Genomic DNA, 228,174 nt, shown 5'->3' on the forward strand with positions numbered 1-228,174 from the left:
AAAGCAGCTTACGCTGCTATCCTTGACGTTCGAACCTCTGCACATCACTGGTTGCTTTAACAAAATCCAATCCCAAGGGCGGAACTGAACCTGCGATCTGACCCGGCTAGGAACCAGAAATGCAACCAATTATTCTCTGTCTGTTGTGCTTGGTTTCAAAAGAAACCGAAGCCGAACAAGACAGTGAAGCTGACACTCAATCATCGGACTTGCGTCCTAAGAGCGTTGATATACAGACGTTGATCCATCGAAATGAACCAAACCGCCCACATATCTCTTCAGTCATCCAACAATGTCAAAGAGCAAACATCCAAGACCCAAAAGCAGACCGTCGCGCAAATCTTAAGCGCCACCGCCTACATCCATACTCGAATGCCCCAGTCTCTCCTGAGCGTCATAACCGTCTTTCCGATCCGTCAGCAGCGTCCCCGCCGCAGCCAACCGCGCCTCAGCGCCGCCGGTGAAGCGCTGTTTATGGATACTCGAAAAGAGTCGCAACCCCAAAAAAACACCAACAACCAACAAAAATGAACTTTCTGAACTAATCACATAATATCAATGCTTTAGCTCCAAACCCCGCGCACCCCCATCCGCAAGCCACTGCTCAGACCCCCGCAGCAGCGCCCCACCAAAATCCTGCAAACGCCAAACCCGAACCCCTTACCCACAGCCAAACCCCACTTACCCACAGACTCGGCCCAAAATCCCACACGGAAGAAAACCGAAAACAAAGCAACAAACCTAAACAAACGCGGTGGGGACACCGACACGCTGGCGAGGGCGCGTGAGTGTATAGAGACGGGCTTGCCGATCAGAGTTCGGTAAAGATCGCCGCATTCTTTCGGAACCAGGGAACCAGAAGCTCTTTCAGGGCGGCGACCTTGCGCGACTGACGCAAATCCTTGTGCGTGAGCATCCAGATCGGCGCGTAGGTCATTGTTGCAAGATGTCGAAGTGGGACCAGAGCAGGGGAGGTGCGCCCCAGAAAGACTGGCATACGCAGCGCGCCCATCCCTGCTTCGGCGGCGGCCTTCAGCGCCACCATGTCATCAAATCGCGCACGCACACGGGAGTTGGGATGAATAGCCCATGCGACCTTGGGAGGTGCCTTGTGATGTGTATAGAGCACCCAATCCAAGGGCGCCTCCGGTGACCGAGCTGCCGCCTCTGCCACCTCGGGCGCCGCAAAACAGGCGCTCTTTTGGGCAGTCAACTGACGCCCGATCAAAGTCTCCCCCGGTTCAGAGCTGATCCGGATCGCCAAATCTGCCTCTCGTCTGTTCAGATCCAAGAGATCATTGCTGGCCTTCACCACAAGTTCGACCTCGGGATAGAGGTCAATGAAGCGCTTCAAGACCGGGGCAAGCTGTGCCTGTATCAGGAGTTGCGGTGCAGTCAGGGTGAGACGCCCCGAGAGGGTCTGGTCCTTTCCAGTGACGCGCCGCAGCAACTGGTGTTCTTCCCTCTCCATACCCTCCGCAGCCACGGCCAAATCGCGCGCGAGCGGCATCGGCACATAGCCTTCGGGGTGGCGTTCAAACAAGGGTTGGCCTAATGCCTTCTCGGCGCGTGTCACCCTACGGGCAACGGTGGTGTAGGTCACACCCAGATCGTCCCCTGCAGCAGCGAGTGTGCCACAGCGCACCAGAGCGAGAACCGTGCGCATATCATCCCAGTTTAACTGCATGCATGCGTTTTCGCATGACTAGAGTGCGAAAGCACGTGTTTTCGCATTTGCTCCCACGCCCCATGTTCTCCGTGTTCGACAAACAAGGAGACCAAAATGGTTTACGCCTATGCAAATATTATTGTCGCTAATGCTGACAGCCTCGCATCCTATCGCGAGAAAGCCGGAGATGCGCTTGCAAAACATGGAGGGCGGGTGGCGCAGGCAACGCCACAACAGACCATTCTGGAGGGCGCGCGGGATGAAACCGGGCTTGGAGCGATCCTCGTCTTTGAAACAGTCGAAGGCGCAAAAGCCTGGATCAACGATCCCGCGCTCTCTGACGTGCATGCGCTTCGACGCGGCGCTGGACAAAGCACCATTACCCTGATGGCATAAACGCGTCAGGGTTCGCATGTCTTCGATGCAGATTCTGCCCTTGGGGGCGACACAAGCAGACATGGGCCGCTGCTTCGACCTAAAGCTGCAACACTGCATATGTGAAGATCTACGTCACCATCGATGCATGTGGCAGGTTTCACTTGGCCCCATGGGCCGGCCACCCCTGCGCCTCGCCCATGTGCGTCCGTGCATCCCCACCAGAAAAAGCGGGCGCGGAGCCATAAGGTCCGCGCCCGCCATCATCAAAGATAAAGGGTGCACCGTCACTCGGCTGCGATCTGCCCTTCTGCCTTCTCAACCCGCACAGCCGAGAACTTGAACTCGGGGATCTTGCCGTAGGGATCGATTGCCGGGTTGGTCAGGATATTGGCCGCTGCCTCGACATAGGCAAAGGGCACAAAGACCATGTCTTCGGCCACCGCGCGGTCCGCACGAGCCATGATCTCGATCGAGCCGCGACGCGTGGACAGTCGAACCATCTCGCCCGGCTCAACCCCAAGGGTGCGCAGGGTACGCGGATGCAACGAACAGTTTGCCTCCGGCTCAACCGCATCCAACACAAGCGAGCGCCGCGTCATGGAGCCCGTATGCCAATGTTCGAGCTGACGCCCCGTGGTCATGATCATCGGGAAGTCCGCATCCGGGGCCTCATCCGGCGGGATCACCGAGGCAGGCGTAAATTTCGCCCGCCCCTCGGGGCGCGGGAAGCCATCGCCAAACACAATCGCCTGACCCGGGTCGGTCTCATGCAGCGAGGGATAGGTGATGGTCTCCACCTCCAGACGTTCCCAGGTGATATTGTCGAGCGACTTCATATTGAGTTTCATCTCGGCAAAAACCTCGGAAACATCACTATAGGCCCAAGGCAAGCCGATCCGCTGTGCCAATTCTACGGTGATCTTCCAATCCTCGCGCGCCTCACCCGGAGGGGTGACGGCAGGCCGCACGCGCTGCACCTGACGGTTGGTGTTGGACACCGTGCCGTTCTTTTCATAAAGGGTCGAGGCGGGCAGGATGATGTCGGCGAAATTCGCCGTCTCGGTCAGGAAAATATCCTGCACGATCATCAGGTCGAGCTTGGCAAAGGCCTCGCGCGCGTGATCGGCGTCAGGGTCGGACATGGCAGGGTTCTCACCCTGAATGTACATGCCTTTGATATTGCCCGCATAAACCTGATCCACGATCTCCGTCACGGTGAGGCCCTTCTCATTGGAGAAATCGCCCCCACCCCAGACATCTGTAAAGCTGCGACGGACATCGTCAGAGGTGACAGTCTGGTAGTCCGGCAGGAACATCGGAATGAGACCCGCATCCGACGCACCCTGCACATTGTTCTGCCCCCGCAAGGGGTGCAGGCCCGCACCGGGTTTACCGACATTGCCTGTCATCAAGGCCAGCGAGATCAGGCACCGCGAGTTGTCAGTGCCGTGAATGTGCTGGCTGACGCCCATGCCCCAGAATATCATCCCCGCCTCGGCACCTGCAAAGGTCCGGGCCACGCGGCGCAGCTGCTCTGGCTCGATGCCGCAGATTTCCGACATCTTTTCTGGCGTGAACTGGCGCAGGTGCTCTTTTTCAGCCTCCCAGTTTTCGGTCCAGCGGTGGATATACTGGCTGTCATAGAGCTCTTCTTCCACGATCACGTTCATGATCGCATTGAGCATCGACACATCGGCACCTGGACGGAACTGGAGCATCTCGTCCGCATATCGGCGCATGCCGACACCGCGCGGATCCATCACAATCAGCTTGCCACCGCGTTTGGTGAACTGCTTGAAATAGGTCGCAGCAACAGGGTGGTTCTCAATCGGGTTGGCGCCGATGATGATCGCTACATCCGCGTTCTCGATCTCGTTGAAGGTTGCGGTCACAGCCCCCGAGCCCACGTTCTCGATCAGTGCCGCCACAGAAGAGGCATGACACAGGCGGGTGCAGTGATCGACGTTGTTGTGCTTGAAGCCCTGACGAATAAACTTCTGGAAGAGATAGGCTTCTTCATTGGTGCATTTTGCCGACCCAAAACCTGCGACAGATTTGGGGTCTGCGTCCCGCAGCTTGATCAGACCTTTCGCGGCCAGATCCATCGCCTCGTCCCAGCTTGCCTCGCGGAAGTGGGTCATCAGGTTCCCGGGATCGACATTCAGCCCTTTGGCCGGTGCATCCTCGCGACGGATCAGCGGTTTGGTCAGGCGGTGCGGATGGTGGATATAGTCAAATCCGAAACGACCTTTCACGCAGAGACGGCCTTCGTTCGCGGGGCCATTGATGCCCTCGACATATTTGACCTTACCATCTTTTACCTTGAGCGAGACTTTGCAGCCGACCCCGCAGAAGGGGCAGACGCTTTCGGTTTCTGAATCAAAGTCCTTGCGATCGCCCACCTGGTTTTCATCCACCACGGTCGCGGGCATCAGTGCGCCCGTCGGGCAGGCCTGCACGCATTCGCCGCAGGCCACGCAGGAGGACTCGCCCATCGGGTCGGCAATATCAAAGGTCGGATAGGCATTGTGCCCCCGGCCCGCCATACCAATCACGTCGTTCACCTGCACTTCACGGCAGGCGCGCACGCAGAGCCCGCAAGAGATACAGGCATCAAGGTTCACGCTCATCGCAACATGGCTGTCATCCAGCAGCGGGATGTGCCCCTCTTCGAGCTTGGGAAAGCGCGACTCCGAAACCCCGTTCAGCTCTGCCATATCCCACATATGCGAGGACTTATCATGCGCAACCTCCTGCGCGGGCTGATCCGCAACCAGCAGCTCCATCACCATCTTTCGCGCGTTTTCGGCGCGTGCATTGTTGGTGGTGACAACCATGCCCTCACTGGGCTCGCGAATGCAGGAGGCCGCAAGCGTGCGCTCGCCCTCGATCTCGACCATGCAGGCGCGGCAGTTGCCGTCGGGGCGATAGCCGGGCTGCGGCTTGTGGCAGAGATGCGGGATCTTGAGGCCGCGACCATGGGCGACTTCCCAGATGGTCATGCCAGCGTCGGCGGTGACTTGCGCGCCGTCGAGCGTAAAGGTGATTTTATCGGACATCTCTCAGATCTCCTCGGGGAAGTGTTTCATGGTGAGGCGGATCGGGTTGGGCGCGGCTTGGCCCAGACCGCAGATGGAGGCATCCACCATGGTCTGACTGAGTTCCTCAAGAAGCGACTGATCCCATTTTTCGGCCTGCATCAGTTTCACGGCCTTTTCACAGCCCACCCGGCAAGGGGTGCATTGGCCACAGCTTTCATCCTCAAAAAACCGCAGCATATTGAGCGCCGCATCCCGCGCGGAATCCTGATCGGACAACACCACCACAGCGGCAGAGCCAATGAATGATCCATGTGGTTGTAGCGTGTCAAAATCGAGCGGAATGTCATTCATATGTGCAGGCAACAAACCCGAAGACGGCCCGCCCGGCTGGTAGGCCTTGAACAAGTGGCCCTCGAGCATGCCCCCCGCGGCTTCGATCACATCAAGGATGGTGGAGCCAGCAGGCAGCAGATGCACGCCCGGGTTCTGGACGCGACCGGAGACGGAATAGGACCTCAGCCCCTTGCGCCCGTTCTTCTCAACCGCGTTCAGACACTCTGGCCCTTCGCGATTGATTTTCGCGATCCAATACAACGTCTCGACATTGTGCACGAGGGTCGGCCGCCCAAAGATGCCCACTTGCGCCACAAAGGGCGGGCGGTGACGCGGCTCGCCGCGTTTGCCCTCGATGGATTCGATCATCGCGGATTCTTCGCCGCAGATATAGGCCCCTGCCCCGCGACGCAGATCGATATAGCCTGCCTCCACGATGCCCGCTTCCTCGAGCGCGCGAATCTCGCGGCGCAGGATCTCCAGTACGGCCGGGTATTCGTCCCGCATATAGATGAAGGCCCTCTCCGCCTCCACCGCCCAAGCAGCAATTAACATCCCCTCAAGGAAAAGATGTGGCGTGCGCTCAAGATAGTAGCGATCCTTGAAAGTCCCCGGCTCGCCTTCATCGCCATTCACGGCAAGATAGCGCGGCCCCTCATTGGCACGCACAAAACCCCATTTCTTGCCGGACGGGAAGCCTGCACCCCCAAGACCCCGCAGCCCTGCCGACAGAACTTTTTCTTGGACCGCTTCCCAATCGCCGCTCTCGCGCAGATCTTTCAAAACGGCATAGCCGCCCTCTGCGGCATAAGACTCATAGGTCTCGTAATCGGGGATGTGGGCGTGGGTGTCATCGCTCGCGATCGCTGTCTCGACCTTTGCGAGGGTGGCGTGGTCGATGTGGTTATGACCGATCTCGAGCACCGGCGCGGTATCGCACCGCCCCATGCAGGGCGCGCGCAAAACGCGGACCTGCGCGGGGTTCATGCCGTCTTCCAGCGCCTTTGTCAGTTGCTCGGCACCCGCAAGTTCGCAGGACAATGAATCACAGACCCGGATCGTCAGAGCAGGCGGCGGTGTCTCGCCTTCTTTGACCACATCGAAATGCGCATAAAAGCTGGCGACCTCGTAGATCTCCGCCTGACCGACCCGCATTTCCTCAGAGAGCGCGCGGATATGCGCTGCGGAAATATGGCCGAATTTGTCCTGAACCAGATGCAGGAACTCGATCAACAGATCGCGATCGCGGGGACGCGCGCCCAGAAGATCCAGGATCTCGGTATGCGCCTGATCGTCTAGCTGACGACCTTTTGGGGTTTTGCGCCCCTTGCCGCGTCCGGATTTCCAAACGCCAGATGTATTGTCCAGAGGTGCCATGGGTGTCTCCCGGTTCAGGTGCCGTAGGCCCGGGATCACACCCTCTAGTTATTTGGTCAAATTCGAATGCGCGAAGGCGCAATCAGCGTTGCTTATGATGCAAACGCAGCGACCTAGAGTGGCCCCGCTGCGATCACAGCCTTGAGCGCCCGGATGGTCGTCAGTTCAGGCTGACGCTCGACAGAGGCCAGGCAAATCGGCCACGAGGGCTCGGGATCGACCAACCGCAATGTGCGTGTCCCTTGAAGTGGCCCCAAGGCTTCGACCAGGGCCTGAGGAAGGATGGTGGCCACCGACCCGGCCCGCGCCATCACCAGTGACGCCATAAAGCCACTGGACTCCGAAACGATCTCTGGTCGCAGATCGAGATCGGCAAAAATCCGGTCCAGAATACGCCGGTTCTGCATTTGCGGCTCCAGCAAACTCAACGGCAGCTGTGCCGCATTGCGCCACGACATCTGCGTCTCGTGTCCCGACAGCATCTGTTCGGAGGCAAAGACAACATAGGCCTCGTCGTAGAGATCCGTGACGCTCATGTCGTCGCGACCGACGCTGTCGCTGTAGGTCACCCCCACATCCAGCGTCCCATCATAGAGCCGCTGCTGAATGCTGAGCGAGGTGGTGACTTCGAGGCGCACGAAGACCCGAGGATGCGCCTGATGCATCCGATCCACAAGCTGCGCCGCATAAGAGGTCGCCGTTGGCACAACCCCGATCACCAAAGTCCCGGTCACTTCGCCACGGGCGGCAGCAATTTCCTGATCAAGCGCCTTTGCGTCGTCGAGAATCCCACGCGCGCGCTCCACGATCATCTGGCCTTCCGCCGTGAGTCCCTGAAACCGATTGCCACGGCGCACAATCGAGAGTCCCAGCTTATCCTCGAGGCTGCGAATGCGCATCGAGAACGCGGGTTGCGACATATGGCACGCCTCAGCCGCCCTCGCGAAATGCTGGTGGCGCGCCAGGGCTGTTAACAATTGCAGATCTTTAAGTTCAATCATCCGCGCTTACTGGCCCTGTTTTGACTCGCACTGGCGATTTCAGAGGTCATAAATCACTCAAAATGTCACGTAATTTCGCATCCATAGACGCGCACATTGGCGCAGCAAATGCGCAAAGGCACAACCGACCGCTCAGGACAGGGGTACGTATCTCGTTGATACTATAGGTTAATCCCAACTGCCATTCTATCCTCGCGCTGCGACTGCCGACGTGAGGCGCGCGCTTACGGTCAATTAATTGGCTGGTAAACTCTCTGCTTTACCTCATTAAACCATAATCTTCGCGGATGTCCCCGATATGAAGGAGTTAAATCGTGCGTCTCGTAACCACAGTTGCGGCCTTGCTCATGGCCGTCCCGGCGATCGCTTCAGATGAGTTCACCCCGGCCCTTGAGGCCTACATGAACGATGAAATCATGGACTGGGCCAATGCCCCGGAGATCGTCGCGGCGATCAAGGCGCAAAACGATGCACACGCTGGCCTTACCCAAACTCAGATCGAGGAAATGGACCAAGCCTGGCGGGGTACGGTCACAACGCCCCAGAATGATCCGATCGCACCCGTGCTCGAGAATCCGGTCTCAGACGCATTGCGCGCCCGTATCGATGCCTCCATGGGCGCCATGACGGAAATTTTCATCATGGATGAACACGGACTGAACGTCGCTGCCTCCGATGTCACCTCGGACATGTGGCAAGGGGACGAAGCAAAATTCCAGGACACCTATGGTAAGGGCGCAGGCAGCGTTCACATCAGCGGGGTCGAGCTCGATGAGTCCACACAGCGCTATCAGGGCCAAATCTCGGTCACGATTGTTGATCCGGAAACCGGATCTCCGATTGGCGCGATTACCGTGGGCGTTGACGCGGAAAGCCTTCTCTAAAGTCCAAACCTGACGGGTGCACTGAACGGATATGCAACACCATGGCGACCACTGAAATCAAATCTTCCGCCCTCAAGGGATGGTCCATTTTCACCAAGCTCAGCTTGTTGTTGGCAGCGGCAACGCTGGTGATCGTAACCTTCATCACCGTCGCAAACAAATTGATCATTGACCAAACCGTCCGGGAAGGTGTGCGTACCCTTGGTCAGAATGTCACCTATTCAGTCGCCTCGCGCAGCGGCGGGGCGATCCGTTTTGGCGATCAGGACAAGCTGCTCGCAGATTTGTCCTTGGTCATCGAAATGTCCGAGGGGCGCTCGCTGAACGGGATTGCGGTCAACGGGGACGGCAACCTGATTGCCTCCGCTGGCGACGCAGGTGAAGCGCAACTTGACCTGCTCTCCGAACTCGCTCTTGCGGCATTTGAGAGCAACGAGATGCAAGTGAGCGCCAATGGCGAAGTCTTTGCCGTACCCGCCACCACCTCCAAAGGTGTCCCCGTTGGGGCGATTGCCATGACTTGGTCAAGCAAAGCAGCCATGATCGGCGCTCTTCAGCAACAAATGATTGCCTATGGCGCCGGTGCTGTGCTGTTTTTTGCGATGATGTTCATTGCCTCCATGGTCCTGCGCCGGATCGTCAGCGCTCCTTTGAAGGATCTCGGCAGCAGCATCGTCGACATTGCCGCAGGGCAGTATGACAAGCCTGTCGAGTATCTGGAACGAGCGGATGAGGTGGGGCGCATCGCCCGAAATGTTGAAAACCTCAAGCAGCAGCTGGCCCTGGCACACGCCAAGGAAACAGAACGCGAAACCGCACAAGCCCATCAGAAACACGTCGTCGATGCCCTGAACAACGCGCTGAAAAGCATGTCTGACGGCGATCTTACCCAGGCGATTGATGATCCTTTTGCCGAGGAATACGAAACCCTGCGCCGCAACTTCAATACGACGCGAGCCACCATGGTCAGCATCATCGACTCCGTCATAGAGAGCAGCGAGCGCATTCGCTCAAGCGCGGAGCAGATCAGCGTCTCGTCTGCTGACTTGTCTCAGCGCACCGAAAGCCAGGCTGCCACGCTTGAGGAAACCGCGGCCGCGATGGAGGAGCTCAACGGCAGCGTGCGCTCCGCAGCCGGTGGCGCGCGTGAAGTCGAAGGCATCATGGAAGAAACCCGTGCCACTGCCGAACAGAGCAGCAAGGTGGTCTCGGATGCAGTGGAAGCCATGTCCAACATTGAGGCCTCCTCGGTCAAGATCTCCAAGATTCTGACCATGATCGACGACATTGCATTCCAAACAAACCTCCTCGCGCTCAACGCAGGCGTCGAAGCCGCGCGCGCCGGCGAAGCAGGCCGTGGCTTTGCGGTTGTGGCCTCTGAGGTCCGCGCCCTCGCGCAACGGTCATCGGATGCCGCGCAAGAGATTAAGCACCTGATCGTCGAGAGCACGGAACAGGTTGGTGAAGGGGTGCGCCTTGTAGGCCGCACGGGTGAGGAGCTCGACAAGATCATCGGTCGTGTCGGGACGATCTCCGGTCACGTCAGCGGCATCGCAACCGGGGCAGAGGAACAGTCGACCACTTTGAACGAGATCAACACCGGCGTTTCGCAACTGGATCAGGTGACGCAACACAACGCGGCCATGGTTGAGGAAACGACCGCTGCGAGCCAGGTGTTGCGCAATGATGCCACGCAACTCGCGCGTGTCGTGGCGATCTTCAAGACCGGTGACACCAAGCGCAAATCCCAATCAGAACCTGAAGCCCCCACTGTGGCACAGGCGGATGTGTCGCATGCCTATGCGGCAGAAGAATCCCCCCAAGAGGCGCCCGTGGCAGACGCGGAGATTTTACAAAAGAAAGCGGTGGGTTGGGAGGACTTCTAACCCAGCCGTATTTTCGCGAGGCGCGCGGCATTTGCACGCGCGCCCGGCTTTCCAAAATACACTCAGGCTCATCCCATCAAACTCTGCAATGACGGTGGAACAGGACCTCAAAGCGCCCCCGCAAAGGGGGCTTTTGCGTTCTGGGGTTGTCCTTTATCGCGCCCGGCGCCTCGAAGCCAACAGTCAAGTAAAAAACCAGCTGAAGCAGGTCAATCCTCGAAGAACCCGACCCTATCGAGTTCACTAACGCCTTCACAAAAGATCGATGCGCTCAGAGGTCAGGCGAGTGGGGCGAATCGAACACTTGCGTATCCAGTTGCCCACTGGAACGCGCAAACCATTGTCTTTGCGATGTTAATCCCTGCATCAGGCTCACGTACAATCCAACAGCTCCAGCGTAGCCCGCGCGACATTGTATCGAATGAACCACCTAGCTTTGCTTCTCCTGCTTGCATCCGCGCCCCAGCTATATGGAGTACGGAACAATGAAATCAAAGTCTTAGCTGAATTTTCACATTTCTGAATTCGAAATACTGGATTTTGGATACTTTATAAGTATAAGACAAGCGGATGCCGGGAGGGAGGAGGCCGGGCGCAATGAAGATCTGGTTCTCAAGTTCCAATGCCGCACTTCGCGCTGCCAATGCCTGCGAGGTGCGCCCTGAGGACTACCTAGAACCTGCCAAACCACATCCCCACCCCGCCGGACTTAAAAACCAAAGACCTCACAACATGGAGAACGAGGAATGAACGTGTTTTTGAAAGCCGTGGCCGTCGGCACGATGGCCCTCCACCTTGCCACGCCGGCCTTCGCCGACGACATCAAGCTGCGCTTTGCAGGCGTGTTCCCCATCGACCATCAAGGCACAAAGATGATGGAACAGGTCGCTGCAGAGGTGAACGCAGCGAATGTTGGTCTCGACATGACGGTTTTTCCCGCCAGCCAGCTCGGCTCCGGTGAAGCCCTGTTCGAAGACGTTGCGCGCGGCAACATCGATTTTGCATCGGCTTTCATTTACTCCGATACGGATCCCCGTCTGGAATTCCTGAACATGCCGTTCCTTGTCAGCAGCTATGATGACATGGACCGCGTCCTGCGCGACATGGATTCAGATTACAATCGCATCCTGCAGGACATTACCGACGAATATGGTGTGCGCGTGATGGCCGCGAACCCCGAGGGCTTTGTCGGCATCGTGGCCTCCAAGGAGCCCGACAACTGGAACACCTTCGACGACAAAGGCATGAACATCCGCGTCTGGTCGTCAAACGCTGTAAAGGCCACCGTCGAGTCCCTCGGCTATCGTGCGACCACAATGGCATGGGGTGACATCTTCCCGGCGCTTCAGTCCGGCATCGTCGACGGCGCGATCTGCTGCACAAAAACCGCGACATACTCGATCTTTGCTAAATCCGACGTCGGCAGCCACTTCATCGAGTATAACTCTTTGCTGGAACAGACATTCTACTATGGCTCCGAGCGCACCCTCGCCAAGCTGAACGACGAGCAGCGCGACGTCATTCAAGCTGCGATGAGCAAAGCCTCGGCCGACTTCTTCGCCTACAACCGCGAAAACGACGCAGCCTTCGGTCAAAAGCTGATCGACAGCGGCTACACCATTTTGAAACTCAACGACGAGGATCAACAGGCGATGGCCGAGTATGTGCGCACGACCATCTGGCCGACAATGGAAAGCGCAGTCGGCAAAGACGTCATCGATCGCGTGCTGGCGGCTGTTCAATAATCACACAATTCCGGGGCAGCCATTGCGGCTGCCCCGCTCTGCGATCGTGCAGGAACCGGTCACAGGGTGCGCTGAGACGTAGAGTGGGAGAGGTGCCCGCCTGCTGCAATCCAGCTTTGGCACCAGTCAACTTGCACGCAACAAGAGGGAGGGGAAATGACGCGTATTACGGATGAGTTGCCACGTGTCATCGGAGTACCGATGAACTGGGCAATGGTCTTGATGAAGTTTCTCGTCGTATTTTCCGGCGCGATGATGGCCTTGACCTTTGGCTTGGTCGTGGTGGTGAGATATGGATTTGGCGGTGATCTCTTCGCATATGAAGAATGGTTGCTGGCGATCAGCATCGTGGGCTTTTTTGCAGGGGCAGTCCTGGCCTCGGAACGCAAGCTGCACATCAACGCTGATATCCTCGAAGTCGTATTCAAAAGCCCCCGGCTGATCTGGTGGCGCGGGTTTGCGGTTCTTCTGATCGAACTCTTGGTCACGCTCTTCATCGTTTACGCCTGCTATGCGTCGCTGGCCGATGACTTCTCCTTTCCACGCCTGCGCGCGACGCCCGCGTTGCGCATCCCATTTGTCTCCTGGCGCATTGCCATCATGATCGCCTTTGGCTTCATGGCAATGTTTTCGGCGGCTTATCTCTATGTGCACATCCGTCAAGGCCTCGGCCTCCCGCTCAAATCAGACCGTCAGGAGGATGCGCCGTCATGATCATCATCGGAAGTCTCGTCATCGTGTGCGCCATGCTCCTATTGGGAGTCAGTGTCTTTGTGGCCTTTGGCGCGGTGTTGATGTTCATCGCGGTCTTTGGCGATCAGTCCATCACCGGCTATCTTCCAACCGGGGCGACGGGTCTGCGGTCATTGGTGTTGCTCGCCATTCCGCTCTTTATGATTGCAGGCGGCGTGATGGAGCGCGGGCGGATCGCAGCCCCCCTCGTGGCCATCGCAGAGATGTTTGTCGGCCACCTCAAGGGCGGACTGAGCGCGGCCGCCGTCATGGCCTGTGGCATCTTCGGCTCCATCGCGGGCAGTGCCAACTCAACACTGACCTGCATTGGTGGCATCATGCTGCCGCATCTGAAAAAGGCGAACTACCCCGAAGGCAAATCCGCAGCGCTCCTTGTGGCGGCAAGCCCACTGGGCCTTCTGATCCCGCCAAGTGCCAACCACATACTCTATGGCTGGGTGGCGCAACAGCATGTTTTGAAATGCTTTTTGTCGACGGTCATCCCGGCCTTCATCCTGATCACGCTGCTGATCATCACCAACCATTTCATGTTGCGCAAACATGACGACATCAAGCTCTCTGCCCCACCCTCCCCGTTTTTCCCGGCGCTTAGGGCCCAGGGACGTGTCGCCGGCCCGGCGCTGATGATGCCGATCATCATTCTTGGCGGTATCTACGGCGGGATCATGACGCCGACCGAGGCTGCGGGCATCGCCGTTGTCTATGCGATCCCGGTTGCGATCTACTTCTATCGCGGCTTGACGTGGAAGGGTTTGATCGAAACGTTTCAGAAGTCGGGGATCACGATTGGCGTCGTTATGATCATGATCTTCATGGTCCTCATCGTCTCTGACAACCTCATCGCACAGGGCGCGCCTCAGATTGCGCAGCAGATGGTCTACTCGGTCTCTGACAATCCCATTGTGATCTTGCTGATGATCAATGTGGTCATGATCCTGATCGGGATGCTGATGGACGATATCTCTGGACTGCTGCTGTCGACACCGATCCTGTTGCCAATCGCGCAAAGCGTGGGCATGGATCCGATCCATTTTGCGGCCGTGATCGGCGTTAATCTGGGTATGGCCAATATCACGCCGCCGACCGCACCGCTGTTGTACCTGGGCGCTCAGGTCTCGGAGACGCCGGTCGCAAAGATGCTGATGCCCACGCTGATGTTCATCATCTTTGCTTGGTTGCCGACCCTGATGCTCACGACCTTTGTGCCCTCGGTTGCACTTTGGCTGCCGGAACTCCTACTGGGCTAAACACACCACTCCTTCAGATTGCCGTTTACCCGAGAGCCGACGATTTCTGTCGGCTCTCGGGTGGTGCCCGCTGCCAGAACTTGGACGATAGAGAAAATTCCACACGGAGTTACAAAACAGATTGGATTTTGGATACAAAATGCGGTAAGTCAATTGTGCAAGGGCGCGGGCATGGGTTCGCCACCTTCAGGATATTCACGAGAGTTCAGACACTTGCATCGGTTTGGACTGGATTCTCAGGAGGGCAGCACCCCGCTTGCCCGTCAAAGCAAACAGGAGCACGCATGTCTCAAACTATCTTCTCGGGCACGATGCCCGCCCTCATGACCCCGTGTAAAGAAGACCGCACACCCGACTTTGATGCCTTGGTGAAAAAAGGCAAAGAGATGATCGAGGCGGGCATGTCCGCAGTGGTCTACTGCGGCTCGATGGGTGATTGGCCCCTCCTGAGCGACGAAGACCGGATGACCGGCGTTGAACGCCTGATCGAAGCTGGTGTGCCAACGGTTGTTGGAACCGGCGCGATCAACTCCAAATCCGCCGTCGCATTGGCTGCGCATGCGCAGAAATTTGGCGCAGCCGGTCTTATGGTGATCCCGCGTGTGCTTTCGCGCGGCACCTCGGTGACAGCACAAAAGAATCATTTCAAGGCAATCCTCACGGCGGCGCCGGACGTGCCTGCCATCATCTACAACAGCCCGGTCTACGGGTTTGCGACGCGCGCGGATCTGTTTTTTGCGCTGCGTGCAGAGCACCCCAACCTGATCGGCTTCAAAGAGTTCGGCGGCAAGGACGATCTGCGCTACGCAGCTGAGCATATTACCAGCCAGGACGACCAGGTGACCTTGATGGTCGGCGTCGATACCGAAGTCTATCATGGCTTTGTGAACTGTGGCGCAACCGGCTCTATCACCGGGATCGGCACCGCACTCCCCAAAGAAGCACTGCTGCTGGCCGCATTGTCGCAAAAAGCGGCCCAAGGCCATGCAGAGGCACGGATGCGCGCGCGCGAACTGGAAGAAGCCTTTGGCGTGTTGGCGAGCTTTGACGAAGGCACCGATCTGGTTCTTTACTACAAATATCTGTTGGTTCTGAACGGGGAGGACGAATACCGTCTGCACTTCAACGAAACCGATGAACTGACCGACGCGCAGCGCAACTATTGTGAGCAACAGTACAGCCTGTTCCGCGCCTGGTTTGCGGATTGGTCCAAACAAGGCGGGATTATCGCCGAATGCATGTAATCGACAGCCATACCGGCGGGATGCCCACACGGGTCATCCTTGACGGCAGCCCCGATCTTGGATCGGGGCCGCTTTGTGTGCGGGCAGAAACACTGTCGCGCGCGCATTCAGAGTTTTGCGACTCGGTCCTGCTCGAGCCGCGTGGCCAACCGGGCATGGTTGCCGCCCTATTGGTTGAACCCGTGGACCCCGAGTGTGTCACCGGGGTGATATATTTCGATGCCGACGCCGTGTTGGGCATGTGTGGGCATGGCACCATTGGGCTTGCCGTGACGCTTGCGCATTTGGGCCGGATCGACGTTGGCACACATAAGATCGAAACGCCTGCAGGGATCGTGACGGTCGAACTGCACGATGCAAACACCGTCTCTGTAACCAACATTGAGAGCCGCCGCATTCACCACGCGGTCTCTGTCGAGGTCAAAGGACACGGCAGTTTTACCGGCGACTTGGCCTATGGCGGCAATTGGTTCTTTATCTGCGATGCACCGATCGAAGTGTCGACCGGCAATATTGCAGCGCTCACCGAACTGTCGAGCGCGATCAGAGAGGCCTGCGTGCAAAACGGCGTCTGCGGCCCGGATGGCGAAGCCGTGGATCATGTGATCCTGCGTGGCGCCAGCCCGAATGCCAGCAGCTTCAGCCGCAACTTTGTGCTCTGCCCCGACAACGAATATGACCGATCGCCGTGTGGGACCGGCAGTTCGGGCTTTGTGGCCTGCCTTGCCGCGTCAGGCCAATTGGCGGAAGGCACGGAGATTGTGCTCGAAAGCGTCATCGGAAGCGCCTACACGCTCTCCTACAGGAATGGCCCGACGGGCGGGGTGATCCCGCGCATCACTGGCCAGGCCTATGTCATGGCGGAGGCAAAATTGCTGTTTGCAACACAAGACCCCTTCAAAGCCGGGATCACCTGACCGCCTCATACAAAACAATGGGGCCACCCGGCCCCTTATCTGTTCCATTTCAGAGAGCCGTACCCATGTCGCAGGATATTGTTGTTATTGGCGCCGGTATTATTGGCATCAGCATTGCTGCTGAGTTGGTCCAGCAAGGGCATCGCGTCCGGGTTCTGGATCGCAGCGGTGTGGCTGCGGAAACCTCCAAGGGCAACGCTGGTGCCTTTGCCTTTACGGATGTGATGCCGCTGGCCACGCCCGGCATCATGCGCAAAGCGCCAAAATGGCTGCTCGATCCGCTTGGCCCATTGTCGATCCCGCCCCGCTACGCGTTGAAAATCGCGCCATGGATGCTCCGGTTCTGGCGCGCCAGTTGGCGTGACCGTTTTGAGACCTCTGTCGCGGCACAAAGTGCCCTCATGGACCTGTCCAGATCCGCGCTGGAGCGACAGATTGCAACGCATGGCGCCGAACATCTTATTCAGCGCGATGGACAATTGCAGCTCTTTGAGGGGGAGACCCAATTTCGCGACAGCCTGCCCGGCTGGGAACTGCGCGGCCAGTATGGGATCAAATATGACCTTCTGCGCAGCCCCGAGGAAATTGCCGAAATTCAGCCGGGACTTGATCGTCGATTTACCCATGCAGGATTCACCCCCGATTGGATCAACACGACCGATCCTCAGATCTGGACAGAGCATCTGGCCCAGAGCGTTGTGAACGCGGGGGGCGAGATTGTGGATTGCGATATACAGTCCATCTCAACTGTCGGCGGCAGGGTCCAGCTGACGCACGACGGCGGATCCCTTACTGCAGACAAAGTCATCGTCGCGGCTGGCGCTTGGTCCCACCATCTGGCGCGCACGCTGGGGGACCGGATCCCGCTTGAGACCGAGCGCGGATACAACACCACATTGCCCGCTGGGGCCTTCGACGTGCGAACTCATCTGACATTTGGCGCCCACGGCTTTGTGGTCAGCCGGATCAACGGCGGCGTCCGTGTTGGAGGCGCTGTTGAACTTGGCGGGTTGAAACTGCCACCCAATTATCGACGCGCCAAGATCCTGCTGGAGAAAGCCAAGCGCTTTCTGCCCGGCTTGGACACCGCGGGCGGGCGCCAATGGATGGGGTACCGCCCCTCGATTCCGGACACTCTTCCGGTGATCAGTCGCTCTCCGAAGTCTGACAATGTGATTTATGCCTTTGGTCATGGGCATTTGGGGCTGACACAATCCGCCGCCACCGCCGAGCTTGTGCGGGATTTGATCAACAAAAACAGCAGCCCGATCTCGCTTGATCCCTATCGGGCCAGCCGGTTCTAAACTAGGAAATACCTCATGCGCAGTTCCAAAACCATTCATGTCATCTCCGCTCATGCAGAAGGTGAAGTCGGGGATGTCATTGTTGGTGGCGTGCTGCCACCTCCGGGTGAAACGCTGTGGGAACAGCGCAATTTCATCGCCAATGACGAAACCTTGCGCAATTTTGTCCTGAATGAGCCACGTGGCGGCGTGTTTCGCCATGTGAATCTTTTGGTTCCCCCCAAACACCCCGAAGCGGTGGCGGCCTGGATCATTATGGAACCTGAAGATACGCCACCGATGTCGGGTTCAAATTCCATATGCGTTTCAACGGTTTTGCTCGACGGTGGGCTTGTGCCCATGCAGGAACCGGAAACCCATATGGTTCTGGAAGCCCCCGGCGGCCTCGTCAAAGTGCGGGCCGAGTGTCACGATGGCAAGGCAAGGCGTATTTTCGTGCAGAACCTACCGAGTTTTGCCGACAAGATCCAAGTGCCGCTCGACGTCAAAGGGCTTGGGACCATTACCGTCGACACAGCCTACGGAGGCGACAGTTTTGTGATCGTTGATGCCGAGGCTCTCGGATTCGAGATCACAGAGGTCGAAGCCAAGGACATCGCCAATCTCGGTGTGCGTATCACTGACGCAGCCAACGAACAGCTTGGGTTCTGCCACCCCGAAAATCCGGAATGGGATCACATTTCCTTCTGCGCGTTCTGCGGCCCGCTTCGTGAAACTGAAACAGGTTTCACCAGCAAATCTGCCGTCGCCATTCAACCTGGCAAAGTCGATCGCTCCCCTACCGGCACGGCAGTTTCAGCACGAATGGCGTTGATGTCTGCGCGCGGTCAGATGACGGCGGGCCAGAGCTTTGAAGCGGTTTCTATCATCGGGTCGAGTTTTACGGGCCAGATCTTGGACGTCACGCAGGTTGGCACGAAGCCGGCGATCATTCCAGAAATCAGCGGCCGCGGTTGGGTTACCGGCATACACCAACATATGCTCGACCCCGAAGATCCCTGGCCCGAAGGCTACCGGCTGTCTGACACCTGGGGAGCCTGAGGGATCCGCAGCAGACGCTTAGTTGGGGCAAATCAACACCAATTCGGCTAGGTTATTGGGAAAAGCGCCAGTCGCGACACTCCGTGACGGCGCTAAAGCCAAGGCATTGCGCACCCTTCTACTCTCATAATTTTCAACATTGAGGTCAACGAAGTGGCGCCGCCACTGCTGGGCGCGATCTGGGCGCAGCAAACGCGCCCCCCCAATTGCAGGTGTCCACGTTATATCCGCTGGTAAGCCACTCCGCGCGTCAACCGCCAGGGCTCGCGCACCGGTCAGCACGCAATTGCGCGACCGCACTCTCATGACCCATGCAAAGCAATCGGCCCTGCAGCATCCCCCTTGGTACAACCCGGAGCATGCTGCAAGGCCGAAGAATCGAGAGCCGGACGTCAGAGCTCAAAGAGCTCCTGACGTTCCCGGAGTCTGTCTCGCAAAAGCTGAAGGGTCACCCCTTCGGTTGCGCGTTCGATATCCGTGCAATCCTCGGTCCCAACTTGCTCACGCAGTTTGTCGAAGAAAACGGACATACCACCAAGCGTCTGCGAAATAAGATCGAAGTCTTGCAGCTCTCTGATTTCAGCGCTTGTGGGCGGGGTTCGACGCTCGACGATCGTCAGCACGGTATCTTCAAGCTGCTGAAGCTGTTTCTGCAACTGGCGCATTTCACGCGCCGAGTTTGCATAAACAGTATCGAGCGGTTTGGAAGAACTTGTGCCCATCTCACAAACGCCCCACAACTTGCTCGATTGCCTGACGCATCGACGCAACGGTGAACGGTTTACGAATGATGTTGTTCAAACCAAGCTTTTTGCCAACCTCAATGACCTCCGGTGTGGGTTTGCCTGTGACCAGGATGAACCCAACGCGTTGGGTTGCAGCATTGCCGCGCACTGCCTGCAAAAGCCCGAGGCCATCCATGCCGGGCATATTGTAGTCCGAAAGGACCAAGTGCACGGGATTCGTCGCAAGCTTCTGGAACGCGGATTGTCCGTTGTTTTCGACGAGATAGTTCTTAACGCCGAGTTCATCGAGACACTGAGTAAGAATGCCTCGGCTGGTCGACATGTCATCGACAACCATCACGCGCAGAGAGTCTTTCAAGCTCATCGTTTTTTCCTTGTGTTCTCGTCTTGGCTAACCGTGAGTGAAACTAGCCTGGGGTATTGACGTATGTTGTGATGCCGACCGTTTTCAGATGTTGAGCTGCCGGGCCGGACATTCGTTCTGAGTGACCTATGAAGAGGTACCCGCCTGGATTGAGTGTGCGCTGGAACGCCTGCCACACTTTTTGTTGGGTTGGATTGTCGAAGTAGATTGCGACATTGCGACAAAAGATTGCATCGAACTTCCCTTTGAATGGGAACGGCTCAATGAGATTCAGCACACCGTAAGTGACCTTTTGGCGCAGATGCTGCGGCACGCGGCCCGTGCCCTGCTTCGATCCCGGTTCGAGCTTCATTTTGTATTGCTTTGGGATGCCCTCAAAATCCTCGAGCGGGTATTGGCCCTGCTCTGCGGTCTTCACCACAACCGGATCGATATCAGTGCCGAGGATCTTGATGTCGTAGCGATCCGCATCTGGACACATGTCATGCAGCACCGCTGCAATCGTGTAGGGCTCCTGTCCGATCGAACACCCGGCCGACCAGATGCGTACACGCCCACCTTTTTTAGCCTTTTCAAGCAAAGGCGGCAGAACATCGTTACGCAGTGTTTCAAAGTGATGCGGTTCGCGAAAGAACTGCGTCACATTTGTGGTCAGCAGAGAAAGAAGCTCGCTTCTCTCCTGATCCGCATTAGGCCCATCGAGTTGCTTCAGATACTCTTTGAACACCTTGATGTTCTGCTTTCTCAGCTTCCGCGACAAACGAGAAGAAACCAGAGGTTTCTTGCTCGCAGACATCGCCAAGCCAAAGTGCTTGTACGCGAACTGCGCGATGGCCTCAAAGTCCTGATCAGACAGGATAATGCCATCGTCAAAGGGTTCGATTGGACCAGCAATACTCACGACAGGCCTTGCTCCGGTGCAGAAATTACAGCGTCGAGATTGATGATGCGGACCATGGTGTCATCATGAGAGATGATCCCCTGAATATACTCCATGGTGTATCGGCTATCGACGGGCGGTGTGTCCTGGATCTCTTCAGGATTGATAGAGATGATCTCGGATACGGATTCCGCCAACAAACCAACAGGCTTGCCATGCACGGCGACCACGATCACCACATTGCGCTCGCTGGCCTCGGTCTGTTGCAGACCGAACCGTGCGGAAAGATCATAGATCGGGATCACGGCGCCGCGCAGGTTCATCACGCCCAGAACATCCATCGGTGCATGGGGCAGAATGGTCACCGGCGCCCAGCGACGGATTTCCCGGATTTGGGTGATTTTCAGGCAGAAAGCCTGACCAGCAACCGTGAAGCTTACAAACTCGCTCTGCTGAGCATGTTTGACCTCCTGGTCGCCAATTTTAACTTCAGCTTGCGATTGCATTGCTCATTCTCCGATCTGAATCAAAGGTGGCCGATGTCGGCGAGGCGGCGATGATACTTTCTGAGTCCAAGATCATGGCGATCTTGCCATCGCCCAGGATCGTCGCCGCCGCGACGCCCGGGATATTCCCACAGACGCCATCGAGGCTTTTAATCACGACCTGTCGTTGGTCGTGAATGTCATCAACGGCAAGGGCGCTGCGTTGCCCTGTCTCCGTTTCAACCAACAGGTAAACACCGGGCGGCTTGTCGCCTTCGGGCTTACGCAATCCAAGCGCGCCTGCCACGTCGCAGATGGGAACAAAATTTCCGCGAATGGACAGCAGCGTGCCATCCGCACCCAGGCTGTTGATCATGTCATCACTGCCGCGCATCGTCTCGATGATCGAGGTGATCGGAACTACCATGGTCTGATCTGCGACCGACACCACCATGCCGTCCATGACCGCCAAGGTAAGCGGCAGGATGATGGTGAATGTGGAGCCCTTGCCAGGTGTGGACGAGACATTGATCCGGCCGCCAAGTGCTGTCACCGCGTTCTTGACCACGTCCATACCGACGCCACGTCCAGACAAGTTCGAGACTTCTTTGGCCGTCGAAAACCCCGGCAGGAACAGAAGGTTGTCGATCTCTGCATCCGTTAGGTCAGCATTTTCGGGGATAAGGCCCTTTTCAATCGCGATCTGCTTCACACGCGGGCGATTGATCCCGGCACCATTGTCCTTGATTTCGATGCAGACACTGCCCGAGCGATGCGACGCCGAGAGGCGAATTTCGCCGGTACGATTTTTGCCCGCTGCTTCGCGATCTTCGGGTTTCTCGATCCCGTGATCGACCGCATTGCGCAGAATATGAGTCAACGGATCAGAGAGCCGTTCGATGACTGTCTTGTCGACTTCGGTGTTCTCACCTTCCGTGATCAGCTTGGCAGATTTTTCTGTCGCCGAAGACGCTTCTCGGACGATCCGAGCCATGCGCTGGAACAAGGGCTTCACCGGTTGCGCGCGAATTGACATCACACCTTCTTGGATGTCGCGTGCGAGGTTTTTGAACCCCTCCAACTCGGTCTCCACATCCCGAAGGTCAGCCACATCCAGATTTGCAATCTGCTGCGCGAGCATCGAATGGTTAATGATAAGTTCGCCAACCGCGTTGATAAGCCGGTCCACCCGCTCCAGATCAACACGCAGGGTCGGCTTTGGTCCGCGTTGTTCTGACTTGTTGCTCTCTGGCTTGACAGTTTCGACCTTTTGCGTCGTTTCAGATGTTGCCATGGGAGTCGCCTCTGCAGGTGCCGGCACGTCAAAAGGGGCTGGCGTCTCGGGCTCGGCACTATCTCCGGGGACACCAAATGCGGCGTTCAGCGCAGCCAGGGCAGCGGCATCCTCCTCTTCGTCCTTGTCAGACGTTATCGAGAGTTCACACAAGCCTTCGACAAACTCGAATACTGCTTCAACCGCAGATTTCGGTTCTGTCGTGGTCAGGGTCAGGTTCCATGCAAGATAGCTGTCGTCCATCGCCATTGCATCAAACCCGGGAAGTTCCGTGTCATCCAGAACAACCTCAAGCGGTCCAAGTTCCGAGAGAGCCTGAAACAGGAAGAACGGCTCGTTGCCTGTCCCAAACATTTCCTTGAGGGGCCGGAAACGGATCTCGTAGGTTTTTTCCTCTTCCATCGCCAGCGGCAATGGAACCGAAGGCCCACCAAGCCCCATGGGCTCAAAGGTGAGTTCCTCTTCTTCCTCATCCAGGTATTCTTCCAGACCCGCGATCAGGACATCATTGTGTTCCTCGTCCACACTGCCGCCATCCCGCGACACGGAGACCAGGTCAGAGAGATGGTCGCTGCAGCGCAAGAGCAGCTGAATGAGCTTGGTGTCGAGTTGCAGCTTGTTGGACCGCACTTCGTCAAAGACGGTTTCGAACTTGTGTGCAAATGCAACCAGGTCATCGAGGCCAAACGCACCGGCACCACCTTTGATCGAATGCACAGCCCGGAAGACGGCATTGACAACTTCGGGATCGTGATCGCCTCCTTCGATAGCGGTCAGACCCTCATCCATTGCCTCAAGGAGCTCTTCGCACTCCTCAAAGAATGTATCTTGAATCGACCCCGACATCTTATGCGACCGCTCCTGTAACGCGCTTGAGCGCGAAGATCAGGGATTGGTCATCAAAGGGTTTGGTGATCCAACCGGTTGCGCCGGCATCACGGGCACGCGCTTTCATCTCGGGCGCGCTCTCGGTCGTCAGAACAAGGATCGGAACCTTGGAGTTGATACCGTCGCCGCGCAACTCCTCGATCACACCAAAGCCGTCGAGATTGGGCATGTTGATGTCTGTAATCACAACGTCTGGGGCAACGTCGTCGTACATGTCAACGCCCTCACGCCCGTCTACTGCGCAGTGATATTCGAAACCGGCCTCTTCCAGCGTTGCTGCCAGCAGGTTTCGGATCGTCCGGGAGTCGTCGATTGCCAGAACTTTGGTTTTCATACTGTTTCCTCGTCTTCAAATCGGTTGGGTTCCAAACCCAGAAGGGTGAGGGATTTTCGGCACCCCTCGTTGACGTTAGTGACCGAGAAACCCAAGCCCTCGGAGCGCCACTGTTGTTCTGCTCCCAAAAGCAGTTGCAGGCAGCGTGACGGCATTACCGCAACCTTGCTGCAATCGACCTCAACAGCCTTGTCACGTGAGGCGTTGAGAAATGCGACCAGTGGGTCTAGATCCGCGAATGCATTGGGCAAATCCAGAGTATGCTTTTGCGTTTCGGTGGTCATTTTCGCGATTCGCACCCCCGTTTAAGGCGATTGATATTGGTTCGATGAGGGCAGTATTAGCTTCAGGGCCTTAACATTTGATTTCCGCCATTCAGCCGGACACACCAAATTTTGAAAAAGCCGCCAGCGCGCGAATTGAAGGGAATGTGCGCCCCTCTAGAGTCACAGTATGATAGCTGCGCGGATTGACCTCCTCGCGCGCTTCTAACGCTATAGGATCTGCCAAAGGCAAATCTGCTCGCATCAAATCTTCACGCGTAAGGGGCAAATTAACCCCTGATGAGAGAGACATATTCCCAAGTCTATTCGCGCATCAGGCTTGGTGCGTTCCTTTGGAGTTCCTTATGATCGCACTCTCTCAGCTAAAGATACGCTACAAATTACCCGCGTTTCTTGTGGGTTTCGCGCTGCTGGCCAGCGCGATTCTGGTGACGGTGAGCACCGTGAACTATCAACGCAACGCATGGATAACAGTAGAGAATCGCTTCGAATCGATCGCTGCGGATCGCGCTTCAGTTCTCGAGGCGCTTTTCCAGACCATGCGCGCGGATGTCGAAGTGCTTGCCGAGCTGCCCTCCACCGCAACCGCTGCACAGCGGATCTCTGCGGCCTGGAGCGGGGTGAGCGATTCTCCGGCTGAGACGCTGCGACAGATGTACATTTCTGAAAACCCGCACCCCCCACATGAACGCTTCATGATGGAACGCGCGCAAAAGACGATTCCCTACAACATCCACCATGCGAACTTTCACCCCTCCTTCCGGTCGCTGCTGATTTCCAAGGGATACAGCGACGCCTATCTGGTGAATATCGCGGGGGACGTCATCTATAGCGTCGCCAAGCAGGACGACTATGGCAGCAACCTCTTGTCCGGCCCGCATCAGACCAGCAATCTCGCCGCGACATTTAAGCGGATCATGACCGCGGCACCCGAAGAGGTTCTCTTCTCGGATTTTGAGCACTTTGCCCCGCGCGATGACACGCCGATGGCGTTTGTCGGCACCCAGATCGTCGCCAGCAGTGGTCAGCTGGTTGGTGTCTTTATCCTACAGATCCCTGACACGCTCGTGAGCGAGATTATCTCGCCCGCAGAGGGCTTGGGAATGAGTACAGAGGTGTTTGTTGTCGGAACAGACGGCAAGGCACGGTCGCAATCCAGATTCGACGACGGACACAACGTTCTGGAGGATCTGGCATTCTCTCTGCAAGAGCGGGCGGCGACCGAACCACAGATCTTTGACAGCAACGCCACAGGCATTCGCGGCAAACCCGTCGTTGCCATGGCACGCCAACTGCCGATCGAAGAAAAAGTGTGGATTCTCGCCGTCGAGCAGGACCGCGACGAGGTTCTGGCACCGGTTCGTGGAGACCGGATGCTCTTGATCCTGACATCGCTTGCAAGCGCTCTTGTTATGACAGGGATTGGCTGGTGGTTTGCCCGCAGTTTCCTCAAGCCTATCGACGGACTTTGCGCGCGCATGAGTGAGATCAGCGAAGGCCAACTTGATGCTCCTATTCCCGAAGCGGATCGCGCAGATGAATTTGGCCACATGGGGCAAATTCTGCGCACCATGCAGGGCGATCTACAGCGCGCCAAAGATGCCGATGCCCACAGGCAACACCTGCAAGAGCAACAAGCTGAAGTCGTGCGTCACATCAGTGAGGGGCTTGTGCAGGTTGCAAACGGAAATCTCGCACATCGCATCACCGAACCTTTTGATGCGGACTACGAAAAACTCAGATCAGACTTCAACTCCGCGCTAACGGAATTGAGCGACGTGGTCAGCCAGGTCACCGAGACGGCGGATGGAATTCGCTCCGGCGCTGACGAAATCAGTCAAGCATCAGATGACCTGTCGTCGCGCACGGAATCCCAGGCTGCGACCCTTGAAGAAACGGTTGCTGCTCTGGATGAGCTGACGGCAAGCGTGAAGTCAGCCGCTGAAGGCGCGCGAAACGTCGAAGACATCGTGAAGCAGGCGCGCGGCGAGGCTGAAAAGAGCGACGAGGTCGTGCGCAATGCCGTGGATGCGATGACGAAGATCGAGACATCTTCCGCCAAGATCTCCCAGATCATTTCGGTGATCGACGATATTTCCTTCCAGACGAACTTGCTTGCCCTGAACGCCGGTGTTGAAGCTGCACGGGCCGGAGAAGCAGGTCGCGGGTTTGCAGTGGTCGCGTCAGAAGTGCGCGGTCTTGCGCAGAGATCCTCTCAGGCCGCACTCGAAATCAAGAACCTGATTTCTGAGTCGACACAGCAAGTGGGCGAAGGCGTCGAACTCGTTGACGCGGCGGGAGACTCCCTGAGATCCATCGCGGAGCGGGTGTCGCATATCTCGAGCTTGGTTTCGGAAATCGCACAAGGCGCGACAGATCAATCCGCCGGATTGAGCGAAATCAACGACGGTATGACCCAGCTTGACCAGGTGACGCAGAAAAATGCCGCCATGGTCGAAGAGTCAACAGCCGCCAGCCACCTCTTGAAATCAGATGCCAATAAACTGGCCGAGCTGGTTTCCCACTTTGAGACGGGCCAAGCCTCTGCGCCAAAGCGCGCGCAACCGGCCGATGACCGCAGGCCCGAAACGCCGCAAGCCTCGGCTCATGGCGAAGACATCGCCTTTGATCCTCCACCGCCCATTGCCACATCGACAGGGTCCGCTGCGCGAGACCTTTGGCAAGACTTTTGAATGAGCAGGCGAAAACGCAGCTCGCAGTAGAGTCTCTCCTCTTCGCCAAATACGAACTTCCCGGTCTTCCGGCACAAACAGACGGATAAGAAATTGTCTTCATTGAGCGTTTTGATAGTCACAACGGATCGCAACTTTGCTCGGACACTGCAGAGCCAGATGGAAGCTGCTTACCCGGGGTTGCAAGTGTTGTTAGCGAATAATCTGATGATGGCCTACAATCAGGCCGAGGCAGGCCAGCCGAGTTTTGCCTTTGTGGAAGATGGCTTTACCAAGCTGCCAGAGTTCGAGATGATGCTGGCGTTGTTTTCTGCACTCGACGTACGTTGGGTCTCGGTCATGGATGACCAAAACTCGACACCTGCACGCCGCTCTTCGCCGCTGTTGAATGTTGGCGCGGGTATCTTCGAACTGACGAAATCCGACAGCCCGCGCCAGTTCATCCAGTACTTTGACATGATGATCAAAGCACCGCGCCGCAACGCTCCAAGAGCGGCAGCAAACAAGCCTACGGTCGGCAGAGATGACTTCAAGAAGGTCATCCTGATTGGATCCTCCACTGGCGGGGTTGAGGCGCTGCGGAATGTTCTGGTGGGGTTCCCGATAAACTGCCCGCCGACCTTGATTGTCCAGCACACAGGGAAAAGCTTTGGCACCGGTCTGGTGTCGCTTCTGGATCGGATCTGTCCGGCCAAGGTGGTGGCGGCGGACGACAATATCACTTTGCAGAGTGGACACGTCTACATTGCGGCTGGCCAACCTCGACACATGGGCGTCACGCCGCGCAAACCTTTCAAAATTCGAATGAAAGAAGGGCCAAACATTTCGGGTCACACCCCATCGGTTGACGCGTTGTTTTCGTCCGCCGTGCCATTTGCGCGAGATGTTGTTGCCGCAATATTAACTGGTATGGGGCAAGATGGGGCCAAGGGCATGTTGGACCTGCGCAAAGCGGGGGCCACAACCTTCGCCCAAGACGAGAAAACCGCCGTGGTCTACGGAATGCCGCGGGTTGCCTGGGAAATTGGCGCTGCTCAAAAACAAGTTCCCCTGGCCAGGATGGCCAACGCAATTCTGCAAGCATCTAAGACTTAAGACGAGACATCTGGAAGGAAGCCGCTTTGTCGAACGTTTTTCAAAATACGAGTACTGTCACCGTTCTCCAGGGTGACTACAAGGTTACGACAGATCCAAAGGTGGTGTTCTCGACCGTTTTGGGCTCCTGTATTGCGGCTTGCATCTATGATGAACAGGTCGGTGTTGGGGGGATGAACCACTTCCTGCTGGCCTCTTCCGCAGGCTCAGGCGGGGTGAGCGCTAGATATGGCGTGCACGCCATGGAGCTGTTGATCAACGGCATCATGAAGAAAGGAGCTCTGCGCTCCAACCTCAAGGCCAAGGTTTTTGGCGGGGCCAAAATGTCCGCGAACCTCTCGGATATTGGGGCGAACAACGCAGATTTTGTGCAAAGGTTTTTGCGGGATGAAGGCATTCCCGTAATCTCGTCTTCGGTCGGCGGCACCTCGGCGAGACGCGTGCGCTTTCACGCCTGTTCTGGTGCTGCGCAGCAGACACATGTGGCAGATGACAGACGTCTGGGTGAAGAGGAGCGCGCAGCCGTTGCACGGACGCAGGCGGCTCCTGCACGCAAACCCGCAGCCGCAGACAATGTGACGCTGTTCTAACGCCGCCGCGCGCAATCGCGCAAAACGAATTAAACCAGCCCCTTGGGTGCTTCGTCACCCAAGGGGTCTTTTGCGTCCGCTCTCTGGGCCCACATTCTGATTTCACTTGACCTACAACTAGTATTGTACAAGTGTACAGCAACGGAGTTAGAGCAGATGACGAAGACCGCCCCCCAAAAAACCAAATTTCGCCGAGAGAACCCCGAACAGCGGCGCGAGCAGTTGATTGAGGCGACGCTTCGTGTGATCGCGCGCAAGGGAGTCATGGGGGCAACCGTGCGTGAAATCTCGGCCGAAGCCGGTGTAGCCTTCAGCCTGATCCGCCATCACTTCAACACAAAAGAAGATCTCATGTATGCCGCATATGCGCATCACATGCAGCGGATGGCTCAACTATCGCTTGCATCAGCCGGAGATTCCGATCGCTCGCCCATCGACAGGATGCGCCAGTGTATCCACGACACGTTGTCTTTGCCTGTCACCAAAAGCGAGAGCCTCCAGATCTGGGCTGGTTTCATTCAGATGGTGCCCCATGACGCGCGCATGAAGCAGATCCACATAGACACTTATCTGGGGTTTCGGGCCACGTTGGAGACCCTAATCAAAGACGCGCTGCTGGCGGCAGACTCGCATTCAACACCCGACCAGATCGAGGCCAAGGCGATTGCCTGCAACGCGGTTCTGGACGGCCTCTGGCTCGAAGGCTCGATGCTCCCCGACATGTTGCCCCCCGCACAACTGATCGAAATCGCCGAGACAACGATCATGGGCATTATCGGCCCGCATTCAGACACTTAAACACACTCTTAAAATCAGGACGCCCCTATGCGAACAGTCGGACACGCCTTGGCACAAACCCTTGTTGAGCGGGGCACCGAGATCATCTTTGGCATCCCCGGCGTGCACACCATCGAGCTCTACCGTGGCATCGAAGGCGCAGGTATCCGTCATATCACACCGCGTCATGAACAGGGTGCGGGATTTATGGCAGACGGATATGCCCGTATCGCTGGCAAGCCCGGCGTTGTCTTCGTGATCACCGGACCGGGTTTGATCAACACGTTGACCCCGATGGCGCAGGCCCGCGCGGACAGCATTCCAATGATCGTGGTCACCGGCGTCAACCGGCGCGACAGTCTTGGCAAGGGTCTCGGCCTCTTGCATGAGTTGCCAGATCAGCTGGGTCTGTCGCAAACGATATCCAAACATGCCGAGCAAGTCGAAGACGCATCGGCGCTCGAAGGGGTGATGGCCCGCGTGTTTGGCGCTCTTCAAGGGCGCCCTGCCCCGGTCCACGTCGAAGTGCCGACGGACGTCATGACCCTACCGGCGCCCGAAACGGTGACTATCCCGGATCCAGAGCCAAAGGCTGCAAGCGATCTGACTCCGATCCTGGATGCCCTGGCCCGATGCGAGAGTCCTGTGATCCTCGCGGGGGGCGGCTGCCGCACGCAGAACCTTGCGCTCTTGAAACTGGCACAAAGGCTCGATGCGCCCGTCGTCCAGACCGTGAATGCGCGTGGCCTGATGCATGCACATCCCCTGACGGTTCCAGCCAGTCCGTCCCTCCAATCGGTGCGAGATCTCATTGCGGAAGCGGATTGTGTTCTGGCTCTTGGAACCGAAATGGGGCCAACCGACTACGACATGTATGCGACCGGGACCTATCCGGAGATGAGCAACCTTCTGCGGATCGACATTTGTGACGATCAACTCTCGCGCCATGAGGCTGCCTGCAGGCTCACCGGGGATCTGAACGAAATTCTACCCGTTCTGGCCGAACAATCCCCGGGAAAATCAAATGCGCGTGGATCTGAGCGTGCAGAAAAGGCGCGACTTGAGGCGCGCGCCGAAATCGAAGCGCTGACACCCGGGTATGCGCGTTTCGTATCGCAGATCGAGACGCTGAGGGATGCTTGTCCAGACGGCATTTTTGTCGGGGATTCCACGCAAGCGGTCTATGCGGCCAACCTCTATTACGACCACAACCGCCCCGGAGGCTGGTTCAACGGCGCGACTGGTTTTGGGGCCCTCGGCTACGCAATCCCCGCCGCGATTGGCGCCGCTCTTGCCGATCCATCGGCACCGGTGGTCGCGCTGATGGGCGACGGCGGTGCGCAGTTCACGCTGCCAGAGCTTGGCGTTGCCCGCGATGAAAACCTGCCCATCCTGTTTGTCGTCTGGAACAACAATGCGTTCCTGGAAATCTCGAACGCAATGGAGGCCGCAGGAATCCCTCCGACAGGCTGCCACCCTTCTGCACCTGATTTTGAGGCAGCTGCCGCCGCATACCGGCTCGATTTTCGGCGGATCGCACCAGAGCAACTTCAGAACGCGTTGTCCAAGATCCTCCCGCTCAATGGTCCGATGCTGCTCGAGATCGATATGACGGGCTAGGCCGCGCCCTACTTGATCCCGGCGCGCATGAAGCTTTGCACAAATTGGCGCTGAAAAAGCAGAAACGCGAGGAGAAGCGGGCCTGACGTCATGAGCGTGGCCGCGTTGATGACGCTCCATTCCACACCGGAGTCGATGGCGGAAAAGATGCTCAATCCCACGGTCACTGGCCGGGTCTCAACCGAGTTGGTGATGATGAGCGGCCAGAGGAAGTTGTTCCAATGGTGGCTCACAGACACCAGCCCATAGGCAAGATAGGTCGGGATCGCCAAGGGCATATAGACCTTGATCAGGATCCCCAGCGTGGACATCCCCTCGATCTGTGCCGCTTCTTCCAGCTCCTTCGGGACAGACATAAAAGTCTGGCGAAGAAGGAAAATACCAAATCCCGAGGCGATGTATGGCAGGGCAATCGCGGGGATCGTATCGACAAGATCGAGAAACCGGATCGCCTTGTAATTCTCCACGATGAGAATATCGGGCATGATCAGAAGCTGCATCAGCACAAGCGCAAACAAGACATTGCGGCCCGGAAACTGATAGCGGGCAAAGGCATAGGCGGCCAAGGTACACAGAACGATCTGCCCAAATAGGATGACCGTCACCAACACGAAGGTGTTGAGAAAATAGCGCCCAAAGGGTGCAGCATTCCAGGCTTTGGCGAAATTTTCCAACGAGAGGGGCGCAAAGAGATCAAAGCGTGCTTCATAAGCCGCCGGATGGATTGCAGTCCAAACCGCATAGGCAAGCGGCAAGATCCAGATCAAGGCCAGAAGCCAGGCTCCAAGCGTGTTTAGCAAACGATCTGCGCTCATCTGTAGTGAACCTTGCGATCAAAGAGAAAGAACTGCCCAATCGCAAGCACGATCAGGAACACCAGCAACACCACCGTGAGCGTCGCAGCATAGGCCGTGTCCCAGAACCGAAAGGCGACCTCATAGATGTAAAACAGCAAGAGCGAAGAGGCATTGTCCGGCCCGCCCCCGGTGAGGATGAAAATATGGTCCACCATCCGAAAGGAGTTCACCACCGCGTTGATCGACACAAACAGCGTGGTCGGCATCAAAAGCGGCAACGTGATGCGACGAAAAATCGTCCAGCTTCCGGCGCCCTCGACCCGAGCGGCCTCGACCAATGTGGTGGGGATGGTTTGCAGTGCCGCAAGGTAGAAAATCATGAAGAACCCGGTTTCTTTCCAGATGGTGACAACCATCACCCCCCAAAGCGCTGAATTTGCTGAGCCGAGAATATTGGTCTGCGCAAAGCCAAAGGCGCCACCGATCTGGTCAATGAGGCCAAAACCGGGGGTGTAGAAGAACATCCAGATATTTGCGACGGCAATCATGGGCAGCACGGTCGGAGTAAAATAGGCCATCCGCACAAAGCCCCGTCCGACCATCTGGCGATTGACCCAAAGCGCCATGATGAGCGCAATCACCACCGACAGCGGGATCGTTCCAGCAGCATAAATCGCGTTATTCCAAAGGACTTTCCAGAAAACTGGATCGGCGATCAGCGTCTCGTAATTTTCAAGCCCTGCCCATTTGGCCGGGCGCCGCCCGCGAGGCGTCGTGAAAAAACTGCTCCACAAGGTCGTCAGCGCAGGCAGATGGGTAAAGGCAATCAGAAACACAAGCCCCGGAAGCAGCAGGAGCCAAGCATGTATCCAGCTTCTTGTTTGCAGCATCAGGGCGTCTCCAGAAATGAGGCGCGCCACCCGAGGTGGGGCCGCGCGCCGAGCGTAAACTTAACGGTAGTCCTGAAGGATCGCGTCTGCCTTCGCCTGCGCTTCTTTCAGGGCTTCTTCGGAGGTTTTTTGACCGGTGATCGCAGCGGCAAGCGCATCGTTGAAAATACGGGTCACACGCTGGTTTTCATAGGTCGAAAGCTCCGCGACCGCGTGCTCAAGCTGATCACGAGCAACGAGAACCGGGGGAAATTCAGAAGCGTAGGCTTTCATCGCTTCGCTTTCCCAGGTTTCGGGACGCGGGGCGACATAGCCCGTGGCGATGGTCCATTTGGCCGACTGTTCCGGGGCGGAGATCCATTTGACAAAATCAAATGCGGCCTTTGCCTGGGCGTCCGATGCGCCTTTGAAGAGGTAGAAATTGCCACCGCCGGTCGGCGCTCCGCGACGCTTGTTGGCGGGCAGCATCGCGACACCAAAATCAAAAGGCGCATTGTTGCGCACATTCGTCAGGTTGCCAGTCGAGGTCCACATCATCGCGGTCTGGCCTTCAAAGAACGCTTTGGGCGTTGCGCCCCATTCGATGATGCCGGGGGCCATCACTTCATGCGTTTTGGACAGATCCACCAGATAGTCGAGCGCTTCCACAACCTTGGGATCATCGAAATTCACCTCATTGCCATCGGCATTGGCAAGGATGGCGTCATTCTCGGTGGTCAGCCCCTGGAACAGCCAATACGGAAACCCCGAAGATGGGATGCGCACACCCCATTGGGTCACATTGCCCGCGTCGTCTTTGAGCGTAAGCTTCTTGCCCATCTCGACCATCTCGTCCCAGGTCGCCGGGGGCGTTTCAGGATCGAGACCGGCGGCTTCAAAGGCCTCTTTGTTCCAATAGAGAACAGGAGTCGAGCGTTGGAACGGAATACCGTAAGTCTTTCCACCAGTTTGGGAATTTTCCATAAACGCGGGGTAGAAGGAGTCGAGCCACGCCTTGTCCTCTGCGCTGGTGGCAAAGTCATCGAACGGCAGGATGAGGTCTTCGTCCAGGAGGGTGAACATATCAACCGACAGGATCACCGACAGCTGCGGCGCGTTTCCGCCCCGCGCAGCGGTCAGAGCCTTGGCGACCGTGTCCTGATAGGAACCCGCGTAGATCGCTTCGATGTTCACACCCTCGTTCTCGGCCACATATTGCGCGGTCAGCTCTTCGATGGTGTCGGCCGCAGCTCCGCCAACGGCCACCGGGAAATAGAATTCTAGGTCCACATCCGCTGCGGCCGGGGCCGCAGCAAAGGCGAGGGCAGCAGCGGCCGCCTTGAATTTCGTCATCAGCATGGTGTTTCTCCGTCGCTATCACAGCCAGCTTTGTACCGGCATTGAACGCTCCTCTGGAAAAGTCGGGAGCCAATAGTAAGCCGCGCCCGCGCGGGGGATCCGCACATCGGACCACGGCTCATGAGTGAATCTCCTGCAGACGCGCGATCAGGCCTGGATCTTCCAGACGCGCGTTCCGGGTCAGGTCAAAGGCATGGATCTGCTCGGGCGGAACCGCCAATCTCAGCGTCTCGCCGGGGGTAAGACCGCGTGTGCCGGGCAACTTGGCCAAAATGTCGCCGCCTGCGCAGGTCAGCTCTACCAGAGTGTCCGCGCCGAGGAATTCCGCACCTTTGACCTCCGCGAGGATCGGGCCTTGGGCGGATTCCGTGAGTGCTTCGGGTCGCACCCCGATCCGAAGACTCTCGGGCGCGGCCTCAAGCGCCGCCCCAAAGGCTGCAGGAGACAGAAGATTCATCGGCGGGTTACCGATAAACCGCGCCGCAAAGGGCGTCGCGGGACGGTTGTAGATCTCTTCCGGGGCGGCGACTTGCTCAATCTGGCCTTTGTTCATCAAGACCACGCGATCAGCCATGGTGATCGCCTCGGTCTGATCGTGGGTCACATAGACCATCGTGAAACCGAGCGCGCGCTGCAGACGGCGGATTTCACGCCGCATCTCGTCGCGCAATCGGGCGTCCAGATTGGAGAGAGGCTCATCCATCAGGCAAACCGGGCGCTGCGAGATCACAGCCCGCCCCAGGGCCACCCGTTGCTGCTGGCCTCCTGAAAGCGCCGCAGGTTTACGTCCGAGATAGGGGCCAAGTTCGAGAAGGTCGGCCACATCCTTCAGACGGCGCTGACGCTCGCGTCGCGGCAGCCCTGCAACCTTCAGACCAAAAACAATGTTTTCCGCAACGGTAAGGTGGGGAAACAAGGCATAGGACTGAAACACCATGGAAATGCCACGCTGCGCAGGGCTCATCTGGGTCACATCGCGGTTCCCGATCCGAACCTGCCCCGTCGTCACCGCCTCAAGGCCTGCTATGATGCGAAGCGTCGTGGATTTGCCACATCCCGACGGACCCAGCACCGCAGTGAATGATCCCGCAGGAACGTCAAGGCTGAGACCTTCGAGCAAGACAGTCTCGCCCCAAACCTTGCGCACCTGCTCGAGTGCGATGGCCTGCCCCTGTGCAGTCGCAGTCATGGGCGACCTCCTGCATGACGAACGCCAGGCATATGGGCGTCAGAAGAGCAAAATACTCCGAGGTGTCTCTGGCGAGTGGATGAATCGTTTAGTTTCATATGAACCTGATAAGCGCTTCATATGAATGTAATGCGACAACTCGTCCAGGATCTCATACGCGCCCGACACAATGGAAAACGCCGCGCCCAACATGGGACGCGGCGTTTTGCCTCGTGCCTTGCGCGAGGCCTTATATGTCGACTGCGACTTTGCCGATTGGGTTGGAGCAGCAGGCGAGGATATAGCCCGCATCGATGTCATCATCCGAGATGCCCCCGTTGTGGACCATATGCACCTCGCCCGATGTTTTCTTCACCTTGCAGGTGCCACAGACACCAAAAGTGCAGCCTGAGGGGATATTGAGCCCATTTGCGCGCGCCGCTGCCAAAATGGTGTCGGTCTCCGCGACTTTTGCGGTCACGCCCGAGGCTGCAAAGGTTACCTCCGCCTTGGTGTCATCATCAGGCACCACGTCGTCAAAGTCCGGCTGTTCGGCAGAGGTTTCGACCGGCGCATGGAAGCTCTCCTGATGGTAGTTATCCATGTCAAAGCCAAGACCCGCCAGTGCGTCGCGCACCGCCTGCATGAAAGGCTCCGGCCCGCAGCAATAGACCTCGCGCTCCAGATAGTCCGGCGCCATGAGGCCCAGCATCAGCTGGTTGAACATGCCCTGATAGCCGGTCCAGGGGCGATAGGGATCCGGTTCCTCGACCACGAACTTCAGATCCAACCCTTCGGAACGGCTCGCCATTTGCTCGAGCCGCTGGCGGAATATGATCTCGGAGGGCCGTTTGGCGCAGTTCACAAACACAATGTCAAGATTGTCGCCATCATCCCACATATTCGTGGTCATCGACATCATCGGCGTGATGCCAGAGCCCGCCGAGATAAACAGGAATTTCTTCGCCGTGCTTCCTGCGTTGGTGAAGAGTCCCGCAGGGCCAAGCGCCTTGATGCGGCTGCCAGGGCGCAGGTTGTCCAGCATCCAGCGGGTGCCGATGCTGTCGGCTTGCGCCTTGGCGGTAATGGTGATCGTCCGCGGCCGCGAGGGCGAAGAGGAGATCGTGTAGGTCCGGTGCAATGGCCCACCTGGCACCGGAATTTCCAAGGTCATGAACTGGCCTGCGTCATACTCAAACAGGGCCCCCGAGGGCGCCTTAAAGGTAAAAGATGCCGTGTTGTCCATTTCGGGAATGATGGAGACGCATTCCAGCATCTCCGCATCAGTCCAGACGGTACGTTCGCTGTTTCTGGGCATCAGGGTCACTCCGCTGCGACGGCGTGTGGGCCGCTGTTGCGTTTGAGGGTGGAGAGATACCACTCCACAAATTGCAGGACGCCGCTCTCTTGGGTCGGGGAATAGGGCCCCGGTTCATAGGCCGGCGAGTTGATCCCCATCTGGTTGAACTCCACAACCTCGCGGTCTTCATCATTGGTGGCAATCCAAACCTCGGTGAGCCGCTGTAGATCGTAATCCACACCTTCAACCGCGTCTTTGTGAACCAGCCATTTTGTCGTCACCTCGGTTTCCGTGGGGCTGATGGGCGTGACTCGGAACACGATCGAATGGTCCGACAGGAAGTGGTTCCAAGTGGTCGGGTAGTGGAACTTGAGCAACGAGCCCGCATCCGCAAAGGCTGCACGGCCCAGCCAGCGACGCACGGCGGTCTTGCCGTCCATCGTGTAGCTCTCAGCGCCTTCTTTCAGGGGCATGCGCGCGACACGGAACTGGCCATCACCGCTGAGGTGGAACCCCGAAGGCATCCCGGCCTGCTCACAGCGGTCGAAATGAGCCTGCAAATTGCTCGGGGTCTCGCCACCTTCGATGCCGGTCACGGAGGGATCATCCGGGAAGGTCCGGCAGAGCGCGGGGTGATTGCCGCCGCAGTGGTAGCACTCGCGGTTGTTCTCCCAGACCAGCTTCCAGTTGCCGCGCTCCACGATGGAGCTTTCATGGGCGACCTTGGCGTTCGAGAGGTCATGAACCTCCAGATAGGGGCGGGCGACCTCGGCAAACCGTTCAAAATCCGGGGCCTCATCGGCGAGACAAATATAGATCAACCCAGCAAGCTCACGGCAGTGGACCGTCTTGAGCCCATGTTTGCTCGGCTCGAAATCAGGCCCCATATCACGCGCCCACAGCAGACGACCGTCCAGTTCATAAGTCCACTGGTGATAGGGGCAGACGAGCTTAGGGTTGTTGCCTTTCTTCGCCTTGCAGATCACCGAGCCACGGTGACGACAAGCATTGTGGAAAGCCCGAATGACATTGTCTGCACCGCGCACGATGATGACATTGTAGTTGCCAACCTGATGGGTGACGTAGCTCCCTGGCTTGTCCAGCTCGCAGGCGGGAATGGCAAAAAGCCATTCTTTGTAAAAGATCTCCTGAAGATCGGTCTGAAACACCTCGGCATCGGTATAAAACGCCTGATCAAGTGCATGTCCTGCGCGGTGGTTAGCGATCAGCGTGTTGATATTGCTGTGCATTTCCTGGCTCCGTGACAAAGTTCACATATGTGAACCTTCGCCCTGTTGGTAGAGTGCAAACGGCAATGGGATCCCGTGAGGCCGCGAGGGAGGTGCCCGCGTCCTTTTCAAGATGCCCAAACCGCCGCCCGCGGTTGACGATATCTGCCGAGGCTGGTTTCCGGGCTCTGGGGGTGACCTGCTGGTCGGAGCGCAACGCCTTCCCGGGTCCTCCTCCCAGTGGCAGATGTTACGCCCGCGAATCCCATGACCGTTGCGGGGGCAGCGCCGGAATCGCACCGGCTTCCCAATTCTCCGTCCGGAAAGCCCGGACAGCACCTCGTAGGGCAGAGTTGTATCGAGATTTGCCGCGCCCGATCTCCAATTTGCGACGTTGTTTATTGAGTTCGAGACAAGCCCGCCTCACATCCGCAAAAACATGCATGGATCGCGCAGCCTCTTGAACCTTTGGCCCATCGACGCATTTCTGAGACGCAGGCCGGAGCGCGCTCATCGGAGCTTTGCCAAACCAGCGCGAAGTTTGGGGTTGGCAAAGCCACTCAATTTGGTGATCCTGCCGCACATAAACAAATACGGTAAAATCCGACTGGGGAGGAAAATATGAAAAAATTCTTGGGACTTACCGCTGTTGCATCCGTGAGCTTTGCCTTTGCGGCAGAAGCCATGGCCACAGAGTGGAATGTCTCGGTTTGGGGCAAACGCCGCGCCTTTACCGAGCACGTCGAAAAGCTCGCTGAACTGGTGTCCGAGAAAACCGACGGCGAATTCACCATGAACATCAGCTATGGTGGACTGTCCAAAAACCGCGAGAATCTCGACGGGATCTCGATTGGCGCGTTTGAGATGGCGCAGTTCTGCGCCGGCTATCACCGCGACAAAAACCGCGTGATTACCGTTCTTGAATTGCCCTTCCTGGGCATTTCCAACCTCGAAGAGGAGGTTGCGGTCTCTAGCGCGGTCTACAACCACCCCGCCGCAGCCGAGGAAATGGCGCAGTGGAACGCAAAGCTGCTCATGACCTCGCCGATGCCGCAATATAATATCGTCGGCACCGGTGATGTGCGTGATGATCTGGCGGAATTCGAAGGCATGCGCGTGCGGGCAACCGGCGGTATCGGCGAAGCCTTCAAGGCTGTTGGCGCCGTTCCGACCTCCGTCACCGCGACCGAGGCCTATCAGGCGATGGAATCCGGTGTGGTCGACACCGTAGCGTTCGCACAACATGCGCATCTGAGCTTTGGCACCATCAACCGCGCTGACTGGTGGACCGCTAACCTCAACCCCGGCACCGTGAACTGCCCGGTTGTGGTCAACATTGACGCTTACGAAAGCCTCTCTGACGCCGAGCGCGAAGCGCTGGACAGCTCGGTTGCCGAAGCGCTGGATCACTACCTGGCGAACTACGGCGAGCTGCTGAAGAAGTGGGATAGCGTTCTCGAGGAAAAAGGCGTCGAAAAGGTCGAGATCTCGGAAGAGGTGCTCGCAGAATTCCGCTCTACTGCGGCTGAGCCGATCCGCGACGCTTGGATCAAGGATATGGAAGCACAGGGCCTGCCGGGTCAGGAGCTCTATGATCTGGTTCAGAAAACGCTCGCAGATCACCGCAACGGCAGCTGATCTGAACGCAATGGCCTATGGCCTACGGCCCGGACCAATTGGTCCGGGCTTCTGCGTATCTCACCAATAATCACATATCGGGGGAAGCTATGGCAGGTTCATCAACCGTGCTCAGCGATGCCAGCATTTTGTCAAAGCTGGATCGGGCCCTTTTGCCCATTGAGCGCGTCACAGCAATTCTGAGCGGTCTTGCGGCCTTTTCACTCATGTTCCTGGCCGCATATTCCGTGGCCGGCCGTCAGTTGGATCGGACATTTCTGGCGCCATTTTTCGACAAGATCGGCCTGATGGACGGCCCCCTGCCCGGCTATGTGGATTATATCGAAGCACTGATGCCCTTGATCGCCATCCTGGGCGTCTCCTATGTGCAACGCGAAGGTTCCCACATCCGCATGGACATCCTCGTGGGACGGCTAAAGGGTCGCGCGCTTTGGCTTTTTGAATTCATCACCGTGTTCTGCATGCTGGTGCTGGTGATCGCCTTGGTCTGGGGCTCCTGGGCCCATTTCGACCGTTCGTTTGATTGCGCCCGCCCGCTGTGTTCGCGCGACAGCTCCATCGACATCGGCCTGCCGATCTGGCCATCCAAGCTGGTGGTGCCGGTTGCCTTGGCTGTGCTCTCAGCGCGGCTCCTGTTGCAGATGACGGCCTATGCCCGCGCCTTCGTTCTGGGACTCCAGAGCCCTGCGGCCGTACCGCTCATCCAATCCGTCGCCGAGCAAGCCGCTGCTGAGGCGGAGCAACTCAAGGAGGTCGGCAATGACTGATATCGAAATCGGCCTCTGGGTCACCGCCGGAATGATGGTGCTTGTTGTGCTGGGCATGCGGGTTGCGTTTGCCGCCGGGCTTGCGGGCTTTGTGGGTCTTGTGTGGCTTCGGTGGAACGGCTTTGACTATAACCCGGAGCGTTTCTGGAAAGCTGTTGAAATTAGTGTAAAAATTGCGGGCCAAGTACCGCACTCAAAGGTTTCGAGCCAGGCGCTCAGTCTCATCCCGACCTTTATTTTGATTGGTTACCTCGCCTACTACGCCCGCCTGACCACGGCACTGTTTGAGGCCGCAAAGCGCTGGGTTGCCTGGGTACCCGGGGGCCTTGCGGTATCCACCGTTTTTGCCACAGCAGGGTTTGCCGCCGTTTCGGGCGCATCGGTTGCGACCGCTGCGGTCTTTGCCCGGATCGGCATCCCGGAAATGCTGGCGGTTGGCTACAACAAGCGTTTTGCAGCTGGGGTGGTCGCCGCAGGCGGCACCCTCGCCTCTCTGATCCCGCCCTCTGCCATCCTCGTGATCTATGCAATCATTGTTGAGCAGGATGTGGGCAAGCTCTTGCTGGCCGGCTTTGTGCCCGGTGCGTTTTCGGCCGTGGTCTACGCGGGCTTGATCATCGCCATCGCGATGATCTTCAAGACGGTCGGCCCACCGGTCACCGGCTTCACCTGGCGCGAACGCCTGCTGTCCTTGCCACCTGCCCTGCCGATTTTTGCGGTTGTCGTGATCATCATCTTCTTTGTGTACAACCCATTTGGCGAAGCCTGGGGGACACCAACCGAGGGCGGCGCTGTCGGCGCCTTCATCGTCTTTCTCGTCGCGCTAATGCGCGGGATGCGGATGCGCGAACTGCTGGATGCGCTGCTTGAGACTGCCAAACTCACGATTATGATCTTCACCATCATCTGGGGTGTTTTGATCTACGTGCGCTTTCTGGGCTTTGCAGATCTGCCTTCGGCCTTCGCCGACTGGATCTCGACCCTCTCGGCCTCGCCCATGCTGATCCTAATCTGTATTCTGCTTGCCTATGCGGTTCTTGGGATGTTCATGGACGCCATCGGCATGCTTCTTCTGACGCTGCCTGTTGTCTACCCGGCCGTCATGGCGTTGAACGGGGGCGAGATGGTCTCGGCTGCGGATTCTGCCTTCGGCATGTCCGGCCCAATGTGCGCGATCTGGTTTGGCATCCTGGTGGTCAAGATGGCGGAGTTCTGTCTGATCACGCCCCCAATCGGGCTGAATTGCTTTGTTGTAGCGGGGGTACGAGACGATTTGTCAGTACAAGACGTGTTCCGCGGCGTGATCCCGTTCTTCATCGCAGACGCTGTGACAATCGCGCTCTTGGTGGCCTTTCCTGCCATTGTCTTGTGGCTCCCAAGCTTGGCAGGCTAGGGACTAGGTCCCACTACAGGCAAATAATCTGCGCCCTCAGTGCGAAAACGGATGGAGTGTCCTTTGCACTGGGGGCGCGGCAGATTTGACCCGACGCCATTCCGGCTACGAGGTCTTTTCCGGTCGACGTGTGAAACCCGGTTTCGACGACAGGCGACAATATGAACTATTTTCGCATTGCCCTTGCGCGATGCTCACCGCCCGCCGACGCGATCATCAGGATAGATAAAAGCCCCTTCATCGATGTGTCTTCGATTGCACCCACCCGGAAGGAGCCAATGATATAGCGTGAAGCGCTCAACGAATTCTGACTGCGCGATGCGCAGCAAGATTTACGGCCACTTTCCTTGGGCAAGAGCAGCTTCTGCACACATGAGAACAAATTTAGATACTAGCAGCAAGTAGACCCTGCGGCATGAAGCACTGCCACCACGGCGCGCATTCGAACTTCACGAATTTATACGTCGCCCAAGGCTATATCCGCTGCACGCACCAAATCGAAGCGTCTTAAGAAAGGCGCCAGGGCACAACGCAATGCTGTGATCAAACGGGGTAGAGAGTATCACTCCCTACCCCAAATTAGATCAGTTTGCAGGAATGCCTGCCTCTGAATTCAGGGCGGTTTTGACTGCGGCCAGCTCGCCAGAAGCTTGCAACGCGTCGTAGGCAGCCTGCAATCTCGCGGCGATATCGGCGCCTCCTTCAATCTCTGAGGAGACTTGCAGATAGGCCAGTGTCTCGGTCACGGGCATCTCGCTCGCGGCAAACTGTGCGACGTCTTCCGGCGAGAAATTCTGGTTCAACATGTCCCAGCCAACCAACTCATCAATGACAAACGCATCAATGCGACCGCCGAGGAGCTTCTTGAAGTTCGAGATGTCATTTGGCGCGGTTTGGATGTTGTAGGTTCCGTTTTCACCCAAGGCCCAAAACTCTTCGGAATAGGGATAGCCCAGCGTGGCACCAAAGGTTTGGCCCGCCAAATCGCCAAGGCTGGTCCATTCCGGCAATGGCTTGTCCTTGCGGTAGAAGAACACGATCCGCTCGCTGGAGACCGGCCCCACTTCGATCAGGCCGCTCTGATCCGCCAGATCACTCCAATAACTTGCGGCGTGGCGCTGGCCCGCGCGGGTAAGCTCGAGACCGCGGTTCCATGGCATGTACTCAAATGCGATTTCGATCCCGGCATCTTCTGCCAGACGTGCGACCAACCCGTTGACCACGCCCCCATTGGGCAGGGCTTCTCCAGTCATTGGCGCGTATTCGCCCGTGGCGATTCGGATCGGGTCGGCGAACCCTGCAGGCGCGAGAGCCATGAGAACAAAAGAGAGGGCGGTGAGCGTGCGTTTCATCAGGCTACTCCATAAGACAAGGTCGATAGGAGGGAACCGTTGCATTGAAAATCCGAAATTTGCGTTTACGCGCTGCCAGTTGGATCTGGTCTTTTTCAGTGCATTTGAATCGAGCCCTACGCCGTTAGACTCGGCAGTTGGGCTTAGGAGGAGGCATCCTTTCCGTCTTGCAGCATCCGCGCCAGTGCGGGGAGCTTGTCGTCTGGGACTTCGCCCTTGTGCACGACAAACAGATAGAGACTTGTAAAGTATAGGCTTTTGGCCAAGACCGTTGCCGAAGCGATCACGGCAGACAGAATAAAACTCAGTGCCAGCAGCGACAATGTGGGCAGCGTATTGACCGGGATCTCGCCAAAATGTGCCAGAAACGCATCCGGCAGGCTGGTCGCGAATTGATAGCCCACGGCACCACCGCCAAAGAGCCCCAGTACGACGCCCCCCGCAAACAGGGATTGCGCAACGCCGCCAGCGAGATCAATGCCAATCACACCAACAAGCGTCTCAGGCACATGACTGCGCAGCTCTTTCAACCGTGCGACCAAGGTTTTGACGCCCGCTCGTTCCACAACGATGGCGGAGATACCGAAATTGGACACCAAATCCCAGACTTCGGCCACCACAAAGACGACTATCGCCACCAGAAAACCGAGAAACCCACTCTGCTTGCTCTCTGATGCACGGCGCAAAAGATAAGAGACAAAACCGATGAACAGCAGGGAAAAAAGATTTCCCAAGAGCGTTTTGACGATGGCAAATCTGTTGATGTGGCCCTCAATCAGCGTATCTCGCGCCATCTGACTCATGGCCGCTTGCAAAAATGTCTGGAGTATCATTTCCACCGGCAAATAGATGATGAACACCAGCATCAACGGAAAGAGCCTCTCCCAATCCTGGGTCACAAACCCGAGATAAAGGATCACCAGCGCCAGAAGTCCACGTCCGGCCTTGAGAACGAACAGACATAGAAACGGAACAAACACCTGCAAATCGGACCCCAGTACCGACAATGACGCCCGTATCATCGCACCAATACGCCCTGTTCTCGCCCCGAAGAGGGCGAGGATTTTGCTTATGAATTTCATGGTGTCTCCTCAGTCGACGATGATCGGCTGAGCGGTCACGATGCGGTCGCCTTCGGCATAAAAGAAGCGCAACTCATATGCACCGGCCTCCTCTGGCGCGGTCAGGCGGGTCAGGTGGCTTTCGGTATGCGCATAGCTGACGAGATGCGGCAGGTCGTCTCCGGCCCTGGCAAGCGCGATATAATCCGCAGGGTTTGGCGCGATCCCGTTCCACAACACGGCAAAGTCCTGGCCTGCAGCCACTTGACTTGGCGCTTTCAGCGACAAATCCGGATCTGACAATGTGATCGAGGTGCGATCAAGCACGGTCCATGGATCGGTCGTGGCAACAAAAACGATCTCGTAGTCGCCCGGCTGCGATGGCAGGCGCAGGGCCTGCTGTTCTGGTCCAGTGGTCTCGAAATAGAAGGTGATCGCCGGGAAACCCTCGGCCTTTGGGGCGATGCCGATAAAGTCTTTCTCTGATCCGCGCCCTTGCCATGTGACCGTCACAGTCCCCCCCGTGAGACCCGTAGATGGCGCTGTGACCGACGCGACCATGGGCGTTACTTCAAGCGGCGCGCGCGCAAGGACGGCTCCGGTTTCGGCGCGCACATAGACGATCTCGTAGGTACCCGCCTGCGGCGGGGTTGGCATCGGCGCAGGGTTGCCGTGCTCGACCCCAATGCGTGAGGAAAATGCGCCGACATCGGCGCCGGGGGCCAAGGTCCCGATCCAGTCGCCTTCTTCGCTGGGGGCCTGCCAGATGATGTCGATGGTCCGACCCGCCTGTGCCCTAGCAGGCCCCATCAAAGTAGCCGATGCCGGGTCGGGCGTGGATGTGGTCACCGCTACCTGTGCCAAAGCCGCCGTCAATTCAGATGCGCTCGACGCGTCCCGGTAGAAACCTCCGGTGTTCTCAGCCAAACACTGCAACTGCGCGCGCGCTGCGTCATCCGCGATGCCGAAGCCAATCGCATGCAGGGTAAAGTCCACACCGCGCGCTTCGAGTTCTGCGCCAACTGCGCAAGGATCAAGCCCACAAGTTTCCTCGCCATCTGAGATGAGGATGACGGTTGCTTTCTCCTCACTGGATCGCAAAGCGTCAGCGGCTTGCATCACCGCCGCAGAGAGCGGTGTCTTGCCTTTTGGACTGATCCGCGTGACCGCCTGTGAAATGGCCTGCCGCGATCCCGCGGCAGGGGCGATCAACTGTTCGATATCGTTGCAATCGCCTTTGCGCCGATGTCCATAGGCCATCAGGCCGAGCTCTTGGTTCTCTGGGAGTGTCTTAAGAAGGTCCTGCATCACGTCCTGAGCGATGGCGATCTTGGCAACACCGTCAATCTGTCCCCACATCGACCCAGAGGCATCCAACACCAAAGTACTGCGGGTCAGGTCTTGCGCAGCAACAGGCGCGGCGAGTGCGGCACAGATGGCGGCTGTCATGATTTTATGTTGCATGGCTCAGTCTCCCACCCGGATCCAATGGCCGGTCGAAATTGCTGCGCAATGATCGGTCTTGAACGCGGCGACAGCTTCGGGAGGCATGACAACATAGAGTTCCGAACGGTGCGAGATACGGCTCGTGTCATGAACCGTGAGCGTCCATTCCATGTAGGATCGCTTGCCGCCGTAAGCAGGTGATTGGGAAAACACATCCTCCATCGCGCGGGTGACCCACTGATTGGGTGCGGTCGACCGCCAGCTGGAGGCGTATTGCTGCATCCGAAGCTGGCTGGGATGAAACGGTGTCTGAAATGTCAGGTGCTGCGGCGTTGTGGCCTCTGCAGGGAGCGCGGCCATACCGCCCGCCATGCTTTGGCCAATCACATCTGGACAGCCCTCAAACTGCACTGGTGTGGCTTCGAGTTTCCAGAGCCCCGATTGCGGCTGAAGACCTGATGCGGCCACGGGCGCGCTATCCTCGGTTGGTGCAATCTCCGCCTCCAGTGGGTCCAGTGGCAGGTCTGTCGGGGCGCAATGGTCTGGGCCACGATAGCGGAAACTCTCGGCGCTTGTGCCCAAAACGACCTGCGCAGCATCCAGCTCGGTGCGCGGCACCCAGTAGCCCTCGTCTTCATGGGTTACAAGCACATGATCCACTCGTGGCGCAGCGCCATGGGTTTGGGCCCGCAGGGCTGCCTCATCAGCGTCTGGCACGAGATATTCTGCCGGACCATCTGCTGGGAAATGTACGGAGGCTGGCAAACACTCAGCTGCAAAAACCGAAGCAGGCAAGAGCGCCAGCCCCGCAGTGAAACCCAAAACGCACTGCATTTTTTCTAAAATCCTTGGACCATTGTCAGGCTTGATGCGCTCCGACTTATCGCGTTTGTTGAACCCGCTCATGACCAGTTTTGGTTATAAGTGCCAAAAGAGTTTAGATGCGGTGCCAGCTCGGGCCATGGAACACCAAGACGATATTACTTCGCTGATCGGTTCGATCTACGCTACCGCCGTCGACACGGAGGGGTTTGCCGTGCTCCTAGAGCTGGCTGACACGCGGCTCAACAACGATACACATCGGCGTCGGTTCGAAGCCTTGCGCAGCAACTTCGAAACCCACGTTGTGCGGGCGGAGGCGATTATTGGCGCGCTTCCCCAAACGGGGCTGACTCAGGAGAACCCCAACGATCCGTGCCCGAGGTTTGATCTTGACCGCCGACTTCATGTCATTTCGCCTAACCCCGCAGCGCAGGACCTGTTGGGGCTCTGCGATGGCGCTCCCTTGGACACGCTCGAGCTGACAACAGATACGCTCCGCGCGATCAAGCGCTTTGCCACGGGTCAGAGCGACCACGCGCCTGTGCTCCGGCTCACGCGTAAAGACACTGGCAAACCGATGCTGCTTCGCTGTCAAACGCGGGGAGGCCGCGAGACGGTGCAGTGCTTTGGCGTCGACATTCCATGGCATGATGGCGCAAGCAGCGCGATGCGCGCGCTCTATGAACTCACTGCGTCAGAGAACGAAGTACTGGGTCTGCTGGTCGAAGGGCACAGCCCACAGGAGGTGGCCGAGGTACGCGATCGGTCCATTGAAACCATTCGCCAGCAAATCAAGGCGATGTTTCGCAAAACGGGCACCACGGGCACGCTTGAACTGCTCCACCTCGGCCGTGTTGTTTGCGTGTCGAGCGCGCAGATAGAAGACACCACGCGCGCGCAGGATCAAAACCACGTCCTGCGCCTGCCGGATGGGCGGAGCATGAGCTATCGCGACATCGGCTCCCCAACCGGGCGGCCCATTATCTTCTTACACGGCTGTCTCGGAGGCCACCGCCTCCCCAAGGCCGCCGAAGCCAAACTTGGCAGGCTCGGTCTGCGCTGGATTGCGCCTGCACGTCCTTGGCATGGCAGTTCAGATGGATGGCCCGCGCTTGTCTCTGATCCCTCTCGTTATGGCGAAGATCTCCGCACCTTGGCAGATCGCCTTGATCTTAAGGACATCACGCTGGTTGGCTATGATGCTGGCGCCGCACTTGCCTGCTGCGCGGCGGGCGGGCTCGGTGCGCGGTTGCGCAGAGTGATTGCCCTTGCGATTACCCCGCCCATGCAGAGCATGCGCGACTTTGCCGCCGCCCCGACACAACAACGCATTCTGGCTCTGGCCGCAAAGACCTCCGTCCCGTTTCTGCGCTACCTCTCGATTGTTGGCGATCGAAAGCTGCGTCTTGAGGGGCGGGAGGCCTTTGCTGACACTGTATTCCGGAATGCGCCCGCTGATTTGCGTGCCTGCTGCGATCCAGAGGTCCTGGACCTGATGTGGGAGGGGCACTTTTTTCATGTGGCCCAGGGCAATGACAGCTTCATCAATGATTGTCGGCTGATCGCATCAGATTGGAGCGCCAAGGCAAAGCTGATGTGCGCTCCGTTACACCTCGTACATGGCGGGGCCGACCAAATTGTACCGCTCTCCCGCGCGCAAAGCTTTGCACAGAGCTTTGGCGCAAGCCTCACCGTGATTGAGCACGCAGGCCACAGCCTTCCTTTTAGTCACTGGCTTGATGTGCTGCACGCCGTGACCGAGGACGGGCCTGAGTAGGCTTTCAGATCCGAGATCGAACACCTCTCATCCCGGCGCTCGCGATCAAGTTGTCGGGGCGGGGACCAGCGGGGCGGCTGGCTTGTGCATGCTTGGCGGCATTCCAAACTTGCGCGAAAACTCCCGGCTGAACTGCGTAGGGCTTTCGTAACCCACCTCATAGGCGGCGGACGCGACAGAGCGATTTTCTGTAACCAAGAGCCTGCGCGCCTCCAACAAACGCAGATCCTTTTGATATTGCAGGGGCGTTGTCGCTGTCACGGAGCGGAAATGCTCGTGAAAAGCCGAAAGGCTCATGCCACATTCCGATGCAAGATCTGCAACCGGCAGGTTTGATTTGAAGTTCTCCCGCATGGTCGCGATAACCTGCGCAATGCGGCTCGCGGGGCTGTCTTGGTTTAGGAGTTGTCTCAGCATGCCGCCATGTTGTGCACGCAAGAGCCGGAAGTGGATTTCACGCAGGATGAGTGGCGCCAGCGAACGGGCTTCGACGGGGTCTTTGGACACGTTAAACAAACGGTGCGTGGCATCGATCAACGCGGCATCGGAGGCCGCTGCGTTCAACGAGTGGGCATTGGCGCTATCGTCACGTTCACCAATTTCGTCATTCATGCTGCGTGCCATCGCGAGGTCCAAACGCAATGCAAGCGCTGTGTAAGGTGCATCCGGGCTTGCTTGCATGACAGCGGACTCCACCGGAATGGCGTGGCTGACGATAAGTGTATCCCCGGCGCTGTATCGCACGACACGTCCGTTCAAATAGGCCTCCTTGGCGCCTTGCAATACAAGACACATGATCGGCTCGTAAAACGCGGCCGCGCATTCGGTGGTCTTAGTCTGCGCAAAGGCAAACAGCCCATCGACACCCGTAGCGCATCCTTCGCCAAGTGTTCCGGTTCTCTCGACCAGATCAAACACATCTGAGATCAGATTTTTAGGTACCATGCAGCGGCCTCCCTTGCCTTGTGAACATAGGCGTTTCGCAAGCGGCTGGCAGTCCCAAAGAGGCCAGTCTGGAGAATTGGGCAGATTATTTGGAGGATCAGGCAAGGCAATCCAACCCCGGCGCGCTAAGTTAAACACCGAAGACCGGAGGTCCTTGGCGTGCCAAGGACGTGAAGTGTTGCTCGCTGAATATTGCGTGGCAACGGGTTTGACGCCGCAATCGATCCAAACGGGCCGAGATTGGAACCGAGGCAGCAGAGAGACAAAGGCTGCCTAAAAAGCGATTTTCGTAGCCAACTGGGAGACCTAAAGCCATGGCAATTTCACTAAAGTTGAACGGGGAGACCCACACGGTTGAGGCCGAGCCAGGCACACCGCTTTTGTGGGTGATCCGGGATGAGCTAAAGCTCACCGGCACCAAATTCGGGTGTGGCGTTGCGTCGTGCGGCGCCTGCACCGTTCATATGGATGGCGCACCGATCCGGTCTTGCCAGACCTATATCGAGGATGTGGAAGGTGCAGAGATCACCACGATCGAGAAAATGGAAGACGACAAGGTTGGTGCCGCAGTCCAGCAAGCCTGGCGCGAGCTCGACGTGGTTCAATGCGGCTATTGCCAGTCTGGTCAGATCATGAGCGCGGTGGGTCTGTTGCGCGAAAACGCAAAGCCCACGGCAGAGGACGTTGACAACTACATGTACGGGAACGCCTGCCGCTGTGCGACTTATCAACGTATCCGCGCAGGTGTGTTGCGCGCTGCGGAAATTCTGGAGGCTTGAGAGATATGACTGCCAATATTTCCCGTCGTGGGTTTCTGAAAACCGCAGCCGCCGCAGGCGCGGTGCTTTATGTTGGGGCCACAGCTGACGGCGCTGCCGCTGCAGGGTCGTCGGATGCGATGCTGAATCCTTTTGTGAAGATCGACAGCGATGGCAACGTCATTGCGATCATCAAGCATTTTGAAAAAGGACAAGGACCCGCCACCGGCCTCTCCACGCTGATTGCCGAAGAACTTGGTGTGACCATGGAGCAGATTGGCTACGAATTCGCCCCCTCCGACCCGCAGGTTTACAACAACCTTTTGTTTGGTCCTTTTCAGGGTACTGGCGGCTCAACCGCCATGGCCAATTCCTGGATGCAGTACCGCACAGCTGGTGCGAATGCGCGTGAGATGCTGATCAAAGCAGCAGCGCAGGATTGGGGCTTGGACAACGCAGATTTGGACATCCAAGACGGCATGGTGACTGGCGGTGGAAAGTCCGCGCCACTTGGAGACTTTGTCGCGGCAGCGGCAGAGATCGCTCCATCTGAAACGCCACGTTTGCGGGACCAATCCGAGTGGAAGATCATCGGAAAAGAGAGCACACGACGCCTGGATAGCGCCATCAAAGTCAATGGTCAGGCGCAGTTTGGCATGGATCTGCATCTGCCGAACCAAATGGTCGTGATGATCAAACGCACGCCACAGCGTGGCGGCGTGGTGGCCGGATTTGATGACAGCGCAGCCAAGGACGTTAAAGGGTTCATCATGGCACTGCCGCTCCCCACCAAACATGGTGTTGCGGTTTACGCCGAAAACACCTGGGCTGCGATGCAGGCGCGGGCAGCAGTCGAAGTCGACTGGGATATGTCCGCTGCGGAAACGCGCTCCTCGCAGGAAATCCGCGACGAAATCATGGCCGCGTTGGATGCCGCGCCAGTGTACAATGTGAACAAGGCCGATACAAACGCCGTCGCTTTGGCGGTCGATGAGGCAGCGCAAGTCTTGGAAAAGACATTCTATTTCCCGCTTCTTGCCCATGCGCCGATGGAGCCGATGAACTGCACCATTGAACAAACAGCGGATGGCGACATCGTCCTGCATGATGGGGCGCAGATGCCAACCGGCCCGCATTTGGCCTATCAGCAGATCTTTGGTCTCCCCGCCGAGAAAATCCACATCAACACGATGCTGGCGGGCGGCTCCTTCGGGCGACGGGCAACTCCGGATGCCGACTACCAGGTGGAAGCGGGTCTGGCTTTTGTGATGACCGATCGCTCTCGCCCGGTGAAGCTGGTCTGGGATCGAGAAGACGACATTCGTGGTGGCTATTACCGTCCGGCGACGGGGCACAAGGTGCGGATAGGCCTCGACGCAGACGGCAAGATTACCGGATGGGAGCATCAGGTCGCAGGCCAGTCGATCATGAAAGGCACAGCCTTTGAAGCGATGGCCGTCAAGGATGGCATTGACCACTCCACCGTCGAAGGTCTGGCCGACAACCCTTATGTGATCCCAAACATGGCCGTTGGTCTGACAGACACCGAAAAGGCCACCTCCGTGCTGTGGTGGCGCTCGGTTGGGCACACGCACACCGCGTATGTGATGGAGGTCATGATGGATATGGCCGCCAAGGCCGCTGGGCGTGATCCGGTCGAGTTCCGCTTGGCCTACCTTGAGGGCGGCAACAAAGATGCGCAGCGCAAAGCTGGCGTTCTGAAGCTCGCGGCCGAGAAAGGGAACTGGGGCAACCCTGCGGCAGGCAATGTCCAAGGTATCGCGGTGCACAAGTCGTTTGGATCTTTTGTAGCTGAGGTCGTCGAAGTGTCGGGCACACCCGACGATGGCATCCAGATCGAAAAGGTCACGGCTGCCGTCGATTGCGGCATTGCAGTAAACCCGGATGTCATCCGGGCCCAGACCGAAGGCGCCATCGGGTATGGCATCGGTCATGCGATGCGGGACCAGATCACACTCGATGGTGGCGAGGTGGAGCAATACAACTTCCCGGACTACGAGCCACTTCGGATCTCTGACATCAAGGCGATCGAGACACATATTGTGGCGTCTGCTGAAGCACCGACCGGCATTGGGGAACCGGGTACTCCGCCCTCAGCGCCAGCGTTGGCGAATGCGATCGCCCAGTTGGATGTTCGCGTTGCAGAGCTCCCGATGAGCGAAAACGGCGTGTCCTTCGCCTAACGCACAGATGCACCGCAATCATCCAAGTTGCGGTGCATCATGCGCGCCCGCCGGCTCAAACGCATCACAGCATTTGGCCTCACCCGTTGCGGTAGAGGTTTGGCTGGCCGACAACAACACGGCATACAGATGCTAGCAATATGTGTGTCTTTCGCCGCTGTCCCATGCCCCAGTTATGGTTCGCGCGCGCGCAACACGCAGCCTGTTTACGGGGCGTAGCAAATCTCTCCCGTCGCGCAGGACGTCAGATTTCGCGCAATGTCTCTTTGCTGACGGGTTTTTCGACAAAAACAACATCTCGGGGCAAATCCGTCGGGGCACCGCGCGTGGACATAAGCGCGCAACGGCATTCGGGAAAACACTCTTGAGCCCGTCTAATCAGATCCCGACCGCTGAACCCATCATCAAGCCAGAGATCGGTCAAGATCGCGTCAAGATGGTCAAGCCCCTCTAAGGCTTTGACCGCCTCTGCATATGTGGCGCAGCGCAAAGTTTGCGCGCCCAGTTCCTGCAGGAGACGACATGATCGCTCTAGTGATACCGGATCATCATCGATGACCAAAGCCATCCACGGACCACCAGAAGAGTTTTCTTCGCTGTTGTACACCTGATGCGGGAAAGACAGGGTAACTATCGTTCCCCGCATTGGGCCCTGCGTGCTCGTTTGAATGTCGAGCCGACCGCCGGACTGATGTGCGAACCCATCCACCATGGACAACCCCAGTCCGGTGCCACCGCCGTCGGGTTTGCGTGTAAAAAACGGATCGGTCGCGTGGCGCAGCACCTCTTCGGACATGCCGCAGCCATCGTCGCTGACGGCGACCTCGACCCTCTCACCAGCGGTCACTGACACGACAATCCGCCCAGTATCCGAACCTGTCGCTGAAATGGCCTGCCCGGCATTGATGCACAAATTGAGGATCGCACTTTCAAGCTGACCAGGGTCAACGAGACAGGTCGCCGGGGCCTTTGAGACCTCGACTTGCAAAGAGACATGTTTGGGAATGGCGATTTCGAGGAGATCGGCCATCCCCGACACCAGTTCGGACACATCCGTCACCTGTGGTGCAAGATGTTGCTTGCGGGCAAAGGCCAAAAGGCGCTCGGTGAGGCTGGCCCCAAGGTCAAGCGCTGCCCCAAGCCGTTCATGCAGATCGCGTCGTTGCTCCGGTTCTGCATGCTCCAGAAGGTGGAGATTTCCCGAGATGCTCGACAGGATATTCCCGAAATCATGGGCCACCTCGCCAGAGACCTTGCCCAAGGCCTCGACCCTGCGGATGGCCTCCAATCGGGCCTCCATACGCTTGCGCTCCGTTGTCTCTGAGATCAGCCAGACTTGACCCCCATCCGGCAGTGGCGAGAGGTGGATCTCGATCACGTTGCCATCAGGGTCGCTGTATTCTTCAAAACCGCCGCGCTCGTCTCCGCCGGCATTGCGGCAAAAGGGCGAGACCGCAATTAACGCGCTCATGTGATCGCTGGTTCCATCTGGATCAGGCGGTAGACGCAGCAAGCGGCGCAGATTGTCGTTCTCGGCGATGATGCGCCCGTCCGCCGCCTCGACTGCAACGCCGTCCTTGATGTTTTGAAAGACCCGCGAAAAGAGCGCATTCTGATGCCGCATCTGCGCTGTGCGCCGGTCCAATTTGCGGGCGTTGTCGCGAAACACCCCAAACGAAGTGAACAACTGGCCGATCTCATCGCGCGCGGTGGGCGGCGCGGGCAGGTCCACCCGCAAGTTTCCTGACGCCAGCCGCCGCATCGCACCCGAAATGCGTTCGAGATTGCGTGCAACGTGGCGCGACACATAGACCGAGGATGTCACAGCGACGATCAAACTCGCGATACTCAGTGCGAGAAAGGCATTGCGCGCATAGGCCAGCGTATCTGATGTCTCGGCGCGCGCGCGAGACAAGCGGTCCTCGGCCTGAGCCACCTTGGTCTCGGCAAAGGCGCTGACACGCCGCGTTTCCTGACGAATGCGAAACAACGCATTCTCGGCATCAAGGCGCGCCGAGAGGTTCCCATGCTTGAGGACAAACAGCCCGCCCCCCCGCTGCACGACGTTTCGAATCTCGTCATAGGTCTCGCGAGGCGCCTGTCGTGACAAGGATTGAAGCTGCCCACTCAGGCGTTGAAAATCGCGCGCAAATCCACCCAGTTCGATCAATTCTTCTGATCGCGCAGCGCCCAACGCCACAGATGTCAACTGTTGGAGACCGCCCCAATCCTGCTGGGCCTCCAACGGCAACACATCATCCTGTGACATCCGCCTGCTGCGGGCATTCAGCCGCACCAGCGCCCGGTCGATTGCCTTGAGCTCTGCCTGTCGGGCACTTTGTGGTAAAAGTGCTTGCGCCAGATTTTCGATAGCTAGACCCAACCGTGCCAGCGGCAGATCCAGCTCTGGATCATTCCCCGAGGATTGACGCACCCGTTCGAGGTTCTCCATCACGGCTGCAACCTCTTGTTCGAGCTGATACGGCGCAAAAAGCGCAAAGAGGAACGGTGCAGAGGTCGCAAGCTCGGACACATCGCGCGACAGGTCCATCGCCGCTTCGACTTCGGTCAGCGTGTCCCGGTGCAGCACGTTCATCCAGACCTCGGTGCGATCAAGCACCCGCAATCCGATTCCGCTCACCAAGACCATCAGCCCAAACATCACCGCCAGCGCAGCAGACAGGCGGACCCGCACACCAAGGTCGCGAAACCAGCTCATTCGGTGCCCAGGTGGAACACATAGCCCCGCGCGCGGCGGGTCTGCAGGTGTACAGGTTTGGCAGGTACCGGTTCGATCTTGCGGCGCAGACGCAGGATCAACACGTCCACTGTGCGATCAACATAACGCTGGGTATCCGCCCCCAAGGCCTCCAGAAGCTCCTCACGAGGGACCACCCGTTCGGGGTTGCGGGCGAGAAACTCCAAAAGCCGGTATTCGGCGTTTGTCAAAGGGACCTCTTCGCCCGATGCATCCAGAAGTCGTCGCGCATCGAGGTCGATCCGCTTTTCGCCAAAGGTAATCTGCCGTTTGCCAGATGTCACAGTGCGCGCCGAGGCGTGACCATATCGGCGCAACACGGCGCGGATGCGCGCAACCAGTTCGCGCGGATTGAAGGGCTTGATCAGATAATCATCCGCGCCGGTTTCCAAGCCGATGATCTTGTCGATTTCGTCTCCGACGCCTGTGAGCATCACGATGGGGATTTCGTGTCGCTCCCGCAGGTGGATGGCGAGCGTCAAACCGGATTCGCCGCGCAGACGCAGATCGATCAGGGCAAGGTCTACGGGCGGCGGATCCCCCAACGCGTGAAAGGTCTCAATGTCGGGGCAGCACACGGACTCAAACCCGCTCTCATGCATTAGCGCCGACAGGGTTTCGCGCACCTGAGCGTCGTCATCGACGATTGCGATGACGGGTCCGGCCTCGGGCTTTGGACTGACAGCCTGCATGCAACGCTCCTCCTGCGACGTGCTGGCACACGACCGCCTCCTCGACGATCAAGCCCAAGGCCTAGCGCACTTCAGTCGCAAACTTAAGGGTTGGTCGCAGCTTTGTAACACTGTTAACAATTCAAGTGACCGCCGGTAGTTTCATTAACAGCTCGCGTCTCGCCAAGGCCCACCCCGCGCCCCTAGCCTAAACGGGTTGAAGCAGGTGCGGCCCGGCCCTCCTGCTCTCTAAGGGAGGAAACCATGACACCATTCATCACCCGTGCGATTGGCGCACTGGGCATTCTGACGTGCTCCACCATCGCCGCTCAGGCGCAAGACTGTGCGGAGCGTGGCGCGCTTGATCTGCAATATTGCGACGCCAACGGTGATCTCGTCGCCGACACGCCGACCGATCCGGCAGAGCTGAGCGATCCCGATACGCTTGTTTTTGCCTACACCCCGGTCGAGGATCCGGCGGTCTATGCTGACATTTGGGAGCCGTTCATCGAGCATCTCGCTGACGTCACCGGCAAGGACGTACAGTTCTTTGCGGTGCAGTCGAACTCCGCCGAGGTAGAGGCGATGCGCTCTGGCCGTCTGCATGTGGCAGGTTTTTCAACCGGACCGACGCCTTTCGCCGTGAACCTTGCAGGCGCCGTGCCGTTTGCAATCATGGGTGCCGAGGATGGCCAGTTTGGCTATAAGCTGCAGGTCTTCACCCAGGCCGACAGCGACATCAAGGACGTCTCTGACCTTGCAGGCAAGCGCGTCGCGCATACCTCGCCCACCTCGAACTCTGGCAACCAGGCACCGCGCGCACTGTTCCCGGGCTTGGGCGTCGAACCTGACAAAGACTACGAAGTTGTCTATTCCGGCTCGCACGACCAATCCATGCTCGGCGTAGTTGCCGGGGATTACGACGCAGCCCCGGTTGCATCCGAGGTTGTGGAACGCATGGCGGAACGCGGGCTTTATGATCCGGCAGACGTGCGCATGATCTGGGAAAGCGATCCGTTCCCAACCACGTCTTTCACCATGGCGCATAACCTTGATCCCGCGCTGGCCGAAAAAGTCAAAGAGGCGTTCTTCACCTTTGATTTTGCTGGCACCGCGCTTGGCGAGGAATTTGATGGCGTGTCGAAATTCGTGCCCATCACCTACCAGGACCAGTGGGCCGTGATCCGTCAGATCCAGGCTTCCAACGGCGTGGAATACACGCCCCAGGGTCTCGCCGGGAACTAATCCCCTTCCACATGGCCAGTCCGGTGCGCCAGCGCGCGCCGGGCACTCTACACTGCCCGACCCCCGTGGTCAGGGCGCTGGCCGCGCCATTCCAAAGAGGCATTCCATGCTGAAGATCACAAACCTGACAAAGCGCTACGGCAGCGGCGACCCCGTCCTGAAAGAGCTGAACCTGACCGTTGAGGGCGAACAGCTGACCTCCGTGATCGGCTCTTCGGGCGCTGGCAAATCCACGCTTTTGCGCTGCATCAACCGTCTTGTAGAGCCGACCTCCGGCTCAATCGAATTGAACGGCACCGAATTCACCACCTTGTCCCGCCGCGAGCTGCGCAGCGCGCGCCGGCGCATCGGCATGGTGTTTCAGGGCTTCAACCTGATCGACCGGCTCACGGTGATGGAGAACGTACAGGCCGGGCGGCTTGGATACATTTCCACCTGGGCCGCGCTGACCCGCCGCTACCCCAAGGACGACATTCGCCGGGCCTTTGAACTGATGGAGCGTGTGGGCATCGCCCACTACGCGGATAAACGTGCCGATGAGCTCTCGGGCGGGGAACGTCAGCGGGTGGGGGTTGTGCGCGCCCTGATGCAACGGCCGGAGATCCTGCTCGCGGACGAGCCCACAGCGTCGCTCGACCCGAAGACCTCCGAGCAAATCATGTCCCTGCTGCGCGATCTGGCGCAGGAGCTGAACCTGCCCGTGATCATCAACATTCACAACGTGACCGAAGCCAAGGAATACTCCGACCGGATCGTCGGGATGCGCTATGGACGGATCATCTTTGACGACAAACCCGCCGCGCTGACCCGTGACGAGATGGATACGATCTATGCCGGCGTGCCCGCGCAGGACCGCGCCGAAGTGGGGGCCGTTGCATGAGCACGCGCCCCGACAACTTGCCAGAGAGCTGGCGCAAGCCACCCTTCATCGCCAATGTCGCTCTGCGGTATGTGCTGTATCTCGGCGTCGCGGTCTATATCATCTTCACCCTCGCCACGCTCCCGATTGACTGGGATCGTGTGGCTGATGGGATGACCCGCGCTCAGCGGATCTTCAACGGGGCATTCCCGCCCAGTTTCGATCGCGCGGGGCTGTTGTTTGATGGCTTCATGGAAAGCCTGAAGATCGCCATTCTCGCCACCGTCGGTGGTATCCTGATCTCGGTCCCGCTTGCTTTTATGGCAGCCGCAAATATCGCGCCGAAACCGATCTATCTGCTCGGACGCGGGCTGATCATCATCGCGCGCAGTTTCCACCCGGTAATCGTGGCGATCATCTTTGTCAAAGCCGTAGGCTTCGGTCCCTTTGCGGGCGCCCTGACACTGGTGGTCTATTCTGTGGGCTTCGTCGCCAAACTGCTGGCCGAGCGCATTGAAGAGATCGATTTTGGGCAGGTGGAAGCCATGCGCTCCGCCGGGGCCGGGTTCCTCACAACGCAGGTCTATGCGGTGCTGCCACAGATCATGCCGCGCCTCGTGGGGCTTGGCATCTATCAGCTCGACAGCAATCTGAGGGCCTCTGCCGTGGTCGGTATCGTTGGCGCAGGCGGCATCGGGGCCACCCTCGCCAATGCCTTTGGCCGCTACGACTATGATTTTGCCCTCGCCATCACCATGGTTATCGTCGGTGTCATCCTCATTTCTGAGGCAGTGAGCGGCGTCATCCGAAAGCGTATCACATGAAAAGTCTCTCCGAACCGCATTCCCTCTCCGAGGCGCTGGAGGCCCGGGATGACTGGGCACGTTTCACGCCGAAGCAACGCCTGATCCGCTACGCGGGGTTCGCCGCCGCAGCCGTAGTCGTAGCTTGGGCATTGGGCAGCATCGACGTGATCTGGGCCTGGGTCTGGGACTCGCCAGCGCAGATGGCGGACCTTTTTGGACGCATGATGCCGCCGGACCCCTCCAACCTGCCCGGCATCCTGACGGCCATCTGGCAGACCGTGAATATTGCCACATTGGCCACCTTGATCGCGGTCTTTGTCTCGCTGCCTGTGGCCTATATCGCGGCGCAAAACACCACGCCGAACCGCGCCTGCCTCTGGCTGGGCCGTTTCATCCTCGTGTCTTCCCGGTCGGTGAACACGATCATCTGGGCGCTTCTCTTTGTGGCCATCTTCGGCCCCGGCATCGTTGCAGGGATCGTTGCGATCATGTTCCGGTCTATTGGTTTTTTGGGCAAATTGCTTGGCGAAGCGATCGAGGAAATCGACCGCAAACCGGTTGAAGCGCTCGAGGCCTGCGGGGCATCGCAATTCAAGATCGTACTCTACGCGATCGTACCGCAGGTAATGCCCGCATTCTTTGCGGTGTCGATCCTGCGTTGGGACATCAACCTGCGTGAAAGCACCGTACTGGGACTCGTGGGTGCGGGCGGCATCGGGATGATCCTGCAGGGCGCGATTGACACATTCAACTGGCCAGAGGTGTCGATGGTTTTGCTCACGATCCTGGCGCTGGTCATCTTTGGAGAGATGGTATCGTCTTTCCTGCGTCGCAAGATCCTGTAACGACGATCCAGTGATGCCAGCGAGGCATCACTCCCCCGCCATTTGAACCTGCGGCACGATGTGTCGCAGGCGCGCTTTTGCGGGGGAGTAGCCAGATGACCAGATGCACAAAGACACCAGTGCGCGCTGCTGCGCATTTTCTCCTTTTGGCACCCGCATAATGCGCCGAGTGGCTCCTGCATTAGAGGAGAATTTACTGCTGACGATTGCCAGCGGGGACACGCGCCACCCGGTCCGCCAAAAGCAATGCCAGTTCTGCGCGCATTTGTTTGAGCGAGCCGTGGCGCAGCTGCGACTGTCCGCCATCTACCACAAGCGTCGGCACGGCGCTGACCCACCACGAAGACGCCAATTGGCGGTCCTGAGAGACCAACTGCGCCACTTCCGGACTATGCATGTCTTTACGCAGACGGTTGGAATCCAGCGCGCAGGCTAGGGCGACGTCCAACAGAACGCGCTCGTCAGCGATGTTGCGGTTATCTGTCAGATGCGCAGCTTGCACGGCATCGAAGTAGTCCCAGTGCCCGGCGTCACCAGCCTGCAATTCTGCGGCCTTGCACGCTTTGGCGCTCAATAACCCGGAAGGATAGGGAAAGTGCTGGCGGCGCATCCCTTCCACATTGATGCGACCGCCTTCGTCATGTTCGGCGCAGCGCTCCCAGTGTCCAAGGATAGCGGACTTGGCTTTCTCAGCTGAGCCGAAGGCTGCAGCGAGTTTGGCAGGCGAGTCCTGCAGAACAAAGCTACGGTGGCGTATACGGATCGGAAATTCGGCCGCCAACTTGCGTAGTTTTGGGGACATCACAAAACACCAGCCGCAAACCGCGTCGTGAAAGAAGTCGATGGTGAGCACGGGAGAGGTCATCATTTCACCTATAAGAGAAGTCGCGAGGTGCGATTGCAGGCGATGAAAGCGCCCGCAATCGCAGATGCATCAATTTGCGGTAAGTGGACCGTCCAGAAGCAGCGGCTTTTCCCCCGACATGTCGATCCATGCATTGGTGCCGTTCAGGCGCGATCCCGCCACATTGTCGGCGTCAAAGTGAATTTCGAACTGCTCCGGCCCATGCGCGTAAGCAACGACCAGGCCGTATTCCGGATCCAAGAAACCTCCATGCGGACGGATGCCGGGATAGCTGATGCGCCAGGCCTCTCCTTCCAGACCCACATGGCCCAGGGTCAACTTGCCGATGACATCGCCGGGCAGCTCAAAGAACCAGATCCAAGGGCCTCCAGAGACGATGGTCATGACCTCATCGATGCCAGTGCCGTCTTCAGCGTGGTTGACATGCAGGGGCCCAAATTTCTCGTGAACCCAAATCCGGGTCTGCGCGTCCATCTTGTTCATGTCGTAGACCTTCGGATAAGGCGCGACGCCCGGTTCCGAGGTCGTGAGGGAGCCACCGTTTTCGACCGTCGGCTCTCGCCCCGCTAAGGCGATTTCTGTCAGCAGGTCTTTGCGGCTGAGAGCAAAATCGGTGATCAGCTGCGACTCCTCTTCTGCTGTGATGGCGCGGTGACGTGAGGCTTCAAGGATGGGGCGCGCCTGCTCTGGAATGGCAACTGTGCTGACGCGGACCCCGACACTGTGCAAGACTGTGTTTACATCCCCTACACCGAGCGTAATCGGACGGCCGTCGGTGTACTCCAGTTTGAGGAGACCAGCGGTGTCCTCGGCGCCTGCGTGCCCGTGGACAGGGGACCATAGCACTGCTGCGGCAAGGGCAAGTTTCGAGAATAGTTTCATGGTGGAACTCTCCAGTTCAGTATCCGGGGAAGCGGCCCCGGTTTGGTTGCGGTGTAAGAGGTTCAAGAGCCAAGGACCGGGATGTCCCGCCCGTGCGGGCGGTTCAGATCGAGTTGCGGTCCAGCCGAGACAATTCCATGCGGGTTGATGTGCCGGTGGCTGAGGAAATAATGCTGACGGATTGCATTCATATCGATCGTGCCGGCCACACCGGGAACCTGGTATAGGTCGCGCAAATAAGGGCTGAGATTGCAGTAGTCAGCGATCCGTTTGCGATCGGTTTTGAAGTGCGTCACATAAACCGGATCAAAGCGGACAAGTGTGGTGAACAGGCGCCAGTCCGCCTCAGCGAGTCGCTCCCCGGTGAGATACCGACGGGTCGCAAGCAGGGCATCCAATTCATCCAGTTTCTCGAACAGCGCAGTAATCGCCTCATCATAAGCAGCCTGGGTGGTGGCAAAGCCAGCGCGGTAGACGCCATTGTTGATCGGGGCATAGATCTCGTCGCTGATACGGTCGATGTCCTGTTGCAGGTCGGGCGGGTAAAAATCCGGTGCCCCGTAGGTAAACTCATCGAAGGCCGAATTCAGCATCCGCATAATCTGGCCAGAATCGTTGCTGACGATACGGTTGGAGCGTTTGTCAAACAGGACCGGTACGGTAACCGGCCCGGTGTGGCCGGGTTCAGCCCGCTGATAGACCTGATAGAGATAGTCATCACTTGGGACACCGACGGCGGGATCAAAAGCCTCCGTGTCGATCCGCCATCCGTCCGGACCGGCCAGCGGATCCATCTGGGTAACACTGATGATCTCTTCCAGCCCTTTTAGCGCACGCACGATCGTGGTGCGATGGCTCCAGGGGCAGGCCATCGAGACATACAGATGGTAGCGGCCAGCCTCAGCCGGAAACTCCGCATCGCGGTGTGGCTCGATCCATCCGCGAAAGCCGCTGCTCATGCGGCGAAACACTCCGTCGCCCTGTTTTGGCTTTTCGGTGAGCACACCGTCGATCAACATCTTTGCCATGGCACATCTCCTTGATGACCCGACAAAGCTAGTTGGTTTCCCATCATGCGATAATTGGGTTATACTGAAACTGAATGTTGAGAAAAAATCACCCCGCATGGAAAGGGACAGCATGGAGGGCATGGGAGACATCCCGGTGGTCGTCGCAGTTGCAGAAACGCAAGGGTTCGCCGCGGCAGCCCGGCGTCTGGGGGTGAGTAAATCCGCGGTCAGCAAGCGCATTACTCAGATCGAGAACCGATTGGGGGCGCAGCTGTTTCACCGCTCCACCCGCAATGTCAGCCTCACCGAAGCCGGAGAACACTTCTATTCCCATGCCGTGCGGGCACAAGAGGCGGCGCAAGAAGCCGAAGACAGCGTGCTGGCGCTGCAAGAAGCACCAAAGGGGCGCCTCAGGGTCAATGTGCCGATGGCCTTTGGACGATTACATGTCGCACCGCTGATTTCCGGTTTTTTGGCACGCTATCCCGGCGTGTCGATCGACATGGTGATGGATGACCGGGTGGTCGATCTGTTTGCGGATGGGTTTGACCTCGCGCTGCGCGGCGGCACGCTGGCAGATTCCGCGCTGGTGGCTCGCAAGATCGCAGCGTTGCGCAGCGTTCTGGTCGCCGCGCCGACGTATCTCGAGCGCCATGGCGCGCCGCAAACGGTGAGCGATCTGCGCTTCCACAACTGTCTGCAGTATTCCTTTAGTCGGGATTTCCAAGAGTGGGTCTTCGACTGCGACGGCAAAGCAGAGACCTTCCGGCCCAGCGGCAACTACAGCGTGAACAACGGCGAAGCTCTGCGGGAGGCTGTTCTGGGCGGGACGGGCATCGGCCGGCTACCGACCTTCACCGCCGGTCCAGATCTCGCCTCGGGGCGACTGGTGCGGGTGCTGCCGCAGTGCCAGTTGCCGTCGCAGACCCTCTACGCCATCTACCCCGAACGCCGCCATCTGCCGACCAAAGTGCGCGTGTTCATCGACTACATCCTTGAGCACCTGGGTGGCGAAATCGCGCCTTGGGACCAAGCTAAGCTTGGATGAGACAGCAGCCGTGTAGGAGCAATACTGGAAAGGCTGACCTGTCTGAAATGGTCTTTTCGGCGACTATCCGTTCCGGAGCTCGGTGGTCGGTGTTGCGCCCTTGGGGGAATGCCCGTTTTGCGCCGAAGGCCTGACCAACGCAAAAAGCAAAGCGGCAAGACCGTAGATTGGCCCAGGCTTCGGTCCCGTATCCAAGTGTCGGTATCTAACGAAGGACCACTCGCAAAGAACGACACTGAGTAATTTCAATCAGCGTACTCTCAGCCATTGCACCCGCGTGTGACCGATGCGTTCTAGGCCCGTCCACCACCAAGGCTAGAAAAGAGACGAAAACTCAGCGTTCATGAGAGGCATCGATCAGAAGTTCATTTTAACGCCTCGACATGGAGGCGCTGAAATAGCGAGAAAGGCCAGCGCGTGCACGATTGAGCCTCGCAAAAAGGTGCGATTGGGACGCGCAGGCCCACGGCATTCCCACCAGAGTCGCACCAGAGATATTTGCCCGCTTCTTGTCCGATGGTCCCCGGTTCCCTGTGCTCTGCATAAGGGACCATTTGAGCGAGGATGTTGGCCGAACTGTCCACAAGACGCCGCCAGTCAAAATGAGTCCAATGCTGCAGCTACGCAAAGTGGAAAACGAGACGAAAGTTGAAGGTAGCCTGTGAGTGACGTCTTTCGTGCGTCCAATCTGGGAGGCGTAAAAGCCGGCTGGTACAGCTTGAACTTTCGACCATCCAGCCCAGTTTGAGCGCCCCGCCCGAACACCCCCAAACGGCGTTAACTATTTCATTAAGATTTGCGTGAGTTACCACCCGGTTTGTCTAAAATATGAATCAACTACTTTGGGATTTGGGTGAACAAGATGATCGTCACAGCAGCAAACGCCGCCAACCTCGGTGTATATCGCTCCATGCAGGGCCACGTTTCCGGCCACGCGTCCGACGAGGCGCAGTCCTTGAAGCTGGAGACGCACCACGCGATCACCGGAACCAAGAAGGCAAGTAACGGTCATGGTATGGCTTTGGTGCTCGACCGTGAAACTTCGGCGCATGGGAAACCTGCTGGCCCAAAGGAATTCGAGGCGGTGCTAGAGGTTCAGGATGCGATCCGTGCAGGCGACATCACCCAGCTCAACGCAGGCAGCATCGACATGTCCCGCTATATGGCTGGCGTCATGTCCGGAAACGTCGAAGGGCCAATGCCGATGAGCGCTCTGCTCGCGCGTGAAAATTATGAGCGCTCTCTGAAGGCGCTGTCCAAGGCCGCCTGAACCTCAGGCCGTGGGGGCAGCATACGGACAGGAGCGTAGTTTTCCTAAATATTGCTGTCGCGCGAGCGATCTGGGCGCATGAACGGCTTTGGTAGAATACCGTTGTCTTTCAGTAAGCGCTGTCCCGGCCCCACGTTGTAGCGCCTATCCCGTACTGCGAGATCTTGCACATCTCACAGTGGGGAGTGCGTTTCGCAATGTGCACTACAAATTCGTTTCTCAAATCGTTGGGCGTGGAGATCTACGCGTCGGGTCACCGGCGGTGGCCGGATGAAGCCAAGGCCCGGGCAGTGGCGGATACGCTCGAACCGGGCGCGACAGTGAATGGCGTGGCGGCGCGGTATGGAGTCTTGCCAAACCAGCTGTCGGCCTGGCGCCGGTTGGCGAAGCAGGGGAAGCTGGTGTTGCCAGCAGCGGAGCTGGACGAACCGGTCTTCGCCCCGCTGGTAGTCTGCGATGTGCCGGAGGTGCTGCCGGAACCGGACATGGCGGCACCGAAAGAGGTGATCCGGATCGTCTCAGGCGAAGTCAGGATCGAGCTGGCGCCCGGCACGCCCGCGACCCGGATCGCCGAGATCGCGCATGCGCTCGGGACCTCGCCATGCTGATGCCCTCACAGGGCCTCCGGATTTTGGTTGCGACAAAACCGGTGGACTTCCGCAAAGGCCATGACGGCCTGGCAGCGCTCGTGCAGTCGACGCTTGCCGAGGATCCGTTCACGGGCACGGTCTTCGTGTTCCGGTCGAAGCGCGCCGACCGGTTGAAGATCCTGTTCTGGGACGGCAGCGGACTCGTGATGGCCTACAAACGGCTGGAAGAAAACACCTTCACTTGGCCCGCGATCCGCGATGGGGCAATGACCCTGAACCGGGCGCAGTTCGAGGCCCTGTTTGCCGGTTTGGACTGGCGCAGGGTTCGATCTCTGGAGGTGCGCCGACCGGCTGTGGCAGAGTGACTCAGCCTATTGAATAACCGGGCATTGGCGCCCCGGGCCCGGTATAATCCAGCCATGCCCGACGCCCCGCCCATCGACCTGTCCGCGATCCCTGAGAGCCAGCGCGCCGCCGTTCTGGCGGTGCTGCAGGAAAACGGCGCCCTGAAGGAAGCCAACCGGCGGCTCGAGCATCTCGTGGCCGAGTTGAACCATGTCGTGCATGGCAAACGGTCCGAGAAGCTGAGTGATGACGACCGGCAGCTTGCCTTCGAAGACCTGGAAACCGCCGTCGCCGAGGTCGAGACCCGCAGGGAGCAGGCCGCCCCCTCCACCCAGACCCCGCGCGCGACACGGCAGCGCAATCTCGGCCATCTGCCCGCGGACCTGCCGCGCATCGAGCGTGTCATCGAACCGGCGAGCCTTGAGTGTCCTTGCGGCTGCGGCCGCATGCACCAGATCGGCGAGGATCGGACCGAACGTCTGGACATCGTGCCTGCGCAGCTTCGTGTGCTGGTCGACATCCGGCCGAAGTATGCCTGCCGCATTTGCTCGGACGGGGTCACCCAGGCGCCCGCCGCGCCGCGGCTGATCGAGGGCGGTCTGCCGACCGAGGGCGCCATCGCTCATGTGCTGGTCTCGAAGTTCGCGGACCACCTGCCGTTCTACCGCCAAGGCCAGATCCTGGCGCGCTCCGGCATCCAAGTCGACCGCAGCACCCTGGCGGACTGGGCAGGCACCGCCGCCTTCCACCTCGGCCCCGTGGTCGACCGGCTGGCGGAACACATCAAGTCCTCCGGAAAGCTGTTCATGGATGAGACCACGGCTCCGGTCCTCGACCCCGGACGCGGCCGAACCAAGACCGGCTACCTCTGGGCCCTGGCCCGCGATGATCGCGGATGGGGCGGAGAAGACCCGCCCGGTGTCGTCTTCACCTACCAGCCCAGCCGCGCCGGCGCCCACGCGGAACAGATCCTTCAGGGCTTCGACGGTATCCTGCAGCTCGACGGCTACACCGGTTATGACCGGCTGACGCGCCCGTCCCGCAAGGGCGGCGCGCCGATCACGGTGGCCCACTGCTGGGCGCATGCGCGGCGCAAGCTGAAGGAGGTCTTCGACCGCGACGGCTCGGAAATCGCCGCCGAGGGCCTGCGCCGGATCGCTGAGCTCTACCGCATCGAGGCCGAGATCCGGGGCATGGGCCCGGGCCAACGTCTGTCGGCCCGTCAGGCCCGCAGCGCGCCCCTCGTGGCCGAGTTCGGTGATTGGCTGCAGGCACAGCGTCTGCGTATCTCGGCCAAGTCGCGCCTCGGCGAGAAGCTGACCTACATCCACCGCCAGTGGGGCGGCCTGCAGACCTTCCTCCACGACGGCCGCGTCGAGATGGACTCCAACGCCGTCGAAAACCTGATCCGCCCGATCGCCCTGACAAGAAAGAACGCACTCTTCGCCGGCCACGACGAGGGCGGCCGCACCTGGGCCCGCATCGCCTCCCTGATAGCCACCGCGAAGATCAACGGCGTCGCGCCCTTTGCCTATTTGAAGGCGACCCTGGAAGCCATCGCCGCCGGTCACCCGGCCAGCAGGATCGACGAGCTGCTACCTTGGAACTTCACCCCGTAAAGCTGAACAGGCGTGGGGTGGCGACAGCGCTTACGTCTTTCAAACGGTGGACGGCGTGGCGTCCCATTCACTCTGAAGTGTTCCCGTGCCCCCCCGTAGAGACCCGACCACCTCTTTTTTTCTCCGAGCTTAGGCGACGCGGTTTATCTCGGCGGCGCAGGATGCGTTGATACGCACACCCCGCATGTGGAATTCGGCGGTTTGGCGGTCGCGGCTTCTCGGGGCAATACGCTCGCCATATGCCCTCAAGCAGCGCATCGTTTCCTTGATCCGGTGACGAATGTCGGATTCGTCTCTGGAACTCCCTAAAGGCTCCAGCGGAATATCGGTTGGCGTACAGGGGGTCGTTTTGACCTGCAGAGCGGACGTCTTTCGCTCTAGATTAGGCCACAGCTTCAGAGCAGGCTGTACGGGGCAACGCCGCCTTCGAGGATTGCGGCATGAAAGCGTCAAGTGACATAGGCATACACGGAGACTGCGGAAGCAATCTGTTCAACCTCGGGACAGTCTCCCACTCGTCCGCTGGACGAGATCGCCATCGCGACTAGGCGTGAACAACGCAGCAAAGCATCGAGAAACCCGGCACGCGCCAGCGCAGAGCCGACAGGCACAAAAAGCTGGTGACTAACTTGACGGTGCGCGAGATTGGCAGCTTGAACTCAACATAGGTCGACAGGCATGACTGGATCGCAGCAACCGGGATTGCCGAATAACCTCTTGTTGAGTCTCACTGGCACGCAGAGTTCGCCAACACCGCCGTTTGGATGCCTCCCCCAAAACAATGGGGCAGCCAAACGACGTGACGACCACCCTTGACGGAATAGATGCCAAAAGTTGCATTAATTTGGCCGCATTTTCTCCCCTACTCTTCCGGCTTGCGTAAGGACTTATTGACGCGAAGCGGTCAACCATACCGGAGTACTAGTTTGATGAGGTAATACCTGTTTTATGAGGTAGGGTAATGAGTATCGACAATACTGCTGCTGTGACCGACGCATCCGCGACGACGCCCACAGCGCAAGGCGAAGCACAGGCCATGCTTGACGCGGTGAGCCGCGTTCATGCGATGATCGAGTTTGAACTTGACGGAACGATCCGGACGGCGAACGAGAATTTTCTGAAAGTTACCGGCTACCAACTGGACGAAATCCGCGGCAAGCACCACCGCATGTTCTGCGACCCAGACTACGTCGCTTCGGATACCTACAAGGATTTCTGGCTACAACTCGCGATGGGACAACCAGCCAGCGGCGAATTTCACCGCATTGGCAACGGCGGAAAAGACGTCTGGATTGACGCTCACTACACCCCGATCCTCGATGCTGCGGGCAAGCCCTATAAGATTGTGAAGCTGGCAACCGACATCACGGCCCAAAAACAGAGTGAAGCGGTAAATCTACGCCGTAAAGCCGGCTTTGAACACTCATCCGTGGCAATGATGACAGTCGATCGCGATTTTGTTGTGAAAGACATCAATTCGGCAACAAACACCTTGCTCGATGAGTACAAGGACGTATTTTCAGAGGTTTGGCCCGGGTTCGACCCGACCAAGATGATCGGCAGCTGTATTGACAGGTTCCACAAGAACCCGGCCCATCAGCGCAACCTTCTGTCTGATCCCAAAAATTTGCCGTTCAAGACGGATATCACTGTTGGCGAAATGAAGTTCGCACTAAACGTTGATGGCATTTTTGATGATGACGGAACCTACGTCGGCAACCTTCTCGAATGGGCTGATGTCACCGAAGCGCGCCTGAATGCGGGCGTTCTGAACGCATTGGATCGCTCGCAGGCGATCATTGAATTCAAACTCGATGGAACCATCACAGCTGCGAACGAAAATTTCCTCGCCGTGACCGGGTATGGACTGCAGGAGATCAAAGGTCAGAAACACCGCATTTTTGTGGATGAGACGACTGCGAGCTCCGCGGAATACAAAGATTTCTGGCAAAGCCTCGCCCAGGGAGAAACGCGAACCGGCGAATTCCGACGCTTTGCAAAGGACGGTTCGGAACTGTGGATCCAGGCAACCTACAACCCCATCTTTGACGGGAATGGCGATGTCTTCAAGGTGGTGAAATTCGCCGTTGATATCACGGACCAGATGAAACTGCGCGAAACCGCAAAGACTCTGTCATTGGTAGCAAATGAAACGGACAACTCCGTCTTGATCGCGGATGCGGACGGACGCATCGAATATGTGAACCCGGGCTTCACCAAGCTCACTGGCCACGAATACAAAGACGTCATTGGCAAAAAGCCCGGCGAACTTTTGCAGGGCCGCCACACAGACCCCGAAACGCGGAAACGGATCCGCGAAAACATCAATGCGCAAAAACCATTCTACGATGAAATTCTCAACTACACGAAGGATGGTGAAGCTTACTGGATCTCTCTTGCGATCAACCCGGTCTTTGACGAGGCAGGAAAGCTGCAGAAATTCGTATCAATCCAGACCAACATCACGGATGTGAAGCTGCAACAGCAGGACTTCAACTGCAAGCTGGAAGCGATCTCCAACGCCAGTGCAGTGATCGAGTTTACACCTGATGGCAATGTCATTGATGCCAACGAGAATTTCTGCGCCACAACTGGCTACAGCTTGGAAGAAATCAAGGGTCGCCACCACCGGATGTTTTGCGAAAGAGATTATGCCGCAAGCCCGGAGTATACCGCATTCTGGGAGCGTCTTCGCTCGGGTATTTCGGACACCGGGAAGTACCAGCGCTTTGGCAAAGGGGAGAAGGAAATCTGGCTCAGTGCATCTTACAGCCCGATTTTCGACCAGGAAAACAATGTTGTTAAAGTGGTCAAATTCGCCAACGACATTACCACAGCCGTCGAACTGGAACGCGAAGTATCACGCATTGCCTCTGAATTTGTGACCCGCTCCGAAGACATCTCGGGCCAGGCCAACAAAGTTGCAGAAGGTGCGCAATCGCTGGGCTGCACAACAGAAGAAATCAGTGCATCGATCGAGGAACTGAGTGCGTCCATCGACTCGATCGCACAGAACTCCAAACATTCTGACGACATCGCGCAAAGTACGCGGGACGAAGCAGATCTGGGCGCCAAAGCAATTGAACGCTCGATCGAATCCATGGAGCTGATCAACTCTTCCTCCGAAGAGATCAACGAGATTGTCAAAGTCATCAGCGAAATCGCGAGCCAAACCAACCTCTTGGCGTTCAATGCAGCAATCGAAGCTGCGCGGGCTGGCGAACATGGTCTCGGCTTTTCGGTGGTGGCAGACGAGGTGCGCAAACTCGCCGAGCGATCGTCGCAAGCCACGAAGGAGATCAGCAAGCTGATCAACGAAACCGTGAAGCGCGTCAGCCAGGGCAGCCAGGTTTCCAAGGAGGCGGGGGACGCCTTTAAGAAGATCCTGAGCGGCATCAAGGATACAACGGACTCGATCAAGCAAATTTCGGTTGCAGCCCGCGAACAGCAAACAGCTGCCCGGGATGTTTCGGATGCGATCCAGAATATCGTTGATGCCACTGAACAGGCCGTCATCGCCTCTGACGCCATTGCAGCCTCGACAAATGAGCTCAATGGCGGCGCACAAGAGCTTACTCAGGAAATTGCCAAACTCGGTCAATAAATCAGGTCAAGGAGGTCCGGTCTCATGCCAGAGGACAATATCGAACTTCACCTTGGCAGTTTCAACAAGTTGCGAGAGCTTATTCACCAGAAAACGGGGATCACGGTCGCTGAAAACCGCAAGGGGCTTTTGGAAAGCCGCTTGCGGGGGCGGCTCCGGGAAACGCAAGACACCAGTTACTCAGGCTATCTTGATCGTGTCGCAAATGACGCGGCCGAACTTCAGGAACTGATTGACCGGATTACGACAAACGAAACCTATTGCTATCGCACGCCAAGGGTTTGGGACTATTTTCAGAAGGAGTTTCTTCCCGCGTTTTGTGAAAAAAATCTGCCACGCCCAATGCGCGCGTGGTCGGCAGCCTCCTCTACTGGAGAAGAAGCCCATACCATCGGGATTTTTTGCGAGGAGGTTCGGCAAAACGCACCGGGGTTTGACTACCAGGTCTTTGGAACCGACATTTCATCGCGCGTGATAGAGAAGGCGCAAGAAGGGCGCTATCAAGGTAAGGCAATCGCCCGCCTCCAGCGCGAACAACCCAGCTTGTTTCAACGCCATATGGTCGGCAACAAGGAGGATGGATACTCCGTTCGCCCGGACATAAAGTCTAGGCTGACGTTCAAGATGCATAACCTGATCAAGCCGCTGGTGCCGGCGCAGAAATTTGACATCGTCTTTCTGAGAAACGTCCTGATCTACTTTTCCAGTGTTGAGCAGGAACGGATTTTGCGCAACGTCGCGCGACAAATGCAGCCTGATGCTGTTCTGATCATCGGGGAAAGTGAAAGCCTCACGCGGCTTGATACCGACTTCAATCAAGTGTCTCCACTGATCTACGTGCTTGAGCCGGATTGAAGTCATGGACAAGGTTGAAGTCTCTGAATTGCACGTTCGCATCGGTCAGGTCAAAATCGGCAGCCCCGGGCAAGTCCTGACGGCCATCCTTGGATCCTGCGTGGGGATTGGTTTTTTCTTTCCGCAGCGGCAGATATACGGGCTGGCCCATTGTCTTTTATCCCAGTCTTCATCGCAACCTGTTGCCAGTTCCGCTGCGCAAACGGGCCGTACGCGAGAAGACGGGCAACTTGTCGGGAATGGTCGCCATGTGGACAAGGCCATCGAGAGCCTATTGAAAATGATGGATATCCAGGATGAAGAGCGGCGCCAACTTCGGGTTGTTCTGGCGGGCGGTGCGAACATGTCGATGCCATTCGACACCCCCCCCTCTCAACTGGTTGGAAGCGTAAACGCAAAGTTTGCACGCCAAGCCATTCGCAGTGCTGGGCTGCGTCTGCTTGGCGACGATCTTGGTGGGCTGAACGGACGTCGTATCTCGATCAACTGTGACAGCGGAGAGTACGACATTCAACAAATTCCCCGTCTTGGAGGAACAGTGCAATGACTGAAGACGTATATGATTTGTCCGACCATGCCTTACCTTGCGCGGAAGCTGGCCGATCTCCTGCTGAGCCTTCCGATGCAGTTGAAGCAAGTGCTTTTGCAGATCCCTTGTCGGAAAGCGCCAGAGAGATCGAGACTTTTGGCTCCTTCCTGATCAAAGATATGGAGTTCGCTCTGCCGGTCAGCGTGATCCAAGAGGTTGTGAACGAACCCGAAGACGTTTCGCCGGTACCGCTGTCCCCGTCCTATATGATCGGCCTGTTCAATCTTCGCGGCATGATTGTTCCAATGGTCGATCTGCGCCAGATTTTCGGCCTGCCAGCCGCAGAGAGCCGAGGCGGGCGAAAGATTGTCATTATCGAAGACGGAGAAAAGCATCTGGGGTTGGTCTTTGATCGCACCGGAGAAGTGGTCCACGCGCGCCGAGCGGAACGCGTTGCCTTTCTCTCCCGAGAAAATGGGATCAAGGATGTGATCTCCGAAGGGGTTCTGAAGCTCGATAACGGGCGCAGGCTTTTGCAGGTACTCGACCCATATGCGGTTCTCAAGTTGGAAAAAGTTCCGCGCCTCGCCAAAGATGAACCCCTCGCCCGTCGCCGTGCTGCGAAAGGCGCGCGGAAACACTGCGTATCTTTTGAAGTCGGTCACAGCAAATATGCCTTTGACCTGGAGCATGTTCAGGAAGTCTTGGAGGTGCCGGAGATCAGACACTCGGTATTCACGAGCGGGCATATTCTGGGCACGATCGATCTGCGTGGTCGTATCGTCCCCGTCGTCGATTTTCGCGGCTTTGTCGGAAAGCAGCGCACTGACAGTCGGCAAGTCGCAGCCTCCAGATCAAAGAAGCTGCTCATCATGAACCTTCTGAGAGGACAGATCGGGCTATTGGTCTACTCCATCGACAATATCGTTCAATACTACGATGAAGACGTGATGCCGATTTCAAAACTCGCCATGCCTCACGAGGCAATTTTCAAAGGCTGTATCGCGTTTGATAACAGTGAATTGATCATGCTTTTTGATCATGAAGAGACCATGAAACAGCCTGATCTGGTCGCTGCGGCGCAGTGTTGCCAGGAACTCTATCCCGGGGCAATCACAGAAGACGTTGAACAAGACACCCCATCAAAACAGCGCCGCACATTCATTACCTTCAGCGCGGATACGCGCTTTGCGATGGATATTACCAAAGTGCGCGAAGTGATTGAATCTCCATGTGATTTAATGAAGCCTCCAAATGTTGCAAAGTCAGTGGCGGGGCTTTTTAACCTTCGGGAGGAGATCATCACACTGTTGGATCTTCGTATTTTATACGACCTAAAGGAAACTCAGACGACGCATCAGAAGGTTGTGATTTTCCAATCTGAGGGTCAAAAGTACGGGATACTCGTCGATACTGTGAATGAAATCATTATGACCACAGCCGACAGGGTGCTGCCTTTCCAAGCTTCAACGGCGCGGGGCAACACAGCCGTGCATGAAGACGTGAGCGAAATGGTACAGGTTGCAGGAGGGAACAATCAGTCTGTCTCTACGATGGTTCTCGACGTCGATGCCCTAGTTCGTCATACGATCGATCACTGAGCCGTCCTGACAAACGTGATGCACACCATGGCGCCTGTAAAAGACAGGTCAGAGTGCACTAATATCCGCCAAGATTAGGCTCTGGACTTCGGTATCGGGGGGCCAGTCAAGCGGTTCTGCGCAAGACAATTGTTCCGCCATAGCGGTTTTTGATGTTCTTGGTGCCCGTCTTGGTTTCTGTCGGGGCTTTCGGCTGAGGTCCTTGGGGTGCATGCTTCGGTTCGTGGTCAGAGTGGCGGCGGCTGACCTGCCCCCGCGAAATCCCTCACTTTAATGTAGAGTCTGCGCCAACTTTGAAGGAGCAGACACATGAGAAAGAGCCGTTTCACCGAGGCGCAGTTAATCGGGATGATCAAGGAACAGGAGGCGGGAATGCCGACGGCCGAGGTGTGCCGTAGGCACGGCCTGAGCACGGCGACGCTCTACAAATTGAAGGCCAAGTATGGCGGCATGGAGGTGTCCGAGGCTGCGAGGCCAAAGGCCCTTGAGGACGAGAATGACAAGCTGAAGCGCCTGCTGGCGGACACCATGCTGGACAACGTCGTGTTGAAAGACCTGCTGGGAATTGAGGCCGCCAGCCCGCCATCGGTTCGAGGGCAAGGCCGACCCTGACGACATTGATCAAGCGGCGAGATGCGGCGCTCCGGGTTATGCGGGATCATGACATCTCGCAGCGCCGGGCGTGTGCCTTGGCCGGGCTTGATCCGCGTGTCAATCGGCGAAGGTCAAGCAGGCCGGAGGACCAGGGGCTGCGTCAGCGGTTGAAAGAGTTGTCCGGAGAACGCAGGCGGTTCGGTTATCGGCGCCTGCATATTCTGCTGAACCGGGAGGGTTGGAAAGTGAACTGGAAGAAACTCTATCGGATCTAACGCGAAGAGGGCCTGACGGTGCGCAAGCGCGGCGGGCGAAAACGCGCCATTGGCACCCGTGCGCCGATGGCAATCCCGCAAGGCCCGAACCAAAGATGGTCGCTGGACGCTCGCCATTGTCTCTCGGACCAGTGGCGTTCCCATGGCTCGATGTCCGACAGCCTGTCAGACGGGCGCCGTTTCCGGGTTCTGTGCGTCATTGACGACTTCAGCCGGGAGTGCCTGGCCTGCGTTGTCGACACGTCTCTTTCCGGGAAACGCGTGGCGCGTGAACTGGACAACATCGCCCGGCTGCGCGGCTACCCCTTCATGGTGGTCAGTGACAACGGAACGGAACTGACGTCGAACGCCATCCTGAAATGGCAAGAGGGCCGCAAGGTCGAGTGGCACTACATTGCCCCTGGCAAGCCAATGCAAAACGGTTTCGTGGAAAGCTTCAATGGCAGGCTACGTGACGAGTGCCTGAACGAGCACGTGTTTGCCAATTTGCGCCATGCCCGAGACCTGATCGCAGCTCGGCGCGAGAATTACAATCACCACCGCCCGCATTCAAGCCTCGACGGGCTCACCGCGCGGGAGTATCACCAACGGTCAGTAGAGGACCAAACCCTGAACAGAGCGAACTAATATCCGCGGACACTACGGGGAGCACGTCATATCTCGCAGCGCAGAGCCTGTAAGTTGATTGGTGTCGATCCAAAGACAGTCCGGAGAAAACGCCGGCCGGACTGTGCCGAGATCCGCAAGGAGATGCAGGAGATCGCCGCCAAGCGGCGTCGGTTCGGCTATCGCCGGATCGGCGTTCTTTTGGAGCGCAAAGGCATGATCATGAACCACATCGGAGCCCGTAAAGCAAAAGGTCCGGAGGACCTTTTGTAGGGCGTAGCGCTGTATCGCACCTACCGCGAGGAAGGGTTGTCAGTGAAACGACGACGTGGCCGGAAGCGGGCACGCGGTACACGGACGCCGATACCGGTTGCCGAGTGGCCCAACGCGCGCTGGTCCTTGGACTTCGTGTCTGACAGCTTCGGCGCCTCGCGGAAGTTCCGGATCTTGGCCGTGATCGATGATTGCACTCGGGAATGCTTGTGCCTCGTGGCGGACACCGGCCTGTCCGGCGCACGGGTTGCCCGTGAGCTCGGCGCCCTGATCCGGATCTACGGCAAGCCCGGTTGCGTTGTCAGCGACAATGGGACGGAGTTCACCAGTCGGGCGATCCTGAAATGGACCGACGCGCACGAGGTGCCGTGGCACTACATCGATCCGGGCAAGCCACAGCAGAATGCGTTCATCGAAAGCTTCAACGGCAGCTTGCCCGACGAGCTGTTAAACGAAGAAATCTTCGACAGCCTGGATGACGCGCGGCGCAAGCTGGCCCTGTGGCGCTACGACTAGAACACGGTCAGGCCACACTCGTCCTTGGGCAACCAAACGCCGCAGCAAGCGCGCCGGACGCTTGAGAAATTTGAGGGCTCCGCGCCCGGCGCGATTGCGCCAAACGGGGAACCCGAATACCCAGATCCAACCTGCAGACTCTCGTTATGAACGAGGGACCAGCGGGGAGCACGTCAGCGTGACGGAACAGACCTATTACTGCTGGAAGAAGAAGTACGGCGGAGTGGGCACTGAGCAATTGAGGGAACTGAAGCGGTTTCAGAAAGAGAATGAGCAGCTTTGCAAAGCTGTTTCTGATCGGACGCTGAACAAACTGATCTTGGTGGAAGCCGCGAAAGGAGTTTGAAGCTGTTCACGCAGTAATGAACGATCCTGTAGATCGTGCAAGCGCCCAAACGGGCGGAGCCCCCATGGCTCAATGATTGGTCGTGCCTTCGACTACGACCGGAACGCCGCGATCATGTATGGAGCGATGACTTCGTGCATTGCCGCACGGATGAAGGAAAAGCGTTCCCTACGCTCAACATCGCCGATGAATACAGCAGAGAATGCTTGGCGATCCTCGTCGACAGGAAGCTGAACTCAGGCAACGTCATTGGTGTGATGAACAACCTGTTCACCCTGCGCGGTTTATCGGAATTCATACGTTCAGATGAGGGCCTAGAATTCGTTGCTGAGGCCGTGCGGGACTGGATCAAGGTTGTTGGCACAAAACGGCTTATATCGATCCAACATCAGGATTGCAGCCGCCGCTCTGAACACGAACCGAAGCTTATGCCCAAAGGACCTCAGCCGCCCCCCCCCCGACAGAAGCCAAGACGGGCACCACGAACATCAAAAACCGCTATGGCGGATCAATTGTCTTGCGCAAAACCGGTTGACAGCCGCCGTTACAGAAGTCCAAAGCCTAGGGCTGCTCACGCTCCGCATCAAACGCGCGCCACGCATCAGTGCTGAGCGCGTTTGCACCTGTCCTAATGTGGTTCAGGTTTCATCCAACAATAAGCTGTTTGAGCTGCAGCGCTTCATATTCAAGCGCCGTCAGTCGGAAGTTCACCACGTCTCCGATGGTGATCATCCCGACGAGCTGCTCTTGTTCCAGCACCGGCATGTGGCGGAAGCGCCCGTCTGTCATCAGGCGCAGCACCTCGACCACCGACTGATCCGTGGTTGCGGTGATGACGTCGCGCGACATCAGGCCTTCGACCGTTTGCGGCAAGGTGGCGCCGGGCGTGTCCGCCAACCGACGCACGATGTCGCGCTCCGAGAGAATCCCGACTAGGTCACCTTGCGCGTTTTTCACCAAAAGCGCGCCAATTCCCCTGTCGCGCAGAACCTCCACGGCCTTGGCGACAGTGTCCTCGGGATTGATCCAGTAAAGCTCGCCATTCTTGCTTGCGAGCACATCGCCAACGGTTGCCCGCGCAGCAGACATATTGGTGTCCAATGTCTGGCTGCTGGTCTTTTTATCCGATGTCTCGGAGCCGCGGGTCTTGGGAGTAAATGAAGCAGGCATGGCAATTCCTCTCTTTATCACTTTATACGGTATTACAAATCTCGCCTGAGTAAATGTGTTCCGACAAAGGAAACAAAATTGACCGATATGACCCTGTCACCCGCAGGCGCCACTGTGCTCTTCGTCATCGCCTGTCTCGCCGGCTATCGCTATCGCACGGTCTGGAAGGCCGAAGGACCGCGCTTGCAGCTGTGGATTTTCGGCTTGATCGCCGCATTCTGCCTGCTGACGCTTGGGTTTGTGCCGCTCAAGGCACAATAGACGCGCAGAGGTCTTTGGCAGAGCTCTGCGCGCCCGAGCCATTGTCGGCAAACGTCAGTTTGTGCCCATGATCATCCGATAGCGCAGCTGGTCAAAGATCACCGCGAGGATCAAAAGCGCGCCCAGAAGGACCATCTGCATATAGGAAGACACCTGTGCGAGGTTCATTCCGTTTTGCACCAGAACGATGAAGAACCCGCCCAGAACCACGTTTTCGACCCGGCCGATGCCGCCGCGCAGGGAAACCCCGGCGATCACGCAGGCGGCGATGGATTCGAGCGTCAACGACCCGCCGAGATTGGCTTCGCCGCTTTCCACCCGCGCGGTCAGCAAAAGCCCTGTCAGCGCAGCAATTAGAGCGCAACCCACATAGGTCATCATCAGCGTCCGTTTGGTGTTGATCGCAGAAAGATGCGCCGCCTTGATGTTGCCGCCAACCGCATAGACCTGGGTACCGAGCGAGGTCCGCGACATGAAAACCCACATAACCGCTATGCAGATCATGGCGACAATGACGGGCACCGGCACCCCCCAGAGGCGGCCAAAGCCAAAGACATCAGCAAAGGCAAAGGGCAAGCCCGACACGGGCACACCGCCGGTCAGCAGCAGTGCAGCGCCCCCCGCGAGCGACGACGCCCCAAGCGTCATGATGAAGGGTGAGACATCAAAATAGGCGACCCCGATCCCGTTCAAGAGCCCCACGCAGGCCGCCGCCAGAAGCCCCGCCAGCGCACCCAGAAGGATCACCAGAAAGATCGCATCGGGAAAGATACCCGCAAGCCAGACCATGGTCGTAGCACTGACAACCGAGGTCAGGGCAATCGCAGTCCCAACCGAGAGATCAAAGCCGCCCGAGATCAGCACCAGCATCTGCCCCAGGGACACCAGTACCAGATAGACCGACTGACGCATAACGTTGACGATGTTCTGGCCGGTCAGAAACTTGGGCGACAGCAGGCTAAACACCACCAGCGCCGCCAGCAGGAAAAAGGGGAGCACCCCCACCCGGACAAAGATTTTCCGGATCACTCCGAAGGGATTTAATGGCAGGATTTGGGTGGTCATTGTGAGGCTCCGGTTTCATCGAAGAAGTATTTGAGAACAGTGTCTTCGCTCATCTCGTCAGCGCTCAGCTTGGCGGTGATGGTTCCATGCGCGAGGACCAAGAGACGATGGGCGATATTCATCGCTTCAGGCAGATCAGAGGAAATAACGACAATCGCCTTGCCGGCCTCAGCCAGTTCCTTGATCAACAGGTACAGGGCGGCCCGAGTACCCATATCGACACCGACCGTGGGCTCGTCAAAGATGATGAGATCGGCGTCCTGACCAAAGCATTTGCCAAACAGCACCTTTTGCTGGTTGCCGCCTGAAAGTTGCGAAGTGGGCTTGCTGCGATAACCTGCGTGCAGCTCCACATGATCGCAGATCTGATCGATCTTGGCGTTGACAGCCCCCCATTGAATGAAGGGCCCGTGGCCGCTGTGACGCTGGCCAGCAATGATATTCACCGCGAGGTTGTCGCGCGCGTTTTTGGCCAGATCCAGACCCTCCGCCTTGCGATCGGGAGAGAGATAGTACATGCCGCGCGTAATGATCTTGCGGGTGGGGGCATTGGTGATGTCGGCGCCTTTGAAACGGATGCTGCCGGATTGAACAGGGGTCAGCCCCATCACCGCGCGAAACAGGCGCGATTTTCCTGATCCCACCAATCCAGCCACCCCTAGCACCTCGCCACGGCGCACCTGAAAACACGCCCCTGAAATGCCCGGGGCGGTGAGGTCAGAGACCTCGAGAAGTGTCTCGCCCGGCGAGAAGGTGATGCTGGGGTAGATCTGGTCAAAGGCGCGCCCCGTCATCATCTCAACTAGGGCGTCTTCATCGGTCTCGGCCATGGCCACAGTCCCGATCACCGCCCCGTCCCGCAGGACCGTCACGCGCTCTGCGATGCGCTCAAACTCTTGGATGCGGTGCGAGATATAGACGATCCCCACCCCTTGCGCCTTGAGTTTGGCAACAAATTCAAACAGGTGATCGACTTCGCGATCCGTTAGAGAGGCGGTAGGCTCATCAAGGATAAGCACCTTGAGATCACCGTGAAAGGCCTTGGTGATCTCTACCATTTGCTGCTGGGCGCGCGACAGCTGGGCGACGATGGCGGCGGGGTCAATGTCGAACCCCAATTCTGCGAGCATCTCGCGCGCGCGGGCACGCATCGCGCGGTGATCCAGAAACGGGCCGAAGCGCAGCTCCCATCCCAGAAAGATATTCTGGGCGACCGTCAGTGTCGGGATCAGCGAAAACTCCTGAAAAACGGTGTAGATCCCTTTGGCTTGCGCATCTGCCACGCTCTCGAATTGGACCTCTTCTCCGTTCAGCAGCAGGCGACCTTCGCTTGGGGCATTGGCGCCTGCAAGCATGGAAATCAGGGTGGATTTTCCCGCTCCGTTTTCGCCAAAGAGCACATGCACTTCGCCCGGCTCCAAATCAAAATCAACGTGATCCAGCGCGACAACGCCGGGGTATTTTTTGGTTAGTCCGCGAGTCTCGATCAGCTTGGACATCACTTGTTCCTTGAAAAAAGCAGGCCGAGCGGGGAGAGGACCCGGCCTGCAAAAGTGTCGCTTATTGCGTGACGCTGAAAACCGGAGAGAACCCGTCAGGCGGCAGGATATTCTCGCGCGCGACGTCCTTCACGTTGTCCTGGTCCACAACAAAGATCTTGGGCCCGACGTGCTTGAGGTAGTCCTTGCCCTCCAGCACCCGCACCGCCTGATCGACCGCGACACGGCCCTGAATCACCATTGAATCCGCAGGCGCACCGGTAATGAATCCGCGCTGAATGCCGCTGTAGACCCCCGGCGTCATGTAGAACGCGAGGATGTCGACCTCACCCTTGAGGCCCCGTTCGCGGATCACGCCCTGCGCCGCTTCTGCGGTCACGGCCGTGCCTGCAATATACGAGATCTCGGGATTGGCCTGCAGCACGTCTTCGACGAGTTTGAGCTGCGCCTCTTTGCCGGTGTCGCCATAGCGCGGCTCCAACACCTTGACTGCAGACCCTTCAACCGCGGCCATAAAGCCGGTATTGGCGGCCTCGACCCACCCCGCGCCTGCGGGGCCCGGGAACCAGCCGACGGTCACAGGATCCGCGCCTGCGGGATGTTTTTCGGCAAGGTATTTGCCGGTCTCAAACCCCATGGTGCGAAACGAGACCAGTGATTTGGCGGCAATCTCCGTGGAGGACACGCCGTTGATGACATCGATCACCGGGATGCCTTTGCCCGCGACCTCGCTGATGACATTGTTCAGGCCGTCATAGGAAATCGCCCCGACGATCACCGCGTCCGCCCCGCTGGCCACGCAGTCCTCGATCTGGCTGATCTGGGTGTTGAGCTCGGTATAGCCGCCCGCCTCCACCACATTGAGGTTGACGCCGAGCCGCTCGGCTTCGGCCACAACGCCATAGTCGACGCCCAGCCAATAGGCATCTTTCATATGCGGAAAGGACACGCAGATATTCCAAGGCTTCTCGGCGGCGGCGAGGGGTTCATAGGTGATCTCGGCAACCGAGCCGTCGGCGGAAAACGCCGGTGTGACCTCTTCGGCAGGATAGGGGAACCACGCCTCTTGGGCCGTGGCGGGCAGCGCCACCGACAGCAAGAGCGCCGAGGCCGTGTTCAGGAAAAGCTTCATCGTTCTGACTCCTTGTTGGTTCATCAGGTATTGGGCGAAAGACATCGCCGGGCTGATTTTTAGGTGGAGACGAGCTCCGGAGGGTCAGGCGCTAGGAGAGCGCCTGACGGATCTGCTCGATGGTCTCTTTTCGGGCCTTTCGAGCGGCAAGCGCCTGATCCATATCAACGCGCATGAATTTGACCGGCGTATTGGGCTGCAGTTGGCCGATCAGGTCCATATCCGCCGAGATCACGGCCCCGAGGGTGAAATACCCCCCGCCCGAGACCGCGTCGCGGTGCAAAACGATGGGCTCGAGCCCTCCGGGCACCTGGATGGAGCCATAGGAATAGCAGCCATCGACGATGTTGGACGGGTCTGATCCGGCTCCAAACGGTTGATCACGATCAACAAATTCCATCGCCTGCCCGCCTCTGAACCGGTAGCCCATGCGATCTGCTTCCGGGGCGACGGTCCAGTCATCCTCAAAAAACGCTGCCTGGCTTTTTTCGGTCAAACGGTGCCAGTAGAGGCCGGGAAGCACGCGCAAGGCGGCGGGTTTTGCAGGGCGGCGGCGCAGCGCGTCTGGCACTACGCGCCCCTCTGGCATCCCCGCGCCCCGCCCCAGCGGGATCACATCTCCGGCCGCAACGGGACGGCCCTCAAAGCCGCCAAGCGCGCCGATCGCGTAGGTGGAACGAGACCCCAACGCAGGCGGCGTGTCGATCCCGCCTGAGACGGCAATATAGATCCGCGCCCCCTCTTTGAGGAACCCAAACGAGAGCACCTGCCCGGCTTTGACCGAAATGCTCGACCACGTGTTGCGTGGCATGCCGTCCAGCAGCACCGGCAGCTCAGCCCCGGTTACAGCGACGGTCATATCCGCGCCAAACTTCACCTCGGGACCCATAAAGACCGCCTCGAGACAGGCCGCGCCATCCTCGTTTCCGACCAGCATGTTCGCCGCCCGCAGCGCAAGGCGATCCATCGCACCGCCTTCGGGGATTCCAAGATGGAAATAGCCCGGGCGCCCCAGATCCTGCACAGTGGTTGCAAGTCCCGGTTTCACAATCTCAAGCGTCATTGAGGGCCTCCATCAGTTTGGCGTTGAAACCGGTCATGTCCTTATTGAAGGCATCGAGATCAAAGGCGACCTCTGCGATCTTTGGCACATAGCTGCCTGCTTCGACCTGCGCGGTAATCGCGTCATATTCGGCGCGGTCGATCGGCTTCCATTTGACGATGTCACCGGGGCGAAAAAAGACCATGAAGTCCTTGAGATAGCTGATCTTCTGCTCGGGATCGAAGATCGGCATCGGGGTGATCCCGAACATCTGGTAGCCGCCTGCCCCACGCACGGAGTAAATGCAGGAAAAACAGCCCCCATAGCCGACCGTGAGCTTGGGTGTATCGGTGCGGGGGCGCAGGTATTTGGGTACCTCCAGCTGTTTCTGGCGCTCGACCAGCTGATAGAGGAAGGGCAGACCTGAGACGAAACCCACCATGGACACGAACCACGGTTGGGAATGATGCGCCTCGATGAAGGCCGCAGCATCGTCATACCCGTTGATCCGCGCCGCATAATCCAGATCGGTGCCAGAGGGGTCCTGATGCCGCTCGCGAAACCGCATCAGGGTCTCATGCGTCCAGGGGTCTTCGTAAAACACCGGGATCTCGATGATCCGTGTGTCGAGACGTTTCTCTTGCGCTTTGGCTGCGCCTTCGAGTTCCCGGATGCGGGCCATCATCTCGTCCGGGGCGATCACATCGGGATCAAAGCGCACCTCAAACGAAGCATTGGCCGGGCAGATTTCGGTGACGCCCGGAATATTGGCCTCGCGCACCAGTTTGGACAGCGAGAGCGCGATAAAAAAGGCGTCCAGAGACATCTCATCGTCGATCTCGACGTAGACATGTTCGTCTCCTCCGTAGGTATAGCGCGTCTTCATGCGGCATCTCCTTTTGCAGTGAGATTCCCGGCCTCTAGCCAGGGTTCGAGCCATTGGGTGTGAAACGCGCCCGCGCGGACATCGGGATCAGCCGCCAGCGCAAGGTGCAGCGGTGCGGTGGTCTTTGTTCCGTCGATGTCCAATTCGGTCAACGCGACAACCAGCTTGTCAATGGCCGCTTCGCGAGTCTCGGCGTGGACGATGACCTTGCCCAGCAGCGAGTCGTAAAACGGCGGGATCTGATAGCCCTCGGACAGAAAGTGATCAAAGCGCACCCCCTCACCCGCCGGGATTTTCAGGGATTTCACCTGACCGGGCCAGGGCATGAAGTCCATGAAGGGATCCTCGGCGCAGAGGCGGACCTCAATCGAATGGCCGCTGCGCGTGATCTGGTCTTGAGTCATGGAGAGCTTTGCCCCGGCGCAGACCTTGATCATCTCGGCCACCAGATCGACACCGGTGATCATCTCCGTTACCGGGTGTTCAACCTGGATGCGGGTGTTCATCTCGATAAAGAAGAACTCATTGCTTGCCGCGTCATAGAGATATTCAAGTGTCCCAGCGCCACGGTAATTCACGGCCTTGGCCAGCGCCACGGCAGAGGCGCAAAGTGCTGCGCACGTTTGCTCGTCCAAACAGTCGGCCCCGGCTTCTTCCCAGACCTTCTGCCGCCGGCGTTGCAAAGAGCACTCGCGCTCAAAACAATGCACGGCGTTTTCGCCATCGCCCAGAATTTGCACTTCGATGTGGCGCGGCGACAGGATCGCACGTTCGACATAAAGCCCCCCGTCACCAAAAGCAGCTTCGGCCTCGGCTTTGGCTTGTGGCGCGAGCGACTTTAGCTCTTGCGCGGTGGTGGCCACGCGAATGCCACGTCCGCCGCCGCCAGCCGCAGCCTTGATCATCACCGGGAACCCGATCTCTTCGGCAATTGCTACCGCTTCGGCGACGGTGTCGACGCGCCCTTTTGATCCGGGCACGACTGGCACGCCTGCGGCTTCGGCCGCTTGCCGCGCGGCAACCTTATCCCCCATGCGTTCGATGGTATCGGCGCTGGGACCGACAAAGATCAGACCCGCGTCTTCGACCGCACGGACGAAGGTGGGGCTTTCGGACAGGAACCCATATCCCGGATGAATGGCGTCGGCGCCCGTGTCCTTGGCAGCGTTCAGGATGGCCGCGATGTTGAGATAGCTGTCTTTTGCGGGAGCAGGGCCGATCAAAACCGCCTCGTCGGCGAGTTTGACAGCCAGCATATCGGCGTCAGCCTCGGAATGGGCTTGAATGGTGTGGATGCCGAGGGCTTGTGCCGCGCGGATAATCCGCACCGCGATTTCGCCCCGGTTGGCAATGAAAAGTCGTTGGATTGTCATGGCTTATTCCAGTTCCGCCACCACGTCACCGGCGGTGACAGGCGTGGCATTTCCAACTCGGTACTGGACGAAGGTTCCCGCTTCTTCTGCGTTCACCTGAATGAAGGTCTTCATCACCTCGACGAGGCCGATGACGTCCCCAACGGCGACCGCATCGCCTTTGACCTTGAACGGCGGCTCTTCGGGAGAGGCCTGATGATAGAATGTACCTGGCAGCGGAGATTGGATGTCGGACATGTCGGTATCCCTGTTGTTGTCTTGTTTTGACGCAGCTCAAGCCGCTTGAAGCACAGCCGAAGACGGCGCGATCGTGATGTTGTTTTCAGTCAGCACCCGGCGGATCGCGCGGCCGATCTCGACAGCTCCGGGCGTGTCGGAATGAAAGCAGATCGATTCAAAGGCGATGTCGATGTCGTGTCCCTCGACCGTCGTCACCTTGCCCTCAAGGCAGGCCCGAAGGCATTTCTGGGCAATCGCTTCGGGGCTCAGACGCCCTACCTTGCGGGTAAAGACAATAGAGCCGTCCTTGCCGTAATCGCGATCGGCATAGAACTCACGCACCACCGGATGACCGAGACGCTGCGCGATGGCACAGGTCTTGGAGATGTCCATGCAATAGACGATCAGGTCGCCACTGATTGCCGCGAGGCTCTCGATCATCAGTCGCGACAGATCTTCGTTGCGCGCGGCCTCCATATAAAGCGCTCCATGGGGCTTCACATGCTGCAGGCGGATGCCGTGGCGGCGTCCGAATTCGCGCACCGCGCCGACCTGATAAATGATGTCATTGACCAATTCCTCGGGCGTGGTGTCGATGTAGCGACGGCCAAAGCCCTGGAGATCGCGGTAGCCGGGGTGCGCCCCGAGGCCCACGCCGTAATGGTTGGCCAGCTTGATCACGCGATCCATAGAATTTGGATCTCCTGCATGAAAACCGGCGGCAATATTGGCGGATGAGATCAGCTCCATCAGTTGATCGTCGGGCGCCTCGCCAAGCACCCAATGGCCAAAGCCTTCCCCCATATCGCAGTTGAGATCGACAATTTTTCGCATCACACGCCCTTGGAATTTCTGATCCTTCGAGCATGAGGAGCCGACCCCATTTTTGTAAAGTTCATTTATCGAAAACTACATTATCGGATTTTCCGAACTTATTTTCACAAGAAAAGTTCAATATTGCAGGCTGGATAGCGCCCACGACCGAGTGTATTGAGGTTTTCCACGCAACCCATGAGTGCAGTATCGGATATTTCGATAATCTGATTGCGGAGTTTCTGAAAGCGCTCGATAGTCAGGCGCAGACTCTGCTCCCACTCAGGAAAGGGCAACGCGATGAATCTGAGGCAGCTGAAGTACTTTCTCGCCACGGCCGAACTGGGACAGGTCAGTCGGGCCGCATCGGAGTTGTCGATTTCCCAATCTTCCGTCACCACGGCGATCCGAGAGCTCGAACAGAGCATGGGGACGACGCTGTTCAACCGTACCGCGCATGGGATGGATCTGACGCCCACCGGACGCGACCTGATGAGCGCGGCGCGGGACGTGATGGAAAAGGTCCAGATCGCGCAGGACATCGGCCAGAACCATTCCGATGTGACCGGCACCATCAATATTGCCGCGACCTATACGGTCTGTGGCTACTTCCTGCCCTATCATCTCGACCGGCTGAGCCACCGGGTTCCAAACCTGACAATCAACATCTCCGAGCTGAACCGCGAGAGCATCGAAGAGGGGCTGATCTCCAATCGCTTTGACGTGGCGGTGATCCTGACGTCGAACACCTCAAACCCCGAGTTGGCGACGCAGACCCTGATGCGCTCTCATCGCCGTCTTTGGGTGCCGCAAAATCACCCGCTGGCCGGGCGCGAATTTGCGAGTTTCGAAGACGTTGCCGCGCAGGATTACATCATGCTCACTGTGGATGAGGCGGCCAACACCTCGATGAAATACTGGGGACCGACGGGCCTGATGCCGCGGGTCAGGATGCGCACGTCCTCGACCGAGGCGGTGCGATCCATGGTGGCCAACGGGCTTGGGGTCACGATCCTGTCGGATATGGTCTATCGCCCCTGGTCGCTGGAGGGGCGGCGGATCTCAACCGTGGTGATGGACCGGGAGATCCCCTCGATGGACGTGGGGCTGGCGTGGCGGCGCAATCAGGAGATGCCCAATGCGGCACGCCATTTTGTCGATTATTTCCGCAACGCCTATCTCTCACCGCAAATGGCGCATACTGCCTGGCGCGGTTAAAACGTCGGTGGCGTACAGGCACTGACCAGCACGCATTTTTCAGGCCCGACCTGGCGAAACCGATGAGGCGCGCGGCTGTCGAAATAATAGGCGTCACCGGGGCCAAGGATTTTGCGCTGCGCACCCACCGTGATCTCTACCCTCCCCGAGAGCACGATGCCCCCCTCTTCGCCCTCATGGCCATACATCACCCGCCCGGTATCCGCGCCGATCTCGTAGGTCTCGTAGAGGATCATCATCTGGCGCCCAAAAAGATTGGCGCCCACCTGCTTGAGTGAGACCTTGCCCTTGCCGATTTCGGTGAGGTCTTCGGCTGCATAAAAGCTGGCTTTCTCGGTCTCTGGCTCAAAGGCAAAAAAGTCCGAAAGGCTGATCGGAATCCCGTCGAGAATACGCCGGAGCGCGCCCACCGAAGGGTTCATCTTGCCCGACTCGATCAATGAGATCGTCGAGTTCGGCACGCCGGTTTTCTTGGCCAACGCACGTTGTGACAGGTTGGCCTTTTCCCGCACGCTGCGCAGGCGCGGGCCGAGGTCCTCGTCTTCGCCCTGAGCGTTAGATATGTTCACTATTCGCAAACTCTTCTGATCCGACTTATTAATTTCAGCACCTTAGCATACACAAGAAACAGACTATCTCATAAAATTCAACGCCATATTCTGCGCTGCATCTCAACACCTGGGCGATTGCGCCCCTCCACACAGGATTGATCCAGATGCTCAATGCCGAAATCTCCACCCGCCGCAACGCTGCCATATCCCGGGGAGTCGGCATGCAAACGCAGGTCTATGTCTCCCGCGCAGAAGGGGCCGAAGTCTGGGACGTCGAAGGGCACCGCTACATTGATTTTGCAGCCGGAATCGCGGTGGTGAACACGGGCCACTGTCACCCCAAGGTGATGGAGGCCGTGCGCAGCCAGAGCGCGGCGTTCACCCATACCTGCCATCAGGTTCTGCCCTATGAATCCTACATTCGTCTCGCCGAGCGACTGAATGACAAGGTGCCGGGTGAGTTTGATAAAAAGACCGCCTTCGTCACGACCGGGGCCGAAGCGGTGGAGAATGCCATCAAGATCGCCCGCGCCGCGACGGGCCGTTCCGCCATCCTCGCGTTTGGAGGCGGGTTTCACGGGCGCACCTTCATGGGAATGAGCCTCACCGGCAAGGTGGCCCCGTACAAAAAGGGCTTTGGCGCGATGATGCCCGATGTGTATCACGTCCCCTTTCCCGTTGATCTGCATGGGATTTCGACGGCGGATGCGCTGGGGGCGATCGATCGACTCTTCAAGGCGGACCTCGATCCTGATCGCCTTGCTGCCATCATTCTGGAGCCCGTTCAGGGCGAAGGCGGGTTCTACCCCGCCCCCAAAGAACTAATGCACGCGCTGCGTGAAATATGCGATGCGCATGGGATCTTGCTCATTGCGGATGAAATCCAAACCGGATTTGCCCGCACGGGACATCTTTTTGCGATGGAAGGCTATGATGTTGCGCCCGACCTCACCACGATGGCCAAAGGGCTGGCCGGAGGGTTGCCGCTGGCGGCTGTCACCGGGCGGGCCGAAGTCATGGATGCCTCAGCACCGGGTGGCCTTGGCGGCACCTATGGGGGCAACCCGCTCGGCATTGCCGCCGCGCATGCGGTGTTGGATATTATCGAAGAAGAAGACCTCTGCACCCGCGCCAACGCGCTTGGGGCGCGGCTCAAACAGCGCCTGAGCGCCATTCAGGACCGCGTGTCCGAGATTGCCGACATCCGTGGACCCGGTTTCATGGTGGCTGCAGAGTTCAACACCGCCGATGGCTCAGCACCCAACCCGAAGATGGCAAACGCTATCCGCATCGCAGCACTTGAGCGGGGATTAGTGCTGCTGACCTGTGGGGTCTACGGCAATGTGATCCGTTTTCTCGCCCCCATCACGATACCGGATGCGGTGTTTTCCGAGGCTCTCGAGATCCTCGAGGCCTCCATCCTGGCTGCAAAGGACGCCTGATATGAGCACTCCAACTTCCCTCTCCCTGCGCGATCCGAGCCTGCTGGAAACCCGTGCCTATGTGAACGGCCAGTGGATCGATGGCGCCACCACTTTTGATGTCATCGACCCTGCAACCGGGCGACTGGTGGCGGAGGTGGCCGATCTAGATGTGGCTGCCGCCGCCAAAGCGGTGGACGCCGCCCACGCCGCCGGACCGTCGTGGGCAGCCCTCGCTGGCAAGGAACGCAGCAGTATCCTGCGTCGCTGGCACGATCTCTTGATTGAGAGCGCCGACGACCTTGCCACCATACTCACCGCCGAGATGGGTAAACCCTGGGCCGAAGCACGTGGCGAGATCCTCTATGGCGCCTCCTTCATCGAATGGTTCGCCGAAGAAGCAAAACGCATCTACGGCGATGTCATTCCTGGCCCGCAGCGTGACAAGCGCATCATGGTGCTGAAGCAACCCATCGGCGTCGTGGGTTCCATCACGCCATGGAATTTTCCCAATGCCATGATTGCGCGCAAAGTTGGCCCGGCGCTGGCTGCAGGCTGTACCTTTGTCGCCCGCCCCTCAGAGCTGACCCCGTTGTCGGCGCTGGCGATGGCGGTACTGGCCGAGCGGGCCGGGATTCCTGCGGGTGTTTTCAATGTGATCCCTTCCAATGATGCGCCGGGGGTGGGGCGAGAGCTCTGCACCAACCCGAAGGTGCGCAAGATCACCTTTACCGGGTCCACGCGTGTCGGACGTATCCTGATGGAACAAGCCGCTGGCACCATTAAGAAAATGTCGCTCGAGCTTGGCGGAAACGCACCCTTCATCGTATTTGATGATGCCGATCTCGATGCGGCGGTCGAGGGGGCGATGATCGCGAAGTTCCGCAACAATGGTCAGACTTGCGTCTGCGCCAATCGCATCTACGTGCAGGCCTCGGTCTATGATGCCTTTGCGGAAAAACTGGCTGGAGAGGTGAAGAGCTTGCAGGTCGGGAACGGCTTTGATGACGCCACGACTGCAGGCCCCCTGATCAACGAAGCCGCCCTGCGCAAGGTTGAGGCGCATATCTCCGATGCGGTGGGCAAAGGCGCGCGGATTGTCACCGGCGGGCACCGCTCGGATCTGGGCGGAACGTTCTTTGAGCCCACCGTGCTGCGCGATGTGAACCCGCATATGGTGGTGTGCCACGAGGAAACCTTTGGCCCGCTTGCAGCGTTAGTACGCTTTGACAGCGAAGAAGAGGTGATCGCCCTAGCCAATGACAGCGAATTTGGTTTGGCCGCCTATTTCTATGCGCGGGATCTCGGCCGGGTCTGGCGGGTTGCCGAGTCCCTCGAAAGCGGGATGGTCGGAGTCAACACCGGCCTCATCTCAACCGAGGTCGCTCCCTTTGGTGGCATCAAGCAATCGGGCCTCGGACGCGAAGGGTCAAAATACGGGATCGACGATTTTGTTGAGCTGAAGAACATCTGCCTCGGGGGAATGAGCTGATAAAAGCGCAATAAAAACAGGCCTGTGCGATGTCTAAGACAGCGCGCAGGCGGATCGCGATGGGATTAGAGCGCGCAAGCCGCACAGATCAACAGTGTTGACTCGGGGTGTGAATCCAATTAGTTCGGTCATTGGACGAACTAAAAGGAAGTGCCGTGGCCGACCCCTTGAACCTCTCGCGCCGGATGACCCTTAGCAACATCGTGCAGGCGATCACGACCTATGGTCCAGTTTCGCGCGCAAGCGTTGCGAAGATGACAGGGTACTCCAAACAGACCGTGTCCGAGGTTGTCTCCTCGCTGGAGGACGACGGCTGGGTTCAGACCGTCGGACGCACCGAGGGCAACGTCGGACGGCGCGCGGTTGTCTATGAAATCGTGCCCAATGCCGCTTTGGTCGCCAGCGTTGATCTCGGCGGTACCAAAGTGCGCGTGGCACTGTGCAATCTCTCTGGCGCCGTGGTCGAAGAGCTCGCCGAACCCACCTGTCAGGATGGCGGCGAAGCAGTGGTGGACCAGATCGCCCGCATCGTTGGATTGGCGGCCCGCGCCCATGGTATCGCGCAGGAGAAGGTCCGGGTCGTCGTGGTCGGCGTGCCAGGCGCGCCTGACGCCGAAACCGGCAGCATTCAGATGGCACCCAATATCGCAGGCATTGACGAGATCGACTTCCCCACCCTGCTGAACCAGCGTCTCGGGATCGAAGTACTGGTGGAAAACGACGTGAACCTTGCCGCCCTTGGCGAACACTGGATGACTCATCAGGGTGAAACGGATGATCTGGTCTACCTGTCGATCGGCACCGGCATCGGTGCAGGTGTGGTGATCGGCGGACAGTTGGTGCGTGGTGCACGCGGCGCCGCAGGCGAAGTCGGCTTTATCCCCTTTGGGGCAGATCCCACAGAACCCGAAAGCCGCCAGATTGGAGCCTTGGAGCGCATGGCGGCCACCTCTGCGATCGTGAACGGCTATTTGGCAGAAACCGGCGTGCAGAAAACAGTGCCCGAGATTTTTGAAGCCCACCTGGCGGGCGAGGCGGCGGCAAGCCGTGTGCTGCAAACCACCGCCGCCTATATTGCGCGCGCAATCGGCACGATTGCCGCCGTGATAGATCCGAAGTGCATCGTCATTGGCGGCTCGATCGGCGCGCGTCCCGAGTTGATCCAGATGATCGAACGCGAGATTGCCCGGAGCTTTCCACGAGACATACCGATTGAAACCTCGGTTCTGGGCAATCATGCAGCTCTGGCCGGGGGGGCTTCGGTTGCCTTGTCTCGGCTTCACATCGCGCTGTTCTCAAGCGGGCTCCCGAATGCAAACATCGTCATCCCGCCGCCGGAAATCAGCGCCTTTCGCGAGGGTGTGGCATGAGTTGCGACCTCTCCCAACGGCTGCTTGATCTTCAGGATCGAGATGCGGACATTGCCCTGTTGCAACAGGCGCTTGGCTGCGAAAGTGTCACCGGAAATGAGGCCAATTTCGCGCCTTTCCTGATGTCTCAGATGGGGGAGTTGGGGCTAGCACCCAAAAGCGCAGAATTTCTGCCCGGTCGGCCCAATGTCTGGGGGCGCAAACCCGGCTCAGGTGACGGCCCGACGCTGATGTTTGCAGGTCACACCGATACCGTGCATGTGCGCGGCTGGTCCGAGAAATGGGCGGGCACGGTCAAGGAAGATCCCTTTGCGGCGCCGCTCATCAACGGAGAGATCTGGGGACGAGGCGCTTGTGACCTGAAAGGCGGCATTTGCGCCTCTCTTGCGGCCATGCGGCTTCTAGAACGCGCGGGCGTCACGCTCCGGGGCGATGTGACCTATGCGTTCATCGGCGACGAAGAAAGCGGCGAACCAGGCACTGGCGTAAGCGCAGGGGTGGCGGATCTGGTGACGCGCATCCAATCGGGTGAGATCTCGACACCTGATTTTGCCGTCTACGTGGAGCCGACCTGCCTTGATGTCTACACCGCGCAAATCGGGTTCTTCATCGCTGACGTCAAGATCACCGGGACATCTGCCTATTTTGGAACACCTGAAAAAGGCGTGGATGCGCTCAAGGCTACCCACGCTTTGCTCGCGGCAATCTGGCGTCACCAAGAAGAATTGGCACTCGGTCCAAAACACGATCTTGTCGGCCCCTCCAACATTCTTGTCACTGAAATCAAAGGCGGCGGATATATCGCGGTGCCCGGCGAATGTGAGCTGTCGCTAATCCGCAAACTACGCCCAGGCGAGGATCTCGATACTGCCGTTGCCGCCTTTGAAGCGGTGATCGACGCGGTGGCCGTTGAGGAGGGGATCAAAATCCGCATCTCGTATCCGGCTGGTCGCGATCATCCCTATGGCGGCTCGCCGGTCGAGATCGCCCCTGATCATGGCGACGCGCTCAGCCTTGGACGCTGTATTCAGGACACGCACGAGGCCCGCGGCAAGATTGCCGGCGCGCCCTATTGGTCGGAGACACCGTTTTTGGTGAACCAGATCGGCTGCCCCGCCGTCTATTGCGCGCCGGGCGACATCAGCGTGGCACATACCTTCGAGGAACGCATCAACGTCGAGGAGTATCTCGCCGCGATCCGCGCCTATGCGCTGTTCATGACGCGCTACTGCGGGACCAATGAATAAAACGGGAGGAAACCAATGAAACACTATCTCAGCACCGTGGCGCTTGGCGCCGCCCTGGCCCTGGCCACGTCATCGGCCTTTGCCCAGACGGTTGGCCCCAAGGGCGAGGCCGCGACACCAACGGCATCGATCATGGTCGAAGATGGAGACCTCGAGACGATCCGCAGCGGCAATCACACCGCTGCGCTTCTTTGGCATGACCAAAGCGATTTCGTAAATGCTGTGACGGCAGGCGCGACCGATGAGCTGGCGCGCGCCGGGATCGAAGTTGTCGCCACTGCAAGCGCCGGGTTCGACGCCGCCAAACAGCGAAGCGATATCGAAACCGCCCTGAGCAAAGACCCGAGCATCATCCTGTCACTCCCCCTTGATCCGGTAACCTCTGCAGCCGCGTTTGAGGAAGCCAAGGAAAACGGCGTGAAGCTGGTGTTCCTGTCCAACGTGCCCTCTGACTATGAACACGCAAAGGATTACGCGGCGATTGTCACCGACGATCTGTTCCAGATGGGCAAGCAGGCTGCAGACGCGCTGGCCGCATCCATGGGCGGGGCGGGCACCGTGGGCTGGATCTACCATGACGCCGACTATTATGTGACCAACCAGCGCGATAACGCCTTCAAGACCACCATTGAAAACGACTACCCGGAAATTTCAATCGTAGCAGAGCAAGGCATCAGCGACCCTGCCCGCGCTGAGGACATTGCCAACGCGATGTTGCTGCGCAACCCTGACATCGGGGGCATCTACGTGACCTGGGCTGGTCCCGCCGAGGGCGTTCTGGCCGCACTTCGGGCAAATGGCAATGACACCACCAAAGTGGTGACGCTTGATCTCTCGGAGCCGGTGGCGCTCGATATGGTTCGGGGCGGCAATGTTGCAGCCATCATTGCCGACGAAGCCTATGAGCTAGGCCGCGCCATGGCCGCAGCTGCGATCCTTGATCTTTTGGGCAAGGACGTCCCTCCATTCGTGGTGGCCCCAGCAGTGACCGTCACCGCTGACAATGTGGCCGAAGGCTGGATGCAATCCTTGCACATCGATGCCCCAAAGAGCGTCACCGGCAACTGATTGCCCGTTTGATCACCCAAGTGATCGCTCTGCGTTTGCCATGGCCTGCGCAGGGCGATTGCCCCAGATCTCCTCACGCGCAGGCGGACCGGGCCCTTCGGCACCCTGCACATGTGGTGCTGCCTTACACACCTGCCCCTTGGCGCCGGTCTTGCGACCGGCCGCAGTCTGAGAGACTAGAATGACCGCCATCAAACAACGCTTCTCCGGGTTCGACTTCCAGCAGACGGTGGTCTATTTCGGCTTCGTCGCGATTTTTCTGTTCTTTGCCATCACGCTCCATGACGACGGGTTCCTGACCCAGCGCAATCTGACCAATATCGTGCTGCAGACCGCCCCTGCGACGATCATGGCGATTGGTCTTGTCTTTGCGCTGAGCGCGGGGGAAATCGACCTTAGCTTTGGTTCCATCGTCGCGGTGTCGGCTCTGACCGTTGCGGTGGTGTTGCGCGAGCATCCTATGATTGTCGGCGTTGCCGCTGGTCTTGGCGTCGGCATTTTGATCGGGGCGCTCAATGGTGCTCTGGTGGCCTATCTCAAGCTGCCCTCTTTCCTAGTGACGCTGGCGACCATGGGGCTCTTTGCCGGGATCGCGCGGTCCATGACCGATCTGCGATCGGTTCCGGTGATGAACGACAGTTTCACCGGCCTCTTTGGCTCGGGCAAGCTGTTCTCGGTCCCATCGCTCCTGATCTGGACCGTCATTGCCGTGGGGCTTGGGCATATCGTCTACCGCCACACACGGTTCGGCGCGCATGTGCTGGCTACCGGTGACAATCCCCGCGCGGCGCAGGTCACAGGGATCAAGGTGCCCCGCGTGCGGCTCTATGTGATGATGATCTGTGGTGGCACCGCAGGGCTGGCGGGGCTGCTTTATGCAGGGCGTCTGCAGGCGGCCAAATACACCCTCGGTGAAAGCGATCTGATGACCGTGATCGCCGCCGTGATCGTCGGGGGGACCGCATTGAAGGGCGGCAAAGGCTCCGTGATCGGCGCCCTCTTGGGCTCGCTCCTGATGGGGATGCTCAACAATGGCCTTATTCTGATGAACCTCAAGGTGTCGGACCAGATGATCGTCCGTGGCCTGATTATCCTGTTGGCCGTTGCCATCTCACTGCGCGACACCAGCCGCTAAGGGAGGAAAAGAAATGTTCCTAGATGTCCTGATCCGCCGCAACCCAAGCTTTATCGAAGCCGCACAGGCCCTGCACCAACAGGGGCTGATCCCGCCGAATTCCTATGTTCTGGACCTCGACAAGGTCGAAAGCAACGCGCGCTACTTTGCCTCCGAAGCCGGAAAACTGGGGCTCAAGACTTTTGCGATGACAAAGCAGGTTGGTCGTCACTCCGGGTTCTGTCAGGCCGTGATGCGCGGCGGGATCGAGAAATCTGTCGCCGTGGATCTGGACTGCGCGGTGTCCTGCGACCGCGCCGGCATGAAGACCGGCCACCTTGGCCATCTGGTCCAGGTGCCCCGCGTGCATGCGGATCTTGCCGCTCGTGACCTGAGACCCGACTATTGGACCGTCTTCAGCAACGACAAGGCCCGAGAGGCCGCAGCAGCCGCGCATCGTGCGGGTCGGGAACAAAACCTGTTGGCGCGCATCCAGACCAGTGGCGACGTGTTTTACCGCGGCCACGAGGGGGGCTTTGTCGCAGAGGATATTTGCGCCGTGGCCGATATGCTGGAGGCGCTTGAGGGCGGGGCATTTGCAGGGATCACCACGTTCCCCGCGCTGCTGTTTGATCAAGACACCCGCAAGGTAAAGTCAACGCCCAATCTCCAGACCCTCGCCAAAGCACGCGAAGCGCTGGCCGCAGCGGGACGCGATCGCATCGAAGTCAACGCACCGGGGACAAACTCCGCTGTGGTGCTCTCGGCCTTGGCCGAAGCGGGCGCCACGCAATGCGAGCCGGGCAACGCCTTGCATGGCACAACCCCTCTGCATGCGGTGGAGGATCTGCCCGAAGATCCGGCTGTGCTCTATCTTACCGAGGTGTCACACAACCATGGCGGCAACGCCTTCTGCTTTGGTGGCGGGCTCTACATCGACCCGGTGTTCCCCAAATATGACGTAAAAGCCCTGGTATCCTCAGAGCCCACTACCGCGGCTTCAGCCCTCGCAAGCGTTGAAATTCCCGATTATTCGGCCATCGACTACTACGGCATGATCGATGCAACAGGCCGCGTGAAACCCAAAACCGGCGATACGGTTGTCTTTGGCTTCCGCGGTCAGGCCTTTGTGACGCGCGCCAATATCGTCGGCCTCTCCGGCGTTTCGCGCGGCACCCCCAAAGTGACCACCATCGAGAATATTTTTGGGCAGGCCGCAGGCTGGCCGGAAAAGGCAATGTCATGAGCAACGAACCCACAGTTCTGTCCCTGAAGAACATCCACAAGGCCTTTGGCGGTGTCATTGCGATACAGGACTTTTCGCTCGATCTCAAAGCTGGGGAAATTGTCGCCCTTGTGGGGGACAACGGAGCGGGGAAATCGACCCTGATCAAGATCATTTCGGGTGTTTACACACCGACTTCCGGCAAGATCGAACTGGATGGCGAGGAGACGAGCTTTGGCGATGCCAGCTCGGCGCGCAGCAAGGGGATCGAGGTCGTCTATCAGGATCTGGCGTTGGCCGATCAGCAACCCGTCTTTATGAACATGTTCCTCGGGCGCGAGCTGACAAAACCGCCCTTTGGCCTGCTCGATAAGGCGCGCATGCGGCAGGAATCTCAGGATCTGGTGGACGAGCTCGATGTCCGCATCCCCTCGGCATCTTCGACGATCAGCGATCTGAGCGGCGGGCAACGTCAGGGGATTGCCATTGCGCGCGCAACCCATTGGGCCAGCAAACTGGTGCTGCTGGATGAACCCACCGCCGCGCTTGGCGTGGCCGAGACGGGCAAGGTCGAGACTCTCATCGAGAGCCTCAAGCGCAAGAACCTCGCGATCCTGATCATCAGCCACAGCCTCGATCAGGTGTTCAAACTTTCTGACCGCATTTGCGTCCTCAGACGCGGCGAACAGATCGGCATTCGCAAAACCGCCGAGACCGACAAGAACGAGATCGTCTCCATGATCACCGGAGTCGCCGGGTAACCTCGGCGTATCTGCGTGGGATGAGTGCGGCGCCTATTGCGCCGTCCAGCCGCCATCGACCGGGATCACGGTGCCGGTGACATTGTGGGCGACTGGCGCACAGAGCCACAGCGCAAGCGCACCGATCTCCGAAGGATCAGAGGTGCGCCGACTGGGTTGTTTTTCCGCCAGCAGATCAGCAATCCCCTTGTCGCGGTCGCCATCAAACTGCGCCGCGCGCGCCTCGACCTGCGGCTCGATGATTGCGGTTTCTGTCCAGCCAGGCCCGATGCAGTTGACGGTGATGCCACCTTCGCGCCTGGAGCCCGCCGCCGCGTATTCCAGCGCAGCCACTTTCGACATGCCCACCAGCCCAAACTTCGAGGCGCAATAGGGCACTTTGGCGACCGAGGCGACAATGCCGTGGACGCTGGCGATATTGATGACCCGGCCATAGCCTTTCTCAGCCATCTTCGGCAAAGCAAGCCGCATGGTGTGAAACGCACCCGAAAGGTTCACTCCGATGATCGCGTCCCACGTCTCGGTGTCGAGGTTAGCAAGCCGCGCGGTTTTCTGGATGCCAGCATTATTGACAAGAATGTCAAGACCGCCCCAGGCGTTGATATCATCCATCATCGCCTCAATAGCCGCGACATCGCGCATATCGGCGTCAAAAAAGCGCGCCTCAGGCGCACCGGCAGCGCGCAGGGCATCAACGGCAGCCTGTGCCTGCGCCGCATCCGTGAGGCCATGCACAGCAATGCGTGCGCCAGCCCCGGCCAAGGCCTCGGCAATGGCCAGCCCGATCCCTTGCACCGACCCCGTGACCAGCGCCGTTTTTCCCCTGAGATCCGTCATGTCGCGATGTCCTTCTTCAGTTCTTCGCGCAGCTCGGTCTTGAGAACCTTGCCGTAGTTGTTCTTGGGCAGGCCCTCGACAAAGTGATAGGCTTTGGGACGTTTGAAACGGGCGATACGATCCAGGCAAAGCGCATCCAGCGCCCCCGACGTCACCGCCCTGCCCGCACACGCGACCACAAAAGCGACCACCACCTCGCCCCATTCGGGGTCGGCAGCGCCGACAACGGCAACCTCATGCACATCGGGATGGCTCAGTAGCACCTCTTCGACCTCGCGCGGGTAGATATTGGATCCACCGGAAATGATCATGTCCTTGGAGCGATCCTGTAGTGTGACATAGCCGTCCGCGTCCATCCGCCCCATGTCCCCGGTCCGGAGCCAGCCCTCGCGAATGGCCTTTGCGGTGGCCTCTGGATTCTGCCAGTAGCCGGGCATCACCGTCGCCCCCTGCACCACGATTTCGCCAATCTCCCCGCGTGGAAGTTCGGCACCGTCCTGATCCACGATCCGCACCTGCACCGCGCTTTGGGCGGTGCCAACGGAATTCAGGCGTTCACGCCAGCGCGGGTGGGCTCGGTCGGCCACGGTGCTGCGAGGCAAAACGGTGATCCCCATCGGGCATTCGCCCTGGCCGTAGATCTGTATGAAGCGCGCGCCCATGACCTCGACTGCGTCGAGAATGTCTGCCTCATACATTGGGCCACCGGCATAGACGATAGTTCTAAGCCCCGCGCCTGTCTCTCCTTTGGCTTTGGCCACATCAACGAGGCGACGCACCATCGTTGGGGCCGCAAACATCGAGATCGGCCCCATGCTCTTGCCCAAGGTCAGGATCTCTGCCGGGTCAAACCCGCCGCTCTCGGGCACGAGATGACGCGCACCGCGCAGGATATGCATGAAATTGTAGATCCCGGCCCCATGCGACATAGGCGCGGCATAAAGAATGGCGTCTTCTGCGCGCACCTCATCCACATCGGCGAAATAGGTGAAGGTCATCGTCGCGAGATTGCCACAGGTGAGGGCGACGCCCTTTGGTTTGCCGGTCGTGCCCGAGGTGTAAAACAGCCAGGCTACATCCGACGGCACGAGGCCCACAGGTGCGGGCATGCGTGCGCCTTTCCGCATCGTCGCAAAATCCGCGCCATCCACAGAGAGCATCTGCCGTCCCTCAAGAAGTGGCGCAAGCCCTACCCCAAGCGCGTCGTCCGAAATCACCAGAGCGGCATCGGTGTCGGCGACAATCCACATTACCTCTTTTGGGTGCAGCTTGGCGTTGATCGGAACCGCCGCTGCGCCCGCATACCAGACACCATAGAGCGTCTCGAGATACTCGGTCCGGTTCGACATGAAAATCGCAACACGCGCACCCGGCCCCACCCCGCGCGCCTCAAGGGCAGCACCGATGGCAGCGGCCGAATAGTCAAAGGCCGCATAGGTCGCCCTCAGCGTTTCTCCGGCGTAGAGCGCCGGTCGGTCGGGATACCGGGTCGCGGTGCGCTTCAACCACTCTGCCGGGTTCATGTCTTGGCTTCCAGGATCGAGCAGTAGTTGGCGACGCCGGAGCCTCCCATGTTGAAGACACAGGCCAGTTCGGCGCCGTCCACCTGCAGGTCTCCGGCCCGCCCCAAGACCTGCTGCGCGGCCAGAACATGCATCGATACGCCGGTGGCTCCGACGGGATGCCCCTTGGCCTTCAATCCGCCCGACAGGTTGACCGGCAGCCGCCCGCCCCGCAGCGTCGCACCGCTCGCGACAAGATCCGCGCCGCGGCCTCGCTCGGCCAGTCCCATCGCCTCGTAGATCATCAACTCGGCGATCGTGAAGCAATCATGCACCTCGGCAAGATCAAGATCGTCGACCGTGATCCCGGCGTGGGTGTAGGCCGCATCAAAGGTGCGTCTGGCCGCGGTCAGCTCTGTCATGTCGCGACGGGACATGGGCAGAAAATCGTTCATCTGCACCGCTGCCCGAAACCCCACCGAGTGATCGAAGTCCCGCGCCATGTCATCGGCAACCATCACCAGCGCCGCCGCTCCATCGGTGATCAGCGAGCAATCCGTCAGCCTGAGCGGCGCTGCGATCATCGGGTTCTTGTCGCTGACCGTGTTGCAGAAATCGAAACTGACATCGCGCTGCATATGCGCCAGCGGGTTGTTCAACGCATTCTGGTGGTTCTTGACCGCAATCTGCGCAAGGGTCTCGGACTGGTCGCCAAAGGCGTCAAAATACCGATCTGCGATGCGCCCAAATATCTGTGGAAAGCTCACGCCCGCTTCCTCTGCGGCGTAGGAGGCCCCGGCCAGCGCTGCGGTCACGCCTTTGGTGTCCAGTTCGGTCATCTTCTCGACGCCCAGTACCAGAACACAGCGCGCTTCACCGGCCCGAATGGCGCTGCGCGCTGCATAGACCGCAGCCGAACCCGACGCACAGGCGTTCTCCACCCGGGTTGCGGGCGTGAAGCGCAACGCATCATCCAGCCCCAGAGCGAGCGAACTTGCAAATGCATCCGGCACCATGCCGTTGTTGAAATGACCAACCCAGATCGCATCGACGTCCTCAGCCGCAACACCGGCAGTTGCGATCGCCTCGGCGGCCGCCTGTTGGATCAACGCCTCGAGCGAAGTGCCGCTATGCACCCCGAATTTTGTGTGCCCCCAGCCAACTATTCTTGCGTCCATACTTGCCTCCCTTGCCTGTGTGGAGGAATACTCCAGCGGGTCCGGGCGTGCGATCCGTGAAACTACGTAACGGGTGACAAGCGATGGAGCCTCTTTCAACACTCGCGTTTGAACGCGCACCGGTCGGCCTCATTTATGCCGAGGACCGGGTGATCAAGCTGTGCAACACGCGGTTCTCCGAGATGTTTGGCTACCGAAAGGCCGAGCTTGAGGGGCATTCCTTATCCAAGCTTTACCCCTCCTCCGACGAGTTTCAGCGCATTGGCCAGATCGGGGTCGAAAAGATGCGCGGCCTTGGACGCTATGCCGATGAACGCATCATGCGCCGCAAGGATGAGAGCCTGTTTTGGTGCCGCGTGCGCGGGCAATCGCTCGCCCCACAAGATCCCTTTGCTCAATCGGTCTGGAGCTTCGCCGATATCTCGGAGAAGCGCCCGGTCACGGAAATGACACGCCGCGAACGGCAGGTGGCCAAGATGTTGGCCGAAGGGCTGACTTCAAAGGAGATTGCCCGTGGCCTCGAGATCAGCCCCCGCACGGTCGAGGTGCATCGCGCCCGGCTGATGGACAAGTTCGGCGCGCGCAACGGGCTTGAGCTGGTCGCCCATCTGGCGGGGCTGCCGCTTGGCGGCACATCCTGAAGCGCGTGTCGATCTGGCGCTACTTTGGGGCGAACAGGATGGACCACCGCTGGCGTAGACGATCCATGCGATCCCTTTGCTGTACCCAAACTGGTCGTCCCCCACTGAAGTGGTCCTCCGCTATGTTTAGTAAAACGGAGGAAACGCATGGCCAACAAGCGACCAAGGCCAGATGAGATAGTCACGAAGTTGCGGAAGATTGAGAAACTGACTGCGCAAGGAATGCGGCTCTGGATGCGATCTGGCAGATTGGCGGGACTGAACAGACCCATTACCGCTGGAATGCAGGTGGATAAAGAAAAGCGTCCAGTGGACGGTATTACCGCCAAACAAGTACGGCGGAAACGGCACTGAGAAATTGAGGGAACTGAAGCGGTTTCAGAAAGAGAATGAGCGGCTTCGCAAAGCTGTTTTTGATCTGACGCTGGACAAGCTTATCTTGGTTCAAGCCGCGAAGGAAGTTTGAAGCGGTTCACGCAGTGATGAACGATCCTGTAGATCTTGCAAGCGCCCAAACCGGCAGAGACCTTGAGCCCCGCTCGTCGCCGTGCTTGCATTGATCGCGTTTGTGGTGAATTGAATGTCTCGGAACGCCATGCGTGCCGCGTTCTGAGACAACACCGATCCACGCAGCGTAGGGTGTCAGTTGGTCGCCTGGAAGAAGAACGATTGGTGGCCGACATGATAGAGCTGACCCGGCAATATGGCCGCTATGGCTATCGTCGGACCGCAGCGTTACTGAGAGATGCAGGCTGGCATGTGAATGACAAGCGCGTCGAAAGACTGTGGCGACGAGAGGGGCTGAAAGTGCCCATGAATAACCAAAGAAGGGGCGGCTCTGGCTGAATGGCTGATCGTGCGTTCGGCTACGGCCGAAACACCGTGATCATGTTTGGTCTCACGACTTTTTGCTTTGCCGGACTGATGACGGAGGGCCTTCCGCACGCTCATCATCATCGACGAATACGGCCGAGAATGTTTGGCAATCCGCGTGGATCGCAAGCTGGACTCTGGCAACGTCATCGATGCGCTGAGCGACCTGTTCATCCTGCGCGGCGTGCCTTCGATTATTCGGTCTGACAATGGCCCGCTCGCAACTGGGCTCGAACCAATGGCGCCCTTAATGGCTCGCTTCGTCGCGCAGGCCGTGCAGGACTGGATCAAAACCGTCGTTGCAAAGACGGCTTACATCGAACCCGGCTCACCCTGAGAGAAAGATTACTGTGAAAGCTTCAACGCCCGGTTCAGGGATGCGTTCTTGAATGGCGAAATCTTCTACAGCCTGCGAGAAGCCCAAATCCTGATCGAAGAATGGAGGAAACACTACAACGACAACTCTGAAACGGGTCTGCATGGACTTTTTTCTGCATCGCAGAAATACGGCTCACAAGAGAGTCGCACGCAATTCATCTGATCCAATGCGGATGGAACAGAAATTTCGCCGCATCTGTCCAAATTTTAGGCATGGCGCCCTATCTTGACGTCGCGCAGCGATGACCTTGGGACAAGAGTGCAATTCTCCCCATCGCGTGTCTGTTTTCGGCTATCGGGTGAAGAGGTCAACAAAAATACCCCGTCGGGGAAGCCGCTGCTCGCGCAAGTCGTGCTTTGGCGATCGCCCTAGGCAACCTCTCGCCGGATCTCGCGGATCAGTGAGAGTAGAAGCGCTTTTGAGACAGGTTTTGCCAGCACATCATCCATGCCCACCGAAAGGTAGTGGCTCAATTGCTCGGGCATCGCATTGCCAGTCACTGCGACAATAAAGCTGGGCTCGCGACCCTTCGCCTGTTCAATGGAACGGATTTTCTGCGTGGTCTCCACGCCATCCATTCGCGGCATCTGAATGTCCATCAAGATGACATCGAAGGAAAACGAATGCACAAGGCCAATGGCCTCTTGCCCACTGGAGACGGATTTGACGCGGTAAGGTGTGGAGGAGAGGAACTTTTCGAGGATCAGCCTGTTGGTACGGTTGTCGTCGACCACAAGCACATCGAGCGCCGGGCCATGAGGCACCGACACCGCGGCTGATGCGGGCTGCGAGAGGAGCTCTTGCGCCCCATTGGCGGGCAGGAGCGGAAGTCTGATTTCAAACGTCGCGCCCTGCGTTCCATCATCAGCCAGTTGCAGGCTGCCTCCCATCAGGTGGCAAAGCTGGCGAGAGATCGAAAGCCCAAGGCCGGTCCCCCCGAATTTGCGCGCATCACCGCCTTCGACCTGCTGGAAGGGCTGAAAGATCATATCCCGCGCCTCGGCGGGTATCCCCGGCCCCGTGTCGCTGACGCGAACCAGCAGGATCGACCCATTTTCGGCCGGTGCGGCTGAAATGGTGACAGCGCCCGTTTCGGTAAATTTGACCGCATTTGATACGAGGTTGTGAACAACCTGACGAAACCGGTGATCATCTCCCAAGATGGCCCGTGGCAGATCATCACGCATCTCGAGTTGCAGACCGATGCCCTTTTCCTTGGCGCGGGCGGAAAACAATGCACGCGCCCCCTCAAGCGCATTGCGCAGTGTGAACGGTTTGGTCTCGAGCGTCATCTTGCCCGCTTCGACTTTTGAAAGGTCAAGGACATCGCCAATCGTTGTCAGCAACACCTGCCCGGAGTCCTCGATAACCTGCAAAAACTCCTGCTGCTCTTCATCGAGCTTGGTTTCCCCCAGAACAGACGCCATGCCCAGCACACCATTCAGCGGTGTGCGGATTTCATGGCTCACATTGGCGAGGAATTGAGTTTTTGCACGGTTTGCGGCCTCCGCCAGCGACAGGGCTTCGCGCAGAGCCTCGGCGGCGCGTTCTCTTTCGGTGATGTCGACCAGAGAAATGCACCAGCCCAGAAGGGGGATCTGGGCTTGGATCGGGCTGTCGATCGGAACTGCTCGCGGGTCAAAGACGCGACCACCCAGCCTGATCGGCCCGGGTTTGCCGAGGCCACCCGCTTTGACAAGATCTCTGACCAGCGGCCCGATCTCGGGCAGTTGCTCTATGGGTTCGCCATAATCCGGAATGCGATCGCCAATCAGCTGTCTTGCGGCCGGGTTGGCACTGACAAACTGTCCGCCTGCATCAACCAGGATCACAGGATCCTGCGTGGCGTAGAACATCAGGGTCCGCCCCTGAGCCGCCGTATCCATCATCGAATTGTTCACCAGCAGCCAGCTCAGTGCGATGAGGGACACCGCAAAGGTGAACGGGGTCGGGTCGAAACCAAACACCGTGACCCCCCACCCGATATAGGCCAGGTTGGCCACAACCGGCGCCGCAGTAATAATAATCAGGGCACCCATGAAGGGCCGAAAGATCTTTTTTGCCTTGAGAAACGCAAAACCGAGCAGACCCAAGGCGATCATCAAAAAGACATAGAGTGTCGCCGCGACCGCAAAAAACAGCGGCCCATGGTCAAAAATGACAAAGCTATCCCCGCCCTCGGTCACAAGGCGGGTGTCCGGTCCATAGAGCAGGTGCGTCCAGTGGTTGGTCACGGCAATCACACTGACAAGGCTCGGAAGGCCGATATAGATCAGCAACCGGAAGGGGCGGCGGGTCCGACAGCTGTTCATCGTGTAGTCGAAGACAAAAAAGCTCCAGGCCACGGGCACGAGAACGATCCCGGGCCAGGCCGCCAATGACCATGCGACCTTGCAAGCTTCGCTTTGCGACGCAAGGTCAAAGATAACAGTGAAGAGCCACCACAACATCGCCGCCAGGGTCAGCACAAAGGAGAGCTGACCTGAAAAAGGAATGTTTCTCGCGATCCGGATCAGAACAATCGAGCAGACCACCCATAGCGAAGCAGCAGCGCCGGAAGCCAAGTTCACGTCTAAGTTCGCAAGACAATTCATAACCTACCTGGGCAGCTTGGGTGTGTCGTCCTGTCGGCGAGGCACTAGAAATACATCGGGCAATCGTAAAGCCGAAAAATACTGGCATTTTATATGACATATGACGGTGAATTTATTGCTGTCGGGTTAAGATTGCGGGCCAATTTTTTTGCTGCAATATGCGCAATAGCCAGTAAAACAAGCGATGTCGACAAAGCGCAGGGCATGACACACAGGATTGGGCCCGGGCTCAAAACCTGAAGATCTGGTACTCTCGACACTCTGCCAGATCCGCGGTCACGGGAGCCAGATATGGCGCAGGTAAACCGGCACATCCATCACGGCCACGATCTCTTCTGAACCATCGAGAATGCCCGCAAGGGCTGGCACGCTGCTGGTCAGGGTCATCTCGCTTACACGATCCATTTCCAGTGGCACGCATTTCACCAGATCAACCATCTGCTCGATCCGATAGATCCGCGAAAACTCGGGCGTGGTTGCTGAATGCGGAAACACCTCGTCGGGGCCCCAAATCGGGGTGCCTGCCGTGTATCCCAGCCGAAAGTCGAGCGACTGCGCCTCGGCCACATGCATCTTCCACGTATCAATACTGGTGCGCGCGCCATTTTCTGCACCGATGAGCTGCGTTTGACGCGACACCTCGGCCGCGACACTGACGCCATAAGGATCGACCTCTGGCGTGGTCGAGTAGATGCGCAGGACAAAAAGGCGAACCTCATCGCCTTCAACTTTTCTGGCCATGCCGACCAAAACGATCGCATGACGCGTCGCAGGGCTGAGCGGTTGGCCTTCGCCGTCCAATTGCAGTTTGGAGTCTGCAAAAACGAACAGAATATTGGCGCCTGTCACCGGCCCAGCGGGAAACGGCATCGAAACCCACCCTTTGGGCAAAAGGTGCTGAACACCCGCGGCAGGAGCGTTAATGGCCACTATGACCCGGTGATCAATATTGAAGCCGACTGGCGTCTCGGCACTGGCTGGCGTGCGCGGCCCAAGGAGAAAAACAACCACAAGGACACAAATCAACAGATGCAGCAGACGTCGTATCATGTCGAACTTTCTCCCTGAGCTTGAGACGGAACACCGCGTGATGCTAGACTCGGCTCACACAATATGGCTCTATTTATGGGCTATCAAATCAACTTCCGCGCTCGCTTGAGCAGCTAATGACAGCACGGTTTTTTCACCGATGGATGGCTTTGATGCAGATCAGAGACCGCATAAAGTGTATTTGATAACGTTGACCCTGTCACGGGCGCGCTTCGCACAAAGCGCTCTTGGAACACAAAACTATCAGTGTGGGTTTTTGAATGAGGAGATTTCGCCGACCACCGTGTCAGAGCCCAGACCCTCTCACGTTCGGCAAACCGGCTGCGCAACAGCCCCTGTCGTCCACAGGTTGGCGGGTTTCAACGCAGCCCACAGGTATTGCATGCAGAAGAAACGGAACAGCCACATGAAACACATATTGCTCGCCGTGCTGGCGTCGATTTGCCTGGTATTTGCACCGGGCAAGATCATGGCCGATAGCGCGGAAATTGAGATCACCGCAGCCTACAGAGAGCGTATCGCGCTGCCGCCGGATGCCATTCTGGAGGTTGAGCTACTGGATGTATCACGCGCCGATGCGCCCTCGATCCGGCTTTCTTCGCAGCGTTTCAAGATGGATCGCGTGCCGCTCTCGGTCACGCTGCACTATGACGCAGACATCATTGATGCGCGGATGAGCTATACGATCTCGGCGCGTATCCTGTCGGGCGACACCGTCTTGTTTCGCACGACATCGGCCTACCCGGTCCTCACGCGCGACTTTCCTGCGCAGGCGGATCTTGTGCTGCACATGATGCCCCGGACCCCCTGAGGCATTTTCCCTCAGGGCCAGCTCCCGCGTGTTTGGGTGAGTTGTTCCTAGTCCTAAGAACGCCTTCATCGAAGAACTGGCGGCAGGCACGACCCGAGCGCATTCCGAGCGCATTTGCTGCTGTGGCCTTCGGCGCGCGTGATCCCGTCGAGGGCTCCGACCTGTTTCAGGTGGTCTTTGGTCCCAAATTCCAGATGACAAGCCCCGCCACCACCAACACCAGCGCGAGGAGGTCCGAGGGCTGTGGAACCTGGCCCAGCACCGGGATCGCTAATAGGGTCGCAACACCGGGGGTGAGGGCCGACAGAACAGAGGCCCGCCCACCAATTAGCCGGAGCGCGCGGCTGAAGGCATACATGGAAATCAATCCCGAGATAATGCCCTGAAAAGCAGCCTGAAAGGCAATGTCGACCCAATGCGCTGCACCAATATTGGAGAGATCCAAAGCGATCCAGAGCGGCAACAGCCAGACCGCTGACACCGCGCCTACGATGGCCGTCGCGAGGACAGCGGGGATCTCATAGGCGCGGAGCGTCACGGTGAAGCACGCCCAACAAAGCGCTCCCAACAAAAAGAGCAAATGCCCGGTCCCCATGCCCTGCGCCGGCAGCGGCCGCCCTGCCCCAGTGAGGATCGTGGTTGCCCCGGCAAGAACAAGCATCAGGGCAAGGGCCTTTCGTTTGCGAAGACGCTGTCCCAAAAACACATAGGCCAGGACCGCGGCAAAAACCGGCATGAGGCCGGGAACCATCGCCCCTGCATGGGTGACGGGCGCATAGCCCAGGCCATGGCCAACCAGAAGCGTAAAAGGCGCCCCGTAAGCCGATAGGATCAAACCGCGTTTCACGCCCAATTGCACAATCTGATCCCGGCTGCGCCAAAGCAATGGAGCCAAAAGCACCGCAGGGATCACCGCGCGTAAGGCCGCAAGATCCACCACCGATAGCGCGGTCGTGCGACCCGATGAGGTCAGCACCAGCCAACTTGCCCAAATCAAGACAGCAAGCGACATCCAGGCATAACCCGCAAGCGTCGCGCGCCTCTCAGCGGGTGCAGCCGCATGGCGATCCGCATCATGCGACAGCGCCACCGCAGGCGTCGCGCGCCCCATCGGCTGCAGCCTTGATATGATCCGACGTAGTTTTGACATGCGGCCTGCCCTTCTGGTCGGCGCGCAAGAAGGGCGCCGACACATGTGGAGATCAGTTTGGTGGCGAAAAGGTCAGCCCTGTTCAGCGCGAATGGTACTGACCTGCCGACCCTCCAATCCCCAGTTTTCAAGCGGCACCTCGTCGATGACAACAAACGTAGTGGCCGGGTTCTTGCCAAGAACACTAGCAAGAAGATCCGTCACGCCCGCAACCAGTTTTTGCTTTTCCTCGGTCGAGGGCCCGGTCCCATTGGGGCCGCCCTCTTGGGTCACCTTGATATTCACATAGGGCATTGTCTCAGTCCTTTCTTTCCACAAATGAGAAGACTTTGGTGAGGACGCGCCAGCCTTGATCGCTGTGGATGATCGTCAGCAAATCCTGGTAATTGCGGCCCATCATCGTCATCCGCGCCTCGATGATGCCGATGCGCGCGCCTTTGAAGGTGATCCGTTCGATCACCTCCTCTCGGGCGTCACCACGGGAGGCAGGCGGCGTGCGCGCATCGATCCGCGCCATATAGGCTTCGAGCCCCATGTGCTCGTAGGTGCCCTCAGTTGCGTTCACATAGGCAAGATCAGGGTGGAAAACAGTGCGCAAGACGTCACTGTCGGAGTGGTAAAGCCCTTCAAAATAGCGCGTCATGAGGTCTTGGACTTCGGCATCAGGGGAGTTGCTCATCCTGCGACACCTCGCTGATCTGACAGGGGTGGCGAAACGACAGAGTCCTTGAGGCGGGCTTTTGGACCTGCGCTGGCGCGGCCGTGATCCGGGCATTTGGAGTTGAGTGTCATGAGATGCTCCGTATTGGCGTCTCTCCCGATCTAACGAGGGAGACCGCCTGAAGATAACATCGAGTTTTCACACTCATGATCTGATTTTTGGATCAACTGAATGCGCATCCGACCCTTACAGGTGCAAAACTGCCCTGCGCGGGAAGGAGGGCCAAAACGCTCGAGCAGGCTGATCGCCCGCGTGCCGTTGCGTTGCAGTAAGGTCGCTCACGGCGCACAGGAATGATCCAGTTCTACCACAATCTCCCGTGCCGCGCGGGTTTAGCCGTCTTGGATACCCCCGCGTCCAAGATCGTCCCAGATCCGCGACACGACTTTACCCATGGGGCGGTCCCGGCGCCTGATGGCGAAGATCTCCGTGTGGCGCGGGGGATAGCCCTCGATCGCGAGGGGCACCAACGCGCCCGTCTTGAGTTCATCGCGGATCAGATGCTCTGGTATTCCGCCCCATCCAAGGCCCGCCTTGATGATCGAGATCTTGGCTTGGAAATCCGAAACCGTCCAGCGCTGCCCCCCCGAAAGCAGATCGCGGCTTTGGTCATACTCCTTGCCCCCCGTCCCCGAGACGACAACCTGCGTGTAGCTTTGCATCTCGCGGCGCGATTTGACGCGCGCAGGGTCTGCTGCGGGAAACGCCGGACTGGCCACGGGACGGATGGTGATGGTTCCAACCGGTCGCGTTTCGACCTCATCGATTGGCACGTCGTCCAGCCCGGCAATAATCAGATCGGCCTCACCACTCATGAGACGCGCCAGCGGTCCCCCCATCATCTCGGTTACCAGCTTGATATGTGTGGCAGGAAAGGCGCGCCCCACCTCCCCCAAAAGGGTCAGGATCGGATCAAGCGACATCGTTGCAGTGATCACAATCGAGACCAGAGGCTCCTGCTCGCTGCGCAGCCCCGCCGCCACGGTCTTCAGACCGTTGACCTGTTCCAGAACCCGCGTCACCTCGCGATAAAAGACCTCGCCCTCCGGGGACAATCTGGGCCGATAAGTGTCCCGCGAGAAGAGGTCGAACCCCAGTTCATCCTCAAGTTTCTTGATTTGATGGCTCACGGCGGATTGCGCCTTGTTCAGCCGATCCGCCGCCGCCCGGAAAGTTCCGGAAGCCACAATCGCGTCGAGGGCAATGAGCTGATCCAATGTCATGGGGCACCTATATGATCTTATTTTTCGATCATAATCATGAGAACTCAATATTATCAATCGTTGATCTCCGGCGACATAAGCATGGAGGACATCCCAATGAGGAACGGGGTCAGCTCCGTTGCCAGACGTGATGTCGCATGCAGGGCACCCCGGCCAGCCAGCTCGGCCCACCCTAGAAGGAGAAAACAATGGTGAAGATAGCTATCGTCTACCACAGCGGCTATGGCCACACGGCAGTACAGGCCAAAGCGGTCTACCGAGGCGCCAATGAGGTTGCCGGCGCAGAGGTCTCTCTGATCCCGGTCGAAGACTATGCGCAAAACTGGGAGATTATTGACGCCGCCGATGCGATCGTCTTTGGCTCCCCCACGTATTTTGGCAGCGCGTCTGCCCAATTCAAATCGTTTCTGGACGAGACCTCCGGCCGCTGGCTCGAAGGGCGCTGGGTCAACAAGCTGGCAGCGGGGTTCACAAATTCGGCGGGGATGAGCGGCGACAAGCTGGCAACGCTCCAGCAGATCAACCATTTTGCCATGCAACATGGCATGATCTGGGTCGGACTTGGCTTGCCGCCTGGAAACAACACCAGCACGGGCTCGCCCGAGGATCTCAATCGTCTTGGTGGGTTCATGGGCGCGATGTCGCAAGCGGATGCGGATGTCGGACCCGAAGTGGCGCCTGCGGGTTCGGACCTGAGGACCGCAGAATACCTGGGCCGCCGGGTCGCCGAAACCGCGCTTCGCTGGCAGGCAGGCGCTGCGACCTGAAGCCGCGTCCCGCAGCCCCCACATACCGCTTCGTTCTGTCACAACAAAACAGCCAACAGGCACCTGCCGAGGCCCAGAGGTTCGGGCCTCGGCGTTCGCTTGAAAGGACCCCGCGCAATGACCTCATCCGTCATCACCTTATGCCTGGTATTTGGCTCCGGGGTTCTCGCATTCAGGACCTTCGCACCGCAAAGCGATGTGCAAACGAAACGCGAGACCAATTGCCGCCGCGCCAAGGCACGGCACGCAACGGATAATCTGCTGCGCCGCGCGGGCCGGTTGGGATAGCAGCACGGCCCTCAGTCACCGATGACGCCTCGCTCAGGGCCGCATTGGAATGCACCCGTGGGCCGGATCGCGGGCGCAGTTCATCTGCAGCTAAAATCATCCCCCATGCGTGACCCTGGATAGGCCTCCGCAGGCAATCTCTGCCAGGATGGGGCCTTCAGAACGGGATCAGGACACTCAGGCTCGCACCATAGGATTCAAAGTCGGACGTTCCAATCCCGTCATAGAACCCCTCGACGGCAACTTTGATCCCGCGCTCAGGCACAAGGAAAGTAGCACCTGCTTCGAGCCGCCCCCGCAGATCCGACTGAGAAGAGGCCAGTGTCGCATCTGTCGGTGTCGCCCCCTGCAGCTTGTTGAAATCATAGATGCCGGAAAAAGACACATAAGGCGAAAACTGCGTGCCTTCCTGCAAATACATCTCCCATGAAATCTTTGGACCGAATTCGAACCGACCAAGTTCGAAGTCTTGCGAGGGGATCACCCGGCCGAGCGTATCGGTATAGCTTTCCTGCTTCTCATAGTAATAGGTCAGCCGCGCAAAAGGGCTGATCGTGGTGCGCGCATTCAGTTTGAAATCGCCCGTCAAACCACCTTGCAACAAGAAACGTTCAGTATCGAAATCGTCTTCGAACAAACCAAGCGCGTTGACCGTGTTGGAAGATCGACCATAAGTGGCCGCAACATCGAGATAGAGGTTCTGATCGAGGCGCACCACCACATAGGGCCCGACCATCCAGCCGGTACCGCTGGCCGACGTCCCGGCCGCGACATTGTCCTCATCGGTAATGTCCAACTGCCCCATGACCCCGAGCAGGACCTGATCCGACCAGCGGTAGTCTGCACCCGCAAAGAACAGGCCTGACCGGCTCTCGAAGTTGCCACTCTCCGTGATGGCGTAGGTCCCCTCGGCCCAGAGATCCCAGCCTGATGAGATTACGGGTGTCACCACGGGCGCTGCTTGCGCCGGGTCGGTTCCGCGAAAACGCAGCGCATAGGCCTGACTGGCCATCGCACGGTCTGCTGCGGAGTCTGCGCCGGGCCCGGCGCTCGCATCCGCATGGCGCAGCGTCTCGCGCCAACGCGCGCCGTCATTGCGCCGACGAGCCTCCTCCAGCAACGCGCGCAGACTAAAGCTGAAGTTCGCGGATCGACCACCCGATGTGGCCCGCAGGTCAAACCCGTTGCGCCCTTGTTGGCCCGCCAGCGCACCTTGCCTGAGCCGCGATACCAGATCGGGCTGATTGGACACGATGGCATTGGCGCGATTGGAAACAAAGGCCGCTATCACCTCTTGGGTTTTCTGAATATCCGCTTCTGAATCGCGATCATTGGTCAGTGCGAAGGTGACACTGGCGAGGCCCGTCGCGCTGGCCGTGACATCATAAGATTGAAGTGTCGATCCCCCGGCATAGCTGGAGGGCGTTCCATTGGCGGTCATGGCAGAGGTGCTCGCCGTCCCATCAGAGCCGGTGGTCACCGTCTCTGTATGGGTGCCCGTACTGGCAAAAACCACCGAAGCGCCGCTTGCAGGGGCGGCAAACGTCACATCGACCCCCGCCACGCCGGTACCAGAGCTGTCTGTGACCAAAACCACGAGTGGCGCCGCAAACTGCGCCCCCACTTCAGAGACCTGACCCGATCCGGATTGAGCTGCGAGCGCGCTCGCGACGCTCTGGGCTGTGCCACTGACAACGATGTCAAACGGGTCTTCATCCGCGTCATCCGATCCAAGGCTCAGGTCGAACCCATACGCACCACCTGCGGTGGCCGTATAGTCAACCCGCAATGTGGTTGTCCCACCGCCACTGGCCACAGTTGTTGATGCAAGACTGAGACGATCCACCGTCACGTTGCTTTGGTTGCGGATGTTGCTGGCCACCGACGGCGCATCCAGGGTCAAGACATCGGTGCCGCTGTTGGTGATGGTATAGGTGACCGACGCCGTGACGCCGGGCGTCGCGACCGTGGCGATACTATCGGTGTCACCATCGCTCAACGCACCGCTTGCCGAGGAAGACACCTCGATTTCGGGGAGGCCGCTTGCAGAACCCGCGACCGTAATATTGAACAGGCTTTCATCTGCATCGTCATTGGCGACCTGCAGATCAAAACGATAGGCCCCGCTGACCTGCGGCGTGTACGAGATCTCCAGCGTTGTGGTGCCGCCCCCGCCGGCCACAGTGTTGGACGCAAGAGTCAAACTGTTCACCACGACATTGGTTTCATTAGAGATATTTCCGGCAACCGTCGGCGTCGTGATATTGAGCGTACCAGAGCCAGAGTTGGTGAACGTATAGGTTATCACCGTCGGCGAACCCGCACTTGGGGTCCCGGGAATTGTATCGGTGTCGCCATCCTCAAGACTGCCGCCGGTCGCTGATCCAACGCCGATTTCCGCGCTCCCATCTGCCGTGCCGCTGATCGTGAGGTCATAGGTGCCCTCGTCGGCGTCGTCGCTGCTCACATCGAGCTCAAAGGAAAACGCCCCCGCCGCAGTGGGCGTATAGGCCACCGTAAAGGTGGTGCTGGCGTTGGCTGCAAGGCTGCTGGAGCCGGGCGCAGAGATACTGTCCACGCTCACATTGCTCGCCGCCGAACTGCTGGGCGTGCCGCTCAGGGTGAGCGTCGCAGTGCCGGTGTTCTCTACCGTGTAGGTCAGCACCTGCTGCACCCCCACCGCAACATTGCCCTGCGCATCGGTGTCACCATCCGCCAGAGACGTTGCCGCCGGGCGCTGGAGATCGATCTCTGGTGAGGCCACCGTCAGCGAGGCCGAGGCGTTGCCGGAATTGCCAAGGCTCGAGGTCAGATCGCCGCTGGTGTTGCTGTAGCTGCCGTCCGTTCCAGCGGTCACATCCGCCTGCACCGTGCAGCTGGCGCCCGCGCCCACCGTGCCACCAGTATAGGAGAGCGTGCCGCTGCCAGCCACCGCCGTCAGCGTGCCACCGGTACAGGTGGTCGACGCATTGGGCGTTGCGGCGACCTCAACCCCTGCAGGCAGACTATTGCTAAAGTCGAGCGACGTCGCCGCCGCGGCATTGGCGCTGTTGTCGATGGTAAAAGTCACCGTCGCCGTCCCATCCGCAAGGATCGTCCCCGGCGCAATCGCCTGACTGAACCCCGGCGCCGCCGTCGCCGTGCCGCTTACGGTGAGGTCATAGGTGCCCTCATCGGCGTCGTCGCTGCTCACATCGAGCTCAAAGGAAAACGCCCCTGCCGCGGTCGGCGTATAGGCCACCGTAAAGGTGGTGCTGGCGCTGGCTGCAAGGCTGCTGGAGCCGGGCGCAGAGATACTGTCCACGCTCACGTTGCTCGCCGCCGCACTGCTGGGCGTGCCGCTCAGGGTGAGCGTCGCAGTGCCGGTGTTCTCTACCGTGTAGGTCAGCACCTGCTGCACCCCCACCGCAACATTGCCCTGCGCATCGGTGTCACCATCCGCCAGAGACGTTGCCGCCGGGCGCTGGAGATCGATCTCTGGTGAGGCCACCGTCAGCGAGGCCGAGGCGTTGCCGGAATTGCCAAGGCTCGAGGTCAGATCGCCGCTGGTGTTGCTGTAGCTGCCGTCCGTTCCAGCGGTCACATCCGCCTGCACCGTGCAGCTGGCGCCCGCGCCCACCGTGCCACCAGTATAGGAGAGCGTGCCGCTGCCAGCCACCGCCGTCAGCGTGCCACCGGTACAGGTGGTCGACGCATTGGGCGTTGCGGCGACCTCAACCCCTGCAGGCAGACTATTGCTAAAGTCGAGCGACGTCGCCGCCGCGGCATTGGCGCTGTTGTCGATGGTAAAAGTCACCGTCGCCGTCCCATCCGCAAGGATCGTCCCCGGCGCAATCGCCTGACTGAACCCCGGCGCCGCCGTCGCCGTGCCGCTTACGGTGAGGTCATAGGTGCCCTCATCGGCGTCGTCGCTGCTCACATCGAGCTCAAAGGAAAACGCCCCTGCCGCGGTCGGCGTATAGGCCACCGTAAAGGTGGTGCTGGCGCTGGCTGCAAGGCTGCTGGAGCCGGGCGCAGAGATACTGTCCACGCTCACGTTGCTCGCCGCCGCACTGCTGGGCGTGCCGCTCAGGGTGAGCGTCGCAGTGCCGGTGTTCTCTACCGTGTAGGTCAGCACCTGCTGCACCCCCACCGCAACATTGCCCTGCGCATCGGTGTCACCATCCGCCAGAGACGTTGCCGCCGGGCGCTGGAGATCGATCTCTGGTGAGGCCACCGTCAGCGAGGCCGAGGCGTTGCCGGAATTGCCAAGGCTCGAGGTCAGATCGCCGCTGGTGTTGCTGTAGCTGCCGTCCGTTCCAGCGGTCACATCCGCCTGCACCGTGCAGCTGGCGCCCGCGCCCACCGTGCCACCAGTATAGGAGAGCGTGCCGCTGCCAGCCACCGCCGTCAGCGTGCCACCGGTACAGGTGGTCGACGCATTGGGCGTTGCGGCGACCTCAACCCCTGCAGGCAGACTATTGCTAAAGTCGAGCGACGTCGCCGCCGCGGCATTGGCGCTGTTGTCGATGGTAAAAGTCACCGTCGCCGTCCCATCCGCAAGGATCGTCCCCGGCGCAATCGCCTGACTGAACCCCGGCGCCGCCGTCGCCGTGCCGCTTACGGTGAGGTCATAGGTGCCCTCATCGGCGTCGTCGCTGCTCACATCGAGCTCAAAGGAAAACGCCCCTGCCGCGGTCGGCGTATAGGCCACCGTAAAGGTGGTGCTGGCGCTGGCTGCAAGGCTGCTGGAGCCGGGCGCAGAGATACTGTCCACGCTCACGTTGCTCGCCGCCGCACTGCTGGGCGTGCCGCTCAGGGTGAGCGTCGCAGTGCCGGTGTTCTCTACCGTGTAGGTCAGCACCTGCTGCACCCCCACCGCAACATTGCCCTGCGCATCGGTGTCACCATCCGCCAGAGACGTTGCCGCCGGGCGCTGGAGATCGATCTCTGGTGAGGCCACCGTCAGCGAGGCCGAGGCGTTGCCGGAATTGCCAAGGCTCGAGGTCAGATCGCCGCTGGTGTTGCTGTAGCTGCCGTCCGTTCCAGCGGTCACATCCGCCTGCACCGTGCAGCTGGCGCCCGCGCCCACCGTGCCACCGGTATAGGAGAGCGTGCCGCTGCCAGCCACCGCCGTCAGCGTGCCACCGGTACAGGAGGTCGCGGCATTGGGCGTTGCGGCGACCTCCACCCCTGCGGGCAGACTATTGCTGAAGTCGAGCGACGTCGCCGCCGTGGCATTGGCGCTATTGTCGATGGTAAAGGTCACCGTCGCCGTCCCATCCGCAAGGATCGTCCCCGGCGCAATCGCCTGGCTGAACCCAGGCGCCGCCGTCGCCGTGCCGCTTACGGTGAGGTCATAGGTGCCCTCGTCGGCGTCGTCGCTGCTCACATCGAGCTCAAAGGAAAACGCCCCTGCCGCGGTCGGCGTGTATGCCACCGTAAAGGTGGTGCTGGCGCTGGCCGCAAGGCTGCTGGAGCCCGGCGCAGAGATACTGTCCACGCTCACATTGCTCGCCGCCGAACTGCTGGGCGTGCCGCTCAGGGTGAGCGTCGCAGTGCCGGTGTTCTCTACCGTGTAGGTAAGCACCTGCTGCACCCCCACCGCAACATTGCCCTGCGCATCAGTGGCACCATCCGCCAGAGACGTTGCCGCCGGGCGCTGGAGATCGATCTCTGGCGAGGCCACCGTCAGCGAGGCCGAGGCGTTGCCGGAATTGCCAAGGCTCGAGGTCAGATCGCCGCTGGTGTTGCTGTAGCTGCCGTCCGTTCCAGCGGTCACATCCGCCTGCACCGTGCAGCTGGCGCCCGCGCCCACCGTGCCACCGGTATAAGAGAGCGTGCCGCTGCCAGCCACCGCCGTCAGCGTGCCACCGGTACAGGTGGTCGCGGCATTAGGCGTTGCGGCGACCTCCACCCCTGCGGGCAGACTATTGCTGAAGTCGAGCGACGTCGCCGCCGTGGCATTGGCGCTATTGTCGATGGTAAAGGTCACCGTCGCCGTCCCATCCGCAAGGATCGTCCCCGGCGCAATCGCCTGGCTGAACCCAGGCGCCGCCGTCGCCGTGCCGCTTACGGTGAAATTGAAGGGATCTTCGTCTGCATCGCTGTTCACAAATGACAGATCAAAAGAGAAGGCCCCCGCCGCGGTGGGGGTATATTGCACGGTGAACTGTGTCGTGCCGCCGCCTGCGGAAACCGTTGTGCTGCCCGGCGCGCCAATCGAATTCACGGTAACATTGCTGGCGCTTGACGAGGAGGCCATCGCAACGCTGAGGTCCGCCGTACCCGAGTTCGTGATCGTGTAGGTGAGAACCTGAGCGCTTCCGGAGGCTACTGTGCCCTGCGCATCGCTACCTCCATCCGCAACCGTATTGGTTGTTGAAGAGGTCAGATCGCTGATCTCGGCTTCGGCATTGATCGTGCCGGAGATGGTGACATTGAAGGTGGTTTCATCGGTTCCATCATCCGCATCGTTGGTTGTGAAACTGAACGGAACAGAGAAGCTGGCACCATCCGTGGTGGAGCTTGGGGTAAATGTGATGCTTATGGCATCGGTCTCTGTCCCGCCTGAAGCCACGGATGCGGCATCTATTGAGGTCGCCCCAAATGAAGCATTCGTCGGGGTGCCCTGTGTCAACCCAGACAGAGACAGCGTGCCCGAACCACTGTTGCTGACATCGTAGGTGATGGTCGTCGGGGTACCGCTGTCGATTGCAGCTGCAATCGTGTCGGTTCCACCATCCGCAACCGTGTTGCCCGTGGAGGAAACGAGATCGTCAATCTCAGCCGGAGAACTCAGAGATCCGCCGCCGCCTGAGGCGGTGTAGGTAAAGGTGAATGGCGATCCCCCGTGGGTGCCGCTCACCGTGCAGCCCGCCGCACAATCGATCCCGGACAGGCTGCCGCCATCCGCATCGAGCGTGCCTTGAGGGCTGCCGTTATTGACGCTGAATATCAGATCACGGAGATCATTTGCCGAAGGGTCAAAGATGAAAAAGTTGGTGCTCGATCCTCCAGCAATCTGAATTTGTATCAGGTCGTCAGACAATGCCGACACGGCCGCGCCGCTTTGCAAGGTGCACTCATCCACAGTGAGATTCATTGTCAGCGGGTCACCGCCAGAGGTATTGGCTGGGCAACTCGTAAACGACGCTTGTGCCGCCTGTGGGGCTACAAAAAGCGAGACCATGATGAAGAAGAATACGCCACTGAGGCGTTTAACAATCGGCCCCCGCCCAGTTTTGTATCCTGAAACCGGAGGTGTCATGGTGCAACGTTTGTCGCGCACCACACATTCGCACAAAAACTCAATCATGAATACTTCACTTTCAAACCGCCAACAACGCCCCAAAAGACGGAGCGCACACCTTGGCACAACCATAGCTATATTTTGAAAAACTCCAAAACAATTATGATTTGGAAGATTGCGCACACAATGACGCGCTCCGCTTGTCGAGAAAAATCAATCATAGAGAGTATTTGGGAATACTTGCACCTTTTCCAAGGAAACGTATCAGCACCCCGTCAGAGACGGTCCGATCGAAAAACGCGCCGCGACCTCCTCACGCTTAGGCCCTGACCCTCAAGTGATAGCCAAGCCTGCATAGATAAAAATCAACGCACCTGAGCTCAGTGAAGGGCGTGCGACGTCCCTGCATGCGAGGCGCTGGTGGCACCACACTGACAAGGCCTGATGCAACCTAAAGAATATTTTGATTGCCACAATGCTGTTCATATGTGACGCTCGAAGAATCAAAGATGCGCAATTTATTATACTACCTATAGAATATTGACGCCAAATACATATCGGGCACTGTCCGGTTGTGAATACGTGAAACGCGCATTTTCCGGGGGAGATTATGTCAGAACCTTTTCTCGCTGAGATCCGCATTGTCGGGTTCAATTTTGCGCCTCGGGGCTGGGCGTTCTGCGATGGGCAGATCCTGCCGATCAATCAGAACCAATCGCTCTATTCTTTGCTCGGCACGACCTATGGCGGTGATGGGCGCACCTCTTTTGCACTGCCCGACCTGCGCGGTCGCACCCCCTTGCACAGGGGGCCGGGACATTCACTTGGTCAAAAAAGTGGTGCTGAAACCGTCTCACTCGGTATTGGTGAAATGCCGGCGCACACGCACGCCGCGCATGCCTCTTCACAAGTCGGCAACAGCCGCACGCCCGCAAGCCACCTGCTGGCTGCAGAAATATCTCCTGATGCGGCCTATCATGCCCCGACCCCGGGAACTTTGGTGGGCATCCGTGCCATAACCAATGCTGGCGGCTCTCAGGCACATGAGAACATGCAGCCCTATATCGCCGTAAACTTCTGCATCGCCCTTCAAGGGCTGTTTCCGTCGCGCAACTGATCACGAAAGGACACAGGATGTCGGAACCTTTTGTAGGCGAAATCCGTATGTTTGCGGGTAACTTCGCTCCTCGCGGCTGGGCCTTCTGCGATGGTCAGCTGCTCGCGGTGTCGCAAAACGATGCACTGTTTTCCCTTTTTGGCACGATCTATGGCGGCGACGGCCGCACGACATTTGGCCTCCCGGATATGCGCGGACGATTGCCGCTTCATGCGGGGGCCGGCCCCGGCCTTAGCCCGCGTCGGCTGGGCGCGCGCGGCGGTGCAGAAAAGGTCACCCTGACCGTCAACCAGATGCCAAGCCATACACATCCCCTGCAGGCTTCGACAGAACTCGCACAAGACCAAGACCCTGGAGGCAGGGTGCTGGCAGCGGGGTCCGGGATCAACCACTACACGCCATCGTCACCAACCTCGGCTATGGCGTCGAATATGGTGACGCATACGGGTGGTTCGCGGTCACACACCAATCTGATGCCATTCCTCTGCGTCAATTTCATCGTGGCGCTGTTCGGCATCTATCCGAGCCGACATTAGGAGGCGTATATGTCTGAACCTTTCATCGCTGAGATACGGATCTTTGCCGGGAATTTTGCGCCGCGCAGCTGGGCTTTTTGTGACGGCCAGCTTTTGCCGGTCTCTCAGAACACAGCGCTGTTTTCCTTGATCGGCACCACCTATGGCGGCGATGGTCGCACGACAACTGCGCTGCCCAATCTGCAGGGACGCGCACCGATGCACCCGGGGCGCGGTCCCGGCCTCACCGACCGCCGCCTCGGCCAGCGTGGCGGCAGTGAAAACGTGACCATGAGCGAAGCGCAACTGCCCAACCACACCCACTCAGGCATCGCCAGCTTGGACATGTCGAGCACTGCCACCCCAAGCGATACAACTACACTTGGCGATACCGGCTTTGACAACCTTTACCAGACGGCGACCGGGACCAATCTGGTCGACCTTGCCCCAGAGGCCCTGCCCAACACGGGTGGCGGCGCGGCGCACCAGAACATGCAGCCTTATCTTACCTTGAATTTCATTATCGCGCTTCAGGGCCTTTACCCGTCACGCAGTTAACCTTTGCCTCGGCGTCATCGCCCGCCCCCAGATCCGCCTATCGGCCCGCATATCGGAAGGACATTCGACATGTCAGTTGAAGACGCCACCCATGAGGACTTTTCAGGAAACCTGCTGACAGATCCCAGTTACTTTCGGATCTTCTTCACTGCCCTCACCTCGGAGGGCACCTTGGGCTACAAGGACCAGACGATCGAAAATGGCAGTTTTTCTGCCAGCTTCACGCCTCTAACGCAGGCCACCTATGAGCCCTCCCTTCTCAATGCCTCTGTTACACAAGGCGGCTATGTGTCGGTGTTGGCCGTGGATGCAAGCACGGGCCATGTGACCTACATTCGCGAACGCCGCGATGAGACAGGCAGCCGTTTTGCCGCGCCGCAGGATCTGGGCAAACCAGACAATGTGGCCAATCTGGGTGAAACCCTGCTGCTCAACGGGCTGAATGGTCGCCCGAATGTATTCTTGATCAGCGCAGATCCCACCGGTGAGATCTGGTGGAAGTACGAAAATCCCAATACCGTGGTTGAAGAGACCATCACCGTGTTGCCGCCGGGAACCGATACCCCAATCGAGGTTACAGTTCCTGTCGAAGTTCCGCCTGCGCAACCCTGGTCGAACTGGCAACAGCTGCCGGGCGCGTTGAATAGCCTCACCGCCACACAAAACGCGGATGGTCGCATTCTGCTTGCAGGGATCAACTCCGACGGAATCCCATACATGAACCTACAGTCCAGTGATCGGCCCTTTTTGCCAGAGGGCTGGGATGGCTGGGAGGAGATTTCCGACGGGCTAACCGGCTTTGAGCAATTGGTGTGCGGTCTCGACAGGAATGCGCTGGTTCACATCTTTGCGCGGATCGGCGACAAGATCTACATGAAGGCCCAGCAACAGGTCAGCGCCAGCAGCTTTGGAGCCTGGGTTTTGTTTGGCACCTTCCCGTCTTCTGCACACTCAATGGCCCTGTCCAGCGCATGCAATGACGGGCTGTATCTTGTGGCTCAGTTGAGCACCGGAACGAACTGCCCGCTCTACGCCAAGTATCAAACCGGCCCCACCTCGGAAAACTGGTCCACATGGGATGTCATTGGCCATGTGGCGCAAGATTGCGATCTGGTTCTGCAGCCCAATGCAAACGCAATGCTGAGCCTGTTTTCATGCGACCCCAACGGTGACGCGGCCTATCTCAACCAGCAGACCCTTGATCATTGGGGGGCCGTCTGGACCGCTCTGGGGTCCGGCTATGCCACGATTGCAACCACGCAGGACATCACACCGAACCCCGAATGACGCTGCCCGAAGCCCCCCCGACATCCTTTGAGATCCGTCCCCCATCTGGGCCGGAGGCACCACTCGCCCGCCGCGCCGCTACTCTGGGCGCGCGCTATCGGTGGATCACGCCCAAGGATCAAGCGTTTCTGGTCGCGCTCTATCGATCGACGCGCGAGGTCGAACTTGATCGAACCCCTTGGCAGGAAACCGAGAAACAAGCCTTCATCACCATGCAGTTCATGGCCCAGCATGCGCATTACCAGGCACACTATCCTGATGCGCTATGGCTCGTGATTGAGAAGCACAACAAAGCCGTGGGGCGTCTCTATCTTGAGCGCTGGGAGCGCGAGCACCGTATCATCGACATCGCCCTTTTACCCCAGACGCGCGGCCAAGGGCTTGGGAGCGCAATTCTCGGCGACCTCCTCGAGGAGGCCACTCGTGCGCAAAAGTCCGTGAGCATCCACGTCGAAAAGGCCAATCCGGCCCAGACCCTCTATCGGCGGCTTGGTTTCATTACAAAAGAGGACAAAGGCGTTTACGACCTGATGCGCTGGGATCTTCCGGCAGATCAGGTAAATACGGCTTCGTACTGAATGCCTGCGTCCTTTTCGGCGACGGGTACAAGGAATACTTCCTGCTCGCCAAATTCCTCTTCAGAGAGGCTGTAAATGGCCTGCTCCAGAAACGGTGATTTGGGGCCTTGCCACAGCGTAGAGAACGCCCCACCCGCCCGCTCACCTGATCCCATCACCTTTACCTCGATCAGCGACAGGTACACGTCTTCAGGCTCGGATCGTACAGCGAAGGTCCGGTTCAGCAATGCTTCGAAATCCGCAGAGGTAAGCGAGCGCAGAGTGGACATGGGTTCTCCTGTGCAAATGCATCAATAAGGCGCCACGAATGCGCAACTTATACGAGGGTAAACCGATGCTCCCGCAACCGTAAAGTCTGTTTTGGCATCTGCCGAACAGTTCCGCGCTCGCAGACACTCGGAATAGATACAGGCCTACAGTTTCCCGGATCACGACGGCCTGCTGGCACATGAGACCAATCGGGATCAGGCGCGATAGCCAGGCCAACATGCCCGCGCATCGCGATATCCGGCGATGCACGAACAGGCCGCTTCGCCTATGAGCGGCTTTGACATGTCAAAGCATCTCCAACTAGACAAATTCGTAGTCGTCCGCCTCGCTAAACTCTTCGGCTGTGGCTTCTGCCTCTGGGTCCATATCGATGGAGAGCGCCGCCAAAAGGTCGGCCCCGTCTGTGCCGCTCTCGGCCTCATACGCGTCAAGCGCAGCATAGTAGGCGTCAAGCACCTCTTCAGTGCTTTGGAAACCGGCCTCGGGGGCGTCAAACCGGAACACCTCCTGCAGCGTGCCATTTTCATCCGTCTCGTAAAAGGCAACGCCCTCTAGCAGATCTACATCGCCCCAAACCGTGTCCGAGGCATAGTAAGAAAGGTAGTTTTCAAAGGTTGGCTCCGTGCCTTCAGGCAGAGCGGTCACACCATAGTGGTTAGGATCGGGTTCCTGATCAAGGATCCAAGTGCCGCTCAGCGGCTCGCCTGTTTCAGAGAACTCCCACCCGAAGAAAACCTTCTCATAAGTTGGCTCCACAGGATCTACGGGCTCTTCGGGATCATCGGAGACCGCCTTGATAGAGCCATCTTCCGTAGTGGTCGACGTGGCGCGGATGCCAAAAATGTCGACCTCATCAAGGGACTCGGCCCCCAATTCGACGGTCAGCGTATCGCCTTCATGAAGATAGGTTTCCTTTTCATCCCCCTCTGACCCCAGACCAGGATCGCTCAACGCGACGGCATCGTCCCATTGGATCTTTTCACCCTCAAGGCTGGTTCCGTTGAGGTTGAGCGGTCCACTCAGGCTTTCGCTGGTGCCCGAAAATTCATCATCGCCATAATAGAGCGCGTTCACATCCATGCTGCCCTCGGTCAGAGTGATGTCAGCGAGGATTTTGCCATCTTCTTCGTAGAGCGAAACCGTGTAGGACAACCCTTCGACTTCGTAGGTAAATATTTTTGCATAATCAGGCACTTGGTTCTCCTTTTCGGAACGCGCGCGGCACTGGGCAAATCAGACTCTCCAGAGGAGAAGCTTCATGAATGTTGCCATTTTAAGGTACCAAAATTGCCGCAAAATTGCCTTGATTTGTTTGGAAACAATAGCGCCCCATTGTTGACCCACCTCTTGGAATGTTGAGATCAACCAGTGGCGCTCCGGATGTCGCGCCCCATCGGTCGACCACGCGCCCCGGTACCTTGGGCATTCTTCCTATCTTGCGGACTTCACCCAGGGCCTTGCCTGAGTACGCGTGTCGCGAAGGGTGCGCCCGTAGAGACCTACAAAGGAGCGGCCAAGCGACGAAGCGGAAGAGAACCCGCAACGATGGGCAATTTGCTCAAGGCTCAGATGTGTTTCCTCCGAGAGATAGCGTGCATGCTGCAGCCGCAGTATTTTGTAATACTTACCGGGCGTCATACCCAATTCACGCTGAAACGCGCGTGCAAGCGTGCGCTCAGAGAGCGAGACTTGCTTGGCCAATTCAGCCGTACTGAGCGGTGACTCAATGCGCTCCGCCATCAGGTTCACCGCCTCGAGCACCTTTGGTGAACCTTTCTGCTCCAGCCGCGCAGCGCCCCGGTTCAGCTCCGACTGGCGCGAGGGATCATAGACAAACATCGTCGATGCCCCAAAGGCCGCAGCGGAACCATAAAGCTCCTGAATGAGGCTAAGCATCATGTCGAGCGCCGTGCTGGCGCCACCACAGGTGAGGAACGCACCAGAGCGTACAAACCGGGCGGTGGATACTTCGGTCTTGGGAAAGGTCTCGCTGAACGCCTCCAACTCTTGCCAGTGGATCGTCGCGGCCTGGCCCTCCAAAACGCCCGCCGCCGCCAGCAGCCAGGCGGCCGTGTCCAGCGCCAGCACCCGCTCGGCCTGACGGGTGGCGGTCCTGAGTTTTGCCAAGAGCGTCGGCGTCAACTGATCGCGCACATGGTACCCCGCAACCAGCACCAGAGTGCGGTTGGTCTCACCCTCGTCAAAGCTTCCATCGGGGGTGATCTGCAATCCGCTGGAGCTGCAGACCGGCGCGCCATCCAGCGTGGTGACGCGCCAACCGGAAACCTCTTGGCCTGAGTTCATCCGCACATCGCGCAGGGGTTCCATGGCGCTCGCCAGCACCATGTTGGAGAACCCCTCAAACAGCAGAAATTCAAAAATAGGCGGCGATTTTGGCGGCATCTGCGTAGTTTCTGTCCAAAACTGTATAAACGTTACGTCACTTGATGCGTTACGCAGTCTGCAAGTCAAGTCGTTTGGCCCAATCCGAACCGCTCGCAGGCACCCGCTCTCTAGACCCCGATGCCCCCATGACCACTGCGCCACCTCTCTGGCAGCCGGACCTTTCGGCCTGCCGCAAACCTCTGCTGTCCGATTTTTTGACACTGGCCGCAAAGACCAGTGACACAGCGATACGGAGCTTTGCAGACCTACACGCCTGGTCGGTCACGGAGCCGCAGAAGTTCTGGCCGTTGGCCTGGGACTTTTGCGGGCTGGTGGGGGAAGCAGGCCCCGTCCCTCTGCTGCCGCATCAAGACCCGATGCAGGTGCGTTTCTTCCCCGAGGCCCGCCTCAACATCGTAGAGACCTTTCTAAAGAATGCGGATACGCGGGAGGCGATTGTCTTTATCGGCGAGGATGGCCGTCGCACGGTCTGGAGCCGCGCCGATCTGAAGCGAGAGGTGGAGATGCTGGCAGCCGCCCTGCGCGATGCCGGGATCGAAGCGGGCGATCACGTCGCGGGCTTTGTGCCAAACATGCCGCAGGCAGTTGCCGCAATGCTGGCCACCGCCTCTCTCGGGGCGATCTGGTCCTCCTGCGCGCCGGAAAGCGGACCAGACGTGGTGGTCGACCGACTTGGCCAGATCGCGCCCAAGCTTCTGTTTGCAGCCGACGGGTATTTTTACGGCGGCAAACGGTTTGAAACCCGTGCCGCCATAGCCGAGATTGCCGATCGGCTGCCGTCGATCCAGCAAATCGTGGTCTGGCCTTATGCGTATGATGCAGCGGACTTGCCCGCATGCATGACGTCTTATGATGCCTTCAAACTACAGGACGCGCCGGAACTGGACTGTCGTCCCATGGCATTTGGCGATCCGCTCTATGTGATGTTTTCCTCGGGCACCACGGGCAAGCCCAAGTGCATCGAGCATTGCGGCGGCGGAACACTATTGCGGATGTTGGTGGAGCATAAGCTTCACTGCGATCTGAAGCCGGGCGACCGGATGTTCTATTACACCACATGCAACTGGATGATGTGGAACTGGCAGGTAGCAGCACTGGCCTCCGAGGCGGCGATTGTCCTGTTTGACGGCAACCCGATGTACCCAAACCGCGAGAGGCTGTTCGACATCGCTGAGGCCGAAGACGTCACCCATCTGGGCGTTTCGGCAAAATACATCGACACCTCGTTGAAGCGCCAACACAAGCCTGCCCAAAGCTACACTCTGGATAGTCTGCGGGTGGTACTGTCAACGGGCTCACCGCTCTCGCCCGAGGGCTTTGCCCATGTCTACACAGACTGGAAGGCGGATGTGCAGCTGGCGTCAATTTGTGGCGGCACCGATATTCTGGGCTGTTTCATTGGCGGCTGCCCGCTGCTGCCGGTGCATCAGGGTGAGATTCAGGCACCAATGCTGGGATTGGACGTGGCAACCCTGAACCGGCAAGGCGAACCCGTTGAGGGCGAGGCAGGCGAACTTGTTTGCCGCAATGCTCATCCGTCGATGCCGACCCGGTTCCTGAACGACCCCGGCAATGCCCGCTACCGCACCAGTTACTTTGAGACGTTTCCCAATGTCTGGCGGCAGGGCGATTTCACGATCCGCACGAAACAAGGCGGCTATGTCGTGCTGGGTCGATCAGATGCGACCCTAAACCCCGGCGGCGTGCGGATCGGCACCGCCGAAATCTATCGGCAGCTCGACAAGATCGACGCAATCGCGGATGCGGTGGTCGTCGGCCAGAGCGTCGACAATGACGTGCGAGTAATCCTCTTTGTGGTGCTTGCCGAAGGTGTTGCGCTCGACGACGGGCTCAGCGCCCGGATCAAAACGGCAATCCGCAAGAATGCCTCGCCGCGCCATGTGCCCGCGAAGATCCTTTTCGTCGCTGACATCCCACGCACCAAGTCCGGCAAGACCGCCGAGCTGGCGGTGCGCGATGTGGTGAACAAACACCCTGTGCGCAACCTCTCCGGCCTCGCCAACCCGCAAGCGCTGGCGCTGTTTACCGACCACCCCGAATTGCAAGCTTAACCCTCAACGGAGCGAGACCATGCCCCTCAACATGAACCGAGACGTCTTTATCACTGCCGCCGTAACCGGCTCAGGCGGCACCCAGGACAAGTCCCCCCATGTGCCCCGCTCGCCCAAAGAGATCGCCGCCTCCGCAATCGAAGCAGCCCGAGCAGGCGCTGCGGTGGTCCACTGCCACGTGCGCGACCCGGAAACCGGCGCGCCCTCTCGTCGACTTGAGCTTTACCGCGAACTCACGGATCGCATCCGCGACTCCGAAGTGGACGTGGTGCTGAACCTGACCGCGGGCATGGGCGGCGACATCGTGTTTGGATCCACCGAAGCACCGCTGCCGGTCAACGAGGCCGCAACAGACATGATCGGTGCCACCGAGCGGATGGCCCATATCGCCGAATGCCTGCCGGAGATCTGTACTCTTGATTGCGGCACCATGAACTTTGCCGAGGCGGATTACGTGATGACCAACACGCCCGGCATGTTGCGGGCGATGGGACAGATGATGACGGATCTGGGTGTAAAACCCGAGATCGAGGCCTTTGACACAGGACATCTGTGGTTTGCCAAGCAACTGGTCAAAGAAGGCATTCTGAAGCCAAACGCGCTGGTCCAGCTTTGTATGGGGGTGCCCTGGGGGGCACCGAATGACCTCAACACCTTTATGGCGATGGTCAACAATGTGCCGTCGGACTGGACCTGGTCGGCGTTTTCGCTGGGCCGGGATCAGATGCCCTTTGCCGCAGCGTCGGTTTTGGCAGGCGGCAATGTGCGCGTCGGCCTTGAGGACAACCTGTTCCTCGACAAAGGCGTGCTGGCCACCAATGCCCAGCTGGTCGAGCGCGCCGTCAGCGTGATCGAAGGCATGGGCGCCAAAATCGTCGGCCCCGATGCAGTCCGCGAAAAACTGGGCCTCACCAAACGTGCGCCGGTGGCGGCATGAGCCGCGCAAGGCCCCTGCCCCGCAAGGGTACGCAGTTTCCCCGAAAGGATAGATCATGAAAACAGCAGCAATCATCGGTGGTGGTGTAATCGGGGGCGGTTGGGCTGCGCGGTTCTTGCTCAATGGCTGGGATGTGCGCGTATTCGACCCCGACCCGGAGGCAGTGCGCAAAATCAACGAAGTGCTGGCCAATGCCCGTCGCTCGCTGCCCTCGCTCTATGACAAGGCACTACCGGCCGAAGGCGCGTTGACCTTCCACTCAGTAATGGCCGAGGCGGTGGCAGAGGCCGCGTGGATTCAGGAAAGCGTGCCGGAGCGGCTCGATCTCAAACACAAGATCCACGCACAGATCGAGGAACATGCGCCCAAGAGCGCGATCATCGGGTCCTCGACGTCCGGCTTCAAGCCCTCTGAACTCAACGCCAAAGGCGCGCGCGCCGTTGTGGCCCACCCCTTCAACCCGGTCTATCTTCTGCCGCTGGTCGAGCTGGTGGGCGATGCCGACAGCTGCGCACAGGCCTCGGATCTGCTGCGCGAGGTGGGGATGTACCCGCTGACCGTGCGCAAGGAAATCGACGCGCATATCGCCGACCGGCTGCTGGAAGCCGTCTGGCGTGAGGGCCTGTGGCTGATCAAGGACGGCATCTGCACCACCGAAGAGCTCGACGAGTCGATCCGAATGGGCTTTGGCCTCAGGTGGGCTCAGATGGGGCTTTTTGAAACCTACCGCATTGCGGGCGGCGAAGCAGGTATGAAGCATTTCATGGCGCAGTTCGGCCCAGCACTGGAATGGCCCTGGACCAAGCTGATGGATGTGCCGGAGTTCACCGAGGAGCTTGTCGATCTGATCGCGGGCCAGTCGGACGCTCAATCCGGCCATTTGTCTATCCGCGCGCTGGAACGTCTGCGCGACGACAACCTCGTTGGCATGATGCGCGCGCTGAAGAAATCCGGCAGCGGTGCGGGAGGTGTCATCAACACTCACGAGGCAACGCTTCCGGTGCCGGCCCCAGTTGAACTGCCAATCACCGTCAGCCGCCCGGTTCCGCAGAGCTGGACCGACTACAACGGGCACATCAACGAGGCACATTACACCGAAGCATCGGCGCAGGCGACCGACCGTTTCATGGAACTGATCGGCGCGGATGCGGACTATATCGCCGCAGGTCAAAGCTATTTCACCGTCGAGAACCACGTGCGCTTCCTCGATGAACTGCACGAGGGCGATGCGCTGACCGTGACCACTCAGGTGCTGCAGGGGACCGGCAAAAAGATGCACCTGTTCCACCGCCTGTTCGGCCCTGCGGGCAAGCTGGCGGCAACTGTGGAAACGCTGCTCCTGCACATGGACCTGAACGCGCGCGGCACCTCGCTACCCTCGCCAGAAGTAGCGGACAAGCTGACATCCTATGCCGCCGCCCACGCGGGACTGCCGCTGCCGGAAGGCGCCGGGCGCCACGTCGGACAGCGCGGATAACTTGGGACCCCGGCAGCTGCGCTGACGGGCTTTCCCTTCGCGGGCCGGATGTCCTCCCCGGTTCGGCCCGCTCTTTTTTGAATACCAGCGGTCGGAGAACGCAAGAACACCACACCGCCCGAACAACGGGCTGCCCGCGGCGGAGGACAACGAGGGCAATACCAACCAGATCAAAGGGAGGACTGAATGTCTGATAACAACTCCAAGAGCCACCTGGTGGCGAAGTCCGGCTTCTTTGCCGGTCTCCATCCGGGGATGGGCACTGCCGCAAAAGGAATGATCGCCTTTTTTGTCATCTTCACCGTGTTGAACGTGGACTTGGCAAGCGGGCTATACGCGTCCGTGCGCGCCTGGATCGAAGGCTGGTTCAGCTGGTATTACATTTCGCTGCTGATCGGCGTGATGTTCTTCTGCTTCTGGCTGATGGGGTCGCGATTTGGCAAGTTGCGGCTTGGAGAGGACGACTCGCGCCCCGAGTTTGGCAAGTTCAGCTGGTTTGCGATGCTGTTTTCGGCCGGGATCGGTGTCGGCATCCTGTTCTTTGGCGTGGCAGAGCCGATCTTCTACTTCGACAATTCCGGCGCCTTTGGGTATCCCAATAACCCACACGCCGATATGGCGGGCCATATGGACATGGACATGTTGCGCGCCCGGGACGCGATGCGGGTGGCGTTCTTCCACTGGGGTTTTCACGGTTGGGCGCTGTATGTGCTGGTCGGCTTGTGTCTCGCCTATTTCGGGTTTCGCAAACGGCTTCCTCTGACCATGCGCTCCACGCTCTATCCGATCCTAGGCGAGCGGATTTACGGCCCGTGGGGGCATCTTGTGGACTTGCTGGCGGTGTTTGGTTCGGTGTTTGGCATTGCAACCTCGCTGGGACTGGGCTCCACGCAGATCGCGACGGGATTGAACGTGCTGTTCGGATTGGAAGTAACCCTGACCCTGAAAATCGTGCTTATCGTGATCGTATCTGTCATCGCCACTGCCTCGACCGTATCAGGCGTTGCCCGCGGCATCCGCTTTATCTCGGAATGGAACATCTGGCTTTCGATCGCTCTGCTCTTGGGGTTCCTGGTTTTGGGACCAGCAAAATGGCTGATGGCGTTCTTCATCACCTCAGTCGGGGACTACCTGTGGCACTTCATCCCGATGGGATACTGGACCGCAACCGAAGAACCAAATGTCGCCTGGCAGGGCGGTTGGACCATCTTCTATTGGGGGTGGTGGATCGCCTGGGCACCGCTGGTGGGCATGTTTATCGCGCGGATTTCCTATGGCCGCACCATCCGTGAGTTCATGGTTGGGGTGCTCTGCGTGCCGACTATCTCCGTCTTCTTCTGGCTCTGCATCTTCGGCGGCACCGCGATCTGGCAAGAGATGCACATGGCCGGTGGACCAGCGGCTGAAGGCGGCGCAGGCATCATTGCCACCGTCCGCAATTGGGAGTTGCCCGGAGCGCTGTACGGCACCATTGCCAACATCGGCGAGACGTCCTGGATGGGTGACATGAGCTGGACCGCCTGGCCGATGTCGCTGCTGGCGACGGTTCTGCTGGTGTCGTGGTTTGTGACGTCAGCGGATTCAGGAACGCTGGTGATCACCACGATGCTGTCGATGGGCGACGAAAACCCGCCCAACAAGTTCCGCGTCATCTGGGGTATCGGGATCGGTGCAACCGCGATCGCATTGTTGTTGTCGGGCGGATTGAGCGCCTTGCAGACGGCCCTCATCGCGGCAGCATTCCCGATCTCCTTCCTGCTGATCGCGATGATCTGGGGCCTGTGCAAATCGCTGCGCGAGGACCCGTCGGCGGCCCCCGCCGAAAAAGAGCCCGCGACTACACCCGATGGCACGTATCTGACGCAGGACCTGACGGTCTGACAGGCCTCGCGTTTCGGGCAGAGACATACGCCGGGCTACTGACGCGCCCGGCGTTATGCCGTCGCAAACCGACAAGGCAACACCAGTGCGCGATGCAATCTCCACAGAGTAGCCCCGCGCGCCTCTGGTTGCATGTCCCAAGGCCTGTGCACCCGATCCAGAACTCTCGAAACGGCGCAAAACTTACAGAAAAATCTCTCTCTAACCGGGCGTATCGAGATTTTCTTCTCGCGAGGAAGGAGTTCCTTAATTCAATTCGACAAGACTTTCTTTTTAATAGGACAGCCCTGCGATGGTATCATTCCAGAGTGCTGGTTGATCCAAATGCTGCATGCATGCGCATTTTTTGTTTAGAGTAGAAGGTCAAGACATGTCGAATTCCAATATCCACGACTTCGCATTGACGTCCCAGTCAAAGCCGATTTTGCTGAATGTCCTCTCAATTGATGATGACGAAATCGACCGAATGCGCTTGCTAAAAACCTGCCGCAAAGCTGGATTGATGGTGGATTTCACCGAAGCCGCGAACCTGAATGAGCTGCGAGAATGCCTCGAGGTCGAGACCTATGATCTGGTGTTCATCGACCACAACCTCGGGATGGATACGGGTCTGGATGCCCTGAGCATTCTGCTCGCCCATGAAGACCAGGTGAACGCCGTTCCGATCATGCTGACCTCTTCGGTCGACTATCACATTGCGGTGGAGGCCATGCGCCGCGGATGCGCAGACTACATCGTGAAGGATGAATTGACCGTCGACGCCCTCATCAAATCCGTGACCTCCGCAATTGAGCGCCGCGCGCTCTACGGCGCCCTTTCAGAGGCGCGCAATTCGGAATCCGAGCTCAAAGGGATTTTTGAACGCTTTATGGTCAGCTGCGGCCCCGAGATGCGCGAGCTTCTGCGCCGGAGCCTGATGGGTGTGCGCGCGGTCAAGATGCAGGCGCGCGGCGACGATTCGATCGATCCGACGCTTCTGGCCAACCTATCCATGTTTGAGCGTGGCGCGAAGGATCTTGTGGTCTTTATGGACGATCTGGAGAGTGTGGTTGGGTCGGGCCGCAAGCTCACGGCAAACGAGCTTCGCAAACGCATTCAGTGATCCTCCATGGGCCTTTTCGAGATCTTTCTGAGTGACCGTCGCATGCCCGTCCAAGCTCGATGATCTCCCTCCCATAGAAAGGTGGCGTGCATGTCGCCAAAACGATTGCCGATCAAACTCAAGGTCGCCCTGGTCATCTTCATCGTTTCAGGGGCGGCTTTCAGCGCCTTCTTCTTTCTAAACTACCGTGACACCGTTGCCCGGATCCACACTCACACAGAGCAACTGCTGGAGCGAGATCACAAAACGCATGCGAGATACATCCAGGACACCCTGACCACGATGCGTCAGGACGCCGAAACCCTTATCGGGTTCCCCCCCATTTCTGGGATTCTGCGCACGCGCCAATCCGCTGAACTCACCGATCCCTTGGACGGGTCGTCCCTGCAGGATTGGCTTGTGCGTCTCGAGACATTGTTCAAAAGCGTGCTGACCAATCGGAGCGGCTATAGCCAGATCCGGCTTCTTTTGCCGGAGAACAATTGGTCCGAAATCGTTCGGGTGAACTTTGTTGCGGGTGAGGTCAGTCATGTTGCCCCCACGGATTTGCAGCAGAAAGGTGATGAGCCCTACATCAGGCTGCTGCAAGCTGTTGAAACCGATGACTCGCTATTTTCAAACGTGACGCGCAACCGAGAAAAAGGGAGTGTCGTCGGCCCCCCGACACTGCGCTCCATCAAGAGATTGGTGAATGACGACGGGGCCGTGATCGGCGCGGTGGTCATCAACGCGGTTCTCTCCGAACTTCTCTCCGTGCCGGAGTACGAAGGAGAGCTGGGGCGGACCTACTACGTTATCCAAAACCATGTCGAACCCGCCTTCCCGCTTGCGACCGACGATCAGAGCTTTGTGCTCTCTCCCGAAGAAACCCCACGGGTTCTCGACTTCAAGGTGGTTGCGCAACAATCTGTAGGTCAGCTGATCGATCTGGGCAGTGATGAGAACCTCTACCTCAGCTCCGTCCCTATTTCCGACGCCCATGTGCCATTCGATTTCTTCATCGCCACCGACATTGATGCCGGGGCTCTCTTTCAACAGGCTCGGCACGAACTCTGGAGAAACTTCGCCCATGCCCTTGTGCTGACCCTTCTTGCCTCGGGGCTTGGATATGTCTTTGCAGCACGATTGCTGTCACCGCTCGAACACCTCATCGACGAGATCAAGAAAAGCGCGGGCCTGCGCGGCGATCAGGCCGGCTCCCTGTCGAAGGGCGGCGACGAAGTCACACTCATTGCCAATAACTTCAAACAGTTGACCAGCGATCTGGTGCGTGAAACACAGCGTTTGGATATGGTCCTGACCAATGTGGCCGAAGGCATCGTGACCCTGTTGCCAGACGGCACCATCGAAGACGCAAATCCTGCCTCCTGCAGGATCTTGGATGAAGACAGCGTGCATCTCACCGGGCGAAATCTCTTTGAGATGCTGGGTTTTGATGAGGAGGACGGAAAGGAAATCCTCTGCGAAACCATTTCCGCTCGCGGGGATCAGCCTCCACAACAGCGCGAAATCTCTCTCAAGAAACAAGCGGGCGAACCCATCGTCATCAATCTCGTGATGCGGCATACGTCCTATGCTGAGGGGAGCCGCTTTGTGGCCCTGATCCGCGATGTGACGGAGCGCGCGGCGGCAACCGCTAGGTCCGAAGCGCTGATTGCCGCCCTCAGGCGCTCCAATGCCGAACTCGATCAATTTGCCTATATAGCGTCTCACGATCTCAAGGCGCCATTGCGGGTGATCGAGAATGCCGTTTCCTGGCTCGAAGAAGATCTGCGCCCCCATCTGACCGACGACACACGAGAGAGCATGGATCTGCTGCGTAACCGTGCCCGCCGCATGGAAGCCCTGCTCAGTGATCTGTTAAAACACTCGCGGATCGGGCGGGTTGCGGATTCGGTCGAAAAGGTGACAGGGGTCCAATTGTCAGAGAGCATCCTGGAACTCCTGGACGTCCCTGAAAATATCCGGATCGTGTTTTCGGACGACTTCTACCATTTGACTGTCCAGAAAATGCCTCTGGAAACGGTCCTCGTGAATCTGATCGGCAACAGTATTAAGCACCACGATCGAGGTTCAGGCTTTGTATCGATCGATGTCGAACATAGTGACGGGTTCATGCGCTTTCGCGTCGAAGATGATGGCCCCGGGATCGAACCCGCCTATCACGACCGGATTTTCGACATCTTCAGAACATTGCGCTCTCGCGACCAGCTAGAAAGCAGCGGAATGGGATTGGCGATTGTGAAGAAACATATCGAAGTGGTTGGAGGCAAAATCGATGTTCTCTCCGACGGCGAGCGTGGAACAGTGTTTGAATTCTCTTGGCCAGACGAAATCGTTCAGGAGGAGGACAAAGCAGCATGACGTCATTCCTATGCTCTTTCCCTTCTTCAAAAGAGGCGGAGACCCCACCAGTTTGCAACCTCGATATTGGGCCTCACCTGGGCACAAACACACCTCGCCTTTTCCTCATGGAGTTCACCGCCGCCGATGTTAGGAGTTTGAAATATGGATGAGAAGAAAATGTTGATCGTCGATGATGATGCGGGTGACCGCAAAATGATGCGACGCCATCTGTCCAAGCTCTATCCGACAAATTCCATACTCGAAGCCGAAAGCGGCGAAACAGCGCGTTCATTTGTCGATGAAGAAGTCGAAGTCATCTTTCTGGATTATCAACTACCCGACATATCCGGTATCGACTTGATGTCCAGCTTCTTTCGCCGTTGGCCGCATTGCGTGATTTTTATCATGACCGGTCAGGGGGATGAAGAGATTGCAAAAAGCGCCATCCTGAGTGGTGCCGCTGACTATATTTCAAAATCAGCAATCACTCCTGGGGCTCTGCAAAGAATGATCGCAAATGGCCTTCAGGTGGCCCGGATGAAATGGCGTATCGAGGAACACCAGAAAGAACTCCAGCAGTTTTCGGATGTGCTCGTCCATGACCTGCGCGCGCCTATTCGGGCGATCAAATTCCTCAGCGATCAGATCCTTGAGGATTTCGCAGCCGGGGATATGGATGAAGTCACAAGAGAATTCGATTTGATGAAGAAGTCGGTCTCCAAGATGTCCGATTTGATCGAACGGCTTGCAAGTCACATCAACCCTCACAGCGAAGGCGCGCCGGAGATGATTGCGGCCGAGAGCCTTGTGGAGTCCGCTTGTCTGGCGATCTCGCAAGACATCGCCAATAGCGACGCGATCATTTCTACTGAGCACAACGACATAAGCGTTTCCTGCTTCCCTCCAGATATTTCTCAATTGCTTCAAAATCTTATCAGCAATTCGATAAAGTATCGCAGTAAGGAGCAGCCCCAAATCGACATCTCTGTCAAACAGCTTAGTTCTGGCGTTCAGTTTGCGATTCAAGACAATGGGATCGGCGTGCCAGAAGAGTATCGCAAACGCATTTTTGAACCCTTCAAGAGGCTTCAAAGAAGTAGCGATCTGCCGGGAAGCGGGCTTGGCCTTGCGACCTGCGCAAAGATTGCAAAACGCCACGATGGTGAGATCTGGTGCGATCCAAATGTGAGTTCCGGCACCCTTATTCGATTTTCCTTGAAGCTACCGCCCCCAATGACCCTTCCGGATCAAGAAGATGACGAGGAAGAGACGGTTGTTCCAGCTGCATTTCGGGATACCCAAGCCCGGGCCCGTCACTGACGCGCACCCATCGATGCGATGATCGCGCGCCCAGCGTAGGCGCGTTCGAGACAGATCTAGTCGCCAGAACTATTGGCTGGTCCCGTCTGAGCGAATTGCGATGCCTTGTCCTGCATCGACCTGTGGACGCAGACTTGCTCAGAGGCGCGAGACGCCCGGTGGAACAGACGTCCCCCTTAGGCCCAACGCCACGATGCATTCCAGCCACGCGATCCTCGCCATGGCGGATTGAACGTTCGCGAAGCACGAATAAGAGGGCAACGCTGCGCCTCTTTGGGGGCGCCGTCAGTCGACCGGATAGGCCGCTGTCACGATGATCTCCACCTTGAGCTCTGCCCGGGCGAGCTTTGCCTCGCCGCAGGCCCGCGCAGGGGCGTGGCCCTCGGGCACCCAGGCATCCCAGACCTCGTTCATCTCGGCAAAATCCGCCATATCCGCCAGCCAGACAATGGCCTGAAGCATCTGTTCACGCGAGGACCCCGCATCTCGCAACAAGGCGTCTACCCGGCTTAGACAATCGCGGGTCTGCTCGGCCACGGTATCGCCGCTGCCCACCTGACCACAGAGATAGGCTACGCCGTTGTGCTTCACAATTTTGCTCATCCGAGCGGAGGTTTCGATACGTTCGATCATCCGAGGTCCATTCCTTCTTTTCCGCCCCCGCCGGTGTCATCGAGCTGCGCCAACTCACCAAGGGTAAGCGGCTTGATCGGGGGTCTGATGCGATAATATCCGGTTTCAGCAACCGTTCTTCCATTGGCATTGGCGAGCAATGTCGAAACCGTCAACCCGCAATAACGACCTTGGCACGGGCCCATGCCAGCGCGACTGAAGGCTTTGGTCTGGTTTGGCCCGTCACATCCCATGGCGGCAAAGCGGCGGATGTCGCTTGCGGTGACTTCCTCGCATCGGCACACGATGGTGCCGTTTGATGGGGCCAGGACTTCTCGTGCAGGCGGGTATGCCAGATCAAGGAAGGGCCGAATGGCGCGTTCACGCGCCAGCGCTTTTACAATCGGTCGGCCATGCTCCGACAGGGCGGTCGGCGTCAAATGGCCCAGATCCTCAGCAATCTTGAGTGCCGCAACCTGCCCCGCATATTCAGCCGCTGTAGCGCCCGAAATCCCCGCGCCATCGCCCGCAACAAAGACCTGTGGAGCGGATGTGCGCCCCCAGTCATCTGTCACCGGACGATAGCAGCGCTGATCGCTGTGCCAGTCATGCGCCAGCCCCATCGCGCGGCTCAGCTGCGTATTGGGCACAACGCCCATATGGAGAAAGATTGTATCGCATTCGAGCTCCATCGCTCTGCCAGCGCATTCAAAATGCAGAGCCTCGGCGCGGCCCTGACCCTTGATCATCAGGCCGGAGGCACCGCGGTATCGCTGCACGCCCGCCCGACGCAACTCCGCGATCAAGCCAAGGCCTTTTTTCAAATACCGCCAACCGCGCAAGGCCCCAAAGAGGTGTTTTTGTGCAAGCAAAAAATCGCGTGGTGTTTGAGTTTCAACAAGCGCAAGCGGCGGCGTCCCTGCACGGACCATCTGTGCTGCGATCAGATAGATCAGCGGCCCGGACCCTGCGATCACAGCTCTTTTTGCCAGCACACCCGATTGTTTGAGCAAGATCTGCCCTGCCCCGGCCGTCATGACCCCGGGCAGGGTCCAACCCGGTACAGGCACGGGACGCTCGAGCGCGCCGGTTGCAATCAGGATCCGACCGGCAGTCAGGCGTTTTGCTGCGCCTTCAACGGAGTAGCTGATGCCCCCGTCCGGATCTGCCTGCCACACGGTTGCATTTGGAACATAAGAGCCCCCCGCCTCATGAAGCGCATCGACCAGCCCACGGCCCGCCAGGTAGTCTGTCCCCAGAACCATGGCGCGCTCTTTCGTGGTGCGTTCAATGTCGCGATAGATTTGCCCGCCGAGACGGCGTTGCTCATCCAGCAAGGTTACCGAAAGGCCTGCCCTACGTGCCGTCGCTGCGGCCGCCATGCCAGCGGGACCCGCACCGATGATTGCCAGATCACAATCCATCACACACCTCCCGGTGTTTTCGCGGTCTTGATCACAAGCCCATCTTCGACGTCGACCATACAGGCTTGTCGCGTGATCCCGTCGATTTCGACGAGGCATTCAAAACAAGCTCCCATCATGCAAAAGGGAGCACGGTACGCGCCAGAAACGGGTGACCTTCGTATGTGTCCCAAACCTGCGGCCAGCAGGGACGCCGCCAGGTTTTCGCCGTCGGGCAACTGCAAGGGCGCCCCGTCGAACCTGACGGTCACAAGCGGACCTTGCTTGAAGGCATATTCAAACTTGGAAACGGTCTTCACGAAACACCTCCAGATCAGGGGCCGCAGCGGTCTTTTCCAACCAGTCGGGCAGGAACCGCGCATGCGCTGCAGCGAGCGACACCCCGCTGTGGCAAGTCACGAGAAACGCTCCGGGCATCTCAGCGCTTTCTTGGTAGATCGGTAGCCCGTCTGGAGACATGATCCGAAGCGCCCCCCATGTGCGCACGACCTGCGCGCTTTTGAGACAGGGGTAGACCTCAAGTGCTTTGGCGGCGATCGACGACAGCGTGTCGAGGGTAACGCCATCCTCAAACCCCGTCTTTTCGGTGCTGACACCGATCTGGACGCCGCCCTCATTGACTTGCCGCGCATAGAGCGAGGGGCGGTTGATGAACTGTGGAAGTTTTTCCGTCACAAGGTTCTGCCCCTTGAGCGGAGAAACCGGCGCGCGAAACCCCATTTTGGGACCAAGCTCTGCGGCACCGAGACCCGCAGAAAGAACGACCTTCTCTGCACGGACCTGGGTTCCATCACTGCACGTCACAAGGAAATCGCGGGGCTTGTCGACCTCCACGACGGATTTTCCCGTCAAGATGCGCCCCCCCAGTCCCCGGACCGCCTGTGCCAAGCTCTGCAACAGGCGCAAGGGGTTCACATGCCCATCCTGTTCATGGAGGATCGCGCCGACCACAGCAGAACCGATTTCGGGTTCTTCACGACGTAGCGCGTTGCCGCGCAAGACTTCATAGGGGTAATTCCCCCCGAGCTTGGCCTTCAAAACCTCGTATTTGGCAACCGTCTCCTCAAGGCTTTCCTCGGAGAAATGGAAATCATAGCCTCCGTCCTGCTCCAGCCCAAGATTGCCCCCTGTGGCCTCACCCAGCTCATCCGCAAAACCGCGCCATGCGGCGGCGGACTGTTGACACCACTCTGCGTATCTCGGCTGATTGAGGCCTTTTGATTGCACCCAGACAAGGCCGAAATTGCCCCGGCTTGCCCGAAAGCCACCATCCTCACCGTCCAGAACAACAACGTGCTTTCCGCGTTTGAGCAGCCCCCAAGCGATTGAGAGCCCCACCACGCCACCGCCGATGATTGCATAATCCGTATCCAAAGGGGATGCCCGCCTACTGAAATGAAGTCGAAGCGGCGGGCGATCCCGCCGCTTCGACTGAATGAAACTCAGTTCCCGATCTTGTCGAGGATGCTCTGCCCCCAGTCTGCACCAACGTCCTGCAGGACGACGGGCCACACATCGGCGCGTACCTTGTCCGCCATCGCACCGAGTTCAGCATCCGAAAGACGCACAACGGAGGCACCAAGCTCATCCGCCAGACGCTGCTCCCACTTGCCTTGATCCTCCTCGGCAACTGTCCAGCGCTGCGCCTCGAATGCGGCTGCGGCCGCCTTTAGGGCATCCTGATCCTCGGCGTCGAGTTCGGCAAGCGATTCATTCGAGATGATCATGTACCAGACCTCAAAATGGGTGTTGGCCGGGACATAGGCTTTGGTCACATCGCGGAATGAGGCGTACTGCCCCCGACCCGATCACACCATCGACAACGCCGGTCTGGATGGCCGTAAAGGCTTCGGAAAAGGGGATCGGGGACGGAATGTAACCCAGGGCTTCGCCCGTGAGCTGGAAGCTCTTGATGCCGGGTACGCGCACCTTGATGCCGTTGGACTGGGTGGGATCACCGGGGTTCACCGGATCGGTATTAAGCGAGATGCCCCCGAAATAAACCGGATAGGCGGCCAGCATCGTGATGTCCTGCTCGGCATAAAGCTCCCCCATGACATTCCGCACCGGGCCATTGGGACCATAGATCGCCTGTGCTTCGGCCCAATTGCTCGCGAGGAACGGGAACGAGCTGATCTGCATCCGGCGGTCCGCAGCGGTGGCCGCCGGTTGGGTGGCCATGTCGATGGCGCCAACACTGATGCGTTCCTGCACTGTGGTGTAGTCGCCAAGAGCCGAAGCCGGGAAGATATTGATGCTTACATCACCGCCAGTGGCCTCGGAGACATCCTCGGCAAAAGCGCGCAGTTCCACATCGATTGTTGCGTCCTGGGGGCGGACGTGGCTCATCTTGAGATCGGCCGCCGTGGCGACGCCCGCCAGGGCCATCAACGCAGCTGCAGCTGTTCCGGTTAGAACATGTTTCATGGGTTACTCCTCTGTTGAATCATTGGGTTAGTAGCCGAACAAGCTCGGCAGAAAGAGCGAGAGATCAGGCCAGAGCGACGTCAGGAAGACGACAGGGACATAGCCGGTCACAATGAGGATCATCGCGGGCGGGATCACCTTGGTGACCTTCACGTTGCCGATGCGCGCGCCCAAATAGAGGATCGACGCATAAGGCGGGGTCACACCGCCCATGGCCGTGTTCACGCCCATGATGGCTGCAAATTGGATGGGGCTGACGCCAATGGCCTGCATCAGGGGCAGAAGCAACGGCGCAATCAGAATGATCGCGGTCACGTCATTCACGACCATCCCAACGAGGAACAGCAGGATGTTGATGAGGATCAGCAGGATGACTTTGTTCTCGGTGATCCCGAAGATCGCACTGACGAGCCGCTGCGGGATGCTCTCGTAGACATACATCTGTCCGAGGATCATCGAGAACAGGATCATCACCATGATCGCGCCAACCGCAGTGGCGGCTTCTTTGCCTGCGGACAGGAAGTTCTCCCAACGCAGCCCCTTGTAGATGAAGAACCCAACCGGGATCGCATAGATCACCGAAATGGCGGCCGCCTCTGTCGGGGTCATGATCCCCCCGTAGATCCCACCGAGAATGATGATCGGCATGAGCAGCGCCGGAAAGGCATTGATGCCTCTCTTGGTTACTTCGCTGGTCAGTTCGGTAAAGCTTGGTTTCTCATCAAGATGCAGATTGAACTTGCGCGCCATCCACAGGTTCACCACCGAGAAGTTGAACATGATAAAGAGGCCAGGGCCGAGGGTCGCAAGGAAACACGCAAGGATCGACGTATCCGTGACCCAGCCATAAACGATCATCGTCACCGACGGCGGAATGAGCAGGCCCAGGATCGATGAATTGGCAATCAGTGCGGTTGCGTACTCACGCGGATAGCCGCGTTTTTCCATTTCCGGGATGAGCAACGGCCCAATGGCCGCGATCCCCGTGAGACCGGAGCCAGAGATCGCGCCGATGATGGCACAGCTCACTGCTGCCACCACGCCCAGACCACCACGCACATGCCCGATAAAGGCATTCACAAAGCGCAGAAGCGAGGCGGCGATCCCACTCTCCGACATGATCGTGCCAGCCAGCACAAAGAGCGGGATTGCAAGAAGCACCGGGTTTCCAAGCTGCTGGAACCCCCAGAGCACCATGCCCTTCATGGTCACATCACCGACGAAATACATCACCATCAAGGCGCCGCCAAAACAGTAGGGCAGAGGCACGCCCAACGTCAGCGTGATAACAAGAACCGCAATAGCGAGCAGCGCGATCTCAATCATTGAGCCGATCCTTTCATCAGGCTACGAACGTGGCCCCAGAGGTGCCAGGCGGTGTAAATCATCATCAGGGCCAGCCCGATCACGAGCGCCACATCGGCATAAAACGTGGGGATGTAGAGGGTTGGGCTTTCCTTCCAGACCCGCCAGGCATAGCGGGTGTAGTCCCAGGCCCAGCTCAGCAACCAAAGCCCGATGACAAGGCTGATGATCTCGCCGACAATCGCCAGAACCCGGTGCTGCTGCTCCGACGTCAGCCAGATCTCAAGCACATTTGCTCTGATGTGGGTGTTCTCACGCGACGCGTTGACGGCCCCGAGAATGTACAGCCAGAGCGTCGGATAGAGCATCGTCTCTTCGAGCCCCATGACGGGCACCTGCAGGACGTAGCGCGTGATCACTTGTACAAACTGTCCAAGGGCAACGATCAGGATCAATCCTGTCAGCAGATACTTGGCAAAACGATCCATGGTCTCTCCCTCGTGGCGTCTGATGCGCCAATACCGAAGGATTTCTCTGGACTGCCGTATAAAATCAAATTTAAACTTTTTCTGACACCATCAATCTGCTCTATGGATCTCCATGAATATCACGCTCCGCCAATTGGCCACTTTCCGCGAGGTGATGCGTAGCAGCTCGATCTCACAGGCCGCACGCGCCGTTGGTCGCACACAACCTGCGGTAAGCACTATGATCGCAAATCTCGAGGAGGAGCTGGGCTTTGCCCTCTTTGTCCGAGAGCACGGAAAACTCACCCCAACTCCGGAGGCCAGATATTTCTTTGAGGAATCCGAGGCGATCCTGGACCGGATTGATCGAACCGAGCGCACCGTTCAACGCATCCGCAACCTCGAAGAAGGCAAGCTGCGCATCGCGTGTCACCCGGCAGCCTCGAGCGTGTTTCTTCCCCGGTTGCTGACCGGTTTCCTCGCAGACAAAGATCACCTTGAAGTTGCATTGATCATGCGATCGTCGGATGTCATCGAAGATCTGATTGCCTCGCAACAATATGACATCGGGTTCTCTGAAACTCCTTCGCCTCGCGCCTCGATCGAGCAGGTCGACTTTGACCTGGAATGTGTCTGTGTGGTGCCCGCAGGCGATCCCTTGGCGACCCGACCCGTTCTAGAGCCGCAGGATCTGGACGGAAAGCCGATGGCGGTCCTGTTTGAGGAGCACGCCACCGCGATTCAGACCGAAGATGTCTTTCGCGCGGCGGGGTGTTCGCTCAACAAACGTTTTGAATTGCGTACGTTTCTGCCGGGGCTTCAGTTTGTGATGGCCGGCGCCTGTTACATGATCTGCGACATGATCACCGCTTATAGCTACATGCTGCAGAACGACACCCACAACACTTTGGCGATAAAGCGCTTTCGGCCCGAGATCAGCAACAGCGTGTCTGTTCTGACACCAGGATACGCCACCCCGGCCCTCGCACCTCAGGCCTTCAGGGCGCAACTGATCGACGCCATTACCACCATGAAGCAGGAGGTCGACGCCGCCCTCCGCACCGGGGTCGACCTCCCAACGACCTGACAATCTGTGAGATCAAATCCTTACTGGCGACCCCGGCAGGATTCGAACCTGCAACCTGCCCCTTAGGAGGGGGTGTCTCCGACGACAGAACAAGAACTTAGATCCCAAAAAGCAATGTTATCAATGGGCGGAAAACCTAGTTTCCCTAATGTTCCCGGTTCAGGCAGGTTCAGCGAACTAAAAAGCATACCCTCTTCAGTTAATCCATGAAGCGCGCTCAGTTTCATTCGCTCTCATTGGGCTCTGCCTTCTTACCATGTCAACTCTGGCCACTCGCACGAAAGACGACGCGCGCGCCGTGCTGGAGCGTCACCTCCAAATCTCGAGAGGTGCTTGCGACCGTTCGCCGGTAAACTACTTCGGCGACCGCGAAGCTCTCGAAGTGCTCATCTGAGACAATGCGATCCTGAGCGTCTCTGATTACCACGCGGTGATCGATGTGAATTTTCCCCATCACTCGCTCCTTAGCTGTATTCAGGCGGCGTTTATACACCGCGCTTGATTGCGCTTAGTTCGGCAGATCCCACGCCGTGGCGCAGCGCCACCTTGGGAAAGGCCTCATCAGGCGCGACCGCCTCGACACTCTCCGCCGGCAGCGGTCGGCAACGCGTATCTGTCGGGTCAAGCGACATGCGGAGCTCCCTTGTCAGGCCTTGCTTCGCGACTTACGACCTTCGGCTGCGTTTAGCTCTTGCGCCACCATATTGAGCAAGTTGTATCAGCGCCATAGACATAAATCGCCAGTCCGAAGCGGCACACCGGATGAACCTACACCATCTGTATCCAGCAAGCCACGGCCACTCGATCATTTGGCGACACCGTAGGTTGGCTCCGGCCCGCGCTTCCTTCACCGTGCCGCACCATCGCAACGCTTGCACTCGGCAGGCACCAGCCTCGAGTGGCAAATCGATGGTTGATCAGTGAATGCGTTTTGAGAGACAAATTGTCTATAGAATGTCATGTAGCGAATAGTCGGCTGATTGGCCTGCGGCCGTGTCGAGCAGCTAAATAATTTATGCATTCTTAACACGATGCAGATAGGAATTTTGTGCATGTTTCAGTGACACGGTTATTTGGTGGTCAGGTAAAAAATGACAAAAAATGCACAAGCAGTTTCCGAGCCAACCTCTGCAAAACACTACCTAGAAGAAGAGCTTGATGCACTCTTCCAACAGGATGCGGAGGCTTGGCGTTTTGTTCAGCAAGGGTCGCTTGACGGGGTTTGGTACTGGGATCTTCAGCAGCCTGACAAAGAATGGATGAGCCCCGAGATGTGGGCGCTATTTGGCATAGATCCCACCACAAAGCGTCACGACCCGGTAGAGTGGCAGGACATCATTTTCAAAGAAGACCTCGAGGTTGCTCTCAAGAATTTTGAAAAGCACTGCGCAGATCCCAATCACCCCTATGATCAGATTGTGCGGTATCGTCACGCCGATGGATCGACGGTTTGGGTCCGGTGTCGAGGCATTGCTATCCGTGACGAAACAGGAAAACCCATCCGTATGTTGGGCGCGCACAATGACCTGACGGCGATCAAACTTGCTGAGGAAAGAGCAAACGCTGCCTCCAGGGAAACTGCTGCGGCCAATGAAGAACTGCGCAGCTTTGCTTATAGTATTTCCCATGATCTTAAGTCCCCCTCTAATACAATGGACATGCTACTGCGAGAGATCGCTATTGCGGACGATGGCGGCATGTCAGAAGAACAGCGTGAGCTGCTGCAGATGGCGCAAGAAACGGCAAATAGAATGCGCAGCCTTGTTGATGACATGCTGGACTACACGCGGTTAATTGGCGAGGAGCCTGTGTGGAAGAGCGTTTCGCTGTACGATGTCGGGACGCGTGTTCGGGATATGCTGGGATCGCTCGTGGCCGAGACAGGTGCTGAAATTTCGATCGACGAAAACCTTCCCAATGTGTTAGGCAACCACACCCAATTGAGGGTGTTGTTACAAAACCTTATCGAGAACGCCATCAAGTACCGCGATCCCTCGCGTCCGCCGGTTGTGGTTGTCTCTAAACTCGACGCTGCTGACGCGAAAGAAACTGGTTTTTCGGTAGCAGATAACGGCTTGGGCATAGCAGAGGCGCATCAACACCGAGTTTTTGAGATGTTCAAACGTTTGCACCGCGAAGATGAAGTTGCGGGGGCGGGTCTAGGTTTAACGCTTTGCCGTCGCGTGGCGCTAAACCATGGTGGGGATATTCAAGTCTCTTCGAAGCTTGGCCAAGGCACAACTTTCACCGTATCTTTACCGGAGCGAAACACATGAGTACTTCATCTCCTATAGGCTCGATAATGCTCATCGACGATAACGAGATTGACCATCACATGTGCAAGCGAGTGGTCGAACGCTCTGGATTGGTCGGGGAATTTATACAGTTTCTTTCAGCGGAAGAGGCGCTTGACCACTTGAGGCAGGCAGGCGACAGACCGGTAGTGGATGCAATCCTGCTGGACGTTAACATGCCCCGCATGGATGGGTTCGAGTTTTTGGAAACCGCGACAGCGGAATTGGGTGAACACTTCGCACGTGTTGTCGTCATGATGCTCACAACCTCGCTCAACCCGAGAGACAAGGAACGTGCAGCACAATTCGCAGTGGTAAAGGATTACTCTAGTAAGCCGCTCCTTATCGAATATCTGCAACGACTGGCGGAAATCTTGGAAGATCAGACCAAGAATGCGAATTGAAGCAGAAGATTCCAAGACTGAACGAACGTCGCGAATTATTCGAGTAAGACTCTGAAAATTTTGATCGATATTTCCACATCAGTGCGAACGTCGCTAAAGAGTCCTCCCTAATCCGTATCCCCGCCGCTAGAAGGTGGTAGGCAGACGCACCTTCGGTGGGGGTCCGCTCACAGTCGCGTGCCTGCAGCAAAGATCATCTGTCATACCAAGAATTATGCGGAGTTTGCAACGCAGGCTTTCTGTGCCTCGCAGATTTCAGTCCAGAAATTCCCGACGTCTGAATAACTGCTCTGTTCATCGACGATTAAACTTGAGCAACTAATTTGAGCGCTCGTCTGGGGTGTTTTCTGGAGATAACTGATGCGTGTGCTACTGGCCGATGACCATGATATGGTGCGTGAAACGATTGCCGCTTACCTTACCGCTGACGGTGGAATCGATGTCAAGGCGGTCTGCGATGCCCACGCCGCATTCGATGCTATGCAGACAGACGGATCATTCGACCTGGTTCTTCTGGACTACCAGATGCCGGGGATGAACAGTATTGAGGTCCTGAAGAGAGCTCTCGTGGCAAATGGCGGGAAAGGCGTGGCTATTCTCTCTGGTAGTGGCTCACCAAGACTTGCAAAGGAAGTTCTTGACGCTGGGGCAGCCGGCTTTGTGCCCAAGACTATTAGTGGCCTTACTCTTTCGAACGCAGTGAAGTTTATGTGCGCTGGCGAAGTCTTCATCCCGCATGACTTGCTAATCGAGAGTACAGTCGCACCAACTCACCCCCTCTTGGATGGTCTAAGCCCGCGGCAAATCCAAGTATTGGAGGGCGTGTGTAATGCCAAGACCAACAAAGAAATCGCTCGTGAGCTGGAGCTGGAAGAAGTCACCATAAAGTTCCATGTTCGAACGTTATGCAGAAAGCTCGAAGTCCAAAACCGAACACAGGCAGCTTTGGCTGCGAAGTCAGCCGGTTTGTTCTAGCTAAACTCCACTTGATGAGCCAACTGGTCACAACCGATACACCACAGCTGCGCGGCAACCCAGTTGGATATGATGAGGCGACCCTTGAGCAAACGCACGATAAGGCGCTGTTCAAAAAAACGAAAAAGCCCCGCTCACCGGCGGGGCTTCGTTTGCGCCCGTAGTTGAGGTCTACAGGCTACTAGGAGCGCCAATAGTCTCTGCCACTCAGTCAGGCGCGCTCGTTCTTCATACGAACTTTTTCATATCACGCAAACAAAATAGGCCCCGCCGAAGCGGGACCAGTTAGACTTAAACCCAGATCCTGTGCACTTGAACTGCACTCACTTATACCAATCACAGGACGGTTACAGTGTGACTCGCCAACGGTGAACACCACGTAAACTTGCTCTTGCAAACACAAGCGCGGAACCCTTTCGATGTTTACATGTTCGCAAGAAATTAATGCGATAAAGACGGCAGGTACAAAACGCCCAATAGTGCCTAAGATCTATGGCGGCGCGCTTCCCCCTGGGAGATATCGCGCCGCCGTTCTCGACCCTTCTCTCAGCTTGCAATCTTTCGGCCGCTGAGGGCTTCGACCTTTCCGCCGCAATCTAGCAGCTCGCGCCTATCGCGCGCCCAAAGCAGCTCCACCTCTCGATCCGAGAGCCATCGCTCCGGAATCTGCACAGGAAGATCGCAAGGGTCAGCGCCGTCAACGTAAGGCGTTGAGCCGCCGCACCCGGCCAGCGCCAAGGCACTGAGGAACAGCAATAGGGTCCGCATGGGCTTCCCCCTCCAATTGACGGGATAGAGCATCGCGGGCGCGCTCTGCGGCCCTGCGAGCCTCATCGAGCTTGCGCCCAGCTTCAATGTGGGCCAGTTCACGCGCCTGGAACTCAGCACGGCAGTCTGCGGCTCCCCACTTGTACCCAAACAGCAGAGCGCCACCGATCAAGGCAGCGGCGATACCGAGCCGCCAATCGATCACCCCTGCCCCTGCAAACAAAGCGCGACCTCTTCGCTCCGCCTATTGACCAAGCCGCGCACGATGCGCCCGCCTGCCTTGTTCCACCAGCCGAGGGCCTTACAGCCGCCGACCACATCGCCCGCATTCAGCCGCCGGGTGGCCGTAGATCGCCCCGCCCCGCGAATACCCACGTTGTAGGCAAGCGACACATAGGCAGCATCCCGGTACGCGGTCAGGCGCTTGGCCTTGGTCTCTGCCGTGAAGTACCGATGCAGACCGGCGCGGTAGTCTTCAGCGAGCCGACGCTTCAGCATCTGAGAGCACTGCCGATCGGTGAAGCGATCCCCGAGCTTGATGCCCTGTGTCTCTCCGAAGCAGGCCGTAGGAACGCCGACGATATCGAGGTAGGCGCAGTGCAGAGCCGGGTTGTCATCGCATCGATGCTCCCCTTCCCACTTCACCACATGAGGCACCAGCACCCGCATGGTGGCCCGCTCTGTCGCCTGAGCTATGGCCTGTCCTGCCAAGAGTAGGGTGCCGATGATGAGGAGCGCCTGAACAATACGGCGGCGTAGCGCGCCCTGAGCGCTTTGAAGGATCATCCGGCCAAGGATGCCCAGGGCAATCACCCAAAGCTGCAGCACGGACCAGACCGCCGGGTTCGTGTCGAGTTCGAAGGCATAATAAATCAGGTCAGGCGCAATGGTAATCAAAGCCAGCGCATAGAAGGCCCAAGCGGAATATGCGCGCAGCAGATCTGCACGCCAGTTCGGTGTGAACATGGTCGTTCCTTTCGGTTAGAGTTTTGGTGAGCTTTGCTGGCCTACGGATACCAGCGGGTCTCTGTCAGCCAGAGCGGGTGACACCGGTGATAGACGATGGCCCGGGCGCCTTGCAGCTGCTGTGGAGTCAGCTGCACCAACCAAGGACCAAAACCAAAACGGCCGGCACCGCGATCAACGGTACCTTCTTCGAACTGAATGGGAGCAACCGTTCCGCGCCCGGTTCTGATCTCGATGCGGACAAACTTGCACTCCCGCAGCTTCATGCTTCGCCCTGCGATCCGCACACTGGTTTCGCCAACAGGCTCGATGCGATCGAACTGGGTTTGACCCGCAACCGGAGCGAAATGCCCCTCGATCTGTCCTCCCACTGAGACAATGAAAACTGCGCAGATGGCGGCCAGCATCGCTGGTAAGATCTTAGCCAAGGTTCAAGCCTCCCTTTAGGGCGTAGGCGATTGCGGCCATGATGATCGCTCCCATCACGAGGCGCACGAGCCAGGTCAATGTGTCTTCGATCGACGTCAGTCGGTTTTCCACATTGATCCTATGGACATCATCGACTGCGTTGCGCGTCTCCAGGGCGGCGAGGCGCGCTTCTGTGGTCCGCTTCCACTCATCATCGGTCAAATTCCTACCTCCATTTGTGGATCGTGACGGCCAGAACCATTGCCAGCCTGCGGATGCGCGAGACGCCAGCGGCGCGCAGCGCTTCGGAAAAGGGTGCAGCCGCGCTGACCCGCCCCCAGCCAAGCCGGTGGAGGGCGTAATCATGCAGCGCAGCGGCTTTCAGATAGCGGGGATCGTGCCGGTCGAAGATCCACCCGGCCCAGCGAGGAACCGAGACGTCAAAGGCAAAGCCTGGAGGCACGTAGAGAAAGAGACCGGAGCCCCTTGCCCCAATCTCCCATGCGAGTTCAGTTGTGGTGAGGTACCCGTCCCCGTGGCGGATGTACCAGTTAGGCGAAGAGCCCGTCTGTCTGCTCATCGGTCAAGCCGAGAGACGCTTGCAGCATCAGCACAAGGGGGTGCATGCGCTGCACGTTCAGCGCCGTCAGGGCCTCGACCCTCGCAGGCAGTTGCTCAGCTTGGGGCAAGGCGTCGATCACTGCGTTGACGGTAGCAGGAAGGCTGTTCCCGCCTGCCCAATTCAAGGCCTCCTGCTCAGTCACGAGCCCTGCCCCGGCTGCAGCGACAGCAAACTGACCGCGCGGAACAGACATTGCATCACGTTCGGCTGCGACCTCTTCAGGTGTCTTTGCCCGCACCGTCCAGCCGAGAACCCAGTTACCACCGACGAGAGCTGGTGCCGCATTTGGAACCGCTACGCTGCCATCGGGAACAGCGGGACGATCCTCTTGGATCACATCTACGAGCGCGCCAACAACGGCTTCAAAAGGCAAATCCACGCGACGGGGGAAGCTGGTGCCAGGGTTATCCCGCTTCATCTGTGCGAGGCTGTAAGGGAATTGCGCAACCGCGCCGTTTTGAATGAGTGCCTGCATTAGACGCCCTCCGCTCTGATTGCCATGTAGATGTAGTTGCCGCCGCTGGCGTTGACCGACGCAACCGCTGAATCAAGAGTAAATCCAGTTGGTGTGAAGCTGATGAGAGGATTGTCGGTGACTTCCCCGCCAGAGCTTTCAAAGCTAACTCGGCCGGTCGCAGCACCACCCGATGGGCGCAAATTGTCGTAAACCCGCCATTCGTTTGAGGAACCGTCCTTTGTCCGCTTGATCATAACGAATTGCGGCTCCCATCCCAGCGAGACGGAAGGGCCGCTGGCGTTCCCGTTGCCGGTATATCCCCCGCATTGGATGAGGCCCTCCGCGCTAGGATCATGCGCGAACAGATAAGCAACACACGCTCTGCCCGTTGCATTTGGCCCGCCGGTGTTGTCATCAACATAGAAAACGGAGTCTGTTGGTGCGGTTCCCCATATATTCGCAACAGTCGTACCTGCAAATGTTCCCTGAAGGCGAAGGTAGTGAGCCTCGGGCGGGTTGGAAAAAGCATCGAGGCTATCTTTGTGATACACCCACCAATCAGACGATCCACCCTTCCACTTCACAATGATCATGCCCGGAGCAACGCCAAGGTTGTGGGGAATGGCGCGGTCTGCGGTCCCGTCTCCGGTAAACTCGACAACATCGAAAAAGCCCTGCGATCGCGCGAACAGGTACTGGATATAGGTATGGCTCGCGCTATTGAGCCAGAGATTTGAGCCAATAGTCACACCGCCCAGGTCGAACGACTTGACCGTATCGGCTGCTGTGCCCTCAGAGGAAGTAGACGTACTGGTCAGATAGTTGCCCGCCCCTCTAAGTGTGTCTTCCCAGAGCCAAATCTGAGACATGCTGAGGGACTTATGAACAGCGAGGCCGCCGAGTCCCAGCATGTTCGGGCCACCTGTGAAATCCCTCGAAGTAGCGCCATCACCGGTGTAGGCCGTGGCCTTGAATACGTCCTCAATTCTTGGCCCTCCAGTTCCGGCGGCGGCCTGCATCATCAAGCGAGAAATCAGGCTCATCCCATTGCATCCCCTGCCTGAAAACCGAACCATGTTGTGCCGGCATCCATGGTAAAGAAGACCAGAACATCGGTCTCTCCACTCGCTGGAGCATCGGGTGCATTCGCCCCACCCCAATCGACCGATGCGGGCCAAGTGATCGTGTGCGTTCCACCAGCCGTAAGCCGAAGCGTGAAGGCGCTTGCCGTGCCGCTATCTGCGGGGTTGCTGAACGTGAATGTGGTGTTGCCGCTTGTAGTGAGCGTGAACAAGGTGCCAGCCTCAAGGTCGACATCAGGAGTCGTTCCGGTGAGGGCGACAACCGTCTCCTGGACCTCCAGCAGCTTTACCGGACCAGTGAATGTGCCTCCGGCCTTGGGCATCGCGGCATCAGCTTTGGCCCCCTGCGCTGATGTTGCGCCCCCAAGATTGGCCAGAGCGGTGGCAGCATTTGTCGCGCCGGTGCCGCCAGCAGTGATCGGCCGCGCGCTATTCGCGTCTGCTTGAAGATCCTCAAGCGGCTCGTTGTGCTGCTCCGCTGTTGCCGTTTGATCATCGGTAGCAAGGTATCCCGATGGGAGAGTATAAGTGCCGTCGCCTGCTCTGGGCATAATGGCCTCCTTAGATGATGGGGAATAGACGCGGGAAGCCCCGCCGGAGCGGGGTGTTGACATTCAACCCTGCCGCGATAAGGCTGCGTTTTTGGATTGTTATTGGAGTATCGGATGCGCTGGATTTTACTCGTGGCCGGGCTGGCAGCCCTTTCGGCCTGTGATCATACTGAAGCAGATATTGAGCATGCTCGGACAGTATGCGGCAAACTTGGAGCAGATCCCAATTCTGCAGCTTTTACCGATTGCGTGGAGCGTCAGTTCTCACTTCGGCAACAAAACCGAACCACTATGGCTGCTGCTATGATGCAGTGACGTCACTCACGTTCATGAGGGGGCGGGCAGGCCCCATTGCCCACCTGCCCCTTCATGGATAGGTTAGTCAGATGGAATGGGTTTTCTTTCTGCAGATTGTAACAGCGGTCATGGTCGGAAACGGCCTTTCAGTTCTGTTCTACTTCTTCTGCTGGCGCGTGACTAAAGAGGAGAAAAGGACAGGCACCCATGAAACCCTGCCTCCATGGATATATCTGGCTGCGCTAGTACCCATGGCATTTGCACTGGCAGGTTTTTATTTCATGCCCCATTAAGGCGTGAAGCTCTCGCGCACCGGCTGGCGCATCAGCGCAGCAACGAGACCATCACGCACATTCGACTGGAATTGCTTCCGAACGGCTGGCGAAAGCACAGCTTGCGGATCTGCCGACATCAGAGCGCGCGCCAGCGCATGCCGGGTAGCATCATTTTCACCGCGCACCAGTGGTCCAATTGCGCCGATAGCTTTCTGCACGGCTGTCCCAGCATTCAGGTTTGCCAGATCAGCCAAAGCCCCCGCAAGGCCTGATGTGGTCCTCTCTGTGGCCTCAATATCCGCAAGGTTGTCAGCCGTGCGGCTCCCTCCAAGCGCCCTGTTCTGAACACTCCACATTGCGTTTTCGCGATCGATCCTGCGAGATAGTAAGCTAGGATCCACGGACATGGCCCCGCTCTCTGCCTCTACCTTCGGGCTTTGCAGAGCTTTCGCACGATTGGATGTTGGGGCGTTTGCCGCCTCCAATCTGGCCAAGAGGGTATCTCCGTATCCGACACGCGCTGCAGACTGCTGTTCCGGGGTCATTGACTGGAAGCGAGCGATTGTGTCCGCTGCTCTCTGGCGAGGGCGAGCCATTTGCACACCTTCATCAACAGCACCGATTACCTGAGAAGCGTTCCGGAAGCTGTCATTTGCCGCCCTGTAGCCCTCACTTGCGCCCTCTAGCGCTTCATCAAGAGCTGCCACAAGCTTGCCCAACTCACGCGCCTCATTGTTTCGACCGGCTCGTACGGCAGCGCCAATATCATCCTGGACGGCCTGTTTCACCCCGAGAACACGATCAAAGTCACTCAGTTCGCGTGCGATCTCACCCTCTGGTAGCTTGCTCTCAGGTGCGGCAAGCCGCGACCGATAGCGGACAAGCTTGGCGTCGATCCCATCGCCAGTGACACCGCTGCCTTGCATGCCCCCGATCCGATCATCGATCACGCGTAGAGCGCTGCGAACATCGACCGGCGCGGCATTGCTGCGGGCGGCATCGTAAGCCGCATCTGCAGCTTGACCACGGGCCGCCGTGAGGGCAGCAGCGCGAGCTTGCGCTGTCTCTCCACCCATGCCGAAGGCATCATCGATAAAACCAGCCACTCTTTCTGGCTGGCCAAGCTGACGCTTCTCGAGAAACTCCGCAAGCTCGGCTCCGCCATCTCCACCCGCGCGAACCAGCCCGCTAGCTCGCCGCTGTCCGGCCTCGCGGAGGGCATCCATCAGCCGGAACTCACCCTGCCCCTCCAATCCAGCCTCCGCAACCTCGGCTGCAACATCGTCGGCCGTCCTTCCGCTTTGCTGAAGTGCATCCACAAGAGCACGACGGACCTTCGTCTCACTCGGCTTACGGGTGAATGCAGCGATAGCAGGATTCAGAACCCCCTTGAGAGCTCCAATGACAGCTGGGGCGCCCCCGCCAACGAGCCCTCCAACACTGCCACCCCATAAGGAGCCGTTCACGCGCCCATCGAGGCCCTCACCTCCCCCGGCGCCATGCGCAGCACCTTCAATGCCACCGATAAATGCCCCGCGCCCCATAGTGCCCAGCAGGCTTTTCCCAACGGCCAAGGGGGCAGATCCGGCAGCTGGGACGAGCGCGCCCGCAATCTTGCCACCAGTGCTTGCGACAGGGTGTTGCTCCGCATCAACGTCTTGTTGCGCTCGCGCCTGTTCAAGCCGAAACCTTCCCAGTTCTGGCCCGCCGCGAACAAACGCGCCTAGTGCTTGCGCTTCATCATCAAGGCCGAAGGTGACACCCGCACCAATCCCACGAGCAACGGTTCCACCCATGCTGGAATCGGTGTTGGTCGCGATCATCTCGCGGCTCGTCATCTGGCCCGTGCCGGGGTTCACAAACATGCCCTCCGGGGGCTGGCCATACGTGCCGTCCTCATTGCGTTGAGACGGGGTTGACTGCTTGCGTTTGTGAGCAGCGGCAGCAAGGGCTAGCGCTTCAAATTCGTCCATTACTGGCCCTCCTGCTTGATCCGCCACATTTCCTCAAGGGAAACACCGTACTTTTCAGCCGCAGCAATCGCTGATGGATCCGCGGCGAACTGCTCAAACCCGGCCTGAGCGGCGGGTTCATCATCCCCAAAGCCAAACTGCGCGGCATTCGGATAAGCCTCTGCTTTCGCAAGGATGTCCTGATACAACCCCTTGAGGCGTGTCAGGTTGCGCTGCAGCTGCTCTTGGCTCTGGGATTGTTTGATGCTCCCCATCACCGCCTGCAGCTCAGTAAGCTCACGTTCTGAAACCGCGCCAAGCGCCCCTCCGGTCGGGCTGGCCTCCCTCATCTGCTGGAGACGGTCGAATCCGATGTTCGCTTGAACAGTGCGCAGCGTGTTCTCGAGATCGTGCGCGTTTGTGCCGCCGACATTGCTGGCGATCGATCCGATCAAGCCCGTTGTGCCAAACTCGCCCGTCTGCTCAATAGCGCGATCAATATCCTGCAGGACGATGTTTGCAGACCGACCGGCTTGCGCGCCTCGCTCACTCGCGGCCCGCTCATTATCGGCAATCTGTTGAGCTGCTGGGCTGCCCGGCACGGGAGCCGCAACGGGGAGACCAGTTTCAGGGTCGATCCGCGCTTGGCCCGTTTTGGGGTCAAGCACGTACCCGTAATCCGTCGACAGTTTACCAAGCTCTGGGCCTTGGCCACCGGTGTTCACAGTGACATCGGTTTGCGCCCTGCGAGCCTCCGCGAGCTGGGTTTGGAAGTCCATGAAGCTACCATCAAACCCCTGTTGCTGTGCCTTTTGGTACTCGCGCATCGCGCCTGTAGGCTCTGGCCCCGCCTGCCGCGCGGCAATTTGACTTTGCAGGTTCTGCATCTGCAACTGCCGCATCGGGTCGTTTGCCTGCATCTGCTGCTGCATCAGCGCCTGCGCCAGAGCTTTCTGCTCACCGGATGCATATGGGCTTGCTGCAAGCTGAGCGAGTTGCATGGCCTGCGCCAGTCCGGAGCCCCCGGAACCAGATGGGGAAGCACCGCCGGTGTATTTCGCAACGCGGCGGTCAAGATGCTCCTGAGCGGGGCGGAGGAAATGCGTGGCAATCGCCGCAGCCGCACTTCCTGCGTCCTGTGTTCCCATGATCTTTTCAAACGCCTCACTCTCCGAGCCTTGCAGTTCTGTCATGAGGAAGTCGAGCTGCAGGTTCGGATCGCTGACCGGCTTACCATGTTGCTGCGCAAAGGCCTCCAGCGCTTTCCTGCGCGGGCCGGTCCACTGCGACAGGCCGAAGCCGCCACGAGATCCAGGCACGATTGGATTTTGCTCGTTGATACCGGGGTTGAGGCCGCTTTCGTCCTGAAAGTTCATCAGGAAGCCGTCTGCGATGTGTTCGGGCAAACCTCGCTCAATCAGTCCTTTGCGCAGCTCAGGTGCCTCCACAGGGGCCATGGGGGCGCTCGCGGTCGAGCCACCACCCTGAGCGCCCATTAGAGCGCTAGAGAGGCCAGACCACTTGCTGTCAAAGTCTGCCTTACCCTGCGCTAGACCTTTGTCGGCCTTGCGCGCGATCAGAGCCCCAGCGATGGATCGAGCGGCAGAACTTATTCCCTCCCCAACATTCTGGGGGGCTTTCTGCTGAGCCATCATCGCCTCAGCGAGCGAGCGTTTGCGCTGAAGTTGCTCGTATGTCTGGCCGGTATTGCCGCCGAAAGAGTATTTCATCCCGCAGCCTCCCGAGCCTTGTCATAGTCGACAGCCATCAAGCCGCTTTCCAAGAAAACGACTGCCCCTGGATCAACCTTGAGTACGTCCTGAGCCATGAACCCGACATGCCTTTGATCGCTTCCAACGTACCGGAATTCATAGACCGGGAGGCGGCCACTGCGTCCGATTCTGCGAATATCGGATTTGACGCGACGGTCGCTCATCAGCGCGGCAGCACCGAGTTGCCCACCGGCTCCGAGAATACCGCCCATGAGTGAAGACCGGCCAGCAGCCTGCTGCTTCCAAGCATCAAGCTTCGAGTTATAGGCGCTCATTTCGAGGCCAGCCCGATCTGTCCCGGCGATGCCGCCGATCTGCGCATTCACGAAATTCGGCTGTGTCACCTGACCAGTCCCTAGAAGCGCACCGATTTCATTGATCGGCTGGTTGCGGATCGCAAACTGCTCCTGAAGTACGCCGGATCGCTTCTGATCTGCGTACTGGTTGGCAGCCAGAGAACGGTTGAACTCTTGCAGCTCAGCGTCGTTATTGAACCCCTTCCCGCTCAGCTCCATGCCAAACTCATTCGAGCGCGCGCTGTTCATGAACTCTGCATCATTGGCATTCTGCCCATACTGCTGAGCCTGAGCGGCGTTCTCAAAGCCTGCACGGTCAGCTTCGAGGCCAACAAGGCGGGATTGCTCCTGACCGCCTGCAAGGATTGCCTGCATGCGCGCATCGTTTGACTGCTCGCCAAAGCGGTTCATTGCGCGGTCGTAGGCCTCCGAGCCTTCACGAATACCCTGACCCACGAGACGGGCGCGCAAAGCCTCCTGATCCCTCTCAAGCTGCGGGTTCATACGCGACATAAGCGCATCCTCAACCCGGCGGCGGTCCTCCGAAAAGTCTGTCCCGTATGTCCGGCGAATCTGGCCCGCGTTAGCAATGTTCTCTACGAGGTCAGGGCGCGCTTCAGCACGCTGCAAGCTCCCCATGCCCCCAAGTGCTCCAGCCGATCCACCTTGCGGAAGTGAGGTGGTGTCGATCCCGCCTGCCATGTGGTCTTTCAAACGCGCCGAAGAGGCCGCAGCGAGATCAGCCATGTTACCCTGCGCTTGGGTCTGGCTCTGAAAGATAGCTTGCTGTTCCGGGGAAAATGACTGCGTGGCGGTGTATCGCGGTATGTCATACTCTTTGCCCGTATTGGGGTCCGTGTATTTGAACGTATCCGTTTGGTTGAACGTCAAATTGCCATGTGGCGTGATCTGATCAACAAGCTGGAGGTTCGCATTCGCGATTGCAGTGCCAATGTTATTGGCGGTCTGCGCGCCCGCTGTTTTAGCGGGATCCGGGGGAGTGGGGGGCGGCGGTGTTTTCATCGCGCTAACTCCAATTAGACGCCCTAAAAGCGTCGTCATAAATTAAAATGATGGCTTCTGAGGCCGCGCGCCCCCGCATTCGGGGGATGATATGCTCATGGCCGCCCATCGATCGGGCAAGCCTGCGAACACGGAGGTTTGTTTCATCACACCGAAGGATTGCGGCTTGGCAGTTCATTGTGCCGAAGATGTAGTCGGCAAGAGCCCTTGTGATCGCACGATGAGGAACCCCAGAGCGAGAATATCCGGCTGAAATTTCGGCGGTTTCAGCCTCCTGGTTCCAGTCGTGAACAATTGCTCCACCCACGAGTTCGTCACCATCCAATACAGCCAACGCTCGACTGGGCCCAAAATCACGGCGCTCTACACCAGAGACTGCGCAGATGAGATCTGCAACGACATCATCGCCGCCCCAAACCAGCCTCAAACCACCCTCCCGCCCGTCTCAGCGATGAAATCGACGCGGAGCAACTCAACAGGGAGCTTCAGATCCCCGCCCGATGTAATCTGGACCATGGGCGCAAGCGCATAACCGGTGCCATAGACGCTCTCCCATTGGCCTGTGACGCCCTTGCGTGGCCGCTCGATGTCCTTTCCCCAAGAACCCGCACCCCATGCCGTAGCCCCCCAAACCATTGCGCCACGCGCCGAAGGGACAGCAGACGGAGCCGCCGGCCACTTCACGTCGAAATCGCTGGCGACGCTAAACTCTGCCGCAAAGGCGTCATCTGCGAAATATGACGCCCGCATGAGGGACGCGACCTTATAGGCAGCAGGATCGCCCATCTCATCGAAGCTCAGGCATGCTCTCGCGGTGAAGGGGGCCCCGTCATCCGTGCCGCCGGTGTCCAGCTGCATCACAAAGCCATCAGTGCGGCCGACGTAAACGCCATCACCAAAGGTGGCGCCGCAGGTTCCGTGCCAGCCAGTCTGGATCGCCCACGCTGTGGTGTTAAGGTTTGCGGTCAGCATCCGCGTGGCTTGCGGGAACACCGCCAATACCATCTCCCCCGCGGCCCATTTCAGCAATTGGACATCGCTGGAGGCGCGGGCAGCCTCGTCGGTCCAGGTGTTCTGGATCTTTCTGGTGACAGCGGACAGCGACAACTCGGAGGGGTCTCGCTGCAACGCTGCGCTCAGGGGCACGATACCCTCGTCTGTAGCGATGACCAGATCACCACCGATGCGCATGGAAGCATTCTTGCCCAATGGTTCGCCAATGTCGTATCTGCCTTCAAACGCCCACGCCGATGCATCTGACGGATTGGCCCCTGAATAGATTGCAACCTCCCCAAAGCTCGACACGAACACGCACTTGTCATCGAGGCCATCCCCACTGTCGAGCGACCAGGTTGCGCCGAACAGGAGGCGCCCACCGCGCTGGAAAACGCCAGACAGGTCCACATCGAGGGCGGCACCCCCTACAGATGCGATCGGGAGGAAGTACGCTTTGAGGCTGTCTTTTTTGACGAAGAAAAGCCGATCCCGATAGAGCCAAACGTGCGATAGACTCTTGGTGTCGACTCCGGAAATCGTGATCGCATTCGCGGCGCTGTTTGCACCATCTGCGAACGCGCTCCCAGTTGCGCTTGAAATTGGCTCATCGTCCTGAAACGGACCACCGGTCACGGCCCCAATCTTCAGGATGCCCGTTGACCCTGTTTGCTGGACGATGCTGAGAATTTCAGCCGTCGCGCCAGAAGTGTCGCCGGTGAGGGTCTGACCTACAGCAAACTCGGAAATCATCCCGTCGAAGCTGATCTGGTTGACGGCTTCATCGGTGAGCGGATTCATGTCCGTACCGTCATAGATCTGGGCAACATCTTGGCCATTCACTGCGATTAGGAAGTCCCCACCGCTGGTTCCAATCTGTTGTTAGGACCAGTCCCCAGAGGAAAGCCCGCCCGCAATAGGCGTTTCAGACTTGCCCCACTTGGACACACCCCATCTGCCACGGCCCCACTTGAGCGCACCGCTATTGGGGCTGCTGGCCGAAGACAGTGTTGTGGAAACGTCAAAGATCGCGCTTGAACTCGCCGCGAAAATCTTGCTCTCAGCACCTGCACGATATTCAAACATCGAAACAACAGGATTGTTGATGTATGCAAACTGCCGCGTCCCGCCTCGAACTTTGCAGCCGCGCGTCGTCGGTATGAAATTCTCGAGAACCTCGGCACCACGGCCCGAAGATGGGTAGCCTTCGATCAAGCCTTCGATAGGTGCTGGAACTGAGACCTGCCCCGCCTGAGATCTGCGCACGGGCCGCCTCATGGTGTAATGACCCCGGGATAGGCAACCTTCGTAGCGGGCAACCGGCTTGATCTCTGCGTCACGATCCGTGCGCCCTTGTCGCTCTCAACCTCGCGAGAAAGCGCAGCATCTGCCGCCTGCATTTCCTCGGCATAATCGAGACCTTTGTCTTTCCGCCACTGGTAGATCAGCGCCAGTTCCAACACCCGGTCATCAAGAACAAACAGGTCATCGTCGTCACTGAACCGCTCCTTGCGCGCGCCATCGGTGCCTTGAACGACCTCTTTGCTTACATACCAATAACGCGCTGTTTCGCCAGTGCTGAGCGCAGGGCGAAACACCATGTTTCCGCCAAACAGAGTCCACGCTCCATAGGAGAAATCACCGATTCCCACGTCCATCTGCAGCCAGTCTTCCGGGCTTATGCGGGAGAGCGGGGATTGCGTTCGCGAGGACCACACATCGGCGTCCTTCGGCATCCGAAGGAAGTCTGACGGCAGCGCGAACTCTGTCTCACTGCCGTCCCCTGTAGATGTGCTGATCTTCATAAGCTTGCGCCAATCATGCGCGCGCAAGACCATATCAGCCGCCTCAATCACCGCCCTTTGAAGCTCGATCTCCGTCCGGCTGGTACTGCCGAACAAGACGCCTGGCCGTTCCAGCCCAATGGCGGGAGCAGCGGACCTCACGATTTCAAGGACGGTGCGAGACATAATCAGGCCGCCTTCTCTTTCGCGTCTGCGATGGACTGCAGGGCGCGAACCAGACGCTCACGGGTCAGCTTGCCTTTCGGAAGCTCATGGCCTGCATCAACGATCATGTTCTTCAGGTCATCCTCAGAGAAGCCCTCGAACTGGTCTCCTGCAGGCGGCAGCGCGTCGTCGTTGCCCGCCATAGCCGCTTCAAGCTCCGCAATGCGCGCATGAAGTGCGGCGGTGTCAGACAGATTGGCGGCCCGTTCAAGGTATGTTTTCGCGCTGTCGACCAGATCGCGGGTGCCCATACCCAGCTTTTTGATCGCGTTATCGGGAAGGCCCGCCAGCTGCTCAACCGTTTTGATGTTCTGAGCCACGAGTTCAGCGCGCTTGGCTGCGGTCAGGACGGTAAGCTCAACGAGCGGGGTGCCGTGTACACCCTCCAGATCGCCGTCGCTCTTGAAGGCATCGTACGCAGGCTTGAACCGCTCCGCATAGGTCATCTGTTCTTTGGCGTGTGGGTTGTAGTGCTTCTCATGTGCCGACGCCACGAGCTCGCGCTTATTGTCAGCGGGGAAGCGGATGCGGATGTATTCCTTGTCTTCGTAGATGGGGCGGCCCTGCGCTTTGGTCTCGCGCGGGTTCGGCACAGCATGCATGAAGAATTCAACGCCAAGCGAAAGGTCGGGGTTTTGGGTCGGGTCCATGGTGGAAGTCCTTCTGAGGGAGATGCAGGGAGGAAGCGGGCCCGAAGGCCCGCCGCCGTTTCATCAATCGATCTTGAACCAGGCGTGATCGCCCGCTGCGAGCGAAACGCCCGAAGCATTGTCCGCAGAGCCGCCAGAGTTCGCCGCCACGTATTCACCGGAAGAAAGGGTGATATTGACTGCGGTATTGCCCGACGCGATGGTCGCGCTGGCCTTGGCGTACTGATACGTCTTGCCATCGTCGCCAAGCACCGTGGCGCCGGTCTTGAACGGGCGAGGCTGCGCCAACCCGTCCGACCAGACCTTGGTGAAATCAACGCCGATTGTGTTGCCAGAAATGTTTGCCATTGGTCAGCCCTCCTTAGTAAAGTTTGGCCATGTGGAGCGGGTTGCACAGCGTCAGCTCGCCATAGAAACCGATGTGCTGAACAACGGCGTCTTGGTTGACCGGCGTCTGCTTGCCGCCAAACTTCGAGAAGTTCCGATCCTTGTGGTAGCGGAACCGCAGATGATCCGTCGTGAGGAAGTACGAGGTGTCAGACGGCATGGCCGAACCGATCCCGCCCTCCAGGACGATATCCATCGACTTGCCAGCGCCGTAAAACTTCAGCGATGGGAAGCCGAGCTTCGCAATCTTCCCGCCGCCATCGGTAATGCGCTGGATGGCCTCAGTCGCACCCATATAGGCACCGTAGTGCTCCTGAGAGGACAGGATCAGATCCGGGCCGGTGCGGCCACGGCTGCGCTCGATGACCACTTGGTTAAACATGGGCTTAACCGACGTCTTCGTGACTGCTGTTTCGCTGGTCTGATCCCAGCTCGCGGTAGACGCATCGTAGGCCGAAGTCCGCCAGATGGCGTTGCTTGCTCGGCTGATGCCGCCGTATGTGCCCGCAGTGGGGTCGGTCGGGAGCGCAAGCTGCAGACCGCCGATCTGACGCCCGCCGTCAGCAGTGCCATCGCTGTGAAGATCCTCAACAAAGCGATCTTCCAGCTCTGTTTCCGCCGCTTCGAGGTGCAGGTCCATGATATTCATGAGCTGCGCGGTCGAGCCGTTGTTCTGCAGGATGTCTTCCATGGACAGGACAACCGAGACGGCCGCCATCTTCGGCGTAAACTCGGCGTCGTTGACCAGATCTGCAGGCTTCGGGTTCAGAAACTGATAGCCAGAATAGCGCGTATAGGTGCCGGACTCATTGTAGAGCAGGCGCTCGCGGATAGTGGGGCCCTCGAAGGTCTTCCACATCCCTTTGCTTTTCATGATGGCCAGGAGGACGTTCGAGTTCGACACAAGATCTTGGTATCCCGTCGAACGATCCTCGATGGCCAGCGACAACGCCTCTTGCAGGCGCTCGTTTGGGTTTAGAGCCATTTGCTCATCTCCATCTGGTTGAAGTTAGAAGCCTGCAGCGCTCATTGCGCGCTGAATGGCTTCTTGTCGGTTCGTTGACGGCTTCCGCTGCGCCGGGTTTGAGCCAGCCGAAGGGGCGCCTGTCACGGATTGCGACACACGGGTATGAGCCGGGGTCGCGGGGGGAGCCTGTTGAGGCTCTGGAGCCGGGGCCGGGTTCAGCCGGTCGGCTTTATCGTATGCGTCTTGGAGATCCTTCGCGAAGCCTGTCTGGATCAGCTCCGTCATGGTCTGCTCAAGTTCGCTGAAACGTGGGTGATCCGCCGCGAACTGCGCGATCTGGTTTTCAATTGCTTGCTGTTGCTGACTCTCGATGCCCTTGTTCACTTCACCGAAGCCCTGCTGGAGTTGCGACAACTGATGCTGGAGGGCCAGGATCTGTTGGTCTCGGGGATCGGCCTGCCCGGGCTGGCCGGTTTGCAGCATCTGAGAGACTTGCTGCAAAGAGAGACCCATGTTGGCGGCGATCTCTTGAAAGCCGCGCACCGGATCTTGGCGCAGCATATTTTCAAGGTTCACGTACCGGCCAAGAGCATCCTCCAACTTCACACCATGGGTTTGGGCCATCTGATAGAACGGCTCCAGCGGCTCCACGCGGGATTTATATTCCGCAATCCCTTGCTCCATTTCTCGAATGGCGCGGTGTGCCTCGGCGCGGATCGGCTCCGGGGCATCCTTCCACGCCGCCTTCGCATCAGCTGAAAACCGAGATGGCGCCTCTGCATGGCTGCTCTCGCCCTCCGGCTTCGCTTCGGGCTTGGCCTCTGGCTTCACCTCTGCCTGTTCGGGCTGAGACTTGCTGACGAACTTACCGTCCGGCCCGCGCTCTTGCTTCTGGACCTCAGCCTCGTTTACCGCCTTGTTCTCGGCGCTTTTCCCTTTCTCCGGCTCATCAATGCTTTCGAACGCCTTTTCCAGAGCCTCACGGCGGCTGCGGCGAGGTTCAGCGTCTGCGGTCGAGGCTGCCTCACTCGACTGGCCTTCTGTTTGAGGCTCAGGGGATTGAACCTGCGCTTCGGGTGCGGGGGATTGTTCCGCCGGGGCGGTGTCTGCAAAATCGTTCATCTGTCACCTGTCTGAGAGGTCGCGTTTACGGGGCTCCAAACCCCGCCTGTGAAAGCGCCTTGCCCACGCTGGCCTGACGCGCCTTTTTGCGCTGGTCGCGCTCATCCCGGCTCGGAGTGGCGCGCTTGGTGGGCACGTCATTGCCAACCTCAATCACGCCCGCGCGCCGGTACTCCTTCCGAAGCTCGCTCTTGCTGTCATAGACTTGGCCGTTGGTCATGGACTGAACAGCGTTCTGGCAGTCCGAAATCAACATAGGGGCGCAGAGCTGTCCCTGAGCCGGACGGCGTTGAAACGCCATTTCCTCATAGTGCGCCTTGAGCCGCTGAAACTCAGCCTGCGATACGGTTTGACCCAAAAACGTTGGCATCAGTTATCTCCAATCCCCACCGGGCGCTGCTGGTCTCGCTCAAGCTCTACCTCTGCGACCTGCATCATCGCGTCGATCTCGGCCTGAGCCTCCTTCAGCCGCTGCTCGTCTTGCTTGACGCCAAGCTCCTGCAGTTTGATCCGCTGATCTTGCGCCTTCAGCGCTGCATTCAGGTCGACCTGATAGCGGCCCGCCTCCAGCTTGGCCGAAACCTCCGCCTCCTTCAGAGCGAGCTCGCGCTCCTTGAGCGCCAACTCTGTCTGCTTGACCTGCATGTCCGCCTGCAGCTTTTGAGCCTCCCCCTGCGCTTTGATCTGCTCGGGGCTCGGCTGCTGCCCCTGCCCTTGCGCTGCCTTCTGCTTCACCGTCTCCACGAACTGGTCGATCTCGCCCCCCAGATCCCGGCCCGCGCGGAAAGCGCCGGCACCAAAGCGCAACATCTCCCCCATGAACGGGGCGGCTTCTGGCTGTGACTGGATCAGAGGCGCTGCCTGAGAGATGAATCCGCCAACAGCCGTCAAAAACTCAGTCCGGCTCTGCTTTTCTGCAGCCTCATTGGGCGCGATCGTGCTGTCTGTCTCGACCTCCATAGCGAACGGGCGGGTTCGCTGATCCGTGAGAAGCGCAGCCACCTGCTCGACCGTCACAGTCTGGGGAAGCTGCTGGCCTGACTGCTGTGCTTGGGCCATCATCTGCTCGACCTGCAGTGCGGTTGGCAGCTGCATTCCTGCCATTTGCATCAGTTCGCCAATATCGAACTTCTCTGCCATGATTTCAGCCTTGATGCGCAGCACATCCAAAGCGACACGCACCATCTCAGACTGCTTTTCGCGAACTCGGACGCTGCCGAACTGGGCTTTGAGATTCTGAGCTCCGAGCGTCTCTTGAGCCTGTGTCACCCCGCGCATGATGTCGCTCAATCCGGTGATCTCATATACATCATCGATCAACTGCTTGCGCAGCTCGATGCATGCCTGAATTACACCTGCCACCTCAGACACGGGAAGCCACACAATCGCGTCACGGAGAGCCTTGCCCCCCATCGCTGCTGCCGAGGACACCGGGATCAGGATTGCCTTGTTGTCAGTCTGCTTCATCGCTGTTTCGATGGCGTCTGCCACCTCGCTAGCCCCAGCTGCAATGAAGCCCTTGAGACGCAAGCTCTCTGCGAGACCGCTGATGCGAGCAGTCAGCTCGTTGATCTCATCAACCTGGTCCCGGTAATAGACGAAATCGGGGATGGGCTTCAGGGTGCCGCGCTCAACAGTGGCATATGCTGGCTTTGGACAGGGGAAGAAGCCCTTCACATCGAATAGGGGCGGCTGCTCATCCAGAACAGTATCGACGCCCTCAGTTACCCACACGACCGTTCCGCTGGTTTTTGACCAGATCTCCCAAACTTGAGCCTTGCGGCCAGTCGATTGGTAGTCATCACCCCTGTCGTTGCCGATCTCTTCCCGTTTCGCATCAAGGAAGATCTCACCAAAGCGTTTCACGCCCTCATCACGCCCCACGTAGGCGCGGCGGGCGACCCAGCTGACCTCTTTCCACTTTCGAGCTGGTTCATGTAGGAAGTCGCGGCGATCTACGTGGATGCAGCGCGCGTCATCCAGAACCCAGGGCACGCCGCGCCCAGAAAGGCACAGATCATCACGCACAAGAAGCAGGGTCTCGTGCAGGTCATCGGCTTCCACATCGTACTCAAGCGCCCGCTCGACAAGCTCTGAGGCCTTGCGCGGGATCTCCCCCGTGTCGCTGTGGCGAGGCATAACAACAGGCTGCGGAGCTCGCTGATAAACCGATGGGCGCATGATCTCGACATTTGACCAGAAAATCTGGAACTGCCGGTCCCCTCGCGCATCAGCCATTTTGCTCAGATTGGCGTAGAGCTCATCAATACGGTCGCACTTCTCATTCCAGACGTTGAAGGCCTTTTCCGCCTCCTCGATGGCATCAAGCCAAGGCTTCGACGCGCTCGGCTCTTGGTGCTGTGTGTCTGCGTCCATTTACAGCCTCGTGCGCTTTGAGTTCTCGTTGAGGTCCGGCGGGGCGATATGCACCTGCCCGGGCTGTGGTCGAGGCTTCGGCGGCTCTCTCTTGACCTCTGGGGGCATGCGCCAAGACAGTCCGAGATACCTCCAAGCGGAGCCGATGTGCTCTGCCCAGTCCTTCACTGGAATCTCCCGGAAGGTCTTGAGCTCGTCGCTCCACTCTCGCCGGTATGATTTGAGGCCATCAACACCGTGAGCCACGCGCTTGCCGCGGGCATCATCACCCTTGTGGAAAATCGCCTGATTGATCGCGTGCCTGCCCGCTTGCAAGCCGTCCGCGACGGCGACCTTGGCAACCCGAACCGGCTTGCGCTTATTTGCCACCAGCCTCTCGATGCGGGTCTTGCTCGTGCCCCATTCGGTGTTCGCGGCGTCATGCGGAACGTAATCGTTCCCGTGATACCCCTGCTCATTCAGCCAATCGCACCAGTCTTCGAGGTCGTCAGTCTCCGGAATGTAGAAGTCTACGATCAGGGGCCGATTGCCGTATACCTGGAAGCACCAGATCGGGTTATTGACAGCCTTGCCGAGATCCCAAACCGTGTGGACAGGTCTGGAGGGGTCGATTGGAATGGGCATCATGCGGCCCTGGCGCTCCGCTCGAGACATCTCTGCGCCGAAGTAGGCCCCAACCATCGCCCCAGCGAAGCTGCAGTGATACTCCTGCTCGAAGAACGACCGGCCGAGTTCTATCCCGTGAAGGTCTTGGTACTCCCTCAGAGCCTCATCCAGATCGGCTGCGGATAGCGCCCCTGTTTCCTCGATCGACAGCAACTGCGAGAACCAACGCGGGTTCTGAACAGCGCTGTCATACATCGTCTTGGCGTGGTTGTTGCCACGCGGGGTGGTGATGAAGGCGGCCCACCCACCTGTCTCTCGGATCATTGGCGAATGGTATGCCCAAGCGCTCGGATTGCTGAGGGCCCACTCTGAATAGGCAATCCCAACAGGACCAGATCCTACCGTGGCGTCATACCGATCTGATCCCAGCAGCTGGAACGTCGATCCGCTGGACAGCTCGATAAACATATCGTCGTCCTGCATCCGAACGATGGTCGACGGGTGGAAGGCGTCGAAAATGCGCCTCTGACCAGTGCGCGGGTTGATGCCGTTCCAGATGGCCTTGCGGGCCTGCTTATACTCCGGGAAGCAGTGCCAATAGGCTCCGACTTTCGATTCCGACAGCTCCGATATTGCGTTTAGGACAATCTCGTCCTTACCAGCGCGCCGGTGCCAGATTGCCATGAGGCGGTCATGCGTGCGTTCGACAAGTGCGCGGTGGAACTGCTGCTGATACCACCGGACCCGGAACTCCAGCTCTACCTCAGTCAGGCTTGGCCTCGTACACAGTCTTGCGGATTACTGTGGTGGCAACTTTGGCATTGACCTGCAGGGGGAGAAGCTTCGGGTAGATCGTGGCCCAAAACGCGCGCTCGTTTTCCGGTGCCTCTTGCGCCCATGCGACCAGGCGATCAGCGCCACCAAGACGATCAGCAGCGTCCTCAATGATCGCTTTTGCTGTCGCAGTGGTCTTATTCTGGCTTCCCTTGGGGCGGCCTCGACCCTTGTGCGTGAGGTTATTTTCGCCCTCTATTTTATTCGCCATATCGCTCATCAGCGCCGGTTTGAGCGGTCGCTGCCTCTTGCTGAGTGTTTTTATTGAGATAGTCCAACCAACCAACGCATGATCGGGTATCAACCCGCTGCGCTCTGGTTCTATTTGTGTAACTGTTCCCGCCGCCCTGCATTCAGCAGGATAATGCCATGACCCCTCTACACCTTGCTGTTGACGCTCTAGCGCATGCAGGGCTTTGACCAGTGGCGGGTGATACTGGGGAGGAATGGTGTGAGGGTATTTTTGAGCGCGGGCCGGGCTTGATACCGGCTATCCGAGATTACCTAGCACGTAGCACTCGGCGCTTTCCTACAACTGGAGACCCTTCACTCCTGCCGCGCTCAGGGCGGTGCTGTCCAAGCGCCCTTCCGGGTAGCATGACCCAACCGCACGGGTTGGTGTTTCATACGTCAGCACCGGCCAGAAAACGGATATCATTCGTGAAATGCGTAGCACTTTGGAAGCGACTTATTGCCATCCCGGCGCACCGCATCCCTATGCCGCTGCCCAGATCCGAAATCCGGGGATCCAGCTACACTCCCAGCATACCACATCTAAAAGATGCATCAAGAGGTTGAGTTCTCACCAATTACGAAAGCCGACCATATCCATGCAGCCATGGCGCCGCACGACATCCCCAGGGCGAATTCGGATTGCAAGAACCAACACGCGTTCATGACGACAAATGGTGCCGCCCATGTTCTGTTCAACGCCGCGATCATCACGCCACCCCCTTAACTCGATCAGGGTCCACATCGAGTGGTGTCACCCTTCCAAATATCTCAAGTTCGACCCGCAGCTTGGCGTAATCGTCGTGCGCGTGCTTGATAACCTTGGCAAATGTCGCGGAAAAACCTTCCCAAGGCGGGCAAAGAAGCTCAAGGGCCTGCCCGGGCTTGAACTGGCATTGGTATTCACTGTTGGCGCGAGCACGCTCAGCATCTGCATATTCGGCCTCCACGGCGCGGCGGAAGTCGTTCAGACCCGGAACTGGAGGCACTACCGCACCGGTGGACTTCTTCACATGCCCCGGGATTCCCTCGATGTCGAGGCGAGACAGCGCCACAGGTTTGCCGATAACGTGCTTGTGCTCCAGCACATCACGCCAGATGATCGCCGGAATGACGGCGAACATGAGCTTCGGCACATACGCTGCGTCATACCATACTGCAGAGCGCTTCTCCTTCACGTATCGGCTACCGAGTCGCACCGGCACCCACGGGTTGACGCCCATCGCCTTGAGGTCATCACGAACAGCGAACTCTTTCCCGCGCGTGGTATTGATGGCGTATGTGTTCGTCATTTTGCCTGTCTCCTGCCTTTGGTTATTTGCTGAGGTCTACGGGTTCCGGATTGAACAGGAACTCTCGCGTGCATCCGGTGAGAGCGCAGAGGGCGTCTATGTATTCATCCGGTGGTCTGGTGCCACGCGCGCGAAGGCTCGATACTGCGGCGCAGCTCTTGCCGATGCTTGCTGACCACTCAGTGAACGTGACCTGACCAACAACGAGGGCGACCTCGACGCGCTCCCAGAACTCTGGGGGCATGCGGTTTTTCAGCGGGCGTCCTCTCATAGCCATCAGAACGGAATCTCATCGTCATCGATGCTTTGACTGCCAGAGCCGTATCCACCGCCCCGGTTGCCGCCGCAGCTGTCCTGACCGCCGCCATATCCACCGTCATCGCGGGACTGACCATCGCCATTGCGACCGTCCAGCATGGTCAGCGTGGAGCCAAAGCCATGCAGCACGATCTCGGTTGAATAGCGGTCCTGACCGCTCTGGTCCTGCCACTTGCGGGTCTGCAGCTGGCCTTCGACATAGACCTTTGACCCTTTGCGCAGGTATTGCTCGGCCACGCGAACCAGACCTTCATTGAAGATCGCAACGGAGTGCCATTCGGTCTTTTCGCGGCGCTCGCCCGTGTTGCGGTCTTTCCAGGTCTCAGAGGTCGCGATGCGGAGGTTGCAGACCTTGCCTCCGTTCTGGAAGGTCCGAACTTCCGGATCGCGGCCAAGGTTACCGATCAGCATAACTTTGTTCAGCGATCCAGCCATCATTCGGCCTCCTTGGGTGTTAGTTCGGGATATGCCGCCTCCAGAGAAGCGCGGTTCCAGCGAAGGTCACGGGAATAAATGTACGAGCCAAGTGCTGCCTGGCTCATTTCAAGCTTGGCCGCCGCCTTGGGAAGGCTGCTGTCGATATGAGCGTGGATCGCACGCATCTTCTCCAGCTCGTGGCGGCGAAGGATCTCGGGCCATGTCTCCGGGGCGCTCACGACGGGTCACCCATCCGGTGCGGGGTGAAGCCGATCTCACGCATGATTTCGCTGGCCCGGGCTCCGTCGATGCGCTTCCGCTTCGGTTCGGGCTGGGAAGCGGCGGCGGGCGCGGCAGCGACGCGGCTGGACCGGGCACGCAGGATCTCAGCACGGACGTGGCCCTCGTTCGGCATCCGGTTCGGGTTGGCCAGGACAGCAGCGCGGCAGGCGGCCTGCACCTCTGACAGCGGGAAGTCCTGGAGCGCATCCATGAAATCGAGCTTCTGCCGGTCTTGCGCCGGTGTATTGCGCTCACGCTCCCAGCCGAAGCGGTCGAACTTCTTGGCCAGATACTCGCATTCCATCGCCAGCATAGCCCTATGCTTGGCCAAGTCCTGCGAGCCTAAGTGCTTGCTCAAAGGCAGCGTCAGACCGGTTTTCGGATCCGTGGGGAGCTTCTGCTCTGTCGGGGCGGTGAGTGCGGTTGTCATAGTTGCCCTCCATCAGTTTTGTGAAATTCTGGGATTTGATGAGCCAATCGAAGCCGAAGCCATGCCACGGCTTGGCAGTGCGCCCCCGGCAGAAATCGCTGTCGAATGCCTTGCGCAGCGCCACCTCCCAACCCTCGGGGCCGCCACACTCGGCGAGACGGGCTTTGAGTTGGCGGGATCGGTTCGGCGACAGCTTCTGGATCTTCGGCCAGCCAGCCGCCTCGGCTGCGTCGTTGTAGCGAGAAACCGCAATAGACTGATCGTTGGCAGGATGCGGCGAGGAACAATCACCCGAAGAAGCTTTAGCTTCTGAGGTTTGTTTATTGTTCCCTTGTTTGTTTACTGCGTTTTTGGTGCGTTCTCGGTGCGTTTTTGGTGCGTTTTCTTCCGCGTCACTGTCAGAAATTTCCGCATACTCACAGATACTTACGCGCGTTTTTGGTGCGTTCTTTTTGCCATGTACCGTGCGTTCAATTAGCCCTGCGTTTTCGAGCCGTAGTAGAAAGTTGCGAACTTTGGTGTCTGAACCCCAACATGTAGTATGCTGGAATTCGCGCAGAGTGATGAATACGCAGCCCTTGGGGCAATCCACCATCTCGGTTCCGACCCGATGAACTGTGTCTTCCCAGGCCGCATTCCGGCAAAGCCACAAATAGGCCTCGCGCTCCGACATGGGCTCTTTCTTCCATACCGGATCGTCAAACACGTCCTTGCTGACTGCGAACCAACCGCTCATGACTGGTCTCCAATCTCGATGTAGACCGCCCCGCCCTTCTCAACCGGTCCACGGCTGAGGGTGTGAGTGGTCCACTCGCTGTCGTCTTGGCCGATAGCTTCTGCCACGCCGTCCAGGCCGCTCTTGATGCTTGCAAGCATGTTGTCCACGTCTCTGCGGATCCTGTCAGGAGGGCAGAAGCGGATCGCAATGTGAGTGCCGGGAAGAAGCTTGGCGGCCTTCGCCTCCCAGCCGCATGTCTCCCGGTAGCGCTGGCGGATGCCAGCGATTGCGCGGCGGTCACATCTTGCGTTTGGGGAAAGCTGGCGTGGAGGCCAAGGGAGGCGAACGATGTTGCTCATTGCACTGCCCGCCCAACGAATTCGATCGGGCCCGTATTGCGCTGGTCGAAGAGGTACCATGCGCAGTTGTCCTTGCCCGTCTGGTTGGTGCCTTCGATCCAGCACAGGCGGCCTACCGACACGACCTTGCGAAGATAAGGCAAATACGGGACCGCTTGTCGGGTATGCATCCAATCCGCGTCAAACAGCAGCCAAGTGGGCCGCATGGCGGAGAAATGCAGGATCATGGCGTGCAGAAGGGCGCGGGACCAAACCGGGTTGGTGATGATATCCGTGACACCTGTTGCCTCCACATCCTCAGCGGTGGTCGCCATTGCATCCAGCCGGTAGACGCCTTCGCATTCCGGGTTGATATCTGTTGCCACGACGCACTCGGCGCCAAAGGCTTGGAGGTTTCGCACCAGATCCGCAGCGCCGGCACACGGCTCCCAGAAACGGCAACCCCAACGCAGATGCGGAGCAAGCGCAGATGCGGCCCGCGCATCAAAGGTGTGGTACTTGTCCTGAGGCCTGCGCTTGAAATTACTACGCTTTCCCATCAGTCCTTCCCCGCGGCTCTACGCATCCGGCGGATGCAGCGGTTCATGATCCGTGTGCGCTCAGCGATAGTCTCCGCGAGGATCAGCTTCTTGCGCTCGATGCGTGGCTCAAGGGTGGCGAGGCGCGAGAGTTCCGCGTCGTCCGCATAGCGCAGCCACGGGGCGTCAATACCGAAGGGTGCTTCGATCCTCGGGCCGCCGTTGTGGCCGATGTGCGCGGCGATTGCGGCAATCTTGCGCGCCTCGGCTTCCTGCTGCGCTTGTACCTTGGCGTAAATGGCCGTGAGAGGGTCATCCAGCATTGATCAATCCTCCGTCTTGTACAGTGGGTTGCGCTGTACAGGCTTCGGAGAAATCGCCCGTCCAATCGCCATGGAAAGACCAGATCGGATGTTCTGCGTGGCGTTTGATTTGGTGGCCCTACAGGGGCACTCAGCGAGAGCGACACGCAAGCTCTGCGCTCGGTCCTTCGGCATGCGGATGACCAGATCTTCGCCTTCGAGTTTCACGCTGCTGCCGCGTACCGGATCAGCCATGTCTCAGGCCTTCCTGATGGGGGTGACGCCCGCGGCCAGCGCCTCGAACCGAACGGCCATTTCATCGAATTTTGCCGAGGCCTCTCGCGCCTCCACGACTGCGGCTGCGTAATCGCCCGCATCGCCAGACTGCGCGGCACGGATACCGGCGCACACCGCCTGGCCACCCTCTTCGGAGGCTTCACCCGAAAGCGCGTAGAGGCATGTCTCTCCCCCATCACGAACGGAGGACGCGCGGTAGATGTCGAAGCAGTTATTTCGAGTGGCATCCATAAGGGCCCAAGCCCAGAGAAGCGGAACCTCGAGCTGCCCGTTCTTGATCTTCGTGAGAGTGCCGATGCTAATCGAATGACCAACGGCCGAGGCGATGACAGACGCTGCGGCTTCCTTGCCACCCACTTGGGTCACGAGGTTGTCAAACATCTGCGCGGCGATCTTAGGCTGCATGGAAAGGCCTTTTCCTTGGGGTTCGAGCTCACCGCGCCCAACTTGAATGTATGGAAGCGGTATTAGGCATAGAGAGAGGGTTAGGCGGCGGTGTTGCGGGCCCGGCGAGCACGCTCGGCGCGCAAAGCGGATCGGATCGAACGCTCTGTGTCCGGCCAAATACGCCCGCCGCTTCGAAGGCGCGGGACAAGGCGACCGTTGTTAGCCAGAAGGATGCCGACCCGATGCTCAGAGAGCCCGGTTTCCTCAATGAAAGTTTCGATGTCGGTAAGAAGCTTGCTCATACGAAGCACATTACACGCTATCGCGTGCAGGTCAATACACGCTATAACGTTAGAGCCGAATACGCTCCCGCGTGTTATAAAATGTGCATGAAAGAAGACTGGCACACACGGCTCGAAGAGGTCATCCGTAAGGATGCCCGAAGCCTCAGGAAAATTAGCGAAGACGCAAAGTGCGGCCCGAATTTTGTCCAGCAGTTACTGAAGGATAAAAAGGATCCTCGCGCCAGCCAATTGGCTCGGTTACTTGAAACCTTGGGGCCGGGCGCGGACTTCTATGTGATTACTGGATTTCGCCTGTCTCGAGCCGACCTCGAGTTTCTGAAACTCGTTTCTGCCCTTGACGATGGGGCTCGTCAAAACGTGGTATCTTTGATGGAGAGACTTTCATCAACGGAGCCTGCGAGTCCTCACTCAACCTCTGAAGAACGAGAGCCTGACTTAACGGACTAAGCTTCTGAAATAAAAGTACCATTTCAATAATTTGAGAATTCATTAATGCCCCTATGTTCTCGTTATGTTCACATTATCCGAGGTTGCCGAGTCGGGTCAAGTACAGCTGCCCGCGTGCGCCTGCACTGGCCTGCGGAGTTTGCGAGGAAGATCACTTAAAAGCACGGACAGAGACGGCAATCAGCAAGGGGTAATTTAACCCCCTGCCGTCAAACAGGGCTAAGTAACTGACATAGAAAGGTGAATTTTGACTAGGGTGGTTCGCAAAAAAGTTTCTATTAAGAAAGTAGTTGAGGCCGATACCGATTGGCGCAACACCCAAATTGGCCCGCGGAACGCTCCTGTCTATCCGAAGTCAAAACCGGCGCGCCCTGGGTGGGAGTGGCGATCACTCCGATTGACCGGACAAGATGGTGAAGACTTCGTTTGCCTGTTCGAGGCCTCTCCTAAATTTGGAAAATGGAAAGCTTGGCTTATGGAGAAAAGGCCGGGTGGTGAATGGGCGGTTCTTGTTAGGCTCGAAGATCAACCCGGACAGGCTGGGCTGCACGCACATACCGACTGCGCAGACGGCGCCCTCTCAGGAACCCAGTCGATCAACCTGCCCCAACGCTGGCCAGAACATGGCAAAAAACACCGACGGATTGTCGCTTGGACTAAAGCATCGTTTTTTAATGCGGCTATAGCTATATTTCGAATAGATGGCGCTAAGATAGCGCAAGAGGAACTTCCGCTTTGACCCCGGACTTTATAAAATCTGAGCTTTGCCGCACATTTTGCGACGGCCTGTCTGTATCGACGGTTCCGGAAGGCTTGGCGGTGGCGACGAGCTTTATCCTGCCTGATGGCGACCCCGCGATATTCTATGTAAGGGAGACGCCGGACGGCTTTGTATTCGAGGATGACGGGGATTTTGTCGCTACTGCTCGTGCTTCTGGCATCTCTGTGGACACGGGGGTTCGCGCCCAATTGTTCTCTGGGATTCTCGCGGAGGGTGCCGCAACCCTCGATGAAGAAACTCTGCAGATCCGCAGCCACCCAACCCCTAAAGAAGGGCTAAAAGACCTAGCCCCGCGCTTTTTGTCCGCCTTAATCCGTGCTCGCGACCTCTATTTGCTTTCAAGTGAAAATGTAGCCTCCACTTTCGCAGAGGATGTTCGCGAGGCACTTGAGGACCGTTTCGGAAGCCAGTTCTCGATAAGTGAAGATGATAACGCCGATTTTGCCGCCGACTTCATTCTGCGCCACAAAAACTCTGGCCTTAGGGCCGCATTGATTTTTGCGGTTAATACCAACGAAAAGCTGCTCTCTGCCTTGATCAGATATGGTGAGCAGCACGATGATGATGCCCCGGTAATAGCCATGATGGACCGCATCGGGACCGGAGGAATATCTAACCGAAACTTCATGCGCGCTCAAAATAGAGGGCTTCCCATGCCTTTCTTTGGGGCCGACAGGAACGCAGCGATGAGTTTTGTGGAGCAGCACGCCAGGGTGCATTAGGAACGACCCCAAGACCCTCCCCCTAACCCTGCTCCGGCGGGGTTTTTCTTTGCGCGCATCATGCTTTGAGTTCTGCGCCGGGAGCGGAGTCGCCGGTGTGGCAAGGCTATCCGAACCCAGCGCAGCGCTTAGCGGCAAACCCTTTGTAGCATGCCGGGGTGCGATGCGCCACAATTTTGCACGCTTTTGCGTGTTTTTTCACTTGCACTGCACGCCTTAGCGTGCATATAGTGTACCCAACAACCCCACCGAAGACGCGCCGCTGGCGCAGATCGCGGGGCAACAAAGGGAGCCACGACATGCGCGATACAGCCTTTCAAACGATCTACCTCGGAGACGACATCGAGTGCGCGGCACAGGTTGCGTTCTTCGTTGAGCGTGAAGGGGCTGACACTACGTGCGGCTTCACTGGCGGCCACGATGTCACTGCCGATGTCCTCAGCGTTCAGATGGAAGACCCCGAGACTTGGGAGTTTGAATTGCTCTCTCGTGAGGAGGTGATCCGCCGCTTTGGGAAGTCTGACCTTCTCCGCGCCGAACGTGAGCTGGAAGACACGATGTCTGAGGCTCTGAACCGCGGCGACGCAATCACCAGTGACGATGACGCAATCTTCGAGCCGCGCGACTTCGAGTTCGCTTGGCCCATCGCAGCAGAGTGAGGTTGAAGAAGTGAGCTACCACGACAATCACACACGCATGCGCGCCAACTCAGTCACAGACGTGGCTTATGAGCGCGGCGTGCAGGTCAACCGGCTGTCAATGGCGCTGGAAGACATCGCCCGGACCTCCAGCTGTCGCAGAAGCGCGGAGAGAGCCCGCTTGGTTCTGGCGCAGGTAGGAGATCCCTACCCTCTCGACCGGGAGGGCGCGGCATGACCCACCTTTCCAACGTCACCCCCATTCGCACCCCGGCGGCAAAGTCCACCACTCACGCGACGCACACGCGCCGCCGGGGCAGTCACGATTGGAGCGCGGGGCCGTGGAAGCACCCAGCCCCCACCAATGGCGGCCCTGATCGCAAGAACTGGACGCTCACGCTGACGTTCTGGGCGCTGATGATCTTCGTCGCAATCCTGACCGCAGTGTCAGTCGGCGCCAGCCTTTCTAATCCCCTCTGAACCTCCCTGTCGGGCGCACCACTGCGCGTCCGCTACTTCCCCGGCGGTGAGGGTTTTCTCCTCCCTAACCCGAAACCGCCGGGGCCTTTTATTCCAAGGAGACACGACATGAACGAAGTGACGCAGATCCGCCATCAAGAGCCACGAGTTCCATCCGATCCGATGGTTTCAATGATCGAACGCGTGGTCATGAACCCTGATGCAGATCTGGATAAGCTGGAGCGCATGCTTGCAATGAAAGAGCGCATGGATGCGCAGAATGCCCGCGTCTCCTTCGCCCGCGCTCTCTCGGATGCCCGCGCAGAAATCCCGCCAATCATGAAAGACGCGACGGTCGACTTCACCACCAACAAAGGCCGCACTCACTACAAGCATGAAACGCTTGCCGGGATTGCAAAGGTCATTGATCCTATCCTGTCGCGCCACGGCCTGTCCTACCGGTTCCGCACCGATCAGTGGCAAGGCGGCGTACGTGTCACCTGCATCGTCGCTCACGCGGACGGCCACTCTGAGGAAACCACCCTCGCCGGTGCGCCTGATGGCTCCGGCGGCAAAAACAGCTTTCAGGCTGTCGGCAGCGCTGTGACCTATCTTCAGCGCTACACGCTCAAGGCAGCACTTGGACTGTCAGCTGAGGTGGATGACGACGGACATAGTGCTGCACCGAATGGTGCTCACAAGCCCAAGCAAAAGAGTTCCCGACAGGACCAGCAACAAACCGTGTCGCAAGCGCAGCGCGTGGCTGACCTGATGATCACAGGCATCCGGAAGCACGGTGCCAAATCCGTCGAAGCAGACCCCACCTTTCCGCCAGCGCTAGAGCAATTGCGCAAAGAGTCGCCCGAGTTGGCAGCAAACGTCGAGAGCGAACTTGAGACTTGGCACAAAGCCAATCCGGCCGCCCCTTCTTCCATGATCGATGACGACGAAATTCCCTACTGAGCGAGGATTGACGAATGCTGGACCAAACCACCCCAACGCAAGGTCACAATAACCCGCCAGACCCAATCGATGAGGCGCTGGCACCTTATGGCGATGTCATCTCAGAAGCCGAAAATTGGCTCGATGGAACTCCGGTCGAAAACGAAGACCAAATGAAGGCCGTGGACAAGCTGATCAAAGATCTGCGCAAGGCAAAATCCGCTCTCGGAAAAGCTGAGAAATCCGCCACGGCACCACTGCATGACGCCTGGAAGGCCGAGATCGCGCGCTGGAAACCCACCAAAGAAGACATTGAGCGGCGCCTGAAAGGTCTCGCTGCCGTGGTCGATCCCTTCAAGCGCAAGCTTGCAGAGGAAAAAGAAGCCGCCAAGCGCGCAGCATACGAGGACGCTCGCCGCAAAGAGCGCGAGGCCGAGGCCGCAGAACGCACTGCGCAGGCGTCTGACTATGAGGCTAGTGTTGAGGCAGATCGCCTTAAGGCGGAAGCAGTCGAGGCGAAGAAGGCGGCATCAGCTGCAAACAAAGACACCGTGAAGGGCCTGCGCACCGTCACCCGCTACGCCTTCACAGAACCTACCGCGGACAATCCGCGCGGCGGCCGGAAAGATGCGCTCAACTGGATTGCCCGCAATTATCCCGATGCCCTGACCGAGTTCATCGAAGGCTTTGTCCACCGGAACCACAAGTCGATGCAGATCGAAGGGGTGAAGGTCTGGACCGAAAAGGAAGCCTACTGATGACCACCCGCGCCGCCGTTGCCGAATACTTCCGCCGTGAAAAGGCGGCCATGAACACGCCTCAAGGCGCAGATCATGACGCCTTGATTGCAGAGGTTGCGCTCGAGTTTCGCATGAGCATTCGCATCCTCAATGACGCCGTGAAGGCCGAAACTATCACGAGGCCGAACTGATGGCAGGTCAGACTGTGATTCTTGTTGGCGAGAGCCAGCGCCACTTCGCACGCTCTCTGATCGACCAGGCGCCAGCGGGCGCAGTTGTGAATGTCCGCAAGGCAAAGCGCACTGTCGATCAGAACGCGAAAATGTGGGCAATGCTATCCGACATCTCTCGGGCAGCCCCGGAGGGCCGCCTCTGGACGACAGACACATGGAAGGCCGCATTCATGCATGCCCTCGGCCACGAGATCATGTGGCAACCCGGTTTGAACGGACAACCCTTCCCTGCTGGTTTCCGAACTTCGCGCCTCGACAAAGAGCAGATGGCGGACCTGATCACCTTAATCCAAGAATACGGCGACCGGCATGGCGTCGAGTGGACTGCGCCGGAGGTGGCAGCATGAGCCGTCGCCATATGAACACCACCCGCCGCGCAAAGATCTTCAAGGCAGCTGATGGAGTTTGCCACATCTGCGGCGAAAAGATCGACGGAACCCGAGAACGCTGGGACGCGGACCACGTGATCCCGCTGGAGATCAGCGGCGATGACAGTGACGACAACCTGCGCCCTGCGCATGAACGCTGCCATCGAGTCAAAACTTCGAAAAAAGACGTGCCAACCATCGCCAAGTGCAAACGCGTGGCCGCCAAGCACAACGGCTCTCACAAGCCCAAAGGCACCCTGCCCGGCTCCAAGGGCAGCAAATGGAAACGAAAGGTAGATGGCACGGTCGTGCCTCGCTGAGATGCCCACCGAGTCCGAGAAAGAGAACGAAGCGGCCCGCCTATACAGCGAATGGCGCGCCTTACCGAAACCCCGTCCTGAGTTCCTTACCTGGGCGCACACCAAGCGAGAGAAGACCGCAGCATGAAGTCACTGAAAGTTCTAATCGGTTGCGCGACCTCCTGTGTGGCGCTGGATGCATTCCTCGCGCGCGGGCATGACGCATGGCAGTGCGACCTGTTGCACGCCGATAAGCCGACGAACCGGCATATCCAAGACGATATCCGCAATGTGCTGGGATGGGGTTGGGATTTGCTGTTGGTCTCGAACCCGCCCTGCACCCGGCTGTGCAATTCCGGCGTGCGCTGGCTGACAAAACCGCCGACCGGACGCACGCTTGCCGAGATGTGGGCCGACCTTGATGAAGGTGCGGATCTGTTCTCGGATTGCTTAAATGCCCCGATCCCGCATGTCGCGGTCGAAAACCCCGTGATGCACAAGCACGCACGCGAGCGAATCCGGAACTGGATCAAGCCTCAAATCGTGCAGCCGTGGTGGTTCGGAGATCCGGCCTTCAAGGCGACAGGGCTCTACCTGCGCAACCTGCCCGATCTGGTGCCCACGAACAAACTTACCCCGCCACGCCCCGGCACAGACGATCACAAGCGCTGGTCAGCCATCCACCGGGCGCCGCCGGGGCCGGATCGCTGGAAGTTTCGTAGCAAGACGTTCGCTGGGATGGCTGCCGCATGGGCCGACCAGTTTGGATCATGGGCGGCAGAGCATACAGGAGAGGCAGCATGAACATGGCCAACACAGTAGACACAAGCACAGAGGCGGTGGAGCGGATGATTTCCGATCTGTCGCACGACTATGCGGATGGTCGCGAGCTGGCAGCTTCGGACATGATCCGCGCCCTCTTGGCCGAACGTGACACCCTTGCCCGTCAGGTCGAGGACTGCGCCCGCACCTGCGCGGAACAGGCAGAGCAAATCCTAAACTTGCAGAATGCATGCAAGGCAGTCCTCCCCCTGATGCAGGCAGCAGATCGTGAGGAAGTCACAGACGTTCAAGACTGGCACGCAGCGGAGGCGCTGATCCATGCCGCACTGGAGGGCTCGCAGTGAGCCCGCAAACGCTCTTGCGCCAGCGCATCGAGGCTCACCGTCGCGCGATACGATCCGGGGATCTCATCGAGATCAATCGCACTTGGGACGATCTGGAGCACTCCATTGAATACGCCAAGCCTATACAGGACCAGAAGAAGGAGGCCGCTTGAATGGGTAAAGCCAGACCCTTCACTATTTCAATGCTTGCTGATCGCTGGGGTTGCTCTGGCGAAACGGTGCGCAGCATGATCAATCGAGGCGATCTCCCGGCATTCCGGGTTGGAAAAGGGTATCGCATAACTGCTGAAGCTGTGGAGAAACACGAATGCGCGACTACCGCCTTGGACGCCTCAAAGGACGATGGGTCGTCATCTGGAATGATGAAGACGGGAAGCGCAGACGCTATCGCCTTGCGGCTGAGACGCGACAATCTGCGGAGAGAGAGGCGCGCGACTTAATCCTTTATGCCGATGCACCCTCAGGCGGCCTTACCGTCGAGCAAGCGTGGAAGGCCTACCAAGAAGACATGGGTGATCGGCGGCAGGCATCCAAACTCGAGCAGGTCGGAAAGAACATCCTGCCGGTATTTGGACACTTGGGAGCCGCACAAGTGACGGTCGAGGACTGTCGCGCTTACATATCGGACCGCCGCGACCAAGGGCGGAAGGATGGAACAATACGCACAGAGATGAACTGCCTGCGCGCAACCGTGAAGTGGGCAGCACGCCGAGGATTGATTACATCAGCGCCTCACATCGAATTGCCCAAGATGCCACCGCCAAGAGATAGATACCTGAGCCGTAGCGAAGCCTCAGCATTGGTTGCCGCCGCGATCGACCCCCACATTCGCTTGGCGATACTTTTGATGCTGACTACCGCTGGGCGCATTGGCGCGCTCTTGGAGTTGACATGGGACCGAGTGGACCTGGAGCGCCGTGTAATCAAGCTCGCTACAAATGACATTGGGCCGAAGAAGGGGCGGGCCACCGTTCCGATCAATGACACGCTTGTTGCAGCTCTGCAGACCGCTCAATCGGCAGCAGTTTCCCCCTACGTTATCGAATGGGGAGGAAGGAAGGTTGGCTCCATCAAAACGGGCTTCAATGCCGCGGTAAAGCGGGCAGGCATCGAGCATTGCACCCCTCATGACCTTCGCCGCACAGCAGGCAGGTTCATGGTCGAAGCTGGCGTACCGATTGATGAGGTCGCGCAATACCTGGGCCACACCAATCCGAGTGTGACGAGATCCACCTACGGCCAGTTCTCCCCAGACTACCTGCGAAGAGCAGCGGGTGCATTGGACATTGACGTAATCGGAGAGGCGCAAGGACGAAAACGCACAGTTTGAACCGAACCGCGAGAATCGCCTTCTGGTTCACCGAACTAAAGAGAAAACCTTCTTAGCGATCTAAACTATTGATTTTACTGGCGACCCCGGCAGGATTCGAACCTGCAACCTGCCCCTTAGGAGGGGGCTGCTCTATCCAGTTGAGCCACGGGGCCAGCGGATTTCGCGATAGCAAATAGACCCCACAAGCTCAAGCGTCTCATCATGGGCTTCAACAGCCATTGTGTCCTCCGGTGGGACTGGATAACCTCGCTGTAACAAAGCAAAGAGGCCAAGCACGTGACCAACGACTCCAAGCGTCCGCTGACGCTGCGTGATGTTTCAGATGCAACCGGCGTGTCAGAAATGACCGTGAGCCGCGTTCTCCGCAATCGCGGTGATGTCTCTGAAAAGACCCGACAAAAGGTGTTGGAGGCGGCAAAGGAACTCGGCTACGTGCCCAACAAGATCGCTGGCGCCCTGGCCTCCAAGCGGGTCAATTTGGTTGCGGTTATCATCCCGTCGCTCTCCAATATGGTCTTTCCCGAAGTTCTGACCGGTATCAACCGCGTGCTTGAGGATACCGAGCTTCAGCCGGTTGTTGGCGTCACCGACTACCAACCGGAGAAAGAAGAAAAAGTTCTCTACGAGATGCTATCGTGGCGGCCGTCGGGTGTCATTATCGCCGGTCTCGAACACACCGAGCCCGCGCGCGCAATGCTCGCAGCTGCGGGCATTCCTGTGGTGGAGATCATGGATACGGACGGCAATCCGGTGGATTCCATGGTCGGGATCTCCCACCGCCGTGCAGGCCGCGAGATGGCCAAGGCGATCTTGAAAGCAGGCTATAGCCATATCGGGTTTATGGGGACAAAAATGCCCCTCGATCACCGTGCCCGCAAACGATTTGAAGGCTTCACCGAAGCGCTCGCCAAAGAAGGGGTCGAGATCGAGGATCGTGAATTTTATTCGGGTGGCTCTGCGCTCGCCAAGGGACGTGAGATGACCCAAGCCATGCTTGAGCGCTCTCCCGAACTCGACTTTCTGTATTATTCCAATGACATGATTGGCGCCGGCGGGCTGCTTCACCTGATTGACCAGGGAATAGACGTGCCAGGGCAGATTGGTCTTGCGGGCTTTAACGGAGTGGAGCTTCTGGCGGGCCTGCCGCGGCAGCTGGCGACCATGGATGCTTGCCGTCAGGAGATCGGCATGAAGGCGGCACAAATCATTGCGGCCCAGCTCGAAGACTCAAACGCAGAGATCGAGAAACATGTAACGCTCACACCGACCATTACCTATGGCGATACGCTGAAACGGCGCTGAGATCACCGGACACTCTAAAAAAAACGCGCGACCCATCTGGGCCGCGCGTTTTTTTTAATATGCGCTGCCCTCAGTAGAGCAGCATCAAAGGCAAGAGCGTGATCACCGGGAACAAGACCAGGATCACCACACGGATCAGGTCGGAGCCCACGAAGAACAGAACCGCCTTGTAGGTGTCCACCATGCGCGACTTTGGATCCATCGCGTTGATCACAAAGAGGTTCATGCCCACCGGCGGCGTGATCAGGCCAACTTCGACCACGATCAGCGTGAGGATACCAAACCAGATCGCGACATATTCTGTCTCCAGCCGGTTTGCGATGCCTTGGGTCACGCGAATGCCAAGTTCCTTCATCTGCTCTCGCGTCAGTTCTGTCCCGTTGGCGATCGCATCCTTGATGGAGGCAAGCATCTCCTGCCCCATGCCATCGGGAACCCCAGCCCGGAGAACCTCCATCGCAGCATCCGCCTGCATCGCCGGGAGCGACACAAGACCAAAGTCCATCGCCGAAATCACCGGATAGAAAATCGGGATTGTCAGCAGGATCATCGACAGACTGTCCATCAGACAGCCAAGAAGCAGATAGAACACGAGGATGAGCGCAAGCACCATCCAAGGGCTCAGGCCTTGTGCTACCACAAAGTTTGCGAGCTCCTGCGGCACCTGCGTCAGCGCGAGAAAGCCGTTGTAGAACCCCGCCCCCAGCACGATGAAGAAGATCATCGCGGTGGACCGTGCCGTGATCATGAAGCTGTCGGTCAGCGTCTGGCGCGTCAGCCCCCCATTGGCAAGCGCGATAAGCCCGGTGCCCAATGCACCCACGGCCGCGCCTTCGGTCGGGGTGAACCAGCCTGCATAGATGCCACCCACCACGAGGCCAAATACCAAGAGCACGGGCCAGACCGCAAACAAGAGCGAGAAACGCTCGCGCCACGGGATCGGCTCTCGGGTGCCCGCGCTTTCGGGAAAGAGGCGCACATAGACCGAGATTGCGATGACATAACCGATGGCTGCCAAAAGACCGGGAATAAAGGCCGCCAAGAAGAGCTTTGCGATATTCTGTTCGGTCAATATGGCATAGATCACCAAAACCACCGAGGGCGGGATCAGGATGCCCAACGTGCCACCTGCCGCCAGGGTTGCGGTCGAAAACCCGCTCGCATAGCCGTAGTTCTTCAGCTCAGGCAGCGCCACGCGCCCCATGGTGGCTGCCGTCGCCAGCGAAGATCCACAGATTGCGCCAAAGCCCGCACAGGCCCCGATTGCGGCCATGGCGACCCCGCCTTTGCGATGCCCGATAAAGCCTTCCGCCGCCTTGAACAGCGCGGTCGACATGCCTCCGAGCGTTGCGAACTGCCCCATCAGGAAGAACATCGGGATGATCGACAGCGAATAGGAGGAAAAGGTCGAGTAGGTTTCATTCTTGAGACGGCCAAAGGCGACGATCGTGTCCCCCGTGACCAGCACAAGACCGCCAAGGCCGACCAGGAACATCGACAGACCAATAGGCACCCTCAGAAAGATCAGCCCCATCAGGACGGGAAAGGACCAGATACCGATTTCAAGCGCGCTCACGACTGTACCTCCACGCCGTCCCAGATCAGGATCTGGCCTGTCATTGCTTCGATGCTGCGGATCACCGCCATGTAGATCCCGACAACAGCGGCCACGACGGCCGCGATCAGGCTCAGCCCGTAGGCCCACCAGATGGGAAACTCCAGCAGGAAGGAGGTTTCACCATTTTCAAATTTGCTGAGCGTGCCCGCGCCCAAGCGCCACGCGATCAACACCAGCACAAGCGCAAACACAATCTCTGTGATCATGCGCAGGATACGGTTCACGCGGGCCGGGAAACTGTTGGCAAACACATCTACCGCCGCATGGCCCGCCGTGATCTGGCACAGGGGAATAAAACTGAAGATCGCAAAGGCGACACCGGCCTCGACCACTTCAAAATCCCCATTCACCGGGCCAACCCGCGCAGCCATCCACTCAGAAAGCTGCGGTGCGAGCCCCTCGAGCATGTCGCTGTGGAAGACACCATTGAGCAGGCGTCCAGCAATCGAGATACAGGTCAGGAAAATCAAGAAAGTGAGGACCGCGCCGCCGATCATGGCCATGATCCGCGCCAGCCTCATCATATAGCTATGCATGCCTTTGCCCACCTTTGGCTTTTCAAAGCACCGTTGCATGCGACGGGGCCCGCTGCCGAAGCGATGCGGACCCCGTCAATGGATCTGGTGATCAGTTTTCGTACTGCGGCGTATATTTGTCGATCAGCATGGTCGCCTCATCCAGAAGCGCCTGACCGTCGATGCCGCGCTCCGACATATCGGCGAGCCACTTGTCGTAGATCGGCTGGGAGCGCTCGCGCCACACGGCCGTCTGATCCGCGTCGAGCGTGATCACATTGTTGCCGAGATCCAGCGCATTTTCACGCGCGGGCATGTCAGAATCTGCCATCGTGCCGCCTGCAAACACAGACATCTCGACACCGGAGTTGTCGTCGATCACCTTCTTCAGGTCATCAGGCAGGCTGTCATATTTTTCCTTGTTCATCGCCAGAACAAAGGTCAGCGTGTACAGCGCGCGACCCGAGAATTCGGTATGGTTTTCAACAAGTTCCGGCACTTTCAAGGCGGTGGTCACTTCCCATGGGATGGTGGTGCCATCAATCACACCCTTCGAGAGCGCTTCGGGAATGGACGGCACAGGCATGCCGACAGGTGTTGCGCCCAGCTCGGTCAGCAAGGCGTTTACAGAGCGCCCACCACCGCGAATTTTCATGCCCTCTAGATCCTTTGGCACTTCGACCGGATCAGAGGTGTGGAAGATGCCCGGACCATGCACCCACCCTGCAAGGATCTTGAAGTCCTTGAATTCGGTGTCCAGCCAATGATCTTCCATCATGTCCCAATAGGCGTGGCTTGCGGCACGTGCATTGGTCATCATAAAGGGCAGCTCAAACACTTCGGTCGATGGGAAACGACCCGGCGTGTAGCCCACCACGGTCCAGACGATATCGGCAACGCCGTCCTGAACCTGATCAATCAATTCTGGCGGCTTGCCGCCCAGCTGCATCGAGGGGTAGCGGTCAATCTTGATACGATCGCCCGATGCGTCTTCGATCTTGTCTGCCCAGACATCCAGAATGAGCTTTGGCACATTGGCCTGTGCGGGCAGGAACTGGTGCAGCTTCAGCGTCACCTCCTGCGCGAAGGCGGGCACTGCGCCCATTGCGGAAAATGCCAGTGCGGTGGCTGCACCAAGTAGTGCTCTGCGAGTGGTCATGCGTTTCCTCCCTTTGACCGGGACCTTTACGGCTCCTCTACGGCAACATTACCGTATGAGACTCTAATGTCTTGCCTATTTTTTAGGCACTTAGAGTTGCGCGTCGTCCGGCTCTGCGAAGCACAGGGCTATTAGGTGCTTTTGTAACTATCAATGGTGGGGGCGGTAACAAATTACGTATTTTTGATGCGCGTTTGTAACGCATCGCATCAGGCGTCCGATCCGACGTATGGCTTGGGGCGCGCGTATCGGAGCCAAGTCTCGGCAAACTGCGCGGCGGGAACGGGTCGGCTGAACAGGTATCCCTGTGCTTCGGCACATCCCAAAGAGATCAACCTGTCCCGCTGCTCGCGCGTCTCGACGCCTTCGGCGATTACGCTCACACCCAGGCTGCGCCCCATCGCCACAACAGCGGCAACGATGCGATCGTCTTTGACGTTCTCAGGTAGCGAGGTGATGAATCTCCGGTCAAGCTTGATGCGGTCGATAGGCAAATCCTTCAGCATCGCCAGCGACGAATACCCCGTTCCAAAGTCATCAATGGCCAGCTTCACCCCCATCGTACGCAGATCATCCACGGTATTGAGAGAGCTGCGCATGCGTGGAAACAGAGTGGTTTCCAGCACTTCGATCTCCAGTTGAGTAAGATCCACCTGATGATGCCGTGCCGTCGACCGCAAATCCCGTGCAAAATCCGGAGACAGCAGCGTCATCGCAGACATGTTCACCGAGATTTTTGCAGGCGCATAGCCCTCGGTATTCCAGGCACGGATCTGGCGACAGACCTCATCGGTCACAAACTGATCGATCGCCGTCGTGAGGCCCGTGTCGAGCGCCAAAGGCACAAAGCCTCCCGGCAACAGGAGGCCCTTCTTGGGGTGTTGCCAGCGCAAGAGCGCCTCGGCGCCGATACATTGCCCTGTGCGCAAGTCGATCTGAGGCTGATAGAACATCAACAGCTCACCCTCAGAGATGGCCCGCTTCAGGTCGTGTTCCATCTGCAGGCTTTCTTCCGAGCGCTGCTCCATATTTTCAGAATAGAAACAGATCTGCCCGCGCCCTTTGGCCTTCGCATGACACAGCGACACGCCCGCCGCCTGCATCAGGTTGCGCTGATCGCTGCCGTCCTTGGGGTATTGCGCGATCCCCATGCTGGCGCTCAACCGGCAGGTCAGCCCGTCCACGACTACCTCGTCCCCCAGCGCCGCACCAATGTCATGGGCCACCTGCAGCACCACCTCGGGACTTGAGGCCTGCTCGATCAGCAAGATGAACTCATCACCTCCGATCCGGCCAATGGTGATCCCGGGACGCATCACAGATCGCACCGCATCCGCAAGCCGTTCGATCACGCGATCCCCGATGTCGTCGCCAAAGATCGAGTTGATGTCCCGAAACCGGTCGAGATCAATGAGAATGATCGCCAACTCGGCCGTTGCGGCCTTGGCGCGCACGATTGCAAATTCCACCTGTGTTTTCATCGCTCTACGGCTCGGCAACCCGGTCAGAGCATCCCGAAGGCCACTGTCGAGCAGACCGGCACGGTCCGATTTGGGACGAAAGGAACGCCGCGAGCGAAATTCGTAGGTGGGATCAGCCCCCGACACATTGAACGCGCGCAGTGACAGGGTTTCCGTCTCGGGATGGAGGTCGTCGCTCAGTGTGCGCGCCTCGCCCTGCCAAGCGCCCTCGGTCAGCGCCTCTTGTATCGCGCCGTCCCAGAAACACTTGCCAAACCCCTTGGCGTGAATGGACCAGATCGGGCGGCCTCTGATCTGCGCAAGCGGCATGCCGGCCTCGTATTCAAACCGGCGATTGGCATCAATAACGCGCGCCTCCCCGTCCAACAGCGCCAAGCTGTCGCCTTTGGGGCGCGTTTCAGGGGCTTTGGGGGCGACGGGTTGTGCCTGCGCCGTATCGCGTGTGCGCCTGACCCGACGCAGGACTTCGGCCAAAACGATGGCCAACACAGCGATGGCGGAGAGACCATAAAGCACATACGCAAAGGGTGACGTCGGAAGCGCCAGCGCATCGCCGACCGAGGTCGGCAGATGGACTTGAGAGGGCTCAATCGCGTCCGGCCCCCGCAATCCCGAGCGAAAGGCCACGCCTGGCTCAACGCCGTCCGAGGATTGAGCGGCGCTCGAAACTGGCAGCACGGACAGAAGCAGAGAGATCGCAAAAGTGTAAAGGTCGGCGCCCGAGCTCCGCTTCGTCCCTTGCTGCTTTCTGCCGCAGAGCATCGGACCCTCCTCCAGCTATAAGAATGAGCCTAGCACCCGCCTGCACTCTGTCAACTGTAGGTTGACAAGAAAATTGCCAAGAATAACCGACTTCTAGAAGTTTATACCTCGCTGTTTATAGCGGTGTACGGAGACGCCCGCCCCACCTCTTTCGCCAATGGGAAAGCAGGGTGAATGCTTTTATTGACTGACGAGTCAATAAAAACTAGCCTGCGCCAATCGACACCCTCTGCGCATGGGCTGCCCGCCGCAGCCCGCCCCGAAACCCCAAGGACACCTGCGATGACATTGCCAAACATCCTCATTTTTATGGTCGATCAATTGAACGGGACCCTGTTCCCGGATGGCCCCGCAGAATGGCTGCACGCACCAAACATGAAGAAACTGGCCGCGCGGTCTACCCGGTTTCGCAATTGCTATACCGCCAGCCCGCTCTGTGCGCCGGGTCGGGCCAGTTTCATGTCCGGGCAGCTGCCGTCTGCCACGGGCGTCTACGACAACGCGGCGGAATTCGCCTCTTCAATCCCGACGTATGCCCATCATCTGCGCCGCGCAGGCTATTACACCTGCCTATCGGGCAAGATGCATTTTGTCGGCCCAGATCAGCTTCATGGCTTTGAAGAACGTCTGACAACCGATATCTACCCACCCGATTTCGGTTGGACCCCGGACTATCGCAAACCCGGCGAGCGCATCGACTGGTGGTATCACAACATGGGGTCGGTCACCGGCGCCGGGGTGGCGGAGATTTCGAACCAGATGGAGTTTGATGACGAGGTCGCCTTTCACGCGACCCAAAAGATCTACGACCTGGCGCGCGGCAAGGACGCCCGGCCGTGGTGCCTCACCGTCAGCTTTACGCACCCCCATGATCCCTATGTGACTCGTAAAAAATACTGGGATCTATACGAGGATTGCCCGCATCTTATGCCGGAGGTCGCGGATCTCGGCTATGAGAACCAGGATCCGCACTCGAAACGGATCTTTGACGCAAATGACTGGCGCAACTTTGACATCACCGAAGAAGACATCCGCAGGTCGCGTCGCGCGTATTTCGGCAATATCTCCTATCTCGACGACAAGATCGGCGAGGTCATGGAAGCGCTCGAAGGCACGCGTCAGGATAAAGATACAATCATTCTCTTTGTGTCGGATCACGGCGACATGCTGGGAGAGCGCGGCCTGTGGTTCAAGATGAGCTTTTATGAGGGGTCTGCGCGCGTTCCGATGATGATTTCGGCGCCCAATATGACCCCCGGCCTGGTCTGCGATCCGGTCTCCAACATCGATGTCTGTCCAACGCTTTGCGATCTGGCAGGTGTGAGCATGTCCGAGGTGATGCCTTGGACCGCTGGGGAGAGCCTGGTCCCGCTTGGCCAAGGTGGCACGCGCAGCACGCCGGTGGCGATGGAATATGCAGCCGAAGCCTCTTATGCTCCAATGGTCTCCTTGCGGTCGGGGCGCTACAAGCTCAATCTTTGTGCGCTTGATCCGGACCAGCTGTTTGATCTGGACGCCGACCCGCATGAACGGGTGAATCTCGCCAAAGATCCCACCTACCACGAGGCTTATCAAGCGCTCAAGGCGATTGCGGCCGAGCGCTGGGATCTGGATCGATTTGATGCCGATGTGCGCGCAAGCCAGGCGCGGCGCTGGGTGGTATATGAGGCGCTCCGTCAGGGCGGCTATTTCCCGTGGGATTATCAACCCCTGCAAAAAGCGTCCGAACGCTACATGCGAAACCATATGGATTTGAATGTGGTCGAAGACCAAGCCCGCTACCCGCGCGGAGAATAAGTTCAGCCCTTCGGCCGAAACTGGTTGTGAAGTTGGTGCATACCCTGTGGGTCGAGGGCCCATCGCGTCTGACGGGGCTTTAAACGGCAACAGGGATGCGCGACGCATCCCTGTACCGTGACCTTGGGTATGGTTCAGCTGATTAGTTGAACAGCTGCAGCAGCGCCTGCGGGGCCTGGTTCGCGATCCCGAGCGACTGCACTGCCAGTTCCTGCTGGGTCTGCAGTGCCGACAGGCGGGCGGAGGCCTCTTCCATGTCGGTATCCGTCATGGTGGAGACACCCATTGTCATGGAGTCGACCAGCTTGGACACAAAGCTTGCCTGGTCATCAATACGCGCGGCGGCCGCACCCAGTTCTGCAGCACCCGAAATCGCAACCTGCAGGAAGTCTTCGATTTCACCAAGCGCAGAGGCTGCGGTTGCGGTGTCGGTGATTGCTGTCAGGCTGTTCGCCAGATCCAGCGTGGATTCAAAACCCTGCGCCTCGATGGTGATGTCAACGCCGGTTACGGTGCCCCCTGCACCAACGCGGTCCAGCGATGCCAGAACACCCATTTGTGTGGCCGTCCCGTCGATGGTGTTGGCCAAGAGGTTGGCCCCATTGAACTGAGCGGCGCCAATGATGGATTCGATCTGATCAATCTTTGATTCAATGTCAGTTTGAATTTTGTCATGCGATACGTTCTCGGCCTGCGCCGAAACGATCAGCTCTTTAATTTCGACAAGCTTCTCAACGATCTGTTCTGCGCCCGCAGAGGCAACCGCAACAGTGGCCTCGCCCATGGAGAGACCTTCTTCGATCGCCTCAAAGCTGGCGATGTCGGATTCCATTGTTTTCGAGATAGCCCAGACTGCGGCATTGTCTTTGGCAACACCGATTTCCTTGCCGGTTGAAATTGCGTTTTGCGTATCGGTGAGATTGGTGTTGACGACTTTCAGCGTCTGCAGAGCCACCATAGCACCATTGTTTGTCAAAATGCTGGACATAGCATGAGTTCCTTTGAGCAAGGAGCACTTTGGCCCCGATATATTCCCTTTCCCCCATTATGGGGTGTTCTCTCTCGTCTTTCTGAACGTGCGGGGCACTTCGGCCTCCACAACAAACTCAATAAGATGCAGGCCAACTCTTGACGCGAGGATGCTAATGAAGAGCTAAAATGTCGGCGTATATGTCTAAAATGCGAGTCAAATTGCGCAGAACGGCAACTTGCCCCCTGTCGCGCGCGCAACATCTATCGCGCAAAATTCTGCAAAGCCTCGCTCCCGAAAATCTGAGTCAAATCCACAAAGCTCCACCAGCCATGAATAAACCCCTCGGTCGCCATGCGGGTGACCCGGGCACCCTCAACTGCGCCCATACCTCTGCGGGCGCGCGGCGCCTGCGTTCTCCGGGCGCGGGCTTAGGAACAATGAGGGGATGAAATCAAATTGGATCTGATATTTACGTTGTTTTTCAGACAATTGCTGACATCCAAACGGGGCGAATAAACGGATTCTTCAGGCCAAACGCACAGGTTGATCCGAAGCCACACTTCCTTATTCACTTCTAACGGAAACAGCGCCGTGCGACGTCTTGCTCTTCTCTGCATTGGATTGATTTGCACCGTTGCTCTGGCCGGAGCCTCGCGTTTTGAGCTTCGGAAGATGTTTGAAAGACCCACCCGGATCGAGTTTCCCACAACAGAACCTTACTCGCCTCAACGCGCCGCTTTGGGCAAAATGTTGTTTTTTGATGCACGCCTGTCTGGCGCCATCAATATGAGTTGTGCCACCTGTCACAATCCGTCGTTTGGCTGGGAAACACCGGCATCCCGCGCGATTGGCGCGATGAATCAGCCCCTGGCGCGCCACACCCCCACAATCGAGAACCTCACAGAATCAGAGCATTTCTATTGGGACGGCCGCATCGCGTCGCTCAAGGAACAGATACGCGGCCCGATCACCCACCCGCTCAAGATGAACTCCAGCATGCGCCAAGTTCAGCGCCGGTTGGAGAATATCTCAGGTTATCGTCGCTATTTCGAGATCGCCTTTCCAGACACCGGTCTGACGGAGGACACAATCCTGGTGGCGCTTGCGACCTATCAGAGAACCCTGCGCTCAGGCTGGTCTCCGTTTGACGACTGGGTCGAGGGTGATGAGGACGCGATTTCTTCTTCCGCGCAGCGTGGCTTTGACGTCTTTACCGGGCGCGGCCAATGTGTGAGCTGCCATCAGGGATGGGCCTTCACCGATCATGACTTTCACAACGTCAGCCTCGGAGACGACGACATCGGGCGCGGCGTACTGGACCCGACGATGCGGTACCGCTTCAAGACGCCGGGGCTGCGCAACATCGCGCTGCGCGCGCCGTATATGCACAATGGCAGCCTCAATTCTCTGCGCGCGGTGGTGGAGCATTACCGACGCGGCGGCGCGCCGAATACAACCGCGAGCGACATCGAACCGCTCACCGAGATGAGTGACCGCGATGTGAACGACCTCATTGCATTCCTTGAAACCCTGACGGCCTATGCGCCCCATGTTTCGGCTCCGGCCCTGCCTGTGGACTAAAGGACAGAAGCGATGTCGATCAAACGCAGAATCCTTGGCCCTATCATCCTGCTGATCGTGATCGGCATCGTCGGCGCTATCTGGGTGGCGCGTGCGGCGATCAAGACACAAGACCTGATCCAGGACGCGGACTCCGCGGCGGTGCGCACCCTGCAGGCCACAGAGCGTGCACAACGGATCCGAGCGGAGATCGAGAGCCGCCTCAGCGAGTTTCTGGAATTCAACACCATCGCCCCGCCCGACCGGATCAGGCGCAATCATCAGCGGTATGTCGATGCGTTCCAGAACGTCTGGAACGACCTGCGCGCAGCGCCAGGGTCCGAGGCCCAGAAACGGATGGTGGCGCAGGTCGAAGAACAGTTCAAATCCTGGAACACAGAAGCCTCGATTGCCCTCGGGTTGATCTACGACACCCATATTCCCTCGCGCAATCGGCTGGACACTCTGGCAAGGCGATTGGAACTGGCGCTGGTGGCGCTCGAGCAGGAGGTGCGTCTGAGTGCGGAACAGGTCAATCAGGACGCAAGGCGCCGCTATGCAAAACAGGTGGTGATTGTTCTTGTCACCATGATCGGGATCTTTCTTGTGGCGGGGTCTGCATTCATCGGCTTTGGTGGTCAACTGGTGCGGTCTCTGACCCAACTCGCGGCCGCAATGGAGCGCATTCGTGCGGGCGATTTCGACACCCCACTGAGCGACCTGCAGCGCCGCGACGAAGTGGGCAAGATTGCGCGCGGGGTGGCGGATTTCTCTTCGACCTTGCGCGATCTCAGTGAGGCCAAAACCCACATCGAGCATCTGGCGCTGCACGATCAGTTGACCGATCTTCCCAACCGACGTGCCCTTCAGGACTATCTCGAGCGCTCTGTGGAGCAGGCGCGTGATTCAAACGCGCGCCACGCCGTGCTGCATGTCGATCTCGACCGGTTCAAGCAGATCAATGACCTGATGGGCCACGCAGCGGGCGACCAGATCCTGCTGCATGCGGCCGAGGCCATGCAGCGCCAGATTGGACCAGACGATTTGACGGCCCGCGTCGGGGGAGACGAATTTGTTATTGTCCTGCGCGGCCATGGTACTGATTCGAAAACCAAAGCAATTGCCAAACGGGTCATCGAGGAAATTTCAAAACCTGTCGAAATCGAAGGCGAGTTTGTAAATGTCGGCGCAAGCATCGGCATCGCCTATCTGGCAGCCGGAGAGACTGACCCAGCGCGCATCCTCTCCAACGCCGATATTGCACTCTATATCGCCAAGAGTGAGGGCCGCGGCCGCGTGTCCTTTTACAATGATGCCACCCGCGCGCGCTTTGAGGGCAATATGGCGCTCCTGCGCGATCTGCGCATTGGCCTGGACAATGGCGAAATCACCGCCTTTTTCCAGCCTCAGGTGGACGGGATCACCAACGAGGTGCTCGGCTTTGAGGCGCTTGCGCGCTGGCATCACCCCAAGCACGGCATGCTCGATCCGGGCGTCTTTATCACCTTGGCCTTTGAACACGGGCTGGGCGACCGGCTGACCGAGCGCATCGTATCCGACGCGATTTCTGCCTTGCTCGAATGGCGCGCCCTTGGCCTGCCTGCGCCCAGCGTCAGCGTGAATTTCTCCGCCAAGCAGCTGCGCGATGGGGGGCTGGTGGAGTACCTGGATGATGCCTTGTTCGCGGCCAACCTGCAGCCGAAGGATATCGCCATCGAAGTGCTCGAGAGCGTGCTCTTCAGCGATGGAGTGGACCCCGCCCTCAACACAATCGCCAAGTTGCAGGACCGCGGCTACAAGATCGAACTTGATGATTTTGGCACTGGGCATGCCTCGATCTCGAACCTGCGACGGTTCAAGGTCGATGGCATCAAACTCGACAAGGATTTTGTGGCCGGGGTCGATCAGGACGCCGAACAGGAGGTCATCCTGCGCACCATGATCGACCTCTGCCGAAATCTCAACATCGAGTGCCTTGCCGAAGGTGTTGAGACCGAGGCAGAAATCGCCAAGCTGATCTCGCTGGGCTGCAGCCGTTTCCAGGGCTACGGCATCGCGCGCCCGATGGCGCGCGACGCCGTCACCAGCTGGCTCGAGACACATTACGGGCGCAAGCCCGATGCCAAGGTAAGCTGAGCCCCCCCAGAGATCAAAGATCCTTCATCAGCCGCAGCGCGTCATAGATCGCAGCATGGGTGTTGCGGGCCGAGACCGCATCGCCGATGCGAAACAGCTGAAACGCGCCTCGCGGGTTGCGCGTGATCGCCTGCGGCTGACCGCAGATCAGCGCATCATGATCGACCTCGCCGTGGTTGATGCTGGCCGGTCGCAACGCCTGATACAGGTCATCATTGGGAAGGGTGCCATAGTTTAGCACGACCTGATCATATGACTTCTGCGTGGTAAAATTGCTGTAGTCGGTGCCAATCGTCGCCACCAATTCATTGCCCTGTCGCGCCACCCCAAGGAGGCGACGGGTCACGGTAAAGGTAACGTCCTTTTCCTGCAGTGCGCGCATGTAGGGCACGAGGTTCATCGCCATGATTTCGGGCGCAAAGGTCCGATCCGGGGTCATTACCTCGACTTCTGCGCCTGCTTCGGCGGCGATTTCAGCTGCCTGAAGTCCGGGATGATCGCCGCTTTCGTCGTAGATAAGCACCCGGCCCGCCGGCTTTACATCCCCCGCGATCAGATCCCAGGCCGAGACCACATGCGCGGCCTCCTGTCCGGTCTCGAACAGCTCCAGATTGGGAAGCCCGCCGGTGGCGATGATGACCAGATCGGGGTTTTGCGCCAGAACATCCTCTTCTTCGGCCCATGTATTAAAGTGAAACTGCACATCCCGCGCCGCGCATTGCGCCATGCGCCAATCTACGATCGAAATCATCTCGCGACGCCGGGGGGATTGTGCGGTGAGACGGATCTGGCCTCCGGGGTCGGGCTGCGCCTCAAAGACCACAACCCTGTGGCCACGCTCTGCCGCCACCCGCGCGGCCTCCAGCCCGGCCGGACCAGCGCCCACAATCGCTACTTTCCGTTGCTTTTCGGCCGGGGCGATCTCATGCGGCATCGTCAGTTCACGCCCGGTGGCCGCATTGTGAATGCAGAGCGCATCGCCCGCCTGATAGATCCGATCCAGGCAGTAGGTCGCGCCCACGCAGGGGCGGATGTCCTCTTCGCGTCCCTCTTTGAGTTTTTGCACCACATGCGGGTCGGCCATATGGGCCCGGGTCATGCCCACCATATCCAAAAGCCCCGCCTGCACCGCATGGCGCGCGGTGGCGACATCGGGGATCCGCGCCGCATGGAACACAGGCAAATCGGTTTCCTGTTTGACACGGCCCGCAAAATCCAGATGCGGTGCGGATCGCATGCCCTGCACCGGGATCACATCCGTCATCGCCGGATCGGTATGAATGCGCCCCCGGATCACATTGAGAAAGTCCATCTGCCCCGTCGCGCTCAGGATACGGGTGATTTCCAACCCTTCTTCTTGGGTGATGCCACCTTTTTGCACCTCGTCGGCGGTGAAGCGCATCCCGACAATAAAGTCCGGCCCCACCCTTTTTCGAATGGCCTGAAGCACATCCATCGGAAATCGCAAACGGTTCTCAAGCGTGTCCGCCCCATAGGGGCCGGTCAGATCATTGGTCAGCGGCGACCAGAACTGGTCAATCAGATGTCCATAGGCCTGCAGTTCGATCCCATCCATGCCTCCGGCTTTCATGCGTTCTGCGGCATCGGCAAAATCGGTGATGATGCGCTCGATGTCCCAATCTTCGACCAGTTTGGGAAAGGCGCGGTGCGCCGGCTCGCGATGCCGCGACGAAGACACCGACGGCAGCCAGTCGCCCTTGTTCCATGTTGTCCGCCGTCCCAGATGCGTCAGCTGGATCATCACCGCGCAGCCGTGTTCATGACAGCCCTCAGTAAGATCTCGGATCCACGGCACCACCTCGTCCTTGTAGGCAAGGATATTGTTGAACACCGGTGGGCTGTCCTTTGAGACCGCCGCAGACCCCGCCGTCATCGCCAGCGCCACTCCGGCCTTGGCCCGCTCCGCATGATAAGCGCGGTAGCGCGCCTTGGGCATGCCGTCCTCAGGGTAGGCCGGTTCATGACTGGTGGTCATGATCCGGTTGCGTAGTGTCAGATGCTTGAGCTGAAAGGGTTGCAAGAGCGGGTCGTGTGACATGGCGCTGCCTCATGGAATCAGGTGACTTGACACAGGTGTAAAGTCAACCTGCACCCCGATTGACACTAGTGTCAATTATTTTAGAGTGCCCGCATGTCCAAACCCACCTCCCCTCGCCCGCGCGGCTCGCGCGACCTCTGGCTCGATGCCGCGCTTGATCTTTTGGTCTCAAGTGGGATCGACGCGGTGAAAATCATGCCGCTGGCCCGCGCCGTGGATCAAACCCGCACCGGGTTTTACTGGTATTTCAAGGATATCGGCGCATTGCACGAGGCAATGATCGACACTTGGGAAGCGCGCAACACCGGCCAGATCCAGGCCCGCTGCGAGGCCCCGGCCCAGAGCATCGGCGCAGCGCTGTTCAACCTGATGGATTGCTGGCTCAACCCTGCGCTTTTTGATGCCCGTCTGGATCTGGCGATCCGCAACTGGGCGCGCAATGACACCGGACTCGCCGCGCGGCTGGAAAGCGCCGACAATGCCCGCATAAAAGCCGTGCGCGACATGTTCCTGCGCTATGGCTACAGTAAAGAGCAGGCCGATGTCCGAAGTCTCACCACGATTTACACACAGGTGGGCTATATCTCGATGGAGGTCGAAGAAGATCCCCTGCAGCGCCTCAACCGCGTGCCGCACTATGTGGAGATGTTTTCGGGCCAGCCTCCCACAGAGGAAGAGATCGCCGATTTCATGGGGCGCCACCAAACGCCGCAATAAAAAACGGCAGGGTCACTCGACCCTGCCGTTCTATTGTTAGCCTTCCGCCATGTGGCAAGCGACACGGGTGGTGCCAAGCCTGCGCATCTCGGGGCGCTGCTGTTTGCATATATCCGTCGCCAGCGGGCAGCGCGGATGAAAGGCGCACCCGGAAGGCGGGTTGATCGGATCAGGGATCTCGCCTTCGGGCGGTGTCACTTCGCGTCCGAACCCGTCCATCCGCGGCGCAGCCTCAAGCAGCATCTGCGTGTAGGGGTGCTTGGGGCGCTCAAAGAGCTCATCGGGGGCGCCCTCTTCGACCAATCGGCCAAGATAGAGAACCCCGATCCGGTCCGCCATATGCTGCACCACCGTCAGGTCGTGCGTGATCAGCACATACGTGAGGCCAAAGTTGTCCTTGAGGTCGCTCATCAGGTTCAAGACCTGAGACTGCACCGACACATCCAGCGCCGAGGTGGGCTCGTCACAGACAATGAGGCGCGGCTCGGACGCGAGCGCACGGGCGATACAGATCCGCTGTCGCTGTCCGCCAGAAAACTCATGCGGGAATTTGCCTGCGTCTTTGACCGAAAGCCCCACCTGCTCCAGGAGCTTCTCGGCAAGGCCTTCGGTCTTGCCCCCACGCGCCGCCACCGGTTCAACGATGATATCACGCACCCGCCAACGCGGATTGAGCGAGGCATAGGGGTCCTGAAAGATCATCTGGATGTCAGAGCGGATCGCATCGACCTTGGCGGCGTCTTTCTCATTGGCGAGATCAACGCCCTCGATCTCCACATTGCCGTCAGACGGATTGAGCAAGCCCACCAACATGCGGCCGATGGTGGATTTCCCGGACCCGGATTCCCCCACCAAGGCATAGGTGGTCTGAGGTTCGACCTCGAAATCTACATCCGAGACCGCAGTCAAAAAGGCCTTGGGTTCACGCTCGATCACCCGGTTGAGCCAGGGCTTTGAGACATCAAACACACGGCTCAGGTTCTTGACAGAAACAAGCGCCATCAGGAGGCCTCCTCATGTTGAAGTGGGAACCAGCACGCGGCGGAACCTCCGTCGACCTTGGGTGCGGGGGCCGCGCGGCATTTGTCGGCCGCATGCGGGCAGCGTGGGTTGAAGGCGCAACCATCCGGCACCGCATCCAGACGCGGCATTGCGCCGGGGATCTGGTGCAGACGTTTCTGGCCACGCGACGCGAGTGGTGTCGAGGCCATCAGCCCATGCGTATAGGGGTGCTCAGGCGCGGTGATCACATCGCGCACCGGGCCGAGCTCTGCGAGGCGCCCGGCATACATCACCGCCACACGATCTGCTGCTTCGGCAATCACGCCCATGTCGTGCGTGATCAGCATGACAGCCGTGCCGCGCTCACGACAGAGCCGTTTCAGCAACGCGATGATCTGTGCCTGCACAGACACATCCAGCGCCGTTGTCGGCTCATCCGCGATGACCAGCGAAGGCTCCGCACAAAGCGCCAAGGCGATCACCACCCGCTGGCGCATACCGCCGGAAAACTCGTGCGGGTAGCTGTTCACACGTTTCGCAGCACCGGGAATGCCCACTTCTTCTAGGGCGGCCACGGCGCGTTTTTCGGCCTCGGATTTGCTGATCGGCAGGTGGGTCAGCATGGTCTCCACCAGTTGATCCCCGATCCGCAACAGCGGATTGAGCGAGGTCAGTGGGTCCTGAAAGACCATACCGATTTCCTTGCCCCGCAGGCGGCGCAGCGCGTCCCCTTTCAGGGTGTCGATACGTTTGCCGTTGAGCCAGATCTCACCGGAAGACACATGCGCCGGCGGGTTCAGGAGACCGATGACGGCATTGCCCGCCATCGACTTGCCGGCGCCACTTTCGCCAACGATGCCAAGGATTTCGCCCTTGGCAATGTCATAAGAGACGCCATCGACCGGTTTCAGGATGCCGTGGCGGGTCGGGATTTCCACACAAAGGTTGCGGATGGACAGAACAGGGTCAGCCATTAGCGAAGCCTCGGGTTCAGAGCGTCACGCAGCCAGTCGCCCAGCAGGTTGACGCTGAGCGCCAGTCCCAACAGCGTGATCGCAGGGAAGAGAAGAATCCACCATTCGCCAGAGAACAGGAAGCCCTGCCCGATGCGAATGAGTGTACCAAGAGACGGCTGGGTCGGCGGCGCGCCCACCCCGAGGAACGACAGTGTCGCTTCGGCAATGATCGCCAGCGCCAGCGAGATCGTCGCGATGACCAAGACCGGCGACAACACGTTCGGCAGGATGTGCCTCAGCATGATCGCGCCGGAGCGCCGACCGATCAGCCGCGCGGCCTCGACGTATTCCTTGTTTTTCTCAACAAGGGTCGCGCCACGCACCACACGGGCAAACTGCACCCAATCCGACAGGCCAATCGCAAGGATCAGCACCCAGATCGCCATCTGATCGCGGTATTCCACCGGGGTGATGCCCTTGGCGACACCAAAGATCAGCATCGCCACGAGGATCGACGGGAACGTCAGCTGCACATCGGCAATGCGCATGATCACCGTCTCGACCCAACCCCCGAGGTAGCCGGACAACAGACCCAGCGTGATCCCCAGAACCATGGCAAAGAGCACCGCAGCCACACCCACAAAGAGTGAAATCCGCATGCCATAGAGAATGGTCGAGAATACATCGCGACCCTGATCGTCGGTGCCCATCAGGAACACTTCGCCGGTGAAATCATTGGGCGACATCGGCGCGGTAAAGCCGTTCATCAGGTTGAGCGAGGCCGGATCAAACGGGTTCGTGGGCGCGATCAGCGGCGCAAACACCGCCGAGAGGACCAGAACCAGAACCACGATGGTCGACACAACGGCCACGGGCGAGCGCTTGAACGTATAAAAGAGATCGCTTTCAAGCGCAGTGCGCAGGCGCGATTTCTGGGCGGGGGTAGATGTCTCAGACATTAGTGACCTCCCTTGCGATCAACGCGCAGACGCGGATCGATAAAGAAATAGAGGATATCGACGATCAGGTTGATGCCGACAAACATCACCGAGATCAGCATAAGATACGCCGCCATGACGGGAATATCGACGAACTGGATCGCGTTGATGAACAACAGGCCCACGCCTGGCCACTGGAACACCGTCTCTGTGATGATCGCAAAGGCGATGATCGCGCCCACTTGCAGGCCGATCACGGTGATCACGGGTACCATGGTGTTCTTGAGCGCATGGCGGAAATGCACCGCCCGGTCGCGCAGGCCACGGGCGCGGGCAAAGCGGATATAATCCTGCCTCAGCACTTCGAGCATCTCGGAGCGTACCAGCCGCATGATCAGCGTCATCTGATAGAGCCCGAGTGTGATCGACGGCAAGATCAGCGCCTTGAGACCGCTCACCGTAAGGAACCCGGTACTCCAACCGCCCAGATCGACCACTTCACCCCGCCCGAAACTCGGCAGCCAGCCGAGTTCAACGGAAAACAGATAGATCAGCAGGATCCCGATCAGGAAGGTCGGCAACGACACCCCTATGAGCGAGCCTGACATGATGAGATTGGCCGCGATCCCGTTGCGTTTGATGGCCGTGAAGACCCCGAGCGCAATGCCGAATATGATCGCCAGAATGCCCGAGACCGCCGCCAGCTCCAGCGTTGCGGGCGCACGTTCCATCAGGATGTCTATGACGGGCCGCCCCTGCCGGTAGCTGACCCCGAAATTGCCTTGCACGGCGTTCTCGAGGAACCGGTAGTATTGCACCACAAAGGGCTGGTCGAGGCCAAGTTGTGCGCGCAGACGCTCGATGTCTTCGGCGGTGCGCTCTTGGCCCAGCATGTTGTCGATCGGGTCACCGACAAAGCGGAACATGGCAAAGGCCACGAGTCCTACGATAAGAAGAACCAGCGCGGATTGGGCCACGCGCCGGATGATATAAGCGAGCATATCCTTGCTCTCCTGTGGGTGGATGAAGGGGGCCGAAGCCCCCGTCTGCCTTGATGAGCGGCGTTATTTAACGGAGACCCAGCGCAGGATAAAGAAGTTATCTGGCCGTTGGGTCAAAGTGACGTTGCTGCGGGTCCCCCAGACCAGCGGTTGCACGTAGAGCGGCACATAGGCGGTCTCGTCCTGCAAGACCTGCGCCACCTCATCAAGCATCCCCTGCCGGGTCGAATCGTCGATCTCGGACTGGATCTTGGGCAACAGCGCGTCCACGCGTTCATTAGAATAGCCGCCAAAGTTCCAGGAACCGAGCTTCTTCTCCGTGTTCGGGGTCGCCGCCAGGAAGCGGATTGGATGCTCCGCATCAAAGGTGCCGGGCGACCAGCCCAGAAGATACATGTCAAAGTTCCCGGCCCGCAGTTCCGGCCAGTAGTTCTGCACCGGCATCGCATCCAAAGTCGCCTTGAGCCCCACCTGCGCCAGCATGGCCGTCACAGCCTGACAGACCGCCTCATCATTGAGGTAGCGGTTGTTGGGGCACTTCAGACCAAAGGAAAACCCGTCGGGATAGCCTGCCTCTGCCAGAAGCGTCTTGGCGGCCTCTGGGTCATAGGCCGTCTGGCCCGGCAGCGCCTCGGAGTAGCCGCGCATGGCGCTGCTCACCAGCTGGTTCACCGGCTCGGCGTTGCCACGCATGATGGTGCGCAGGATTGCAGGCACATTGACCGCATGGGCCACGGCCTTGCGCACGCGCGGGTCCCCAAAGGGGTTGTCTTCAGTCTCGGCAGAGTATTTCAACGCCTCCGCCTGATGGCCAAAGCCCAGAATGATGACGCGGGCCTCGATGCCCTGCACCACATTCACATCCGGGTTGCCCTGCAGGCGCTCGACGTCCTGAATTGGCACCGGATTGATCATGTCCACGTCCCCCGAGAGCAGCGCCGCAAGGGCGGTGGCCGGGTTCTGGATCGGAGTCATCTCGGCGCGGGTGATGTTGTGCTCGACCTCGCCCCACCAGCCTTCATAGGGCTCAAGCACGGTGCGCAGGCCAGGCTCGCGTGCGGTCACGCGGAACGCGCCGGTGCCATTGGCGTTGAGCGTGGCGTAGTTGCCGCTCTCCTTGTCGGGGCGGCTGGCGGCATTGGCCTCAGCCCAGCCGCTGTCCATGATCATCCAGTTGGCGATGCTGTCCGGAAAAATCGGGTTTGGAGAATTCGTCAGAAAATCAACGGTATAGTCATCGACCTTGACCACATCCGACACGGGCGCAAACCAGCTTGCGGTGTCGGATTCAGGGCTCGACGCCCGCTCATAGGAAAAGATCACATCCTCCGCATCAAAGGTGCTGCCGTCCTGAAACGTCACGCCTTCGCGCAGGAAGAACCGCCAGCCCTCGCCCTCGCCAATCGGCTCCCAGCCAGTGGCCAGCGCAGGCTCGATGCTCATGTCCTTGCCGCGCCGCACAAGACCTTCGTAGACGTTGTTCAAAAAGCCCAGAACGGGCGAGGAATTCACCGCATGGGGATCCATAGTCTGCGGGTCGGTGGTCACGGCCCAAGAGAACTCCTTGGCCACGGCGGAGGCTGGGAGCTGGGACACAAGGGCGGTTGCACAGGCAGCCGAGCATAACAGACGGAGCATCGGAACTTTTCCTTTCCTATCAATGCGCGTGTCGCCGGGATGCGTAAGCGCCCCGGCGACCTTGGCAAATCCTGCAGCACATTCCGAATGGCATGCGCTGCACACGAGATCAGTTCATCTTGAAGTATTTGACCTTCGGCTGATCCTCGGGATCAACAGCGATGTCGACCTTCTCGGACATGCCCCAGTTCAGCACCTGATGGTGGATCGGGATATAGAGTTGCTCGTCCTGAACCACACGCCAGATATCTGCGATGTCCTGGTTGCGCGCTTCAAGATCGGTGTTCGACGCCAGAGATTTGATCTTCGCGTCCAGCTCGTCATTGTCAAAGCCGGTGCCGTTCCAGGTGCCGATGTCGCTCTCACGACCATGCACGAGGAAGTTGAAGATATACTCGGAGTCGTATGTCGGCACGCCCCAACCCAGCATGTAGAAGTCGGTCTTGCCATCGGTGATCAGCGGGAAGTGCTGCGCCTTGGGTTTGGCGTCGAGGTTCACGGTGATCCCGATCTGACCCAGCATGCCCACGGCGGCCTGGCAAATCGGCTCGTCGTTGACGTAACGGTCGTTGGGGCAGTCCAGACGGATCGAGAAGCCATCCGCGTAGCCCGCTTCGGCCATCAGCGCCTTGGCGCCTTCGATGTCTGTCTTGGATTCCGAGTCCATCTCTTCGGTCCAGCCGTTGACAAACGGCGGCGCGATCATGCCTGCCGGCTGCGACTGGCCGCGCATAACGACCTTCTGGATTGCATCGCGGTTGATCGCCATCGACATCGCCTTGCGCACGCGCACATCAGCGAGCGGGTTCTTGCCATCAACGTTATCGGCTTCGATGTCATCGGCACCCATGTTCATGCCAAAGAAGATCACGCGGTTCTGCGGCGCCTTGCGCACCATCAGACCATCTGCACCGCTGACGCGGTCAAGATCCTGCACCGGCATGTCCTGAAGGAAGTCGATCTCACCCGACAAGAGCGCCGCCACGCGGGTCGCGGGGTTCTGGATCGGGGTGTAGACGATCTCGGTCACTTCGAGCGGGAACTGGTCCTTGCCCCAGTAGTTCTCGTTGAGCGTCATCACGGTTTTGACGTCCGGCTCGCGGCTTTGCAGCACATAGGGACCGGTGCCGTTGGCATTGGTGGTGGCATAGGTGATCTCGCCGCCCTCAAAATCCTGCACGTTCACGGTGTTGTTGGCCTCGGTCCAGCCCTTGTCCATGATGAACAGGTTGGTGAGGTTCGACGGCAGGATCGGGTTCGGACCATCGGTGACGATCTCGACGGTCAGATCATCAACAGCGCGCACCTCGGTGATGGAGCCAATAAGCTCCTTCATGTCGGAGTTGGCCTGCTTGGCGCGTTCAAAAGAAAACACCACATCCTCGGCGGTGAAATCCTCGCCGCCGTGGAACTTCACGCCCTCGCGCAGCTTGAACACCCAAACGTTGGGATCGCCTTCCTTGGGTGCCCATTCGGTCGCCAGTGCGGGTTCAAACGCGCCGGTCACGTCGCGGATGATGAGCGGCTCATACATCTGGTGACGGACGGTATGCGTGGGCCCTTCGTTCTGGGCATGCGGATCCAGCGTCAGCGCATCGCCAGAACGCGCCCAGCGCAGGGTTTCCGCGCTCAGCGGCGCCGCAGACGCCAGCAGCAGCGACGTCAGTGTCAGTACAGTCGTGGTCTTCATAGGACCTCCCCTAGTCTTTTCTCGATTCTTGGAACTGTTCGGCACATAGGCCGCCAGCCCGATGGCGGCAGTGTTGGCGAACACCCGGAGTTTGACAAGCCTACTCCGGGCAATCTTGGGAATAAATTTCACCCCAACACCCAGATTTGCTTACATATTATTATTCTCAGCGCAGCCCACCCAGAGCAATCCCATTTGCATGCGCAAATGCGAATGTTCAGATTGCCAACAGGGCTTGCGGATGCCCATGACAGCCCCCGACTGTGCCGCAGGGTGGCACCGAGCCACAAAGGGGGTTGCCATCCGCGTTTCCTCGTGTGGCGACCAGCGACGCCTCTCGAACCCGCTGCGACCTAATCCCTTGCTATTCCCCAGACGGACAGGGCTGGCCCGCTGCGCCCCAAAGCGCCATGTCATTGATGTGACCATCCAGACTGTAGGGCGCAGGCTCCCGCCCCGCACCCGGAGACCAGCCCCAGGCCACCGGCCCATTGAGGCTGGCGTCGTGTTCCAGATGCTCCACCATTCCTCGCCAGTCGCGCCCGCCGTTGCGCTCAGGGTCCTTGAGCTGTGCACAGATCTCGGCGCGGGATTTGCCGAACCATTCAAACTCCACCGGGGCCAATTGCCAGGCAATGCCAAAGCGCGGCGCGGCATGGGGAGCGGTGTTGAAATCATCCGACACCACATGACAGGTCTGGCAGGGCAGGAACTCCGCACCGATGCGGCTCTCGCCGGCGTTGATATTCATGCCATGTGGTTGCGGCGCACCATAGCTTGGCCCCGACCACATGGGGATATTGTCATCACCCACATGGCAATTGGCGCATCTGGGGTGGGTCACGACCTCATAGATCCGCTCAAACGCGGCCTGCCCTTCGCTACGGCTGATGCTGCCTTCCTCCGGCAGGATCACTGAGCCCTCTGCCAGAGCCGTCCCAGCGATCGAGGCGAGCGCCACAATGGCAAATCCTTTTTGCATGTCCGGCCCTCCTCAGACGAAATCGATATGTTTATTCAGCGGCAACTCGCGAATGCGCTGCCCGGTGGCGGCAAAGATCGCATTGGCAAGGGCCGGGGCCGCGGGCGGCACCCCGGGCTCACCGATGCCCCGGATACGACTGCCCGTGCTAAGGGCGCGGACCTCGATCTTGGGCGCCTGATAGAGCCGCATTCCCTCATAGGCGTGATAGTTGGTCTCCAGCGGCGCGTGATCCTCATAGGTGAGGGCGCAATTCATGGCGTGCCCCAGCCCAAAGATCACCCCACCAAAGACCTGCGCCTCAAGGTTGGTGGGATCCAGCACCTCGCCGACGTCCACTGCCACATGGACCCGATCGATACGGATACCCGCCTCCGTCTGGGTGACCTCGACGACTTGCGCACAGGGCACCCCGAAGGACATGCAAAAGCCCACACCGCGCCCGCGCCCCGCGCCAAGAGACGGACCATCCCAGCCTGACATCTCGCCCACGGCCTCCAGCACCCTGCGCGACGGGTCATGCAGACACAGGCGGATGCGTTCGGCCAGCGGGTCGGCCCCGGCGGCATGGATCAGCTCATCAAGAAAGCAATCGTGGTAGAACCCATTGCTCGACGCGCCCACCGAGCGCCAGGACGATACCGGCACCATACTGGGCGCGCGATAGCCGGTGACGCGGTAATCGGGAATATCAAAGGGCTGGTCGCAGGCCCCTGTGGTGATGGTCGCATCCGGCCCCGGCAGGCTCATCCCGCTCAGGCGACCAAACCATTCCGGGGCCATGGCCGACTGGCTCACCGAGAGATCAAAGGCCACCACCTTGCCTGCCACCACCTTGCCCCGCGCTGCCGCCACCGAAGCCGGGCGCGGATAGTCGTGGCTCATGTCCTCTTCGCGGCTCCAGGTGAGCTTCAGATGCCGCCCGGGCACGGCCAGCGCCAGCTCCACCGCCTGCTCCACATGGGTCATCTCAAGACGGTGCCCAAAGCTGCCCCCCATGGGCAACACATAGACCTTGACAGCCTCGGTCGAGACCCGGGCGATTTTTGCGGCGCGGTCCCGGACAAAGACCGGGATCTGCGTGCCGGTCCAGATCTCCACCTGCCCCTCACGCACGCGCACCACGGCATTCATCGGCTCCAGCGGCGCATGGGCCAGATACGGCACACGATAGCGGGCCTCGACGATGTCGCCTGTGGGGCCGTCTGCGCCCAGCGCGGCATCCACGTCGCCCTCGTTGCGTTGGCGATGATCATAGTGATCGGGATCGCCCAGCGCCTCTTCGAGCGCGGTAAAGATCCCCTCTGAGTTGCCGGGGTAGTCGGGCTTGCGCCATTCAATCTCAAGCGCCTCTGCGGCCTGAAAGGCCCGCCAGGTGTTGTTGGCAATCACGCCAATGCCGCTCGTCACCGGATGGATCTTCTCGACACCGCGCAGGGCCTCGGCTGCACTGGCATCATATCGGGCCACGCCCGCACCGACGGCGGGGTTGGCCCGCACGGTGGCATGCAGCATGTCCGGAAAAGCAAGATCGATGCCATAGACCTCGGTCCCGGTCGATTTGCGCAGAATATCAAGGCGCGGCAGATCGCGTTTGCCCAGATACCGCCACTCGGATGCTGGCCGCAAGGCGACATCCGTGATGGGATCGATCTCTGCGGCCTCTGCCGCAAGATCCGTATAGGCGATCTCGGTACCATTCGGCAGGATGACTGCGCCCTCACGGGTTTTCAGCGCCGCACGCGAGAGCCCCATGCGTCGGGCCGCCGCCTCTTTCAGGGTTTCACGCGCCGTGGCTCCGGCAAGGCGCATGCGCTCGAACCCATCGGGGACAGTGGAAGACCCCCCTGTGATCTGGATCGAGAACAGCTTTGCCGGCACCGCCATGAAATCGCGCAGCGTCTCGGCGACAAAGCCCTCCTGATAGGCTGGAACCGGTGCGCCCTCGCTCAGGACTGTGCCGTTGTAATAGGCCTGCCCCGGCATCCCCGGAGAGAGCGTCGCGGTGGCCGGGTCAATGTCGAGCTCCTCTGCGATCAGATAGGCCTGGATGGAATAGGCCCCCTGCCCCTTGTCGGCGCGCGGCGTGATCAGGGTGATGCCGGAAGCGTCGATCTTCACAAAGGGTGTAATCGCGGCCTCCCCCTCCTTCAGATCATCCAGCAACGGGTTTGGGATCGGCTTCTTTGCCATGTAAACGCCAAAGGCCACGCCCCCGGCAATCGCGGCAGAGCCAATCAGGAATGTACGACGGGCGATTGTTCCAGCTCGGCTCATGGCTCAGGCCTCGCTCAGCTTTTGCGCGGCGTCATGGATCGCAGCACGAATGCGGGGATAGGTGCCGCAGCGGCAGAGGTTTGCGGACATCACCGCGTCGATCTCTTCATCCGTAGGCGCTGGGTTCAGATCGAGCAGCGCCGCCGCTTGCATGATCTGGCCGGACTGGCAATAGCCGCATTGTGCCACCTGATGCGCCACCCAGGCCGCTTGCACCGCGTGCAGGCTCTCGGGCGTGCCGAGCCCCTCAATGGTGGTCACCTCTCCCTCGAGCGCCCCCACCGGCAATTGGCAGGAACGCACCGCCATTCCGTCTACATGGACCGTGCAGGCCCCGCATTGCGCGATACCACAGCCGTATTTCGGACCTTTGATATGCAGCTCATCCCGGAGAACCCACAAAAGGGGCATCTCGGGCTCGACATCGACCTCATATTCGGTCCCGTTCACGGTCAGCTTCATGATGGATCTCCGTGGCAGCCGTTTGATCCAAGTCTAAAGCAATCCGCGCAGAGGAAAACGCCAGAATGGCGCTGACCTGAGGGAACCCTCGCCGCGTCCTGAACGCTCAGGGCGCCGAATACCGCCATACCCGCGCGGTAGGCCGGTCAGCCCGTTGCGCTTAGGGCAGTACCGGCGCGGCGGCGCTGAGATCCGGCTTGATGCGGATCATATCCACCTGCTTCTGTCCCGGCTGCGTCAGATCCACCGACTTGCCGATCAGGGCGGCAGGCACGGATGTTGCCGCCCCTAGCCCCTCGGCGAGCGGCACATCGCATTGGCTGACCAGAACCCGCAGGGCCGTGGTCAGATCAAGATCCGCACCGGCCAAAGTCCCATCCGACAGGCACAGCCGTCCGTCACTACGCGTGATCCGGCGGCCTTCGAGCAGGAATTCGCGATCCTCGGTCCCGGCAACTGCCATCGCGTCCGAGACGAGGAACAGGTGCCCAGGCCCACGTCGCTTTGCCTGCCAGGCGGCGCGCAGGCTTGCAGGATGCACATGGATCCCATCCGCAATCACACCCGCCGAAAGCTCTGCGGTATCAAGCACCGCTCCGACCAGCCCCGGCGCCCGGTTGCCAAGCTGGCTCATGGCGTTGAACAGATGGGTGGCACAGCACGCACCAGCCCGCACATAGTCCACGCAGGTGTCAAAGGGCGCATCCGTGTGACCAAGCGATACCAGCACACCCGCTTCGACCATCCGCGTCACCTGCTCCGGGGTGACGCTTTCTGCCGCCACCGTGACCTTCAGCTTGGGCAAGCGTGCAGCCGCCGTGCAGATCGCAGCTAGGTCGCTGTCATCCATTGCGCGGATCAGGTTGGCGTCATGGGCGCCCTTGCGAGCAACCGACAGATGTGGACCTTCCAGATGCACCCCGCCAAACCCACGCACGCCGGCCTCATGCGCGGCAATCCCAGCCTCAAGTGTCGCACGGGTCTTTTCGGCGGTGTCGGTGATCAGCGTCGGCAGGATCGTGGTGGCACCCAGGCTGCGATGCGCCGCGCAGATCTTGCGAATGGTCTCGACATTGGGCGCATCGCCCAGCATCACCCCCCCGCCGCCGTTGACTTGCAGGTCGACATAGCCGGGCGACAGAAGGTCCCCACCTAGGTCAATCACCTCCCCCTGCTCTTGCAGCTCCGCCACCGGGGCAAGCGCCACAAGCGCGCCCTCGCGAAACTGCGCGCCAAAGCCTTGCAGCACGTGCTTGCCATCAAAGATCGGCCCGCCGAGGTAGGTCGTAAGGGGATGCATCATACGGTTTCCGTCACCTTGTTCAGATGCCGCGGCGCATCCGGGTTCACACCGCGGCGGGCCGCGACGGCTTCGACCATGCCATAGAACGATACGATCGAGGCAATCGGATCGGTGATCCAGTGGTCCGTGCGCACATGCGGCAGCACCTCTGCGCCCTTGGCCTTGTGGGTGGTGGCGAAGACCCGCGCACCCTTGTCCCCCAGTGCGGCAACCATCTCGCCCACGCTCTCTTCGGCGGCGTCGGCGGCGGCAAAGGCGATCACCGGAAAGTTCTCACCCACAATCGACACCGGGCCATGCAACACTTCTGCCGCCGAGTAGCTCTCGGCGTGGATCTGGCAGGTTTCCTTGAACTTCAGCGCCGCCTCATTCGAGATCGCCCAGCTTGGGCCGCGCCCGAGCGTGTAGAGCGACTGACCGTCGATGGCCTCAATGGCCGCACTCCAGTCGCAATCCTTGGCCTTGGCCAGATGTCCCGGCAGGCGCAGGATCGCCTCGAGGAGGGCGGCGTCCTGTTTGACCTCTGCCAAGACCCAGAGCCCCGCCACCAGTGACGTGACAAAGGTCTTGGTGGCCGCAACACTCAGCTCAGGCCCGGCATGGATCGGCAGAACCGCTGCAGCCGTTTCCGCCAGGGGTGATCCAGCGTCATTGGTGATCGCCACCGTATAGGCCCCCTTGTCGCGAAACGCCGAGGTCAGCTGCACGATGTCGGGGCTTTTGCCCGACTGCGACACAGAGATGCTCAGCGCGCCTTTGCAATGGAGGTCAACGCCATAGATGGATTTCACCGAGGGCCCCACCGAGGCCATCGGCAGACCCAGAAGCAACTCGCTGGCATATTTCAGATAGGCCGACGCATGATCCGAAGACCCCCGCGCCACCGACAAGAGATAGCTTGGCTGCAGGTCGCGAATATCGGCCGCGGTGGCCGCAACCGCGCCGGCACCTTCGGTGAGGAGACGCTCGACCGCGTCCGGGATCTCGTTGATTTCTCGACGCATCTGCGTTTGAGGGGCGTTCATGGTTCAATACCTTTCACTGAGCAGATCAGTTGTTGAGGGTAGATGTGAAACCGCGGGCACAGTGCTCAGGGCGATCAGCCCGATAGCTGCAACTCCGCGACAAAGTCATAGGCGTCGCCGCGATACAGCGAGCGCGTCAGCTCCGCGACGCGACCGTCTTCGAGAAAGGACACCCGCTGGATGCGCAGCCCGGCAGTGCCTTCGGCCACGTTCAAGAGTTTGGCGTCATTCGAATCCAGATTGAGCGCAGAGATCTTTTGCACCGCCCGCACCGGGCGATGCCCGATCTGGCCAAGCGTTGCATAGAGCGAAGACGTCACCTCGAGCGGATTGGGCAGAATACTGAGCGGCAGCGCTGCCCGTTCCAGCGCCATCGGCTGCCCGCCCGCCTCACGCAGACGGTAGATCCGCGCCACAGACTCCTCAGCGCCGAGACCCAGCACGGAGATCTCTTCTTCGGTGGGCATAAAAACCCCCCGCTCCAGCCATTTCGACGTGGTCTCCATCCCGCGTTCCTGCATGTCCTCGGTAAAGGACGTCAGATGGCGCAGGGATTGTTCGACCCGGGCCGTGCTCTCACGCACAAAAGAGCCAGATCCCTGCCGCTGCTCGATCGCGCCTTGCTGCACCAGTTCCTGCATCGCCTTGCGCACGGTGACGCGCGACATATCGGTGATCTCGGCAATCTCGCGCTCTGGCGGCAAAGAGCTGTTGGGCGGCAGAACACCGGACTGGATCGCATCCTCAAGGCGGCGGCGCAGCTGGACATAGCGCGGCCCCGCGCCCTGATCGAACCAGCTTTCAGGCTTCAGGAACTCAGTGATCGTCATCTCGGACCTCCCGGGCAAAGTCATGGGCGAGCGCGATCGCCCCATCGAGCGGCGTGCCGCGTGGCGCAATGCAGGCCTCTTGCATCGCTGGGGGCAGATAGGCGCGAAACTGCGGCGCAATGCCGCCGGTCAGACACAGCGGCAACCCCGCCTTCCAGCCCATCTTGTGCAATGTGATGGCAATCTCATGGGCGGCATCGGTCAGGATCTCGACCGCCAGCGGGTCGCCCATGGCGGCAAAGGCTGTCACATCCGGGGCCACCCGGCCAAAATCCGCAGGCCGCGCCGTGACCGCAAAGGCGACAATTTCAGCCGATCCGCCAAACCGCGCCAGAAGATGCGCCCCCAGTTCGGAAACCTCTCGCAGCTGATCGACCTCCTCGAGGGTACAGGCGAGCGCACGTCGCCCGACCCATTGCGCCGAAGCCGGATCGCCCAGCACCGACCCCCAACCGCCCGCGAATCGAGAGCGCCCGTCGATTTGCGCCGCAAAAAACGACCCGGTGCCGCAATGCGCGATCAGCCCGTCCGCTCCGCCAAGGGCACCCGCAAGCGCCGTGGGGCGATCATCGGTCACGCGCACCCGCTCAAAAGGAAGTGCCTCGGCAAACCGCCCGGCGATCTCGGGTCCCGTCACCCCAGCAATCCCGATATAAATCGGGCACATGGCCAGCACCTCGACCGGCGCGCCACTCTTGACCGCAAGCTGCTCCAGCCCGTCACGCACCTGCGCCACGGCCCCCGCCATATCGGTGGAAATATTCGCCGACCCCGTCTCTACCGCGATGACAGAATGACCATCGCAGAGCGCCAGTCGGCACCGCGTGCCGCCGCCATCAAGAGCCAGAACAGAGGTTTTCAATGCATCCGTCATGAAAATACCATTACGATACCAAAACGGTTTTTGGAAGATAGAAACAGGACCAACTGCACAAGAAATACCGGCAAAATCGTTGAAACCGGCGATTTCAAAGGTAAAATTAAGATACCAAGGCGTACCAAAACGTAATGGTGGACAAAAGGTATCAAATGGGTATTGTTGGTGCAAACCTGGAGGGAATCACGTGTCGACCGCTGCCACGGAACAATTGCACAACCAAGCCGAGGGCCTCGACGCCCGCCCCCTGCACGAGGTGGCAGAGATCCTGGCCGAGGCCCAGCAAGAGGCCTCAGGCGCGGCGCGCGCGGCGACAGATCCCATCTGCTCAGGCGCAACAGCCATGGCGCAGGCCATCCGGGCGGGCGGTACGCTCCACTATGCAGCAGCTGGCTCGTCGGGCCTCATGGCCGCTGCCGACGCTCTGGAGCTCGGAGGGACATTCTCCATCCCGGCAGAACAGCTGCGCATCCACATGGCAGGTGGCATGCCCACCGGTGTAGAGATGCCCGGTGGCACCGAGGATGAGACCGCAGACCTCGAACGCGCGCTGTCCAGCATCGGCCCCAACGATGTGCTGATCGGCGTCTCCGCCAGCGGCACCACACCCTATACGGTTGCGGGAGCCGAACGCGCCAAGGCGCAGGGCGCCTGCGTCATCGGGATCGCGAACAACCCCAATTCTGCACTGCTGGACATCGCCGATCACGCGATCCTTCTGCCGACCCCGCCCGAAGTCGTCTCGGGGTCTACCCGCATGGGGGCAGGCACTGCGCAGAAAATCGCGCTCAATATGCTGTCGACGCTGATGGCGATTGATCTCGGCCATGTCCACGACGGCATGATGATCAACTTGCGCGCCGACAACATCAAACTTCGCATCCGCGCCCGCCAGATCGTGACCCGGATCACCGGTGCCGACGAAGACACCGCCACTGCGGCCATCGAGGCCGCAAACGGCAACGTAAAAAGCGCCATCCTGATTGCGGCGGGCGCATCCGACCTCGCAGACGCCAACGCGCGCCTGGAGACAACTGGTGGCAAGCTGCGCCCGGCGCTCCTGTCGCTCAACACACAAGAAAAACAACAATAATTCATTCCAATAGGAGGAAGACCGATGAAAAGTAAGTTTATGATGGCCGCGCTGACGGGCACTGCCCTGGTGGCCACTTCCGCACTGGCCGAGGATGTCACCCTCACCGTGGAAAGCTGGCGCAATGACGACCTGACGCTCTGGCAGGACAAGATCATCCCCGCATTCGAAGCCGCAAACCCCGGCATCAAGGTGAAATTCACCCCCAGCGCGCCGACCGAATACAACGCGGTCCTGAACTCCAAGCTGGACGCAGGCTCTGCTGGTGATCTGATCACCTGCCGCCCGTTTGACGCCTCGCTTGCGCTCTATGAGGCGGGCCACCTCGCCGCGCTGGATGATATGGACGCGATGAGCAACTTCTCTGACGTCGCCAAATCCGCATGGCAGACCGACGATGGCTCCGCGAGCTTCTGTGTGCCGATGGCCTCCGTGATCCACGGCTTCATCTACAACAAAGAGGCCTTCGAAGAGCTCGGCCTTGAGGTTCCGACCACCGAAGACGAATTCTTTGCCGCGCTTGAGACCATCAAGGAAGACGGCAACTATATCCCGATGGCGATGGGCACCAACGACCAGTGGGAAGCCGCCACCATGGGCTATAACAACATCGGCCCGAACTACTGGAAAGGCGAAGAAGGCCGTCGCGCCCTGATCGCGGGCGAGCAGAAGCTCACCGACGAACAATGGGTTGCCCCCTATGCGACCCTCGCCAAATGGGCGGATTATCTGGGCGACGGCTATGAGGCGCAGACCTATCCTGACAGCCAGAACCTCTTCACGCTGGGCCGCGCGGCGATCTATCCCGCGGGCAGCTGGGAAATTTCTGGCTTCAACGCACAGGCAGATTTTGAAATGGGCGCCTTCAAGGCTCCGGTCAAATCTGCAGGCGACACCTGCTATATCTCGGACCACACCGACATCGGTATTGGCATGAACGCCTCCACCGAGCACCCCGAAGCCGCCAAGGCCTTCCTCGCCTGGGTCGCATCGCCCGAGTTCGCGGACATCTTCGGCAACGCTCTGCCCGGCTTCTTCCCGCTCTCCAATGCGCCGGTCGAGCTCGAAGATCCGCTGGCCAAGGAATTTGTAAGCTGGCGTGGCGAGTGCGAGAGCACCATCCGCTCCACCTACCAGATCCTGTCGCGCGGCACGCCGAACCTCGAAAACGAGACCTGGGGCGCATCCGTTGCCGCAATCAAAGGCACCGAAACGCCCGAAGCTCTGGGCGAAAAGCTCCAGTCGGGTCTCGCAACCTGGTACGAACCGCAACAGTAAGTCCCCGAAAAGACAAGCAAACCACTGTTGTAACATCCCCGGACGCGCCACTCCGCGCGTCCGGGAACTGGACCGGAGGTTCCCATGCAAAAGCCCCGCATCCGCTGGCATATCGCCATTTTTCTGGCCCCTGCCGTGCTGATCTACACCTCGGTTATGATCTTCCCCCTCTTCAACACGCTGCGCCTCGCTCTCTTTCAGGAGATCGATCAGGAGCGCGTCTATGTGGGGCTGGAGAATTTCCGCACGCTGTTCTTTGACCCGATCTGGTCAGAGCAATTCTGGAACGCGCTGGGAAACAACTTCTGGTTCTTCCTAATTCACATGCTGGTGCAAAATCCCATCGGGATCGCCCTTGCGGCCCTCCTGAGCCATCCGCGCCTGCGCTTTGCGGCACTCTATCGCTCCGCGATCTTCATCCCGACGATCCTGAGCTTTGTGATCGTGGGTTTTGCGTGGAAGCTCATCCTGTCGCCCATCTGGGGCATCGCGCCTTCTATGCTGGATGCGGTCGGTCTGAAATCGCTCTTTGCGCCCTGGCTTGGCAAGGAAGAATACGCCCTCACCACACTGGCGCTGATCTCCGTGTGGCAATTCGTCGGCATCCCGATGATGCTGATCTATGCCGCACTGCTGTCGATCCCCGAAGAAATGCTCGAGGCAGGCGAGATTGACGGCGTCACCGGCATGGCCGCTTTCTGGAAGATCAAACTACCGCTGATCCTGCCCTCTATCGGGATCATCTCGATCCTGACTTTTGTGGGCAATTTCAACGCCTTCGACCTGATCTACGCCTCCCAAGGCGCGCTGGCGGGGCCTGATTTCTCCACCGACATCCTGGGCACATTCATGTATCGGACGTTCTTTGGCTTCCAGCTGCAACTTGGCGATCCGCATATGGGGTCCGCGATTGCAGGGGCGATGTTTGCGATCATCCTTGTGGGCGTCTGTCTTTATCTCTTCGGCATCCAGACCCGGATGCGCCGCTACCAGCTCTGACGGGAGGCACTCATGAGTTCTGCACGCTCCAACCCGATCAACACGGCTGCAATGCATGGCGCGCTGATCATCTACACCTTGATTGCGCTGTTTCCGGTCTTTGTGATCCTGATCAACAGCTTCAAGACCCGCAAAAAGATCTTCCGCGAACCGCTGGCCCTGCCGGATGCGGACAGCTTCTCCCTCGTGGGCTATCAGACGGTGATGAAACAGGGGGATTTCTTCCTCTACTTTCAGAACTCCTTCATCGTCACCGTCGGCTCGCTCACGCTGATCCTGCTGTTTGGGGCCATGGCGGCCTTTGCGCTCAGCGAATATCGTTTTCGCGGCAATATGCTGATGGGGCTCTATCTCGCGCTCGGGATCATGATCCCGATCCGCATCGGCACCGTGGCGATCCTTGAAATGATGGTGTCGACGGGGCTGGTGAACACGCTCTGGGCGCTGATCCTCGTCTACACGGCCCAAGGCCTGCCGCTCGCGGTCTTCATCCTGAGTGAATTCATGCGACAGGTGAGTGATGACCTGAAAAACGCCGGTCGCATCGACGGGCTCAGTGAATTCACCATCTTCTTCAAGCTGGTCCTGCCCTTGGTGCGCCCTGCATTGTCCACCGTCGCGGTCTTCAACATGATCCCGATCTGGAACGATCTGTGGTTCCCGCTGATCCTCGCCCCCGCCGAGGAAACCAAGACGCTGACGCTTGGCAGTCAGGTGTTCATCGGCCAGTTCGTGACCGACTGGAACGCGGTTCTGTCGGCGCTGTCGATGGCGATCCTGCCGGTGCTGATCCTCTATGTGATCTTCTCCCGCCAGCTCATTCGCGGCATCACGTCGGGTGCGGTGAAATGATGGTTTCTCGTCTCACCACAGAAGGGCAGTGCCCGACCGCGGAAGGGCGTAAAGGCTCAAACCGCAAAGGAGCCACATCATGACCCGTGTTCTGATCGCTGGCCTCGGCAATATGGGCCTTTCCCACGCGCTCGCGCATCACAAACAGGACGGCGCCGAGATTGTCGGCCTCGTCAATCGCTCAGGTCAGGTCGACCACCCCGACCTTCAGGGCTATCCGGTCTTCACCGACTTTCACGCGGCCCTCGAGGACACAAAACCGGATCTGGTGGTCGTCGCCACCTACTCCGACAGCCACGCCGACTATGCCGTGGCCGCGATGGAGGCCGACGCGCACGTGTTTGTCGAAAAACCCCTCGCCACCACGGTCGAGGACGCCCGCCGGGTCGTCGCAACCGCCAAGGCCAAGAACCGCAAACTGGTCGTGGGCTATATCCTGCGCCACCACCCCTCGTGGGTGCGGCTCATTGAGGAATCCCGCGCACTTGGCGGCCCGTATGTGTTCCGCATGAACCTCAACCAGCAAAGCAAGGGCGCGGAGTGGGAAACTCACAAGGCACTGATGCAGACCACCGCGCCCATCGTCGATTGCGGCGTGCATTACATGGATGTCTGGTGCCAGATCACCGATGCAAATCCCGTTCAGGTCAACGCCATGGGCCTGCGGCTCTCGGACGAGATCGCGCCCGATATGTATAACTACGGCCAGTTTCAGGTCACATTCGATGATGGCTCTGTCGGCTGGTACGAGGCGGGCTGGGGGCCGATGATGTCGGAGACCGCCTTCTTCGTCAAAGATGTGATCTCCCCCAAAGGCTCAGTCTCAATCACCGAAGCCGACAAGTCCGGCTCTTCGGATGTGGACGGCCATACCCGCGTCGGCGGGCTGCTCGTACACCGTCCCGAGGGCGACCAGCTGATCGACCTGCCCGATGAACCCGGCCACCAGGCGCTCTGTGACGCCGAACAGGCCTATATGCTGCGCGCCATCCGTGAGGATCTCGACCTCTCCCGCCACGCGCAGGACGCCGTGCAGTCGCTGGCGATCTGCCTGGCCGCCGATGAAAGCGTCCGCAGCGGCGCCCCTGTCAAACTCAATGAGGTAACGCCATGACCGCGCTGACCCTGACCAATGTGAACAAATCCTTCGGCAATGTGCATGTCCTCAAGGACATCAACATCGAGGTCGATGAGGGCGAGTTCGTCGTCTTTGTCGGCCCCTCGGGCTGTGGCAAATCCACCCTCCTGCGCACCATCGCGGGACTTGAGGATGTGACCTCGGGCGAGGTGTGCATCGCGGGCGAGGTGGTCAACCAGACCCCGCCCTCCAAACGCGGCATCGCCATGGTGTTTCAGTCTTACGCGCTCTATCCGCACCTCAACGTGCGCAACAACATGTCGCTGGCGCTGAAACAGGCCAAGGAAAGCAAGGAAACCATCGAGGAACGCGTGGCCGAAGCCAGCCGCATGCTGAGCCTGGGCGATTACCTCGACCGCTTCCCGTCGGAACTCTCGGGCGGTCAGCGCCAGCGGGTTGCCATTGGCCGCGCCATTGTGCGCCACCCCAAGCTGTTCCTCTTTGATGAGCCGCTTTCAAACCTCGACGCGGCCCTGCGTATGAACACGCGGCTGGAGATCGCCAATCTCCACGAACAACTGGGCGCAACGATGATCTACGTCACCCACGACCAGACCGAGGCGATGACCCTTGCGGATAAAATCGTGGTGCTGCGCGATGGCCGTGTCGAACAGATCGGCTCTCCGATGGAGCTTTATAACAACCCGGCCAATCAGTTTGTGGCGGGCTTCCTTGGCTCTCCGGCGATGAACTTCCTGCCCGCTGCCCTGCTCGAAGATGGCAACCCCAACACGCTTGGCGTACGTCCCGAAGATCTCCGGTTGGATGACGCCGGCCTCCTCGAGGTGACGTCAAAGCATGTTGAACACCTCGGCGGTGACACCAATGTCATCGCGGATTGCCACGGCCACCAGATCACCCTGCGGCTCTTTGGGCAGCATGCCATCCGCACGGGCCAGGGCCTGCGCCTGAGCATCGCCGAAGGCAAATCCTACGTCTTTGACCCAAGCGGCGCGCGCCTCAGCTGACCCACAGGCGCGGCGCGGACCGCGCGGCCTTGTGGCCATGCGACCTCCTGCCTCACGGCAACCTTCGTACCAAGGGCGCGACAGCGGCCTTGACCCGTTGCGGCGCGCTTGTCATGTCCAAGAGGCACCAGACGCAGGAGACAGCCATGCCCAAACTTGGAATGGAGCCCAAGCGCCGCGCCGCCTTGGTCTCTGCGGTGATCGACGAGATCGGTGAGACCCGCTCGATCGATGTGACCGTGGCCAAGATCGCCCGCCGCGCGGGCATGAGCAGCGGCCTTGCGCATCACTACTTTGGCAGCAAGGAGCAGATGCTAATTGCCGCCATGCGCTTCATTCTGGCGGAGTTTTCCGCCGATGTGCGCGCCGAGCTTGCCAAGGCCAAAGACCCCCGCGGCCGGCTCGAGGCGATCATCCGCGCCAATTTTGCCGCTCATGTGTTTGACCGGCGCAAGATGTCGGCCTGGCTCAGTTTCTATGCGCTGGCGCAATCCAACCCGCAGGCCGCACATTTGATGAAACTTTATCAAAGACGGCTGCACAGCAATCTGATGTATGACTTGCGCGCCCTGACGCCCGATGCCTCTGCGGTTGCGACCAAGCTTGCCGCCCTGATCGACGGCGTCTATCTGCGTGCCGCGCTCAATGTGATGGGGGATCGAAAAGAGGCCGCACAACAGGTCTCTGAGGCGCTCGAGAGCTTTCTGAACGCCAAAGATTGACTCCGCAGAGGAGCCAATCTCGCCTGTGCATCGCGACCACACCCTACAACAAACCCACCCCTGCCCGCTGGACAACACGGTTAATTTTTGTCGTTTTATCGCTAAATCTGTGCCACAATTTTGAAAATAATAAAACTGGGCATGGGTTGAGGCGACCTACCGCAGTGGATCAGGTCGCTCTACACGAGGTGAGAGTAAGTGGCGCAGTATACGGTTACAGCGTTCAGGTGGTCAGGAACTGGGTATAACGCCCAGTACAATACATCCTACACAGCGGTCATCACCGATGACGACGCTTATCTGAACGGCAATGGCGATAGCAACGAAACCGTCAGCATTGACGGCGGGCCCTCCTATGTGACCAACGGGGCTCCGTATGACATTAATGTCTCCTTTACCGACACCAGCGGCACTCCTCATGTGGAGACCTTCTATTTTTTCAATGTGAACAATAGCTGGTATTTCATCCCCGGGCCGGGATCGGCCTTTACCGAGGGGGCGACGCTCGGCAGCTATCAGAGCCACACCACCGCGCCGACACTCTACAGCACGATCACCTGCTTTGTTCGCGGCACCCTGATCGAGACGCAAAACGGCCTGATGCCGGTCGAGATGCTGCGCCCGGGCACCATGGTGCGCACCAGCGACGGCAGCTTCAAACCGCTGCGCCTGCCCATGAGTCGCAAGATCCGGCCAGCAGAGCTGCGCGCCAATCCCAAGCTCGCTCCGGTGCGGATCGTGGCGGGTGCCTTGGGCAACGGCCTGCCAAAACGCGATCTTCTCGTTTCGCGCCAGCATCGCATGCTGGTGTCTTCGAAAATCTGCGAACGCATGTTTGGCCAGACCAATGTACTTTTGGCGGCGCACCAGCTCACCGTCTTGCCGGGGATCTTTGAAGATAACACACAAGAGGATGTGGAATATTTCCACCTTGTCTTTGATCGCCACGAGGTGATCTTTGCCGAAGGCGCGCCGACCGAGAGTTTCTTTCCCGGCCCCGAGGCGATCAAGGCAATGCCTGCCGAAGCGCGCGCGGAAATCCTGGCGATCTTTCCGCAGATCCAGACCTGGGGTTTTGTCCCTGAGCCCGCGTTTCAGATCCCAACGGGCAAGTTGCAGCGCAAGCTGGTGGCGCGTCATCTCAAGAACAATCGCCCGCTGCTCTGAGCCCGGCGCCGCCACCAAAAAGCCCCCGCCAATTGGGCGAGGGCTTTAAATTTCTTATTCATTTTCAGCAGCGATCAGGCGGCCAGGCCCTTCGACCCGATGTCGAGGAATTTCTGGCGCCGATCCTTGATCAGCGCTTTGGCGTCCATGTCCTTCATTTCCGCCAGCATCTCGCTGATGGCTGCACCCACCGCGCGGTAGCTGGCTTCGGGATCGCGATGCGCGCCGCCCAGGGGTTCGGGGATCACCCGGTCCACCACCTCAAGCGCCTTCAGGTCCTGCGCGGTCAAACGCAGCGCCTCGGCAGCCTCGCGCATTTTCTCGGCGTCTTTCCAAAGGATCGACGCACAGCCTTCGGGCGAGATCACCGAATAGACCGAATGCTCCAGCATCGCGACACGGTTGGCGGTGGCAAAGGCCACAGCGCCGCCAGAGCCACCCTCGCCGATGATCACGGAAATCACCGGCACACCGATCTTGAGGCTCATCTCGGTCGACCGTGCAATCGCCTCGGACTGGCCGCGCTCTTCGGCCCCCTTGCCGGGGTAGGCCCCGGTGGTATCCACCAGCGTGACGACGGGCAGACCGAAGCGGCCCGCCATCTCCATCAGGCGCACGGCCTTGCGGTAGCCTTCGGGACGCGCCATGCCAAAGTTATGGGTGATACGCGATTTGGTGTCAGACCCCTTCTCGTGGCCGATCACCATCACCGGCTGGTCATTAAAGCGCGCAAGACCGCCCATCACCGCAAGGTCATCGGCAAAATTCCGGTCCCCTGCCAGCGGCGTGTACTCGGTAAAGAGCTTTTCGATATAGTCCTTGCAGTGGGGCCGCTCAGGGTGGCGTGCCACCTGACATTTGCGCCACGCGGTCAGATCCGCATAGAGATCCTTCAGAAGCTGCGCTGCTTTCTTGTCGAGCGCGGCGGCTTCATCCACCACATCCATTTCTTCGTTGGTGCGCGCCAACGCCCGCAGCTCTTCCGCCTTGCCTTCGATCTCAGCGAGGGGTTTTTCGAATTCCAGATACTGGGTCATGCTGTCTCTACTGTCACGGTTTGCTCGTTATATGGACTTACGCTGCGTCCGATGCAACTCTCCGTGTAGGATATGCACCCCCTCCTACGCGGTCGCGGCGGGGCTTTGCCACTGTTGAGCGTGCAGAATGCGTCGCCTGAGGGCCTTGCGCAAACTCAGCAAGATTTGTCACGCCCGCTTCTGGCATCACGAGGCGGCACGACGACCAAAGGACAAAGCATGGCCCAGAGTTACGAGGATCGCATCCTGCGGGTGCTCCGGTATATTCACGACAACCCGGCCGGGGATCTCAGCCTCGACCGGCTGGCGGATGTGGCGGCAATGTCGCGGTTTCACTGGCATCGGGTGTTTCGCGCCCTCACCGGCGAGACCTGCGGCCAATCGGTGCGCCGGATCCGGCTGCACCGCGCTGCCGTGGCGCTGGCGCATTCCGATGCCTCGATTGAGGAGATCGCCGCCACCGTGGGCTACCCCAGCCGACATTCCTTTTCGCGTGCCTTTACTGCGGCTTATGGCGATGCGCCCGGAGCCTTCCGCGCCAAGGGGCTGCATTTGCCGCCGCTTGCACTTCGCGATCCAAAGGAGCTTTTAATGCATAATGTCACCCTGCGCGATGAACCCGCGCGCCACCTCGTCACCGTCCCTCACCGTGGCCCCTATGCCGAGATCGGGCGCGCGTTCGAGCATTTTTCAGCGCTCGCCAACAGTCGCAACCTCTGGCCGCAGCTGGGGCCGGTGCTCGGCGTGTACCTCGATGCGCCGGGCGAGGTGCCCGAAGATCAGTTGCGCAGTTATGCCGGGGCGGAATATCGCGGCGATGGCACGCCGGAGGGGCTCGAACCCTTTGCGCTGCCTGGCGGCAAGGCGGCGGTGCTCACCTTCAAGGGCCCCTATGCGGGGCTTGCAGCGGCCTATGACAGTCTTTTTGGTGGCTGGCTGCCGCAATCGGGCGAGACCCCGGCCGATCAGCCCTGCTATGAGATCTATCTCAACGATCCCCGCGCCACCGCCCCCGAAGAACTGCTTACGGAAATCGTGCTGCCCTTGCGTTAAGCGCGCCGCTTTTCGCGAGAGCGAAAAGGCGTGCAGGGGGCCCTCGATGGGCGCTCTCCACGCTCCCGTTCCACGCGACCCCTCTTTGGGGGGATCATTCTTTCCTGATGTGCGAGATCAATTGGGCCAGATCACCGGATAGAGCGAGGCCACCAACAGCACTGCCATGGTCCAGTTAAAGAGCGTCAGTCGTTTGGGGCTGGTCAAGAACCGCGCCATCTGCTGCCCAAGCACGGTCCAGGACCCCACAGAGGGCAGGTTGATCGCCCCAAAAACCACCCCCACAACCAGAATTGCCCAGAGCGTATGATCCGGCGTATAGGCGCTGATCGCAGTGAGCGCCATCGCCCAGGCCTTGGGATTCACCCATTGAAAGGCCGCCGCCTGCAGAAAGGTCATCGGGGTACCGGCATCCCCGTCTGCGCCGGTTTTGGCAGCGCCCGCATTGGCGATTTTCCACGCCAGATAAAGAAGATAGACCACCGAGCCAACTTTGAGCACGGTGTAGCTCACCGGGTAGGCATCAAAGACCTGCACCAGCCCCGCGCCGACCAGCAGCACCATGAACACAAAGCCAAGCGCCACGCCCAGCATATGGGGAATGGTGCGCCGAAAGCCAAAATTGGCGCCAGAGGCCATCAGCATCAGGTTGTTCGGCCCCGGCGTGATCGAAGAGACGAAGGCAAAAAGCGCAAGCGCTGCGAGGAGATCATAGGTCATCATGCGCAATATCTTGCGGCGCAGATGCGGAAATGAAATTGTGTTTTTGTGTTAGCCCGGGCATTATTTGCAACAAATGGCGAAGACTGACAAAATAAACCAGCAGATATTGCAAGAACTGGGCCGCGATGGCCGGATCTCGAATCTCGAGCTGGCGGACCGGGTCGGCCTGTCGCCCTCGGCCTGCTTGCGCCGGGTTCAGGAGCTTGAACGCGCCGGCGTCATCACCGGCTATCGTGCGGTGCTCGACCGCGAGGCGATGGGCGTGGGGTTTGTCACCTATATCGGCGTGGGGCTCGGAGAGCACACCAAAGAGGCGCAGGAAGCCTTTGAGCGCGCCATGCGCAGCGCGCCTGAAGTGGTGGAGTGCCACAACATCACCGGCACCATCGAATACCTCTTGCGGGTCGAATGCGCCGACCTCAAAAGCTACAAGCAGTTTCACACCGAGATCCTTGGGACCTCGCCCTTTGTGACTGCGATCACCACCTATGTGGTGATGGGCTCGCCCAAGGATCAGCGCGCCTGAGCGCGCTTGCGGCAGAATGTGTTGCGCAGCCCCCGTACGCCCTGGCAGGGAAATCCTATTGAACTGCCGCTAAGCTCCTGAGAGATCGCGATCATCGGCCGGGTTGACACCCCGGCCCCTCCTGGAACCGGCTTTCCCGAACGGGAAGCGTGCAGAGACAACGTTTAGCGCGCGGGTGGATACACCCGTCCAACTCCGATCTGGCGGCGCCGCCTCCTTATCGTCAACAAAATTGTCGTCCTCATCATTCAGATCCCCACCCAATCCGAGGATCACCCAAACAGCAAGACGGATACGGCGCCCTATCCCGGAGCACGCCGGTCATCGTGCTGCTGATAAACTCTGGGACTGAGGGATTGCGCCGCGCTGCGCGCGCCGCCGCAGGGCCGGGGCCGCGCCTTCGGCGCGGCCCCGGCTTGGCCCAACGCTTTTGGATCAGGCTTGCCCTGATCCCTAAAAGGGGCGGGAGCGCTCCGCCCTCCTGCTCGTCATCTTCACCGCAGACAAACAGATCGCGCACCCTGTCGTTCGCGCTTAGACTTCACGCTTGACCTCAACCCCGCTTGAGATCCGAGGCTCGTTTTCGTGACGACCATTTTCGGGGGACAGCCAGTATGAAAATCACCACAGCGGGTCTCATATTGTTCACGACGCAGTATCAGGCCTGCGTCACCTTTTATCGCGATTGCTTGAGACTGAGATTACTCCATAGCATCAATCGTCCCGGAGAGACCCTGAGCACCTTTGATCTGGGCGGCGCCTATTTGATGATCGAACCCGAAGACGATCCCGCCGCAGCTCTGGCCAGACTGCCACTGAAGTTGCGATTCAATGTGCCGGATGTCCAAGCGAGCTCTGAGAAACTGCGGCAACGCGGTGTGGAGGTGCGACTCCTTCACCATTCCTGGGGCAGCACTGCGGAGTTCAGTGACCCCGCAGGCACGCGCTGCGCCTTGCGCTCCGATGAAGGGTTCGGCGTGTGAGCCGAACCCATTCCTATCGGGGAAGAGCGCAAGGGAGCGAGGCGCTGCCTCGCGCTCCGGGATATTTTTGGTTAGAAGAAGCCTGAGGCCGTATCGCGCAGGCCCCGACAGCATTGGGCCGGGTTTAGCTGTTCTGTGCGATGAGGTCGGATTGCGCCACGATGACTTCGGCCTGTTTAATGGACGCAATGTCTACGAGACGCCCTTTGTAGACGGTTGCGCCGGCGCCTGTGGCCTTGGCCTCTTCCATCGCAGCCAGGATTTCGCGCGCCTCGGCAACGGCAGCATCCGAAGGCGTAAAGACCTCATTCGCCAATGCGATCTGCTTGGGGTGGATCGCCCATTTGCCCACCATGCCCAGCGTCGCGGAGCGTTTTGCCTGGGCCATGAACCCTTCGTCATCGGAGAAGTCCCCAAAAGGCCCGTCCACCGGGAGCACCCCATGGGTGCGGCAGGCGGCGACAATTGCGGCCTGGGCCCAGTGCCACGGGTCGGACCAATGTTTGGCGCCCTCATGGAGCATGTAGTAATTCTCCTGTGTGCCGCCGATCCCGGTGGTCTGCATGCCCATGGAGGCGGCAAAATCCGCCGCGCCGAGGCTCATGGCCTGCAGACGCGGACTGCTGGCGGCGATCGCCTCGACATGGGCGATGCCAGCCGCGGATTCGATAATGACTTCAAAGCTGATCGGCTTCTGGCGGCCCTTGGCACGTTCGATCGCGGTCACAAGCGCGTCGACGGCATAAACGTCCTCGGCGCAGCCCACCTTCGGGATCATGATCTGGTCGAGCCGATCACCCGCCTGCTCCAGAAGGTCCACCACATCGCGGTACCAATAGGGCGTGTCGAGACTGTTGATGCGCACGCTCAGGGTTTTGCGCCCCCAATCGATCGTATTGATAGCGTCGATCACATTGGCGCGGGCCTGATCCTTGTCCGACGGGGCCACGGAATCTTCGAGATCGAGGTTGATCACATCCGCTGCCGACGCTGCCATCTTGGCAAAGAGTTTTGTGTTGGAGCCGGGGCCAAACAGCTGGCAGCGGTTGGGGCGGGCCGGGGGCGTGGGCTGCGGGCGAAAGCTCATACTGGGTTCTCCGGGTTCTTAAATTCCAAAATGCGTTGTGATTTTGGTATTTCGTTACCGCACGCTTGGCAAGCGCTATTTGCAGCTGCAGCATAACCCCCATGCCGCAGCCGCAAAGAGACGGACACTCTGGCGCGTCATCCTGGGCGCATATCGGCGAATGACGGGAGATTCTTCGTAATATTCGATCATTGTTCGAAGATTTCACCCCAATCCCCCGCTGCATCGGCGAATTAGACAGGAAGTTGCAGCGCGATTGCCGCAAGCTACTTTGGACTCTGACGAATTCCAAAAAAGGACGCTGGATATGATCGAGACCCCTTATCTCCTGTTCCTCGGCGACGCGCCCGACATGCTGGCCGCCAAAGTGGCCATCGGCATCCGCGACTGGCGCCCCGACCATGCGGTGGGCCAGATCAGCTTGCCCGGATGTGGCGCGGATCTTGGCCTCACCGAGATGACGCTGGAAGACGCCAAGGCCGCTGGCGCCAAAACGCTGGTGATCGGTGTCGCCAACCGAGGCGGCAAGATCAGTCAGGAGTGGAAGAAAGTTCTGGTGCAGGCGCTGGAAGAGGGGTTCGACCTTGCCTCCGGCTTGCACAATCTCTTGCGCGATGAGCCTGATCTGGCCGCCGTGGCAGAGGCCACCGGGCGTACCCTACATGATGTGCGGGTGCCTTCTGTGCAATATCCGATCGCCGATGGCGTCAAGCGTCGCGGCAAGCGCTGCCTCGCGGTGGGCACCGATTGTTCGGTCGGCAAGATGTACACGGCGCTTGCCATGGACAAGGAAATGCAGGCCCGCGGCATGAAGTCGACCTTCCGCGCCACGGGTCAGACCGGCATCCTGATCACCGGCGACGGCGTGCCGCTGGACGCGGTGATTGCAGACTTCATGGCAGGGTCCATCGAGTATCTGACGCCCGACAATGATGACGATCACTGGGATCTCATCGAGGGTCAGGGCTCGCTGTTCCATGTGTCCTATTCCGGTGTGACCATGGCGCTGGTGCATGGCGGCCAGCCCGACGCGTTGATCCTCTGTCACGAGCCCACCCGCACCCATATGCGCGGTCTGCCCGATTATGATGTGCCCACGCTTGAGGAATTGCGCGATGTGGCCCTGCCGCTGGCGCAACGGGCCAACAAGAACTGCAAGATCGTTGGGATTTCCGTCAACACCCAGCATTTGGGTGAGGAGGAGGCCGTGGCCTACCTGAAGGAAGTCGAGGGCCGGATGGGTCTGCCTGCGGTGGACCCCTATCGCCACGGCGCCGGTCGTCTGGTGGACGCGCTTGCTGCGGTCTGATTAACATCTCTGGCCGGAGGCGTCTGTGGAGCGCGCAGGGGCCTCCGGCGGGGATATTTTCAAGAAGATGAAGAAGGGGTGGCGCCGCTGCCCGAAGGGAGAGCCATGAAAATCACCGTCACCCCCGATGTGTTCAAACTGGCGCAAGTGTTCACCATCTCGCGCGGGTCGCGCACCGAGGCCAAGGTGCTGACGGTTCGGATTGAGGATGGAGATCATGTGGGCTGGGGCGAATGTGTGCCCTATGCGCGCTATGACGAGACACTCGAGTCGGTGACGGCTCAGATCGAAGCGCTGCCCGCTACGTTCACCCGCGCGGAACTGCAATCCCTGCTGCCAGCAGGGGCGGCGCGCAATGCGGTGGATTGTGCCCTGTGGGATCTGGAGGCCAAAAAGGCCGGCAAGCCGGTCTGGGAATTGGCCGGTCTGGCTCAGCCGGGACCCGAGATCACCGCCTATACGCTGTCGCTTGCCTCTCCGGAGGAGATGCAGAAACAGGCCGCAGAGAACGCCCATCGTCCGCTGTTGAAGATCAAGCTCGGCACGCCAGAGGATATGCCCCGCCTTGAGGCGGTGCGCGCAGGCGCGCCCGAAGCGCGGATCATCATTGACGCCAACGAGGGCTGGTCGGCTGAGGTTTACGCCGAGCTTGCACCGCATCTTGTGCGCCTTGGGGTGGAGCTGGTGGAGCAACCCCTGCCCGCAGGAGAGGATGAGGCGCTGATCGGCATGGAACGTCCGGTGCCGGTCTGCGCCGATGAGAGCGCGCATGACTGCGCCAGCCTGCCAAAACTCAAGGGCAAATATGATGTTGTGAACATCAAGCTGGATAAGACCGGCGGCCTGACAGAAGCCTTGAAATTGCGCGATGCGGCACTGGCCGAGGGCTATCAGGTGATGGTCGGCTGCATGGTGGGATCGTCGCTCGCGATGGCCCCCGCGACATTGGTGGCACAGGGTGCGTTGGTGACAGATCTTGACGGGCCGCTCCTTCTGGCCGAAGACCGTCCCGAACCGCTGA

At 59.0% G+C, this 228,174-nt stretch carries 211 protein-coding genes, 1 tRNA gene, 5 pseudogenes and 1 riboswitch (1 of these 218 cut by a window edge); of the genes and pseudogenes, 103 read left to right on the plus strand and 114 right to left on the minus strand.

All coding sequences use genetic code 11. The annotated features are described in order from the left end of the window. Positions 1 to 252 precede the first annotated feature (252 nt). The gene (locus tag ACZ1HH_RS15825; RefSeq protein WP_472635462.1) at positions 253 to 531 is read left to right on the plus strand and encodes a hypothetical protein; all 279 of its coding nucleotides are present in this window, start codon (positions 253 to 255) and stop codon (positions 529 to 531) included. Between the two features lie 280 nt (positions 532 to 811). On the opposite strand, the gene ACZ1HH_RS15830 is transcribed toward ACZ1HH_RS15825, so the two are convergent. After that, entirely contained in the window at positions 812 to 1,687 is an 876-nt protein-coding gene (locus tag ACZ1HH_RS15830) for a LysR family transcriptional regulator (protein WP_487320508.1), read from the minus strand. Positions 1,688 to 1,783: 96 nt separating this feature from the next. Between ACZ1HH_RS15830 and ACZ1HH_RS15835 the strand changes: the two genes are divergently transcribed. Further along, on the plus strand, positions 1,784 to 2,065 hold the full coding sequence (locus ACZ1HH_RS15835) for a DUF1330 domain-containing protein (protein WP_011536809.1): 282 nt from the start codon (positions 1,784 to 1,786) through the stop codon (positions 2,063 to 2,065). 266 nt (positions 2,066 to 2,331) lie between these two features. Here ACZ1HH_RS15835 and fdhF read toward each other — a convergent pair whose 3' ends face one another. From fdhF to ACZ1HH_RS15850, 3 genes are all read right to left on the minus strand, one after another. Beyond that, on the minus strand, positions 2,332 to 5,106 hold the full coding sequence (fdhF, locus tag ACZ1HH_RS15840; protein WP_472635303.1) for a formate dehydrogenase subunit alpha: 2,775 nt from the start codon (positions 5,104 to 5,106) through the stop codon (positions 2,332 to 2,334). A 3-nt stretch (positions 5,107 to 5,109) separates the two neighbouring features. Continuing rightward, complete coding sequence (locus tag ACZ1HH_RS15845; RefSeq protein WP_472635304.1) at positions 5,110 to 6,798, minus strand: NAD(P)H-dependent oxidoreductase subunit E; 1,689 nt, start codon at positions 6,796 to 6,798, stop codon at positions 5,110 to 5,112. 113 nt (positions 6,799 to 6,911) lie between these two features. Further along, complete coding sequence (locus ACZ1HH_RS15850) at positions 6,912 to 7,799, minus strand: LysR family transcriptional regulator (RefSeq protein ID WP_044026442.1); 888 nt, start codon at positions 7,797 to 7,799, stop codon at positions 6,912 to 6,914. A gap of 314 nt (positions 7,800 to 8,113) precedes the next feature. Here ACZ1HH_RS15850 and ACZ1HH_RS15855 point away from each other — a divergent pair, with 314 nt between their 5' ends. The 9 genes from ACZ1HH_RS15855 to ACZ1HH_RS15895 all read left to right on the plus strand — a co-directional run bounded on the left by ACZ1HH_RS15855 (position 8,114) and on the right by ACZ1HH_RS15895 (position 18,820). Next, entirely contained in the window at positions 8,114 to 8,683 is a 570-nt protein-coding gene (locus ACZ1HH_RS15855) for a PDC sensor domain-containing protein (RefSeq protein ID WP_472635305.1), read from the plus strand. A 41-nt stretch (positions 8,684 to 8,724) separates the two neighbouring features. Next, complete coding sequence (locus tag ACZ1HH_RS15860; RefSeq protein ID WP_472635306.1) at positions 8,725 to 10,569, plus strand: methyl-accepting chemotaxis protein; 1,845 nt, start codon at positions 8,725 to 8,727, stop codon at positions 10,567 to 10,569. 746 nt (positions 10,570 to 11,315) lie between these two features. Next, entirely contained in the window at positions 11,316 to 12,314 is a 999-nt protein-coding gene (dctP, locus tag ACZ1HH_RS15865) for a TRAP transporter substrate-binding protein DctP (RefSeq protein ID WP_416369982.1), read from the plus strand. A gap of 156 nt (positions 12,315 to 12,470) precedes the next feature. Then, positions 12,471 to 13,028 (plus strand): TRAP transporter small permease, encoded by a 558-nt coding sequence (locus tag ACZ1HH_RS15870; RefSeq protein WP_416369981.1) that lies wholly within the window; start codon positions 12,471 to 12,473, stop codon positions 13,026 to 13,028. Continuing rightward, positions 13,025 to 14,314, plus strand: a complete 1,290-nt coding sequence (locus ACZ1HH_RS15875) for a TRAP transporter large permease (RefSeq protein WP_472635307.1) — start codon at positions 13,025 to 13,027, stop codon at positions 14,312 to 14,314. Before ACZ1HH_RS15870 ends, ACZ1HH_RS15875 begins: the two co-directional genes overlap by 4 nt. Before the next feature lie 284 nt (positions 14,315 to 14,598). Continuing rightward, positions 14,599 to 15,558, plus strand: a complete 960-nt coding sequence (locus ACZ1HH_RS15880; protein WP_011536818.1) for a dihydrodipicolinate synthase family protein — start codon at positions 14,599 to 14,601, stop codon at positions 15,556 to 15,558. Further along, the gene (locus ACZ1HH_RS15885; protein WP_472635308.1) at positions 15,549 to 16,475 is read left to right on the plus strand and encodes a 4-hydroxyproline epimerase; all 927 of its coding nucleotides are present in this window, start codon (positions 15,549 to 15,551) and stop codon (positions 16,473 to 16,475) included. The genes ACZ1HH_RS15880 and ACZ1HH_RS15885 overlap by 10 nt, the downstream gene beginning before the upstream one ends. A 65-nt stretch (positions 16,476 to 16,540) precedes the next feature. Then, on the plus strand, positions 16,541 to 17,779 hold the full coding sequence (locus ACZ1HH_RS15890; protein ID WP_472635309.1) for an NAD(P)/FAD-dependent oxidoreductase: 1,239 nt from the start codon (positions 16,541 to 16,543) through the stop codon (positions 17,777 to 17,779). A gap of 15 nt (positions 17,780 to 17,794) precedes the next feature. Then, positions 17,795 to 18,820, plus strand: coding sequence for a trans-3-hydroxy-L-proline dehydratase (locus ACZ1HH_RS15895; protein ID WP_472635310.1), 1,026 nt, complete (start codon positions 17,795 to 17,797; stop codon positions 18,818 to 18,820). Between the two features lie 392 nt (positions 18,821 to 19,212). On the opposite strand, the gene ACZ1HH_RS15900 is transcribed toward ACZ1HH_RS15895, so the two are convergent. The 7 genes from ACZ1HH_RS15900 to ACZ1HH_RS15930 are packed head-to-tail and all read right to left on the minus strand — an operon-like array spanning position 19,213 to position 24,095. Further along, positions 19,213 to 19,542, minus strand: coding sequence for a hypothetical protein (locus ACZ1HH_RS15900; RefSeq protein WP_011536822.1), 330 nt, complete (start codon positions 19,540 to 19,542; stop codon positions 19,213 to 19,215). Between the two features lies 1 nt (position 19,543). Further along, entirely contained in the window at positions 19,544 to 19,930 is a 387-nt protein-coding gene (locus ACZ1HH_RS15905; RefSeq protein ID WP_011536823.1) for a response regulator, read from the minus strand. A gap of 43 nt (positions 19,931 to 19,973) precedes the next feature. Continuing rightward, a complete protein-coding gene (locus tag ACZ1HH_RS15910; RefSeq protein WP_011536824.1) occupies positions 19,974 to 20,831 on the minus strand; it encodes a CheR family methyltransferase in 858 nt (285 codons plus the stop codon). After that, positions 20,828 to 21,316 (minus strand): chemotaxis protein CheW, encoded by a 489-nt coding sequence (locus ACZ1HH_RS15915; protein ID WP_005612856.1) that lies wholly within the window; start codon positions 21,314 to 21,316, stop codon positions 20,828 to 20,830. Before ACZ1HH_RS15915 ends, ACZ1HH_RS15910 begins: the two co-directional genes overlap by 4 nt. Further along, positions 21,300 to 23,435 carry a chemotaxis protein CheA gene (locus tag ACZ1HH_RS15920; protein WP_011536825.1) on the minus strand — a complete coding sequence of 712 codons (2,136 nt, stop codon included), beginning with the start codon at positions 23,433 to 23,435 and terminating at the stop codon, positions 21,300 to 21,302. The genes ACZ1HH_RS15915 and ACZ1HH_RS15920 overlap by 17 nt, the downstream gene beginning before the upstream one ends. Before the next feature lies 1 nt (position 23,436). Then, a complete protein-coding gene (locus ACZ1HH_RS15925) occupies positions 23,437 to 23,811 on the minus strand; it encodes a response regulator (RefSeq protein WP_005612860.1) in 375 nt (124 codons plus the stop codon). After that, positions 23,808 to 24,095, minus strand: a complete 288-nt coding sequence (locus ACZ1HH_RS15930) for an STAS domain-containing protein (protein WP_005612862.1) — start codon at positions 24,093 to 24,095, stop codon at positions 23,808 to 23,810. The genes ACZ1HH_RS15925 and ACZ1HH_RS15930 overlap by 4 nt, the downstream gene beginning before the upstream one ends. A 344-nt stretch (positions 24,096 to 24,439) precedes the next feature. On the opposite strand from ACZ1HH_RS15930, the gene ACZ1HH_RS15935 reads away from it, so the two are divergent. The 5 genes from ACZ1HH_RS15935 (at position 24,440) to ACZ1HH_RS15955 (ending at position 30,870) form a co-directional block, all read left to right on the plus strand. After that, a complete protein-coding gene (locus ACZ1HH_RS15935) occupies positions 24,440 to 26,788 on the plus strand; it encodes a methyl-accepting chemotaxis protein (RefSeq protein ID WP_487320509.1) in 2,349 nt (782 codons plus the stop codon). A gap of 159 nt (positions 26,789 to 26,947) precedes the next feature. After that, positions 26,948 to 27,883, plus strand: a complete 936-nt coding sequence (locus ACZ1HH_RS15940; protein ID WP_472635623.1) for a CheB methylesterase domain-containing protein — start codon at positions 26,948 to 26,950, stop codon at positions 27,881 to 27,883. Between the two features lie 26 nt (positions 27,884 to 27,909). Further along, entirely contained in the window at positions 27,910 to 28,473 is a 564-nt protein-coding gene (locus ACZ1HH_RS15945; RefSeq protein WP_011536829.1) for a chemoreceptor glutamine deamidase CheD, read from the plus strand. Positions 28,474 to 28,629: 156 nt separating this feature from the next. Beyond that, positions 28,630 to 29,271 carry a TetR/AcrR family transcriptional regulator gene (locus tag ACZ1HH_RS15950; RefSeq protein ID WP_472635312.1) on the plus strand — a complete coding sequence of 214 codons (642 nt, stop codon included), beginning with the start codon at positions 28,630 to 28,632 and terminating at the stop codon, positions 29,269 to 29,271. Between the two features lie 27 nt (positions 29,272 to 29,298). Further along, the gene (locus ACZ1HH_RS15955; protein WP_472635313.1) at positions 29,299 to 30,870 is read left to right on the plus strand and encodes a 5-guanidino-2-oxopentanoate decarboxylase; all 1,572 of its coding nucleotides are present in this window, start codon (positions 29,299 to 29,301) and stop codon (positions 30,868 to 30,870) included. Positions 30,871 to 30,878: 8 nt separating this feature from the next. Here ACZ1HH_RS15955 and ACZ1HH_RS15960 read toward each other — a convergent pair whose 3' ends face one another. The 6 genes from ACZ1HH_RS15960 to ACZ1HH_RS15985 form a co-directional block, all read right to left on the minus strand. Continuing rightward, positions 30,879 to 31,685, minus strand: coding sequence for a carbohydrate ABC transporter permease (locus tag ACZ1HH_RS15960; RefSeq protein ID WP_472635314.1), 807 nt, complete (start codon positions 31,683 to 31,685; stop codon positions 30,879 to 30,881). Then, positions 31,682 to 32,557, minus strand: a complete 876-nt coding sequence (locus tag ACZ1HH_RS15965) for a carbohydrate ABC transporter permease (protein WP_472635315.1) — start codon at positions 32,555 to 32,557, stop codon at positions 31,682 to 31,684. The genes ACZ1HH_RS15960 and ACZ1HH_RS15965 overlap by 4 nt, the downstream gene beginning before the upstream one ends. 60 nt (positions 32,558 to 32,617) lie before the next feature. Beyond that, positions 32,618 to 33,895 carry an ABC transporter substrate-binding protein gene (locus tag ACZ1HH_RS15970; RefSeq protein ID WP_472635316.1) on the minus strand — a complete coding sequence of 426 codons (1,278 nt, stop codon included), beginning with the start codon at positions 33,893 to 33,895 and terminating at the stop codon, positions 32,618 to 32,620. Positions 33,896 to 34,013: 118 nt separating this feature from the next. Beyond that, the gene (locus tag ACZ1HH_RS15975; RefSeq protein ID WP_472635317.1) at positions 34,014 to 35,084 is read right to left on the minus strand and encodes an ABC transporter ATP-binding protein; all 1,071 of its coding nucleotides are present in this window, start codon (positions 35,082 to 35,084) and stop codon (positions 34,014 to 34,016) included. Positions 35,085 to 35,313: 229 nt separating this feature from the next. Continuing rightward, positions 35,314 to 36,381, minus strand: a complete 1,068-nt coding sequence (locus tag ACZ1HH_RS15980) for an FAD-binding oxidoreductase (RefSeq protein WP_416369968.1) — start codon at positions 36,379 to 36,381, stop codon at positions 35,314 to 35,316. Positions 36,382 to 36,386: 5 nt separating this feature from the next. Next, on the minus strand, positions 36,387 to 37,613 hold the full coding sequence (locus ACZ1HH_RS15985; protein ID WP_416369967.1) for an aromatic ring-hydroxylating oxygenase subunit alpha: 1,227 nt from the start codon (positions 37,611 to 37,613) through the stop codon (positions 36,387 to 36,389). A gap of 134 nt (positions 37,614 to 37,747) precedes the next feature. Continuing rightward, positions 37,748 to 37,950, minus strand: a riboswitch (cobalamin riboswitch). A gap of 263 nt (positions 37,951 to 38,213) precedes the next feature. Here ACZ1HH_RS15985 and ACZ1HH_RS15990 point away from each other — a divergent pair. From ACZ1HH_RS15990 to ACZ1HH_RS16000, 3 genes are all read left to right on the plus strand, one after another. Further along, positions 38,214 to 39,230 carry a C4-dicarboxylate TRAP transporter substrate-binding protein gene (locus ACZ1HH_RS15990; RefSeq protein WP_011536838.1) on the plus strand — a complete coding sequence of 339 codons (1,017 nt, stop codon included), beginning with the start codon at positions 38,214 to 38,216 and terminating at the stop codon, positions 39,228 to 39,230. 89 nt (positions 39,231 to 39,319) lie between these two features. Continuing rightward, positions 39,320 to 39,997 carry a TRAP transporter small permease subunit gene (locus tag ACZ1HH_RS15995; protein WP_011536839.1) on the plus strand — a complete coding sequence of 226 codons (678 nt, stop codon included), beginning with the start codon at positions 39,320 to 39,322 and terminating at the stop codon, positions 39,995 to 39,997. After that, positions 39,990 to 41,390: a TRAP transporter large permease gene (locus ACZ1HH_RS16000; RefSeq protein WP_472635318.1), complete on the plus strand. Its 1,401-nt coding sequence runs from the start codon at positions 39,990 to 39,992 to the stop codon at positions 41,388 to 41,390. The genes ACZ1HH_RS15995 and ACZ1HH_RS16000 overlap by 8 nt, the downstream gene beginning before the upstream one ends. Positions 41,391 to 41,974: 584 nt before the next feature. On the opposite strand, the gene ACZ1HH_RS16005 is transcribed toward ACZ1HH_RS16000, so the two are convergent. The 4 genes from ACZ1HH_RS16005 to ACZ1HH_RS16020 form a co-directional block, all read right to left on the minus strand. Beyond that, entirely contained in the window at positions 41,975 to 42,742 is a 768-nt protein-coding gene (locus ACZ1HH_RS16005; RefSeq protein WP_472635319.1) for a substrate-binding periplasmic protein, read from the minus strand. Between the two features lie 143 nt (positions 42,743 to 42,885). After that, on the minus strand, positions 42,886 to 43,824 hold the full coding sequence (locus tag ACZ1HH_RS16010) for a hypothetical protein (protein WP_472635320.1): 939 nt from the start codon (positions 43,822 to 43,824) through the stop codon (positions 42,886 to 42,888). Positions 43,825 to 43,833: 9 nt separating this feature from the next. Then, entirely contained in the window at positions 43,834 to 45,267 is a 1,434-nt protein-coding gene (locus ACZ1HH_RS16015; RefSeq protein WP_487320510.1) for a VWA domain-containing protein, read from the minus strand. Positions 45,268 to 45,270: 3 nt separating this feature from the next. Further along, a complete protein-coding gene (locus ACZ1HH_RS16020) occupies positions 45,271 to 46,083 on the minus strand; it encodes a hypothetical protein (RefSeq protein WP_472635323.1) in 813 nt (270 codons plus the stop codon). A gap of 127 nt (positions 46,084 to 46,210) precedes the next feature. Between ACZ1HH_RS16020 and ACZ1HH_RS16025 the strand changes: the two genes are divergently transcribed. Then, the gene (locus ACZ1HH_RS16025; protein WP_472635324.1) at positions 46,211 to 47,848 is read left to right on the plus strand and encodes an alpha/beta fold hydrolase; all 1,638 of its coding nucleotides are present in this window, start codon (positions 46,211 to 46,213) and stop codon (positions 47,846 to 47,848) included. Positions 47,849 to 47,893: 45 nt separating this feature from the next. On the opposite strand, the gene ACZ1HH_RS16030 is transcribed toward ACZ1HH_RS16025, so the two are convergent. Continuing rightward, entirely contained in the window at positions 47,894 to 48,793 is a 900-nt protein-coding gene (locus tag ACZ1HH_RS16030; RefSeq protein ID WP_472635325.1) for an AraC family transcriptional regulator, read from the minus strand. A gap of 314 nt (positions 48,794 to 49,107) precedes the next feature. Between ACZ1HH_RS16030 and ACZ1HH_RS16035 the strand changes: the two genes are divergently transcribed. Together ACZ1HH_RS16035 and ACZ1HH_RS16040 are read left to right on the plus strand one after the other, a co-directional pair. Beyond that, the gene (locus tag ACZ1HH_RS16035; RefSeq protein ID WP_011536847.1) at positions 49,108 to 49,572 is read left to right on the plus strand and encodes a (2Fe-2S)-binding protein; all 465 of its coding nucleotides are present in this window, start codon (positions 49,108 to 49,110) and stop codon (positions 49,570 to 49,572) included. A gap of 5 nt (positions 49,573 to 49,577) precedes the next feature. After that, entirely contained in the window at positions 49,578 to 51,755 is a 2,178-nt protein-coding gene (locus ACZ1HH_RS16040; protein WP_472635326.1) for a xanthine dehydrogenase family protein molybdopterin-binding subunit, read from the plus strand. Positions 51,756 to 51,999: 244 nt separating this feature from the next. Here ACZ1HH_RS16040 and ACZ1HH_RS16045 read toward each other — a convergent pair whose 3' ends face one another. Together ACZ1HH_RS16045 and ACZ1HH_RS16050 are read right to left on the minus strand one after the other, a co-directional pair. Then, complete coding sequence (locus ACZ1HH_RS16045) at positions 52,000 to 54,474, minus strand: sensor histidine kinase (protein WP_487320511.1); 2,475 nt, start codon at positions 54,472 to 54,474, stop codon at positions 52,000 to 52,002. Beyond that, on the minus strand, positions 54,471 to 55,205 hold the full coding sequence (locus ACZ1HH_RS16050) for a winged helix-turn-helix domain-containing protein (RefSeq protein WP_472635328.1): 735 nt from the start codon (positions 55,203 to 55,205) through the stop codon (positions 54,471 to 54,473). The genes ACZ1HH_RS16045 and ACZ1HH_RS16050 overlap by 4 nt, the downstream gene beginning before the upstream one ends. Before the next feature lie 243 nt (positions 55,206 to 55,448). Between ACZ1HH_RS16050 and phnD the strand changes: the two genes are divergently transcribed. The 4 genes from phnD to phnE (ACZ1HH_RS16070) all read left to right on the plus strand — a co-directional run bounded on the left by phnD (position 55,449) and on the right by phnE (ACZ1HH_RS16070) (position 58,939). After that, positions 55,449 to 56,429, plus strand: a complete 981-nt coding sequence (gene phnD / locus ACZ1HH_RS16055) for a phosphate/phosphite/phosphonate ABC transporter substrate-binding protein (protein WP_472635329.1) — start codon at positions 55,449 to 55,451, stop codon at positions 56,427 to 56,429. 106 nt (positions 56,430 to 56,535) lie between these two features. Continuing rightward, positions 56,536 to 57,309, plus strand: coding sequence for a phosphonate ABC transporter ATP-binding protein (gene phnC, locus ACZ1HH_RS16060; RefSeq protein ID WP_472635330.1), 774 nt, complete (start codon positions 56,536 to 56,538; stop codon positions 57,307 to 57,309). Beyond that, positions 57,306 to 58,112 (plus strand): phosphonate ABC transporter, permease protein PhnE, encoded by an 807-nt coding sequence (phnE, locus tag ACZ1HH_RS16065; protein ID WP_472635331.1) that lies wholly within the window; start codon positions 57,306 to 57,308, stop codon positions 58,110 to 58,112. Before phnC ends, phnE (ACZ1HH_RS16065) begins: the two co-directional genes overlap by 4 nt. Further along, complete coding sequence (phnE, locus tag ACZ1HH_RS16070; protein ID WP_472635332.1) at positions 58,109 to 58,939, plus strand: phosphonate ABC transporter, permease protein PhnE; 831 nt, start codon at positions 58,109 to 58,111, stop codon at positions 58,937 to 58,939. Before phnE (ACZ1HH_RS16065) ends, phnE (ACZ1HH_RS16070) begins: the two co-directional genes overlap by 4 nt. A 193-nt stretch (positions 58,940 to 59,132) precedes the next feature. On the opposite strand, the gene ACZ1HH_RS16075 is transcribed toward phnE (ACZ1HH_RS16070), so the two are convergent. From ACZ1HH_RS16075 to ACZ1HH_RS16085, 3 genes are all read right to left on the minus strand, one after another. Further along, positions 59,133 to 59,804 carry a DsbA family oxidoreductase gene (locus tag ACZ1HH_RS16075; RefSeq protein WP_472635333.1) on the minus strand — a complete coding sequence of 224 codons (672 nt, stop codon included), beginning with the start codon at positions 59,802 to 59,804 and terminating at the stop codon, positions 59,133 to 59,135. A gap of 69 nt (positions 59,805 to 59,873) precedes the next feature. After that, the gene (locus tag ACZ1HH_RS16080; protein ID WP_472635334.1) at positions 59,874 to 60,686 is read right to left on the minus strand and encodes a hypothetical protein; all 813 of its coding nucleotides are present in this window, start codon (positions 60,684 to 60,686) and stop codon (positions 59,874 to 59,876) included. A gap of 62 nt (positions 60,687 to 60,748) precedes the next feature. After that, entirely contained in the window at positions 60,749 to 61,714 is a 966-nt protein-coding gene (locus ACZ1HH_RS16085) for a glutathione S-transferase family protein (protein WP_472635335.1), read from the minus strand. A gap of 112 nt (positions 61,715 to 61,826) precedes the next feature. Here ACZ1HH_RS16085 and ACZ1HH_RS16090 point away from each other — a divergent pair, with 112 nt between their 5' ends. From ACZ1HH_RS16090 to ACZ1HH_RS16145, 12 genes and pseudogenes are all read left to right on the plus strand, one after another. After that, positions 61,827 to 62,744, plus strand: coding sequence for a LysR family transcriptional regulator (locus ACZ1HH_RS16090; protein ID WP_487320524.1), 918 nt, complete (start codon positions 61,827 to 61,829; stop codon positions 62,742 to 62,744). Between the two features lie 862 nt (positions 62,745 to 63,606). Further along, positions 63,607 to 64,014 (plus strand): hypothetical protein, encoded by a 408-nt coding sequence (locus tag ACZ1HH_RS16095; protein WP_011536859.1) that lies wholly within the window; start codon positions 63,607 to 63,609, stop codon positions 64,012 to 64,014. Positions 64,015 to 64,211: 197 nt separating this feature from the next. After that, a complete protein-coding gene (gene tnpA / locus ACZ1HH_RS16100) occupies positions 64,212 to 64,622 on the plus strand; it encodes an IS66-like element accessory protein TnpA (protein ID WP_472635111.1) in 411 nt (136 codons plus the stop codon). Beyond that, complete coding sequence (tnpB, locus tag ACZ1HH_RS16105; protein WP_168595277.1) at positions 64,616 to 64,969, plus strand: IS66 family insertion sequence element accessory protein TnpB; 354 nt, start codon at positions 64,616 to 64,618, stop codon at positions 64,967 to 64,969. The genes tnpA and tnpB overlap by 7 nt, the downstream gene beginning before the upstream one ends. A 54-nt stretch (positions 64,970 to 65,023) precedes the next feature. Next, positions 65,024 to 66,568: an IS66 family transposase gene (tnpC, locus tag ACZ1HH_RS16110; RefSeq protein ID WP_168610441.1), complete on the plus strand. Its 1,545-nt coding sequence runs from the start codon at positions 65,024 to 65,026 to the stop codon at positions 66,566 to 66,568. A 961-nt stretch (positions 66,569 to 67,529) separates the two neighbouring features. Next, entirely contained in the window at positions 67,530 to 70,172 is a 2,643-nt protein-coding gene (locus ACZ1HH_RS16115) for a PAS domain S-box protein (RefSeq protein WP_472635337.1), read from the plus strand. Positions 70,173 to 70,196: 24 nt separating this feature from the next. Then, positions 70,197 to 71,027: a CheR family methyltransferase gene (locus ACZ1HH_RS16120; RefSeq protein ID WP_168610690.1), complete on the plus strand. Its 831-nt coding sequence runs from the start codon at positions 70,197 to 70,199 to the stop codon at positions 71,025 to 71,027. Between the two features lie 4 nt (positions 71,028 to 71,031). Next, positions 71,032 to 71,574 (plus strand): chemotaxis protein CheD, encoded by a 543-nt coding sequence (locus tag ACZ1HH_RS16125; protein ID WP_416369950.1) that lies wholly within the window; start codon positions 71,032 to 71,034, stop codon positions 71,572 to 71,574. Then, positions 71,571 to 73,157, plus strand: a complete 1,587-nt coding sequence (locus ACZ1HH_RS16130) for a chemotaxis protein CheW (RefSeq protein WP_416369949.1) — start codon at positions 71,571 to 71,573, stop codon at positions 73,155 to 73,157. The genes ACZ1HH_RS16125 and ACZ1HH_RS16130 overlap by 4 nt, the downstream gene beginning before the upstream one ends. A gap of 309 nt (positions 73,158 to 73,466) precedes the next feature. Beyond that, positions 73,467 to 74,653, plus strand: a pseudogene (locus tag ACZ1HH_RS16135) (IS3 family transposase). Between the two features lie 30 nt (positions 74,654 to 74,683). Then, positions 74,684 to 75,571, plus strand: a pseudogene (locus ACZ1HH_RS16140) (IS3 family transposase); the annotation flags it as partial. 22 nt (positions 75,572 to 75,593) lie between these two features. After that, positions 75,594 to 76,158, plus strand: a pseudogene (locus ACZ1HH_RS16145) (DDE-type integrase/transposase/recombinase); the annotation flags it as partial. A 254-nt stretch (positions 76,159 to 76,412) separates the two neighbouring features. On the opposite strand, the gene ACZ1HH_RS16150 reads toward ACZ1HH_RS16145, so the two are convergent. Further along, positions 76,413 to 76,937 (minus strand): CBS domain-containing protein, encoded by a 525-nt coding sequence (locus ACZ1HH_RS16150; RefSeq protein ID WP_011536867.1) that lies wholly within the window; start codon positions 76,935 to 76,937, stop codon positions 76,413 to 76,415. A gap of 78 nt (positions 76,938 to 77,015) precedes the next feature. On the opposite strand from ACZ1HH_RS16150, the gene ACZ1HH_RS16155 reads away from it, so the two are divergent. Then, the gene (locus ACZ1HH_RS16155; RefSeq protein ID WP_416369948.1) at positions 77,016 to 77,198 is read left to right on the plus strand and encodes a hypothetical protein; all 183 of its coding nucleotides are present in this window, start codon (positions 77,016 to 77,018) and stop codon (positions 77,196 to 77,198) included. A gap of 54 nt (positions 77,199 to 77,252) precedes the next feature. Here ACZ1HH_RS16155 and ACZ1HH_RS16160 read toward each other — a convergent pair whose 3' ends face one another. From ACZ1HH_RS16160 to ACZ1HH_RS16195, 8 genes are all read right to left on the minus strand, one after another. Beyond that, the gene (locus tag ACZ1HH_RS16160; RefSeq protein WP_487320512.1) at positions 77,253 to 78,263 is read right to left on the minus strand and encodes an ABC transporter permease; all 1,011 of its coding nucleotides are present in this window, start codon (positions 78,261 to 78,263) and stop codon (positions 77,253 to 77,255) included. Further along, positions 78,260 to 79,762, minus strand: a complete 1,503-nt coding sequence (locus ACZ1HH_RS16165; RefSeq protein WP_472635341.1) for a sugar ABC transporter ATP-binding protein — start codon at positions 79,760 to 79,762, stop codon at positions 78,260 to 78,262. Before ACZ1HH_RS16165 ends, ACZ1HH_RS16160 begins: the two co-directional genes overlap by 4 nt. Positions 79,763 to 79,823: 61 nt before the next feature. After that, positions 79,824 to 80,894, minus strand: coding sequence for a TMAO reductase system periplasmic protein TorT (gene torT, locus ACZ1HH_RS16170; protein WP_011536871.1), 1,071 nt, complete (start codon positions 80,892 to 80,894; stop codon positions 79,824 to 79,826). 91 nt (positions 80,895 to 80,985) lie between these two features. Beyond that, a complete protein-coding gene (locus ACZ1HH_RS16175; RefSeq protein ID WP_487320513.1) occupies positions 80,986 to 81,957 on the minus strand; it encodes a 5-oxoprolinase subunit C family protein in 972 nt (323 codons plus the stop codon). Continuing rightward, positions 81,947 to 82,822, minus strand: a complete 876-nt coding sequence (locus ACZ1HH_RS16180; protein ID WP_011536873.1) for a 5-oxoprolinase subunit B family protein — start codon at positions 82,820 to 82,822, stop codon at positions 81,947 to 81,949. Before ACZ1HH_RS16180 ends, ACZ1HH_RS16175 begins: the two co-directional genes overlap by 11 nt. Further along, positions 82,819 to 84,195 (minus strand): acetyl-CoA carboxylase biotin carboxylase subunit, encoded by a 1,377-nt coding sequence (locus ACZ1HH_RS16185; protein ID WP_472635342.1) that lies wholly within the window; start codon positions 84,193 to 84,195, stop codon positions 82,819 to 82,821. The genes ACZ1HH_RS16180 and ACZ1HH_RS16185 overlap by 4 nt, the downstream gene beginning before the upstream one ends. A 3-nt stretch (positions 84,196 to 84,198) precedes the next feature. After that, positions 84,199 to 84,432 carry an acetyl-CoA carboxylase gene (locus tag ACZ1HH_RS16190; protein WP_011536875.1) on the minus strand — a complete coding sequence of 78 codons (234 nt, stop codon included), beginning with the start codon at positions 84,430 to 84,432 and terminating at the stop codon, positions 84,199 to 84,201. 36 nt (positions 84,433 to 84,468) lie between these two features. Next, on the minus strand, positions 84,469 to 85,248 hold the full coding sequence (locus tag ACZ1HH_RS16195; RefSeq protein WP_011536876.1) for a 5-oxoprolinase subunit PxpA: 780 nt from the start codon (positions 85,246 to 85,248) through the stop codon (positions 84,469 to 84,471). A gap of 279 nt (positions 85,249 to 85,527) precedes the next feature. Between ACZ1HH_RS16195 and ACZ1HH_RS16200 the strand changes: the two genes are divergently transcribed. Further along, the gene (locus ACZ1HH_RS16200; protein ID WP_472635343.1) at positions 85,528 to 86,445 is read left to right on the plus strand and encodes a LysR family transcriptional regulator; all 918 of its coding nucleotides are present in this window, start codon (positions 85,528 to 85,530) and stop codon (positions 86,443 to 86,445) included. Here the strand turns inward: ACZ1HH_RS16200 and ACZ1HH_RS16205 are convergent. Then, on the minus strand, positions 86,442 to 87,014 hold the full coding sequence (locus ACZ1HH_RS16205) for a cupin domain-containing protein (RefSeq protein WP_472635344.1): 573 nt from the start codon (positions 87,012 to 87,014) through the stop codon (positions 86,442 to 86,444). The two genes, ACZ1HH_RS16200 and ACZ1HH_RS16205, sit on opposite strands and share 4 nt — an antisense overlap. A gap of 146 nt (positions 87,015 to 87,160) precedes the next feature. On the opposite strand from ACZ1HH_RS16205, the gene ACZ1HH_RS16210 reads away from it, so the two are divergent. The 5 genes from ACZ1HH_RS16210 (at position 87,161) to ACZ1HH_RS16230 (ending at position 93,594) form a co-directional block, all read left to right on the plus strand. Beyond that, a complete protein-coding gene (locus ACZ1HH_RS16210; RefSeq protein WP_487320514.1) occupies positions 87,161 to 88,438 on the plus strand; it encodes a 4-aminobutyrate--2-oxoglutarate transaminase in 1,278 nt (425 codons plus the stop codon). Between the two features lies 1 nt (position 88,439). Further along, positions 88,440 to 89,909: an NAD-dependent succinate-semialdehyde dehydrogenase gene (locus tag ACZ1HH_RS16215; RefSeq protein WP_472635345.1), complete on the plus strand. Its 1,470-nt coding sequence runs from the start codon at positions 88,440 to 88,442 to the stop codon at positions 89,907 to 89,909. Positions 89,910 to 90,064: 155 nt separating this feature from the next. Continuing rightward, positions 90,065 to 91,279 (plus strand): ROK family transcriptional regulator, encoded by a 1,215-nt coding sequence (locus tag ACZ1HH_RS16220; protein ID WP_487320515.1) that lies wholly within the window; start codon positions 90,065 to 90,067, stop codon positions 91,277 to 91,279. Further along, the gene (locus ACZ1HH_RS16225; protein ID WP_472635347.1) at positions 91,276 to 92,526 is read left to right on the plus strand and encodes a M20 family metallopeptidase; all 1,251 of its coding nucleotides are present in this window, start codon (positions 91,276 to 91,278) and stop codon (positions 92,524 to 92,526) included. Before ACZ1HH_RS16220 ends, ACZ1HH_RS16225 begins: the two co-directional genes overlap by 4 nt. Before the next feature lie 15 nt (positions 92,527 to 92,541). Next, on the plus strand, positions 92,542 to 93,594 hold the full coding sequence (locus ACZ1HH_RS16230) for a substrate-binding domain-containing protein (protein ID WP_168610424.1): 1,053 nt from the start codon (positions 92,542 to 92,544) through the stop codon (positions 93,592 to 93,594). A 12-nt stretch (positions 93,595 to 93,606) separates the two neighbouring features. Here ACZ1HH_RS16230 and ACZ1HH_RS16235 read toward each other — a convergent pair whose 3' ends face one another. Continuing rightward, entirely contained in the window at positions 93,607 to 93,786 is a 180-nt protein-coding gene (locus tag ACZ1HH_RS16235) for a hypothetical protein (protein WP_472635348.1), read from the minus strand. On the opposite strand from ACZ1HH_RS16235, the gene ACZ1HH_RS16240 reads away from it, so the two are divergent. From ACZ1HH_RS16240 to ACZ1HH_RS16250, 3 genes are read left to right on the plus strand one after another with little or no spacing between them, the layout of a single operon-like run. After that, on the plus strand, positions 93,776 to 94,729 hold the full coding sequence (locus tag ACZ1HH_RS16240; protein WP_011536884.1) for an ABC transporter permease: 954 nt from the start codon (positions 93,776 to 93,778) through the stop codon (positions 94,727 to 94,729). The genes ACZ1HH_RS16235 and ACZ1HH_RS16240 overlap by 11 nt on opposite strands. 13 nt (positions 94,730 to 94,742) lie before the next feature. After that, positions 94,743 to 95,954 carry an alanine racemase gene (locus ACZ1HH_RS16245; RefSeq protein ID WP_472635349.1) on the plus strand — a complete coding sequence of 404 codons (1,212 nt, stop codon included), beginning with the start codon at positions 94,743 to 94,745 and terminating at the stop codon, positions 95,952 to 95,954. After that, on the plus strand, positions 95,951 to 96,694 hold the full coding sequence (locus tag ACZ1HH_RS16250; RefSeq protein WP_472635350.1) for an ATP-binding cassette domain-containing protein: 744 nt from the start codon (positions 95,951 to 95,953) through the stop codon (positions 96,692 to 96,694). Before ACZ1HH_RS16245 ends, ACZ1HH_RS16250 begins: the two co-directional genes overlap by 4 nt. Positions 96,695 to 96,727: 33 nt before the next feature. Here ACZ1HH_RS16250 and ACZ1HH_RS16255 read toward each other — a convergent pair whose 3' ends face one another. From ACZ1HH_RS16255 to ACZ1HH_RS16265, 3 genes are read right to left on the minus strand one after another with little or no spacing between them, the layout of a single operon-like run. Continuing rightward, complete coding sequence (locus ACZ1HH_RS16255) at positions 96,728 to 97,531, minus strand: 3-hydroxybutyrate dehydrogenase (protein ID WP_472635351.1); 804 nt, start codon at positions 97,529 to 97,531, stop codon at positions 96,728 to 96,730. Beyond that, positions 97,528 to 99,054: an AMP-binding protein gene (locus ACZ1HH_RS16260; RefSeq protein WP_472635352.1), complete on the minus strand. Its 1,527-nt coding sequence runs from the start codon at positions 99,052 to 99,054 to the stop codon at positions 97,528 to 97,530. The genes ACZ1HH_RS16255 and ACZ1HH_RS16260 overlap by 4 nt, the downstream gene beginning before the upstream one ends. Further along, positions 99,051 to 100,247 carry an acetyl-CoA acetyltransferase gene (locus ACZ1HH_RS16265; protein WP_472635625.1) on the minus strand — a complete coding sequence of 399 codons (1,197 nt, stop codon included), beginning with the start codon at positions 100,245 to 100,247 and terminating at the stop codon, positions 99,051 to 99,053. The genes ACZ1HH_RS16260 and ACZ1HH_RS16265 overlap by 4 nt, the downstream gene beginning before the upstream one ends. A gap of 47 nt (positions 100,248 to 100,294) precedes the next feature. Between ACZ1HH_RS16265 and ACZ1HH_RS16270 the strand changes: the two genes are divergently transcribed. Next, the gene (locus ACZ1HH_RS16270) at positions 100,295 to 100,852 is read left to right on the plus strand and encodes a LuxR C-terminal-related transcriptional regulator (RefSeq protein WP_472635353.1); all 558 of its coding nucleotides are present in this window, start codon (positions 100,295 to 100,297) and stop codon (positions 100,850 to 100,852) included. A gap of 147 nt (positions 100,853 to 100,999) precedes the next feature. After that, positions 101,000 to 102,182, plus strand: a pseudogene (locus tag ACZ1HH_RS16275) (IS3 family transposase); the annotation flags it as partial. A gap of 290 nt (positions 102,183 to 102,472) precedes the next feature. Here the strand turns inward: ACZ1HH_RS16275 and ACZ1HH_RS16280 are convergent. Continuing rightward, positions 102,473 to 104,674, minus strand: a complete 2,202-nt coding sequence (locus tag ACZ1HH_RS16280; protein WP_487320516.1) for a histidine kinase N-terminal 7TM domain-containing protein — start codon at positions 104,672 to 104,674, stop codon at positions 102,473 to 102,475. 300 nt (positions 104,675 to 104,974) lie between these two features. After that, a complete protein-coding gene (locus ACZ1HH_RS16285; protein ID WP_472635354.1) occupies positions 104,975 to 105,568 on the minus strand; it encodes a hypothetical protein in 594 nt (197 codons plus the stop codon). A gap of 24 nt (positions 105,569 to 105,592) precedes the next feature. Between ACZ1HH_RS16285 and ACZ1HH_RS16290 the strand changes: the two genes are divergently transcribed. Next, positions 105,593 to 105,766, plus strand: a complete 174-nt coding sequence (locus ACZ1HH_RS16290; RefSeq protein WP_472635355.1) for a hypothetical protein — start codon at positions 105,593 to 105,595, stop codon at positions 105,764 to 105,766. A gap of 388 nt (positions 105,767 to 106,154) precedes the next feature. Next, positions 106,155 to 106,559, plus strand: a complete 405-nt coding sequence (locus ACZ1HH_RS16295) for a YbaY family lipoprotein (RefSeq protein ID WP_472635356.1) — start codon at positions 106,155 to 106,157, stop codon at positions 106,557 to 106,559. A 166-nt stretch (positions 106,560 to 106,725) separates the two neighbouring features. On the opposite strand, the gene ACZ1HH_RS16300 is transcribed toward ACZ1HH_RS16295, so the two are convergent. From ACZ1HH_RS16300 to ACZ1HH_RS16315, 4 genes are all read right to left on the minus strand, one after another. Further along, the gene (locus tag ACZ1HH_RS16300; RefSeq protein ID WP_472635357.1) at positions 106,726 to 107,709 is read right to left on the minus strand and encodes a DMT family transporter; all 984 of its coding nucleotides are present in this window, start codon (positions 107,707 to 107,709) and stop codon (positions 106,726 to 106,728) included. 72 nt (positions 107,710 to 107,781) lie between these two features. After that, the gene (locus tag ACZ1HH_RS16305; protein ID WP_011536898.1) at positions 107,782 to 108,003 is read right to left on the minus strand and encodes a tautomerase family protein; all 222 of its coding nucleotides are present in this window, start codon (positions 108,001 to 108,003) and stop codon (positions 107,782 to 107,784) included. Between the two features lie 4 nt (positions 108,004 to 108,007). Next, entirely contained in the window at positions 108,008 to 108,388 is a 381-nt protein-coding gene (locus ACZ1HH_RS16310) for a nuclear transport factor 2 family protein (RefSeq protein ID WP_472635358.1), read from the minus strand. 374 nt (positions 108,389 to 108,762) lie between these two features. Next, positions 108,763 to 109,653, minus strand: coding sequence for a LysR family transcriptional regulator (locus ACZ1HH_RS16315; RefSeq protein ID WP_472635359.1), 891 nt, complete (start codon positions 109,651 to 109,653; stop codon positions 108,763 to 108,765). Positions 109,654 to 109,841: 188 nt separating this feature from the next. Between ACZ1HH_RS16315 and ACZ1HH_RS16320 the strand changes: the two genes are divergently transcribed. Continuing rightward, positions 109,842 to 110,420, plus strand: coding sequence for a flavodoxin family protein (locus tag ACZ1HH_RS16320; protein ID WP_011536901.1), 579 nt, complete (start codon positions 109,842 to 109,844; stop codon positions 110,418 to 110,420). 445 nt (positions 110,421 to 110,865) lie between these two features. Here the strand turns inward: ACZ1HH_RS16320 and ACZ1HH_RS16325 are convergent, their stop codons facing one another. Then, on the minus strand, positions 110,866 to 118,005 hold the full coding sequence (locus ACZ1HH_RS16325; RefSeq protein WP_487320517.1) for a DUF7933 domain-containing protein: 7,140 nt from the start codon (positions 118,003 to 118,005) through the stop codon (positions 110,866 to 110,868). A gap of 544 nt (positions 118,006 to 118,549) precedes the next feature. On the opposite strand from ACZ1HH_RS16325, the gene ACZ1HH_RS16330 reads away from it, so the two are divergent. The 5 genes from ACZ1HH_RS16330 (at position 118,550) to ACZ1HH_RS16350 (ending at position 121,994) form a co-directional block, all read left to right on the plus strand. Next, complete coding sequence (locus ACZ1HH_RS16330) at positions 118,550 to 119,056, plus strand: phage tail protein (protein WP_472635361.1); 507 nt, start codon at positions 118,550 to 118,552, stop codon at positions 119,054 to 119,056. A gap of 17 nt (positions 119,057 to 119,073) precedes the next feature. Beyond that, the gene (locus ACZ1HH_RS16335; protein ID WP_472635362.1) at positions 119,074 to 119,592 is read left to right on the plus strand and encodes a phage tail protein; all 519 of its coding nucleotides are present in this window, start codon (positions 119,074 to 119,076) and stop codon (positions 119,590 to 119,592) included. Between the two features lie 9 nt (positions 119,593 to 119,601). Continuing rightward, the gene (locus ACZ1HH_RS16340) at positions 119,602 to 120,129 is read left to right on the plus strand and encodes a phage tail protein (RefSeq protein ID WP_472635363.1); all 528 of its coding nucleotides are present in this window, start codon (positions 119,602 to 119,604) and stop codon (positions 120,127 to 120,129) included. Positions 120,130 to 120,198: 69 nt separating this feature from the next. Continuing rightward, complete coding sequence (locus ACZ1HH_RS16345) at positions 120,199 to 121,416, plus strand: DUF8189 domain-containing protein (protein WP_472635364.1); 1,218 nt, start codon at positions 120,199 to 120,201, stop codon at positions 121,414 to 121,416. After that, positions 121,413 to 121,994 (plus strand): GNAT family N-acetyltransferase, encoded by a 582-nt coding sequence (locus tag ACZ1HH_RS16350; RefSeq protein ID WP_487320518.1) that lies wholly within the window; start codon positions 121,413 to 121,415, stop codon positions 121,992 to 121,994. The genes ACZ1HH_RS16345 and ACZ1HH_RS16350 overlap by 4 nt, the downstream gene beginning before the upstream one ends. On the opposite strand, the gene ACZ1HH_RS16355 is transcribed toward ACZ1HH_RS16350, so the two are convergent. The 3 genes from ACZ1HH_RS16355 to ACZ1HH_RS16365 form a co-directional block, all read right to left on the minus strand. Beyond that, on the minus strand, positions 121,970 to 122,263 hold the full coding sequence (locus ACZ1HH_RS16355; protein ID WP_472635366.1) for a DUF6916 family protein: 294 nt from the start codon (positions 122,261 to 122,263) through the stop codon (positions 121,970 to 121,972). The two genes, ACZ1HH_RS16350 and ACZ1HH_RS16355, sit on opposite strands and share 25 nt — an antisense overlap. A 301-nt stretch (positions 122,264 to 122,564) precedes the next feature. After that, the gene (locus tag ACZ1HH_RS16360) at positions 122,565 to 123,458 is read right to left on the minus strand and encodes a hypothetical protein (RefSeq protein WP_472635367.1); all 894 of its coding nucleotides are present in this window, start codon (positions 123,456 to 123,458) and stop codon (positions 122,565 to 122,567) included. Positions 123,459 to 123,695: 237 nt separating this feature from the next. Further along, complete coding sequence (locus ACZ1HH_RS16365; RefSeq protein WP_487320519.1) at positions 123,696 to 124,667, minus strand: GlxA family transcriptional regulator; 972 nt, start codon at positions 124,665 to 124,667, stop codon at positions 123,696 to 123,698. Between the two features lie 128 nt (positions 124,668 to 124,795). On the opposite strand from ACZ1HH_RS16365, the gene ACZ1HH_RS16370 reads away from it, so the two are divergent. The 7 genes from ACZ1HH_RS16370 (at position 124,796) to ACZ1HH_RS16400 (ending at position 135,805) form a co-directional block, all read left to right on the plus strand. Then, positions 124,796 to 126,742, plus strand: a complete 1,947-nt coding sequence (locus ACZ1HH_RS16370; protein WP_487320520.1) for an acetoacetate--CoA ligase — start codon at positions 124,796 to 124,798, stop codon at positions 126,740 to 126,742. A 19-nt stretch (positions 126,743 to 126,761) separates the two neighbouring features. Beyond that, the gene (gene bcoG / locus ACZ1HH_RS16375; RefSeq protein ID WP_472635371.1) at positions 126,762 to 127,679 is read left to right on the plus strand and encodes a 3-dehydrocarnitine:acetyl-CoA trimethylamine transferase BcoG; all 918 of its coding nucleotides are present in this window, start codon (positions 126,762 to 126,764) and stop codon (positions 127,677 to 127,679) included. A gap of 55 nt (positions 127,680 to 127,734) precedes the next feature. Then, positions 127,735 to 129,156, plus strand: coding sequence for a carnitine 3-dehydrogenase (locus ACZ1HH_RS16380; protein WP_472635372.1), 1,422 nt, complete (start codon positions 127,735 to 127,737; stop codon positions 129,154 to 129,156). 186 nt (positions 129,157 to 129,342) lie between these two features. Then, a complete protein-coding gene (locus tag ACZ1HH_RS16385; protein WP_472635373.1) occupies positions 129,343 to 131,037 on the plus strand; it encodes a BCCT family transporter in 1,695 nt (564 codons plus the stop codon). A gap of 370 nt (positions 131,038 to 131,407) precedes the next feature. Further along, positions 131,408 to 132,139, plus strand: coding sequence for a response regulator (locus tag ACZ1HH_RS16390; protein WP_416369915.1), 732 nt, complete (start codon positions 131,408 to 131,410; stop codon positions 132,137 to 132,139). 90 nt (positions 132,140 to 132,229) lie between these two features. After that, positions 132,230 to 134,503 carry a sensor histidine kinase gene (locus ACZ1HH_RS16395; RefSeq protein ID WP_487320521.1) on the plus strand — a complete coding sequence of 758 codons (2,274 nt, stop codon included), beginning with the start codon at positions 132,230 to 132,232 and terminating at the stop codon, positions 134,501 to 134,503. 144 nt (positions 134,504 to 134,647) lie between these two features. Beyond that, positions 134,648 to 135,805 (plus strand): sensor histidine kinase, encoded by a 1,158-nt coding sequence (locus tag ACZ1HH_RS16400; protein WP_011536915.1) that lies wholly within the window; start codon positions 134,648 to 134,650, stop codon positions 135,803 to 135,805. Between the two features lie 285 nt (positions 135,806 to 136,090). Here the strand turns inward: ACZ1HH_RS16400 and ACZ1HH_RS16405 are convergent, their stop codons facing one another. The 7 genes and pseudogenes from ACZ1HH_RS16405 to ACZ1HH_RS16435 all read right to left on the minus strand — a co-directional run bounded on the left by ACZ1HH_RS16405 (position 136,091) and on the right by ACZ1HH_RS16435 (position 142,061). After that, on the minus strand, positions 136,091 to 136,438 hold the full coding sequence (locus tag ACZ1HH_RS16405) for a RidA family protein (RefSeq protein ID WP_416369913.1): 348 nt from the start codon (positions 136,436 to 136,438) through the stop codon (positions 136,091 to 136,093). Beyond that, complete coding sequence (locus tag ACZ1HH_RS16410) at positions 136,435 to 137,841, minus strand: FAD/NAD(P)-dependent oxidoreductase (protein WP_472635376.1); 1,407 nt, start codon at positions 137,839 to 137,841, stop codon at positions 136,435 to 136,437. The genes ACZ1HH_RS16405 and ACZ1HH_RS16410 overlap by 4 nt, the downstream gene beginning before the upstream one ends. Continuing rightward, positions 137,841 to 138,140, minus strand: a complete 300-nt coding sequence (locus ACZ1HH_RS16415; RefSeq protein ID WP_472635377.1) for a (2Fe-2S)-binding protein — start codon at positions 138,138 to 138,140, stop codon at positions 137,841 to 137,843. Before ACZ1HH_RS16415 ends, ACZ1HH_RS16410 begins: the two co-directional genes overlap by 1 nt. Continuing rightward, the gene (locus tag ACZ1HH_RS16420) at positions 138,118 to 139,215 is read right to left on the minus strand and encodes an NAD(P)/FAD-dependent oxidoreductase (protein ID WP_487320522.1); all 1,098 of its coding nucleotides are present in this window, start codon (positions 139,213 to 139,215) and stop codon (positions 138,118 to 138,120) included. The genes ACZ1HH_RS16415 and ACZ1HH_RS16420 overlap by 23 nt, the downstream gene beginning before the upstream one ends. Before the next feature lie 68 nt (positions 139,216 to 139,283). Next, positions 139,284 to 140,268: pseudogene (dctP, locus tag ACZ1HH_RS16425) on the minus strand (TRAP transporter substrate-binding protein DctP). A gap of 27 nt (positions 140,269 to 140,295) precedes the next feature. Then, a complete protein-coding gene (locus ACZ1HH_RS16430; RefSeq protein WP_472635380.1) occupies positions 140,296 to 141,594 on the minus strand; it encodes a TRAP transporter large permease in 1,299 nt (432 codons plus the stop codon). Then, positions 141,591 to 142,061: a TRAP transporter small permease gene (locus ACZ1HH_RS16435; RefSeq protein ID WP_416369907.1), complete on the minus strand. Its 471-nt coding sequence runs from the start codon at positions 142,059 to 142,061 to the stop codon at positions 141,591 to 141,593. Before ACZ1HH_RS16435 ends, ACZ1HH_RS16430 begins: the two co-directional genes overlap by 4 nt. 112 nt (positions 142,062 to 142,173) lie before the next feature. Here ACZ1HH_RS16435 and ACZ1HH_RS16440 point away from each other — a divergent pair, with 112 nt between their 5' ends. Continuing rightward, positions 142,174 to 143,127, plus strand: a complete 954-nt coding sequence (locus ACZ1HH_RS16440; RefSeq protein WP_472635381.1) for a LysR family transcriptional regulator — start codon at positions 142,174 to 142,176, stop codon at positions 143,125 to 143,127. 485 nt (positions 143,128 to 143,612) lie between these two features. Here ACZ1HH_RS16440 and ACZ1HH_RS16445 read toward each other — a convergent pair whose 3' ends face one another. Next, on the minus strand, positions 143,613 to 143,759 hold the full coding sequence (locus ACZ1HH_RS16445) for a hypothetical protein (RefSeq protein ID WP_472635382.1): 147 nt from the start codon (positions 143,757 to 143,759) through the stop codon (positions 143,613 to 143,615). Between the two features lie 459 nt (positions 143,760 to 144,218). Between ACZ1HH_RS16445 and ACZ1HH_RS16450 the strand changes: the two genes are divergently transcribed. The 3 genes from ACZ1HH_RS16450 (at position 144,219) to ACZ1HH_RS16460 (ending at position 146,800) form a co-directional block, all read left to right on the plus strand. Next, entirely contained in the window at positions 144,219 to 145,403 is a 1,185-nt protein-coding gene (locus tag ACZ1HH_RS16450) for a sensor histidine kinase (RefSeq protein ID WP_472635383.1), read from the plus strand. After that, complete coding sequence (locus ACZ1HH_RS16455; protein ID WP_472635384.1) at positions 145,400 to 145,825, plus strand: response regulator; 426 nt, start codon at positions 145,400 to 145,402, stop codon at positions 145,823 to 145,825. Before ACZ1HH_RS16450 ends, ACZ1HH_RS16455 begins: the two co-directional genes overlap by 4 nt. 360 nt (positions 145,826 to 146,185) lie before the next feature. Further along, the gene (locus ACZ1HH_RS16460) at positions 146,186 to 146,800 is read left to right on the plus strand and encodes a response regulator transcription factor (protein WP_472635385.1); all 615 of its coding nucleotides are present in this window, start codon (positions 146,186 to 146,188) and stop codon (positions 146,798 to 146,800) included. A gap of 546 nt (positions 146,801 to 147,346) precedes the next feature. Here ACZ1HH_RS16460 and ACZ1HH_RS16465 read toward each other — a convergent pair. From ACZ1HH_RS16465 to ACZ1HH_RS16500, 8 genes are all read right to left on the minus strand, one after another. Continuing rightward, complete coding sequence (locus tag ACZ1HH_RS16465) at positions 147,347 to 147,568, minus strand: hypothetical protein (RefSeq protein ID WP_487320523.1); 222 nt, start codon at positions 147,566 to 147,568, stop codon at positions 147,347 to 147,349. Positions 147,569 to 147,769: 201 nt separating this feature from the next. Then, positions 147,770 to 148,534, minus strand: a complete 765-nt coding sequence (locus ACZ1HH_RS16470; RefSeq protein WP_472635386.1) for a lysozyme — start codon at positions 148,532 to 148,534, stop codon at positions 147,770 to 147,772. 41 nt (positions 148,535 to 148,575) lie between these two features. Next, positions 148,576 to 148,941, minus strand: a complete 366-nt coding sequence (locus ACZ1HH_RS16475) for a hypothetical protein (protein ID WP_472635387.1) — start codon at positions 148,939 to 148,941, stop codon at positions 148,576 to 148,578. A gap of 13 nt (positions 148,942 to 148,954) precedes the next feature. Further along, on the minus strand, positions 148,955 to 149,164 hold the full coding sequence (locus tag ACZ1HH_RS16480; RefSeq protein WP_472635388.1) for a hemolysin XhlA family protein: 210 nt from the start codon (positions 149,162 to 149,164) through the stop codon (positions 148,955 to 148,957). A gap of 4 nt (positions 149,165 to 149,168) precedes the next feature. Further along, a complete protein-coding gene (locus tag ACZ1HH_RS16485; protein WP_472635389.1) occupies positions 149,169 to 149,522 on the minus strand; it encodes a DUF1353 domain-containing protein in 354 nt (117 codons plus the stop codon). Beyond that, on the minus strand, positions 149,494 to 150,039 hold the full coding sequence (locus ACZ1HH_RS16490) for a hypothetical protein (protein ID WP_472635390.1): 546 nt from the start codon (positions 150,037 to 150,039) through the stop codon (positions 149,494 to 149,496). Before ACZ1HH_RS16490 ends, ACZ1HH_RS16485 begins: the two co-directional genes overlap by 29 nt. Then, the gene (locus ACZ1HH_RS16495; protein ID WP_472635391.1) at positions 150,039 to 151,064 is read right to left on the minus strand and encodes a DUF7483 domain-containing protein; all 1,026 of its coding nucleotides are present in this window, start codon (positions 151,062 to 151,064) and stop codon (positions 150,039 to 150,041) included. Before ACZ1HH_RS16495 ends, ACZ1HH_RS16490 begins: the two co-directional genes overlap by 1 nt. Further along, positions 151,061 to 151,654: a hypothetical protein gene (locus ACZ1HH_RS16500; RefSeq protein ID WP_472635392.1), complete on the minus strand. Its 594-nt coding sequence runs from the start codon at positions 151,652 to 151,654 to the stop codon at positions 151,061 to 151,063. The genes ACZ1HH_RS16495 and ACZ1HH_RS16500 overlap by 4 nt, the downstream gene beginning before the upstream one ends. Before the next feature lie 114 nt (positions 151,655 to 151,768). On the opposite strand from ACZ1HH_RS16500, the gene ACZ1HH_RS16505 reads away from it, so the two are divergent. Next, positions 151,769 to 151,969 (plus strand): hypothetical protein, encoded by a 201-nt coding sequence (locus ACZ1HH_RS16505; RefSeq protein WP_472635393.1) that lies wholly within the window; start codon positions 151,769 to 151,771, stop codon positions 151,967 to 151,969. Positions 151,970 to 152,040: 71 nt separating this feature from the next. Beyond that, positions 152,041 to 152,244 carry a hypothetical protein gene (locus ACZ1HH_RS16510; protein WP_487320449.1) on the plus strand — a complete coding sequence of 68 codons (204 nt, stop codon included), beginning with the start codon at positions 152,041 to 152,043 and terminating at the stop codon, positions 152,242 to 152,244. Here the strand turns inward: ACZ1HH_RS16510 and ACZ1HH_RS16515 are convergent. From ACZ1HH_RS16515 to ACZ1HH_RS16630, 24 genes are all read right to left on the minus strand, one after another. Then, complete coding sequence (locus tag ACZ1HH_RS16515; RefSeq protein ID WP_472635394.1) at positions 152,241 to 154,199, minus strand: hypothetical protein; 1,959 nt, start codon at positions 154,197 to 154,199, stop codon at positions 152,241 to 152,243. The two genes, ACZ1HH_RS16510 and ACZ1HH_RS16515, sit on opposite strands and share 4 nt — an antisense overlap. Then, positions 154,199 to 155,908: a phage tail tip lysozyme gene (locus ACZ1HH_RS16520; RefSeq protein WP_472635395.1), complete on the minus strand. Its 1,710-nt coding sequence runs from the start codon at positions 155,906 to 155,908 to the stop codon at positions 154,199 to 154,201. Before ACZ1HH_RS16520 ends, ACZ1HH_RS16515 begins: the two co-directional genes overlap by 1 nt. Further along, positions 155,905 to 157,269 (minus strand): tail fiber domain-containing protein, encoded by a 1,365-nt coding sequence (locus ACZ1HH_RS16525; RefSeq protein WP_487320450.1) that lies wholly within the window; start codon positions 157,267 to 157,269, stop codon positions 155,905 to 155,907. The genes ACZ1HH_RS16520 and ACZ1HH_RS16525 overlap by 4 nt, the downstream gene beginning before the upstream one ends. A 423-nt stretch (positions 157,270 to 157,692) precedes the next feature. Next, the gene (locus ACZ1HH_RS16530) at positions 157,693 to 159,063 is read right to left on the minus strand and encodes a hypothetical protein (protein WP_472635397.1); all 1,371 of its coding nucleotides are present in this window, start codon (positions 159,061 to 159,063) and stop codon (positions 157,693 to 157,695) included. A gap of 473 nt (positions 159,064 to 159,536) precedes the next feature. Next, a complete protein-coding gene (locus tag ACZ1HH_RS16535; RefSeq protein ID WP_472635399.1) occupies positions 159,537 to 160,232 on the minus strand; it encodes a phage adaptor protein in 696 nt (231 codons plus the stop codon). 2 nt (positions 160,233 to 160,234) lie between these two features. Continuing rightward, a complete protein-coding gene (locus tag ACZ1HH_RS16540) occupies positions 160,235 to 160,921 on the minus strand; it encodes a hypothetical protein (protein WP_472635400.1) in 687 nt (228 codons plus the stop codon). Positions 160,922 to 160,984: 63 nt separating this feature from the next. Beyond that, positions 160,985 to 161,269 carry a hypothetical protein gene (locus ACZ1HH_RS16545; RefSeq protein ID WP_472635401.1) on the minus strand — a complete coding sequence of 95 codons (285 nt, stop codon included), beginning with the start codon at positions 161,267 to 161,269 and terminating at the stop codon, positions 160,985 to 160,987. A gap of 13 nt (positions 161,270 to 161,282) precedes the next feature. Further along, a complete protein-coding gene (locus tag ACZ1HH_RS16550; protein WP_472635402.1) occupies positions 161,283 to 162,293 on the minus strand; it encodes a phage major capsid protein in 1,011 nt (336 codons plus the stop codon). A 24-nt stretch (positions 162,294 to 162,317) separates the two neighbouring features. After that, positions 162,318 to 163,397 carry a hypothetical protein gene (locus tag ACZ1HH_RS16555; protein ID WP_487320451.1) on the minus strand — a complete coding sequence of 360 codons (1,080 nt, stop codon included), beginning with the start codon at positions 163,395 to 163,397 and terminating at the stop codon, positions 162,318 to 162,320. Positions 163,398 to 163,422: 25 nt separating this feature from the next. Further along, a complete protein-coding gene (locus tag ACZ1HH_RS16560) occupies positions 163,423 to 163,767 on the minus strand; it encodes a hypothetical protein (RefSeq protein ID WP_472635404.1) in 345 nt (114 codons plus the stop codon). After that, positions 163,767 to 165,773 carry a hypothetical protein gene (locus ACZ1HH_RS16565; protein WP_472635405.1) on the minus strand — a complete coding sequence of 669 codons (2,007 nt, stop codon included), beginning with the start codon at positions 165,771 to 165,773 and terminating at the stop codon, positions 163,767 to 163,769. Before ACZ1HH_RS16565 ends, ACZ1HH_RS16560 begins: the two co-directional genes overlap by 1 nt. Further along, positions 165,774 to 167,063: a hypothetical protein gene (locus tag ACZ1HH_RS16570; protein ID WP_472635406.1), complete on the minus strand. Its 1,290-nt coding sequence runs from the start codon at positions 167,061 to 167,063 to the stop codon at positions 165,774 to 165,776. Positions 167,064 to 167,142: 79 nt separating this feature from the next. Beyond that, complete coding sequence (locus tag ACZ1HH_RS16575) at positions 167,143 to 167,433, minus strand: hypothetical protein (RefSeq protein ID WP_472635407.1); 291 nt, start codon at positions 167,431 to 167,433, stop codon at positions 167,143 to 167,145. 721 nt (positions 167,434 to 168,154) lie between these two features. Continuing rightward, the gene (locus ACZ1HH_RS16580) at positions 168,155 to 168,736 is read right to left on the minus strand and encodes a hypothetical protein (RefSeq protein ID WP_011538143.1); all 582 of its coding nucleotides are present in this window, start codon (positions 168,734 to 168,736) and stop codon (positions 168,155 to 168,157) included. A gap of 22 nt (positions 168,737 to 168,758) precedes the next feature. Beyond that, complete coding sequence (locus ACZ1HH_RS16585; protein ID WP_011538142.1) at positions 168,759 to 169,013, minus strand: hypothetical protein; 255 nt, start codon at positions 169,011 to 169,013, stop codon at positions 168,759 to 168,761. Further along, on the minus strand, positions 169,013 to 169,489 hold the full coding sequence (ssb, locus tag ACZ1HH_RS16590) for a single-stranded DNA-binding protein (protein ID WP_044026694.1): 477 nt from the start codon (positions 169,487 to 169,489) through the stop codon (positions 169,013 to 169,015). The genes ACZ1HH_RS16585 and ssb overlap by 1 nt, the downstream gene beginning before the upstream one ends. Then, positions 169,489 to 169,710 carry a hypothetical protein gene (locus tag ACZ1HH_RS16595; protein ID WP_472635409.1) on the minus strand — a complete coding sequence of 74 codons (222 nt, stop codon included), beginning with the start codon at positions 169,708 to 169,710 and terminating at the stop codon, positions 169,489 to 169,491. Before ACZ1HH_RS16595 ends, ssb begins: the two co-directional genes overlap by 1 nt. Further along, entirely contained in the window at positions 169,707 to 170,066 is a 360-nt protein-coding gene (locus ACZ1HH_RS16600; RefSeq protein WP_472635410.1) for a hypothetical protein, read from the minus strand. The genes ACZ1HH_RS16595 and ACZ1HH_RS16600 overlap by 4 nt, the downstream gene beginning before the upstream one ends. 4 nt (positions 170,067 to 170,070) lie before the next feature. After that, positions 170,071 to 170,919, minus strand: coding sequence for a hypothetical protein (locus tag ACZ1HH_RS16605; RefSeq protein WP_472635411.1), 849 nt, complete (start codon positions 170,917 to 170,919; stop codon positions 170,071 to 170,073). Beyond that, entirely contained in the window at positions 170,916 to 171,068 is a 153-nt protein-coding gene (locus tag ACZ1HH_RS16610; RefSeq protein WP_472635412.1) for a hypothetical protein, read from the minus strand. Before ACZ1HH_RS16610 ends, ACZ1HH_RS16605 begins: the two co-directional genes overlap by 4 nt. Before the next feature lie 188 nt (positions 171,069 to 171,256). After that, on the minus strand, positions 171,257 to 171,799 hold the full coding sequence (locus ACZ1HH_RS16615) for a class I SAM-dependent methyltransferase (RefSeq protein WP_472635413.1): 543 nt from the start codon (positions 171,797 to 171,799) through the stop codon (positions 171,257 to 171,259). Then, positions 171,799 to 172,101: a hypothetical protein gene (locus ACZ1HH_RS16620; RefSeq protein WP_011539008.1), complete on the minus strand. Its 303-nt coding sequence runs from the start codon at positions 172,099 to 172,101 to the stop codon at positions 171,799 to 171,801. The genes ACZ1HH_RS16615 and ACZ1HH_RS16620 overlap by 1 nt, the downstream gene beginning before the upstream one ends. A gap of 3 nt (positions 172,102 to 172,104) precedes the next feature. Beyond that, positions 172,105 to 172,335: a hypothetical protein gene (locus ACZ1HH_RS16625; protein ID WP_472635414.1), complete on the minus strand. Its 231-nt coding sequence runs from the start codon at positions 172,333 to 172,335 to the stop codon at positions 172,105 to 172,107. Positions 172,336 to 172,338: 3 nt separating this feature from the next. Next, positions 172,339 to 172,782, minus strand: a complete 444-nt coding sequence (locus ACZ1HH_RS16630; protein ID WP_472635415.1) for a hypothetical protein — start codon at positions 172,780 to 172,782, stop codon at positions 172,339 to 172,341. 50 nt (positions 172,783 to 172,832) lie between these two features. Between ACZ1HH_RS16630 and ACZ1HH_RS16635 the strand changes: the two genes are divergently transcribed. The 14 genes from ACZ1HH_RS16635 to ACZ1HH_RS16700 all read left to right on the plus strand — a co-directional run bounded on the left by ACZ1HH_RS16635 (position 172,833) and on the right by ACZ1HH_RS16700 (position 181,155). Beyond that, positions 172,833 to 173,516, plus strand: a complete 684-nt coding sequence (locus tag ACZ1HH_RS16635; RefSeq protein ID WP_472635416.1) for a hypothetical protein — start codon at positions 172,833 to 172,835, stop codon at positions 173,514 to 173,516. Positions 173,517 to 174,251: 735 nt separating this feature from the next. Continuing rightward, on the plus strand, positions 174,252 to 175,019 hold the full coding sequence (locus ACZ1HH_RS16640; protein WP_472635417.1) for a DUF1828 domain-containing protein: 768 nt from the start codon (positions 174,252 to 174,254) through the stop codon (positions 175,017 to 175,019). Between the two features lie 299 nt (positions 175,020 to 175,318). After that, entirely contained in the window at positions 175,319 to 175,678 is a 360-nt protein-coding gene (locus ACZ1HH_RS16645) for a hypothetical protein (RefSeq protein ID WP_472635418.1), read from the plus strand. Positions 175,679 to 175,891: 213 nt separating this feature from the next. Further along, positions 175,892 to 176,137, plus strand: coding sequence for a hypothetical protein (locus ACZ1HH_RS16650; protein ID WP_472635419.1), 246 nt, complete (start codon positions 175,892 to 175,894; stop codon positions 176,135 to 176,137). Between the two features lie 108 nt (positions 176,138 to 176,245). Then, entirely contained in the window at positions 176,246 to 177,079 is an 834-nt protein-coding gene (locus ACZ1HH_RS16655) for an ERF family protein (RefSeq protein WP_472635420.1), read from the plus strand. 14 nt (positions 177,080 to 177,093) lie between these two features. Further along, complete coding sequence (locus ACZ1HH_RS16660) at positions 177,094 to 177,816, plus strand: hypothetical protein (RefSeq protein ID WP_472635421.1); 723 nt, start codon at positions 177,094 to 177,096, stop codon at positions 177,814 to 177,816. Then, on the plus strand, positions 177,816 to 177,989 hold the full coding sequence (locus tag ACZ1HH_RS16665; protein WP_472635422.1) for a hypothetical protein: 174 nt from the start codon (positions 177,816 to 177,818) through the stop codon (positions 177,987 to 177,989). Before ACZ1HH_RS16660 ends, ACZ1HH_RS16665 begins: the two co-directional genes overlap by 1 nt. Continuing rightward, entirely contained in the window at positions 177,989 to 178,378 is a 390-nt protein-coding gene (locus ACZ1HH_RS16670) for a recombination protein NinB (protein WP_472635423.1), read from the plus strand. The genes ACZ1HH_RS16665 and ACZ1HH_RS16670 overlap by 1 nt, the downstream gene beginning before the upstream one ends. Further along, positions 178,375 to 178,719 carry an HNH endonuclease gene (locus ACZ1HH_RS16675; protein WP_472635424.1) on the plus strand — a complete coding sequence of 115 codons (345 nt, stop codon included), beginning with the start codon at positions 178,375 to 178,377 and terminating at the stop codon, positions 178,717 to 178,719. Before ACZ1HH_RS16670 ends, ACZ1HH_RS16675 begins: the two co-directional genes overlap by 4 nt. A 123-nt stretch (positions 178,720 to 178,842) precedes the next feature. After that, positions 178,843 to 179,502, plus strand: a complete 660-nt coding sequence (locus tag ACZ1HH_RS16680) for a hypothetical protein (protein WP_472635425.1) — start codon at positions 178,843 to 178,845, stop codon at positions 179,500 to 179,502. Positions 179,503 to 179,504: 2 nt separating this feature from the next. After that, complete coding sequence (locus ACZ1HH_RS16685; protein ID WP_472635426.1) at positions 179,505 to 179,825, plus strand: hypothetical protein; 321 nt, start codon at positions 179,505 to 179,507, stop codon at positions 179,823 to 179,825. Beyond that, complete coding sequence (locus tag ACZ1HH_RS16690) at positions 179,822 to 179,977, plus strand: hypothetical protein (RefSeq protein ID WP_472635427.1); 156 nt, start codon at positions 179,822 to 179,824, stop codon at positions 179,975 to 179,977. Before ACZ1HH_RS16685 ends, ACZ1HH_RS16690 begins: the two co-directional genes overlap by 4 nt. A 30-nt stretch (positions 179,978 to 180,007) precedes the next feature. Beyond that, positions 180,008 to 180,265, plus strand: a complete 258-nt coding sequence (locus tag ACZ1HH_RS16695; protein ID WP_472635627.1) for a helix-turn-helix domain-containing protein — start codon at positions 180,008 to 180,010, stop codon at positions 180,263 to 180,265. Beyond that, a complete protein-coding gene (locus ACZ1HH_RS16700; protein ID WP_472635628.1) occupies positions 180,178 to 181,155 on the plus strand; it encodes a tyrosine-type recombinase/integrase in 978 nt (325 codons plus the stop codon). The genes ACZ1HH_RS16695 and ACZ1HH_RS16700 overlap by 88 nt, the downstream gene beginning before the upstream one ends. A gap of 78 nt (positions 181,156 to 181,233) precedes the next feature. Here ACZ1HH_RS16700 and ACZ1HH_RS16705 read toward each other — a convergent pair. Further along, positions 181,234 to 181,310, minus strand: a tRNA-Arg gene (locus ACZ1HH_RS16705). Between the two features lie 124 nt (positions 181,311 to 181,434). On the opposite strand from ACZ1HH_RS16705, the gene ACZ1HH_RS16710 reads away from it, so the two are divergent. Further along, positions 181,435 to 182,460 carry a LacI family DNA-binding transcriptional regulator gene (locus tag ACZ1HH_RS16710; protein WP_011536748.1) on the plus strand — a complete coding sequence of 342 codons (1,026 nt, stop codon included), beginning with the start codon at positions 181,435 to 181,437 and terminating at the stop codon, positions 182,458 to 182,460. 70 nt (positions 182,461 to 182,530) lie between these two features. On the opposite strand, the gene ACZ1HH_RS16715 is transcribed toward ACZ1HH_RS16710, so the two are convergent. The 4 genes from ACZ1HH_RS16715 to ACZ1HH_RS16730 all read right to left on the minus strand — a co-directional run bounded on the left by ACZ1HH_RS16715 (position 182,531) and on the right by ACZ1HH_RS16730 (position 187,860). Then, the gene (locus tag ACZ1HH_RS16715) at positions 182,531 to 184,036 is read right to left on the minus strand and encodes a TRAP transporter large permease (protein ID WP_011536749.1); all 1,506 of its coding nucleotides are present in this window, start codon (positions 184,034 to 184,036) and stop codon (positions 182,531 to 182,533) included. Beyond that, on the minus strand, positions 184,033 to 184,614 hold the full coding sequence (locus tag ACZ1HH_RS16720) for a TRAP transporter small permease (RefSeq protein WP_168610180.1): 582 nt from the start codon (positions 184,612 to 184,614) through the stop codon (positions 184,033 to 184,035). Before ACZ1HH_RS16720 ends, ACZ1HH_RS16715 begins: the two co-directional genes overlap by 4 nt. 91 nt (positions 184,615 to 184,705) lie before the next feature. After that, the gene (locus ACZ1HH_RS16725) at positions 184,706 to 185,752 is read right to left on the minus strand and encodes a TRAP transporter substrate-binding protein (protein ID WP_011536751.1); all 1,047 of its coding nucleotides are present in this window, start codon (positions 185,750 to 185,752) and stop codon (positions 184,706 to 184,708) included. A 209-nt stretch (positions 185,753 to 185,961) separates the two neighbouring features. After that, the gene (locus ACZ1HH_RS16730) at positions 185,962 to 187,860 is read right to left on the minus strand and encodes a putative bifunctional diguanylate cyclase/phosphodiesterase (protein ID WP_472635428.1); all 1,899 of its coding nucleotides are present in this window, start codon (positions 187,858 to 187,860) and stop codon (positions 185,962 to 185,964) included. A 417-nt stretch (positions 187,861 to 188,277) separates the two neighbouring features. On the opposite strand from ACZ1HH_RS16730, the gene betC reads away from it, so the two are divergent. Further along, positions 188,278 to 189,792 (plus strand): choline-sulfatase, encoded by a 1,515-nt coding sequence (gene betC, locus ACZ1HH_RS16735; RefSeq protein WP_472635429.1) that lies wholly within the window; start codon positions 188,278 to 188,280, stop codon positions 189,790 to 189,792. A gap of 142 nt (positions 189,793 to 189,934) precedes the next feature. Here the strand turns inward: betC and ACZ1HH_RS16740 are convergent, their stop codons facing one another. Then, complete coding sequence (locus ACZ1HH_RS16740; protein ID WP_011536754.1) at positions 189,935 to 190,780, minus strand: flagellin N-terminal helical domain-containing protein; 846 nt, start codon at positions 190,778 to 190,780, stop codon at positions 189,935 to 189,937. A 657-nt stretch (positions 190,781 to 191,437) separates the two neighbouring features. Between ACZ1HH_RS16740 and ACZ1HH_RS16745 the strand changes: the two genes are divergently transcribed. Beyond that, on the plus strand, positions 191,438 to 192,346 hold the full coding sequence (locus tag ACZ1HH_RS16745; protein ID WP_011536755.1) for a cytochrome-c peroxidase: 909 nt from the start codon (positions 191,438 to 191,440) through the stop codon (positions 192,344 to 192,346). 12 nt (positions 192,347 to 192,358) lie between these two features. Then, positions 192,359 to 194,461 (plus strand): putative bifunctional diguanylate cyclase/phosphodiesterase, encoded by a 2,103-nt coding sequence (locus ACZ1HH_RS16750; RefSeq protein ID WP_472635430.1) that lies wholly within the window; start codon positions 192,359 to 192,361, stop codon positions 194,459 to 194,461. A 13-nt stretch (positions 194,462 to 194,474) separates the two neighbouring features. Here the strand turns inward: ACZ1HH_RS16750 and ACZ1HH_RS16755 are convergent, their stop codons facing one another. Then, a complete protein-coding gene (locus ACZ1HH_RS16755) occupies positions 194,475 to 196,520 on the minus strand; it encodes an FAD-dependent oxidoreductase (protein WP_472635431.1) in 2,046 nt (681 codons plus the stop codon). Between the two features lie 93 nt (positions 196,521 to 196,613). Here ACZ1HH_RS16755 and ACZ1HH_RS16760 point away from each other — a divergent pair, with 93 nt between their 5' ends. Further along, entirely contained in the window at positions 196,614 to 197,237 is a 624-nt protein-coding gene (locus ACZ1HH_RS16760) for a TetR/AcrR family transcriptional regulator (protein ID WP_472635432.1), read from the plus strand. 36 nt (positions 197,238 to 197,273) lie between these two features. Here the strand turns inward: ACZ1HH_RS16760 and ACZ1HH_RS16765 are convergent, their stop codons facing one another. The 13 genes from ACZ1HH_RS16765 to ACZ1HH_RS16825 form a co-directional block, all read right to left on the minus strand. Continuing rightward, positions 197,274 to 198,239 carry an ABC transporter ATP-binding protein gene (locus ACZ1HH_RS16765; RefSeq protein ID WP_011536759.1) on the minus strand — a complete coding sequence of 322 codons (966 nt, stop codon included), beginning with the start codon at positions 198,237 to 198,239 and terminating at the stop codon, positions 197,274 to 197,276. Further along, complete coding sequence (locus tag ACZ1HH_RS16770; protein WP_168610186.1) at positions 198,239 to 199,213, minus strand: ABC transporter ATP-binding protein; 975 nt, start codon at positions 199,211 to 199,213, stop codon at positions 198,239 to 198,241. Before ACZ1HH_RS16770 ends, ACZ1HH_RS16765 begins: the two co-directional genes overlap by 1 nt. After that, positions 199,213 to 200,154 (minus strand): ABC transporter permease, encoded by a 942-nt coding sequence (locus ACZ1HH_RS16775; protein WP_011536761.1) that lies wholly within the window; start codon positions 200,152 to 200,154, stop codon positions 199,213 to 199,215. The genes ACZ1HH_RS16770 and ACZ1HH_RS16775 overlap by 1 nt, the downstream gene beginning before the upstream one ends. Further along, complete coding sequence (locus ACZ1HH_RS16780) at positions 200,154 to 201,134, minus strand: ABC transporter permease (RefSeq protein ID WP_472635433.1); 981 nt, start codon at positions 201,132 to 201,134, stop codon at positions 200,154 to 200,156. The genes ACZ1HH_RS16775 and ACZ1HH_RS16780 overlap by 1 nt, the downstream gene beginning before the upstream one ends. Positions 201,135 to 201,197: 63 nt before the next feature. Next, on the minus strand, positions 201,198 to 202,772 hold the full coding sequence (locus ACZ1HH_RS16785; RefSeq protein ID WP_472635434.1) for an ABC transporter substrate-binding protein: 1,575 nt from the start codon (positions 202,770 to 202,772) through the stop codon (positions 201,198 to 201,200). Between the two features lie 109 nt (positions 202,773 to 202,881). After that, positions 202,882 to 204,462 (minus strand): ABC transporter substrate-binding protein, encoded by a 1,581-nt coding sequence (locus ACZ1HH_RS16790; RefSeq protein ID WP_011536764.1) that lies wholly within the window; start codon positions 204,460 to 204,462, stop codon positions 202,882 to 202,884. A 364-nt stretch (positions 204,463 to 204,826) separates the two neighbouring features. Further along, positions 204,827 to 205,444: a hypothetical protein gene (locus ACZ1HH_RS16795; RefSeq protein WP_472635435.1), complete on the minus strand. Its 618-nt coding sequence runs from the start codon at positions 205,442 to 205,444 to the stop codon at positions 204,827 to 204,829. Between the two features lie 12 nt (positions 205,445 to 205,456). Next, positions 205,457 to 207,721 carry a xanthine dehydrogenase family protein molybdopterin-binding subunit gene (locus ACZ1HH_RS16800; protein ID WP_472635436.1) on the minus strand — a complete coding sequence of 755 codons (2,265 nt, stop codon included), beginning with the start codon at positions 207,719 to 207,721 and terminating at the stop codon, positions 205,457 to 205,459. Between the two features lie 3 nt (positions 207,722 to 207,724). Next, complete coding sequence (locus tag ACZ1HH_RS16805; RefSeq protein WP_011536767.1) at positions 207,725 to 208,183, minus strand: (2Fe-2S)-binding protein; 459 nt, start codon at positions 208,181 to 208,183, stop codon at positions 207,725 to 207,727. Between the two features lie 160 nt (positions 208,184 to 208,343). Beyond that, positions 208,344 to 209,486 (minus strand): N-acetylglucosamine-6-phosphate deacetylase, encoded by a 1,143-nt coding sequence (gene nagA, locus ACZ1HH_RS16810; protein ID WP_487320452.1) that lies wholly within the window; start codon positions 209,484 to 209,486, stop codon positions 208,344 to 208,346. Beyond that, positions 209,483 to 210,511: an SIS domain-containing protein gene (locus ACZ1HH_RS16815; RefSeq protein WP_472635438.1), complete on the minus strand. Its 1,029-nt coding sequence runs from the start codon at positions 210,509 to 210,511 to the stop codon at positions 209,483 to 209,485. Before ACZ1HH_RS16815 ends, nagA begins: the two co-directional genes overlap by 4 nt. 74 nt (positions 210,512 to 210,585) lie before the next feature. Next, the gene (locus ACZ1HH_RS16820; RefSeq protein ID WP_472635439.1) at positions 210,586 to 211,341 is read right to left on the minus strand and encodes a GntR family transcriptional regulator; all 756 of its coding nucleotides are present in this window, start codon (positions 211,339 to 211,341) and stop codon (positions 210,586 to 210,588) included. Further along, a complete protein-coding gene (locus ACZ1HH_RS16825) occupies positions 211,328 to 212,215 on the minus strand; it encodes a glucosamine kinase nucleotide-binding domain-containing protein (RefSeq protein ID WP_472635440.1) in 888 nt (295 codons plus the stop codon). Before ACZ1HH_RS16825 ends, ACZ1HH_RS16820 begins: the two co-directional genes overlap by 14 nt. 190 nt (positions 212,216 to 212,405) lie before the next feature. On the opposite strand from ACZ1HH_RS16825, the gene ACZ1HH_RS16830 reads away from it, so the two are divergent. From ACZ1HH_RS16830 to ACZ1HH_RS16865, 8 genes are all read left to right on the plus strand, one after another. Next, on the plus strand, positions 212,406 to 213,311 hold the full coding sequence (locus ACZ1HH_RS16830) for an N-acetylmuramic acid 6-phosphate etherase (protein WP_472635441.1): 906 nt from the start codon (positions 212,406 to 212,408) through the stop codon (positions 213,309 to 213,311). A 24-nt stretch (positions 213,312 to 213,335) separates the two neighbouring features. Further along, entirely contained in the window at positions 213,336 to 214,589 is a 1,254-nt protein-coding gene (locus tag ACZ1HH_RS16835) for an ABC transporter substrate-binding protein (protein ID WP_416369892.1), read from the plus strand. 84 nt (positions 214,590 to 214,673) lie between these two features. After that, on the plus strand, positions 214,674 to 215,588 hold the full coding sequence (locus ACZ1HH_RS16840) for a carbohydrate ABC transporter permease (RefSeq protein WP_472635442.1): 915 nt from the start codon (positions 214,674 to 214,676) through the stop codon (positions 215,586 to 215,588). Positions 215,589 to 215,600: 12 nt separating this feature from the next. Next, entirely contained in the window at positions 215,601 to 216,440 is an 840-nt protein-coding gene (locus tag ACZ1HH_RS16845) for a carbohydrate ABC transporter permease (RefSeq protein WP_472635443.1), read from the plus strand. 79 nt (positions 216,441 to 216,519) lie between these two features. Continuing rightward, entirely contained in the window at positions 216,520 to 217,554 is a 1,035-nt protein-coding gene (locus ACZ1HH_RS16850; protein ID WP_472635444.1) for a Gfo/Idh/MocA family protein, read from the plus strand. Beyond that, the gene (locus ACZ1HH_RS16855) at positions 217,551 to 218,546 is read left to right on the plus strand and encodes an ABC transporter ATP-binding protein (protein ID WP_011536777.1); all 996 of its coding nucleotides are present in this window, start codon (positions 217,551 to 217,553) and stop codon (positions 218,544 to 218,546) included. Before ACZ1HH_RS16850 ends, ACZ1HH_RS16855 begins: the two co-directional genes overlap by 4 nt. Positions 218,547 to 218,692: 146 nt before the next feature. Then, positions 218,693 to 219,268 (plus strand): choline-binding transcriptional repressor BetI, encoded by a 576-nt coding sequence (gene betI, locus ACZ1HH_RS16860; protein ID WP_472635445.1) that lies wholly within the window; start codon positions 218,693 to 218,695, stop codon positions 219,266 to 219,268. Positions 219,269 to 219,466: 198 nt separating this feature from the next. Continuing rightward, positions 219,467 to 220,435 (plus strand): Hint domain-containing protein, encoded by a 969-nt coding sequence (locus ACZ1HH_RS16865; protein ID WP_472635446.1) that lies wholly within the window; start codon positions 219,467 to 219,469, stop codon positions 220,433 to 220,435. A 74-nt stretch (positions 220,436 to 220,509) separates the two neighbouring features. Here the strand turns inward: ACZ1HH_RS16865 and ACZ1HH_RS16870 are convergent, their stop codons facing one another. After that, a complete protein-coding gene (locus ACZ1HH_RS16870; RefSeq protein ID WP_416369889.1) occupies positions 220,510 to 221,472 on the minus strand; it encodes an acetyl-CoA carboxylase carboxyltransferase subunit alpha in 963 nt (320 codons plus the stop codon). A gap of 219 nt (positions 221,473 to 221,691) precedes the next feature. Here ACZ1HH_RS16870 and ACZ1HH_RS16875 point away from each other — a divergent pair, with 219 nt between their 5' ends. Beyond that, the gene (locus ACZ1HH_RS16875; RefSeq protein ID WP_416369888.1) at positions 221,692 to 222,525 is read left to right on the plus strand and encodes an AraC family transcriptional regulator; all 834 of its coding nucleotides are present in this window, start codon (positions 221,692 to 221,694) and stop codon (positions 222,523 to 222,525) included. Between the two features lie 117 nt (positions 222,526 to 222,642). Here ACZ1HH_RS16875 and ACZ1HH_RS16880 read toward each other — a convergent pair whose 3' ends face one another. After that, positions 222,643 to 223,245, minus strand: a complete 603-nt coding sequence (locus tag ACZ1HH_RS16880; protein WP_044026525.1) for a LysE family translocator — start codon at positions 223,243 to 223,245, stop codon at positions 222,643 to 222,645. Positions 223,246 to 223,321: 76 nt separating this feature from the next. Here ACZ1HH_RS16880 and ACZ1HH_RS16885 point away from each other — a divergent pair, with 76 nt between their 5' ends. Continuing rightward, complete coding sequence (locus tag ACZ1HH_RS16885; RefSeq protein ID WP_011536783.1) at positions 223,322 to 223,774, plus strand: Lrp/AsnC family transcriptional regulator; 453 nt, start codon at positions 223,322 to 223,324, stop codon at positions 223,772 to 223,774. 614 nt (positions 223,775 to 224,388) lie between these two features. Further along, positions 224,389 to 224,757, plus strand: coding sequence for a VOC family protein (locus ACZ1HH_RS16890; RefSeq protein WP_472635447.1), 369 nt, complete (start codon positions 224,389 to 224,391; stop codon positions 224,755 to 224,757). A gap of 124 nt (positions 224,758 to 224,881) precedes the next feature. On the opposite strand, the gene ACZ1HH_RS16895 is transcribed toward ACZ1HH_RS16890, so the two are convergent. Further along, entirely contained in the window at positions 224,882 to 225,844 is a 963-nt protein-coding gene (locus ACZ1HH_RS16895) for an L-malyl-CoA/beta-methylmalyl-CoA lyase (RefSeq protein ID WP_416369885.1), read from the minus strand. 307 nt (positions 225,845 to 226,151) lie between these two features. On the opposite strand from ACZ1HH_RS16895, the gene dgcN reads away from it, so the two are divergent. Beyond that, positions 226,152 to 227,153, plus strand: coding sequence for an N-acetyltransferase DgcN (dgcN, locus tag ACZ1HH_RS16900; protein WP_011536786.1), 1,002 nt, complete (start codon positions 226,152 to 226,154; stop codon positions 227,151 to 227,153). A 105-nt stretch (positions 227,154 to 227,258) separates the two neighbouring features. After that, positions 227,259 to 228,174, plus strand: the 5' portion of a protein-coding gene (dgcA, locus tag ACZ1HH_RS16905; protein ID WP_487320453.1) for an N-acetyl-D-Glu racemase DgcA. 50 nt of this gene lie beyond the right edge of the window; the window shows 916 of its 966 coding nt (coding positions 1-916); the start codon lies at positions 227,259 to 227,261; the stop codon falls past the right edge of the window.

This window comes from Epibacterium sp. HA2-3 (genome assembly GCF_055693725.2).

Coding starts and splice junctions, on each gene's coding strand:
- ACZ1HH_RS16855 (WP_011536777.1), top strand. CDS start 217,551: ATGACCGCGCTGACCCTGACCAATGTGAACAAATCCTTCGGCAATGTG.
- ACZ1HH_RS15925 (WP_005612860.1), bottom strand. CDS start 23,811: ATGAAAACCAAAGTTCTGGCAATCGACGACTCCCGGACGATCCGAAAC.
- ACZ1HH_RS16550 (WP_472635402.1), bottom strand. CDS start 162,293: ATGGCTCTAAACCCAAACGAGCGCCTGCAAGAGGCGTTGTCGCTGGCC.
- tnpC (WP_168610441.1), top strand. CDS start 65,024: ATGCCCGACGCCCCGCCCATCGACCTGTCCGCGATCCCTGAGAGCCAG.
- ACZ1HH_RS16010 (WP_472635320.1), bottom strand. CDS start 43,824: ATGAAATTCATAAGCAAAATCCTCGCCCTCTTCGGGGCGAGAACAGGG.
- ACZ1HH_RS15870 (WP_416369981.1), top strand. CDS start 12,471: ATGACGCGTATTACGGATGAGTTGCCACGTGTCATCGGAGTACCGATG.
- ACZ1HH_RS16175 (WP_487320513.1), bottom strand. CDS start 81,957: ATGACGCTTGAGATTGTGAAACCGGGACTTGCAACCACTGTGCAGGAT.
- ACZ1HH_RS16585 (WP_011538142.1), bottom strand. CDS start 169,013: ATGGCTATGAGAGGACGCCCGCTGAAAAACCGCATGCCCCCAGAGTTC.
- ACZ1HH_RS16520 (WP_472635395.1), bottom strand. CDS start 155,908: ATGAAATACTCTTTCGGCGGCAATACCGGCCAGACATACGAGCAACTT.
- ACZ1HH_RS16325 (WP_487320517.1), bottom strand. CDS start 118,005: ATGATTGAGTTTTTGTGCGAATGTGTGGTGCGCGACAAACGTTGCACC.
- ACZ1HH_RS15920 (WP_011536825.1), bottom strand. CDS start 23,435: ATGTCGGGGTCGATTCAAGATACATTCTTTGAGGAGTGCGAAGAGCTC.
- ACZ1HH_RS16805 (WP_011536767.1), bottom strand. CDS start 208,183: ATGAAGCTGACCGTGAACGGGACCGAATATGAGGTCGATGTCGAGCCC.
- ACZ1HH_RS16045 (WP_487320511.1), bottom strand. CDS start 54,474: ATGAGCTGGTTTCGCGACCTTGGTGTGCGGGTCCGCCTGTCTGCTGCG.
- ACZ1HH_RS16380 (WP_472635372.1), top strand. CDS start 127,735: ATGAAAACAGCAGCAATCATCGGTGGTGGTGTAATCGGGGGCGGTTGG.
- ACZ1HH_RS16620 (WP_011539008.1), bottom strand. CDS start 172,101: ATGCTGGATGACCCTCTCACGGCCATTTACGCCAAGGTACAAGCGCAG.
- ACZ1HH_RS16535 (WP_472635399.1), bottom strand. CDS start 160,232: ATGTCTCGCACCGTCCTTGAAATCGTGAGGTCCGCTGCTCCCGCCATT.
- ACZ1HH_RS16320 (WP_011536901.1), top strand. CDS start 109,842: ATGGTGAAGATAGCTATCGTCTACCACAGCGGCTATGGCCACACGGCA.
- ACZ1HH_RS16575 (WP_472635407.1), bottom strand. CDS start 167,433: ATGAGCGATATGGCGAATAAAATAGAGGGCGAAAATAACCTCACGCAC.
- phnD (WP_472635329.1), top strand. CDS start 55,449: ATGACACCATTCATCACCCGTGCGATTGGCGCACTGGGCATTCTGACG.
- ACZ1HH_RS16835 (WP_416369892.1), top strand. CDS start 213,336: ATGAAAAGTAAGTTTATGATGGCCGCGCTGACGGGCACTGCCCTGGTG.
- ACZ1HH_RS16030 (WP_472635325.1), bottom strand. CDS start 48,793: ATGGTACCTAAAAATCTGATCTCAGATGTGTTTGATCTGGTCGAGAGA.
- ACZ1HH_RS15935 (WP_487320509.1), top strand. CDS start 24,440: ATGATCGCACTCTCTCAGCTAAAGATACGCTACAAATTACCCGCGTTT.
- ACZ1HH_RS16675 (WP_472635424.1), top strand. CDS start 178,375: ATGAGCCGTCGCCATATGAACACCACCCGCCGCGCAAAGATCTTCAAG.
- ACZ1HH_RS16460 (WP_472635385.1), top strand. CDS start 146,186: ATGCGTGTGCTACTGGCCGATGACCATGATATGGTGCGTGAAACGATT.
- ACZ1HH_RS16130 (WP_416369949.1), top strand. CDS start 71,571: ATGACTGAAGACGTATATGATTTGTCCGACCATGCCTTACCTTGCGCG.
- ACZ1HH_RS16075 (WP_472635333.1), bottom strand. CDS start 59,804: ATGACCTCTCCCGTGCTCACCATCGACTTCTTTCACGACGCGGTTTGC.
- ACZ1HH_RS16600 (WP_472635410.1), bottom strand. CDS start 170,066: ATGCTGGCGATGGAATGCGAGTATCTGGCCAAGAAGTTCGACCGCTTC.
- ACZ1HH_RS15875 (WP_472635307.1), top strand. CDS start 13,025: ATGATCATCATCGGAAGTCTCGTCATCGTGTGCGCCATGCTCCTATTG.
- ACZ1HH_RS15885 (WP_472635308.1), top strand. CDS start 15,549: ATGCATGTAATCGACAGCCATACCGGCGGGATGCCCACACGGGTCATC.
- ACZ1HH_RS15900 (WP_011536822.1), bottom strand. CDS start 19,542: ATGGGCACAAGTTCTTCCAAACCGCTCGATACTGTTTATGCAAACTCG.
- ACZ1HH_RS16120 (WP_168610690.1), top strand. CDS start 70,197: ATGCCAGAGGACAATATCGAACTTCACCTTGGCAGTTTCAACAAGTTG.
- ACZ1HH_RS15895 (WP_472635310.1), top strand. CDS start 17,795: ATGCGCAGTTCCAAAACCATTCATGTCATCTCCGCTCATGCAGAAGGT.
- ACZ1HH_RS16525 (WP_487320450.1), bottom strand. CDS start 157,269: ATGAAAACACCGCCGCCCCCCACTCCCCCGGATCCCGCTAAAACAGCG.
- ACZ1HH_RS16270 (WP_472635353.1), top strand. CDS start 100,295: ATGGAGCCTCTTTCAACACTCGCGTTTGAACGCGCACCGGTCGGCCTC.
- ACZ1HH_RS16020 (WP_472635323.1), bottom strand. CDS start 46,083: ATGCAGTGCGTTTTGGGTTTCACTGCGGGGCTGGCGCTCTTGCCTGCT.
- ACZ1HH_RS16660 (WP_472635421.1), top strand. CDS start 177,094: ATGCTGGACCAAACCACCCCAACGCAAGGTCACAATAACCCGCCAGAC.
- ACZ1HH_RS16870 (WP_416369889.1), bottom strand. CDS start 221,472: ATGACCCAGTATCTGGAATTCGAAAAACCCCTCGCTGAGATCGAAGGC.
- ACZ1HH_RS15965 (WP_472635315.1), bottom strand. CDS start 32,557: ATGCTGCAAACAAGAAGCTGGATACATGCTTGGCTCCTGCTGCTTCCG.
- ACZ1HH_RS16685 (WP_472635426.1), top strand. CDS start 179,505: ATGGCCAACACAGTAGACACAAGCACAGAGGCGGTGGAGCGGATGATT.
- ACZ1HH_RS16720 (WP_168610180.1), bottom strand. CDS start 184,614: ATGCATAGCTATATGATGAGGCTGGCGCGGATCATGGCCATGATCGGC.
- ACZ1HH_RS16885 (WP_011536783.1), top strand. CDS start 223,322: ATGGCGAAGACTGACAAAATAAACCAGCAGATATTGCAAGAACTGGGC.
- ACZ1HH_RS16215 (WP_472635345.1), top strand. CDS start 88,440: ATGAGCACTCCAACTTCCCTCTCCCTGCGCGATCCGAGCCTGCTGGAA.
- ACZ1HH_RS15825 (WP_472635462.1), top strand. CDS start 253: ATGAACCAAACCGCCCACATATCTCTTCAGTCATCCAACAATGTCAAA.
- ACZ1HH_RS16825 (WP_472635440.1), bottom strand. CDS start 212,215: ATGACGGATGCATTGAAAACCTCTGTTCTGGCTCTTGATGGCGGCGGC.
- nagA (WP_487320452.1), bottom strand. CDS start 209,486: ATGATGCATCCCCTTACGACCTACCTCGGCGGGCCGATCTTTGATGGC.
- ACZ1HH_RS16095 (WP_011536859.1), top strand. CDS start 63,607: ATGATCGTCACAGCAGCAAACGCCGCCAACCTCGGTGTATATCGCTCC.
- ACZ1HH_RS16545 (WP_472635401.1), bottom strand. CDS start 161,269: ATGGCAAACATTTCTGGCAACACAATCGGCGTTGATTTCACCAAGGTC.
- ACZ1HH_RS16635 (WP_472635416.1), top strand. CDS start 172,833: ATGGAAGCGGTATTAGGCATAGAGAGAGGGTTAGGCGGCGGTGTTGCG.
- ACZ1HH_RS16235 (WP_472635348.1), bottom strand. CDS start 93,786: ATGGCGGTCATTCTAGTCTCTCAGACTGCGGCCGGTCGCAAGACCGGC.
- ACZ1HH_RS16895 (WP_416369885.1), bottom strand. CDS start 225,844: ATGAGCTTTCGCCCGCAGCCCACGCCCCCGGCCCGCCCCAACCGCTGC.
- ACZ1HH_RS16770 (WP_168610186.1), bottom strand. CDS start 199,213: ATGGCTGACCCTGTTCTGTCCATCCGCAACCTTTGTGTGGAAATCCCG.
- ACZ1HH_RS16190 (WP_011536875.1), bottom strand. CDS start 84,432: ATGTCCGACATCCAATCTCCGCTGCCAGGTACATTCTATCATCAGGCC.
- ACZ1HH_RS16775 (WP_011536761.1), bottom strand. CDS start 200,154: ATGTCTGAGACATCTACCCCCGCCCAGAAATCGCGCCTGCGCACTGCG.
- ACZ1HH_RS16570 (WP_472635406.1), bottom strand. CDS start 167,063: ATGGCAATCTGGCACCGGCGCGCTGGTAAGGACGAGATTGTCCTAAAC.
- ACZ1HH_RS16090 (WP_487320524.1), top strand. CDS start 61,827: ATGGAGGGCATGGGAGACATCCCGGTGGTCGTCGCAGTTGCAGAAACG.
- ACZ1HH_RS16410 (WP_472635376.1), bottom strand. CDS start 137,841: ATGGATTGTGATCTGGCAATCATCGGTGCGGGTCCCGCTGGCATGGCG.
- ACZ1HH_RS15985 (WP_416369967.1), bottom strand. CDS start 37,613: ATGCACAGCAATATCAACACGCTGATCGCTAACCACCGCGCAGGACAT.
- ACZ1HH_RS16725 (WP_011536751.1), bottom strand. CDS start 185,752: ATGACCACTCGCAGAGCACTACTTGGTGCAGCCACCGCACTGGCATTT.
- ACZ1HH_RS16485 (WP_472635389.1), bottom strand. CDS start 149,522: ATGAGCAGACAGACGGGCTCTTCGCCTAACTGGTACATCCGCCACGGG.
- ACZ1HH_RS16015 (WP_487320510.1), bottom strand. CDS start 45,267: ATGCAACATAAAATCATGACAGCCGCCATCTGTGCCGCACTCGCCGCG.
- ACZ1HH_RS16615 (WP_472635413.1), bottom strand. CDS start 171,799: ATGGGAAAGCGTAGTAATTTCAAGCGCAGGCCTCAGGACAAGTACCAC.
- ACZ1HH_RS16740 (WP_011536754.1), bottom strand. CDS start 190,780: ATGTCCAGCATTTTGACAAACAATGGTGCTATGGTGGCTCTGCAGACG.
- ACZ1HH_RS15990 (WP_011536838.1), top strand. CDS start 38,214: ATGAAAAAATTCTTGGGACTTACCGCTGTTGCATCCGTGAGCTTTGCC.
- ACZ1HH_RS15845 (WP_472635304.1), bottom strand. CDS start 6,798: ATGGCACCTCTGGACAATACATCTGGCGTTTGGAAATCCGGACGCGGC.
- ACZ1HH_RS16800 (WP_472635436.1), bottom strand. CDS start 207,721: ATGAGCCGAGCTGGAACAATCGCCCGTCGTACATTCCTGATTGGCTCT.
- ACZ1HH_RS16695 (WP_472635627.1), top strand. CDS start 180,008: ATGCTTGCTGATCGCTGGGGTTGCTCTGGCGAAACGGTGCGCAGCATG.
- ACZ1HH_RS16340 (WP_472635363.1), top strand. CDS start 119,602: ATGTCTGAACCTTTCATCGCTGAGATACGGATCTTTGCCGGGAATTTT.
- ACZ1HH_RS16405 (WP_416369913.1), bottom strand. CDS start 136,438: ATGATCGAACGTATCGAAACCTCCGCTCGGATGAGCAAAATTGTGAAG.
- ACZ1HH_RS16230 (WP_168610424.1), top strand. CDS start 92,542: ATGAAACACTATCTCAGCACCGTGGCGCTTGGCGCCGCCCTGGCCCTG.
- ACZ1HH_RS15950 (WP_472635312.1), top strand. CDS start 28,630: ATGACGAAGACCGCCCCCCAAAAAACCAAATTTCGCCGAGAGAACCCC.
- ACZ1HH_RS16245 (WP_472635349.1), top strand. CDS start 94,743: ATGTTCCTAGATGTCCTGATCCGCCGCAACCCAAGCTTTATCGAAGCC.
- ACZ1HH_RS16295 (WP_472635356.1), top strand. CDS start 106,155: ATGAAACACATATTGCTCGCCGTGCTGGCGTCGATTTGCCTGGTATTT.
- ACZ1HH_RS16765 (WP_011536759.1), bottom strand. CDS start 198,239: ATGGCGCTTGTTTCTGTCAAGAACCTGAGCCGTGTGTTTGATGTCTCA.
- ACZ1HH_RS16540 (WP_472635400.1), bottom strand. CDS start 160,921: ATGGACCCGACCCAAAACCCCGACCTTTCGCTTGGCGTTGAATTCTTC.
- ACZ1HH_RS16355 (WP_472635366.1), bottom strand. CDS start 122,263: ATGTCCACTCTGCGCTCGCTTACCTCTGCGGATTTCGAAGCATTGCTG.
- tnpA (WP_472635111.1), top strand. CDS start 64,212: ATGTGCACTACAAATTCGTTTCTCAAATCGTTGGGCGTGGAGATCTAC.
- ACZ1HH_RS16650 (WP_472635419.1), top strand. CDS start 175,892: ATGACCCACCTTTCCAACGTCACCCCCATTCGCACCCCGGCGGCAAAG.
- ACZ1HH_RS15960 (WP_472635314.1), bottom strand. CDS start 31,685: ATGAGCGCAGATCGTTTGCTAAACACGCTTGGAGCCTGGCTTCTGGCC.
- ACZ1HH_RS16125 (WP_416369950.1), top strand. CDS start 71,032: ATGGACAAGGTTGAAGTCTCTGAATTGCACGTTCGCATCGGTCAGGTC.
- dctP (WP_416369982.1), top strand. CDS start 11,316: ATGAACGTGTTTTTGAAAGCCGTGGCCGTCGGCACGATGGCCCTCCAC.
- ACZ1HH_RS16300 (WP_472635357.1), bottom strand. CDS start 107,709: ATGTCAAAACTACGTCGGATCATATCAAGGCTGCAGCCGATGGGGCGC.
- ACZ1HH_RS16890 (WP_472635447.1), top strand. CDS start 224,389: ATGAAAATCACCACAGCGGGTCTCATATTGTTCACGACGCAGTATCAG.
- ACZ1HH_RS16565 (WP_472635405.1), bottom strand. CDS start 165,773: ATGGACGCAGACACACAGCACCAAGAGCCGAGCGCGTCGAAGCCTTGG.
- ACZ1HH_RS16395 (WP_487320521.1), top strand. CDS start 132,230: ATGTCGCCAAAACGATTGCCGATCAAACTCAAGGTCGCCCTGGTCATC.
- ACZ1HH_RS16025 (WP_472635324.1), top strand. CDS start 46,211: ATGGAACACCAAGACGATATTACTTCGCTGATCGGTTCGATCTACGCT.
- ACZ1HH_RS15860 (WP_472635306.1), top strand. CDS start 8,725: ATGGCGACCACTGAAATCAAATCTTCCGCCCTCAAGGGATGGTCCATT.
- ACZ1HH_RS16680 (WP_472635425.1), top strand. CDS start 178,843: ATGAAGTCACTGAAAGTTCTAATCGGTTGCGCGACCTCCTGTGTGGCG.
- ACZ1HH_RS16555 (WP_487320451.1), bottom strand. CDS start 163,397: ATGAACGATTTTGCAGACACCGCCCCGGCGGAACAATCCCCCGCACCC.
- ACZ1HH_RS16285 (WP_472635354.1), bottom strand. CDS start 105,568: ATGCCGTTTCCCGCTGGGCCGGTGACAGGCGCCAATATTCTGTTCGTT.
- ACZ1HH_RS16820 (WP_472635439.1), bottom strand. CDS start 211,341: ATGACGATCACTGAGTTCCTGAAGCCTGAAAGCTGGTTCGATCAGGGC.
- ssb (WP_044026694.1), bottom strand. CDS start 169,489: ATGGCTGGATCGCTGAACAAAGTTATGCTGATCGGTAACCTTGGCCGC.
- ACZ1HH_RS16500 (WP_472635392.1), bottom strand. CDS start 151,654: ATGCCCAGAGCAGGCGACGGCACTTATACTCTCCCATCGGGATACCTT.
- ACZ1HH_RS15850 (WP_044026442.1), bottom strand. CDS start 7,799: ATGATTGAACTTAAAGATCTGCAATTGTTAACAGCCCTGGCGCGCCAC.
- ACZ1HH_RS16255 (WP_472635351.1), bottom strand. CDS start 97,531: ATGACGGATCTCAGGGGAAAAACGGCGCTGGTCACGGGGTCGGTGCAA.
- ACZ1HH_RS15955 (WP_472635313.1), top strand. CDS start 29,299: ATGCGAACAGTCGGACACGCCTTGGCACAAACCCTTGTTGAGCGGGGC.
- ACZ1HH_RS16305 (WP_011536898.1), bottom strand. CDS start 108,003: ATGCCCTATGTGAATATCAAGGTGACCCAAGAGGGCGGCCCCAATGGG.
- ACZ1HH_RS16400 (WP_011536915.1), top strand. CDS start 134,648: ATGGATGAGAAGAAAATGTTGATCGTCGATGATGATGCGGGTGACCGC.
- ACZ1HH_RS16780 (WP_472635433.1), bottom strand. CDS start 201,134: ATGCTCGCTTATATCATCCGGCGCGTGGCCCAATCCGCGCTGGTTCTT.
- ACZ1HH_RS16240 (WP_011536884.1), top strand. CDS start 93,776: ATGACCGCCATCAAACAACGCTTCTCCGGGTTCGACTTCCAGCAGACG.
- ACZ1HH_RS16330 (WP_472635361.1), top strand. CDS start 118,550: ATGTCAGAACCTTTTCTCGCTGAGATCCGCATTGTCGGGTTCAATTTT.
- ACZ1HH_RS15905 (WP_011536823.1), bottom strand. CDS start 19,930: ATGAGCTTGAAAGACTCTCTGCGCGTGATGGTTGTCGATGACATGTCG.
- ACZ1HH_RS16850 (WP_472635444.1), top strand. CDS start 216,520: ATGACCCGTGTTCTGATCGCTGGCCTCGGCAATATGGGCCTTTCCCAC.
- ACZ1HH_RS15835 (WP_011536809.1), top strand. CDS start 1,784: ATGGTTTACGCCTATGCAAATATTATTGTCGCTAATGCTGACAGCCTC.
- ACZ1HH_RS16210 (WP_487320514.1), top strand. CDS start 87,161: ATGCTCAATGCCGAAATCTCCACCCGCCGCAACGCTGCCATATCCCGG.
- ACZ1HH_RS16430 (WP_472635380.1), bottom strand. CDS start 141,594: ATGATTGAGATCGCGCTGCTCGCTATTGCGGTTCTTGTTATCACGCTG.
- ACZ1HH_RS16250 (WP_472635350.1), top strand. CDS start 95,951: ATGAGCAACGAACCCACAGTTCTGTCCCTGAAGAACATCCACAAGGCC.
- ACZ1HH_RS16560 (WP_472635404.1), bottom strand. CDS start 163,767: ATGCCAACGTTTTTGGGTCAAACCGTATCGCAGGCTGAGTTTCAGCGG.
- torT (WP_011536871.1), bottom strand. CDS start 80,894: ATGAAGCTTTTCCTGAACACGGCCTCGGCGCTCTTGCTGTCGGTGGCG.
- ACZ1HH_RS16875 (WP_416369888.1), top strand. CDS start 221,692: ATGGCCCAGAGTTACGAGGATCGCATCCTGCGGGTGCTCCGGTATATT.
- ACZ1HH_RS16495 (WP_472635391.1), bottom strand. CDS start 151,064: ATGAGCCTGATTTCTCGCTTGATGATGCAGGCCGCCGCCGGAACTGGA.
- ACZ1HH_RS16530 (WP_472635397.1), bottom strand. CDS start 159,063: ATGAATCCGCTCACCGATGAAGCCGTCAACCAGATCAGCTTCGACGGG.
- bcoG (WP_472635371.1), top strand. CDS start 126,762: ATGCCCCTCAACATGAACCGAGACGTCTTTATCACTGCCGCCGTAACC.
- fdhF (WP_472635303.1), bottom strand. CDS start 5,106: ATGTCCGATAAAATCACCTTTACGCTCGACGGCGCGCAAGTCACCGCC.
- ACZ1HH_RS16160 (WP_487320512.1), bottom strand. CDS start 78,263: ATGACCACCCAAATCCTGCCATTAAATCCCTTCGGAGTGATCCGGAAA.
- dgcN (WP_011536786.1), top strand. CDS start 226,152: ATGATCGAGACCCCTTATCTCCTGTTCCTCGGCGACGCGCCCGACATG.
- ACZ1HH_RS16445 (WP_472635382.1), bottom strand. CDS start 143,759: ATGTCGCTTGACCCGACAGATACGCGTTGCCGACCGCTGCCGGCGGAG.
- phnE (WP_472635332.1), top strand. CDS start 58,109: ATGAAAAGTCTCTCCGAACCGCATTCCCTCTCCGAGGCGCTGGAGGCC.
- ACZ1HH_RS16085 (WP_472635335.1), bottom strand. CDS start 61,714: ATGGCAAAGATGTTGATCGACGGTGTGCTCACCGAAAAGCCAAAACAG.
- ACZ1HH_RS16605 (WP_472635411.1), bottom strand. CDS start 170,919: ATGAGCGGTTGGTTCGCAGTCAGCAAGGACGTGTTTGACGATCCGGTA.
- ACZ1HH_RS16370 (WP_487320520.1), top strand. CDS start 124,796: ATGACCACTGCGCCACCTCTCTGGCAGCCGGACCTTTCGGCCTGCCGC.
- ACZ1HH_RS15880 (WP_011536818.1), top strand. CDS start 14,599: ATGTCTCAAACTATCTTCTCGGGCACGATGCCCGCCCTCATGACCCCG.
- ACZ1HH_RS16510 (WP_487320449.1), top strand. CDS start 152,041: ATGGAATGGGTTTTCTTTCTGCAGATTGTAACAGCGGTCATGGTCGGA.
- ACZ1HH_RS16180 (WP_011536873.1), bottom strand. CDS start 82,822: ATGAAGACGCGCTATACCTACGGAGGAGACGAACATGTCTACGTCGAG.
- ACZ1HH_RS16505 (WP_472635393.1), top strand. CDS start 151,769: ATGCGCTGGATTTTACTCGTGGCCGGGCTGGCAGCCCTTTCGGCCTGT.
- ACZ1HH_RS16080 (WP_472635334.1), bottom strand. CDS start 60,686: ATGAAACTATTCTCGAAACTTGCCCTTGCCGCAGCAGTGCTATGGTCC.
- ACZ1HH_RS16655 (WP_472635420.1), top strand. CDS start 176,246: ATGAACGAAGTGACGCAGATCCGCCATCAAGAGCCACGAGTTCCATCC.
- ACZ1HH_RS16035 (WP_011536847.1), top strand. CDS start 49,108: ATGGCAATTTCACTAAAGTTGAACGGGGAGACCCACACGGTTGAGGCC.
- ACZ1HH_RS16465 (WP_487320523.1), bottom strand. CDS start 147,568: ATGCGGACCCTATTGCTGTTCCTCAGTGCCTTGGCGCTGGCCGGGTGC.
- betI (WP_472635445.1), top strand. CDS start 218,693: ATGCCCAAACTTGGAATGGAGCCCAAGCGCCGCGCCGCCTTGGTCTCT.
- ACZ1HH_RS15940 (WP_472635623.1), top strand. CDS start 26,948: ATGGAAGCTGCTTACCCGGGGTTGCAAGTGTTGTTAGCGAATAATCTG.
- ACZ1HH_RS16815 (WP_472635438.1), bottom strand. CDS start 210,511: ATGAACGCCCCTCAAACGCAGATGCGTCGAGAAATCAACGAGATCCCG.
- ACZ1HH_RS16790 (WP_011536764.1), bottom strand. CDS start 204,462: ATGAAGACCACGACTGTACTGACACTGACGTCGCTGCTGCTGGCGTCT.
- ACZ1HH_RS16195 (WP_011536876.1), bottom strand. CDS start 85,248: ATGCGAAAAATTGTCGATCTCAACTGCGATATGGGGGAAGGCTTTGGC.
- ACZ1HH_RS16260 (WP_472635352.1), bottom strand. CDS start 99,054: ATGAACCCGGCAGAGTGGTTGAAGCGCACCGCGACCCGGTATCCCGAC.
- ACZ1HH_RS16755 (WP_472635431.1), bottom strand. CDS start 196,520: ATGTCACACGACCCGCTCTTGCAACCCTTTCAGCTCAAGCATCTGACA.
- ACZ1HH_RS16000 (WP_472635318.1), top strand. CDS start 39,990: ATGACTGATATCGAAATCGGCCTCTGGGTCACCGCCGGAATGATGGTG.
- ACZ1HH_RS16115 (WP_472635337.1), top strand. CDS start 67,530: ATGAGTATCGACAATACTGCTGCTGTGACCGACGCATCCGCGACGACG.
- ACZ1HH_RS16200 (WP_472635343.1), top strand. CDS start 85,528: ATGAATCTGAGGCAGCTGAAGTACTTTCTCGCCACGGCCGAACTGGGA.
- ACZ1HH_RS16040 (WP_472635326.1), top strand. CDS start 49,578: ATGACTGCCAATATTTCCCGTCGTGGGTTTCTGAAAACCGCAGCCGCC.
- ACZ1HH_RS16385 (WP_472635373.1), top strand. CDS start 129,343: ATGTCTGATAACAACTCCAAGAGCCACCTGGTGGCGAAGTCCGGCTTC.
- ACZ1HH_RS16365 (WP_487320519.1), bottom strand. CDS start 124,667: ATGCCGCCAAAATCGCCGCCTATTTTTGAATTTCTGCTGTTTGAGGGG.
- ACZ1HH_RS16845 (WP_472635443.1), top strand. CDS start 215,601: ATGAGTTCTGCACGCTCCAACCCGATCAACACGGCTGCAATGCATGGC.
- ACZ1HH_RS16310 (WP_472635358.1), bottom strand. CDS start 108,388: ATGAGCAACTCCCCTGATGCCGAAGTCCAAGACCTCATGACGCGCTAT.
- ACZ1HH_RS15915 (WP_005612856.1), bottom strand. CDS start 21,316: ATGCAATCGCAAGCTGAAGTTAAAATTGGCGACCAGGAGGTCAAACAT.
- ACZ1HH_RS16625 (WP_472635414.1), bottom strand. CDS start 172,335: ATGGCTGATCCGGTACGCGGCAGCAGCGTGAAACTCGAAGGCGAAGAT.
- ACZ1HH_RS16630 (WP_472635415.1), bottom strand. CDS start 172,782: ATGCAGCCTAAGATCGCCGCGCAGATGTTTGACAACCTCGTGACCCAA.
- ACZ1HH_RS16345 (WP_472635364.1), top strand. CDS start 120,199: ATGTCAGTTGAAGACGCCACCCATGAGGACTTTTCAGGAAACCTGCTG.
- ACZ1HH_RS16750 (WP_472635430.1), top strand. CDS start 192,359: ATGTCGATCAAACGCAGAATCCTTGGCCCTATCATCCTGCTGATCGTG.
- ACZ1HH_RS16165 (WP_472635341.1), bottom strand. CDS start 79,762: ATGTCCAAGCTGATCGAGACTCGCGGACTAACCAAAAAATACCCCGGC.
- ACZ1HH_RS15980 (WP_416369968.1), bottom strand. CDS start 36,381: ATGCCCAGAAACAGCGAACGTACCGTCTGGACTGATGCGGAGATGCTG.
- ACZ1HH_RS16185 (WP_472635342.1), bottom strand. CDS start 84,195: ATGACAATCCAACGACTTTTCATTGCCAACCGGGGCGAAATCGCGGTG.
- ACZ1HH_RS16475 (WP_472635387.1), bottom strand. CDS start 148,941: ATGCTGGCCGCCATCTGCGCAGTTTTCATTGTCTCAGTGGGAGGACAG.
- ACZ1HH_RS16390 (WP_416369915.1), top strand. CDS start 131,408: ATGTCGAATTCCAATATCCACGACTTCGCATTGACGTCCCAGTCAAAG.
- ACZ1HH_RS16490 (WP_472635390.1), bottom strand. CDS start 150,039: ATGCAGGCACTCATTCAAAACGGCGCGGTTGCGCAATTCCCTTACAGC.
- ACZ1HH_RS16150 (WP_011536867.1), bottom strand. CDS start 76,937: ATGCCTGCTTCATTTACTCCCAAGACCCGCGGCTCCGAGACATCGGAT.
- ACZ1HH_RS16840 (WP_472635442.1), top strand. CDS start 214,674: ATGCAAAAGCCCCGCATCCGCTGGCATATCGCCATTTTTCTGGCCCCT.
- ACZ1HH_RS16050 (WP_472635328.1), bottom strand. CDS start 55,205: ATGCAGGCTGTCAGTCCAAAGCCCGAGGCCGGACCCGTCATCGCAATC.
- ACZ1HH_RS16450 (WP_472635383.1), top strand. CDS start 144,219: ATGACAAAAAATGCACAAGCAGTTTCCGAGCCAACCTCTGCAAAACAC.
- ACZ1HH_RS16350 (WP_487320518.1), top strand. CDS start 121,413: ATGACGCTGCCCGAAGCCCCCCCGACATCCTTTGAGATCCGTCCCCCA.
- ACZ1HH_RS16315 (WP_472635359.1), bottom strand. CDS start 109,653: ATGACATTGGATCAGCTCATTGCCCTCGACGCGATTGTGGCTTCCGGA.
- ACZ1HH_RS16760 (WP_472635432.1), top strand. CDS start 196,614: ATGTCCAAACCCACCTCCCCTCGCCCGCGCGGCTCGCGCGACCTCTGG.
- ACZ1HH_RS15890 (WP_472635309.1), top strand. CDS start 16,541: ATGTCGCAGGATATTGTTGTTATTGGCGCCGGTATTATTGGCATCAGC.
- ACZ1HH_RS16645 (WP_472635418.1), top strand. CDS start 175,319: ATGCGCGATACAGCCTTTCAAACGATCTACCTCGGAGACGACATCGAG.
- ACZ1HH_RS16665 (WP_472635422.1), top strand. CDS start 177,816: ATGACCACCCGCGCCGCCGTTGCCGAATACTTCCGCCGTGAAAAGGCG.
- ACZ1HH_RS15830 (WP_487320508.1), bottom strand. CDS start 1,687: ATGCAGTTAAACTGGGATGATATGCGCACGGTTCTCGCTCTGGTGCGC.
- ACZ1HH_RS16670 (WP_472635423.1), top strand. CDS start 177,989: ATGGCAGGTCAGACTGTGATTCTTGTTGGCGAGAGCCAGCGCCACTTC.
- phnE (WP_472635331.1), top strand. CDS start 57,306: ATGAGCACGCGCCCCGACAACTTGCCAGAGAGCTGGCGCAAGCCACCC.
- ACZ1HH_RS15995 (WP_011536839.1), top strand. CDS start 39,320: ATGGCAGGTTCATCAACCGTGCTCAGCGATGCCAGCATTTTGTCAAAG.
- ACZ1HH_RS16880 (WP_044026525.1), bottom strand. CDS start 223,245: ATGACCTATGATCTCCTCGCAGCGCTTGCGCTTTTTGCCTTCGTCTCT.
- betC (WP_472635429.1), top strand. CDS start 188,278: ATGACATTGCCAAACATCCTCATTTTTATGGTCGATCAATTGAACGGG.
- phnC (WP_472635330.1), top strand. CDS start 56,536: ATGCTGAAGATCACAAACCTGACAAAGCGCTACGGCAGCGGCGACCCC.
- ACZ1HH_RS16005 (WP_472635319.1), bottom strand. CDS start 42,742: ATGAAACGCACGCTCACCGCCCTCTCTTTTGTTCTCATGGCTCTCGCG.
- ACZ1HH_RS16515 (WP_472635394.1), bottom strand. CDS start 154,199: ATGGACGAATTTGAAGCGCTAGCCCTTGCTGCCGCTGCTCACAAACGC.
- ACZ1HH_RS16785 (WP_472635434.1), bottom strand. CDS start 202,772: ATGCTCCGTCTGTTATGCTCGGCTGCCTGTGCAACCGCCCTTGTGTCC.
- ACZ1HH_RS16435 (WP_416369907.1), bottom strand. CDS start 142,061: ATGGATCGTTTTGCCAAGTATCTGCTGACAGGATTGATCCTGATCGTT.
- tnpB (WP_168595277.1), top strand. CDS start 64,616: ATGCTGATGCCCTCACAGGGCCTCCGGATTTTGGTTGCGACAAAACCG.
- ACZ1HH_RS16455 (WP_472635384.1), top strand. CDS start 145,400: ATGAGTACTTCATCTCCTATAGGCTCGATAATGCTCATCGACGATAAC.
- ACZ1HH_RS16440 (WP_472635381.1), top strand. CDS start 142,174: ATGAATATCACGCTCCGCCAATTGGCCACTTTCCGCGAGGTGATGCGT.
- ACZ1HH_RS15930 (WP_005612862.1), bottom strand. CDS start 24,095: ATGACCACCGAAACGCAAAAGCATACTCTGGATTTGCCCAATGCATTC.
- ACZ1HH_RS15970 (WP_472635316.1), bottom strand. CDS start 33,895: ATGCTGATGACGAAATTCAAGGCGGCCGCTGCTGCCCTCGCCTTTGCT.
- ACZ1HH_RS15975 (WP_472635317.1), bottom strand. CDS start 35,084: ATGACTGCGACTGCACAGGGGCAGGCCATCGCACTCGAGCAGGTGCGC.
- ACZ1HH_RS16225 (WP_472635347.1), top strand. CDS start 91,276: ATGAGTTGCGACCTCTCCCAACGGCTGCTTGATCTTCAGGATCGAGAT.
- ACZ1HH_RS16745 (WP_011536755.1), top strand. CDS start 191,438: ATGTTTGAAAGACCCACCCGGATCGAGTTTCCCACAACAGAACCTTAC.
- ACZ1HH_RS16795 (WP_472635435.1), bottom strand. CDS start 205,444: ATGCAAAAAGGATTTGCCATTGTGGCGCTCGCCTCGATCGCTGGGACG.
- ACZ1HH_RS16335 (WP_472635362.1), top strand. CDS start 119,074: ATGTCGGAACCTTTTGTAGGCGAAATCCGTATGTTTGCGGGTAACTTC.
- ACZ1HH_RS16580 (WP_011538143.1), bottom strand. CDS start 168,736: ATGACGAACACATACGCCATCAATACCACGCGCGGGAAAGAGTTCGCT.
- ACZ1HH_RS16470 (WP_472635386.1), bottom strand. CDS start 148,534: ATGTTCACACCGAACTGGCGTGCAGATCTGCTGCGCGCATATTCCGCT.